Annotated in this window: 222 protein-coding genes, 1 pseudogene and 3 riboswitches (1 of these 226 running past the window's edge); of the genes and pseudogenes, 119 read left to right on the top strand and 104 right to left on the bottom strand. The window is 66.5% G+C overall.

The window, feature by feature from the left end; genetic code table 11:
* From ABD301_RS01100 to ABD301_RS01060, 9 genes are all read right to left on the bottom strand, one after another.
* Positions 1 to 526, bottom strand: the 5' portion of a protein-coding gene (locus ABD301_RS01100) for an MFS transporter (protein WP_344306270.1). Its footprint begins 41 nt before the window's first position; the window shows 526 of its 567 coding nt (coding positions 1-526); the start codon lies at positions 524 to 526; the stop codon falls past the left edge of the window.
* A 21-nt stretch (positions 527 to 547) separates the two neighbouring features.
* Positions 548 to 1180, bottom strand: a complete 633-nt coding sequence (locus ABD301_RS01095; RefSeq protein ID WP_163569895.1) for a hypothetical protein — start codon at positions 1178 to 1180, stop codon at positions 548 to 550.
* 1 nt (position 1181) lies between these two features.
* Entirely contained in the window at positions 1182 to 1571 is a 390-nt protein-coding gene (locus tag ABD301_RS01090; RefSeq protein WP_344306268.1) for a DoxX family protein, read from the bottom strand.
* Positions 1572 to 1636: 65 nt separating this feature from the next.
* A complete protein-coding gene (locus ABD301_RS01085; protein ID WP_344306266.1) occupies positions 1637 to 2029 on the bottom strand; it encodes a hypothetical protein in 393 nt (130 codons plus the stop codon).
* The gene (locus tag ABD301_RS01080) at positions 2026 to 2445 is read right to left on the bottom strand and encodes a MarR family winged helix-turn-helix transcriptional regulator (protein WP_279581373.1); all 420 of its coding nucleotides are present in this window, start codon (positions 2443 to 2445) and stop codon (positions 2026 to 2028) included. The genes ABD301_RS01085 and ABD301_RS01080 overlap by 4 nt, the downstream gene beginning before the upstream one ends.
* Before the next feature lie 69 nt (positions 2446 to 2514).
* Positions 2515 to 3522 carry a CAP domain-containing protein gene (locus tag ABD301_RS01075; protein WP_344306263.1) on the bottom strand — a complete coding sequence of 336 codons (1008 nt, stop codon included), beginning with the start codon at positions 3520 to 3522 and terminating at the stop codon, positions 2515 to 2517.
* Between the two features lie 120 nt (positions 3523 to 3642).
* Positions 3643 to 4605: a C40 family peptidase gene (locus ABD301_RS01070; protein ID WP_344306261.1), complete on the bottom strand. Its 963-nt coding sequence runs from the start codon at positions 4603 to 4605 to the stop codon at positions 3643 to 3645.
* 14 nt (positions 4606 to 4619) lie between these two features.
* Positions 4620 to 4771: riboswitch (cyclic di-AMP (ydaO/yuaA leader) on the bottom strand.
* A 244-nt stretch (positions 4772 to 5015) separates the two neighbouring features.
* A complete protein-coding gene (locus ABD301_RS01065; RefSeq protein ID WP_344306259.1) occupies positions 5016 to 5711 on the bottom strand; it encodes an AfsR/SARP family transcriptional regulator in 696 nt (231 codons plus the stop codon).
* A gap of 280 nt (positions 5712 to 5991) precedes the next feature.
* Entirely contained in the window at positions 5992 to 7131 is a 1140-nt protein-coding gene (locus ABD301_RS01060) for an FAD-dependent monooxygenase (protein WP_344306257.1), read from the bottom strand.
* A 48-nt stretch (positions 7132 to 7179) separates the two neighbouring features.
* Here ABD301_RS01060 and ABD301_RS01055 point away from each other — a divergent pair, with 48 nt between their 5' ends.
* Positions 7180 to 7962 carry a polysaccharide deacetylase family protein gene (locus tag ABD301_RS01055; protein ID WP_344306255.1) on the top strand — a complete coding sequence of 261 codons (783 nt, stop codon included), beginning with the start codon at positions 7180 to 7182 and terminating at the stop codon, positions 7960 to 7962.
* Positions 7963 to 8122: 160 nt separating this feature from the next.
* Here ABD301_RS01055 and ABD301_RS01050 read toward each other — a convergent pair whose 3' ends face one another.
* Positions 8123 to 8782: an alpha/beta fold hydrolase gene (locus ABD301_RS01050; protein ID WP_163569888.1), complete on the bottom strand. Its 660-nt coding sequence runs from the start codon at positions 8780 to 8782 to the stop codon at positions 8123 to 8125.
* A gap of 160 nt (positions 8783 to 8942) precedes the next feature.
* Here ABD301_RS01050 and ABD301_RS01045 point away from each other — a divergent pair, with 160 nt between their 5' ends.
* Positions 8943 to 9644 carry a TetR/AcrR family transcriptional regulator gene (locus tag ABD301_RS01045; RefSeq protein WP_344306252.1) on the top strand — a complete coding sequence of 234 codons (702 nt, stop codon included), beginning with the start codon at positions 8943 to 8945 and terminating at the stop codon, positions 9642 to 9644.
* An 11-nt stretch (positions 9645 to 9655) separates the two neighbouring features.
* The gene (locus ABD301_RS01040; protein ID WP_344306250.1) at positions 9656 to 12199 is read left to right on the top strand and encodes a PEP/pyruvate-binding domain-containing protein; all 2544 of its coding nucleotides are present in this window, start codon (positions 9656 to 9658) and stop codon (positions 12197 to 12199) included.
* Here the strand turns inward: ABD301_RS01040 and ABD301_RS01035 are convergent.
* A complete protein-coding gene (locus ABD301_RS01035; RefSeq protein WP_344306248.1) occupies positions 12180 to 12794 on the bottom strand; it encodes a TetR/AcrR family transcriptional regulator in 615 nt (204 codons plus the stop codon). The genes ABD301_RS01040 and ABD301_RS01035 overlap by 20 nt on opposite strands.
* A gap of 58 nt (positions 12795 to 12852) precedes the next feature.
* On the opposite strand from ABD301_RS01035, the gene ABD301_RS01030 reads away from it, so the two are divergent.
* The 5 genes from ABD301_RS01030 to ABD301_RS01010 all read left to right on the top strand — a co-directional run bounded on the left by ABD301_RS01030 (position 12853) and on the right by ABD301_RS01010 (position 16731).
* Positions 12853 to 13185 carry a rhodanese-like domain-containing protein gene (locus ABD301_RS01030; RefSeq protein ID WP_163569885.1) on the top strand — a complete coding sequence of 111 codons (333 nt, stop codon included), beginning with the start codon at positions 12853 to 12855 and terminating at the stop codon, positions 13183 to 13185.
* 112 nt (positions 13186 to 13297) lie between these two features.
* The gene (locus tag ABD301_RS01025) at positions 13298 to 14233 is read left to right on the top strand and encodes a carbohydrate ABC transporter permease (protein WP_344306246.1); all 936 of its coding nucleotides are present in this window, start codon (positions 13298 to 13300) and stop codon (positions 14231 to 14233) included.
* Entirely contained in the window at positions 14230 to 15063 is an 834-nt protein-coding gene (locus ABD301_RS01020) for a carbohydrate ABC transporter permease (RefSeq protein WP_344306244.1), read from the top strand. The genes ABD301_RS01025 and ABD301_RS01020 overlap by 4 nt, the downstream gene beginning before the upstream one ends.
* Before the next feature lie 10 nt (positions 15064 to 15073).
* The gene (locus tag ABD301_RS01015) at positions 15074 to 16348 is read left to right on the top strand and encodes an ABC transporter substrate-binding protein (RefSeq protein WP_163569884.1); all 1275 of its coding nucleotides are present in this window, start codon (positions 15074 to 15076) and stop codon (positions 16346 to 16348) included.
* Positions 16349 to 16377: 29 nt separating this feature from the next.
* On the top strand, positions 16378 to 16731 hold the full coding sequence (locus ABD301_RS01010; protein WP_344306241.1) for a hypothetical protein: 354 nt from the start codon (positions 16378 to 16380) through the stop codon (positions 16729 to 16731).
* Between the two features lie 63 nt (positions 16732 to 16794).
* On the opposite strand, the gene ABD301_RS01005 is transcribed toward ABD301_RS01010, so the two are convergent.
* Complete coding sequence (locus ABD301_RS01005) at positions 16795 to 17121, bottom strand: HNH endonuclease (RefSeq protein ID WP_163569883.1); 327 nt, start codon at positions 17119 to 17121, stop codon at positions 16795 to 16797.
* Positions 17122 to 17299: 178 nt separating this feature from the next.
* Here ABD301_RS01005 and ABD301_RS01000 point away from each other — a divergent pair, with 178 nt between their 5' ends.
* The 6 genes from ABD301_RS01000 (at position 17300) to ABD301_RS00975 (ending at position 21943) form a co-directional block, all read left to right on the top strand.
* Complete coding sequence (locus ABD301_RS01000) at positions 17300 to 17629, top strand: PadR family transcriptional regulator (RefSeq protein WP_163569882.1); 330 nt, start codon at positions 17300 to 17302, stop codon at positions 17627 to 17629.
* A 12-nt stretch (positions 17630 to 17641) separates the two neighbouring features.
* Positions 17642 to 18484 carry a pentapeptide repeat-containing protein gene (locus tag ABD301_RS00995; protein ID WP_344306238.1) on the top strand — a complete coding sequence of 281 codons (843 nt, stop codon included), beginning with the start codon at positions 17642 to 17644 and terminating at the stop codon, positions 18482 to 18484.
* A 10-nt stretch (positions 18485 to 18494) separates the two neighbouring features.
* Positions 18495 to 19268 carry an ABC transporter ATP-binding protein gene (locus ABD301_RS00990; protein ID WP_344306236.1) on the top strand — a complete coding sequence of 258 codons (774 nt, stop codon included), beginning with the start codon at positions 18495 to 18497 and terminating at the stop codon, positions 19266 to 19268.
* Positions 19265 to 20026, top strand: a complete 762-nt coding sequence (locus tag ABD301_RS00985; protein ID WP_344306234.1) for an ABC transporter permease — start codon at positions 19265 to 19267, stop codon at positions 20024 to 20026. Before ABD301_RS00990 ends, ABD301_RS00985 begins: the two co-directional genes overlap by 4 nt.
* Before the next feature lie 117 nt (positions 20027 to 20143).
* Positions 20144 to 21061 carry an alpha/beta fold hydrolase gene (locus ABD301_RS00980; RefSeq protein ID WP_344306232.1) on the top strand — a complete coding sequence of 306 codons (918 nt, stop codon included), beginning with the start codon at positions 20144 to 20146 and terminating at the stop codon, positions 21059 to 21061.
* Between the two features lie 39 nt (positions 21062 to 21100).
* Positions 21101 to 21943 (top strand): ChbG/HpnK family deacetylase, encoded by an 843-nt coding sequence (locus ABD301_RS00975; RefSeq protein WP_163569879.1) that lies wholly within the window; start codon positions 21101 to 21103, stop codon positions 21941 to 21943.
* A 123-nt stretch (positions 21944 to 22066) separates the two neighbouring features.
* Here the strand turns inward: ABD301_RS00975 and ABD301_RS00970 are convergent, their stop codons facing one another.
* The 6 genes from ABD301_RS00970 to ABD301_RS00945 form a co-directional block, all read right to left on the bottom strand.
* Positions 22067 to 23509 (bottom strand): ATP-binding protein, encoded by a 1443-nt coding sequence (locus tag ABD301_RS00970; protein WP_344306230.1) that lies wholly within the window; start codon positions 23507 to 23509, stop codon positions 22067 to 22069.
* A 54-nt stretch (positions 23510 to 23563) separates the two neighbouring features.
* The gene (locus tag ABD301_RS00965) at positions 23564 to 24448 is read right to left on the bottom strand and encodes an alpha/beta hydrolase (RefSeq protein WP_425551874.1); all 885 of its coding nucleotides are present in this window, start codon (positions 24446 to 24448) and stop codon (positions 23564 to 23566) included.
* 58 nt (positions 24449 to 24506) lie between these two features.
* The gene (locus ABD301_RS00960; RefSeq protein WP_163569878.1) at positions 24507 to 25304 is read right to left on the bottom strand and encodes an alpha/beta fold hydrolase; all 798 of its coding nucleotides are present in this window, start codon (positions 25302 to 25304) and stop codon (positions 24507 to 24509) included.
* A 5-nt stretch (positions 25305 to 25309) separates the two neighbouring features.
* On the bottom strand, positions 25310 to 26542 hold the full coding sequence (locus ABD301_RS00955) for an LLM class flavin-dependent oxidoreductase (protein WP_344306225.1): 1233 nt from the start codon (positions 26540 to 26542) through the stop codon (positions 25310 to 25312).
* 84 nt (positions 26543 to 26626) lie between these two features.
* Positions 26627 to 27913, bottom strand: a complete 1287-nt coding sequence (locus tag ABD301_RS00950; protein WP_344306224.1) for a cytochrome P450 — start codon at positions 27911 to 27913, stop codon at positions 26627 to 26629.
* Positions 27903 to 29150 carry a hypothetical protein gene (locus ABD301_RS00945; protein WP_344306222.1) on the bottom strand — a complete coding sequence of 416 codons (1248 nt, stop codon included), beginning with the start codon at positions 29148 to 29150 and terminating at the stop codon, positions 27903 to 27905. Before ABD301_RS00945 ends, ABD301_RS00950 begins: the two co-directional genes overlap by 11 nt.
* A gap of 342 nt (positions 29151 to 29492) precedes the next feature.
* Here ABD301_RS00945 and ABD301_RS00940 point away from each other — a divergent pair, with 342 nt between their 5' ends.
* The 9 genes from ABD301_RS00940 (at position 29493) to ABD301_RS00900 (ending at position 39751) form a co-directional block, all read left to right on the top strand.
* Positions 29493 to 30194, top strand: coding sequence for a VC0807 family protein (locus ABD301_RS00940; protein ID WP_344306220.1), 702 nt, complete (start codon positions 29493 to 29495; stop codon positions 30192 to 30194).
* Entirely contained in the window at positions 30191 to 31396 is a 1206-nt protein-coding gene (locus ABD301_RS00935; protein WP_344306218.1) for a macrolide family glycosyltransferase, read from the top strand. Before ABD301_RS00940 ends, ABD301_RS00935 begins: the two co-directional genes overlap by 4 nt.
* 79 nt (positions 31397 to 31475) lie before the next feature.
* Complete coding sequence (locus ABD301_RS00930; protein WP_344306216.1) at positions 31476 to 32735, top strand: sensor histidine kinase; 1260 nt, start codon at positions 31476 to 31478, stop codon at positions 32733 to 32735.
* Complete coding sequence (locus ABD301_RS00925; protein WP_344306214.1) at positions 32728 to 33372, top strand: response regulator; 645 nt, start codon at positions 32728 to 32730, stop codon at positions 33370 to 33372. Before ABD301_RS00930 ends, ABD301_RS00925 begins: the two co-directional genes overlap by 8 nt.
* Before the next feature lie 162 nt (positions 33373 to 33534).
* Positions 33535 to 35082, top strand: coding sequence for a long-chain-fatty-acid--CoA ligase (locus tag ABD301_RS00920; protein ID WP_344306212.1), 1548 nt, complete (start codon positions 33535 to 33537; stop codon positions 35080 to 35082).
* Complete coding sequence (locus ABD301_RS00915) at positions 35079 to 36260, top strand: TetR/AcrR family transcriptional regulator (protein ID WP_344306210.1); 1182 nt, start codon at positions 35079 to 35081, stop codon at positions 36258 to 36260. Before ABD301_RS00920 ends, ABD301_RS00915 begins: the two co-directional genes overlap by 4 nt.
* Before the next feature lie 230 nt (positions 36261 to 36490).
* Positions 36491 to 37645, top strand: coding sequence for an LLM class flavin-dependent oxidoreductase (locus ABD301_RS00910; RefSeq protein WP_344306208.1), 1155 nt, complete (start codon positions 36491 to 36493; stop codon positions 37643 to 37645).
* Positions 37579 to 38970, top strand: a complete 1392-nt coding sequence (locus ABD301_RS00905) for an MFS transporter (RefSeq protein WP_425551865.1) — start codon at positions 37579 to 37581, stop codon at positions 38968 to 38970. Before ABD301_RS00910 ends, ABD301_RS00905 begins: the two co-directional genes overlap by 67 nt.
* 46 nt (positions 38971 to 39016) lie before the next feature.
* Complete coding sequence (locus tag ABD301_RS00900) at positions 39017 to 39751, top strand: tyrosine-protein phosphatase (protein ID WP_344306204.1); 735 nt, start codon at positions 39017 to 39019, stop codon at positions 39749 to 39751.
* Between the two features lie 57 nt (positions 39752 to 39808).
* Here ABD301_RS00900 and ABD301_RS00895 read toward each other — a convergent pair whose 3' ends face one another.
* The 4 genes from ABD301_RS00895 to ABD301_RS00885 all read right to left on the bottom strand — a co-directional run bounded on the left by ABD301_RS00895 (position 39809) and on the right by ABD301_RS00885 (position 41280).
* Complete coding sequence (locus ABD301_RS00895) at positions 39809 to 40117, bottom strand: transposase (RefSeq protein WP_344306202.1); 309 nt, start codon at positions 40115 to 40117, stop codon at positions 39809 to 39811.
* A 142-nt stretch (positions 40118 to 40259) separates the two neighbouring features.
* Positions 40260 to 40433, bottom strand: coding sequence for an integrase core domain-containing protein (locus ABD301_RS42250; protein ID WP_425551864.1), 174 nt, complete (start codon positions 40431 to 40433; stop codon positions 40260 to 40262).
* Positions 40430 to 40951, bottom strand: coding sequence for an IS3 family transposase (locus ABD301_RS00890; RefSeq protein WP_344306200.1), 522 nt, complete (start codon positions 40949 to 40951; stop codon positions 40430 to 40432). The genes ABD301_RS42250 and ABD301_RS00890 overlap by 4 nt, the downstream gene beginning before the upstream one ends.
* Positions 40948 to 41280 carry a transposase gene (locus ABD301_RS00885; protein WP_344306198.1) on the bottom strand — a complete coding sequence of 111 codons (333 nt, stop codon included), beginning with the start codon at positions 41278 to 41280 and terminating at the stop codon, positions 40948 to 40950. Before ABD301_RS00885 ends, ABD301_RS00890 begins: the two co-directional genes overlap by 4 nt.
* A 162-nt stretch (positions 41281 to 41442) precedes the next feature.
* Here ABD301_RS00885 and ABD301_RS00880 point away from each other — a divergent pair, with 162 nt between their 5' ends.
* Positions 41443 to 42684, top strand: coding sequence for an HNH endonuclease (locus ABD301_RS00880; protein ID WP_344306196.1), 1242 nt, complete (start codon positions 41443 to 41445; stop codon positions 42682 to 42684).
* Positions 42685 to 42735: 51 nt separating this feature from the next.
* Here ABD301_RS00880 and ABD301_RS42245 read toward each other — a convergent pair whose 3' ends face one another.
* Complete coding sequence (locus ABD301_RS42245; protein WP_425551873.1) at positions 42736 to 43065, bottom strand: transposase; 330 nt, start codon at positions 43063 to 43065, stop codon at positions 42736 to 42738.
* On the opposite strand from ABD301_RS42245, the gene ABD301_RS00875 reads away from it, so the two are divergent.
* Together ABD301_RS00875 and ABD301_RS42240 are read left to right on the top strand one after the other, a co-directional pair.
* Entirely contained in the window at positions 42983 to 43156 is a 174-nt protein-coding gene (locus ABD301_RS00875; RefSeq protein WP_344306194.1) for a hypothetical protein, read from the top strand. The two genes, ABD301_RS42245 and ABD301_RS00875, sit on opposite strands and share 83 nt — an antisense overlap.
* A 22-nt stretch (positions 43157 to 43178) precedes the next feature.
* A complete protein-coding gene (locus ABD301_RS42240; RefSeq protein ID WP_390624318.1) occupies positions 43179 to 43406 on the top strand; it encodes an HNH endonuclease signature motif containing protein in 228 nt (75 codons plus the stop codon).
* 51 nt (positions 43407 to 43457) lie between these two features.
* On the opposite strand, the gene ABD301_RS00870 is transcribed toward ABD301_RS42240, so the two are convergent.
* Both ABD301_RS00870 and ABD301_RS00865 read right to left on the bottom strand, forming a co-directional pair.
* The gene (locus ABD301_RS00870) at positions 43458 to 44162 is read right to left on the bottom strand and encodes a hypothetical protein (protein WP_344306192.1); all 705 of its coding nucleotides are present in this window, start codon (positions 44160 to 44162) and stop codon (positions 43458 to 43460) included.
* On the bottom strand, positions 44162 to 45127 hold the full coding sequence (locus ABD301_RS00865; RefSeq protein ID WP_344306190.1) for an ATP-grasp domain-containing protein: 966 nt from the start codon (positions 45125 to 45127) through the stop codon (positions 44162 to 44164). Before ABD301_RS00865 ends, ABD301_RS00870 begins: the two co-directional genes overlap by 1 nt.
* Positions 45128 to 45408: 281 nt before the next feature.
* Between ABD301_RS00865 and ABD301_RS00860 the strand changes: the two genes are divergently transcribed.
* From ABD301_RS00860 to ABD301_RS00845, 4 genes are read left to right on the top strand one after another with little or no spacing between them, the layout of a single operon-like run.
* The gene (locus tag ABD301_RS00860; RefSeq protein ID WP_344306189.1) at positions 45409 to 46311 is read left to right on the top strand and encodes a helix-turn-helix domain-containing protein; all 903 of its coding nucleotides are present in this window, start codon (positions 45409 to 45411) and stop codon (positions 46309 to 46311) included.
* Complete coding sequence (locus ABD301_RS00855; RefSeq protein WP_163573441.1) at positions 46308 to 46493, top strand: DUF397 domain-containing protein; 186 nt, start codon at positions 46308 to 46310, stop codon at positions 46491 to 46493. The genes ABD301_RS00860 and ABD301_RS00855 overlap by 4 nt, the downstream gene beginning before the upstream one ends.
* 55 nt (positions 46494 to 46548) lie before the next feature.
* On the top strand, positions 46549 to 47148 hold the full coding sequence (locus ABD301_RS00850) for a hypothetical protein (protein WP_344306187.1): 600 nt from the start codon (positions 46549 to 46551) through the stop codon (positions 47146 to 47148).
* The gene (locus ABD301_RS00845; protein ID WP_344306185.1) at positions 47145 to 48167 is read left to right on the top strand and encodes a hypothetical protein; all 1023 of its coding nucleotides are present in this window, start codon (positions 47145 to 47147) and stop codon (positions 48165 to 48167) included. The genes ABD301_RS00850 and ABD301_RS00845 overlap by 4 nt, the downstream gene beginning before the upstream one ends.
* A 21-nt stretch (positions 48168 to 48188) precedes the next feature.
* On the opposite strand, the gene ABD301_RS00840 is transcribed toward ABD301_RS00845, so the two are convergent.
* On the bottom strand, positions 48189 to 48692 hold the full coding sequence (locus tag ABD301_RS00840) for a VOC family protein (protein ID WP_163573445.1): 504 nt from the start codon (positions 48690 to 48692) through the stop codon (positions 48189 to 48191).
* Positions 48693 to 48807: 115 nt separating this feature from the next.
* On the opposite strand from ABD301_RS00840, the gene ABD301_RS00835 reads away from it, so the two are divergent.
* A complete protein-coding gene (locus tag ABD301_RS00835; RefSeq protein WP_344306184.1) occupies positions 48808 to 49572 on the top strand; it encodes an alpha/beta fold hydrolase in 765 nt (254 codons plus the stop codon).
* On the opposite strand, the gene ABD301_RS00830 is transcribed toward ABD301_RS00835, so the two are convergent.
* Positions 49569 to 50351 carry a trans-aconitate 2-methyltransferase gene (locus ABD301_RS00830; RefSeq protein WP_344306183.1) on the bottom strand — a complete coding sequence of 261 codons (783 nt, stop codon included), beginning with the start codon at positions 50349 to 50351 and terminating at the stop codon, positions 49569 to 49571. The two genes, ABD301_RS00835 and ABD301_RS00830, sit on opposite strands and share 4 nt — an antisense overlap.
* 216 nt (positions 50352 to 50567) lie before the next feature.
* On the opposite strand from ABD301_RS00830, the gene ABD301_RS00825 reads away from it, so the two are divergent.
* The 6 genes from ABD301_RS00825 (at position 50568) to ABD301_RS00800 (ending at position 58494) form a co-directional block, all read left to right on the top strand.
* Positions 50568 to 51392: a redox-sensing transcriptional repressor Rex gene (locus ABD301_RS00825; RefSeq protein ID WP_344306181.1), complete on the top strand. Its 825-nt coding sequence runs from the start codon at positions 50568 to 50570 to the stop codon at positions 51390 to 51392.
* The gene (locus ABD301_RS00820) at positions 51389 to 52744 is read left to right on the top strand and encodes a glutamyl-tRNA reductase (RefSeq protein WP_163573446.1); all 1356 of its coding nucleotides are present in this window, start codon (positions 51389 to 51391) and stop codon (positions 52742 to 52744) included. The genes ABD301_RS00825 and ABD301_RS00820 overlap by 4 nt, the downstream gene beginning before the upstream one ends.
* On the top strand, positions 52741 to 53703 hold the full coding sequence (gene hemC / locus ABD301_RS00815) for a hydroxymethylbilane synthase (protein WP_163573447.1): 963 nt from the start codon (positions 52741 to 52743) through the stop codon (positions 53701 to 53703). Before ABD301_RS00820 ends, hemC begins: the two co-directional genes overlap by 4 nt.
* Positions 53704 to 53705: 2 nt before the next feature.
* Positions 53706 to 55277: a bifunctional uroporphyrinogen-III C-methyltransferase/uroporphyrinogen-III synthase gene (locus tag ABD301_RS00810; protein ID WP_344306180.1), complete on the top strand. Its 1572-nt coding sequence runs from the start codon at positions 53706 to 53708 to the stop codon at positions 55275 to 55277.
* 23 nt (positions 55278 to 55300) lie between these two features.
* Positions 55301 to 56338 carry a porphobilinogen synthase gene (gene hemB / locus ABD301_RS00805; protein ID WP_163573448.1) on the top strand — a complete coding sequence of 346 codons (1038 nt, stop codon included), beginning with the start codon at positions 55301 to 55303 and terminating at the stop codon, positions 56336 to 56338.
* A 284-nt stretch (positions 56339 to 56622) separates the two neighbouring features.
* Positions 56623 to 58494: an NPCBM/NEW2 domain-containing protein gene (locus tag ABD301_RS00800; RefSeq protein ID WP_344306179.1), complete on the top strand. Its 1872-nt coding sequence runs from the start codon at positions 56623 to 56625 to the stop codon at positions 58492 to 58494.
* 323 nt (positions 58495 to 58817) lie between these two features.
* Here the strand turns inward: ABD301_RS00800 and ABD301_RS00795 are convergent, their stop codons facing one another.
* From ABD301_RS00795 to ABD301_RS00785, 3 genes are all read right to left on the bottom strand, one after another.
* The gene (locus tag ABD301_RS00795) at positions 58818 to 59942 is read right to left on the bottom strand and encodes a lytic transglycosylase domain-containing protein (RefSeq protein ID WP_344306178.1); all 1125 of its coding nucleotides are present in this window, start codon (positions 59940 to 59942) and stop codon (positions 58818 to 58820) included.
* 100 nt (positions 59943 to 60042) lie between these two features.
* Positions 60043 to 60609: an LOG family protein gene (locus ABD301_RS00790; RefSeq protein ID WP_344306176.1), complete on the bottom strand. Its 567-nt coding sequence runs from the start codon at positions 60607 to 60609 to the stop codon at positions 60043 to 60045.
* Positions 60610 to 60620: 11 nt separating this feature from the next.
* Positions 60621 to 61775, bottom strand: a complete 1155-nt coding sequence (locus tag ABD301_RS00785; protein WP_344306174.1) for a hypothetical protein — start codon at positions 61773 to 61775, stop codon at positions 60621 to 60623.
* 364 nt (positions 61776 to 62139) lie between these two features.
* On the opposite strand from ABD301_RS00785, the gene ABD301_RS00780 reads away from it, so the two are divergent.
* Complete coding sequence (locus tag ABD301_RS00780; protein WP_344306172.1) at positions 62140 to 65310, top strand: AfsR/SARP family transcriptional regulator; 3171 nt, start codon at positions 62140 to 62142, stop codon at positions 65308 to 65310.
* 48 nt (positions 65311 to 65358) lie between these two features.
* On the opposite strand, the gene ABD301_RS00775 is transcribed toward ABD301_RS00780, so the two are convergent.
* Positions 65359 to 65613 carry a hypothetical protein gene (locus ABD301_RS00775; RefSeq protein WP_163573455.1) on the bottom strand — a complete coding sequence of 85 codons (255 nt, stop codon included), beginning with the start codon at positions 65611 to 65613 and terminating at the stop codon, positions 65359 to 65361.
* A 510-nt stretch (positions 65614 to 66123) separates the two neighbouring features.
* Positions 66124 to 66879, bottom strand: coding sequence for a hypothetical protein (locus ABD301_RS00770; protein ID WP_163573456.1), 756 nt, complete (start codon positions 66877 to 66879; stop codon positions 66124 to 66126).
* Positions 66880 to 66982: 103 nt separating this feature from the next.
* On the opposite strand from ABD301_RS00770, the gene ABD301_RS00765 reads away from it, so the two are divergent.
* The 5 genes from ABD301_RS00765 (at position 66983) to ABD301_RS00745 (ending at position 69931) form a co-directional block, all read left to right on the top strand.
* A complete protein-coding gene (locus ABD301_RS00765; RefSeq protein WP_163573457.1) occupies positions 66983 to 67192 on the top strand; it encodes a helix-turn-helix domain-containing protein in 210 nt (69 codons plus the stop codon).
* A 3-nt stretch (positions 67193 to 67195) separates the two neighbouring features.
* Positions 67196 to 67738, top strand: a complete 543-nt coding sequence (locus ABD301_RS00760) for a Clp protease N-terminal domain-containing protein (protein ID WP_163573458.1) — start codon at positions 67196 to 67198, stop codon at positions 67736 to 67738.
* Positions 67739 to 67837: 99 nt separating this feature from the next.
* Complete coding sequence (locus ABD301_RS00755) at positions 67838 to 68806, top strand: ABC transporter ATP-binding protein (RefSeq protein ID WP_344306167.1); 969 nt, start codon at positions 67838 to 67840, stop codon at positions 68804 to 68806.
* A complete protein-coding gene (locus ABD301_RS00750) occupies positions 68803 to 69654 on the top strand; it encodes an ABC transporter permease (RefSeq protein ID WP_344306165.1) in 852 nt (283 codons plus the stop codon). Before ABD301_RS00755 ends, ABD301_RS00750 begins: the two co-directional genes overlap by 4 nt.
* A 37-nt stretch (positions 69655 to 69691) precedes the next feature.
* Complete coding sequence (locus ABD301_RS00745; protein ID WP_163573459.1) at positions 69692 to 69931, top strand: helix-turn-helix transcriptional regulator; 240 nt, start codon at positions 69692 to 69694, stop codon at positions 69929 to 69931.
* Positions 69932 to 70091: 160 nt separating this feature from the next.
* Here the strand turns inward: ABD301_RS00745 and ABD301_RS00740 are convergent, their stop codons facing one another.
* Positions 70092 to 70952: a LysR family transcriptional regulator gene (locus ABD301_RS00740; RefSeq protein WP_344306163.1), complete on the bottom strand. Its 861-nt coding sequence runs from the start codon at positions 70950 to 70952 to the stop codon at positions 70092 to 70094.
* A gap of 95 nt (positions 70953 to 71047) precedes the next feature.
* Between ABD301_RS00740 and ABD301_RS00735 the strand changes: the two genes are divergently transcribed.
* Positions 71048 to 72286 carry an MFS transporter gene (locus tag ABD301_RS00735; RefSeq protein ID WP_344306161.1) on the top strand — a complete coding sequence of 413 codons (1239 nt, stop codon included), beginning with the start codon at positions 71048 to 71050 and terminating at the stop codon, positions 72284 to 72286.
* Here ABD301_RS00735 and ABD301_RS00730 read toward each other — a convergent pair.
* Positions 72246 to 73136: a LysR family transcriptional regulator gene (locus ABD301_RS00730; protein ID WP_163573462.1), complete on the bottom strand. Its 891-nt coding sequence runs from the start codon at positions 73134 to 73136 to the stop codon at positions 72246 to 72248. The two genes, ABD301_RS00735 and ABD301_RS00730, sit on opposite strands and share 41 nt — an antisense overlap.
* Positions 73137 to 73205: 69 nt before the next feature.
* On the opposite strand from ABD301_RS00730, the gene ABD301_RS00725 reads away from it, so the two are divergent.
* Entirely contained in the window at positions 73206 to 73586 is a 381-nt protein-coding gene (locus ABD301_RS00725) for a nuclear transport factor 2 family protein (protein ID WP_163573463.1), read from the top strand.
* Between the two features lies 1 nt (position 73587).
* On the opposite strand, the gene ABD301_RS00720 is transcribed toward ABD301_RS00725, so the two are convergent.
* The 9 genes from ABD301_RS00720 to ABD301_RS00680 all read right to left on the bottom strand — a co-directional run bounded on the left by ABD301_RS00720 (position 73588) and on the right by ABD301_RS00680 (position 80115).
* A complete protein-coding gene (locus tag ABD301_RS00720) occupies positions 73588 to 74190 on the bottom strand; it encodes an MBL fold metallo-hydrolase (RefSeq protein ID WP_344306156.1) in 603 nt (200 codons plus the stop codon).
* A complete protein-coding gene (locus ABD301_RS00715) occupies positions 74187 to 75272 on the bottom strand; it encodes an S-(hydroxymethyl)mycothiol dehydrogenase (protein ID WP_344306154.1) in 1086 nt (361 codons plus the stop codon). The genes ABD301_RS00720 and ABD301_RS00715 overlap by 4 nt, the downstream gene beginning before the upstream one ends.
* Before the next feature lie 174 nt (positions 75273 to 75446).
* A complete protein-coding gene (locus ABD301_RS00710; protein WP_163568976.1) occupies positions 75447 to 75866 on the bottom strand; it encodes an RlpA-like double-psi beta-barrel domain-containing protein in 420 nt (139 codons plus the stop codon).
* Positions 75867 to 75943: 77 nt separating this feature from the next.
* The gene (locus ABD301_RS00705; protein WP_344306152.1) at positions 75944 to 76828 is read right to left on the bottom strand and encodes a MauE/DoxX family redox-associated membrane protein; all 885 of its coding nucleotides are present in this window, start codon (positions 76826 to 76828) and stop codon (positions 75944 to 75946) included.
* Positions 76829 to 76847: 19 nt separating this feature from the next.
* Positions 76848 to 77456 carry a cell wall protein gene (locus ABD301_RS00700; RefSeq protein ID WP_163568979.1) on the bottom strand — a complete coding sequence of 203 codons (609 nt, stop codon included), beginning with the start codon at positions 77454 to 77456 and terminating at the stop codon, positions 76848 to 76850.
* 10 nt (positions 77457 to 77466) lie between these two features.
* Entirely contained in the window at positions 77467 to 77901 is a 435-nt protein-coding gene (locus ABD301_RS00695; RefSeq protein WP_163568980.1) for an RlpA-like double-psi beta-barrel domain-containing protein, read from the bottom strand.
* Between the two features lie 345 nt (positions 77902 to 78246).
* The gene (locus tag ABD301_RS00690) at positions 78247 to 79086 is read right to left on the bottom strand and encodes a MauE/DoxX family redox-associated membrane protein (RefSeq protein ID WP_344306149.1); all 840 of its coding nucleotides are present in this window, start codon (positions 79084 to 79086) and stop codon (positions 78247 to 78249) included.
* Entirely contained in the window at positions 79083 to 79688 is a 606-nt protein-coding gene (locus tag ABD301_RS00685) for a hypothetical protein (RefSeq protein WP_344306148.1), read from the bottom strand. Before ABD301_RS00685 ends, ABD301_RS00690 begins: the two co-directional genes overlap by 4 nt.
* A 4-nt stretch (positions 79689 to 79692) precedes the next feature.
* Positions 79693 to 80115, bottom strand: a complete 423-nt coding sequence (locus tag ABD301_RS00680) for an RlpA-like double-psi beta-barrel domain-containing protein (RefSeq protein WP_344306146.1) — start codon at positions 80113 to 80115, stop codon at positions 79693 to 79695.
* Between the two features lie 265 nt (positions 80116 to 80380).
* Here ABD301_RS00680 and hemL point away from each other — a divergent pair, with 265 nt between their 5' ends.
* The 9 genes from hemL (at position 80381) to ABD301_RS00635 (ending at position 89078) form a co-directional block, all read left to right on the top strand.
* On the top strand, positions 80381 to 81646 hold the full coding sequence (gene hemL / locus ABD301_RS00675) for a glutamate-1-semialdehyde 2,1-aminomutase (protein ID WP_344306711.1): 1266 nt from the start codon (positions 80381 to 80383) through the stop codon (positions 81644 to 81646).
* Positions 81643 to 82284 (top strand): histidine phosphatase family protein, encoded by a 642-nt coding sequence (locus tag ABD301_RS00670; RefSeq protein ID WP_163568983.1) that lies wholly within the window; start codon positions 81643 to 81645, stop codon positions 82282 to 82284. Before hemL ends, ABD301_RS00670 begins: the two co-directional genes overlap by 4 nt.
* Positions 82284 to 82865, top strand: coding sequence for a TlpA family protein disulfide reductase (locus tag ABD301_RS00665; protein WP_344306144.1), 582 nt, complete (start codon positions 82284 to 82286; stop codon positions 82863 to 82865). The genes ABD301_RS00670 and ABD301_RS00665 overlap by 1 nt, the downstream gene beginning before the upstream one ends.
* A complete protein-coding gene (locus ABD301_RS00660) occupies positions 82862 to 83656 on the top strand; it encodes a cytochrome c biogenesis CcdA family protein (RefSeq protein ID WP_344306142.1) in 795 nt (264 codons plus the stop codon). Before ABD301_RS00665 ends, ABD301_RS00660 begins: the two co-directional genes overlap by 4 nt.
* Positions 83653 to 85281 carry a cytochrome c biogenesis protein ResB gene (gene resB, locus ABD301_RS00655; RefSeq protein ID WP_279580687.1) on the top strand — a complete coding sequence of 543 codons (1629 nt, stop codon included), beginning with the start codon at positions 83653 to 83655 and terminating at the stop codon, positions 85279 to 85281. Before ABD301_RS00660 ends, resB begins: the two co-directional genes overlap by 4 nt.
* Entirely contained in the window at positions 85271 to 86269 is a 999-nt protein-coding gene (gene ccsB / locus ABD301_RS00650; RefSeq protein ID WP_344306139.1) for a c-type cytochrome biogenesis protein CcsB, read from the top strand. Before resB ends, ccsB begins: the two co-directional genes overlap by 11 nt.
* 116 nt (positions 86270 to 86385) lie before the next feature.
* Positions 86386 to 86670 (top strand): metal-sensitive transcriptional regulator, encoded by a 285-nt coding sequence (locus ABD301_RS00645; RefSeq protein ID WP_163568985.1) that lies wholly within the window; start codon positions 86386 to 86388, stop codon positions 86668 to 86670.
* Positions 86671 to 86691: 21 nt separating this feature from the next.
* Positions 86692 to 86901, top strand: a complete 210-nt coding sequence (locus ABD301_RS00640) for a heavy-metal-associated domain-containing protein (protein ID WP_344306137.1) — start codon at positions 86692 to 86694, stop codon at positions 86899 to 86901.
* Positions 86898 to 89078 (top strand): heavy metal translocating P-type ATPase, encoded by a 2181-nt coding sequence (locus ABD301_RS00635; RefSeq protein ID WP_344306135.1) that lies wholly within the window; start codon positions 86898 to 86900, stop codon positions 89076 to 89078. The genes ABD301_RS00640 and ABD301_RS00635 overlap by 4 nt, the downstream gene beginning before the upstream one ends.
* A 274-nt stretch (positions 89079 to 89352) precedes the next feature.
* On the opposite strand, the gene ABD301_RS00630 is transcribed toward ABD301_RS00635, so the two are convergent.
* The 3 genes from ABD301_RS00630 to ABD301_RS00620 are packed head-to-tail and all read right to left on the bottom strand — an operon-like array spanning position 89353 to position 91292.
* Complete coding sequence (locus ABD301_RS00630) at positions 89353 to 90522, bottom strand: cytochrome P450 (protein WP_344306134.1); 1170 nt, start codon at positions 90520 to 90522, stop codon at positions 89353 to 89355.
* Positions 90523 to 90560: 38 nt separating this feature from the next.
* Positions 90561 to 90917 (bottom strand): hypothetical protein, encoded by a 357-nt coding sequence (locus ABD301_RS00625; RefSeq protein WP_344306132.1) that lies wholly within the window; start codon positions 90915 to 90917, stop codon positions 90561 to 90563.
* Between the two features lie 9 nt (positions 90918 to 90926).
* Positions 90927 to 91292, bottom strand: a complete 366-nt coding sequence (locus ABD301_RS00620; RefSeq protein ID WP_344306130.1) for a hypothetical protein — start codon at positions 91290 to 91292, stop codon at positions 90927 to 90929.
* Between the two features lie 116 nt (positions 91293 to 91408).
* Between ABD301_RS00620 and ABD301_RS00615 the strand changes: the two genes are divergently transcribed.
* Both ABD301_RS00615 and ABD301_RS00610 read left to right on the top strand, forming a co-directional pair.
* The gene (locus tag ABD301_RS00615; RefSeq protein WP_344306128.1) at positions 91409 to 92707 is read left to right on the top strand and encodes a sensor histidine kinase; all 1299 of its coding nucleotides are present in this window, start codon (positions 91409 to 91411) and stop codon (positions 92705 to 92707) included.
* Positions 92704 to 93390 carry a response regulator transcription factor gene (locus ABD301_RS00610; RefSeq protein WP_344306127.1) on the top strand — a complete coding sequence of 229 codons (687 nt, stop codon included), beginning with the start codon at positions 92704 to 92706 and terminating at the stop codon, positions 93388 to 93390. The genes ABD301_RS00615 and ABD301_RS00610 overlap by 4 nt, the downstream gene beginning before the upstream one ends.
* Positions 93391 to 93440: 50 nt before the next feature.
* On the opposite strand, the gene ABD301_RS00605 is transcribed toward ABD301_RS00610, so the two are convergent.
* The 4 genes from ABD301_RS00605 to ABD301_RS00590 form a co-directional block, all read right to left on the bottom strand.
* The gene (locus tag ABD301_RS00605; protein ID WP_344306125.1) at positions 93441 to 94391 is read right to left on the bottom strand and encodes a C40 family peptidase; all 951 of its coding nucleotides are present in this window, start codon (positions 94389 to 94391) and stop codon (positions 93441 to 93443) included.
* Positions 94392 to 94450: 59 nt separating this feature from the next.
* Positions 94451 to 94605: riboswitch (cyclic di-AMP (ydaO/yuaA leader) on the bottom strand.
* A 202-nt stretch (positions 94606 to 94807) separates the two neighbouring features.
* Positions 94808 to 95782 carry a C40 family peptidase gene (locus ABD301_RS00600; RefSeq protein ID WP_163568992.1) on the bottom strand — a complete coding sequence of 325 codons (975 nt, stop codon included), beginning with the start codon at positions 95780 to 95782 and terminating at the stop codon, positions 94808 to 94810.
* Positions 95783 to 95795: 13 nt separating this feature from the next.
* Positions 95796 to 95934: riboswitch (cyclic di-AMP (ydaO/yuaA leader) on the bottom strand.
* A 202-nt stretch (positions 95935 to 96136) separates the two neighbouring features.
* Positions 96137 to 96655, bottom strand: coding sequence for a hypothetical protein (locus ABD301_RS00595; RefSeq protein ID WP_344306123.1), 519 nt, complete (start codon positions 96653 to 96655; stop codon positions 96137 to 96139).
* A gap of 97 nt (positions 96656 to 96752) precedes the next feature.
* The gene (locus ABD301_RS00590) at positions 96753 to 97028 is read right to left on the bottom strand and encodes a BldC family transcriptional regulator (protein WP_344306122.1); all 276 of its coding nucleotides are present in this window, start codon (positions 97026 to 97028) and stop codon (positions 96753 to 96755) included.
* Positions 97029 to 97249: 221 nt separating this feature from the next.
* Between ABD301_RS00590 and ABD301_RS00585 the strand changes: the two genes are divergently transcribed.
* On the top strand, positions 97250 to 97702 hold the full coding sequence (locus ABD301_RS00585; RefSeq protein ID WP_163568993.1) for an Lrp/AsnC family transcriptional regulator: 453 nt from the start codon (positions 97250 to 97252) through the stop codon (positions 97700 to 97702).
* 104 nt (positions 97703 to 97806) lie between these two features.
* Here ABD301_RS00585 and ABD301_RS00580 read toward each other — a convergent pair whose 3' ends face one another.
* Entirely contained in the window at positions 97807 to 99294 is a 1488-nt protein-coding gene (locus ABD301_RS00580; protein WP_344306119.1) for a C40 family peptidase, read from the bottom strand.
* Positions 99295 to 99461: 167 nt separating this feature from the next.
* Here ABD301_RS00580 and ABD301_RS00575 point away from each other — a divergent pair, with 167 nt between their 5' ends.
* Both ABD301_RS00575 and ABD301_RS00570 read left to right on the top strand, forming a co-directional pair.
* Positions 99462 to 99737, top strand: a complete 276-nt coding sequence (locus ABD301_RS00575; protein WP_344306117.1) for a DUF4229 domain-containing protein — start codon at positions 99462 to 99464, stop codon at positions 99735 to 99737.
* 126 nt (positions 99738 to 99863) lie between these two features.
* Entirely contained in the window at positions 99864 to 101504 is a 1641-nt protein-coding gene (locus tag ABD301_RS00570) for an FMN-binding glutamate synthase family protein (RefSeq protein WP_425551860.1), read from the top strand.
* Positions 101505 to 101522: 18 nt separating this feature from the next.
* Here ABD301_RS00570 and ABD301_RS00565 read toward each other — a convergent pair whose 3' ends face one another.
* The 5 genes from ABD301_RS00565 to ABD301_RS00545 form a co-directional block, all read right to left on the bottom strand.
* The gene (locus ABD301_RS00565) at positions 101523 to 101906 is read right to left on the bottom strand and encodes a YciI family protein (protein WP_344306116.1); all 384 of its coding nucleotides are present in this window, start codon (positions 101904 to 101906) and stop codon (positions 101523 to 101525) included.
* A 50-nt stretch (positions 101907 to 101956) separates the two neighbouring features.
* Positions 101957 to 104035: a HelD family protein gene (locus tag ABD301_RS00560; RefSeq protein WP_344306113.1), complete on the bottom strand. Its 2079-nt coding sequence runs from the start codon at positions 104033 to 104035 to the stop codon at positions 101957 to 101959.
* 169 nt (positions 104036 to 104204) lie between these two features.
* Positions 104205 to 105083, bottom strand: a complete 879-nt coding sequence (locus ABD301_RS00555) for a 1,4-dihydroxy-2-naphthoate polyprenyltransferase (protein ID WP_344306111.1) — start codon at positions 105081 to 105083, stop codon at positions 104205 to 104207.
* 155 nt (positions 105084 to 105238) lie between these two features.
* The gene (locus ABD301_RS00550; protein ID WP_163568998.1) at positions 105239 to 105664 is read right to left on the bottom strand and encodes a hypothetical protein; all 426 of its coding nucleotides are present in this window, start codon (positions 105662 to 105664) and stop codon (positions 105239 to 105241) included.
* Entirely contained in the window at positions 105664 to 105963 is a 300-nt protein-coding gene (locus tag ABD301_RS00545; RefSeq protein ID WP_344306108.1) for a hypothetical protein, read from the bottom strand. Before ABD301_RS00545 ends, ABD301_RS00550 begins: the two co-directional genes overlap by 1 nt.
* Positions 105964 to 106141: 178 nt before the next feature.
* Here ABD301_RS00545 and ABD301_RS00540 point away from each other — a divergent pair, with 178 nt between their 5' ends.
* The 4 genes from ABD301_RS00540 (at position 106142) to ABD301_RS00525 (ending at position 110624) form a co-directional block, all read left to right on the top strand.
* Positions 106142 to 107458 carry a sensor histidine kinase gene (locus ABD301_RS00540; protein WP_344306106.1) on the top strand — a complete coding sequence of 439 codons (1317 nt, stop codon included), beginning with the start codon at positions 106142 to 106144 and terminating at the stop codon, positions 107456 to 107458.
* On the top strand, positions 107446 to 108090 hold the full coding sequence (locus tag ABD301_RS00535) for a response regulator transcription factor (RefSeq protein ID WP_163569001.1): 645 nt from the start codon (positions 107446 to 107448) through the stop codon (positions 108088 to 108090). Before ABD301_RS00540 ends, ABD301_RS00535 begins: the two co-directional genes overlap by 13 nt.
* 1 nt (position 108091) lies before the next feature.
* Positions 108092 to 108949: a DUF4097 family beta strand repeat-containing protein gene (locus ABD301_RS00530; RefSeq protein ID WP_344306104.1), complete on the top strand. Its 858-nt coding sequence runs from the start codon at positions 108092 to 108094 to the stop codon at positions 108947 to 108949.
* A gap of 94 nt (positions 108950 to 109043) precedes the next feature.
* Positions 109044 to 110624: a S1C family serine protease gene (locus ABD301_RS00525; RefSeq protein ID WP_344306103.1), complete on the top strand. Its 1581-nt coding sequence runs from the start codon at positions 109044 to 109046 to the stop codon at positions 110622 to 110624.
* A gap of 414 nt (positions 110625 to 111038) precedes the next feature.
* Here ABD301_RS00525 and ABD301_RS00520 read toward each other — a convergent pair whose 3' ends face one another.
* From ABD301_RS00520 to ABD301_RS00505, 4 genes are read right to left on the bottom strand one after another with little or no spacing between them, the layout of a single operon-like run.
* The gene (locus ABD301_RS00520; RefSeq protein ID WP_344306102.1) at positions 111039 to 112637 is read right to left on the bottom strand and encodes an MFS transporter; all 1599 of its coding nucleotides are present in this window, start codon (positions 112635 to 112637) and stop codon (positions 111039 to 111041) included.
* Entirely contained in the window at positions 112634 to 114034 is a 1401-nt protein-coding gene (locus ABD301_RS00515; protein WP_344306100.1) for a cytochrome P450, read from the bottom strand. The genes ABD301_RS00520 and ABD301_RS00515 overlap by 4 nt, the downstream gene beginning before the upstream one ends.
* Positions 114034 to 115089 carry an alpha-hydroxy acid oxidase gene (locus ABD301_RS00510; protein ID WP_344306098.1) on the bottom strand — a complete coding sequence of 352 codons (1056 nt, stop codon included), beginning with the start codon at positions 115087 to 115089 and terminating at the stop codon, positions 114034 to 114036. Before ABD301_RS00510 ends, ABD301_RS00515 begins: the two co-directional genes overlap by 1 nt.
* Positions 115086 to 116663 (bottom strand): NAD(P)-binding domain-containing protein, encoded by a 1578-nt coding sequence (locus tag ABD301_RS00505; protein ID WP_344306096.1) that lies wholly within the window; start codon positions 116661 to 116663, stop codon positions 115086 to 115088. Before ABD301_RS00505 ends, ABD301_RS00510 begins: the two co-directional genes overlap by 4 nt.
* A 187-nt stretch (positions 116664 to 116850) precedes the next feature.
* On the opposite strand from ABD301_RS00505, the gene ABD301_RS00500 reads away from it, so the two are divergent.
* The gene (locus ABD301_RS00500; RefSeq protein WP_163569006.1) at positions 116851 to 117531 is read left to right on the top strand and encodes a response regulator transcription factor; all 681 of its coding nucleotides are present in this window, start codon (positions 116851 to 116853) and stop codon (positions 117529 to 117531) included.
* Positions 117532 to 117589: 58 nt separating this feature from the next.
* On the top strand, positions 117590 to 118852 hold the full coding sequence (locus tag ABD301_RS00495) for a sensor histidine kinase (RefSeq protein ID WP_344306093.1): 1263 nt from the start codon (positions 117590 to 117592) through the stop codon (positions 118850 to 118852).
* 109 nt (positions 118853 to 118961) lie between these two features.
* On the opposite strand, the gene menE is transcribed toward ABD301_RS00495, so the two are convergent.
* Positions 118962 to 120152 carry an o-succinylbenzoate--CoA ligase gene (menE, locus tag ABD301_RS00490; protein ID WP_344306092.1) on the bottom strand — a complete coding sequence of 397 codons (1191 nt, stop codon included), beginning with the start codon at positions 120150 to 120152 and terminating at the stop codon, positions 118962 to 118964.
* An 89-nt stretch (positions 120153 to 120241) separates the two neighbouring features.
* Between menE and ABD301_RS00485 the strand changes: the two genes are divergently transcribed.
* Both ABD301_RS00485 and ABD301_RS00480 read left to right on the top strand, forming a co-directional pair.
* Positions 120242 to 120634 carry a type II toxin-antitoxin system Phd/YefM family antitoxin gene (locus tag ABD301_RS00485; RefSeq protein WP_344306090.1) on the top strand — a complete coding sequence of 131 codons (393 nt, stop codon included), beginning with the start codon at positions 120242 to 120244 and terminating at the stop codon, positions 120632 to 120634.
* On the top strand, positions 120631 to 121023 hold the full coding sequence (locus tag ABD301_RS00480; protein ID WP_344306089.1) for a type II toxin-antitoxin system VapC family toxin: 393 nt from the start codon (positions 120631 to 120633) through the stop codon (positions 121021 to 121023). The genes ABD301_RS00485 and ABD301_RS00480 overlap by 4 nt, the downstream gene beginning before the upstream one ends.
* Here the strand turns inward: ABD301_RS00480 and ABD301_RS00475 are convergent.
* Complete coding sequence (locus tag ABD301_RS00475; protein ID WP_344306087.1) at positions 121020 to 121940, bottom strand: 1,4-dihydroxy-2-naphthoyl-CoA synthase; 921 nt, start codon at positions 121938 to 121940, stop codon at positions 121020 to 121022. The genes ABD301_RS00480 and ABD301_RS00475 overlap by 4 nt on opposite strands.
* 36 nt (positions 121941 to 121976) lie before the next feature.
* Between ABD301_RS00475 and ABD301_RS00470 the strand changes: the two genes are divergently transcribed.
* From ABD301_RS00470 to ABD301_RS00455, 4 genes are all read left to right on the top strand, one after another.
* Entirely contained in the window at positions 121977 to 122927 is a 951-nt protein-coding gene (locus tag ABD301_RS00470) for an o-succinylbenzoate synthase (RefSeq protein WP_344306085.1), read from the top strand.
* Between the two features lie 13 nt (positions 122928 to 122940).
* Positions 122941 to 124644, top strand: a complete 1704-nt coding sequence (gene menD, locus ABD301_RS00465) for a 2-succinyl-5-enolpyruvyl-6-hydroxy-3-cyclohexene-1-carboxylic-acid synthase (protein WP_344306083.1) — start codon at positions 122941 to 122943, stop codon at positions 124642 to 124644.
* Between the two features lie 205 nt (positions 124645 to 124849).
* Complete coding sequence (locus ABD301_RS00460; RefSeq protein ID WP_344306082.1) at positions 124850 to 126472, top strand: LPXTG cell wall anchor domain-containing protein; 1623 nt, start codon at positions 124850 to 124852, stop codon at positions 126470 to 126472.
* A gap of 744 nt (positions 126473 to 127216) precedes the next feature.
* Positions 127217 to 127795 carry a hypothetical protein gene (locus ABD301_RS00455; RefSeq protein WP_163569012.1) on the top strand — a complete coding sequence of 193 codons (579 nt, stop codon included), beginning with the start codon at positions 127217 to 127219 and terminating at the stop codon, positions 127793 to 127795.
* Here the strand turns inward: ABD301_RS00455 and ABD301_RS00450 are convergent.
* The gene (locus tag ABD301_RS00450; protein ID WP_344306080.1) at positions 127792 to 129069 is read right to left on the bottom strand and encodes an isochorismate synthase; all 1278 of its coding nucleotides are present in this window, start codon (positions 129067 to 129069) and stop codon (positions 127792 to 127794) included. The genes ABD301_RS00455 and ABD301_RS00450 overlap by 4 nt on opposite strands.
* A 76-nt stretch (positions 129070 to 129145) precedes the next feature.
* On the opposite strand from ABD301_RS00450, the gene ABD301_RS00445 reads away from it, so the two are divergent.
* From ABD301_RS00445 to ABD301_RS00435, 3 genes are all read left to right on the top strand, one after another.
* On the top strand, positions 129146 to 130129 hold the full coding sequence (locus ABD301_RS00445) for a COG1361 family protein (RefSeq protein ID WP_344306078.1): 984 nt from the start codon (positions 129146 to 129148) through the stop codon (positions 130127 to 130129).
* A gap of 47 nt (positions 130130 to 130176) precedes the next feature.
* Positions 130177 to 130869 carry a demethylmenaquinone methyltransferase gene (locus tag ABD301_RS00440; protein ID WP_163569014.1) on the top strand — a complete coding sequence of 231 codons (693 nt, stop codon included), beginning with the start codon at positions 130177 to 130179 and terminating at the stop codon, positions 130867 to 130869.
* Between the two features lie 66 nt (positions 130870 to 130935).
* On the top strand, positions 130936 to 131217 hold the full coding sequence (locus tag ABD301_RS00435; RefSeq protein ID WP_344306076.1) for a hypothetical protein: 282 nt from the start codon (positions 130936 to 130938) through the stop codon (positions 131215 to 131217).
* A gap of 11 nt (positions 131218 to 131228) precedes the next feature.
* Here ABD301_RS00435 and ABD301_RS00430 read toward each other — a convergent pair whose 3' ends face one another.
* Positions 131229 to 131807: a TetR/AcrR family transcriptional regulator gene (locus ABD301_RS00430; protein WP_279580711.1), complete on the bottom strand. Its 579-nt coding sequence runs from the start codon at positions 131805 to 131807 to the stop codon at positions 131229 to 131231.
* Positions 131808 to 132011: 204 nt separating this feature from the next.
* Between ABD301_RS00430 and ABD301_RS00425 the strand changes: the two genes are divergently transcribed.
* Positions 132012 to 132368, top strand: coding sequence for a VOC family protein (locus ABD301_RS00425; protein WP_344306074.1), 357 nt, complete (start codon positions 132012 to 132014; stop codon positions 132366 to 132368).
* Here ABD301_RS00425 and ABD301_RS00420 read toward each other — a convergent pair.
* The 4 genes from ABD301_RS00420 to ABD301_RS00405 all read right to left on the bottom strand — a co-directional run bounded on the left by ABD301_RS00420 (position 132365) and on the right by ABD301_RS00405 (position 138819).
* The gene (locus tag ABD301_RS00420; RefSeq protein ID WP_344306073.1) at positions 132365 to 134971 is read right to left on the bottom strand and encodes a LuxR C-terminal-related transcriptional regulator; all 2607 of its coding nucleotides are present in this window, start codon (positions 134969 to 134971) and stop codon (positions 132365 to 132367) included. The two genes, ABD301_RS00425 and ABD301_RS00420, sit on opposite strands and share 4 nt — an antisense overlap.
* Before the next feature lie 76 nt (positions 134972 to 135047).
* Positions 135048 to 135803 (bottom strand): helix-turn-helix transcriptional regulator, encoded by a 756-nt coding sequence (locus ABD301_RS00415; RefSeq protein ID WP_344306071.1) that lies wholly within the window; start codon positions 135801 to 135803, stop codon positions 135048 to 135050.
* Positions 135761 to 137623: an AAA family ATPase gene (locus ABD301_RS00410; protein ID WP_344306070.1), complete on the bottom strand. Its 1863-nt coding sequence runs from the start codon at positions 137621 to 137623 to the stop codon at positions 135761 to 135763. Before ABD301_RS00410 ends, ABD301_RS00415 begins: the two co-directional genes overlap by 43 nt.
* A gap of 62 nt (positions 137624 to 137685) precedes the next feature.
* Positions 137686 to 138819, bottom strand: coding sequence for a S8 family serine peptidase (locus tag ABD301_RS00405; RefSeq protein WP_344306068.1), 1134 nt, complete (start codon positions 138817 to 138819; stop codon positions 137686 to 137688).
* 360 nt (positions 138820 to 139179) lie between these two features.
* On the opposite strand from ABD301_RS00405, the gene ABD301_RS00400 reads away from it, so the two are divergent.
* Positions 139180 to 139590: a hypothetical protein gene (locus tag ABD301_RS00400; RefSeq protein ID WP_344306066.1), complete on the top strand. Its 411-nt coding sequence runs from the start codon at positions 139180 to 139182 to the stop codon at positions 139588 to 139590.
* 225 nt (positions 139591 to 139815) lie between these two features.
* Here ABD301_RS00400 and ABD301_RS00395 read toward each other — a convergent pair whose 3' ends face one another.
* The 3 genes from ABD301_RS00395 to ABD301_RS00385 all read right to left on the bottom strand — a co-directional run bounded on the left by ABD301_RS00395 (position 139816) and on the right by ABD301_RS00385 (position 143142).
* Complete coding sequence (locus tag ABD301_RS00395; protein ID WP_344306065.1) at positions 139816 to 140997, bottom strand: S8 family serine peptidase; 1182 nt, start codon at positions 140995 to 140997, stop codon at positions 139816 to 139818.
* An 83-nt stretch (positions 140998 to 141080) separates the two neighbouring features.
* Positions 141081 to 142478, bottom strand: a complete 1398-nt coding sequence (locus ABD301_RS00390) for a hypothetical protein (RefSeq protein WP_344306064.1) — start codon at positions 142476 to 142478, stop codon at positions 141081 to 141083.
* Between the two features lie 7 nt (positions 142479 to 142485).
* Entirely contained in the window at positions 142486 to 143142 is a 657-nt protein-coding gene (locus ABD301_RS00385; RefSeq protein WP_344306062.1) for a hypothetical protein, read from the bottom strand.
* A gap of 298 nt (positions 143143 to 143440) precedes the next feature.
* On the opposite strand from ABD301_RS00385, the gene ABD301_RS00380 reads away from it, so the two are divergent.
* The 19 genes and pseudogenes from ABD301_RS00380 to ABD301_RS00290 all read left to right on the top strand — a co-directional run bounded on the left by ABD301_RS00380 (position 143441) and on the right by ABD301_RS00290 (position 163122).
* Entirely contained in the window at positions 143441 to 144727 is a 1287-nt protein-coding gene (locus ABD301_RS00380; RefSeq protein WP_344306060.1) for a geranylgeranyl reductase family protein, read from the top strand.
* A 91-nt stretch (positions 144728 to 144818) separates the two neighbouring features.
* Positions 144819 to 145181, top strand: a complete 363-nt coding sequence (locus tag ABD301_RS00375; protein WP_279580757.1) for an NADH-quinone oxidoreductase subunit A — start codon at positions 144819 to 144821, stop codon at positions 145179 to 145181.
* Positions 145182 to 145213: 32 nt separating this feature from the next.
* A pseudogene (locus ABD301_RS00370) lies at positions 145214 to 145747 on the top strand (NuoB/complex I 20 kDa subunit family protein); the annotation flags it as partial.
* Positions 145748 to 145935: 188 nt separating this feature from the next.
* Positions 145936 to 146556: an NADH-quinone oxidoreductase subunit C gene (locus tag ABD301_RS00365; protein WP_344306707.1), complete on the top strand. Its 621-nt coding sequence runs from the start codon at positions 145936 to 145938 to the stop codon at positions 146554 to 146556.
* Entirely contained in the window at positions 146553 to 147881 is a 1329-nt protein-coding gene (locus ABD301_RS00360; protein ID WP_344306058.1) for an NADH-quinone oxidoreductase subunit D, read from the top strand. Before ABD301_RS00365 ends, ABD301_RS00360 begins: the two co-directional genes overlap by 4 nt.
* Positions 147881 to 148609, top strand: a complete 729-nt coding sequence (gene nuoE / locus ABD301_RS00355; RefSeq protein WP_344306057.1) for an NADH-quinone oxidoreductase subunit NuoE — start codon at positions 147881 to 147883, stop codon at positions 148607 to 148609. Before ABD301_RS00360 ends, nuoE begins: the two co-directional genes overlap by 1 nt.
* A 15-nt stretch (positions 148610 to 148624) precedes the next feature.
* A complete protein-coding gene (nuoF, locus tag ABD301_RS00350; protein ID WP_425551872.1) occupies positions 148625 to 149929 on the top strand; it encodes an NADH-quinone oxidoreductase subunit NuoF in 1305 nt (434 codons plus the stop codon).
* Between the two features lie 5 nt (positions 149930 to 149934).
* Entirely contained in the window at positions 149935 to 152403 is a 2469-nt protein-coding gene (locus ABD301_RS00345; RefSeq protein WP_344306705.1) for an NADH-quinone oxidoreductase subunit G, read from the top strand.
* A gap of 2 nt (positions 152404 to 152405) precedes the next feature.
* The gene (nuoH, locus tag ABD301_RS00340; protein WP_425551871.1) at positions 152406 to 153725 is read left to right on the top strand and encodes an NADH-quinone oxidoreductase subunit NuoH; all 1320 of its coding nucleotides are present in this window, start codon (positions 152406 to 152408) and stop codon (positions 153723 to 153725) included.
* 3 nt (positions 153726 to 153728) lie between these two features.
* Positions 153729 to 154286, top strand: coding sequence for an NADH-quinone oxidoreductase subunit NuoI (nuoI, locus tag ABD301_RS00335; RefSeq protein WP_344306054.1), 558 nt, complete (start codon positions 153729 to 153731; stop codon positions 154284 to 154286).
* Positions 154286 to 155128, top strand: coding sequence for an NADH-quinone oxidoreductase subunit J (locus tag ABD301_RS00330; protein ID WP_344306051.1), 843 nt, complete (start codon positions 154286 to 154288; stop codon positions 155126 to 155128). Before nuoI ends, ABD301_RS00330 begins: the two co-directional genes overlap by 1 nt.
* 70 nt (positions 155129 to 155198) lie before the next feature.
* Positions 155199 to 155498, top strand: a complete 300-nt coding sequence (nuoK, locus tag ABD301_RS00325) for an NADH-quinone oxidoreductase subunit NuoK (RefSeq protein ID WP_163569026.1) — start codon at positions 155199 to 155201, stop codon at positions 155496 to 155498.
* Positions 155499 to 155607: 109 nt separating this feature from the next.
* A complete protein-coding gene (gene nuoL, locus ABD301_RS00320; protein WP_344306701.1) occupies positions 155608 to 157488 on the top strand; it encodes an NADH-quinone oxidoreductase subunit L in 1881 nt (626 codons plus the stop codon).
* Positions 157485 to 159038 carry an NADH-quinone oxidoreductase subunit M gene (locus ABD301_RS00315; protein ID WP_344306049.1) on the top strand — a complete coding sequence of 518 codons (1554 nt, stop codon included), beginning with the start codon at positions 157485 to 157487 and terminating at the stop codon, positions 159036 to 159038. Before nuoL ends, ABD301_RS00315 begins: the two co-directional genes overlap by 4 nt.
* Positions 159039 to 159079: 41 nt before the next feature.
* Complete coding sequence (gene nuoN / locus ABD301_RS00310; RefSeq protein ID WP_344306699.1) at positions 159080 to 160570, top strand: NADH-quinone oxidoreductase subunit NuoN; 1491 nt, start codon at positions 159080 to 159082, stop codon at positions 160568 to 160570.
* Positions 160571 to 160593: 23 nt separating this feature from the next.
* Entirely contained in the window at positions 160594 to 161595 is a 1002-nt protein-coding gene (locus tag ABD301_RS00305) for a polyprenyl synthetase family protein (protein WP_344306047.1), read from the top strand.
* 50 nt (positions 161596 to 161645) lie between these two features.
* Complete coding sequence (locus tag ABD301_RS00300) at positions 161646 to 161990, top strand: ArsR/SmtB family transcription factor (RefSeq protein ID WP_163569027.1); 345 nt, start codon at positions 161646 to 161648, stop codon at positions 161988 to 161990.
* Positions 161980 to 162453, top strand: coding sequence for an SRPBCC domain-containing protein (locus tag ABD301_RS00295; RefSeq protein WP_163569028.1), 474 nt, complete (start codon positions 161980 to 161982; stop codon positions 162451 to 162453). The genes ABD301_RS00300 and ABD301_RS00295 overlap by 11 nt, the downstream gene beginning before the upstream one ends.
* A gap of 108 nt (positions 162454 to 162561) precedes the next feature.
* On the top strand, positions 162562 to 163122 hold the full coding sequence (locus tag ABD301_RS00290; RefSeq protein ID WP_344306044.1) for a Uma2 family endonuclease: 561 nt from the start codon (positions 162562 to 162564) through the stop codon (positions 163120 to 163122).
* An 88-nt stretch (positions 163123 to 163210) separates the two neighbouring features.
* Here the strand turns inward: ABD301_RS00290 and ABD301_RS00285 are convergent, their stop codons facing one another.
* The gene (locus tag ABD301_RS00285; protein WP_344306042.1) at positions 163211 to 164686 is read right to left on the bottom strand and encodes an FAD-dependent monooxygenase; all 1476 of its coding nucleotides are present in this window, start codon (positions 164684 to 164686) and stop codon (positions 163211 to 163213) included.
* Positions 164673 to 165320 carry a PadR family transcriptional regulator gene (locus tag ABD301_RS00280; protein ID WP_344306040.1) on the bottom strand — a complete coding sequence of 216 codons (648 nt, stop codon included), beginning with the start codon at positions 165318 to 165320 and terminating at the stop codon, positions 164673 to 164675. The genes ABD301_RS00285 and ABD301_RS00280 overlap by 14 nt, the downstream gene beginning before the upstream one ends.
* A gap of 98 nt (positions 165321 to 165418) precedes the next feature.
* Here ABD301_RS00280 and ABD301_RS00275 point away from each other — a divergent pair, with 98 nt between their 5' ends.
* The 5 genes from ABD301_RS00275 to ABD301_RS00255 all read left to right on the top strand — a co-directional run bounded on the left by ABD301_RS00275 (position 165419) and on the right by ABD301_RS00255 (position 169311).
* Complete coding sequence (locus tag ABD301_RS00275) at positions 165419 to 166216, top strand: HAD family hydrolase (RefSeq protein WP_344306038.1); 798 nt, start codon at positions 165419 to 165421, stop codon at positions 166214 to 166216.
* A 30-nt stretch (positions 166217 to 166246) separates the two neighbouring features.
* A complete protein-coding gene (locus ABD301_RS00270; protein WP_344306697.1) occupies positions 166247 to 166843 on the top strand; it encodes a TetR family transcriptional regulator in 597 nt (198 codons plus the stop codon).
* Positions 166840 to 168018: an MFS transporter gene (locus ABD301_RS00265; protein WP_344306037.1), complete on the top strand. Its 1179-nt coding sequence runs from the start codon at positions 166840 to 166842 to the stop codon at positions 168016 to 168018. The genes ABD301_RS00270 and ABD301_RS00265 overlap by 4 nt, the downstream gene beginning before the upstream one ends.
* A gap of 61 nt (positions 168019 to 168079) precedes the next feature.
* Positions 168080 to 168370, top strand: coding sequence for a response regulator transcription factor (locus ABD301_RS00260; protein ID WP_163569035.1), 291 nt, complete (start codon positions 168080 to 168082; stop codon positions 168368 to 168370).
* A 65-nt stretch (positions 168371 to 168435) separates the two neighbouring features.
* Entirely contained in the window at positions 168436 to 169311 is an 876-nt protein-coding gene (locus ABD301_RS00255) for an LLM class F420-dependent oxidoreductase (protein WP_163569036.1), read from the top strand.
* Between the two features lies 1 nt (position 169312).
* On the opposite strand, the gene ABD301_RS00250 is transcribed toward ABD301_RS00255, so the two are convergent.
* The 4 genes from ABD301_RS00250 to ABD301_RS00235 form a co-directional block, all read right to left on the bottom strand.
* On the bottom strand, positions 169313 to 170314 hold the full coding sequence (locus ABD301_RS00250) for an acyltransferase domain-containing protein (RefSeq protein WP_344306035.1): 1002 nt from the start codon (positions 170312 to 170314) through the stop codon (positions 169313 to 169315).
* Positions 170315 to 170352: 38 nt separating this feature from the next.
* Positions 170353 to 171237: an alpha/beta fold hydrolase gene (locus ABD301_RS00245; protein WP_344306034.1), complete on the bottom strand. Its 885-nt coding sequence runs from the start codon at positions 171235 to 171237 to the stop codon at positions 170353 to 170355.
* Positions 171234 to 171839: a TetR/AcrR family transcriptional regulator gene (locus ABD301_RS00240; protein ID WP_344306032.1), complete on the bottom strand. Its 606-nt coding sequence runs from the start codon at positions 171837 to 171839 to the stop codon at positions 171234 to 171236. The genes ABD301_RS00245 and ABD301_RS00240 overlap by 4 nt, the downstream gene beginning before the upstream one ends.
* Before the next feature lie 70 nt (positions 171840 to 171909).
* Positions 171910 to 172629, bottom strand: coding sequence for a (2Fe-2S)-binding protein (locus tag ABD301_RS00235; RefSeq protein ID WP_344306031.1), 720 nt, complete (start codon positions 172627 to 172629; stop codon positions 171910 to 171912).
* A gap of 116 nt (positions 172630 to 172745) precedes the next feature.
* Here ABD301_RS00235 and ABD301_RS00230 point away from each other — a divergent pair, with 116 nt between their 5' ends.
* The 4 genes from ABD301_RS00230 (at position 172746) to ABD301_RS00215 (ending at position 176343) form a co-directional block, all read left to right on the top strand.
* Positions 172746 to 173345, top strand: coding sequence for a carboxymuconolactone decarboxylase family protein (locus ABD301_RS00230; RefSeq protein WP_344306029.1), 600 nt, complete (start codon positions 172746 to 172748; stop codon positions 173343 to 173345).
* 104 nt (positions 173346 to 173449) lie between these two features.
* Positions 173450 to 174376 carry a 2-hydroxyacid dehydrogenase gene (locus ABD301_RS00225; protein WP_344306027.1) on the top strand — a complete coding sequence of 309 codons (927 nt, stop codon included), beginning with the start codon at positions 173450 to 173452 and terminating at the stop codon, positions 174374 to 174376.
* 303 nt (positions 174377 to 174679) lie between these two features.
* The gene (locus tag ABD301_RS00220; protein ID WP_344306025.1) at positions 174680 to 175456 is read left to right on the top strand and encodes a GNAT family N-acetyltransferase; all 777 of its coding nucleotides are present in this window, start codon (positions 174680 to 174682) and stop codon (positions 175454 to 175456) included.
* Positions 175453 to 176343 (top strand): lysophospholipid acyltransferase family protein, encoded by an 891-nt coding sequence (locus ABD301_RS00215; protein WP_344306023.1) that lies wholly within the window; start codon positions 175453 to 175455, stop codon positions 176341 to 176343. The genes ABD301_RS00220 and ABD301_RS00215 overlap by 4 nt, the downstream gene beginning before the upstream one ends.
* A 71-nt stretch (positions 176344 to 176414) precedes the next feature.
* Here the strand turns inward: ABD301_RS00215 and ABD301_RS00210 are convergent, their stop codons facing one another.
* From ABD301_RS00210 to ABD301_RS00195, 4 genes are all read right to left on the bottom strand, one after another.
* Entirely contained in the window at positions 176415 to 177770 is a 1356-nt protein-coding gene (locus ABD301_RS00210) for an MFS transporter (protein ID WP_163569042.1), read from the bottom strand.
* A 151-nt stretch (positions 177771 to 177921) separates the two neighbouring features.
* Complete coding sequence (locus ABD301_RS00205) at positions 177922 to 178998, bottom strand: 2-oxoacid:ferredoxin oxidoreductase subunit beta (RefSeq protein ID WP_163569061.1); 1077 nt, start codon at positions 178996 to 178998, stop codon at positions 177922 to 177924.
* Entirely contained in the window at positions 178992 to 180875 is a 1884-nt protein-coding gene (locus tag ABD301_RS00200) for a 2-oxoacid:acceptor oxidoreductase subunit alpha (RefSeq protein ID WP_344306021.1), read from the bottom strand. The genes ABD301_RS00205 and ABD301_RS00200 overlap by 7 nt, the downstream gene beginning before the upstream one ends.
* A 98-nt stretch (positions 180876 to 180973) precedes the next feature.
* Positions 180974 to 181939, bottom strand: a complete 966-nt coding sequence (locus ABD301_RS00195) for a DMT family transporter (RefSeq protein WP_344306020.1) — start codon at positions 181937 to 181939, stop codon at positions 180974 to 180976.
* Between the two features lie 82 nt (positions 181940 to 182021).
* Here ABD301_RS00195 and ABD301_RS00190 point away from each other — a divergent pair, with 82 nt between their 5' ends.
* Positions 182022 to 182951, top strand: coding sequence for a LysR family transcriptional regulator (locus ABD301_RS00190; RefSeq protein ID WP_344306018.1), 930 nt, complete (start codon positions 182022 to 182024; stop codon positions 182949 to 182951).
* A 240-nt stretch (positions 182952 to 183191) separates the two neighbouring features.
* On the opposite strand, the gene ABD301_RS00185 is transcribed toward ABD301_RS00190, so the two are convergent.
* Positions 183192 to 183875, bottom strand: coding sequence for a GntR family transcriptional regulator (locus tag ABD301_RS00185; RefSeq protein WP_344306016.1), 684 nt, complete (start codon positions 183873 to 183875; stop codon positions 183192 to 183194).
* Positions 183876 to 183888: 13 nt separating this feature from the next.
* Positions 183889 to 185577: a thiamine pyrophosphate-binding protein gene (locus ABD301_RS00180; RefSeq protein WP_344306014.1), complete on the bottom strand. Its 1689-nt coding sequence runs from the start codon at positions 185575 to 185577 to the stop codon at positions 183889 to 183891.
* 278 nt (positions 185578 to 185855) lie between these two features.
* On the opposite strand from ABD301_RS00180, the gene ngcE reads away from it, so the two are divergent.
* The gene (ngcE, locus tag ABD301_RS00175; protein WP_344306013.1) at positions 185856 to 187277 is read left to right on the top strand and encodes an N-acetylglucosamine/diacetylchitobiose ABC transporter substrate-binding protein; all 1422 of its coding nucleotides are present in this window, start codon (positions 185856 to 185858) and stop codon (positions 187275 to 187277) included.
* Positions 187278 to 187592: 315 nt separating this feature from the next.
* Here ngcE and ABD301_RS00170 read toward each other — a convergent pair whose 3' ends face one another.
* On the bottom strand, positions 187593 to 188357 hold the full coding sequence (locus ABD301_RS00170) for an HpcH/HpaI aldolase family protein (RefSeq protein ID WP_163569047.1): 765 nt from the start codon (positions 188355 to 188357) through the stop codon (positions 187593 to 187595).
* 39 nt (positions 188358 to 188396) lie between these two features.
* Between ABD301_RS00170 and folK the strand changes: the two genes are divergently transcribed.
* Both folK and ABD301_RS00160 read left to right on the top strand, forming a co-directional pair.
* On the top strand, positions 188397 to 188909 hold the full coding sequence (gene folK / locus ABD301_RS00165) for a 2-amino-4-hydroxy-6-hydroxymethyldihydropteridine diphosphokinase (RefSeq protein ID WP_344306011.1): 513 nt from the start codon (positions 188397 to 188399) through the stop codon (positions 188907 to 188909).
* Positions 188910 to 188988: 79 nt separating this feature from the next.
* Positions 188989 to 189387 carry a hypothetical protein gene (locus tag ABD301_RS00160; RefSeq protein WP_163569048.1) on the top strand — a complete coding sequence of 133 codons (399 nt, stop codon included), beginning with the start codon at positions 188989 to 188991 and terminating at the stop codon, positions 189385 to 189387.
* On the opposite strand, the gene ABD301_RS00155 is transcribed toward ABD301_RS00160, so the two are convergent.
* From ABD301_RS00155 to ABD301_RS00135, 5 genes are read right to left on the bottom strand one after another with little or no spacing between them, the layout of a single operon-like run.
* Complete coding sequence (locus tag ABD301_RS00155) at positions 189388 to 189789, bottom strand: RidA family protein (RefSeq protein ID WP_279580738.1); 402 nt, start codon at positions 189787 to 189789, stop codon at positions 189388 to 189390.
* On the bottom strand, positions 189789 to 190616 hold the full coding sequence (locus tag ABD301_RS00150; RefSeq protein WP_344306007.1) for an enoyl-CoA hydratase family protein: 828 nt from the start codon (positions 190614 to 190616) through the stop codon (positions 189789 to 189791). The genes ABD301_RS00155 and ABD301_RS00150 overlap by 1 nt, the downstream gene beginning before the upstream one ends.
* Positions 190613 to 191350: an SDR family NAD(P)-dependent oxidoreductase gene (locus ABD301_RS00145; protein ID WP_344306005.1), complete on the bottom strand. Its 738-nt coding sequence runs from the start codon at positions 191348 to 191350 to the stop codon at positions 190613 to 190615. Before ABD301_RS00145 ends, ABD301_RS00150 begins: the two co-directional genes overlap by 4 nt.
* Before the next feature lie 35 nt (positions 191351 to 191385).
* A complete protein-coding gene (locus ABD301_RS00140; protein WP_344306003.1) occupies positions 191386 to 193023 on the bottom strand; it encodes a phytoene desaturase family protein in 1638 nt (545 codons plus the stop codon).
* Positions 192996 to 193880 (bottom strand): PaaX family transcriptional regulator, encoded by an 885-nt coding sequence (locus ABD301_RS00135; RefSeq protein WP_344306001.1) that lies wholly within the window; start codon positions 193878 to 193880, stop codon positions 192996 to 192998. The genes ABD301_RS00140 and ABD301_RS00135 overlap by 28 nt, the downstream gene beginning before the upstream one ends.
* 107 nt (positions 193881 to 193987) lie before the next feature.
* On the opposite strand from ABD301_RS00135, the gene ABD301_RS00130 reads away from it, so the two are divergent.
* From ABD301_RS00130 to ABD301_RS00120, 3 genes are all read left to right on the top strand, one after another.
* Positions 193988 to 195544 carry an AMP-binding protein gene (locus ABD301_RS00130; protein ID WP_163569050.1) on the top strand — a complete coding sequence of 519 codons (1557 nt, stop codon included), beginning with the start codon at positions 193988 to 193990 and terminating at the stop codon, positions 195542 to 195544.
* Positions 195545 to 195621: 77 nt separating this feature from the next.
* The gene (locus ABD301_RS00125; protein WP_344305998.1) at positions 195622 to 196410 is read left to right on the top strand and encodes an SDR family oxidoreductase; all 789 of its coding nucleotides are present in this window, start codon (positions 195622 to 195624) and stop codon (positions 196408 to 196410) included.
* Positions 196411 to 196445: 35 nt separating this feature from the next.
* Positions 196446 to 197687 carry a styrene monooxygenase/indole monooxygenase family protein gene (locus ABD301_RS00120; RefSeq protein WP_344305996.1) on the top strand — a complete coding sequence of 414 codons (1242 nt, stop codon included), beginning with the start codon at positions 196446 to 196448 and terminating at the stop codon, positions 197685 to 197687.
* 59 nt (positions 197688 to 197746) lie between these two features.
* Here ABD301_RS00120 and ABD301_RS00115 read toward each other — a convergent pair whose 3' ends face one another.
* Genes ABD301_RS00115 through ABD301_RS00080 form a run of 8 tightly spaced genes read right to left on the bottom strand, consistent with a single transcriptional unit; the run spans position 197747 to position 205073 of the window.
* Positions 197747 to 198199 carry a peroxiredoxin gene (locus ABD301_RS00115; protein ID WP_163569062.1) on the bottom strand — a complete coding sequence of 151 codons (453 nt, stop codon included), beginning with the start codon at positions 198197 to 198199 and terminating at the stop codon, positions 197747 to 197749.
* A 22-nt stretch (positions 198200 to 198221) separates the two neighbouring features.
* The gene (locus tag ABD301_RS00110; protein WP_344305995.1) at positions 198222 to 198971 is read right to left on the bottom strand and encodes a lysophospholipid acyltransferase family protein; all 750 of its coding nucleotides are present in this window, start codon (positions 198969 to 198971) and stop codon (positions 198222 to 198224) included.
* A complete protein-coding gene (locus tag ABD301_RS00105; RefSeq protein ID WP_344305993.1) occupies positions 198968 to 199768 on the bottom strand; it encodes a DUF1295 domain-containing protein in 801 nt (266 codons plus the stop codon). The genes ABD301_RS00110 and ABD301_RS00105 overlap by 4 nt, the downstream gene beginning before the upstream one ends.
* A 6-nt stretch (positions 199769 to 199774) precedes the next feature.
* The gene (locus ABD301_RS00100; RefSeq protein WP_344305992.1) at positions 199775 to 201100 is read right to left on the bottom strand and encodes a class I SAM-dependent methyltransferase; all 1326 of its coding nucleotides are present in this window, start codon (positions 201098 to 201100) and stop codon (positions 199775 to 199777) included.
* Positions 201097 to 202383: a class I SAM-dependent methyltransferase gene (locus ABD301_RS00095; protein WP_344305990.1), complete on the bottom strand. Its 1287-nt coding sequence runs from the start codon at positions 202381 to 202383 to the stop codon at positions 201097 to 201099. Before ABD301_RS00095 ends, ABD301_RS00100 begins: the two co-directional genes overlap by 4 nt.
* A complete protein-coding gene (locus tag ABD301_RS00090; protein ID WP_163569063.1) occupies positions 202380 to 203114 on the bottom strand; it encodes a DUF1365 family protein in 735 nt (244 codons plus the stop codon). The genes ABD301_RS00095 and ABD301_RS00090 overlap by 4 nt, the downstream gene beginning before the upstream one ends.
* Positions 203115 to 203119: 5 nt before the next feature.
* The gene (locus ABD301_RS00085; protein WP_344305988.1) at positions 203120 to 204397 is read right to left on the bottom strand and encodes an NAD(P)/FAD-dependent oxidoreductase; all 1278 of its coding nucleotides are present in this window, start codon (positions 204395 to 204397) and stop codon (positions 203120 to 203122) included.
* 7 nt (positions 204398 to 204404) lie between these two features.
* Complete coding sequence (locus tag ABD301_RS00080) at positions 204405 to 205073, bottom strand: alpha/beta hydrolase (RefSeq protein WP_279580753.1); 669 nt, start codon at positions 205071 to 205073, stop codon at positions 204405 to 204407.
* A gap of 136 nt (positions 205074 to 205209) precedes the next feature.
* Between ABD301_RS00080 and ABD301_RS00075 the strand changes: the two genes are divergently transcribed.
* From ABD301_RS00075 to ABD301_RS00055, 5 genes are all read left to right on the top strand, one after another.
* Complete coding sequence (locus ABD301_RS00075) at positions 205210 to 207552, top strand: bifunctional salicylyl-CoA 5-hydroxylase/oxidoreductase (protein ID WP_344305986.1); 2343 nt, start codon at positions 205210 to 205212, stop codon at positions 207550 to 207552.
* A 17-nt stretch (positions 207553 to 207569) separates the two neighbouring features.
* Positions 207570 to 208337 carry a cyclase family protein gene (locus tag ABD301_RS00070; protein ID WP_163572788.1) on the top strand — a complete coding sequence of 256 codons (768 nt, stop codon included), beginning with the start codon at positions 207570 to 207572 and terminating at the stop codon, positions 208335 to 208337.
* Entirely contained in the window at positions 208334 to 209944 is a 1611-nt protein-coding gene (locus tag ABD301_RS00065) for a thiamine pyrophosphate-binding protein (RefSeq protein WP_344305984.1), read from the top strand. Before ABD301_RS00070 ends, ABD301_RS00065 begins: the two co-directional genes overlap by 4 nt.
* A gap of 99 nt (positions 209945 to 210043) precedes the next feature.
* Positions 210044 to 211867, top strand: coding sequence for a sensor histidine kinase (locus ABD301_RS00060; RefSeq protein ID WP_344305982.1), 1824 nt, complete (start codon positions 210044 to 210046; stop codon positions 211865 to 211867).
* Complete coding sequence (locus tag ABD301_RS00055) at positions 211819 to 212463, top strand: LuxR C-terminal-related transcriptional regulator (protein WP_163572782.1); 645 nt, start codon at positions 211819 to 211821, stop codon at positions 212461 to 212463. Before ABD301_RS00060 ends, ABD301_RS00055 begins: the two co-directional genes overlap by 49 nt.
* 100 nt (positions 212464 to 212563) lie before the next feature.
* Here ABD301_RS00055 and ABD301_RS00050 read toward each other — a convergent pair whose 3' ends face one another.
* The 5 genes from ABD301_RS00050 to ABD301_RS00030 form a co-directional block, all read right to left on the bottom strand.
* Positions 212564 to 214027, bottom strand: a complete 1464-nt coding sequence (locus tag ABD301_RS00050) for an APC family permease (protein WP_344305979.1) — start codon at positions 214025 to 214027, stop codon at positions 212564 to 212566.
* A gap of 77 nt (positions 214028 to 214104) precedes the next feature.
* On the bottom strand, positions 214105 to 214935 hold the full coding sequence (locus ABD301_RS00045; protein ID WP_344305977.1) for an AfsR/SARP family transcriptional regulator: 831 nt from the start codon (positions 214933 to 214935) through the stop codon (positions 214105 to 214107).
* Positions 214936 to 215083: 148 nt separating this feature from the next.
* Entirely contained in the window at positions 215084 to 218335 is a 3252-nt protein-coding gene (locus ABD301_RS00040; protein ID WP_344305976.1) for an ATP-binding protein, read from the bottom strand.
* A gap of 253 nt (positions 218336 to 218588) precedes the next feature.
* Complete coding sequence (locus ABD301_RS00035; RefSeq protein ID WP_163572775.1) at positions 218589 to 218777, bottom strand: hypothetical protein; 189 nt, start codon at positions 218775 to 218777, stop codon at positions 218589 to 218591.
* Between the two features lie 82 nt (positions 218778 to 218859).
* On the bottom strand, positions 218860 to 220062 hold the full coding sequence (locus ABD301_RS00030; RefSeq protein WP_344305973.1) for an aminoglycoside phosphotransferase family protein: 1203 nt from the start codon (positions 220060 to 220062) through the stop codon (positions 218860 to 218862).
* A gap of 121 nt (positions 220063 to 220183) precedes the next feature.
* On the opposite strand from ABD301_RS00030, the gene ABD301_RS00025 reads away from it, so the two are divergent.
* A complete protein-coding gene (locus tag ABD301_RS00025; protein ID WP_344305971.1) occupies positions 220184 to 221794 on the top strand; it encodes a serine/threonine-protein kinase in 1611 nt (536 codons plus the stop codon).
* Positions 221795 to 221859: 65 nt separating this feature from the next.
* The gene (locus ABD301_RS00020; protein ID WP_344305969.1) at positions 221860 to 223572 is read left to right on the top strand and encodes a serine/threonine-protein kinase; all 1713 of its coding nucleotides are present in this window, start codon (positions 221860 to 221862) and stop codon (positions 223570 to 223572) included.
* On the opposite strand, the gene ABD301_RS00015 is transcribed toward ABD301_RS00020, so the two are convergent.
* Positions 223559 to 224329, bottom strand: coding sequence for an IclR family transcriptional regulator (locus ABD301_RS00015; protein ID WP_344305967.1), 771 nt, complete (start codon positions 224327 to 224329; stop codon positions 223559 to 223561). The two genes, ABD301_RS00020 and ABD301_RS00015, sit on opposite strands and share 14 nt — an antisense overlap.
* Before the next feature lie 84 nt (positions 224330 to 224413).
* On the opposite strand from ABD301_RS00015, the gene ABD301_RS00010 reads away from it, so the two are divergent.
* Entirely contained in the window at positions 224414 to 225343 is a 930-nt protein-coding gene (locus ABD301_RS00010) for a U32 family peptidase (RefSeq protein ID WP_344305966.1), read from the top strand.
* 642 nt (positions 225344 to 225985) lie between these two features.
* Here the strand turns inward: ABD301_RS00010 and ABD301_RS00005 are convergent.
* Positions 225986 to 226177 carry an HNH endonuclease gene (locus ABD301_RS00005; protein ID WP_344306693.1) on the bottom strand — a complete coding sequence of 64 codons (192 nt, stop codon included), beginning with the start codon at positions 226175 to 226177 and terminating at the stop codon, positions 225986 to 225988.
* Between the last annotated feature and the right edge of the window lie 73 nt (positions 226178 to 226250).

The raw sequence follows: 226250 nt of genomic DNA, 5'->3' as shown, positions 1-226250 counted from the left end.
CCGCCAACAACAGCACCACGATCGACACCACGACCGAGAGAATGAAGACCAACCGCCAGCTAAATGCCTGGGTGAGCACCAGACCGGAGACTGGGCCAAGGATCAGTGCGATCAGGATGGCGAATGACAGCACCGCGGCGGCGACTTTCGAGCGCACGACCAAAAGCGCGGCCGTCGCGATGACCGCGCCGGCGCCGAGGCCGGTCAGCACCCGGCCGACCAGCAACACCGCGACGCTGGGCGCGAATGCCATCGGCAGCAGCCCGAGCACCATCAGCGCGACACCCGGAAGCAGAGTAGCCGCCGGCCATCGCCGGCCGAGCACCACGCCGGCCGCGGCGGTCAGCAGCGCCGGCAGGACAAACGCCACCAGCGACCAGAGCACGAGACCTGAGTCACCGTGCAGATCGCGGCGTACCGCGGTGAAAGTCGGTCCCACCAGCGAAGTCAGCAGGAAGGCCCCGAGCAGGGCGGCCAGGCCCGGTGCGGCCAGCGACCAGAGCGGTCGGCGCGAGTTCTCGATCACGGAGGGAGTCTAGTGATCGGGTCAAGGGCCGATGCCGACGAAGGGGAGCGAACTGTGGTCCGGCACCTTCATCTCCGGGGCCGTGGTGGGCAGCGCCGAATATCCGTCCTGTTTGGACACCCAGAGCCGGTAGTCGTCGGTCAGGCCGATATTCGTACCGTATTCCCGGCCGCCGATCACCGCCGGCGACTTGGTCATTTTCCCGATCAGGACAGCGATCCACAGCTCCTTGTTCACCGACTCGGCTGGTACGACCGTGTTCAGCGGCAGCCGCAGTGGCGTGGATTGCTGCAATGAGGCCGAAACGTCCTCGGTGGAGGCGAGCAGCTTGTGGGTAGCCGGGTCGTAGACGCCCAGATACGACTGGGTGAGACCGGTGCCCGCGGTGACCACCGCGATGAACGCGTCATTCGAGGCGCGGGACTGGTCCACATAAACCCGGCAGAAATAGATGATTCCGGGACTGAAACCGGGCGTGCTCGGCATCACCGCGGGATCGCCGGTGGCCGCGACCATGCCGAGCTGCGCGGGAGTCCAGGCGCCCTGATGGACGCCGTCGCCAGCGGCCGGCGGAGCGGGCTTGTCGGGGCTGTTGCTCGTACAAGCGCTCAACAGCACGGCGGCCAGGGCCGCGATCGTGACAGTTTTCCTCATATCAGGCACTTTTGCGTCGGCGTACGGACAGGGCCCACATCACCAGCGGGACCTGCAGCGGCAGGCGTCCCCAGGCGATCGCCTGATACCACCTGGGTTTGCGGGTTTCCGGCAGCGACGAGTCGACGGCCATCTGGATATTGGCTGGGAAGACCGAAACAAAGAGCGCCGCAGCGGCGGCGCCGCCGAGTGTGCGGGTACGCGGAATCGCGACCAGCGCCGCGCAAGCCAACTCGGCTACCCCACTCGCGGCGACCAGCAGCTCTGGCTCGGGCAGCACGCGCGGCACAATCGCCACGAAAGGCTTTGGTGCGGCGAAATGCAGCACACCCATGCCGCCGAGCACACCGGCCAGCACCCAGGGTGAGGCTTTGGTCCATCGAGCCGCCATCGTCGCCGACCTCTCACTGTCGCTTTCGGACGGCGTTCAGCATCGCACCCGCGAGAGTGGCCGCTTCACCTGGTCCACGGGAAAGGCGCCAGGTCGGGGCCTACCCAGCCGGTCCGGGCGGCCTCGCCAGCCAGCGTCGTCGAGCGGTAGAAACGGGTCAGCAACCGCTTGTCCAGCAGCGCTGAATGGTGTCGTACGAACGCGTCGAAGTCGGTTTCGGCGGTCTCCGTCACGTGGTGGCCGACCAGCTCCACCCAGGCCCGGCTGACCGTCACGTGGTATTTGCGCGGTGCCCCGGCATATCGCGCGGTCCGCTGGATCCCGTCGCTGACCAGGTCGATCGCCGCCGGTACGCCACAGCGGCGGACCGCCAGCCAGGTCAGGTGGACGTGTTCGCGATGGCCGAAACGCGGCGCGTCGGCCAGCACTTCGTTCATCAGATCGGGGAAAGTCGTCATTCGGGCACCTCCGTCAGCGCCTGCAATCCGGCGCGTAAGCCAGCGACAGCGTCTGTGGGCAGCCCCCCGAGGGCCTGCCGCTCCAGCTCGCCGAACGTCTGGCGGATGGTGGCCGCGGTGTCGCGGCCCAGTGCGGTGAGTGCGATCACGACGGCCCGCCGGTCGCCCGGCCGGTTGCCGCGGGTCAGCTGGCCACGCCGCTCCAGCCGGTCCAACACGCTGGTCAGCGTGGTTGGCCGCAGGCCCATAAGTGCGCCCAGCTCAGACACCGTACGGTCCCGCCCGTCGGCCAGGTTGGCCAGCGCGTTGACCTCCGACGCGGTCAGGTCCAGATCGACCAGCCGAATCGCCAACACCTGCAGGGTCATGTGCGTCGCCCGTTGTACGGCCAGCAGCGCCGACCACTCACTATCCACGATATCGGATTATACGAGATCGTACTATTGACCGCAACGACGCGATGCGGTCAGCGGATTTGCGGGACACTAGCGGGGCGTACCGAAGACCTGGGTCCAGTACGTGCCGTAGCTGCCGCCAGCGGCGAGGCCGACCCCGATCTCGGTCAGTTCACCGTCCAGGATGTTCGCTCGGTGGCCGGGGCTGTTCATCCAGCCGTCCACCACCTCGACGGGCGTGCGCTGCCCGGCGGCGATGTTCTCGGCGATCTTGCGGTAGCGGTAGCCGACCAGGTGCGCCCGGTCCCAGCACTGCGCGCCGTCCGGGTTCTGGTGGTCGAAGAAGTTCCGCATCACCATGTCCAGGCTGTGCATCTCCGCGGCCTCGGCGAGCTGCTTGTTGGCCGAGAGCGGCGGCAGGCCGTGCTTGGCCCGCTCGGCGTTGGTCAGGGCGATCACTTCGCCGTACGGGCCGCTGGTCCGGCTCGGCGGCGGACCGGCACCTGGCGCCGCCGGTGGAGGCGGCGGGAACGGAGCAGGTGGGAACGGCGCCGCGGCCGGGACCGGGGTGGGAGCGAGCGGTTGGGCGGCCCACTGGATCACTCGGGCCGGTGCTGGCTCGTCGATCACGTCGACGCCAAAGTCGCGGGCGAGGCCGGCCAGGCCGTCGGCGTACCCGTGGCCGATCGCGCGCAGCTTCCACTGGGAGTTGCGCCGATAGATCTCGGCGAGCTGGGCGGCGGTCTCGGTCCGCAGGGCGGTCAGCAGGATGCTGGCCAGTTGCCGGCCGTTCCGGTCGGCGGCGACCACGGACGGTCGGGGCAGCTGGCCGAAGGTGCGGCCGATCTCCTCCGGGCTGGCGACCAGGACGACCCGGTCAGCGCCGGAGCGCAGCCGGCCGGGGTCGATGGTGACTGTACGAGTGCGCAGCTGGACGCCTGGCGCGGTCGGCTGGTTGTAGAAGACGAAGTCGGCGTCGCCGCCCACTCGGCCGTCGCTGCCCAGCACGATCGCCGACACGTCGTACGGACCGGTCACCGCGATCGATACCGGCCCGCTGGGCAGCGGCATGTTCGCGCCGGCGACCAGCTCGGCCATCCGCACTCCTGCCGCCGGGACCAGATGCCTGTTTCAACTGCTCATAAGACCACTAGGTTCCCGGCACGTCACGACGCCACGTCATCGGGCGATGACGTGGCGTCGGAGCTTGCGAACTGCCTACCGGCCGACGCCGGCGATCGGCATGTCGCTGATGTTGGTGATCTTGACCGAGTCGCCGGGCTCCGGCGCGTGGATCACCTGGGTGTGGCTGATGGCGATCCCGACGTGCTCGAAGCCGTAGAAGAAGACCAGGTCACCGGTCCGGATGTCGGACTCCGAGACGTGCGTGAGAGCCGCGTACTGCAGGTGCGCCGAGTGCTCGAGGCTCTTGCCGATCTGCTGGTACGCCATTTCGGTCAGTCCGGAGCAGTCCCAGGTGTCCGGTCCGGCGGCACCGAAGACATACGGTTTGTCCAGCTGCGCGTACGCGAAGGCGACGTTCGCCGGCGACCCGGGCGGTGCGATGGCGTGGTAGCTGTTGTCGCCGAACGTCGGGCTCATCTTGGCCTGCAGCGCCAGCAGCGGCTGGAGCTGCGAGTTGAACGAGGCCTTGCTGGTCGTCAGCGTCTGGACCAGCGTGTTCGCCGACGTGACCAGGCCCTGCAGCTTGGTGTTCTGGGCCGCCTGAACGGCCTGCTCGGCCTTCAACGCCTTGAGCGGGGCTTCGGCCTTGCTGGTCAGCGCGTCCAACGTGGTCAGCTGGTCGAGGAACTGGTCAGCCGAACCGGTCGTCATCATCGAGCCGAGCATGCTCATGTCGCCGCCCTTGTACGCGTTCACCGCGTACGAACCGGCCTGTTTGCGCAGCTCAGCGACCTTGATGTTGGTGTCCGCCAGTTGCTTGGAGACGGTGGCCTGCTGGTTGCGGACCTGGCCGAGCTGCACGTTGGCGGTGTTGTACTGCTCGTTTGCCTTGTCGATCTGACCGGTGAGCGCGGTGATCTTGGCCTGCACGTCGCTCAGAGTCTGATCGGCCATGGCTGGGGAGGAGTCCAGGAAGCTGGTGCTGACCAGCGCCAAGACCATGAAGAGGGGGACGAAAAGGGCATGCTTGCGCCGAGGCGCCCAAGCGCGAGTCACTCTCGCGAGACTCCTTCTTCCACTGCTACCGCCTACCGAGTTAGCTGACGGATTCGGACGGGGAAGAAAAATCGCCCTACCACGGCAAGCCGCGGATTCACCCCAAGTGCTCGGGTCCCCGGTTCAGTTCCCAGTTGCCTGGTCACCGATTCGGCGGCGTCTGATGAGGGCGCCGGGTTGGCGCCGGAAAATCACCGGACCGAAGCGACCCTACAAGGAATCGCTACGGTTGTTCTATCGCGGGTCCGAATCGTGGCGTTACGGGTCACGCATCACAAATATTATTGGCTTCACCGCGAGGTTTCGCCCGTCTTGAGGAGTTAGCGGCCTGGATTTTGGTTAAAGCAGCCTTATCCATAGCAGGTTTTCGCAGGTGGTGCGGTGTTGTGGATTTCACAGCCCGAGAAAACTCAGCCGGCCAGTCTTGTCCGCAACCGGTCCACGGCCGGCGGCGGCGCCGGGTCCACCCCGATCTCCGCCATCCTGGCCACGTAGCTGCGGTAATGCCGGTGCGCCGCACTGGTCCGTCCGGTGGTCAGGAAGGCCTGCACCAGCCCCAGATGCGCGGCCTCGTCGAAGGCGTCCCGCTGCAACGCCTGCAGGTGGTAGCGGACCGCGAGGTGATGCTGGCCGCTGTCCGCGCTCAGTTTCGCCAGCGCGCGTACGACCTCGAGATAGTTGGCCTTCGCCGTTTCCCGTACTGGCGCGGTCCACTCCACACACTGGTCCGCGGGCAGAAAGTCGCCAACATAAAGTGATTCGGCGAAAGCCAATGCGTGAGCCGCATCACGGTCGCCGCAATAGTGGCGTTCCAGTGCGACGGTCGCATGAAAGACAAAGATCTCGGCGTCCACCGCCAGATTGCTGAGGGTGACCGCATATCGGTCGGCGGCAACGAAAAAGTCGGCCGGATGGACGCGGTCGGGGTCGAGCACGGTGCGTACGGCCGAAAGCGCCACAGACAGTCGGTTGGCCACCCGGCTGGAGGATTCGTCCGGCCACAACACGTCCATCAGCAGTTCGCGCGAGGTGGCCCGGTTTCGGCGGGACAGCAGGAACTTGAACAGTTCCTGGGATTTCTTCCACCGCCATACCGAAAGCGGCACCGTGCGCCCATCCCGGTAGACCTGGAAATCACCGAGAGTGCGGATGCGTACACATGATGACGGTAAAACTTCTGGCTGGACTAATTTGGTTATGGTCATGGTGAGCTGTCCCCGTTCCGGCTGCGCCGCCCGCACCGGAAACGACAAAAAGGGCGGCAAAAGCAGAGCTGACTTACTTATCCGGCCAGCATGGAATTGGGGCTGTATAGATTCGGCACAGAATCCGCACACGCGAGGGTGCGACTTACTCTTCGCGTACGAGGCAGAACTCAGTGCATGGTCAGATGCGGGAATCCCAGTCGATGTGGTGGTCGCGGAGCCAGTTCGCGTTGCTGGACCGCTGGTCGGGGCGCTCCTGGGTACGCCGCTGGCTCATCGCCGCGCTGGCCTGCACCAGCCGCTCCACCCGCTCCCGGCGGTGCCGCTCGTACGTGTCGAAGGCGGTCGCCGGGTCGGCGATGTCCCGCAGGCATTTGGCCAGCACGACCGCGTCCTCGATGGCCATCGAAGCGCCCTGGGCGGCCGCTGGGGAGGCCGCGTGGGCGGCGTCGCCGGCAATCGTCATCCGGCCGTTGTGCCAGGTGGGGACGGTCGGCACGTCGTAGTTGCCGGTGCCCACGATCGGTTCGGTGGTGGCCGCGACGACCGCGGCGGCCGGCGTGCGGTCCGCCTCGAAGACGGCGATCAGCTGGTCCCGCCACTGCGCGGTCGTCACCGCGGCGGCCTGCGCGCTGGTCAGCTCCGGTCCGGACACCCGGGCGAACCACCACAGCCCGCCGGCCGGCGCCCCGGTGATGCCGAAGAAACCCTTCTCGCCGCGGATCATCTGGTACGTGTCAGCTGGCACTTCGACCGGTGTTTTGTCGGTGAATCCATAGACAATGTGTTGGCCGGTGTAACGCGGCTCTGGCGCGGCCGGGTCGATGAGCTGCCGGGTGACCGAATGCACACCGTCCGCGCCGATGAGCACGTCGGCCCCAGCACTGCTGCCGTCGGCGAAGGTGGCTGTCACGCCGGCCGTGGTCGCGGTGCCGTCGACCAGCCGTTTGCCGCGCTGAACAGGCAGGTCGCGGGCGGCAAGCTCGTCCTGCAGCACCCGGTAAAGGGCGGCGCGTTTGAACGTACGGGGACCCAGATCCGGCCGTTCCGAGCCGGTGATCGGCGCTTGCCCGACCTGCTCGCCGGCCGCGTCGAAAACCTGCAGCCAGCGCGCTGGTACGCCGGCCGCCGCGACCGATCGGTCCAGATCGACAGCCTGTAAAGCGTCGATGCCGTTGGTTCCAACGGTCAGAAATGCGCCAATCTCATCGGCCGGCGTGGCGTACGCCTCGTAAACCGTGGCGCCGATTCCGGCTTTGTGCAAGGCGATCGCGGTGACCGCACCGGCGATGCCACCGCCGATAATCAGAGCCGTTGTCATTTGCACAGACTAGTGTGTGACGTGCCGGGGAGGAGTTGCGGAGAATTGGTGTTGTTCAACCGGAGTCGGGTGGCCGTCCTTTTGGCGGTGGTGCTGGTTTTGGGCGGGCTGACAGCGGGTGCCTCGGTGCAGGAGGACCCGGTCCGGCTGCCGATTCCCGGCGTGCCGACCCAGGCCGCCCAGGTGTCGACGCGGCCGAACCAGAGAGCTGTCGCGGCGCATTTGAAACCGGCCTCGTTCGTCTACGAGGACACCGGCAGCGCCGGCATCCAGCTGACCTTCGACGACGGTCCGAGCCCGCTCTGGACGCCGAAAGTCCTGCAGGTGCTGGCCAAATACCACGTACACGCGATCTTTTGCATGGTCGGCTTCCGGGTCCGCGAACATCCCGAGTTGGTACGAGCGGTCGCCGACGCTGGTCACACGCTGTGCAACCACACGGTCGAACACGACCCGAGCATTGGCACCTGGTCGGTGCCTGACATCCGCGCCGACCTCGTCGAGAACAACGAGTTGATCACGGCGGCCAGCGGTGGCGTGAAGCCGGTCTATTTCCGGTCTCCGCACGGCGACTTCACTCCGCGCATCGTCGAGGTGGCGCGGGAGGTCGGCCTCGCGTCGCTGGGGTGGAAGGTCACCGCCACCGACTGGGCCGACCCGCCGCCGCCGGCCTGGGACATCGCGGCCAACATCCACCACCACGTGCGCCCTGGCTCGATCATCCTGTTCCACGACGCCGGTTCGCCGGGCACTCACGCGCAGACCGTGGCCGCTCTCAAGCTGGTCCTCGACGATTTCCAGCGCCGCCACCTCAAGACCGCTTACCTCTAGTGTCCTGCGCCCGAGGTTCGCTACTTTCTCCGGCGCCCAGACGGCGACTGAGAGCACCGGAGAATCGCCCACATACGCACCAGTATGAGGGCGATCCTCCGGCGCAGTCAGATCACCGTCTGGATCACCGAATAAAGCAACGAACCTCAGACGCAGGACACTAGACCTCCAGCAATATCTTCAAAAGATCGTCGCCGGCCAGCCGCATCACATTGTGGCCGACCGGGAGGTCGTGGACTTTCCAAGTCGCGTCCTGGGAAAGCCGCTCGTACGTAGATGCGAACGGCGTTCCGGACCAGCCGGAAAGATAGACAAAATGCCGCCGGGTCGGCAGCTCGGCGCCGGTCAGCTGGATCGCCTGCAGGAAAGTCGCGAGCGGCTGGGAGGTGGCCCGCGGGTCCATTCCGGCCGGCGGTTCCACGTTTTGGCCGTCGCCGGTCGCGTTGGCCAGGAAGAGCCCTCGGTAGACGTCGCTGGTCAGGCTCCAGCAGGAGTCGCCGTCCTGGGGCAGATACGCGTCGCAGTACGTGACGGCCTCGACCCGCTCCGGCGCACGGTCGGCTACCCCGCTGACCACCATGCCGCCGTAGCTGTGCCCGCAGAGCACCGCGTCGGTGATTTGCTCCGTCTCCAGCAGGCTCAGCACATCCTGGATGTGGGTGTCCAGGTTCACCGCCGCCGACCGCAGGTGATGCCGGTCGCCGACCCCACTCAGCGTCACCGCATAAGCCTGATGGCCGTGCCATCGCAGGTGTTGGGCCAGCGGCTCGAAATACCAGCCGCCGTGCCAGCCGCCGGGTACGAGAACGTACGTCGCCATGCCAGTGCCTCCCCGATCCAGAGTCCCTCGCCGCAGGGACTGTAGACGTACCCACTGACAAAACCGCGACCGCGCTGGGTGCGACCAGCGTCACCGTTGCTGACGACGGCGTGACCAAATATGCTTATCTGGTCACCGCGTTCAGATGGAGGTGTGAGACGTGCCGGAGAACCGTGGCGTACGGGCCGAGCGAGTCCTCGACGCGGCCGCCGAGCTGATCGTTCGGTGGGGCTACGACAAGACCACGATCGAGGACATCGCGCGCGCGGCCGGCGTCGCGAAGGGCACCATCTACCTGCACTGGAAGACCCGTGAGGACCTCTTCATCGCGCTGCTGCGGCGAGAGCGGGTGGCCCTCATGACCGATGTCCAGCAGCGCGTCGCCGGAGACCCGGCGGGCGCGACGTTGCGTTCGGTGATCGAGAAGATCGCGGTCGCGTACGTCCGACGCCCGCTGCTCAAGGCGGTGTTGCTGCGCGACATGGAGGTGATCGGCAAGCTGTCCCGCCAGCGGGAACTGCAGCGGACGCCGAAACTGCAGCGCGGGCTGGCTCGCTATGTGGCCGATCTTCGGGACCTCAAGCTGGTGCGTACGGACCTCGACCTGCACGCGCAGCTGGCCGTCCTGAGCGCTGTCTTTCTCGGGTTTTTCGGCACCGCCGCGGTGATGCCGGCCGAGTACGCGCTCGGCGAGGAGCAGATGGCCGCGCTCAGCGCGGAAACGGTGGCCCGGATGTTGGACCGCGGCACCGCGTTGGACGACGGGGAACGAACGGCGGTCGCGGACATCACCGACCGGTTCCTGGCCGGTACGCTCGCCGAAGAGCGGGCGAAATACGAGCAGATGTCCGGTTTAGAGTAGGGGTGCTCTTCGTGAGCGAGGAACGTTTCGTCGTACCGCTGGACGATCCGGCCGCCGAGCTGGCGCTGGTGGGTGGGAAAGGGGCGTCGCTGGCCCGGCTGGCCGTCGCCGGTCTACCGGTGCCACCCGGATTCCACCTCAGCACCGCTGCCTATCGCGCTTTTGTCGCGTACAACAGCCTGCAGGACCAGATTTTGGCTGTGATCCAGGAGAATCAGCCGGATGCCGCCGCCGAGCGGATCGCCGCGCTTTTCGCCGCCGCGGAAATTCCGGCCGAGCTTGTCGAGGCGATTGTCAAGGCGTATGCGCTGCTGGGGGACATCGCGGTCGCGGTACGTTCGTCGGCCACCGCGGAAGACCTGCCGGAGCTGTCTTTCGCCGGCCAGCAGGACACTTATCTCAACATTCGCGGGGAAACCGCGGTGGTGGACGCGGTGAAGCGATGCTGGGCGTCCTTGTGGACCGCCCGTGCCATCGGCTATCGGGCCCGTCATCAGATCGGGTCCGAAGACGTGGCCTTGGCCGTTGTCGTACAGGAACTGGTGCCAGCGGACGCGGCCGGCGTGATGTTCACCGTCGACCCGGTGACCGGGGATTCCAGTCAAGTGCTGATAAATGCGGCTTGGGGGCTCGGCGAGGCGGTCGTCTCCGGGCTGGTCACTCCGGACACTGTCGCGGTGGACCGCGAGTCCGGCGCGGTTGTGCACCGCCGTACCAGCGAAAAAGCGGCGATGACCGTACGGACCGCCGACGGCACCCAGGAACAGCCGGTGCCGGTCGAGCTGCGTCGAGCCGAGGTGCTCACTGATCGACAGGCCTGCGAGCTGAGCGTTTTGGGCGTACGCATTGAAAAACTCTACGAGCGGCCGATGGACATCGAATGGGCTGTGCACCAGGGGCGGCCCTTCATCGTGCAGGCCCGGCCGATTACCGGCCTGCCAGCCAAAAGTCTGGCACTGGAGGCTTGGAACGACAGTCTGGACGGCGACTATCTCTGGACCAACGCGAATCTCGGTGAAGCGGTGCCGAGCGTCATGACGCCGGCCACCTGGTCGTTGATGCGGATTTTCATGAGTTGTGCGATGGCGACCACGGCGATCGACGGGATGCTTGGCTACGGCCAGATCGGCGGCCGGCTCTACATGAACCTCAGCATGTCGCTGTCGATCCCGGCCCGGTTCGGAGTCACCCCGAAGCGCATTCTGGGCATGATTGGTGATGTTTTCGGTCGTATCCCGGAAGGTGTTCAGCTGCCGATAGTCCCGCTGCCGCGAGTGTGGATGCTGCGCCGGCTGATCCCGACTTCGCTGGCGGTGGTCAAACGCGTACGGGCGAACAAGAAAATCCTGCCCGAGCTGCTGGCGGCCGCACCGACCAGATTCCAGGGCATCCGGGCCCGGATCGAAGCCGCCGCGACGCCGGCCGAGCTGGGCAAACTCTGGGACGCTCAGGTCCACGACTATTTCCTGCAGTCCAGCTATTTGCTCGAAGCGGCCACCAAACTGGAGTCCGGCCCGCTGACTTTCACTCGTACGCTGCGCAAACTCGTCGGTGAAGCCGACACGAACGCGCTGCTGACCGGCCTGAACGCGGGCAGCGGCGGGTTGGCCAGTCTTGGCCCGCTGCTCGGGTTGGCGCAGGTCGCGCGCGGTGAGATGGACGCGCAGACGTACGCACGAGACCACGGTCACCGGTGCCCGGACGAGTTCGAGGTCTCGGTGCCGCGACCGGCCGAGGACCCGCACTGGCTGGACCGCCAGCTCGCTGGTTTCGCTACCAATACTGTCAAACCCGAGGAGCTGCTGGCCCGTCAGCTGGCCGCTCGCACGGCCGCCTGGGAGCGGCTCGAACAGCGTTTCCCCAAGAAAGCGCCAAAAATCGCCAGACAGCTGGAGCACGGTGGAAATGTCGCGCGGGGCCGCGAACATGCCCGGTCAGAGGTGATTCGCGGGTTCTGGGCGATGCGGATCTTCCTGCTGCGTGCCGGCGAGTTGACCGGTCACGGCGACGACGTCTTTTTCCTGAGCCTGGACGAAACGCTGGCACTGCTGGCCGGCGATGAGCGGGCTTTGGCGCAGGTGCCAGCGCGCCGCGAAACGTACCGCCGCTATAGTGCGCTGCCGCCGTACCCGGCTGTCATCCGTGGCGCGTTCGACCCGTTCGAGTGGGCCGCCGACCCGGACCGGCGCGGCGATGTCTTTGATGCCACCGATGCGGTGCATCCGGTCAGTGACGCCGTCACCGGTTTCCCCGGCGCGCTGGGAGTGGTGGACGGTGTCGTACGCGTCCTCACCACCATGGACGAAGGCGATCAGCTGCAACCGGGCGAGATTCTTGTCACCACAGTCACAAACGTCGGCTGGACCCCGCTCTTCCCACGCGCCGCCGCGGTCGTCACCGACGTGGGCGCGCCACTCTCGCACGCCGCCATCGTGGCCCGCGAGCTGGGAATCCCGGCCGTTGTCGGCTGCGGCAACGCCACCATGCGGCTGCACACCGGCGACCACGTACGCGTCGACGGCGAACACGGCACCGTCACCCTGCTGGCCGGGTAAGAAGCACGGCCAGCGCCGCCCGGTCGGGCAGAGTTTCGCGCAGATGCTGGTAAAACTCGGCGCTCAGCGGGGCCAGCAACAACTCCGCGCGGACGTGCGGGTGATCGACCGACAACTCGTGGAACAGGGTGGTCAGGTGCAGGCGCCAGAACTGGTACGAGCCACCGCGAAAGCGGGCACCGAGGCTGTTTGTCTCTGACATCAGCACGAGATCTCCGTGCTCGTCGAGGAATTCGGCGTACGCGCTGACAAAAGCCTTGATGCGTACGTCCGCTGGCGCGCCCGGCCCGAGCGGCGGCGGTCCGTTGAGGATCGCCGCCTGCAGTTGGCGCTCCTGCTCGTCCAGCAGTGCGATCGCGAGGCCGCCCTTGTCGCCGAACCGGCGGTAGAGGGTGCCCTTGCCGACGCCAGCGGCGGCCGCTACGTCGTCCATCGACACTTCGGCCACTCCGCGCTCGGCGAACAGTCGCTGGGCGGCGGCCAGCACCTTCAGCCTGTTCCGGGCCGCGTCGGCCCGTTCGACCACCACGCCGGAGCCGAGCACGGGCAGGCTTCTTGACGATCCGGACTGTGGTCCGCTAACGTCTCCAGACATGAACCGGACTCTAGTCCAGATGGGCTCGGGTCACCATCACCGACACGAAGGAACGACCATGACCGCGACCATTTCCCGCCACGAGCTGCAGAAGCTCATCGACACCGACGCCGTCACCGTGGTGGACGCGCTCGGTGGGTCCTACTACGAGCGTGCGCACCTGCCCGGCGCTGTCCCGCTGGTCGAGGCTGACCTCGCCGTCCAGGCCGGTGCGGTGCTGCCGGACAAAACCGCCGCCATCGTCACGTACTGCTCCAACACCGCGTGCGCGAACAGTGGTCGGGTGGCCGCCGGGCTGGAGAAGCTTGGCTACACGAACGTCCGCAAATACGCCGAGGGCATCCAGGACTGGACCGAGGCGGGGTTGCCGGTCGAGGGCAGCGGAGTGTGACCTGCTTGACAATCTCCCTCGCCGTTCGGTAAGCAGCGCTTGAAGTTTTGCTGGATCCGTCGTCATCGGGGGCCGCCGTGATCGCTTGTCCGTACGCGCCCATGGCGTCCTCGTGACGACCGAACAGGTCGCCGCGCCGGCCGTAAGGCCGCCGGTCCGCGGTCGCTCCAGCGGTGGCCGGCAGCCCAAAGGCGACCTGTGGCTGCTGGTCCTGCCGGCCCTCGTCCCGATCCTGCTGCTCAGCGTGGTCCCGCTGGTGCAGGGCATGGCGCTGGGTTTCACCGACTCCAAGCTCGGCCTCGGCGCCACCACGCGGTTCACCGGCCTGGACAACTTCGGCCGGCTGTGGGGCAACGACCTGTTCTGGAATTCGTTCCGGATCGGGGTGATCTGGGCGGTCGCGGTGACCGGCCTGCAGTTTCTGTTGGCGATGGGCTTGAGCCTGCTGCTGAACGAAAACCTGCGGTTGCGGTGGCTTGTCTGTACGCTCGCACTCACTCCCTGGGCGATGCCGCCGGTGATCATTGCCATCACCTGGAAACTCCTCCTGGACCCGACCGTCGGGCCGGTCAGCTCGACCCTTTCGGCCGCCGGGTTGGTGGACGGTTCGGTGAATCTGTTGGGAGACTTCCGGTATGCGTTGCCGGCGGTCATCGCGGTCGGTGTGTGGGTGGGAATGCCGCAAACCACCATCACACTTTTGGCTGGCCTGCAGTCAATTCCGGCCTCGCTGCACGAAGCCGCTGCCGTCGACGGCGCTGGCGCCGTGCGGCGGTTTTTCAGTGTCACACTCCCGCAACTGCGTCCGGTGATCGTCGCGATCACCGCGCTGGACGTGATTTGGAATTTCAACTCCTTCGCGCTGGTGTACGTCCTCACCGCCGGCGGCCCGGGCGGGCAGACCATGTTGCCGATGCTTTTCGCGTACAACGAGGCTTTCCGCTACGGCCAGTTCGGTTACGCCTCGGCGATGGGCGACGTGATGGTCGTGTTGGTCGTCATCGTGCTGATCGTCTACCTCCGATCGACGTTGCGAGGGACCAAATGAACCGGACACCGCTCGCCGGCCGGATCGCGCAGTACGTCGCTTTGGCCGCATACATGGTCTTTCTGGCCTTCCCGCTGCTCTGGCTGCTCTCGGTTTCTTTGAAGAGCCCGGCCGAGCTCGCCTCGGTCTCGCCGCACCTGATCCCACGCGGATTCGATTTCGGCAATTACGTCGAAGCCTTTACCCAGCAGGGCTTGCCCGGCGCGGCCTGGAACAGCACCGTGGTGGCGATTGGCAGCATGCTGCTGACCATCGTGGTGGCGTTGCCCGCGGCGTACGCACTGGGGCGGTTTCGCAGTGTGTTGGGACCGATCGCGACCATGTGGATCCTGGTCAGCCAGGTCTTTCCGGTGGTGTTGATCGCGATCCCGCTCTTTATGATCATTCGCGGAATTGGTTTGCTCAACACCCTTCCCGGGTTGATCCTGGTCTATTTGGTGTGGACGTTGCCTTTCGCGTTGTGGATGCTGCGCGGGTACGTCAGCGCGCTGCCGATCGAGCTGGAGGAAGCGGCTGCGGTCGACGGCGCCAGCCGGCCGCGGATCCTGCTGAGCGTGGTGCTGCCGCTGCTAAGGCCAGGCATCATCGCGACCGCGATGTTCGCCTTCATCTCCGCGTGGAACGAGTTCTTTTTCGCTTTGGTGCTGCTGAAAAGCGACACGCTCACGCTGCCGCTCGTACTGGCCCGGTTCGTCGGCGCGGAAGGCAAGGTGAGCCTCGGACCGCTCGCCGCGGCCTCGGTTTTCGCCACCCTGCCGAGCCTGGCCATTTTTGCCATCGTCCAACGGCGGTTGACTTCCGGCCTGCTCGCGGGCGCGGTCAAGGGATAGGGGAGTTCGGATGAAACGACGGGCGCTGATGGGCGCGTTGGCCGGTGCGGCGGTGTCCGGGCTGGTGGCCGGCTGCGGCGGTGGTGATGCGGAGCTGAGGAACGGCGTGGTGACGCTGTCGTTCCAGAGCCTCGCGTACCAGAAACCGACCATCACCGCGGTCAAGAAGATCGTTTCGGACTGGAACAAGGCGAATCCGAAGATCCAGGTGACGTACCAACAGGGCAGCTGGGACGCCGTGCACGACCAACTCGTCACCCAGTTCGCCGGCGGCACCGCCCCGACGATCATCCACGACGAGGCGGCCGACATCGCCGGCTTCGCCCAGCAGGGCTTCCTCGCCGACCTCGGGCCGTATCTTTCCCCGGACGTCAAGGCAAACGTGCCCAAGGGCATCTTGGACACGGTGACCACGGACGGCAAGACGTACGCGGCGCCGACCCTGTTGCAGTCGTACGTTGTCTTCGCGAACACCGATCTGCTGCAGAAGCAGGGCGTGACCGTACCAACCGGCGGCACGATGAGCTGGGAAACCCTGGCCGCCGCTGCGAAGCAGGCGACGAAGGGTGGGGTCTATGGCCTCGGCTGGGGTCTGAAACAGCCGACCGCCGCGGTGATGAGCCTGGCACTGAACTTCGGCGGCAAGTTCTTCACCGGGGCTGGACAGGACGCCAAGGTTTCCGTTGGTGACGCCGAAACGCAGGTGCCCAAGCGCATCCACGACATGGCCTACGTGGACAAATCCATCGCCTTGACCACCCTGACCCAGTCCGGCACCGACATCCTTCCCGACTTCTACGCTGGCAAATACGCGATGATCGTCGCGGGCAGCTACGTCGCCCAGCAGATCACCGAAGAGGCACCGAAAACCTTCCACTGGCAGGTGCTGCCAGGCCTCGCCGGCACTTCACCCAACCAGGCGGCCGATCCCCAAACGCTGTCCGTTTCGGCCACCAGTAAGCACATTCCCGAGGCGACCCAGTTCATCAACTATTTCATGAAGGCGCAGAACCTGGCCGCGGTCGGCCAGGGCGACTGGCTGATCCCCACCACCGGCCCGGCCCGCGACGCGATCTCCCAGGCCACCGGCGGGAAATCCGGCTGGTCGCAGACCCTGGCCGGCGCCACCAGCATGACCGACGCGCCCTTCCAGTCCGTCACCAACTACCCGCGCTGGAAAGACCAGATCGCCACCCCTGCCTTTCAGCAATATCTCGGAAACAAGATTACCCTCGACCAGCTGACCGGACAACTCACCAAAGGCTGGTCCCAGGTCAACCAATGACTTTTGGACCAACAACGGAAACCAGGCGCGTGGACGACGACTTTTCTGAGCTGAGGCACGAGTTCGAGGCAGCTGATGGCAGCTTCCTCATCGGGCTGCGCTCCCGGCTGGAATGGGATCGAGCGGCCTTCAGCCGTTTGGAACAGGCGATGCGAGCGGCCTGCTCGCGATGCCAAGGTCAGGATCTGTTGGAGCGGTGGATGGCCGACGGGTTCCACTACGTCAGTCGATTCGTACGGGACTGGACATCGCACCCGAACTTTCCCCGACCCGAACCGCTGAGCTATCACCACGACTGCCTCGAACGACTGGACGACCTCGCCGACTGGTTCTTCCACGGCAGCCACAATTACCAGGATCCGCACGTGTGGCGGGACCTCTAAATGCCTGGTTACCTGCGGCGCGTCAGCCAGCGAACCAGCCAGCCCGCCGTCCAGCAGACACGCTTAGAACGGTGGCGGTGGGTATTCGTCGTTGGGCGTCACGTCGTACATACGACCGGTGGGGCTGGTCCAAAGGAACCGGCCTGGCGTCGGCTGGGTGACCGTCCAGCCGTGTTCCTTGATGTCGTTATGGAATTTGCAGGCTGGTCCGGCACTGTCGTACGCGGTCTTGCCTTCCGGTTCGCGGAAGGGGATGGTGTGGTCGAATTCCCAGGTCGCCGCTGGTCGGTTGCAGGCGGGGCCACAGCATCGTTGGTCGCGTGCGTTGACCAAGTCGCGTAGCGCCTTGGTGGGGCGATAGCGCGTACGGCCATAGCCCGCGGAGAACACTGAGTTGCGGATAGGTCCGTGACTGTAAGACCGACGCTCCTCCTTGACCGCTTTGCAGGGCGAGCCCGAGCCGATTCGCCGGGTTCCACCCGTACCGCACGCCTCCAGGTACCAGGTCGCCGCCAGTACCTTGACAGGCACAGTACTTGGGCGTACGTTGTGCATCGGAGGTGGTGAGATGAGCGCAAACAGGATCACATCCGATTTGTTGCGTGGGAATACCGACACGATGATTTTGCGACTGTTGACGGAGTCGGACTGCTATGGCTACGAGATCGTCAAGGTGATTGCCGAGCGTTCGCACGGTGAGTACGAGCTGAAGGAAGCCACGATGTATTCCAGTGTCCGGCGCTTGGAGACGGACGGCGACATCACGTGGTATTGGGGCGAGGGGTCCCAAGGTGGCCGGCGCAAATACTTCCGGATCACCGACAAGGGCAGGGCGACCTATGCCCGCAATAAGAGCAACTGGGAGTACGCGAAGCGCGTGCTTGACACATTGGTCTGAGGAGACAAATCGATGAGCGACAAACTGAACGAATACGTGGACGGCGTTTTTGCTCCGTACGAGGGTGCGAAGAGCATCACCGAGCTGAAGGCCGACCTTCTCGCGGATCTACACGAACGGTTCCTTGAGCTCAAGGCTGAGGGCAAGGACGACGCGGCGGCTTTCGAGTTGACCATTGACAGCATTGGCGATATCGAGCAGACCGTACGAGAGGTCTCCAACCTTTCTCGATCGCTCGAGCGTCAACTGGTGACGAGGTTCGATGCCAGTGATCTGAGGGGAAGCGACTTCGCCGGCGTGGTGGCGCCGAACCGGAAGTTCGAATCGAGCGCGTTGCGCGGCTCCGATTTCTCTCGCGCGGATCTGACCGGCAGTTCATTCAAGAGCAGTGATGTGGCGGACTCGAATTTTGACGGCGCTAATCTCACCGATGTGAACATGTCGGTGATCGACCTGTCCCGAGCAACATTCCGTGGCTCTATACTGGTGCGTACGGACTTCAGCAAGTCAGGTCTGAACGAGGCCCGATTCGCCGAGGTCGCTCTCACGGACGTCAAGCTCCGCATGACCGACCTGCGGCGCACGACTTTCGAGAACTGCACCTTCACCGGAGTAGATTTCACCGCCTCCGATCTGCGCGGCGTGAACCTGGATGGGGCGGTCTTCACCAGCGTGAAATTCGACAAGACGGCGATGACCGGTGTCACGTTCCGTGGCGCGATGCTGCGGGATGTGTCCTTCCGTTACTGGAGCAAGAAATACCGCACTGTTTTCGATGGAGCCCGAATGGACAAGCTGACGTACGCCGGTCTCAAGGGCATGGGTGCGGACCTGTCAAACGTGATCGTGGAATAGGGAGTTAAAAATGCAGGAGAAGGGCGTGGCGATCCAGGTTCACGGATTGCGGAAGTCCTATAAGGAAGTGCAAGTGCTGAAGGGTGTCGACTTCGAGGTGGCGAGCGGAAGCATTTTCGCCCTGCTCGGATCCAACGGCGCGGGCAAGACCACGATCGTGCGAATCCTCAGTACTCTGCTCAAGCCGGACGAGGGCACGAGCCGTGTAAACGGATTCGACGTGCTGTCGGAACCGGCGCGGGTAAGGGAATCGATCAGCCTGACCGGCCAGTTCGCGGCGGTGGACGAAGTTCTCACCGGCCGGGAGAACCTGATCATGATCGCCGAGCTGCGGCGGGTGAAAGGTGCGCGCAAAGTGGCTGACGATCTGCTCGTACGATTCGGCCTCGCCGACGCCGCGGACCGCCGGGTGTCGACATATTCCGGCGGCATGCGCCGTCGCCTTGACATCGCCATGAGTCTTATCGGCCGCCCGCCGATCATTTTCCTGGATGAACCGACCACCGGCCTGGATCCAGAAGCCCGCATCGAGGTATGGCAGGTGATCCAGAACCTCGCTGACAGTGGGACGACCGTGTTGCTGACGACCCAGTATCTCGACGAGGCGGAGAAACTCGCCGACCGGATCGCGATTCTGCACGAAGGCACAATCATCGTGTCCGGCACGTTGGCGGAGCTGCGAAAGCTGCTCCCGCCGGCGAAGGTCGAATACGTGGAACGGCAGCCCACCCTCGAGGAGATTTTTCTGGCGATAGTCGGAAGCGACAAGAAGGCGCAACGATGAACACATCTTTCTTCAACAGTACGCGCGTGATGGTCAAGCGTTCCATGCGACACGTCACCCGCAGCATGGACACCATCATCACGGTGACCATCATGCCGATCGCCTTCATGCTGTTGTTCGTATACGTCCTGGGCGGCGCCATCAAGGCGGGCACTGACAACTACGTGAACTACCTGCTGCCCGGCATCTTGCTCATCGCGATTTCCAGTGGCATTTCCTATACTGCTTTCCGCCTGTTCAACGACCTGAAAAGTGGCATCTTCGAAAGATTCCACTCGATGCCGATCGCCCGTTCGTCGGTGCTGTGGGGACATGTCCTGACCTCGTTGGTGTCCAACGCCATATCGGTCGTGGTCATTATCCTGGTGGCACTCGTCATGGGTTTCCGCTCGTCTGCCGGGGTGCTGCCGTGGCTCGCAGTGGTCGGCATTCTCGTACTCTTCACGATGATGCTGACCTGGATAGCGGTGATCGCCGCGCTGTCCGCGAAATCCACCGACGGGGCGATCGCCTTTTCGTATCCACTCATCTTCCTTCCATTCCTCAGCTCGGCGTTCGTGCCCACCGCTTCGATGCCGGGACCAGTACGCGTCTTTGCCGAAAACCAGCCGGTCACCTCGATCGTCAACACGATCAGAGCGTTGTTTGAGCAGCGGCCAGTCGGAAGCGACATCTGGATAGCTCTCGCCTGGTGCGTGGGCCTTCTTCTTGTCGGCTATGTGCTCGCCGTCGTGGCTTACCGTCGCAAAATCGCCTGAGACAAGCGGATCGGCCGAGAGAACCAGATCGCTTGGGGACAGGTCCCGGGTGCGCGTCGTACTGTCCCGAAAACGGAAGGGACGGGTGTGATGCGCGGAAAATGGTGGATGGCGACAATGGTCGCCGTGGTCTTGGTGATCGTCGGGTTTTCGCCTGGTCAGGCTGCCGCGGATGGCCCTGATCGCTGGGAGATCAGTCCCGGAGTGACATTGCCGTACTACGCCAGCTATCCGCTTTCCGGCTCGTCCAAGGTCACCGGCGCGGTGGTCGTCATCCATGGCACCGAGCGGAACGCGGAGCACTACTTCGAGCTGACGCAACGGGCCGCGGCGGCGTTCGGCGACAAGGCCGAGATCGTCGCACCCTGGTTCCAAACCAACGACGACAAGCCGTCCAGTTCGGACGCGTACTGGACAAATGGTGGCGATGGATCGTGGAAGGACGGCGGCGACGCGGTCCGACCGAAGGGCCTCAGCTCGTACGACGTGATCGACCAGATCCTGCGGAAGCTGGCGGACAAGTCGACATTCCCGCACCTGACGAAAATCACCCTGCTGGGACATTCAGCCGGCGCGCAGTTCATCCAGCGGTACGCGGCGGGAGCGCCATCGATTGCCGCCAACATCCACATTGTGGTGGCGAACCCGTCGTCGTACCTCTATTTGAACTCCACACGGCCGGCCAGTACGTCGGGTTGCTCGGACTACAACGACTACAAGTACGGCTTGGATAATCGCAATCGCTACATGCGGACGTCGAGCGACGAGAAGATCGTGCAGCAGTACACCTCGCGTCAGGTGACCTACCTGCTGGGTGAAGCCGACACCGTACAGAACGGCGACATGGACGAGTCGTGTCCGGCGAATGCTCAGGGCGAGAACCGTTTTGAGCGGGGAAAGTTCTACTTCTCGGCCATTCACTCCGCCTATCCGTCGGCTCCACAGGATCTGTCGACGGTGCCAGGGGTCGGCCATGACAACGAAGCGATGATCAACTCGGCGCAGGGTAAGGCCGCGATCTTCCGCGGTTGGTAACCCGGCGAATTCGCTGGACGGACCACAGATAATAGGACCATGAACGTGACAGAGCTGTTGGGGTTTCCGGCTGATGCCCGGTTGCTCATTCTCAATCTTGACGACTTCGGGATGTATCCGGCGATCAACGCAGCCGTCGTACGCTCGATCGAGGACGGGATTGCCACCTCGTGCAGCCTGATGGTCCCGTGCCCGGCCGCGCCGGCGGCGATATGCCTGCTCAGGGACCGACCGGAGATCCCGTTCGGCATCCACTTGACCCTTTTCTGCGACACGACCGACTATCGTTGGGGACCACTGAGCGCCGCTGAGAAGGTGCCATCGCTACTGGACAAGACTGGTGCGTTGTTCACCCCCAAAGAGGTTCCCACGCTGCTTGCCCAGGCGCACCTCGACGAGGTCGAGCTTGAGTTCCGTGCGCAGATTCGCGCTGTAGTCGACGCGGGCCTGACACCAACGCATCTTGATTGGCATTGCCTCGCCGACGGCGGTCGTACGGATATTCTGGAGATGACGGTGTCGCTGGCCGCGGAATACGGTCTGGCGGTGCGGATCTGGCTCGAACCCGCGTTGGGGCGATTCCGGGAACAGGGCTTGCCGGTTGTCGATCACGATTTCCTGGACAGTTTCAGCCTTGATCTCGATGGCAAAGCGGATCGTTATGCGCGCTTGCTGCGTGAAGTGCCAAGGGGGCTGACCGAGTGGGCCGTGCATCCGGGGATGGGGGATGCGCAGGCTCAGGCGATCGATCCCGGTGGTTGGCGCGTACGAAGAACCGACTACGAGTTCCTCATCTCATCGCTGGCCAGGGAAATCCTTCAGGAGGAGGAAATCTTCGTCACGGACTATCGAGCCGCCCAACGAATCTGGCCTGGGCCTTGATTTGGCCCGGTAATCGGCCCAGTCCTGGGTGATGCCGGTTTTGTCATTACCGCAGTGATCCCCGGCGCACCCAGACCGACTTCTGGATCACCGAACCCGCCATCTCAAATCAAAGACGGACCACTAGCCCGGCCAGGCCGCGATCAGGTCATCCGCGGTGAAAGAGCGGATCGGAAGATCGCCAGCCGGAGTTCGACTCACCGCGATGGGCTGGGTTTGTGGATCGACACCGGGAATCATTGCCATGTCCCGTACCAAAGTGTGGTGGTCGTGGAGGTCGAAAGGTGTGCTGGCGTGCCATTTGATACTCCCGACGAAAAGAATCTTCCCGGCGACGCCCGCGCGGTCCGCGCCCACCAGGTCGACTTCGGGATTGTTCTGGCGATTCCACCAGCCACCGACAGCCTCCACCTCCGGCCAGCCAAGTTCCGGGGCGAGGCGCAATAATGCCTCCCTTACCACCGGCTCCACCGCGCGACCCCGCCACGCTGTCCACGAGCGCTTTACTTGGCGTATCAACAAATCGGCTCGGCCTCGCTCCACCAGTGAAAGCCCTGAACGCAGAAACGCCAAGTAGAACCGAAGATAGGGGTCGGCGACCCGATAGCGTCGGTCCTTCTCCGCTGGCTTGGTGGACAGCGGTGTCTCTGCGGCGACCACTCGCTTTGCTTCCAACAACTGCAACGAGTTCGTCAATGAGCTGGCCGCCATCTGGTCGGTGCCGGTCGAGAGCTTTCCGCGGATGCCGCTCCAAGTTCGTTCACCATTGCCGATCGCGGCCAAGACGTGTTGCGCTTGTAGATGGGCGGGGAACTCGGCGGCCAGCGAGCGTTCACCGGAGACGAGAAGAGCTGAGGTGGGTTCGCTCAGTGTTGCGCAGAGGAAGGCGTCGAGGGTGTCGCCAGGCGTCCATTCCTGACAGACCAAGGGAAGTCCGCCGGTGACAAGAAAAGCGTCGATAGCATCGGCGGCCGGCAGCGCCAGCATCGACCCGACCTCGGCCGGGCTCAGCGGTGGGAGCACCATCACCGTGCCGCGTTGGTGGAATGGCCGTTCGTAGTCGTCGAGGCGCTCCATCATCGCGAGATCCGAACCAATCAGCACGAACAAGACCGGCTTTCGCGACAGGAGGGTGTCCCACGCTGTTTGCAGCGCCCCCTCCAGACTGGGGTCCGACTCCAGCAACCATGGCAGCTCATCAATGACCACGATGCTGCCCTGGTCGTCGGGCAACGCGGCGGCCAACTGACGAAACAGCGCCATCCAGCTGGACAAGACGGCTTCTGGTGCGAAGAGATCCCGCCCGGGAAGGCGCGATTCCGCTATGGCGGCGGCGAAATCGGCGCGTTGGCTGGCCGGGCTCGCGCCCTGGCTCGCCTGGAAGAAGACCGATGGCACACCGGATCGTTCGCAGAACACCTCGACGAGGCGGGATTTTCCGACCCGGCGTCGCCCACGCAGCAGAACCGCGACGCCAGGCAGGTCACGGTGTCCATCTTGGACACGGCTGAGCAGCCTCTCAAGCCGGCCAAGCTCGGTCGTACGGCCGACGAATCCACCAGTCATCGAGTTAACTCCTGTCGACTGAACTACAGTTCAGTGTAGTTCAGTCGACAGGAGTTAGCTGGCGAAGGCTGCGCGGAGAGCGGTGCCGGACTTCGCGACCGCGTCCCGGGCCGTGTCGAGCACACCGGTCATCTGGAAGAAGCCGTGGATCATGCCCTCATATTCGACAGTTTCGGTGGGCACGCCGGCGTCGGCGAGCCTCTTCGCATAGGCGGTGCCCTGATCGCGGAGCGGGTCGAATTCGGCGGTGATCACCAACGCCGGCGGCAGTCCGGAGAGGTCGGCGGTGACCGCGGGAGAGACCAGCGGATCGGCGATGTCGGCCGGATTCTCCAGGTAGTGATTGATGAACCAGTCAATGAAAGGTCTCGTCAGCAGGTAGCCTTCGGCGTTCTCGATCATCGACGGGCTGTTGTCGGCCGCGTCGGTCCCCGGGTAAATCAGCAGCTGCAGAGCCAAAGCTGGCCCGCCGCGGTCTCGCGCGAGCTGTGCCACCACGGCGCTCAGGTTGCCGCCGGCACTGTCGCCGCCCACGGCCAGCCGAGATCCGTCGCCACCGTAGTCGCCGATATGCTCGGCGACCCAAGCCGCCGCCGCGTACGCATCAGTGACGCCGGCTGGGAAGGGATGTTCGGGAGCGAGCCGATAGTCGACCGACACGACGACGCAGTCGGCGGCCACCGCCAGCGATCGGCAGGTGCGGTCATGGGTCTCGAGGCTGCCGATCACCCATCCGCCACCGTGGTAGTAGACCAGTACGGGCAGTGGCTTTCCCTCGGACGGCGTGTAAATCCGAACTGGGACAGCGCCGTTCGGGCCTGGAACCGAGGTGTCGACGACCGAGTGGACTGGGGTCGCTGGGCCGGCCAACTCGCCAAGTTGGCTCATCATCTCGCGGTTTTGTTCGACGGTAAGGTCCTGCGGTGGCGGCCCTTCGATTTGGCCATTTCCTCGAGCAGGTAGCGCACCTGGGGGTGCAGCGGCATCCGAACTCCTGTCAGCGTAGGAAGGCGAGCACCCGCTCGCGTACGGCTTCGATGGCCTCCAGCTGCACGAGGTGCCCGGCCCCATCGATCAGAACAGTGTCGGATTTCGGCAGCAGAGCGGCGAAAGACTCGGCGTAGACCGGTGGCACCAACCGGTCTTCCCGGCCCCACACCAGCAGCGTTTCGGCTCGTACGCGATGAAGGCGGCGCTTGAGCCCTTTGTCCGGGATGGGCCAGATGAAGTGCAGGATGCTCGCCATCCGCATGGCGGCCTCGAAAAGTGCCAGCGGGTCGTCGGCCGGTGGGGACAGGCCGATCGCCAGCGGGCCGGTCGGGTCCGCGAGCAGCAATTCGGGCAGTCGGGTGGCCGGGGTCGCCGCCAGGTCCAGGATCGGTGTGTCGTCTCGCCACAGCCCGAGTGGCGCGAGCAGGGCGAGTTTTCGGACCCTGCGCGGACTGTTCGCGGCCAGCTCGGCGCCGACCATGCCACCGAAGGAATGTCCGACCACCGCAGTGGTTTCCAGGTCCAACACGTCCAGCAGTTCGTCGTAATAGAGCACCAGATCCCAGATGCCACGCAACTGGCGAAGAGCGTCCTCATCTCTGGCGCCGGGATGCTCGGCCGCGTAGACAGTGTGCTCGGCGGCGAGCGCTTCCAGGAATGGATCCCAGCTGAGCCCGCCGGTGCCGTGCAGGAAGAGCACCGGATCGCCCTTCCCGGCAACCAAAACTCGGCCTTGAAGCTTTCCACCTGCCAACGGCAGAAGTCGTTCGGTGACGTGTGCGGGTGCGGCGATCGGCATTGTCATCCCCCTCAGACCGCCGCGGCATTGCGGTCGGCAGCGCCTTTTGGCCACCATTTGTGGTCCCAGCCCTCGTCCGCCCACAGTTTGCGCAGCCGCGGCAGCACTTCCTCGGCGAACAGCGTGATGTTCTTGACCGTCAGGTCATGCGGCATGGAGCCAATCTGCAGTAAGGCGTGCAAATTTCCCACCCGCAGCCCCTTCGCCACCTCGATGAGCTGTTCCGCGACGGTGTCCGGGCTGCCGCCAATCACGAAGCCTCTTTCGGTCAGCGTCTTCCAGTTCTTCTCTTCGGCGGCAGCCGCGGCGAGGTCGCCGGGCTGGCCGGTCCGGATCGCGAACTCGGCACTGCGCCGGGTCCGGTAGCCCGGAGCAGTCATGAAATGCGACGGGATATGCAGGCATTTGTTGAAGAAGTACGAGCAGTGATCGAGATACTCCTGCTCGGCTCGCTCGTCGGTCTCCGAGACACAGATCAGCTGGCTGAAGCCGGCTCTGTATGGGTTGCGGTCAACGCCGAGCTCATCCATTTTCGCCCAGAAGCCGTCCATCAGTTTCTTCGCGAACTGATAGCCGAAAAAGCTGAGGTAGCTGTACGTAAAATCGCGGTGCGCGGCGAGTTCCCAGGTTTCCACCGAGCCACCGCCGGCTAACCACACGGGCGGGTATGGCTTTTGCAGCGGCTGTGGCCAGGGGTTGACATATCGGAGTTGGTTGAATTCGCCGTTGAAAGCGAATGGTCCTTCCCGCGTCCAGGCCTGGATAATCAGGTCAACCGCCTCGCGGAACCGTGGTCGCGTCTCGGTTGGCGTGATCCCGTAACAGAAGTTGACGTCCATCGAAGTGCCGACTGGGAAACCGGCCAGCAGCCGGCCGCCGGTGAGCACGTCCAACATCGCGAATTCCTCGGCGACCCGGGTGGCTGGCGAGTAGAGCGCGAGAGTGTTGCCCAGCACGCAGATCGCGCTGTTATTGGGCGTACGACGGGCAAGCGCGGCGGCCATCAGGTTCGGCGAGGCCATGAAACCATAGCCGTTCTGGTGGTGTTCGTTGACACCAACACCATCGAAGCCCAGCTTGTCCGCCAGCTCCAGCTCGTCGAGATTCCAGTTGTAGTACTGATGGACCATCGCCGGGTCGCAGAGCGTGGTGTTCGGTGGCGTCACCCAGATGCTTTCGTGCTGTTGCTCGAAGTCGGCCGGGAGGTCCCTATACGGCATCAGGTGGAACATGATCGCCTTCACGCTGGACCTCCGGTCGCGCGGTGCCGCGGTTCACCTGTCACAGGCTATGTAACGTCCCGTCGCGATGTCTGTCAACGGCCCTGGTCAAGCCCGTCGTTCGACCCGCATCTGGAGCCGCGACGGAAGCAGCGTGGCGGAGGCCTTTTCCTTGGTGTCGCCCACCGGAACCAGCCGCCACTGGGCTGCGATCGTGCTGGTCACGGTCGCCATCTCCAGGGTGGCGAAGCCCTCGCCAACACAGTTCTGTGGCCCCGCACCGAAAGACAGAAAGGCGTGCCGCGGCGCCTGCGCCGCGCGCTCGGGCAGCCAGCGGTCCGGATCGAAGCGGTCGGCGTCGGCGTAGCTGGCCGGGTCTCGTTGCACCGCGTAAGGGCTGAAGAGCACCTGGGAACCGGCGGGCAGTTCGTACGCACCAAGCTGGAGCGGCTCGCGTACGCGCCGAGAGACGAGCCACGGCGGCGGGTAGAGGCGCAGCGTTTCGCGGGCAACCCGGTCGACAAAGGCCGAGTCGCCGGCCTGGACCTGGCGTTCCGCGTCCGGATGGGCGCCGAGCGCGTGCCACAGCCAGGCCATCGCGTTGCCGGTGGTTTCGGTGCCAGCGAACAAAATGTTGACCACTTCGTCGCGGACCTGGTTGTCGTCCAGGGCCTGGCCTGTTTCCGGGTCGCGGGCGTTGAGCAGCAGCGACAACAGGTCGCCGTTGTCCACACCGGCCGCCCGATAGCGTTGGACCACCTGGTAAACCACGCTGCGTAACCGGTTGTTGGCCGCGGTGAAGCGACGGTTGGCCGGAAGCGGAAGGCTTTCCAGCGTACGATTGGAAAGCAGCACGCGCCACGCGACGCCCCGAAGGACCGCGGGCAGGTCTTGCTGGATGGTGGTCACCGCATCGCTGCCCAAGTCCGCCGAGCACAGTGCGCGGGCAACGATTGTCAGTGCCAGGGCGCGCATCGCATCGTCGATCGCGATCACGTCGCCCGGCCGCCACTGCTTGGTCAGCTCCAACGTCGCCTCGCGCATGGTGACTTCGTGCTGTGCGACGCGTTCGCGGTGAAACGCCGGCTGCATCAGCCGGCGCCGGTCTCGATGTGCTGTCCCACTGGTCGTCGCCAGCGAATTTCCCAGCAGGGTGGCCAACTTCTCGTATTGCACACCCTTGTCGAAATGCCCCGCGTCGGCTACCAGGACCCGCCGGATCAGGTCCGTGTTATGCACTAAATAGGCCGGTGTGGTGCCCAAGTAGACGGTGGAGACATCACCGAATTGGCGCAGTGACCGGACAAACGGCAGCGGTCTGCGCACCAGCGCTGGCAAGTGTCCCAGCAGCGGCAAACGGCCGGGTGCGACCGGAATTTCCTGGCTAGACGGCATAATCGCCGGCCATGTCATAGTCGTCGTACGCCTGGGTATACATCTTCTCGTGGAAATCGACGAATCGTCTCGCCATCACCGTCGTCCGGTGATCGTGCAACCGGCCGTCGAGGTCGGTCAGCTGCTCGCCGAATGCCACCTTGTTCCTGGCGTAGAGATCAGCGAAGAAATCAAGGCCATTGGCGAAGGCGTCCATGCCCGTCCGGAGACTGTCGGACCGATAAACCTCGTAAAGGCAGATGTTGAACTCTCCGTTGAGCAGGTCCTTGCGGAACCGGTTGAGCACCGGTTCGTTGACCGCTTTGGTCAGCAGGGAGATGGCAGTGTCCAAAGGCTCGGCCCGGTCTCGCAGGTGCTGGAGGAACGCAGTTCTTTCGGTCCTGGGCATGAGCAGCAGCGGTGTCCCAATGTCATTTTGCAGGCGTACGAGCAAAGACCCGGTGTCGAAGGCGGCCAGCAGCGATCCGTCGTCGAGAGCCGCGTGATAGCCCGGATCATCTCCCAGGATTTCCCCGAAAACGGTGCCGAAGTAGCCGAGAGTGGGGGTGACCAGGATGGTTTGCGTGCTGGTCAAAACCAGGTCGTCACGGGACAGTCGAAGGGTCGTGAGCGTGCGGTCGACCGCCTCGTAGCGCTCGATCGTCCGGGCCCGCATCGCTGGTTCCGCGTGCGTGCCGGCGAGCGCGGCGAGCACATCCCGGCCGGATTCGATGTTGGCGACCAGCCCGCTCCACACCGTGTGTTCGAGCACGTCGAGATCCAGGTTTCCCACGCTGGCCGCGTACTTCTGGGCGATGGTGGAATGGAACCGCTCAGCGAGACTCTGCGCGAAACTGGAGACCTGGTGGGTGGGCGCTTTCAGGTGTGCGAGCAGCTCGGTGGCCGGCCGGGAGGTGGGATGGCAGAGGTCGTCGGCCGCGACGGTGTCGAACGCGACGACCAGGTCCCGCAGCTCGGAGTCGTCGTCGGCGCGTACGTCGGCAAGCCCGAGGCTCAGGTTGTCGGAGACCACTTCGAAAACCTGGTAAAGGTTTACCGGAAGCGCCTGGTTTACCAACGTAGGCCAGTCGTCATTGCCGCCAATGTCGGAAAGCACCGCGGTGGTCAAATGGGCGAGCTGATCCAGCGCGATGATCCGGCAGAACAGCGCCTGGTCTGGATTCTGGTCGGACAGTGCCCATCGGAAGTAGTCCCGGTGGGTGGTGTCTGGCAGGTAGCGATCAAGGTTCGCAGCCAATGCGTCACGAGTAGCACGCAGAGCGTAACGACGTCTTTCGATGACATTTGTCATGGCGTGTTTTCCCGCTGTCAGGGTCGAACGGACGGCCTTACCTGGCACTACTGCGCCGCCAGAATAGTTATTTTCCCGGCCGCTGTCGATGGTTTCCGGTGGTCACTGGTGAGGCGAATCAGGGAGACCAGCGTCCCGCATCCACCGATTGGTTGACGGGGACTGTCGGTTGGTGGACGGAGTCGGTCAGTGGACCGGCGGTCGCATCGTCGCGGCTTGGCCGATTCGCCAAACCGTTCCACCGGCGATGCTCGATGTATCAAGCCCGCCGACCAAGGAGCCAGTACGATGACCAGTAAACGCACCACCGTCGCGGAGCCTCGAGCCAGCCGGCTCGATCCACGGATCGCGGCTTTGCTGCCCGCGTTGTTCGACCTCGCGGTGCCAACCCTGGTTTTCTACGGCCTGCGCTCGGCCGGCGTCGGCTTGTGGTGGGCGCTGGTTCTCGGAGGTCTACCAGGCGTCGTACGGATCGTCTGGGGGATCGTACGGAACCGCAAGCTCAACGGCATCGCGCTGTTCACGATCAGCATGATGGTGGTGGGCAACGCCATCTCGTTGCTCACCGGTGATCCGCGACTTTTGCTCGCAAAGGAAGCTTGGATGACGATGGTCGTCGGGTTGTGGATGCTCTCGTCACTTTTCGCCCGGCAGCCCGTCATCTTCACCGGCGCCAAACTGATGATGCCGAGCCAGCAGGCCCGTGACGACTGGGAAGAGTCGTGGACTCATCCCGAATTCCGGCATGTCATGCGGGTTGGCACAGTGATTTGGGTGGTGCTTCTGTTCGCGGACACCGCCGTCCGGGTCGTGATGGCTTACACGCTCCCGGTGGACCAGGTGCCGGTACTGAACGTCGTCACTTGGATCGTGTTGATCGCGGCAATGCAGGTTTGCGTCCGTGCGTACGGGAAAATCTATGCACGCGCGCACCGCTTCAAGATGGTCGGCCCGAAGGTGGTCCGGATGGATCAGGAGGTTTCGGCATGAGCGCGCATATCGCGGTGACGAACCTGCCCGCCGCCGGCCATGTGCTGCCCACCCTGGGTGTGGTGGCCGAACTTGTCGAGCGCGGCCACCGGGTGAGTTATGTGGCCATCGAACGATATGCGGAGGCTGTACGAGCCGCAGGCGCGGAGCACGTGCCGTACAAGAGTCCGATGGAAGGCATGCATCCGCCGACGGACATCACCGCTGACGTGATCGCGCAAGTGCCGTTGGCTTTTCTGAACGAAAGCAAAGCGTCAACAGCGGCGCTGGAAGCCCATTTCGCTGGCGATCGACCGGATCTGTTGATGTACGACGTCAGCATCGGCACCGGACCACGGTTGCTCGCGCAGCAGTGGAAACGTCCGGGAGTCGTCACTTTCCCCACCCTCACCGGAAATGAGCATTTCCGCTTTGACAAGGCGCTGATGGGCGACCACGTGTTGGACCCAACGCATCCAGCGCTGGCCGAATATGGCCAGGCTTTCGCTGACTTCACTGCCGCCTATGGCATGCCCGGGGCCACCATGCAGGAGGTGGAGAAGACGGTCCCGGAGCACACACTGGTCTTCGTGGCGCGGGAGTTTCAGCCGTGCGGCGACACTTTCGGTGCCGATCACACCTTTGCCGGCCCGTGCCTGACTGAGCGGTCGTACCAGGGCAGTTGGACGCCGCCAGCCGGCGAGAAGAAGATTTTGCTGGTGTCGTTGGGAACCGGCTACAACTTCCAGCCGGATTTCTTCCGAGAGTGTGTACGGGCCGCGGCCGCTCTGCCTGACTGGCATCTCGTCATCGCGACCGGCGATCGCGTTGATTCCGCGGACCTGGGCGAATTGCCAAGCAATGTCGAGGCGCACCACCGAGTGCCGCAGCTGGACATGCTGGCGCACGCGACCGCGTTCGTCTCGCACGCTGGCATGGGCAGCACGATGGAATCGTTGTTTTTCGGCGTGCCGTTGGTGGCCGTGCCGCAGATGGTCGAGCAGGAGGTGAATGCCGGCCGGATCGCGGAGCTGGGCGTGGGTGTACGGCTGGACCGTACGACGGTGGACGCCGAGCAGATCCGTGCCGCGGTTCGCCAGGTTTCCACCGATCCGGGGATCCGTGCGAACACAGTGAAAATGCAGCGGCAGATTCGGGCCGCGGGCGGTCGCGCCGCGGCGGCTGACGCGGTCGAGGCGCACCTTGTCACCGGCACCAACTGATCCCCTGCCGGTTGGCCCGGTGCGACGCGGTGGACCAATGGATATGGTTTGTGCAAGCGATGGAGGGAGAGGGCGGGCGATGGTGAGCACGGAGGCCGGGACGCAGGACGGCTGGGAGCGCTGGATGGAGCTGATGACGCTCGTCAGCCCCTTCGTGCTTCTGGTGGTCTCCTCGGCGCTGACGATGGTGCTGAAGCCGCTTTCCAGCCGTGACACGGCTTTCATGCTCGTCACCGCTGCGGTCACCGCGGTCTGGATCTATGTGGACCGGCTGCTGATCCGGTGGAGCCGTTCACCGGTGGGCAAGGTGGTCGTCTTCGTCGGCCTGCTTGTCCTGTCCGCATTGCTGGTGTTGCGGTCGCAGTGGTTCACACTTTTCATCCTCGTTGTCTACGGCTATGCGTTCGAGTCTTTCCCAGTGCCGTGGGCGATTTTTGCCAGCTGGTGTGCGGCGGTCGTGCATGCCCGGGCATTTGTCGACCGGTGGCCTACCACCTTTGGTGCCCTCGGGGAGTTTGTGTTGCTGGTGGCCGTGATCGGCAGCCTCGCATCGGCCTTCACCCTGCTGGGAGCGGCAAGTGCTCGACTGGCCCGAGGGCGAAAAGTGGTCATCGCCGAGTTGCTTGAGGCCAATCGCAAACTCGCCGCGTCGATGAGCGAAAATGCGAGGTTGCACGCAGAGCTGGTTCACCAGGCCGAGGAAGCCGCGGTCATCGCGGAACGCCAGCGGATGGCCAGGGAAATTCACGACACGCTGGCGCAGGGTTTGACCGGAATTATTACCCAGTTGGAGGCAGCGGAGCAGGCGGACTGGAGCCGGCACGTGGCGACCGCGACCTGGTTGGCTCGGCAGAGCCTCACCGAGGCGCGCCGATCGGTGCATGCCGTACGTCCAGAGGCATTGGAAGCCGCGCGACTGCCGGAGGCATTGCGGAACACCGCTCGCCAATGGTCCGAGGTCAACGAAATGGCCGCTGAGGTCCATGTCACTGGCACCGCCGCAAAACTTCCGGCTGACGTGGAGGTGGCGCTGCTGCGGGCGGCCCAGGAGGGGTTGGTGAATGTCGCGAAGCATGCGGGCGCGGCCCGAGTGGGCCTGACACTGTCGTATATGCCGGACGTGGTGACTTTGGACGTACGCGACGACGGCGTCGGATTCGATCCGGACGCTTCGGCCGCGCCGGATCCAGGCAAAGGCGGCTACGGGCTGACCGGGATGCGGCAGCGATTGGAGAGCGTCGGCGGTAGTCTCGTGGTCGAAACCGAACCTGGCGCTGGCACCGCGCTTTCCGCCACTGTTCCGGTGTGCCCCGCCGACCGAGAGGATTTTGGTGCCTGACCAGCAGATCACGCTGTTGATCGCGGACGACCATCCGGTCGTACGGGATGGCCTGCGCGGGATTTTCACCGCGGATCCGGGTTTTGTGGTGCTGGGTGAGGCGGCCAATGGTGCCGAGGCGGTCACCCTGGTGGAGGCACTCGACCCGGATGTTGTCCTGATGGATCTGCGAATGCCCACAATGGACGGTGTTTCCGCGATTCGGCAGTTGGCTGAACGGAAATCGCGCACTCGCGTGCTAGTCCTGACCACGTATGACACGGACAGTGATGTGTTGCCGGCCATCGAGGCCGGCGCCACCGGCTATTTGCTTAAAGACGCCGCCCGCGAGGACCTTTTCCGGGCCGTCCGGGCGGCTGCTCGCGGTGAGGCGGTGCTCGCCCCCGCGGTGGCCACCAAACTGATGGGCCAGATGCGTACGCCCGCGCCGGAGTCCCTCAGCCAGCGCGAAATCGAGGTCCTGACGCTGATCGCCCGTGGTGGCACCAACCGCGAGGTCGCGAGACAACTCTTTATCAGTGAGGCGACGGTCAAAACGCACCTGATCCACCTCTACGCCAAACTTGGCGTCAGCGACCGAGCCGCCGCCGTCGCCACCGCCTTCGACCGAGGCCTGCTCACCCCCGGCCAACGCTGACGCGACCGTTACTCCTGTGTCTCCAGTGGCTATTGCCCATTGAGCCCGCCTAAGTGAACATACGAACAGACAGTCGGACAGTCAGTTGAGCATGACATCAGGTCTTGTCGGCGCTAAGTGAATATGCGATAGTCTGGCGCATCACCGGCGGCGGAGGCTCGCATGCAGATCACTCAGGCGTTGCACCGGGCGTGTCAGCAGGACGCGGATCAAGTGGCGACGATCTACCTGGATCGGACCCGGACGATGGCGGAGGTCATCGACAGGGTGGCGCGGCTCGCCGGTGCGTTACGGCAGTTGGGCGTACGAGCCGATGACCGGGTGGGAATTCTCAGCCTGAATTCGGATCGCTACCACGAATATCTGCTGGCGGTGCCGTGGGCGGACGGGGTTTTCACGCCGGTGAACGTGCGGTGGACGCCGGCCGAGATCGGGTTTTCGTTGCGGGAGTCGGACACTCGCGTGCTGTTCGTCGACCAGGCCTTCGTGCCGATGGTGCCGGCGCTGAAGGAGCAGTTTCCGGGGCTGGAAACGGTTATTTACTCCGGTGAGGGGGACTGTCCGGAGGGGATGCTCGACTACGAGACGTTGGTGGCTGAGGCGACGCCGGTGGAAGACGCCTGCCGAGGTGGCCAGCAGATGGCTGGGCTTTTCTACACCGGCGGCACAACCGGGTTGCCCAAGGGCGTGATGCTCAGCCATGACAACATGGTCGTGTCGGCGCTCGGGTCGCTGTCTACCGGCCAATTTATGAGCCCTCGAGGGCGTTTGCTGCATGCTGCCCCGATGTTCCACATGGCCGATGTGGCGTCTTGGACGGCCGGAATGCAGCTTGGTTGCACACACGTCATGGTCCCGAGTTTTACCCCGCTGGGCGTGCTGGCGGCGATTTCCGAGCATCGGATCACGGCCACCTTGCTGGTGCCCACCATGATCCAGCTGATGGTGGATCATCCCGAGGCGACCAGTCACGATCTTTCCAGCATGCAAAACGTTCTGTACGGTGCCTCGCCGATTTCCGATGCGGTGTTGGAAAGAGCGCGGAAGGTCTTCTCATCGGCGAGTTTTACCCAGGCGTACGGGATGACCGAGCTGTCGCCGGTGACCACGCTGCTTCTTCCGGACGAGCACGACGATCCGGTGTTGCGCAGGTGTGCCGGCCGGGCGGTGCCGCACGCGGAGGTGAGGATTGTCGACCCGGATGACCAGGAGGTGCCGCGCGGGAAGGTCGGGCAGATTGTGGCCCGCGGCGACCACGTGATGTTGGGTTATTGGAATCGGCCGGAGGAGACCGCGGACGCGCTGCGCGGCGGGTGGATGCATACCGGCGATGGTGGATATATGGACGAAAATGGCTATGTCTTTGTCGTTGACCGGATCAAGGACATGATCGTCACGGGCGGTGAGAATGTCTATTCGGCCGAGGTGGAGAACGCGCTTGCACGGCATCCGGCGGTGGCCAGCTGCGCGGTGATCGGCGTGCCGGATGAGCAGTGGGGCGAGCGCGTGCATGCGGTTGTCGTTCTGCAGCCCGAAAGCGTGGCCACCCCAGCTGAGTTGACCGATTTCTGTCGGGACTACATTGCGAACTACAAGCTCCCTCGATCGGTTGCCTTTGTCGAGGCGCTGCCGATGTCCGGCGCTGGCAAGATCCTCAAGCGCGAGCTGCGCAAGGTGCACTGGGCGGAGGATGGCCGGCAAGTCCAGTGACCAGCCTGGAGACTTCCTTGCCACTGCGGGGCAAACGGCCGCGGAACCGCCGGGAACTGATCGTACGAGCGGCCGCCGACCTGTTTTACCGAGTTGGCTATCCGCAGGTGACGATGGCCGATGTGGCTGCTGCGGTCGGTGTCGGGCCGTCGGCGCTTTACCGGCATTTCGCGGGCAAACAGGAGTTGCTGGTGGCTGCTGTCTCGCAGGCTTTGCGGCCGTACGCGGAGATTGTCACCGCTGATCTGGACACCACTATCGAAAGGCTTGCCGCCGCGGCGGTGGAAGAACGTCGAGCGGGCGTGCTGTGGCAGCGCGAGTCCAGACATCTGCCAGCGGCTGACCGGGCGGTGCTGCGCGAGAGCGTACGAGCGGGTGTGTTGGCGTTTGCCCGCCTCCTGGAAGAAAGTCGCACCCAGACGCAGGCGGAGTTCCTCGCCTGGTGCGACTTTTCCGTGCTGACCAGCCCTTCCTATCATCGCCTGGAGTTGCCGTCGGCGGACTACCAGGAGCTGTTGGCTGACATGAGCCGTGAAGTGTCCACTGTGGAGCTTCCGGAAATCGAGTACGGCCAGGAAAGCGTCAACGAGCAGCGGGTGGAGCCGCGGTCCCGGCGGGAGGCGCTGCTGCGGACGGCGGCGGTGATGTTCGCGGAGAACGGGTACGGGACAGCCAGCCTGCAGGAAATTGGCGCGGGGGTGGAGATCGCGGGCCCAAGCATCTACCACCATTTCGACAGCAAGCTGGATCTGTTGGTGGCGTTGATGAACCGTGGCGCTGAATGGTTGCGACGGGACATGTCCAGCGAGCTTGCCGCTGCCAGCGATCCCGCTGACGCCTTGAGTCGGCTGCTCCGGTCCTACGCCGGCTTCGCGCTGGCGCACCGGGAACTTGTCGACATTCTCATCACCGAGGTCGCGCAGTTGCCGGGGCCGGACCGGCACCGGACGCGGCAGATCCAGCGGGACTACGTTGCTGAATGGGTGCACTTGCTGCGGTCTGTGCATTCCGATCTCGCCGAGGTGCCGGCGCGGATACGGGTGCAGGCAACGCTTACGGTCATCAACGACATCGCTCGTACGACTCAGCTCCGGCGCGCCAAGAATGTCGATGCCGCACTGCACGCGGTCGGTGGCGCACTTCTGGGGCTGCCGGTAAGTGCAGCCGGTCACAGTTGACACTCCAGGAATGCTCTGCTGGACTGGGCTAATGGATCGGTCTCCGGCGCTCACTCGGCGGCGGCACGTGGATTATGCCCGTGTCACCGGCCAGGCGTGTCGGCTTTAGCGCCCATTTCGCCCCTTTCCCTGCGCTGAATTCTCCTTTCTCGTACCCTCCGCGTTTCCTCGGTGACTGTGCGATCCCCTTTCCCTCTCGGGATTCGTTGGTCACCATCGAAAGGACGACCATGGCCGGCTCGATAGCGATGCACTGGTTCCTGCCCACTTACGGGGACAGTCGACAGTTGGTGGGCGGCGGGCACGGGGTGCCGATCGGTACGGCCGGCGGTGCCCGGCCGGCGACAGTGGGTTATCTGACGCAGATCGCGAGGGCTGCCGAGGAGTTGGGGTTCGTCGGTGCCCTGACACCGGCCGGCGCGTGGTGCGAGGATGCGTGGCTGACCACCGCGATGCTGGTGGCTCACACCGAAAGGCTGAAGTTTCTGGTCGCTTTCCGGCCTGGTCTGGTGTCTCCGACGCTGGCCGCGCAAATGGCCGCGACCTACCAGCGGCATTCCGGCGGACGACTGCTGCTGAATGTGGTGACTGGCGGCGAGCCAGCCGAACAGCGCGCTTACGGCGATTTTCTGGACCACGACCAGCGATACGCTCGTACGGGCGAGTTTTTGCAGGTCGTACGGGCATTGTGGCGGGGTGAGACGGTCGATTTGGACGGTGACCACGTGAAGGTGAGCGGCGCCCGGCTGGATCGGGTGCCTCAGCCGGTGCCGCCGATCTACTTCGGCGGGTCTTCGGCCGCGGCCGGCCCGGTGGCGGCCGAGAGTGCGGACGTTTACCTGACCTGGGGCGAACCGCCGGCGAAGGTCGCGGAGAAAATCGCCTGGATCCGCGGTCTTGCCCAGGCGCAGGGCCGTGAAATCCGCTTCGGTATCAGGTTGCACGTCATCACCCGGGACACCGCCGAGGAGGCTTGGGCGCATGCCGGAAACTTGTTGGCGGCGCTGGATCCAGACGTGATCGCTGGTGTCCAGAAGGGACTGTCCAGGAGCGAATCCGAAGGACAGAAGCGAATGCGTGACCTGCACTCCGGGTCGGTGGAAAACCTGGAGGTCTCGCCGAACCTGTGGGCCGGGGTGGGACTGGTCCGTGGCGGCGCGGGCACCGCGCTGGTGGGCAGTCATGCCGAGGTGGCGGACCGGATCGCCGAATATCACGCGCTGGGCATCGACGAGTTCATCATGTCCGGTCATCCGCACCTGGAAGAAGTCTGGTGGTTCGGCGAGGGAGTGCTTCCGCTGCTGCGCCAACGAAATCTGTGGTCGCCACCGACCCAGGACGAGGCAGCCGAACCGGCGGCCATCCCGTTCGCGCCGGCTCGATGAGCAGGCCGGCGGGGATTCGGACAATCCTGACCGCGAGTCTGGTGGGCACGACTGTCGAGTGGTACGACTTTTTTCTCTACAGCACTGCGGCCGCGCTGGTCTTTCCCGGGCTTTTCTTTCCCAGTCAGAATCCGCTGGTCTCCACGTTGTTGTCTTTCGGCACTTTCACGGTGGGTTTCGTCGCCCGGCCGGTCGGCGGTGTCCTCTTTGGACACATCGGCGACCGGTTGGGCCGCAAACGCACCCTGGTCATCACGATGGTCGCGATGGGCGTGTCCACTGCCTTGATCGGACTGTTGCCGTCGTACCAGCAGATAGGTCTTGCGGCGCCCGCATTGCTGCTGGTGCTGCGGATTCTGCAGGGTCTCGCGGTCGGTGGCGAGTGGGGCGGCGCGGTCCTGCTGGCGGTGGAGAACGCGCCGCCCGGCCGGCACGGTCGGTACGGCAGCGTCCCGCAGATCGGGCTGGGCCTCGGGCTCGCGCTGGGCACTGGAGTCTTCACCCTACTGGGCCAAACACTGGGCAGCGACGCCTTCCGGTCGGTCGGCTGGCGGGCCGCTTTCGTGCTGAGCCTGCTGCTCGTGGTGGTCGGACTGGTGGTTCGCCTGCGGGTGCTCGAAACTCCAGCTTTTCGGGACCTCGCCGAGCGTGGCGACACCTCGGCCGTACCGATCCGGGAGCTCTTCCAGCTGCCGCGGCACCGCCGCAACGTCCTGCTCGGACTGCTCACGCGTTGGGGCGAAGGTGCTTCTTTCAACACCTGGGGCGTTTTCGTCATCACGTACGCCACCGCCAGCGTGCACCTGCCACGCACGGACGTGCTCGTCGCCGTCACCGTTTCGGCGTTGGTGATGGCCGCGATGGCTCCGGTGGCCGGACAGCTCGCGGACCGGTTCTCCCGGCGGCTGGTTTTCGGGGTGGGGGTGGCCAGTTTCGGCCTCACCGTGGTGCCGTCCTTCGCGGTGCTGCAAACCGGCCAGAGCTGGGTGCTCTTCGCGGTGGTAGGGGTGCAGCTGGGCATCTGGTACGGCCTGATGACCGGGGCGGAATCCACCCTTTTCGCGGAGCTTTTCGACACCAAGGTCCGTTACACCGGAATGTCATTGGTTTTCCAGGGTTCCGGCATTTACGCGTCCGGTCTGACCCCGGTCATCCTGACCGCGTTGCTCGCGGTCGGCGGCGGAACGCCATGGTTGGCGGCCGGATATCTGGCGCTCACCGCAGTGATCAGCCTGGTGGCCGTACGAGCGATCCGGCCGACCGAAACCACGTTGGCGGCGCTCGAAACGCGGGATGAACAACCGCTGGCGGGCGCCACCCGCTGAGACGAAGGTCACGTCGAGTTTTCCGGTCGGCGGTTAGCATCGGGACGTGACGACTGTGGATTTGGCTGCGGCCCGGGCTGGTGGACTGTGCAACCTGCGTGATGTCGGCGGCCTGCCGACCGCGGCTGGCGGGAGCATCCGCTCCGGCGTGCTCTATCGCGGCGACGCGCCGCAACCGGGCGATCCGGCGCCGGCGCTGAAGCCGTGGCCGCCGGCCACCGCCATCGACCTGCGCTCGGTGGATGAGCGGCAGGCGCAGTATCCGCTGGAAAAGGTGACAGCTCATCACATCCCGCTGATCGCCGCGGCCAATCCGCTGATTGTCGCTCAGCACGCGATCGAGGATGGTGTCCACACCGTCATCGATCTTTATCGGCGGATGCTGAGCAAGCGGCCTGAGCAGCTCGTACGGATCGTCCAGATCGTCGCGCAGGAGCCAAAACCGGTGCTGGTGCACTGCTCCGCCGGGAAGGACCGCACCGGTGTCTCGATCGCGTTGATCTTGTCGGCGGTGGGTGTTCCGCGCGACGAGATCATCAAGGATTTCATGCTCAGCAACGACAATATCGATATGATCACGGCTCGCATCGCACTTTTCCTTGGTGCGGTTCCAGAAGAGACCGAGGTGGAGACGGTCCGCCCATCGCATCTGGTCCAGCCGGACGCGATCATCGCCACGCTGGACATTCTTGAGGGACATCAGGGTGGCACGGCCGGATGGCTGCTCGATCACGGCCTGCCGCAAGCGGACCTGGACGCTCTTCGCAGCGTACTACTGTAGCCAGCACCTGCGTGGATGCCTCATCGGTGGCCAGGTGCGTAGCGTGCCGCTGTACTGTCACGCTACTCCAGGAGAATGCTTGCCATCCTTGGGAAAGCCCGTGTCGTCCAGCAGCCAACCGACCTGGCTGATCACCTCATCAGCAAGCTGCGCGAGTCGTGCCCGCACTGGCTCCGCCGGCCGGGTCGAGGACGACACGAACTGCTGAAAACCCGCACTGATCCGGTCCGCCGTCGGCCACATCGACTTGCGCTGGCCATCAGTCAATGCGCCGCGCCGATACACCTGCGCCTTCACTCGCTGGTCAGCGCGCGGCAACGCGCCCAAAAACGTCCAACACATACCGTTCAAGATCCTCGCGAACACCGTGCTCCAGAATCATGCGCAAATTATCCCGGAAAGAATCGAAACACCGTCACGACGTGCCGACTCGACTTAACAAAGTACTACTAGCATCCTCGCTCGCGAGTGGACCGCCCTGGGTTTTGTGGAGACCTGATCATCTGTCTCATGCTGCCGGGTGTTGCTCGAGGTTACCTTGCCAGAAGGCTTCCTCGAACTCCATGGGCGGAACGTCGCCGCACCAGGAATGCAACCGTTCATTACTATACCAGTAAATCCACTGCGCTGTCGCTAGTCTGACCTCCGAAACATCATTCCAAGAATCTTCACGAATAATCACCTCTTTCTTGTAAAGCGCGTTGACGGACTTCGCCAACGCGAGAACACATCGGTCACGAACGCCGTGTAGCAGAACAAGCCACTGGTCAGCTCGACATAAGTAATATCGGTAACCCACAGTTGATTCGGCGCGGGCGCCCGAAAATCACGTTCCACCAGATCACGAGGTCGACGTGACTCATCTCCCGGGACCGTCGTGCGCGGTCGCCGACGCCTCGACACAGCGCCTTTCAGACCCTCGGCGGCCATCAGGCGTTCCACCGTGCACCGCGCCACCCTCACCCCGTCGCGACCCAGCTGCTTCCACACCTTTTCCGCGCCATATACCTGATTCCCCTTCTTCTTGCTCGCCCATACCTCCCGGATCAGCGGCACGAGCTCCCCATCGCGAACATCACGATCCGAGGGCTCGGCCAACCGCTTCTTGGTCGCGTAGTACGTCGACACCGCGAACCCGATCACCGCACAGATCGGCTCCACACCGAACTGGCCGCGATACTCATCGACGAACGCCGTCAACGCGGCGGCCGAAGGTCCACGTCCTTCGCGAAAAAAGCCGCCGCCAACCGCAAAATCTCGTTCGCCCGCCTAAGCTCACGCATCTCCCGCTCCAACACCGCGATCCGCGCGTCCTTGTCCGCCTCCGAGCCGGCCACCCGCTCACCCGAGAGCCGCGTCCCCTTATCGTCCAAGCGCACCCAGTACCGCAACGTCTCAGCGTTCACACCGAGCTGCTCCGCCACCCGCGCGATCGCACCGCGCCCCTCACCAAGCTCAAGCTCCAGCTCACGCACCATGCCCACCGCGCGGACCTTCAACTCTGCCGGATACCTCATCGCCGCCGCCATGCCAACCATCCTTCCCAGAACCGACGGCCTCCAACGAACCCGGGGTGATCCAGAGAGTTGAACGCGCGCGCTCTATGTTTCGTTGGGATTATTGTGAAAGTATCCAATTCCTGATCACCCGTACGCGACCAAACTGTCGGTGCCGGCGGTAGAATTAATGTCATGGCCGCCGGCGACGACACCACCTCTCCAGAGCTCTGGAGGTGTGACCCGGACGAGCTGGGTGAATTGCTGCAGGAGAAAGAAAAAGCGGTCCGGCTGCTGCAGGTCGAGGTGTTGGACATTGTCGCGGCGATCCACCGGCGAAACGTCGGCAAGACGCTCGGGCACCGCAACACCCTGGGCATGCTGCAAGACCTCCTTCGACTGTCCCCCACAGAGGCATCCCGACGCTACAAACGAGCCCTGAACCTGTGCCCCAGCCAAGCCCTCACCGGGGAAACACTCGCACCCACACTCAGCATCACCAGCCAAGCCATGCGCCGCGGGGAACTCGCCGACTCCCAAATCGACACAATCGTTGGGGTCGTTAACAGGCTCCCGGCCAGGGTGACCATCAAAGACCGCGAAGAAGCCGAAGCGTCCCTGGTGGAGCACGCGAAACGGTACACCGCACCAGGCCTAGCCAAAGTAGGGCGACGCATCCACGACCACCTGGACCCCGACGGACCAGCGCCCTCCGAACACGAAAACGAGACACCACGCCGCGAACTATCCCTCCACACCGGAACAGACGGACGCCTGAACTTCACCGGCTCCTTCGACAGTGAAACCGGCACCCTCTTCAGCGAGATCCTCAGCCCACTGGCCAAACCCCGCCCCGCTGAGAACGGCACCCCTGATCAGCGGTCAGTGTCCGAGCGCAACGGGGACGCGCTCGCGGAAGCGTTGAATCTGATCGCGGACTCCGGGAAACTCCCGACACAGGGAGCCGAGCGGCCGCATCTCACCGTCACCATTAGCTGGGAAATGCTGCGGGAGCGGCTCGGTGTCGCCTACCCGCACAGCGGCGCACCCATCTCCCCCAAAGGCGTCCGCCGGCTCGCGTGCGACGCGGACATCATCCCGATCGTGCTGGGCAGCGACAGCGTGCCCCTTGATGTCGGACGCAACGAACGACTCATCACACCAGCCCTACGCAAAGCCCTGATAGCGCGAGACAAAGGCTGCGCCAGATGCGGCCGACCACCCCGCTGGACCAGGGGCCACCACGTGCAGCACTGGGCCGATGGTGGGCATACCTGCCTTGACAATTGCGTGCTCCTGTGCGACCGGTGCCATCGTTTGGTGCACCACGGCGGCTGGGACGTACGCATCGTCAACGGAATCGTTGAATTCCTACCGCCCGCGTACGTTGACCGCGAACGAAGACCCATCCGCGGCATCAACCAACTCGCCGCATAGAAAACCCACCCGGCCGCCGGGCACCACCACGCCCGGCGGCCCACAACCCTTCTACCCGAGCCGGCAATGAGCTAAGAGACATCTGAGATGTATCGCAGACACGGGTCGCGGAAGAATGCCTTGACGATGCGGGGAAGGGTTGAGTTCTGGTGAGTAGGACGGGAGGAAGAATAGGCGAAGCTTCCCGTTGGTCGAGTTCACGTACTCAATCGTCATCTTCGAGATGTGGGCACTGTGTTGATCGAGGATAAGGAACACCAGCCGGCGGGACCCACGGACGAGGTTGGTCAGAAACTCGATGGACACCTCGGGGTTGAGGCTGCCGGTGAAAGTGCTGAACTTCAACGACCCGCCAGCGGTGATCGCGGAGATCATGCCGATCGACTTGCGGTTGCCAGTCTTGGACAACACTGGGGTCTGGCCGATCGGAGCCCACGTGGTGCCACTGTGGCTCTACGCAAAGCACTCATAGCGCGAGACAAAGGCTGCGCCCGATGCGGCCGACCACCCCGCTGGACACGGGGCACCACGTGCAGCACTGGGCTGATGGTGGGCATACTTGCCTTGAAAATTGCGTGCTTCTCTGCGACCGGTGCCATCGTTTGGTGCACCATGGTGGTTGGGATGTACGCATTGTTGACGGAATCGTTGAATTCCTGCCACCCGCGTACGTTGACTGCGAACGAAGACCCATCCGCGGGATTAATCAGCTCGCCGCATAGAAAACCCACCCGGCCGCCGGGTAGCACCACGCCCGGCGGCCCACAACCCTTCTAAGGCCATTCTGGCCAGGTGGGGTGGCGGGTGGGCTGTTGCGGCTGGGGGACGGTCGCGACCATCGCGTTGAGGAGTTCGGCGGCGCCTTGCAGGTTGCGGGAAGCGTGCAGTACGTCGTCGGCGAGGCCGGTGGGGGCTCGCGCGGCCGCTAGTCGGTGCGGCTCGGCGAGCAGCGGAGTGGCTTGCGCGAGCAGGGCTGCGCGCTCGGCTGCCAGCAGCGCACATTGTCTTTGTGAGGCAGCAGAATCCGCGCCGAGGGAGCGAGCGCGGAACCAGGCGTGCGACAGGTCGGAGTCGTACGGCGTCGGGGTTGCGGGCCGCCGAAACCGGCGGAGTTGCCACCACAGCCTGGCCCGGTTCCAGGCGAGATCGGCGATGATGAGCGCAAGAACCTCGCACGCCAAGCCGACGAACTGGTACGGCTTGAACGTCGAGGTGAAAAGCGGGGTCATGACCGCGCTTAGTGCGACCAGCCGTAAACATCGCCAGCCGATGCGGTTCCAGTCGCTGTCCTCCGCGCAGGCGCGGTCGGTGAGACGGTCGTCGGCGTCCGTCACCAGCGCGCGGGCCGGTTCGGTGTAACGGCGTGAGTCGGCCGTCGCGTTGTCGATTCGGTCCAGGAGACGGTAAATTTCCTGGATTTCCACCGCGGAGTGCCACAGGTCGATCGCGGTTTGTCGGCGATTCTTTCTCCGTGCCATCAGTCTTGGACCAAGGCGTCGACGAGCGCGCTGGCGATCGGCAAGTCGAAGTGAGTCGCGTACCAACTCCAGTCAGCATTCGGGTCGACGCGGGTCAGCACCCACGGACCTTCCGGCGGGACAACGAAATCCAGGGTGGCGTAGCGCAGTCCGGTCGCTTCCATGAGCTGGTCGGTGGCGGCCGTGATGTCTGGCGGGATGTCAGTCAGCGAGTAGAGGTCGTGCTGGCCTTCGAAGCCGAAATGCCGGTGACCGGCGACAATCACCCGTACGGCACGGTCATGTTCGACATATGCCTGGAAAAGAAATCCATCCAGCGGGTGATGACGGTATTCGGTCCGCAACACCGGCCGGCTGTACGGGTGACCAGTCTCGGGATCAACCAGCGGAGTAGCCAGCACATTCTCGCCGGCTTCGGTCATGAAATCGTTGACCGCTTGCCGTCGAGTGGCCAGCAGGCTCGGCGGCAACGTGAATCCGCTGGTGATGGCGGCGGTTAGAGAGGAGAGTCGGTGCTCGTCGGTGGAAAGACAGGGAAAATTGACCCATCGGCACGGCAATGACATGAGCATTCCGAAAAGTGCGACCCGGGCGTGCACCGCGCGGGAATGGGCGCGTGGTCCGGGCACGACCTGACGGACGGCTCCGGTGCTCGAATTGCTGCCCGGCTCGCGTACCCACGGCTGCTGCGCCCGATAGTAGATCGCCGACACTTCCTCGATCGCGATCGTGTTGTCCCTGGTACGCAGCTCGCCGACCCAACGACCGGTCTTTCGCAGCCGGACGTCCAAAATCATCGCCGGCTCGAACTGGCTCGGATCGACCAGCGCGTGGCTGATCGCGCGCTCGGCCAGTGCGTCGCACATCGCTGCGGCGCTGGCGTCGGCGGCTTGACTGACGACGACCACCATCGGCTGGCCGGGCTGGTGGGACAGCGCCGGCTCCCGGTTGTCTGGTGCGGGCAAGAGGTCCTTCTTCGTGTTCGGGAGTGGCGCGCCTCCGGCCCGCGATGGGGATCGGGGTGGGTGGGCCGGAGGCGCGGTCGGGGTGGGTACGAGCCCGTGGCTACCCTCCAGAGTCACGCGACTTCGTACCGCGACACGAGTCAAGCAGTACGAGCGCTCGCATCTCAAGCTCGGATACGCTGATTTGGCCGGAAATGGCAGTAGTTGACTGGTGAGCGCGACGGCTGTTTCATAACGAGCGCTGTTCGCGCCTCGGTCCGTAACCGAAGATAGGAGGAGACATGCCCACCACGGACGTAGGCTCGACAGTTCCCCGCCGGCAGCTCGGCCGGGAACTGCGCAAACTGCGCGAAACCGCGCGGCTGACCGTCGAGGAGGCCGCTGAGCAGCTGGAGCTGTCGCGGGTCAAGATGTGGCGCATCGAGAAGGGCTCGACCGCGATGCGCTCCCTCGACGTCGAACAAATGTGCCGCCTGTACGGCCACGCCACCGACGCCGAAATCACCCAAGCCCTGATGGCCCTCGCCCGCGAAACCAAGGCCAAAGGCTGGTGGCAAAGCTACGGCGACGTCATTCCGACTTCTTTCGAGCTGTACGTGGGGCTGGAAGCGGCTGCGGCCGGAATTTCTTGGTACGAGCCGGATGTGGTTCCCGGTTTGCTCCAGACCGAGGCATATGCGCGGACCATTCTCGATAAAGGTGGGCCGAAGGAATTCGAGCCGGCGGAGCTCGATCGTCGTGTCGCCCTTCGTATGGAGCGGCAGAAGCTTTTGATGCGGAAGAAGCCGGCGCCGCTGCGGCTCGACGTTGTCCTCGGTGAAGCAGTTCTGCGAAGAGCCGTTGGGAGTCCGACGGTTATGGCTGAGCAGCTAAGGCATCTGCTGATCGTGAGTGAGCAAGTGCCAAGTGTCGAGATCCGCTTGGTTGACTATTCGGTCGGCGTGCATCAGGCGCTGGAGATCGGGTCGTTCGAGATGCTGGAGTTTCCGCTTACGCCCGATGGTAAGAGGACTGAGCCGTCAACCACCTACGTAAGCCTCGGATGCGGCGCGCTGTACCTCGAAAAGCCACGCGAAATTAGCTACTACCAAAAAGTGTGGCGGAATCTTCACGAGTCTGCCCTGGACGAGGCCGCGACCAGAGACCGTATCGCAGCAGCAATTGAAGAAATGGAGAATCCATGATCCTCGTCGCGCATCTCAACTGGCGCAAAAGCACTTGCAGCGGGCAAGAGCAGAGCTGTGTTGAGGTAGCCAACTCGGTGGGCTCGACAGTCGTCCGGGACACCAAGCTTGGAGACGCCTCTCCGGTCTTGGTCTTCCCGGCGGCCAGCTGGCAGGCTTTTTTGGTAACTCTCCGCAGTTGATCAGGTGCTTGATAGACTCACTGCGCTGCGTACACACACGGGTGGAGCGTCCTCAATGGCTAAGGTCATCGTCCCTGTTGGCTTCGACAACGGTCCTCGCTATGCGGCCGACAACACAGAGACTGACTACTACGAAATCGTCCTTGCCCATGGAGACAGCGCCGAGCTGCCTCCCGACGCATACCGTGTCTGGACTCTCGCGTTTGCCGATCTTCAGGCGCATCGGGATCTCGTGTTCACTCGGGAGCGGTTGGTCAAGCTGGCCGCTGCCGGACCGGAGACGGTCGAGCAGGCGGAGACGCTCGTCGAGAGCCTGATCCAGTCCGACGCCTTGGCTGAGTACGAACCCGGGACGCAGTCAGCGATTGACTTCCTGCGCGGTCATCGAATGTTCCCCTTCGCTGAAGGCATGGGCAGCACTCGGGAGCGGCCTGAGATGTTCCGCATTGGTCGTAATGGCGAGGTGCTGCTGGAGGTTTACTCCGACATCTACTCGATCTGGAGCCTGAACCTCGACAGCCCGAGCATCTGGGCGATGATCGAATGGTTCTCCCAGCAGTCATCGCCGCTGACCGCAGAGCAGACCGCCCACATGTTTGCCCAGGTCGTGCCCACTCTCGTCGCCCTTCAGCTCGGATATTTGCAGCCGTCATGACCCAGCCGCAGAGCTTCAAGAGGAAGCACGCACCTCGGCACATCGCCGCCAGACAGCCGCGGTGGTGGCAGTTTTTGCGGCGGAATCGGTTGACCGAGGCTGGGGCGAAGGCGTCGTTCCAGGCGGAGGACCGGATCAATCGGGGGAAGGCTTTCTGGGACGTACCCATCCGACTTACCGCTGGGTTGGCGACCATGGCGGCGGCGATGGCGTTGACCAAGTACGGCGGCGCTTTGGAGGTCGGGGGACATACCTTGGCGCAGTACGCGGACGCGTTGGTGGCTCGGATTCCGGGGATGGCTGGCGGCGCCGAAATCATGGCCGCGGTGGATTATCTCAAGACCGGCGTGCAGGCGACCGTGGCAGCGGTGGCCGCGGGTTATGTTGGCGATCGCTACAAAGCCGGCCGCAAGGCGCTGGATCAGCAGACCGCCAACGAAAAAACGGCCGACAAGACGCAAGAGCTGCGGGATCGTGGCATTGATGTCGATACCAATCAGTACGAGCAGATTCACAGTCTCAAGGCCGAAAACCAGGACCTGAGAGGCCAGATCGCCGAGATGCGCGAGCTGCAAGCCAATGTGGACAGGTATCTGCAAAGCGTACACATTCGTTTAGCGGGAACTGACCAGCATTTGGCTGCGACTGATCAGCAGTTGGTTGGGGTAGAGAACCATTTGGTTGGGCATGATCAGGCGTTTCAGGGTGCGTACGCGTCACATGTGGTGACCAATGAGCGCATCGACACGGCAAATCAGCGGATCGACGAACTCGCGAGCAGACCCGTAGCGCCACCGGTCGTGGAACCTCAGCCGAGGCACGCGGCCGTGCCGGATCCGAACCTCTTGTTGTCTCATGAAGACGGGCAACGTGGGCAGACAGCCCTGGACCGGGCCAAGCAAAGCAGAACTCATGCAATAAAGACGCGGCCGAACCCAGAGCCGTACGAGCAGCCGTCCGGCTGGGATCAAGGACTGCCGGCCGCGCCGCCCCATCGTTCAAACAGACCTAAGCAATAGCTACGAATTCAGGCCGGGCGATCAAACCGAAACGCCCACACCGCCGCGAGTTTCGGCGCCATAGCGGGCAATTTCGGCAGTCAGGTCCAGCGGTTCGGCGCCGGAGAATTCCTTGACCTCGGGAGTGAGCAGCGCGGCTGGTACGAGCCAGGAGACCTCGAATTCGATACCGTCCGGGTCGTGTGCGTAAAGCGCCTTGGTGGTGCCGTGATCGGACGCGCCGACCAGTGAGCCGACCGAGACCAGTTGGTCATGGATCCGCTGCAGCTCGGCGAGCGTGTCGACCTCCCACGCGAGGTGGTAGAGCCCGACCGCGCCACGGCCAGCGGTGGTCGGACCGGCGTTCGCACCGACCGTGAACAGGCCCAGGTCGTGGTCGTTGGTGGAGCCTTCTGCCTGCAGGAACGCGGTTCGCCCCGGAGTGTGGGCGACGGCCCGAAAACCCAGGTTGTCGCGGTAGAACGCCAAACTGCGGTCGCAGTCCCGTACGTAGAGGACCGCGTGGTTGAGACGCTGGATCGGCATAGCTACCCCTCGATTCGATCATTGAAGCTACCCCGTCTGACCAGAATCTGACAGCGATGAGTTTTGGGCGGCTGTTTCGTCTGTGCCCTGACCGTTCAGTTGAGAGAGGACAACCATGGCTGGTTATGTGGAGCTTCCGGGCGTACGAGCGTGGTATGACGACCGCGGGGACGGCGAGCCGCTGCTGATGCTGCATGGCGGCATGACCGACTCGCGGTGCTTCGCCGGGAATTTCGACGCGATGGGTGAGCATTTCCACGCGTATACGCCCGATCGGCGAGGTCATGGGCGTACGCCCGATGTCGAAGGACCGCTGACCGCGGAGGCGATGGTGGAGGACACCGTCGACTTCCTGCGCAAGGTGATCGGCGGGCCGGCGCACGTCGTTGGCTACAGCGCGGGGGCGCTGGTCGCGATCCTGCTGGCGCTCCGCGAGCCGTCGTTGGTCAGGCAGTTGGTGCTGGTCAGCGGGTTCATCGACCACGACGGCATGGTCGCCGGGACCCGGCCGGACCCGAACATGGAGTTTCCGCCGGTGATCCGGCAGGCGTACGCGGAGGTGTCACCGGACGGGCCGGAGCATTTCGACGTGGTGGCGGCGAAAACGCTCGCGTTGATGGGCCAGCCGACCGGGATCGCGATGGCGGACCTGGCCGGGATCGCCAGTCGTACGCTCGTGATGGCCGGCGACGACGACATCGTGACGGCCGAGCACAGCCTCGCGCTCTCTCGCACGATCCCCAACGCCGAGCTGGCCGTCATCCCGGGCGCGACCCACATGCTGCTGATGGAGAAGCCGGCGCTCTGCAACGCGATGATGCTCGACTTCCTCACTAAACCGCCGGCGCCGACCTTCATGCCGATCCGGCGCGCTTCTTAAGGACGCTGGGAGACGACGAAGATGCGCCGGAAAGGCAGCAGCGTACGGCCGTCGACGACCGGGTAGGCGCTCGCGAGCAGCGGCTCCAGCTCCGCGACGAAGGCCTCGTACTCGGCGGCCGAGAGCGCGGCGCGTACCGGCCGGAGCGCCGTTCCGCTCATCCAGTGCAGCACCGGGTGCGGTCCGTCTGGGACGGCGGTGAGTACGTGCACATAAGTCGTCTCCCACGCGTCGACGGCACAGCCGAGACCGAGCAGCCGCTCGGCGTACTCGACGGCGGTGTCGACGGCACCGGTGCCACGCAGGCCGGAGAGGTCACCGCGGTTCCGCCAGGCCGCTGACTGGGCCAGGTCACGCAGCAGTACGTGTGAAGGTGCCTCGAAGTTGCCCGGCACCTGGAAAGCCAGCCAGCCACCGGACGGTAGCGCCGGCGCCCAGGACGTCAGCAGCGATCGGTGCGTAGGGACCCACTGAAGAGTCGCGTTGGAGACGACGACGTCCACGTCAGAAGAAGGACTCCAGCCGGCCACATCGCCGACCGAGAAGTCGACCGAGCCCGGCTCCTGTTGAGCGCGCGCGATCATGTCCGCTGACGAGTCGATGCCGACGATTCGGGCGGACGGCCAGCGCTCGGCGAGCGTGACGGTCTGGTCGCCGGGGCCGCAGCCCAGGTCGACGACCGTACGGGGAGAGGCCGCGCCAACCCGTGCCACCAGGTCGTGGAATGGGCGCGACCGCTCGTCGGAGAACTTCAGATACGTGCTCGGGTCCCACTTCATAACGGCCTCCGATTACCAAGACGTACGTACGGTTTGGTAACTACCATAGCAGTGACTCTAGCCACTGCGAGTCGGGTGTTTGACCGGCGACTTTGTACCTACGTTCACAAGCGGTTACCGTGGCAGTGTCCACCGGCGGATAACACACCTTCCCCGGCGTACGAACCGGGGCCCTGGCGCGTGAGCGCGAGCCGCCCGCCAGCTTGAGATAGCCCGGTGGAGCTGACCTTGTCCGACCTGCAGCCGACGGTGCGACCTGATGGTCGGCTTCCCGACGCCACGGTCGCCCGCCTGCCGGTTTACCTGCGCGCCCTGCACACCCTCGCCGAGAACGGCGCGGAAACGGTGTCGTCGGAGGAGCTCGCCGCGGTGACCGGAGTCGGGTCCGCGAAGCTGCGTAAGGACCTCTCCCATCTCGGCTCTTTTGGCACTCGTGGCGTCGGCTATGACGTACGCATGCTGGTCGAGCTCATCTCCACCACGCTCGGCCTCAATCGCTCCTGGCCAGTAGCCCTAGTTGGGGTCGGTAACCTCGGCCATGCGCTTGCCGGATATGCCGGATTCGCGTCCCGCGGCTTCCGGATCGCGGCGCTGCTGGACGCCGATCCGGCGACCGTCGGCGAGGTGGTCGAGGGCTTGGCCGTACGACACGTCGACGAGCTGCCGGAGGTGGTCGCCGAGCACAACATCTCGATCGGCGTGATCACCGTTCCGCCGGCCGCCGCGCAACAGGTCGCGGACCGGCTGGTCGACGCTGGCGTACGCAGCATCCTCAACTTCGCGCCCTGCGTTCTTCAGGTGCCCGAAGGGGTCGAGGTGCGTAAGGTCGATCTGGCTATTGAGCTGCAGATCCTGTCCTTCCACGAGCATCGCCGGCTAGAAGCGGCGAAGGCTCCGACGGAAAATGAGAACGGGGACGCCAAGAAGAACGGTGTCCTGCCGAGCAGTCTTAAACCAAGCAATCTCAAACGCCGTGCGTTGCGACGGTTTCCCGCCAGCCGCGCCGACGCGGACATCAACGAAGAGGTGATCGGCGGATGAGCATCCTGGTGGTGGGGCTGTCCCACCACACCGCGAGCGTCGACCTGCTGGAACGGGCCGTCGTGGGTACCGCGGACCGTCCGGCGCTGATCCAGGACCTGCTGGCCGGCGCGAACGTCGGCGAGGTCGTGGTGCTCAGCACCTGCAACCGGGTCGAGCTTTACGCGGCGGTGTCGTCGTTCCACGGCGGTCTACATGACGTGGGTTCGGTGCTCGCCGGCCGGCTCGGCGTGGACGTGGCCGACCTGGCCGAGTCCTTGTACGTGCACTACGCCGATGACGCCGTGCAGCACCTCTTCGAGGCGGTCGGTGGCCTCGACTCGATGGTGGTCGGTGAAAGTCAGATCCTTGGCCAGATCCGGACGGCGTACAACGCGGCCGCCGAGCTGGGTGCTCCCGGTCGGTTGCTGCACGAGCTGATGCAGCAGGCGCTGCGGGTCGGCAAGCGCGTACACACCGAGACCGGCATCGACCGGGCTGGCCAGTCCGTGGTGAGCCTCGCGCTGAAGGTCGGCGCGGCCGCCACCCGGCCGCTGGAAGGCGCGTCCGCGCTGGTCATCGGGGCCGGCTCAATGGGCGCGCTGGTCGCCGCCACGCTGTCCCGCTCGGGCGTTCAGTCGCTGACCGTGGCCAACCGCTCCGGCATTCGGGCCGCCCGGCTGGCCCGCTCGCAGGACGAGGACGCCGTCCCGATCCAGGTCGTCCGGTTCGACGAGCTGGGGACGGCCCTGAAGCAGGCCGACATCGTGGTGTCCGCGACCGCGTCGACCGCGACCGTACTGACCGTCGAGACGCTTGGCGATGCACGTCCGCAGTTGATCATCGACCTCGCCGTACCGCGTGACGTGGACCCGCGGGTCGGCGAGCTGGACGGCGTTCACCTGATCGACATCGCCTCGCTCGGCAGCCAGGCGCACAGCGACGCCGTCGCCGTCCAGGACGAGGTGACAGCCGCTCGCGCGATCGTGGTCGAGGAGGTCGCCGCCTTCCTCGCATGGCAGCGCACGGTCGACGTGACGCCGACGGTGGCCGCTCTGCGAGCCCGCGCCGATGAGGTCGTCGTCTCGGAGCTGGCCCGGCTCGCCTCGCGGATGCCGGACCTCGACGAGCGCACCCGGTCCGAGGTGGAGCGGTCGGTACGCCGGGTCGTCGCGACGCTGCTGCACGTCCCGACCGTACGAGTGAAGGAACTCGCTAGTTCGCCCAACGGGCAGGCGTATGCGAACGCTCTTCGTGAGCTTTTCGGCCTGGACACCGCGGCTGCGAGCGCTCCGGCGGTCTTCTCGGCGAACGAAGCGGTCGCGCCGGTTTTCACCCAGCGACCCAAAGCGACAACGGATGGTGAGGCATGACCTCAGCGGTCAATCCCTTGCAGGACATCGGCACGATCATCCTCGGCACTCGCGGCAGCAAGCTGGCGATGGCCCAGTCCGGCTTGGTCGCCGAGGCGATCAACCGTTGCCCTGGGTGCGCGGTCGAGCTTAAAAGAGTGAGCACGCACGGCGACCGGTCGCACGCGCCAGTTGCCGAATTGGGCACCACCGGAGTGTGGACTTCCGCTCTGCGCGAAGCGCTGCTGGCCGGTGAGATCGACATCGCGGTGCACTCGTACAAAGACCTGCCGACCGCCCCGGCGGACGGGATTTCCCTTGCCGCCGTACCAAAACGCGAGAACCCGTCGGACGTGCTGGTGGCCCGCGACGGGCTGAAGCTGGTGGATTTGCCGACCGGTGCCCGGGTGGGTACGGGAGCGCCTCGGCGGGTCGCCCAACTGCGCGCCTTCCGACCGGATTTGGAAATCGTGCCGATTCGCGGAAATATTGACACCCGGATGAGCAAGGTCACGGGTGGAGAGCTGGATGCGGTGGTGCTCGCGTACGCGGGGTTGGCCCGGTTGGGTCGGCTCGACGACGCCACCGACGTGCTCACCGACGACGTCATGCTGCCGGCGCCCGCCCAGGGCGCGCTCGCGGTGGAATGCCGAGCCGATGGCCCGCTCGCCGAAATGCTCCTGGTTTTGGATGACCCGATTTCCCGCGCGGCGGTGGTCGCCGAACGCGCGGTGCTGGCCGAAGTGGATATCGCCACCTCGGTCTGGTGCAATTCGACCGTGGCCGCGCACGCGGTTCCCACGGTCGCCGATGACGGTGCCGTGACGCTGACCTTGCAGGCCAGCGTGACCGCCTTTGATGGAAGCGACGCCGTCAGGATGTCCGCTTCCGGTTTCGCCCATGACGCTGACGGCCTCGGCCGGCGCCTCGCCGCCGCGCTGCTGACCGCCGGTGCTGCCAAACTGATGGAGAGTCCCTAAAGATGTCCCGGAAATCCACCGGCCAGATCACCTTCGTCGGGGCTGGCCCTGGCGACCCAGGCCTGCTCACCCAACGCGCCTTCGCGACGCTGGAAAAAGCCGAGCACCTCGTGCACGACAACGGAATACCCCAGGTGATCGTGGACGTCCTGACCGCGCGGGCCGCGGAGGGCCTGGAGGTCAGCGTCGCCGAGGGCGCTTCCGGTGACGTGGCCAAGGTCCTGTTGTCTGGCGCCCGGTCCGGCCGCTCGGTGGTCCGGCTGGTCGCCGGCGACCCGTTCTCCTCGGACTCGGTCGTCAAGGAAGCCCAGGCGGTCGCTCGTACGAACGTGCCTTTCGAGGTCGTGCCGGGCATCAGCCACGCGGGCGGGGTGTCCACCTACGCCGGCACCCCGGTCGGCGGCCTGCACTGCGAGGTGGACGCGCGGGACATCCTCAGCGTCGACTTCAGCCAGGTGGCCGGGCTGCCCGGGACGATCGTCATCACGGTCAACGCGGCCGACCTGCCGGCGTTGCGGGACGGCCTGCTGGCTGGCGGGGTGGCCGCCGACTCGCCGCTGTGCGTGACCGGCGACGGCACCGGCGACACCCAGTCCTCCTCGATGTCCACGCTGGACGGGCTGGTGGACGCGGCGGTCGGCCTGTACGACACCGTGGTGGTCACCATCGGCGCCAACGTGCCGCTGCGCGAGAAGTTGTCGTGGTGGGAGTCGCGGCCGCTCTACGGCTGGAAGGTGCTCGTTCCGCGTACGAAGGAGCAGGCCGGCGCGATGAGCGCGCGGCTGCACGCGTACGGCGCGATCACCACCGAGGTGCCGACCATCGCGGTCGAGCCGCCCCGCACGCCGGCGCAGATGGAGCGGGCCATCAAGGGCCTGGTCACCGGCCGCTACGAGTGGGTCGTCTTCACGTCCACCAACGCGGTCAAGGCGATCCGCGAGAAGTTCATCGAGTTCGGTCTGGACGCGCGGGCTTTCGCCGGTGTGAAGATCGCCTGCGTCGGCAACGCGACCGCTGACGCCGTACGCGACTTCGGCATCGAGCCGGAAATGCTGCCAACCGGCGAGCAGTCGTCGGAGGGCCTGCTGGCCGACTTCCCGCCCTACGACTCGGTGCTCGACCCGATCGACCGGATCCTGCTGCCGCGGGCCGACATCGCCACCGAGACGCTTGCCGCCGGGCTCATCGAGCGCGGCTGGGAGGTCGACGACGTGACGGCCTACCGGACCGTACGGGCCGCGCCGCCGCCAGCCGACATCCGCGACGCGATCAAGTCCGGCGGTTTCGACGCGGTGCTTTTCACCTCGTCCTCGACCGTTCGGAACCTGGTCGGTATAGCCGGCAAGCCGCACGCGCGTACGGTTGTGTCATGCATTGGCCCGAAAACCGCCGAGACCGCTGCCGAACTCGGGCTGCGGGTGGATGTGCAGCCGGAGCTCGCGAACGTGTCGGAGCTGGTCGCGGCGCTCGCCACCTATGCGGTCGAGCTGCGCGAAAAGATGGCCAACAACCCGGTGAAACCCCGCCGCGGTGCGAAGGTGCAGGGTCCCAGCGCCGGTCGCGCCGCGCGATAAACCTCGCTCTAGGGAGCTGCTAAATGGCAAGACGACATGCTTCGTCCGATTTTGACGTGGCCGACCTGCCGCTCCCGCTGGGTGGGTTTCCGGCGGTGCGTCCGCGCCGGCTGCGGACCACCGCCGCGATCCGCCGGCTCGCGGCTGAAACACACGTGAATCCGGCGAACCTCGTGTTGCCGATGTTCGTGAAGGACGGCGTACCGGAACCGGTGCCGCTCGCGTCGATGCCGGGCGTCGTCCAACACACGCTGGAATCGCTGCGCAAAGCGGCGACCGAGGCGGTCGAGGCCGGCGTCGGCGGGATCATGCTTTATGGCGTACCCACGCCGGAAAGCAAGGACGCCACCGGCTCGATCGGCATTGATCCGGACGGCATTCTGAACGCGGCCCTGCTGGAGTTGCGGGCCGAGGTCGGCGACAGCACGGTTTTGATGAGCGACCTGTGCCTGGATGAATTCACCGATCACGGGCATTGTGGTGTATTGGCCGAGGATGGGTCGGTCGACAACGATGCGACTTTGGCCCGCTACGCCGAAATGGCCATCGTCCAGGCCGAGTCCGGCGCCCAGATGGTGGGGCCGAGCGGGATGATGGACGGCCAGGTCGGTGCCGTACGAGCGGCGCTGGACCGGTCCGGGCACACCGATGTCGGGATTCTGGCCTATTCGGCGAAATATGCGTCGGCTTTCTTTGGTCCCTTCCGGGAAGCGGTCGAGTCTTCGCTGGAAGGGGACCGCAAGACGTACCAGCAGGACCCCGCGAATGCCTCCGAGGCCCTGCGCGAGGTCGCCCTGGACATCGCCGAAGGTGCCGACGCCGTGATGATCAAACCGGCGCTGCCGTATTTGGACATCGTCCGCCGAGTCGCCGACTCGGTGAACGTACCGGTCGCCGCTTACCACGTCTCCGGCGAGTATTCGATGGCCGAGGCCGCTGTCGCCAACGGCTGGATGGACCGGGACCGGCTGATCGTGGAGACTCTCACCTCGATCCGCCGCGCCGGCGCCCAGATCATCCTCACGTACTGGGCGACGGACGCAGCGCGCCTCTTCTCGTAGGGGTTTTTGCGCAATCGGGGCCCGATTGTGACGTTCTTGGGGATTTACGACGTTAGAGACCCCGACAACGTCACCATCAGGCCCCGATTGTGCAGCGGCTGTGAGTGGCCTGTGCCGGCCAGACGTTTCCGGCTAGTTTCCTGCCAGTGGCAAGTAAAATCCTGCGCACATACTCCGGATTGGGGACACGTATGCGCAGGTTAGCTGCCTTATCAGCATTTATCCTGATAATCACCGCGGGGCCTGTCGCGGCTGCTGCGGCGGCGCCGGAAAAACCGACTACCGTGACGACGGCGAAAACGCCGCCGATGGGGTGGAACAGCTGGAACAAGTTTGGCTGCAATGTCAGCGAAACCCTGATCAAGGCGACCGCGGACGCGATGGTGTCCAGCGGAATGCGCGCGGCCGGCTATCAGTACGTCAACATTGACGACTGCTGGATGTCGCACGACCGCAACGCGGCCGGCCAACTGGTGCCGGATCCGGTGAAATTCCCGGACGGAATGAAGGCGCTCGCGGATTACGTACACGGTAAGAAACTGAAGCTCGGCATCTACTCGTCCGCTGGCACGCAGACCTGCGCCGGCTATCCGGCGAGTTTGGACCACGAGACCACCGACGCGCAGAGTTTCGCTGACTGGGGCATCGACTATCTCAAGTACGACAACTGCAACAACGAGAACCGGCCGGCGATTGAGCGCTACACCGCGATGGCGAACGCGTTGAAGGCGACCGGCCGGCCGATCGTACTCAGCATCTGCGAGTGGGGTCAGAACAAGCCGTGGGAATGGGGTGCGAGCGTCGGCGGGCAGTTGTGGCGTACGACCGGGGACATCACCGACTCGTTTTCCAGTGTGCTGGGCATTTTGGACCAGCAGGTCGGGTTGGAGAAATTCTCCGGACCGGGCGCCTGGAATGACCCGGACATGCTGGAGGTCGGCAACGGCGGCATGACGGACGCCGAATATCGGGCACATTTCAGCCTCTGGGCGTTGCTGAACGCGCCGCTGTTGTCCGGCAACGATCTGCGTACGATGTCGGACGCCACCAAGAAAATCCTGATGAACAAAGACGTTGTCGCGGTCGACCAGGATTGGGGCGGTCAGCAGGGCGCGCTGGTCAGTGGCAACGGCACCACTCAGGTGTGGGCCAAGCCGATGTCCGACGGCTCGGTGACCGTCGCGCTTCTCAACCGTGGCCCGGTTTCCGCGATGGCGGCTACCACGACCGCGGCCATCGGGCTGCCGGACACCGACTCGTACAGAGTGAAAGATCTGTGGACTGGCAAGGAAAGTCAGACCGACGCGATGATTCGGGCCGAGCTCGGAGTGCACGGCGTTTCGTTGCTGCGGATTTGGCCGAAATCGGGGCGTACGCTCGCGCCGCTCACCACGTTGTCCGTCGGTGTCGACGAGGTGGTCGAGAAGGACCAGCCTTTCACCACGCTCGGCACTGTCTACAACGACGGCTCCACGCCGCTGATCCGGCCGTCGCTGACGCTGGTGGCGCCGGCCGGTTGGAAGGTGCAGGGCTCGGCGACCGTACGCACCGACGTGGTGCAGCCGCATCGCGGATGGACCGCCACTTGGAAACTCGTGCCGGACGGAACCGGCGGCGCCAGCCTGGACGTACGCGTCGACTCGCGATATTTCACCATCGGCGGTGGGCAACAATCCTCCGAGCACGTGACCGCGCTGGTCGCCGTGCCGCCGCCGGCCGGGTCGGTGCAGGCGTCCAGCCTGCCGTTCATTTCCACCGGCAACGGCTGGGGACCGGTGGAGCGGAACACCAGCAACGGCGAAAACCAGCCCGGTGACGGGCTGCCGATGAGCATCGCCGGGGTCAAATACGCCACCGGGATCGGGGCGCACGCGCCGTCGACCGTACGCATCTACCTGGGCGGTAAATGCACGTCGTTCAGTGCGATGGTGGGTGTGGACGACGAGACGCATGGCAACGGCTCGGTCGCCTTCACCGTGGTTGGCGACAACAAGTCGCTCGCGCAGAGCCCGGTGCAGCGCGGCAACCAGGCCGCTGTGTCGCTGACGGCCAACGTCACCGGCGTACACATCATCGACCTGCAGGTCAGCGACGGCGGCGACGGCAACACCTGGGACCACGCCGACTGGGCGGTGGCGACGCTGACCTGCTCGTAGCCGCTTTTAGGCCACTTTGGCCACTCGGCCCACTTTGGCCGCGATGACTCATCGCGTGCGCCTGACGCACGCGAGGTCATCGCGGCCCCACTCACCGCCCGCGCACTCAACGACCAGCACCCAGTGCGGCGCGAAACTGTCGTACCCACCCGCAAAAGTTGCCCCCACCCAGTGACGGGCGGGGGGTGGGTCGAGAGGTAGACCTTAATTTTTAGTTGAACATCGGTCCTCAAACCCACCCCCCGCCCGTTTAAAGGGAGGGGGCTAGGAAACAGCACAGGTACGACAGTTTCGCGCCGGACCGGCTGTTTTGGAGAGTGAAATCAGGAAGCGAGGCTCTCTCGCGCGTACTGGTCGGCGTATTTGTAGACGTTCTCGACGTAGCTGTTCAGGTGGTTGTACGAGTAGACCGCAGCGCCCCAGCCGACGCCGGTTTTCAGGTCTCGGTTGTCTGAGCAGAGCAGGCGGGCCGAGGCCAGCGAAGCGTCGTTGATGTTGAAGGGGTCGGCCTTGCCGTCGCCGTTCGCGTCGACTGCGTAGAGCTTCCAGGTGCTCGGAATGAACTGCATTGGCCCGACGGCCCGGTCGTAGACCTTGTCGCCGTCGATGAGGCCACCGTCGGTGTCCTTGATGGCGGTGAGCTGGATCCCGATGATCGGCTTGCTGCTGCTGCCGTCCGGTTGCAGGACCGCGCCGCCCTCGCGGCCGTGGTCGGACTCGGCCCTGCCGATGCCGGCGAGCAGGGTCCAGGAGATGTGGCAGCCCGGGGCGGCCAGGTTTTCCTGATACTGGGCGTACGCGTATGCCTGTAGAGCGACGACGGGGATGTCCAGCTTGGCGGTCAGCGACTGGGCCCACGGACCGTACGCGGCCGGGTTGATCTGGGTGGTGTTGACGGCCGGGGTGCTGGCCTGCGGGGCGACCGACGGGGTCGGGTCGGTGTTCGGGACCGGGCCGGCCTGGTCCGGAGTGGACTGGCTCGGCTGCGGCACCGGCGGGATTTGCGCGGCGGTGTCCCGGGCTCGGATCTGCGGCACCAGCAGGAAGCTCACGCCGGCGATGATCAGTGCGATGCCCAGGTAGCCGAGGCTGCGAAAAGCCAGCGCGCGGCGGGCTCGACCGCGCCGGTCACGCAGGTCCGCGAGACGGGGCTTGCGCGGCAGCGCCGGCATCACCCACGGCTCGTCCTCGGTTTCCTTGGGAGGCAGTACCACCTTTTTGGCCGCCTTACGGCGTTCTCTCCATGACAGTTTGGGTTTTTCACCAACGGCGACCACGGTGGCGGCTTTGACGAGGTCGACCTTGGTGGCGCCGCTGTCGGATCGCTTCACCAGGTCAACGGCCGGCGGTGCCGGCGGTTCGACCCGTTTGACCAGGTCGACGGGCGGCACTGGGGGCGCCGAGGCGGGCGGCTTGCGGCGCGAGAACAGCTGCAGCGGAGGCGTCATTAAATCCCAGTATGCCTTCCGTCACGTCGTCTGTGACCCCCGGTCACAGGAACCGAAGCCTTATGGCCCATCGGCGGCCGTACGAACGGATGCAACGCGCCTACCTCGCGATGGGTTTCACGGCCGGCGGTTCGTACGCACCGAATCGGTCCAGCACCGCGCCGAGGTCGCTCTCGATGAACAACATGTCCCGGTGCGGCTGGCGGAGGAACTGCTCGGTGACCATCTGGTCCAGGAATGTCCGCAGCGGCTGGTAGTAGCCCGCCACGTCCAGCAGCGCGACTGGCTTGGCGTGCACCCCGATCTGCGCCCAGGTCCAGACCTCGAACAGCTCCTCCAGGGTGCCGGCGCCGCCGGGCAGTGCGATGAACCCGTCGGCGAGTGCCGCCATCTTCGCCTTGCGCTGATGCATGTCCTCGACGAAGTGCAGCTCGGTCAGGCCCTGGTGCGTCAGTTCCTGGCCGAAGAGGTTGTTCGGGATCACCCCGATCACCGTGCCGCCGGCGGCCAGCGCCGCGTCCGCGACCTGGCCCATTGTGCCCACCGAGGCGCCGCCGTAGACCACCCCGATGCCCCGCTCGGCGAGCTGCCGCCCGAGGTCGCGGGCGGCAGACACGTACCCGTCGCCACGCCCGGACTGGGACCCACAGAACACGCAAAGCCGCATGGGGACCGATGCTACTTCCGGTGCGCTTTGGCGAATTCGGCCAGCACCTCGGTGAGTTCACTGCGCAGTGTGCGGACCGCTTCGATCGGCAGCTTCCGCTGGTCGGCTACCCACTCCGTCCAGGCCTCCATGACCGTTGGTACGGCCGAGATCGCCTGGTCAGAGAGGTTCGCCACCTCCGGCACGTACGCCAGCAGGAAGCCGGCCGTCTTGACCGGACTGACCCGAACCGGCCGCAGCGCGTCCAGCTCGAATCCAAAGGTGGCGAGGTGCCGGATCAGTTCCTTCGCGGCTTCCACGTCGGGCAGGCCGTCGCTCTTGGCCGCCAGGAAGTCGGCCACCACCTGGTCGCCAACCTCCGGGGGCATCGGCGAGCCCTCGTCGACGACCACCGCCGGCAACCCCAGCGCCCGGTAGCGCGCGTAGAGCAGCCCGTAGTAGCTAGCGCCAGGGGAGTCCGGCTCCTCCGGATCGGGGTCGACTCCGTAGTAGTCGACAGCGGCCGGAATGCTGCGGCGCAGCAGCCGCATGCCGGCCGCGTGCTCGATCTCCTGGAAGAACTGGAGCGGATCCTCCTCAGCGAGGCCGGCGAGTTCCGCGGCCAACCCGTCGGTCTTGTCCAGCAGGTTGATCTCCTCGGCTAACCCGTTCAGGCCGTCGAGGCCGAGGTGGCCGGAGATGGCATGCCGCTGGCCGTTCCGTACGAACTCGGCCACCACCATGCAACTGTCGCCGAAAACGTCGCCCATCTGCCAGCAGTTGCCCGCCTCGATCGGGGCGTCAAGGGCGCCCGCCCACGGCAGGTCCGCGATGCCGGCGGAAAGCACCGCCTGGACCCCCTCGGCGGCCGCCTGGCGCAACTCCGGTGTGATGCCGACGGCGGCGACAGCGCGCAGCAGGGCGAGCCCGGGCCGCGACGGCCGGCCGCTGGCGTACCCAATCAACGGCAGCGTGCCCAGGTCCTCGACCTCGTAGTCGTCGGACATCCGCAGCGCGTCGCCCACGATCGAGGACGCGATCGCCTCGGCGTTCAGCGGATCGGTCTCGCTGATCGTGCCGGCGAACTCGTCCACGACGCCCGCGTAGATCTGCTTCAGGCTCGGCTCGCGACTGCTTTTCTTCGTCTTGTTCTTCTTCTTCGTACGGCCACGGCTGACTGGACTCATGCCCCGATGGTGCCAGTGCGGGACGTCGCTCAGCCCAGGGACACCCCGTCCGTACGAGCCGCGACCAGCTGCCGCCTGATGTCACGCATCGATTCCCCCTTTGAGAAGTCTGTTGGTGGTGGACCATGTCGATGGCCCACCACCCGATGGCCCACCACGCTGGGAAAACTTTGCCAGGTGGGTCTGAAAGATCTCTAAAACCGCTGGTCCTGATCTTGGTACGGCGAAAGAGTTTGCTTCGGTCCGGACCGAATCCGTACATATTTGACTAAGATCTGCACGGGAGACGGCGGGCGAGGGGCGCAGGCGGGTGCTGGACGCGACGGCAACAGGGCAGCGGACACGGATAGCGGTCCGTCTCTGTGTGCTCGGTCCAGTCCAGGCGTGGCACCAAGCTGGTGACATCGAGGTGGAAATCGCCCTCGGCGGGCCGAAACAGCGGGCCGTGCTGGCCGTTCTCGCGCTGGCCGGCGGCCGGTCGGTGTCCAGGGACGCCATCGTCGACTTCGTCTGGGGTGACGCGCCACCGCCACGGGTCTCGGCGACTGTCCAGACCTATGTGGCCACCCTCCGCCAAGTGCTGGAGCCGGGTCGTACGACCAGCAAAACCACCCGCGCGCAGAGCAGGCTGCTGCTGTCCCGCGGCGGCGGCTACCAACTGAACACCGAGAGCGTCACGATCGACCTGCTGCGTTTTCGGGAGCTGGTCACGGGTGCGTACACGGCCCGCCAAAGCGGCGACATGGCCGGCGCCGCGCGGCTGCTCACCGAGGCGATCGCGCTGCGGTCCGGCCCGTTCCTGGATGACCTCGGCGGCGCCCTCCGGTTGCACCCGCAGGTCGCGGCCATCGAGCAGGAGTATTTGGGGGCGGCGGTCGACTGCGCCGACGCCCAGCTGCAGGCCGGCGTACCGGACGAGGTGCTCAGCTGGCTGCCCGGGTTGGCCGCCGCCGAGGCGCTCAGCGAGTCGCTGCAGATCAGGCTGATGAGTGCGTACGCGGTGACCGGCCAGCCGGCCCGTGCGCTGGAGATCTACGAACGGACCCGGCGACAGCTCGCCGAGGAGTTCGGGATCAGCCCGAGCCGCGAGCTGCAGCAGGCGCATCTCGCGCTGTTGCAGGCCGACGAGGACAGCACGTCCGAGTACGAGAAGCAGCGCCAGACCGTAGACCTGACCGAGCTGCTGCCGCTGCGGCGCTGGACCGGCCGTCCGCCGGACCAGCGTGCGCTGGTCGGCCGGGACCAGGTCCTGCCGGAGCTGATCGAGCTCATCCAGCACCACCGGGTGATGACCCTGGTCGGGCCCGGCGGCGCCGGAAAGACCGCGCTCGCGCTGGCCACCGCCCGGACGGCGTTGGACAACGGCGTCAGCGTGGCCGCCGACGGCGTGGTGGTCGTGGAATGCGGCCGGTTGCCGGCCGAGCCGGACACCGCCGACGAGGGTTCCGGGCTGGTCGCCGAAGCCCTCCGGTCGGCCATCGACGCCCGCCCCAACGGCCGCGAGTCCGCGCTCGGCGCGGTGGTGAGAGTGCTGCAGGGCGAGCGCCGGCTGGTCGTGCTGGACAACGCCGAGCACGTACGGGCCAGCTGCAACCGGCTGGTCGACCATCTGGTGCGATCGTGCCCGTCGCTGCGGATCGTGGTCACCTCGCGCCGCCAGCTCGGGCTGCCGCTGGAGACGGTGTGGGAAGTCGAGCCGCTCGCGCTGCCGGAGCCGGACGAGACGCGTACGACCGAGCTGCGGGCCAGCCCCGCCGTACAACTCTTCGTCGACCTGGCCCGGCTGGTCCGCCGCGGGATAGACACCGACAGTCAGTTGCCCCTCATCGCCCGGATCTGCCGGCACGTGGAAGGTCTGCCGCTGGCCATCGAGCTGGCCACCGCTCGGCTACGCGCGATGTCGATCGCTGATTTGGCGCAGCGCCTGGAAAACAGTGCCGCGGTGATCAGCGCCGGCTCCGACCATCGGCTTCCGCACCAACGTGCCCTGAAATCCACGTACGAATGGAGCGCCCAACTCCTTCCGCCGGTCGAACGCCGTCTTTTGGCCCGGCTGGCGGTTTTCCCGACCGCTTTCGACTTGAGCGCCGCCGAGCAGGTCTGCGGCCACTCCGGCATCGACGCGGCGGACATTCCCGTACTGCTGGGAAACCTCGTCGACCACTCGATGATCCAGGTCATCGTGGAAGGCGAACAACTCCGCTACCGCCTGCTCATTCCGATCCGGGAATTCGCCGCCGAAGGCACCGACGAAGCCGACCTCAATGTCACCCGCCGCTGCCACCTGGACTGGTGTTTCGGCTTGCTTCAAGGACTTCTGGGTATCGAGGATTATCTTGAGCGGGCCGCTGGGATCACTACTTTCCTGATCGACATTGACAACCTCTATACTGCGCTGGGATGGGCGCTGGATCACGCCGGCGCGGCGCTGACCACCGTGGCAGCCGAGATGCTCTCGCTCTCTCGGGTGGTTTTTGACTACGACTACGGAAACCTTCAGACAGCGCGGTATTTCACTCAGCGCGCGCTTCTGCAGTGGGACATTCTGCCGCTGGCAACACACGGCCGGCTCCGGCACTGGGCTGGCCGGCTCGCGTACGGCCAGGGCCGTCCGTTGGAGGCGCGATCTCATCTGGAAACCGCGCTTCGGATTCTCAACGGCACTACCGTGGACGACTATCGCCGCCGGTCCGATATCTGCCTCGGTATCGCTTCCTGCATGTTCCTGATGGCCGATCGCTCGTGCCTGGACCTGATCGATCGGTTCCTTGTCAATGCCGAAGCAAGTGGCGACAAGATGTTGCTGGCCTGGAGACTCTCGAACGCCGGAAGTTTCTCGACCCTGTGGGGGCGTCCCGTCGAGGCGAAGGCTTTTCTCGACCGCGCGGTCGAGTTGGCCGCGGTGGGCAGCGAAGAGGGATATCACGCGCGATATCGGCTGGCCAATTTCCATCTCCTGAATGGTGATCCAGCTAAGTCCATCCAGGTGTCCACGCCGCTGCTGGCATCTCCGGATCTTCCGGTGAGCATGGTCATCGAAACCCACGCCTATCACGGTTGGGCGCTGGCCAAACTCGGAAGATTCGATGAGGGTCGCCAGCATTTGCGTCGCGGTCTCGAACTCGCTGCGGCAAGACCACTGGATCGGACCTATGTCCTGCTCGCGATGGCGGATCTGGAGCGGACGTATGGAGATCCCGCCGCCGCGGCGAAGCAGTTGCGGAAATGTTTGGCCAGTTCGTTGGCATTCTCGGACCTGCACACGGCCGTGTGGGCCGTGTGGCTCACCGCCGCGATTACTCAGGAGGCCGGTGACCAGGGCAGCCCCGAGCTCGCCGGACTTGCCCTGGCTTGTCGGCAGATCACCGAGCTGCCGCCATGGCCACTGAGCGAGACAGATTTTTCGGCCTGGGAGAAGTCCCATTCCAGAGTGGCGGCTGAAACAACTCCGCAGGACCGACACGACTTGTTGCTGGCGGCCGTTGAGGTCAGCCAGCGTCGGCTGGCGCAGTGGGAAGAGAGCCGGGAGCGCTAAAAGCTGAGACCTGGCCGACCCGAAGCCGACCAGGCGCTGCGACGGAAGCTATTTCTTGGTGATGCTGGGCACTGCCTGCCACTGGTTGCTCTGCGGTTTGATCTTGCCCGGTGCTGCTGGTTTCTCGCCGGATTCTGGCTCTTCGTCCTGCTTTGGCGTGGGCGTCGGTGTCTTGGCAGGTGGGGTGTAGTCGTCGAACTGATCGGATGAGATGTCCTTGGCCAAACGGGTGAGGGTGAAAACGGCATAGCCGACCCCTGCCACCATTGAGACAAGTGCCAACCCGCGGACCAACCGTCGCATTTCGTTTTCTCCATTCAGGACTACTCAGAAAGACATTAGCAAGCAAAAGTGCGGCACCCCGGTCCCCCCGGACACGGTCCGCCGAGGTGCCGCACATTCTGCGGGATATTCGCTGGCCCACCTGGGGGGCTTGGCAAGCCCCGCTTCGCGGATGGCGGCTCAGCGCAGGGGCAACGGCCGGACCTACGAACCCCCGTTCGGTCGTAGGCCCAGCCATCCCGCCCCGTCTGCCGTGTGGAGAGCCAAGAAAACACCCATTGCTGGCTGTCGCTCTTCCCCCGGACTAGCAGGGCTGCTCGCCCCCGTCCCCCGGGCAGACCCGAACCCCACACGCTGAAAAGGTAACCTGGCCGGCTTTAGGTTTTCTAAAATGCCAGGACACGTATAACTGAGCGATCAATTACACACAGTGAGTGCGCACCTGGCCACTTTCTGTATACGGCAAGGCGTATTTGCATGTGGTCATGAAGTCGTACGAATGTGGCGGCGTTTTCCCCATCGGGAATCTTTTTAAGATTTGACGTGCGAAATGGGGTCGGTGAGGCTCCGGCAGCGGGCGTAGGCGAGGGCTCTGAGCTGCCCGTACTGCTTGTCGACCGCGGGATCGTCGAGCGCGTCGGTACGGCGCAATGCCTGCATTATCAGCGTTGCCGCGGCGGCGGGGGCGAGGTGGTCGAGGGTGTGTACGCCCGCGCCGGCCATCGCTTTCTTGCGCAGTTCGCGGACCAGTACGGCCGAGTCGCCGGTCATGGAAATATCGGTGGCGCGCCCGGTTTTGCCCAGCGGCTCAAGGAAAACGACCAGCGCGTGGGACTTTTCCTGCTGCTCGAACTCGGCCAGCACAATGCCGTTTTGGTGGTGCCCGTCGCGATACTGCCAGCAGGTGGTGGGGGTCGGGTGTCCGATCCCGTCCCGCCAGATCGGTTCTTCCAGCCCGGAGTCGGCCAACTCGTCGGCCGCTTCGCCAGCGCGGGCACGGAGGTTCTCGCCCACTCCGATGGCTTGTACGGCCCGCAGTGCGGCCAGCGCGGGCAGGCTGGGTGATTCCCGCGCGTACTCGACGAACTGGCCGCCGATCATCGTGTCCGGGTCGATGCCGGGCAGTGGAGCGTCCCACCACATCCCCAGCAGCCCGGACGCGGCCAGCTCCACGAGCAGGACATTCGGCTCGTCGACGAGCCGTTCGAATGTCCTGACCATCTCGGCGTAAACGCCACCCGCCGGTTTCGAGGTGCTGGACCGGCGGCCGCGGCTGACTGAAGTCATCCCGGCCGATGATGCCACTCGTGAAACAGCGGTCACGCACGGGTACGCGGCGAAGCTGTCAACTCAAGTTGACATCGGCCATCTGTCAACGTAAGTTGACGGCATGACAGTCGCAACGAACCTGGCCACCGCCGCCGGCGACCGCGATCCGCGGTCCGGGCTGCGGGCGGTCTCGGCGCTGCGCCGGCTGCTGGAGCAGTTGGAGGCCATGCAGGTCGCCAACGCACGCGATCAGGGCTGGTCGTGGCAGGAGATCGCCACCGAACTCGGCGTCAGCCGGCAGGCCGTACATAAAAAACATGCGAAGAGGTGAGTGATGTTCGAGCGTTTCACTAAAAATGCGCGGCGGGTCGTGCAGGATTCGGTCTCTATCGCCGATGGCGGCCAGGTCGGCACCAGGCATTTGCTGGCGGCCATGGTCGCGGACCGGGAGTCCCGAGCCGCTCAGGTGCTGGCGCAAGTGGGCGTCGATGAGCCAGGTCTCGCGGAGCTGATGACCGCGGTGGAGGCGGCTGACCGGCGAGGTGGCCTCAGTGTCGCCGACGTCGACGCGCTCGCCGGCATCGGCATCGATGTGGACGAGGTGATCGACACCGTCGAGCGGAACTGGGGATCAGGGGCGCTTACGCCGCGACCGCCCCGGGTCGGCCGGCTGGAATCGCGGTTCGGCGCGGCTGTCAAACGCGTGCTGGAGCAGGCGTTGCGCGCCGCGGTCGACAACGGCGAACGCCAGCTCGACGACACGCACCTCCTGCTGGGTTTGCTGAAAGGGGACGACCCGCTGGCGCACGAACTGGCCGCTCGGGACATCACCTATCTCCGCGTACGCGCGCTTCTCGCCAGCAATGCTCTCTCCTGAAACTTAGATCGAGTATAAACTTCTTGTCATGTACCTAGGGCTTCTTGTAGCATCCCTGCTATCAATGATCCGAGTGATTGAATCGAACGGCGAGGTCATATGACTACAGTGAGAGAAGCGGCACCGGAGGCGACTGCTGGGCCGCCGGACGAGCGGGTCGTGCTGGACGTGAGCGACCTGCGGATGCGGTACGGCACGCACGACGTGCTGACCGGGGTGAATTTCGTGGCCCGGCGTGGCGAGGTGATCGGTCTGCTCGGCCCCAACGGCGCCGGAAAGACCACCACGATCGAGATCCTGGAAGGCTTCCGGATGCGGTCGGCCGGACAGGTGAGCGTGCTTGGTCAGGACCCGGCCAGCGGCGGCGAGGCGTGGCGGGCCCGACTGGGCATTGTGCTGCAGTCGTGGCGCGACCACGGAAAATGGAAAGTACGCGAGTTGCTCGCGCATTTGGGCGAATATTACGTGCCCTATTCCACTGCGCGGGATCCTCGGCCGTGGGACCCGGACGAGCTGGTCGCCACGGTCGGTTTGACCGAGCATGCCAACAAAAAAGTCGGCCAGCTCTCCGGCGGCCAGCGCCGCCGGTTGGATGTCGCGATCGGCATTGTCGGGCGGCCCGAGTTGCTTTTCCTGGACGAGCCGACGGTGGGTTTCGACCCGGAGGCGCGGCGGGAGTTTCACGACCTCGTCCACCGGCTGGCCGATGGTGACCACACCACCATCCTGCTCACCACGCATGACCTGGACGAGGCCGAAAAACTGGCCGACCGGATCCTGATTTTGGCCGGCGGCAAGGTGATCGCGAACGGCTCGCCGGATGAGCTGACCCGCCAGATGTCCGGCGAGGCGGAGATCCGGTGGACCCGGGACGGTCAGCGTTTTGTCCACACCAGCACCGAGTCGACCCGCTATGTGCGGGAACTTTTCCAGCAGTACGGGGACAAGATCGGTGACCTTGAGGTTCGCCGGGCGAGCCTGGAGGACACGTACATGGCGATGGTGCAGCAGTTCGAGACCGGACAAACCAGCGGCACCGCCGCCACTTTCGCGGAGGCGGCCCGATGAACGCATCTCTCTACGCCGGTCGGGCCGGGCTGCGCCGTGGTCTGATCGAGTTGCGCAACTCGGTGACCAACGTGCAGGACCTGTTTGGCGCGATCTTCCCCAACATCATCCTGCTCGTGGTGATGTTGTTCATGCGCGGCGCCAAAGTGCCAGGGCTGAATTTCTCGCTGGGGGCGACCGTGCTGCCCAGTGTGCTCGGCATGGGCATCGCGTTCGGCGGGATGCTGACCCTCGCGCAGTACTTGATGGTCGAGCGCGAGGACGGCACTTTGTTGCGAGCCAAGGCGATTCCGAACGGGATGACCGGTTATCTGGTCGGCAAAATCGTCCTCGCGTCCGGGTGGACCCTGCTCGGCCTGCTACTGCAGTTGATCCCCGGCCTCATATTCTTCAACCAGGTCGGAGTGAACGGCGTCGGCGGCTGGTTGGTCCTGGTCGCGGTCATCGTGGTCGGACTGGTCGCCACCCTGCCGCTCGGCGCCATTCTCGGATCGCTGTTCTCCAACCCGCGCAACATGGGGTTGGTGATGTTCCCGATCATGGGCTTGATCGGCGTCTCCGGGATCTTCTACCCGATCACCCAACTGCCGGTCTGGCTGCAGTGGATCGGCCAGATCTTCCCGATCTACTGGCTGGGCCTGGGCATGCGGTCGGCGTTGCTGCCCGGCCAACTGGCCGCGGTCGAGATCGGACACTCGTGGCGGCAGCCGGAAACCCTCGGCATGCTCCTGCTGTGGGCGGTGATTGGCCTGGTGGTGGCGCCGATGGTGCTGCGCCGGATGGCGCGTCGCGAGTCCGGCTCCAGCGTCGCGGCCCGCCGCGAGAAAGCGATGCAGCGGGTTGGGTAAGAATGTTCGCTGAGCTGTTCGGCGATCGGGGCGTGGCATGAGCGAGACGATCTACAACCGGATCGCCATGCTGCGCGCCGAACGCGGCATCTCCCGTCGTCAACTCGCCGAGGCGCTCGGCGTCCATTACCAGACCATCGGCTACCTGGAACGCGGCGAATACAGCCCGAGCCTCTATCTGGCACTGAAAATCGCCGACTACTTCGAGGTCGCGGTGGAAGTCATCTTCTCAACCGGTCCGTTCCCCCGCATCGGCAGCAACGAGCGCTCGGCTTAGGCCCTGTCTGGTTATTGCGGCGGGCGATAGCCGAGCCCAGGAGTCGGCTGGCGGCACCGCGGAAAAGCCCCCATAGCGCTGCTATGAAAGGCTTTCCCGCGGCACCGGCAGCCGACGCTTGGATCTCGACCCTCATCCACCTGGAATTAGGAGACACGCCCTAGTCGAATATTGTGCGTACGAGTTCCACGATGCGACCGGCTGGAGGGGACAGGTCGGTCGTCCACACCGCCTGCAGATCGGCGGCTGGCGGTTCCTCCTCCAGCCGTACGGTCACCGCGGTCGACGGCGGATGGTCGCCCAGCGTGCGAGGCACCAAAGTGATCGTACGGCTGTCGAGCAGCTCGTCGGAATACCGCCAGCCGGCGATCCTGGTGTTCACCACCTCATCCAGAATTCCTTGTACGGCAGTGAGAACGGCCTCGCGGTAGCGGGGCAGGTGATGCTCGGAGAGCAGCAGCCGGCTGCCACGGAGTTCTCGTACGGACACCGATTCCCGGCCAGCCAGCGGATGCGTACGGCTGATCACCGCGACCAGCGGTTCGCGCGTCACGCTCAGTCGGTGGAAGTCCGTGATACTGCGGGAAAAGACGAGGTCATAGCGGCCGTCCCTGAGGCCCTGTGCCAGCGCCGCGGAGTCGGTTTCGGTGACGTCCAGGCGAATGCCCGGCGCTTGCTTTCGGGCGGCGGCCTGCAAGCGAGGCAGCACTTCATAAGCGGCGCTCACCACGTATCCGACCCGTACGACGCCGACCGCCCCGCCGGCCACCGCTTTCGTACGAGCCACCGCCCGGTCGACGTCGGCGATCACTTTCCGGGCGGACTCGACGAAAGCCTCGCCGGCCGCGGTCAGTCGGGTGGGCCGGCGTTCGAAGAGTCGCACCCCCAGTTCGCGCTCCAGTTCGCCGACCTGCCGGCTGAGTGGCGGCTGGGCGATATGCAGCCGGGCCGCGGCCCGGCCGAAGCTGCCTTCTTCCGCGATCGCCACCACATATCGCATCAGGCGGATGTCCACTGGCATACCCGGAGGGTATCTCGCCGGCCGAAACGGGTATTTAGTCCTGGTCAGTTCGCGGCGCAGAATTTCCTCATGGACAGTAACAACAGATCCACCTCATGACGGGTACGCTTTCGGCGCTCACGCCGAAATCCGTCGGATTCGGCCCGCGGTTCGTGCTGGCCACCTCGACCGGATCCGTGTTGAACCCCATCAATTCCTCGATCATCGCGGTCGCCCTGGTGTCGATTGGCCAGGCCTTCGGGGTCGGCGCGGACCGGACCGCGTGGCTGGTTTCCGCGCTCTACCTGGCGACCGCGGTCGGCCAGCCGGTGATGGGCAAGCTCGCCGACCGGTTCGGACCGCGGCGGATCTACCTGGCCGGGCTCGCGATGGTCGCGGCCGGCGGCCTGCTCGGTGCTTGGGCCGGCGCGTTTGGCCTGGTCATCGCCTCTCGGGTGGTCATTGGGGTGGGCACGTCGGCGGCTTACCCGGCGGCCATGACCATGGTCCGGCAGCAGTCCGTACGGCTGGACCAACCGGTGCCTGGCCGGGTGCTCGGCGCGCTCGCCATCGCCGGCCAGGTCACCATGGCGGTCGGCCCGCCGCTGGGCGGTCTGTTGATCGCGGCCGGCGGCTGGCGCTCGATTTTCCTGGTGAACGTGCCGCTGGCTGTGGTCGGGGCGATTTTCGCGCTGCGCTGGCTGCCAGCCGACGAGCCGCGCGAACCCGCCGAAGCTGGCGCATCGGGGGCGGCCGCGCCTTTCGCCGAGGTTCGGATGCTCGTACGCAACCGGGCCCTGACCGCGACCTATCTGCGCTATGCGCTGACTTTCCTGGTCACGTACAGCTTTCTCTACGGCTGGACGCAGTGGCTGGAGCAGAGCGCAGGGCTGTCCGCGTCCGCCGCCGGGCTGATCCTGATGCCGTCTTTTGTGGTGGCCGCGGTGGTTTCGGCGATCGTCTCGCGCAGGCGCGCGGTGTGGGGACCATTGCTGGTGGGCGCGACTCTGTTGGCCGTCGGTTCGGCCAGTCTGCTTTTCCTCGACCACGCCACCTCGATCTGGCTTTTGTTCGCTGTCAGCGTGGTTTTCGGCGTACAGAACGCCATGGTGGTGGTCGCCAACCAGGCCGCCATGTACGGGCAGGCGCCGGCCGCTCATATTGGTACGGCCGCGGGTTTGCTGCGTACTTTCATGTATGTGGGCGCGATCGCGGCGGCGAGCCTGATCAGCGTCACCTATCGCGAGCGCGCCACCGATGCCAGCCTGCACACGCTCGCGACCGTCCTGGTGGTGGCAAGCGTCCTGGTCGTCGTCATGACTGTGCTGAACGCTCGGACGGCCGCCCGGCGGTAGCCAGGCCAAGGGCGGTTTCGACGAAGTGCGCGATGGCGGGGTTGCGGCTGCCAGCCGGCCAGCCGGCGGCGATCTCGTACGGGCAGGCGTCCGGGACCGGGCGGTAGGCGATGTCGTCGCGGCGGTTGCGAGCGGCCAGGGACGCCGGGATGAGGGCGACCGCCTGACCGAGCGCGACGGCTTCCAGGAGTTGGGAGCTGTCCTGGATGACCGGGCCGTCGGCGGGGTCATCGCCGCCCCAGAACGACCGCTCAGCGGGGCTGGTTTCCCGGCAGCGCGGGAAGGGCAGGCCGGCGAGGTCGTGCCGGCTCAGCCCGGCCCGGCCGGCGAGCGGGTGGCCGGTCGGCAGCGCGGCTACCCGCGGCTCGCTGGTCAGCACCTGGAGGTCGAGGCCGCGATGGTCGCCGGGCAGGCCCAGCAGCGCCACGTCGGCGCGGCCGTCGCGGACCAGGTCGGCCTGCTCGCCAAAGCCGCTGATGACCACCTCGAGCCCAGGATCTGGCCCGTACGCTTCGAGGATGCGACGCAGCAAGTCGGTGGTCACCATCGGCTTCGCAGTCACTACCAGCGCCGGGCTGGCCGCGGCGGCTCGGCGGGTCCGCAGGGCGGCCGCGGAAATCGCGTTGAAGACCTGAGTCGCCTCGTCCATAAGGACCGCGCCGGCGGCGGTCAGTGCGACCCGCCGGTTGTCTCGCTCGAACAGTTGCGTACCGACCCGGCGCTCCAGTTGCCGGATCGCCCGGGACAGCGGCGGCTGCGCGATGCCGAGTCGCTCGGCGGCCCGGGAGAAGTTCAGCTCCTGGGCGACCGCTTGGAAATACCGCAGCTCTCGCACCTCGAGATCGACCATACCTTCAGGGTATGGCATCAGATCCGATCGGTCCTTCGGATTTCGCCGAACCGTTGGTGGAATGGGTGGATGGATCTGGAACAGAACAAGGAAACGGCGCGGGCGTACCTCGATCTCGCCTTCAACGCGAGGCGACCCATGGAGGCTTTCGATCGTTACGTTGGCCCGTCGTACGTGCAACACAATCCGCACGCACCCGATGGCGCGGAAGCTTCGAGGAAATTCCTCGGCGCGTTTGTCGAGCGGTTCCCGCAGCTGCGGCTGGACATCCGCAGGGTTATAGCGGAGGGAGACCTGGTCGTGACGCACGGGCTCATGAAGCTGACCGATGCGGAGCGAGGGACCGCCATCGTGGACATCATTCGGTTCGCGGACGGGAAAATCGTCGAGCACTGGGATGTGGCGCAGCCGGTGCCCGACGATCCCGCCAACCAGAACACTATGTTTTGAGTCAGTCCTGTCGATGCGCGGCCTCAGCGCCGATGGTGGTGTCGTCGCCGTGTCCAGTGTGGACGGTGGTGTCCGGCGCGAGAGTGAGCAATCGCGCCGAAATCGACGCGACAATGGTGTCGAAGTCGGAGTACGAGCGGCCGGTCGCGCCTGGTCCGCCGTTGAACAGCGTGTCGCCAGTGAAGACCACGCCCAGATCCGCACTGTAGAGCGAAACTGAGCCGGGCGAGTGGCCCGGCGCGTGCCGTACGGACAGGACCGTGCCGGCGACGGGCAGGTCCTGACCGTCGGAAAGCTCGCCGTCCGGCGGCAGCTCGGGATAAACCACGTCCCACAGCATCCGGTCGGCCGGGTGCAGCCAGACCGGCACGCCGGTGGCGGTTTTTACCGCCTCCGCCGCGCCGATGTGGTCGTTGTGGCCGTGCGTACAGACGATCGCGGTGACCCTGCGCTTCCCGACCGCGGCCAGGATCGCCTCGGCATCATGGGCGGGGTCGATCACCAGCACCTCGTTTTCGTCGCCCACCAGCCAAACGTTGTTGTCGACGTCCCAGCTGCCGCCATCGAGCTCGAACTTCCCGGACGTGACCACCTTCTCGATCAAAGGACCACGACCGAGCGCAGGACCTCGCCGGCATGCATTTTCTCGAACGCGGCCTCGATGTCGTCCAGCGTGGTGGTCTCCGAGACGAAGGCGTCCAGATCGAGCCGGCCCTGCTGGTAAAGGTCCACCAGCATCGGGAAATCCCGGGAGGGCAGGCAGTCGCCGTACCAGGATGATTTCAGCGCGCCGCCGCGGCCGAAGAAATCAAGCAGTGGCATTTCCAGCCGCATGTCCGGGGTGGGCACGCCGACCAGCACGACCGTGCCGGCGAGATCGCGGGCGTAGAAGGCCTGTTCGTACGTCTCCGGCCGGCCGATCGCCTCGATCACCACGTCCGCGCCAAAACCACCGGTGGCCTCGCGAATCGCCTCGACCGGGTCGGTCTGCTTGGCGTTCACGGTGTGCGTCGCGCCAAGTTTGCGCGCCCACGCCAGTTTCCGGTCGTCGACGTCGACGCCGATGATCGTACGAGCACCGGCCAGCCTGGCGCCGGCGATCGCCGCGTCACCCACGCCACCGCAACCGAAAACGGCCACCGTGTCGCCGCGGGTGACCCCGCCGGTGTTGATGGCGGCGCCGAGCCCGGCCATCACCCCGCAGCCGAGCAGCCCCACGGCTTTCGGATCAGCGGTCGGGTCGACCTTCGTGCACTGTCCAGAGTGGACCAGCGTTTTTTCAATGAAGGCACCGATGCCGAGCGCGGGCGAGAGCACTGTGCCGTCCTTGAGCGTCATTTTCTGGGTGGCGTTGTGGGTGTTGAAGCAATACCAGGGCCGGCCACGCAGGCAGGCGCGGCATTTCCCGCAGACCGCCCGCCAGTTCAGGACGACGAAGTCGCCGGCCGCCAGGTCCTCGACGCCCTCGCCCACGGCCTCCACGATGCCAGCGGCTTCGTGGCCGAGCAGGAAGGGGAAGTCGTCGTTGATGCCGCCCTCGCGGTAGTGCAGGTCGGTGTGGCAGACCCCGCAGCTCTGGATCTTCACCAGCGCCTCGCCGGGCCCCGGATCGGGCACCACCACGGTGTCCAGCCGGACCGGTTGTCCCTTACCCGGCGCGATGACTCCGCGAACTTCCTGACTCATGCGTGGCTCCTCATACGGCGGCAGAGAGCCCGATCGTAGCCGGCCAAGTGTCGTGGATCACCCCGACAACCAGCCGGTTTCGTACGAATCACCACCACCGCCGAAACGCGTTGCGCGCTCGCGAATGTAACGAAACAACGTACAAACCGAGCCGTTTCGTTACATTCGCGGAGGTTAGTAGCCGAACATCACCGGGGTGAGGCCGGTGTCCAGGCTGGCGATCACGCTGTACGCGGCTGGAGTCAGGTCGCAGTCGCGGTTGGTGCGACAGGTTCCGTTGCAGCACACCGCCTCACCGCAGAACATCTGAGTGTTCGGACCGCAGTCGGCGACCGAGACCGTGACACACGCGCCCGAACACCAGTGCGTGACAAAAATGGTGCTGCCACACGGTTTGTACGGCAGACTCTCACCGCAGATGTCGGGGCGGGTGATGTTGAAGCAGGAATCTGACGCGTACGGCCAAGCGCATTGGTAGGAGCCGGAGTTGCAGTTCCCGCAGGCTCCGCCGCCGGCGTCCCCGCAGGGACCCCACCCGGCGCCGCAGCAGAACCACGACGCCTCGCCGGACCACTGATTCGTACCGCATCCCATGGCGGATCCCCTTTCGTAACACGTCCACAGTGGAGGGAGAGCCGGTGCGGAGCGGCGCTGGTCCACACCGGTGCGAGTCAGGCGGTGGCGACCACCGGCAGGACGGTACGAGCGGGGTGCGGCGGCGCCGGCACCGGCAGGATTTCGCCGGTGGCCTCATCCACGATGCTCGACCGGATGCCCACCGTGGCTGAGTCGAGCCCGACCGCGAACACCACGGTGACTGGGCGTTTGCCGATCCGGCCGCCGTACGTCAGCACCCGCCACCCGTCCTCGTCCCAGCTCTCCAGCAGGCCGGAACGTACGACATGGGAGACCGCGGTGAACGCCTCGCTGCGCTCCAGGTTGTACGAGGTCGCCGTGATCGGCAGGGTGTCCGGGACGCCGGCCAGCGGATGCCGGCCGTACTTCATCCGCCAGATGCGCAGCGGCATGATCCAGGTCCGGTCGAAGTCCGGGGACAGCGACAGGACCAGCACCACTTCGGCGGCCACCACCAGTACGGCCGGCAGTGGCTGGGAAGCCAGCGCCGACCACCAGGGCGAGCCGGTCGACGTGATCGCCGCGATCGTCGCCACCAGGCCGCCAACGGCCACGATGGCGGCCCGGCTGAAGCCGCGCCAGCTGATCGGCTCGGCCCGCGAGCTGGTGCAGCCGCACGAACTCTTGGGCACCGCGACCTTGGCGTATCCCAGGTATGCCAGGAAACTCACCCCGACCGCGGTCGCGGCCACCGCCGGCACCGGCGTACTGCCAGCGACCAGCAGCAGAACCGCGACCGTCAGCTCGACCGCGCCGGTGACCCGGTAGCCGACCACGGCCCGCTGGTCCGAGCCGAGCAGTTTGGGCAGCGCGGACCGGCTGGCGGCCACGCCGACCGTACGACCGAGCAACTTGTACGTGCCGGCCCACGCCAGCATCGCCGCGATCACCAGCGGCTGCATGGATGCGATAACGCTCACCACGGAATCCCCCCGATCGTCAGGCCGCCGGTGCCATGCTGTGCACCGTCGACACGTTCACTTCGTTGGTGTCCGGGATCCAGACGCCGATCACCTTCACGGCGTGCCCGACCCGTAGCCCGGACAGGTCGCCGGTGGCGGCCTGACCGCGATAGGTGGCGGCACTCTTTCCCTTGACGACGTGCGCGACGATCTTCTTTCCGTTGTGGTTCAACTCCATCCGGGAGGCGCTGATCGAGGTGATGTGCGCGTCCAGGTTGACGATGTTGACCCAGATTGCGTCGGCCGCGAGGGTGCCGTCAGGCAGCCGCGCGCCGCGGGCGTAGAGCCCGTCGCCAACCAGGACCTGGTCCATCCCGACCGCCTCCATCTTCCACAGGCTGGTGCCGCCGGTGACGATGATGCGGTGCAGCACCTGGTCGGAGCCGCGTACGCCGAGCGCGTTCTTGCTGACGGACATGACCCGGCCGTCGATGAAGTTCGGGTCGACCGCGCCGGGCGCGAGCGCGGGCATGTCGCGCTCGAACGCGGCCGCTGGATCCGCGGCCCCGAACGCGGTCGCGGTGACGACCGCGGCCGCGCCGCCGAGCACCGTACCGGACAGAAAACGCCTTCTGTCGACACTCATGACGCTCTCCTCAATGTCCGATGGCGACCGGCGTCAGGCCGGTGCTCAGGCTGGCGATCAGGCTGTAGGCGGACGGCGTCAGGTCGATGTCGCGGTTGGTGACGCAGAGCCGCTGGCCGTTCAAGGTGCAGCAAGACGCCTCGTTGCAGAACTGGTGGGTGTTCGGGCCACAGTCGGCGACCGTCACGAACACGCAGGCGCCCGAGCACCAGTGCGCGACATAAATGCCGGTCCCGCAGCCCTTGCGGGCCAGGTTCTCGCCGCACAGATCCGGTCGGGTGATGTTGAAACACGCCGATGAGGCGTTCGGCCAGGCGCACTGATGTGAGCCGGAATTACAGTTTCCGCAGGCGCCGCCACCGGCGCCGCCGCAGGGGCCCCAACCGGCGCCGCAGCAGAACCACGACGCCTCTCCCCGCGCTTCGTTGACCGTACCGCAAGCCATAGTGAGTCTCCTTCCCTCGCACGTCTCCCTCAAGACGCCCGTATGGCAACATGACCGCACGCCAAAGGCGTACGCGACTGTCCACAAAGGATGCCCAGCAGGGACCCAAAAATCGGCTGCTGGTAAAAGAAAGCGGAATGACCGCTTAACTGTGCGATTCGTTGAGGTTGCTTATGGCGCATCACCTTCTCGTGCTGAAGACGAGTCGTCGCTAGCGGATATCGTCAACGCATTCGCGAAGTCTGTCAACAAATAACAAGAGAAACCCGCTAAGGCGGGATAAACGATCCAGACTTTTCCGTCAGACCGGGAGGAACATCCGGATGTTTCAGCTATATCCGAATCTCAACCGGCGGGCTGAAATGCCTCGACTGGAATGATTTGTCCGGTCTGTTCTTCCACCACGCTGACGCGAATACCCACCGTGTCGGTCGTCATCCCGACGGCGAAGACAATCGTCACTTCGCGATCGTCGAGCCGGCCGGCGTACGTCAGAATTCGCCAGCCTTCGGCGTCCCAGCTGTCCTGTAGCCCGGACGAGATCAGGTGCGCCACCGGAGTAAAAGCCTCGCTGCGTTCAACGTTGTACGCGGTGGCCGCGACGGGCACGGTGTCCGGCACATCGACAAGCGGGTGCCGGCCGTATTTGAGCCGCAGCGCCCGGGCCGGTCGCAGCCAGCGCCGGTCGAAGTCCGGTGAAAGCCCGAGCACCAGCAAACTTTCGGCGGTGGCAAGGAACATCGCGCAGATCGGGTCCGCACCAAAACCCTTCCACCACGGTACGGCGATCGGCAGCATCGCGAGCACCCCGCCGACCGCGACGATCGCGGCGCGGCCAAAACTTCGCCAGCCCACCGGCGATGTGGACGCGCTCGTACAACCACATGAACTCTGCGGAACGACCATCTTCGCGTACGCCAAATAGCAAAGAAATCCCAGTCCGACGATGACCGTTGACGGGGTTTTCCCGCCACCGAACAAAACCAGCGCGACGACCAGCTCGATCAGTCCGGTCAGGCGGTAAGCCGCGAGCGCTCGCCGGTGCGAGCCGAGCAGCCGGGGGAGCGCGGACCGGCTGGCCGCTACCCCGACCGTACGGCCAGCTAGTTTGTAGGCGCCGGCCCAGGCCAGCATGGCGCCCACCACCACCGGCTGAATGGACGCCAGTAAAACGAAAAACGTCATGAGGTGGCCATGCTGTGCAGGGTGGAAATGCTCATTTCGTTGGTGTCCGGATGCCACAGCCCGAGCACTCGTACGTGATGGCCGACCCGGAGTTTGGACAGGTCGCCGCTGGCCGGCTCGCTTCGGTAGGTGACAGCGGTCTTTCCCTTGACGACATGCGCGACGATCCGGTGGCCGTTGTGGCTGAGATCCACCCTGGCCGTGCTGATCGCGGCGATATCGGCGTCCACGTTGACCAGATTGACCCAGACCGCGTCGGCCGCGAGCGTGCCGTCGGGTAATCGGGCTCCGCGCGCGTAAAGTCCGTCGCCGACCGCCACCTGGCTGACCGGGATCGGGTCCATTTTCCATAAACTGGTGGCGCTGGTGACCAGGATCCGGTGCAGGATCTGGTCCGATCCGCGTACGCCCAGAACGCCGTTGCGGTTAGACGTCACCCGGCCCTCGGCGAAACCCGGGTCGATGGCGCCGGCGGCGATTTCCGAGGTGTCGCGCCGAAAAGCGGCGGCCGGGTCGGTGCCGCCAAAGGTGGTGGCGCCGACGATGGCCGCGCTGCCCAGCACCGCGCCGGTGAGGAAAGTCCGTCGATCCACTGAACTCATCGCGTCAGGCCCGGATCTCGACCGGCACCAGGCCGCTGTTCAGGTTCGCGATCCGGCTGAAGGCCGCCGCGGTCAGGTCAACTACCCGGTTCGACCGGCACTGGCCTTCGCAACATGTCTGGCCGCCACAGAAACTCTTCGTACGCGGCCCGCAGTCCGCCACTTTCACCGGCACGCACACTCCGCTGCACCAGTGCCGGACCCACAGCGAGTCGCCGCAGCTGTGCGGTTGCAGGGTTTCGTGGCACAGGTCCGGCCGGGTGATCTCGAAACACGCCTTGGACGCGTTCGGCCACGCGCACTGCAGGGCGCTGGACGTACAGGTCTGGCAGGCGCCCTTGCCGGCCGCAGAGCACGGCCCCCAGGACGCGCCGCAGCAGAACCAGGACGCTTCACCGGACCATTCGTGTGTGGTGCCGCAGGACATGGGCACTCTCCTCTCGTCCGTAGGCACGCTAGGCGAACGAACCATCACTAATCGCCGATAACACGCGGAACGGATGTATCAGGCATAAGTCTTAATCGTTCTCACAGGAAGTGACTGGCGGATCAACTTCGACAACTTGTCGAACCCCCGGCCGAGCCGGCCGGAGCGACTTGCGAGAATAGAGGTCGTGGCAGACGTTCCAGCCGGCTCTGATCGCCCAACACCGCCGCTTCCGTACGACTATGAGGCGCCGGTTTCTCGACGCCTGTTCGACCGGGCCGAGGCCGTCATCCCGGGCGGGGTGAACTCGCCGGTTCGGGCGTTCCAGGCGGTCGGCGGCACGCCGAGGTTCATCTCGTCGGCGGCCGGTGCGTACCTGACAGACGCTGACGGCCGGCGTTATGTCGACCTGGTCTGTTCGTGGGGCCCGATGGTGCTCGGACACGCGCACCCGGCGGTCGTCGAGGCCGTCAGGGAGGCCGCTTTGAGTGGCACATCCTTCGGCGCGCCCACCGAGGCCGAGGTGTTGCTGGCCGAGGAAATCGTCGCCCGTACGCCCACTGAGCAGGTCAGACTCGTCAATTCCGGCACCGAGGCGACGATGAGCGCGGTGCGCCTCGCCCGCGGGGTGACCGGGCGGCGGCTGCTAGTCAAATTCGCCGGCTGCTACCACGGACACGTCGACGCGCTGCTCGCCGCGGCTGGCTCCGGGGTCGCGACGCTGGCGCTGCCGGACACGCCCGGTGTGACCGGCGCGCAGACCGGCGAGACGATCGTGCTGCCGTACAACGACATCGCCGCGGTGGAGAAGACCTTCGCCGAGCTGGGGGACCAGATCGCGGCCGTGATCACGGAAGCGGCTGCCGGCAACATGGGGGTGGTGGCGCCGCGCGACGGCTTCAACGCCAAGCTCCGCGAGCTGACCACCAAACACGGCGCGCTGTTGATCATGGACGAGGTGATGACCGGCTTCCGGGTCTCCCGGTCCGGTTGGTACGGCCTCGACCCAGTCGTCCCGGACCTCGTCACGTACGCGAAGGTCATGGGCGGCGGACTGCCGGCGGCGGCCTTCGGCGGCCGTGCGGACGTGATGGCGTCGCTGGCGCCGGCCGGCCCGGTCTACCAGGCCGGCACGCTGTCCGGGAACCCGCTGGCCACCGCGGCGGGCTTGGCCACCCTGCGAGAGTGTACGGACGCGGTCTATGCGCAGCTCGACCGTACGTCCGCGATTTTGCAAGACCTGGTCACGAAAGCCTTGTCGGCCGCCGGCGTGGCGTACCGAATTTCCACCGCTGGCAACATGTTCGGCGTCTTCTTCACCGACACGGACGTACGGGACTATGACACCGCGCGGGAAACCAACACCGCCGCGTACAAGGCGTTTTTCCATTCGATGCTGGCATCGGGCGTCTATCTGCCACCGAGCGCGTACGAGTGCTGGTTCGTCTCGACCGCGCTCGGCGGCACCGAGCTGGAGCTGATCGAGGCCGCCCTCCCGGCCGCCGCGGTCGCCGCTGGGGCTGCCGCATGACGCAGACGACCGTCCACCTGATGCGCCATGGCGAGGTCTACAACCCCGCCAAGATCCTGTACGGCCGGCTGCCGGGCTACCGGTTGTCGGGGCTCGGCGAGCAGATGGCCGAGGTGGTGGCGAAGTCGCTGGCCGGGCACGACATCACCGCGGTGATCGCGAGCCCGCTGGAGCGCGCGCAGCAGACCGCGTTGCCGCTGGCCTCCCGGTTCGAGCTTGAGGTGCGTACGGACGACCGCCTGATCGAGTCGGCGAACCAGTTCGAGGGCCTGGCCACCGGCCCGGGCGACGGCGCGTTCGCCAACCCGCGCTACTGGTATCGCCTGCGCAACCCGTTCACGCCCTCGTGGGGCGAGCCGTATCGCGAGGTCGCGGCCCGCATGATGGCCGCCGTGCAGGACGCCCGGCTGATCGCCGAAGGCCACGAAGTCGTGCTGGTCAGCCACCAGATGCCGATCTGGATGGCGCGCCGCTACGCGGAAGGCGAGCGGCTCTGGCACGACCCCCGCAAGCGACAGTGCAGCCTCGCCAGCCTGACCTCGTTCCGGTTCGACGGGGCCACCCTCGCCGGCATCGACTACACCGAGCCGGCCGCCGCGCTCCTTGGCCGCACCGACCCGGCCGCCAAGGGCGCCTGATGCGGCGCCGCACGCTTTTCGGGCTGACCCTCGCGACCACATTGCTGGCATCGGGCTGCGCGGTCGGCAACGACGCGGTCAACCAGAGCGCCGGCGGAGAACGCGGATATGTGCCCACCGGGACCGGAAAACAGCAGTGGGCGATCGGCCAGCGGGTCGCCGCGCCGGAGATCACCGGCACCACCCTGACCGGGGCGTCCTTCGCACTTTCGGCGCTGCGCGGCAAAGTCGTGGTGATCAACTTCTGGGGCCAGTGGTGTGCGCCTTGCCGCGCCGAGTCCGCCGACCTGCAGCAGGCTTATCTGGCCACCAAAGCCAAAGGTGTCGAGTTCGTCGGGGTGAACATCCGCGACACCCAGGACCGGGCGCTGGCCTTCGAGCGTACGAACGGGATCACGTATCCGAGCCTGTTCGACCCGGAGGGCCGGATCGGCGTGAAATTCCGGAAAACGCCGCCCACCACGATCCCGTCCACCATCGTGTTGGACCGCTCTGGCCGGGTCGCGGCCCTGTTCCGGGATGCCGTTCTGGCCACCGACCTGGAGCCCGTCGTGCTGTCCCTGGCCGGTGAGAAACCGTGAACGCGGCGGCGACAGTGACGAGCGGGCCACTGCTGGCGGCGCTCGCGCTGGCGGCGTCCGCGGGCCTGCTGTCCTTCCTGTCGCCGTGTGTTCTGCCGCTGGTGCCGGGATATGTCTCGTATGTGACCGGCCTCGCCGGCGCTGACCTGGACGCGGCCACCGGCATCGACCCGACTGGCCGCACGGTCGTACGCACCGCAAACGCCACCAGAGTGCGGGGCAGGGTGCTGCTGGGCAGCGGCCTTTTCGTGGTCGGATTCACCGCCGTCTTCACCATCCTGTCGGCGGCCGCTGGCGGGCTGGGCATTGTGCTGTTGGACTACGCGCCGATCGTGCAGCGGGTGGTCGGCGCGCTGATCGTGGTGATGGGTCTTGCGTTCCTGGGCGTGATCCCTGGGCTGGACCGGACCGTACGGATGCGCTGGCTGCCGGCTTCGGGCCTGGTCGGCGCGCCGGTGCTGGGCGCGGTGTTCGCGCTCGGCTGGCTGCCCTGCACCGGCCCGACGCTGGCCGCGGTGCTCGGCCTTGCGGCCACCTCCGGATCGGTCGCCCGCGGGGCGGTGTTGGCCGCCGCGTACGGCCTCGGTCTCGGCATCCCGTTCGTGCTGTTCGGCCTCGGATTCCGCCGGCTGATCGGCGCGCTCGCCTTCGTCCGCCGGCACAGCGTGTGGGTGACCCGGATCGGCGGCGCGATGTTGCTGGTCGTTGGCCTTTTGCTGCTTTTGGGCGGCTGGGATCCGGTCGTCATCTGGCTGCGGAGTTGGCTTCCTCCAGGGGAGATCCCGATTTGAGTCTCGACACTCTTTCCACCGCTCCGGCGCCGGTCGAACCGGCGCCGAAGAACCCGCGCGGCAAGGCGATCGTGGTGCGCTGGTGGCGGCAGCTGACCAGCATGCGGACCGCGCTGGTGCTGCTTTTCCTGCTGGCGTTGGCCGCGGTGCCTGGATCGCTGCTGCCGCAACAGGACCTGAACCCGGAGAAGGTCCAGTCGTACCTGTCGGACCACCCGGTTTTGGGTCCGATCCTGGACAAAATCGGGGCGTACAACGTTTTCGGCTCGCCCTGGTTCGCGGCGATCTACCTGCTGTTGTTCATCTCGCTGATCGGCTGCCTCTACCCGCGGATCAAGCTGCACGCCAAGGCGCTCCAGCAGGCCCCGCCGGCGGCCCCGAAGTTCCTCGACCGGATGCGCCACCACGCCGAACTTCCGGCGACGGACGGAAAACCGGCCGAGCTGGCCGCCGACCTGCGTCGCGTGTTGAGGCGTCGGCGCTGGCGCACGGTCGTACGGGAAAAGGGCGAGGTCGTCGAGGTCAGCGCGGAAAAGGGCTATCTGCGCGAAACCGGCAACCTGGTCTTCCATCTTTCGTTGCTGGTGCTGTTGATCGGGGTCGCATCCGGCGCGTTGTGGGGTTGGAACGCCAATGTGCTGCTGACCGAGGGCGACGGCTTCTGCGACTCGCTGCAGCAGTACGACCAGTACACGCTCGGCCGGGACGTGACGGACTCCAGTCTGCCGCCTTTCTGCGTACACCTGCGAAAGTTCCACGCCGACTACCTGCCCAGCGGTGAGCCGTCCAAATATGCCGCCGATGTCACGTACGACGACGGCCTCGGCGGGCCCAGCATGAACAGCACCATCGAGGTCAACGACCCGCTGCGGTTCCAGGGCGCCCGGATTTACCTGCTGGACACCGGTTACTCGCCGATCATCAGCTACACCGACAAATACGGGCAGACCTTCACGTCGCCGAGCCCGTTCCTGCCGCAGGACCAGAACCTGTCCTCGTCCGGAATCGCGGTTTTCGCGGACGCCAACCAGAAACCAGGCGCCGCTCGTACGTCCGGGGTCGAGGTCGCGTTCCAGGGCGTCTTCACCCCGACCACCCCGACCGAAGGGCCCAAGGTCTCCTCGCTCAGCCCGGCGCCGCGCTCGCCTGGGCTGACTCTCGCCGCGTACCGCGGTGACACCGGTTTGTCCTCCGGCATCCCGAAATCGGTGTACGCGCTGGACCAAAACCAGATCGACCGCGGCAAACTCAAGCTGGTCGGCACGCATTTCCTTCAGCCGGGCGATCGTTGGAAGCTCGACGACGGCAGCACGGTGGCCTTCGTCGGCTACCGCGAATGGGCCGGCATCCGGGTCGACCAGAACCCCGGTCAGAACGTGGTGCTGGTGGCCGCGATCTGCATCGTCCTGGGTTTGCTGTGTTCGCTGCGCATCCGCCGCCGGCGGCTGTGGGTGCGGTTGACCCCGGACTCCAACGACAGTGCTCGCACTGTCGTCGCCGTCGGTGGCCTTTCTCGTACCGATGCCGACGAGTTCGCCGGCGAGTTCGACCGTCTGCTCGAACAGATCACCACATCCCTCCCAGTTTCCAGCGGGAGCGGGAAAGGAACTGAGCATGCCGACTGAGACCGCGATGGCCAGCCTGTCCGACAATCTTCTGGTCGCGACGATTTTGTTTTACGCGGGCGCGATGTTGGCGTACGGCGTCGAATACGCGTTTGGTGCGAGAGCCAGTCGCAAGTCGTCGGCGAAAGTGCTCGCCACCGTCGGGGGTGGGGCGACGGTCGCGGACGCGCCGGTTTCGCCGCCGGTCGGTGGCGCGGTGACCGAGCCCTCCCCGCTGCCGCGGATCGCCGGCCAGATCGGCGTGGTGCTCAATATCGTCGGCGTCGCCACCCACGTCGCCACCCTGATCACCCGCGCGATCGCCGCCGGCCGGGTGCCGTGGGGCAACATGTACGAATACGCGATCACCGTGTGCTTCGTCGCGATGGTCGCCTGGCTCGTCGTCCTCACCAGGCAGCGGTCGATCCGGCACATCGGCGCTTTCGTGATGCTGCCGATCGTTTTGTTGCTGGGCCTGGCCGGCACGGTGCTCTACACGCCGGTCGTTCCGCTGGTGCCGGCGCTGAACTCGTACTGGCTGTGGATCCACGTCAGCGCGGCGACCCTGGCCAGCGGCATTTACATGGTCGGTTTCGTGGCCAGCGCGATGTATTTGATTCGCTACTATCACGACAAGCGGTTCCTGGCCGGCCGTGCGGTGTCCTTCCCGCTGACCCTCGGCCCGCGACTGCCGGCCGCGGAGGTGTTGGAGCGCACCACGTTCCGGGTGATCGCCTTCGCCTTCCCGATCTGGACCTTCGCCATCATGGCCGGCGCGATCTGGGCCGAGGCTGCGTGGTCGCGTTATTGGGGCTGGGACCCGAAGGAGACCTGGTCGTTCATCGCGTGGGTCGTTTACGCGGCGTACCTGCACGCCCGCTCCACCACCGGCTGGAAGGGCCCGAAGGCGGCCTGGATCGCGATGGTTGGCTGGGGCGTCATGATGATGAACCTGTTCGGCGTGAACCTCGTCATCTCCGGCCTGCACTCGTACGCTGGCCTGCAGTAACGCATTCTTACTCCGCACCGCCCCGTTGCCCGCGCCAGCCGCCGACAACGGGGCGTTGTGGATTTTCCGCCGGACTGGGCTGGCAATCCCCTACCCCCTAGGGGTACGGTGAATGCATGACTCCGGGCTACACGAACGACAAAGCGAAGATCCAGGCGAGGTTGAAGCGCATCGAGGGGCAGGTGCGCGGCCTGCAACGGATGGTGGACGAGGACACGTACTGCATTGACGTCCTCACCCAGGTGTCCGCCACCACTCGCGCCCTGCAAGCGGTCGCGCTCGGGCTGCTCGATGACCATCTCAGTCACTGCGTGCAGGACGCGGTCGCGTCCGGCGGCGCCGACGCGGCCGAGAAAGTCAAAGAGGCCAGCGACGCGATCGCCCGGCTCGTTCGTTCCTGATATTTCCGAAAGGAAACATAGATGACCACCAGCACGTACCAGGTGTCCGGCATGACCTGCGAGCACTGCGTCCGGTCGGTGACCGAGGAAATCAGCGGCCTGGAAGGCGTCCAGGCGGTAAGCGTCGACCTGCCCACCGGCGAGGTCACGGTGGAGTCCGCGAATCCGTTGCCGGACAGGGTGATCCGGGCCGCCGTCGACGAGGCTGGATATCAGCTGGTCGAGTCGTGAACGCCGGCGTCGAGCTCGCCATCAGCGGGATGACGTGCGCGTCCTGCGCGAACAGAGTCGAGCGAAAGCTCAACAAACTCGATGGCGTGTCGGCGACGGTCAACTATGCCACCGAAACCGCGCACGTTGAATTCCCGCCTTCGGTGACGGTCGACGTTCTGATCGGCCAGGTGCAGGCCGCCGGCTATGACGCCAAACCTCCTGCGGAGCAGGAGAAGGTCGCTCCAGACGAGACTTCGCCGCTGCGCCAGCGGTTGCTGATCTCGTTGGCCCTCACCATCCCGGTCGTGGTGCTGTCGATGGTGCCGGCGCTGCAGTTCACGAACTGGCAGTGGCTGGCCTTGACACTTGCTTCCCCGGTCGTCGGGTGGGGCGCGTGGCCATTTCACCGAGCCGCCGCGGTCAATCTGCGGCACGGCGCCGCGACCATGGACACGCTGGTGTCGATGGGCACCCTCGTCGCGTACTTTTGGTCGCTCTACGCGCTTTTCTTCGGTACGGCCGGCGAGCCCGGCATGCGGATGTCGTTTGAGTTTCTGGCCTCGCAAACGCGCGGTGCCGACGAGATCTATCTCGAAGTCGCCGCCGGCGTGACGGTTTTCCTGCTGGCCGGCCGTTATTTCGAAGCCCGGTCGAAAAGACGGGCCGGATCGGCGTTGCGGGCGCTGCTCGATCTCGGCGCCAAGAACGTGATCGTCCGGCGAGCCGGCCGTGACCATCAGGTGTCCATCGATGCGCTGATCGTCGGCGACGAGTTTGTCGTACGTCCCGGTGAAAAGATCGCCACCGACGGCATCGTGGTGGACGGGCGCTCAGCGGTGGACGCGAGCATGCTGACCGGCGAGAGCGTGCCGGTCGAGGTCAGCGTCGGCGACACCGTCGTCGGCGCGACGGTGAACGCTGGCGGGCGACTGGTCGTACGGGCCAGCAGGGTCGGTGCGGACACCCAGCTGGCGCAGATGGCCAAGCTCGTCACCGAGGCCCAGAACGGAAAAGCGGCTGTTCAGCGGCTCGCCGACCGAATTTCCGGGGTGTTCGTGCCGGTCGTCATCGGCCTTGCCGCGTTCACTTTGCTGGAATGGTGGGTCACCGGAAACGGCGTGGTGCCGGGCATGACCGCCGCGGTCGCCGTGCTGATCATCGCCTGCCCGTGCGCCCTCGGACTCGCCACCCCGACGGCCCTGCTGGTGGGCACGGGAAGAGGCGCGCAGCTGGGGATTTTGATCAAGGGCCCGCAAGTTCTGGAGTCGACCCGCCGAGTGGACACCATCGTGCTGGACAAGACCGGCACCGTCACCACCGGCCGAATGGTTGTCGTGCAAGTGCGCGGCGAAGTCCTGCGGCTCGCCGGTGCCGTCGAGGCAGCTTCCGAGCATCCGATCGCGGCCGCTATCGCCGCGCGTGCTTCGGAATCGGGACAGCTGCCGGAAGTTTCGGATTTCGTGGCGCTGCCGGGCCTGGGCGCCAGCGGCAAGGTCGACGGCCACGCCGTGCTCGTCGGTCGCCCGCAACTGCTCGCCGAGCAGTCCGTCGTCGTACCAGAAGATCTCGCCGAAGCCGTTGCGGCGGCCGAAAAATCCGGTCAAACGGTCGCGATGGTCGCGCTCGACGGCGTGGCCGCCGGGATGATTTCCGTTGCGGACACGGTCAAACCCAGCTCCGCCGAAGCGATCCGCCGGTTGCGTGCGCTGGGCCTGCGCCCGATGCTGCTCACCGGTGACAACGCGGCCGTCGCGAGCGCGGTGGCAGCCGAGGTCGGGATCGCTCGGAAGGACGTCATCGCCGGCGTCCTCCCAGCCGGAAAGGTCGACGCCGTACGCAGACTCCAGGAATCCGGCGCGGTCGTCGCGATGGTCGGTGACGGCGTCAACGACGCGGCCGCGCTGGCCACCGCCGACCTCGGCCTCGCGATGGGCACCGGCACGGACGTGGCGATCGAATCCGCCGACCTGACGCTCGTACGCGGCGACCTCCGCTCCGCCGCCGACGCCATCCGGCTCGCCCGCCGTACCCTGCGAACCATTCAGGTCAACCTCTTCTGGGCCTTCGCGTACAACATCGCGGCCCTCCCACTCGCCGCGTTCGGCCTACTCAACCCCCTGATCGCCGGCGCCGCGATGGCCTGCTCCTCCCTCTTCGTCGTCACCAACTCCCTCCGCCTCTTCCGCTTCCACTAACGCTTTCGACGTTTTGCGCGTGTCAAGGGCGCTTTACGGCGCGAAATTGTCGTACGTGTCTGTTTTTCTTTCCCCCTCCCTTTGAACGGGCGGGGGGTGGGTTGAGAGGTGGACTCTAATTTTTAGTTGAACATTGGTCCTCGAACCCGCCCCCCACCCGTCACTGGGTGGGGGCAAATCTGCCGGAGGGGTACGACAGTTTCGCGCCGCACCCTATCGGAATCGGCAGTTTCCCCTGCGACTCAAGTGGCTCCTGTGCACTCAATCATCGGAGTCAGGTCAGGGTGACGGGCAGGGTGGCTAGGCCGTGTTGGACGAAGGTGGGGCGGGAGGTGGCTGTGCCGGCGAGGGTGAGGGGGAGCGGGAGCAGGGCGGCGAAGGCTTCCTGGAGTTCGACGCGGGCCAGCGGGGCGCCGAGGCAGAAGTGGATGCCGGCGCCGAAGCCCAGGTGGGCGGGGTCGCGGCGGAGGTTCAGGGTGTCCGGGTGCGGGAATTCCAGCGGGTCGCGATTGGCCGAGCCGAGCAGGGCGGCGACCTGCTGGCCGGGCTGGATTTCGCCGCTGGGAAGGGAAACGACGGCGGTGGCCGTACGTTCGAAGAGCTGCAAAGGTGAGTCGAAGCGGATGAGTTCCTCGACGGCGGCTGGTACGAGCGACGGGTCCGCTTGCAGCGCATGCCATTGCGCGGGGTTTTCCAACAGCGCGAGCATGCCGTTGCCGATCACGTTGACGCTCGCTTCGTGGCCGGCGTTGAGCAGCAGGATGCAGGTGGTGACCAGTTCGTCCTCGGTGAGCCGGTCGCCGTCGGTGTCCCGCACTCGTACGAGCGCGCTGACCAGGTCGTCGCCGGCTGTCACCCGGCGAGTCGCGACCAGTTCGCGCAGGTAGCCGACGAATTCGGCGGCCGCGGTCTCGGCGGCCGCGCGCTGCTCGGCGATGATGGCCGGCTCGTACATTTTGACGATCGCGTTCGACCACGGCCGCAGCAACGGCCAGTCGGTGGCCGGGATGCCGAGCAGCTCACCAATCACCTGTACGGGCAGTTCCTCGGCGAAAGCGCTCATAAGATCGACCGGCCCGTCGCGCAGGCCGTCAATCAGCGCGGCGGCGAGGGTGGCGATCCGCGGTCGCAGTCCTTCGGTACGCCGGCGGGTGAAAGCCACTGACACCAGCCGGCGCAGCCGGGTGTGGTCCGGCGGCTCCATTTCCAGCAGCGCGTTGCGGTGGATCAGGTTGAACTGCCCAAAATCAGCGGACGGCTCGCGGTCTTTCCAGATCCGCGCCAAATCGCGGTCACGCAGCACGGCATTGCAGGTCTGGTAATCGAAAGCCAGCCACCTGCCGAGCGTTTCGTCCCAGGCGAGCGGATGTTTCGCCCGGAGCTGGGCGAGCACCTCGTACGGCGAGCGCAGGAACTCGGCATCTTCTAACGGCAACAACGACATGACAGCAACGTACGCCAGTGTCCAACGCGGCGCTGGCCTCAGCTCGGTGCGACCGCTGGCCGGCGCTTTCCGAACAAAGTAAAGAAAATCAGCAGCCAGGCAGCGGCTGGGAAGAGGCAGACCACGAAGCTGGCCACCGCGTTGATCATCCCGGTGGCCACCGCGCTCAGCCCGGCGCCGACCTGGAGATAGAGCGACAGCCCGGCGACCCCGAGGCTGAGCACCAACCCGGCCAGCGCGAGTACGAAGGCGCCCAGCGCGATCGCGGATCGGCGGCCGGCCTGTCGCCACTGGACCAACGCCACCACGATGCCGGCGAGCAGCGCGATGAGCTGCGGAGTCTGGTTGGCGAAAGTGGAAAGCAGGGCCACGATCCATCCACTGGAATAGTTCATCGAATGCTCCTAACCAGTGACCGGAGGCAGGGCCTGGGCCGGTTTCGACCGACCGAACAACGCGATGGTGATGAGGATCCACGGGATCGCCGCCAGCAGGCTCACGAAAATCCCGACCACCCGATAGACCACGCCGACCAAAGCCACTGGCACGTGCGCACTGGCGACAATTTCCGGCAGCAGCGAACTACTCACCACCACCATGATCACGAGGGCCTCGGCGAGCAGGCCGACGACAGCGGCGATCAGCGCGAACGTGGCCGCCCGCGGATTCTGGGCCCGCCGCCGGATGGCCATCACCACGCCGACCAGCAACGCGATCACCAGCGGCAGCTGGCCAACTATCCCGGCCAGTACGAGAACAACACCCGACACCGCTGCCCCTCTCGGCGACTCCAGGCCCACCTTAGCCGTACGGCCGCACGTACCCCTGTCGTATGACGCACCGCGGTCGGACGACAGGGCCACCACCTGCGCGTACGGTGAAAACCATGGCAACTCAGACAGTCCAGGCCCCGCCTTCGGCCTGGCTCAGCACGGCGACCGGGCAGCTGGGGAAGGCGTTCGCGCAGCTCCTGTGGGGTAAGGACGATCGTTCGCCACTGCCGTCAATGCGGGCGCTGTGGTTGTTGTTCGGCGCTGTTTGTGTCGTTTTCGCGCTGCTGGTTCTGCTGGCCAGCGGTGACTACCTCCTGATCTCTGGTGGCACAGACGAGTTGGTTGTGCCGTTCGGCATCGGGGTGCTGCTGGTCGCGCCGCTGGTGCTCGGTACCCGCGCTCCGTTGCTGGCCTGGCGTTTGCAAGTGATTGGTTCGCTGCTGGCCCTGACCAACTCGACCTGGCATGACCCACTGTGGATCGACGTGAAGCTCGTTGCTCTGGCGGCCGGGATCGGCCTGCTCACCTATCGGTGTGGCTGGCTGGTAGGCCTGCTGGGCACATTCGTGGTCGTGGTGCCGACTATCGGCCCGGCCATCGTCAAGGTGTATCTGTGGGACAAGGTGAGCTTGGCGGCCATGATCGTCACTGCCGGCCTGGTGATTGGCGGCGCGTTGCATGTTAGGCGTACGGCCGGCGAGCAGCTCAGCGAGCAGCGCCAGACCACTGTGCAGGCGCAGGAAGGGCAGATCCTGCTCACCGAGCGGGCCCGGATCGCCCGCGAGCTGCATGACGTGGTGGCGCACCACATGTCGATGGTGGCCGTACGAGCCGAGACCGCGCCCTACCGGCTGACGGATCTGCCGGAGACGGCCCGGGCCGAGTTCATCGACATTGGCGCGGCCGCCCGTGCCGCGTTGACCGACATGCGGCAACTGCTCGGTGTGTTGCGGGACGGCGCGCCGGCCGACCTCGCGCCGCAGCCGGGTGTCGGGCAGATCCCGGATCTGGTCAGCGCGATGGCCGCGTCCGGCGCGCGGATCACCCACGAGGTCGACGGGCCGCCGGTGGACCTGCCGGCGGCGGTGGACCTCGCCGCGTACCGGATCGTCCAGGAGGCCCTGTCCAACGCCGGCCGGCATGCTCCCGGCGCGGAGATCGCGGTCCGGCTCGGCTACCTGCCGACCGCGGTGGTGGTCACGATCAGCAACGGTCCGGCGGTGGTCGCGGAGCGTACAGGCACGGCTCTCACCGTCCGGCTGCCGGACGCGTCGGCGCAGCCACACGGCCTGGTCGGCATGCGGGAGCGGGTCACGCTGGCCGGCGGCACCCTGCTGGCCTACCCGGCGCCGGGCGGCGGTTTCGTGGTTGAGGTGACCATGCCGTACGGCGGGACGGAGACGGTCGGATGATCAGCGTTTTCATCGCCGACGACCAGGCGATGGTCCGGCAGGGCTTCGGCGCCCTGCTGGCCGCGCAGCCGGACATCGAGATGGTCGGCGACGCGGTGGACGGCCGGGAAGCGGTGAGCGGTGTCCAGCGGCTCACCGCCGCTGGCACACCCCCGGACGTGATCCTTATGGACGTACGCATGCCGGAAATGGACGGTCTGGAGGCGACTCGCCGGATTCTCGCCGCCCCCGAGCCGGTGAGCACCCGGGTGCTCATCCTCACCACCTTCGACCTCGACGAGTACGTCTACGAAGCGCTGCGGGCCGGTGCCAGCGGTTTCCTGCTGAAGGACGCGCCGGCCGCCGACCTGGTGGCCGGCGTACGAGTCGTACACGCCGGCGACGGGCTGCTGGCGCCCTCTGTGACCGGCCGGTTGATCGCTGATTTCGCCCGCCGCCGCCCGGACGACCGGCCACCGCCGGGCAACCCGGCCGCGGTGCATACGCTCACGCCCCGCGAGATCGAGGTGCTCAAGCTGATCGCCGCCGGCCAGACGAACGGCGAGATCGCGACGACGCTGATCGTCGCCGAGCAGACCGTGAAGACCCACATCGGCCGGATTTTCGCCAAGCTGCACCTGCGGGACCGCAGCCAGGCGGTCATCTTGGCGTACGAAACCGGACTGGTCACTCCCGGCGGATAATAAAAGGCCCGGTTCCGCTGGACGGAACCGGGCCTAAGCGGGCGTCTGAGTTAGTTCGGTCGGGCGGCTCCGACGAAGCCCATCGAGTCAATGCTGGAGATCTTCACGTTCTCGCCCTCTTCCGGCGCATGGATCACCTGGCTGTTGCTGATCGCCAGGCCCACATGCCCGAAGTTGTTGAAGAAGACCAGGTCGCCGGCCTGAACCATGGAGCGGGTGATGTGTGGGTTGCCCTGATACTGCTCGTGGGCCGAGTGCGGCAGCGAGATGCCGACCTGCCGGTAGGCCGCCAGCGTCAGGCCGGAGCAGTCGAAGCCGACCTGGTACGGACCGGACTTGGCGAACACGTAGTGGGCTCCGAGCTGGGCATACGCGTACTTCACGGTGGTGGACGACCCGACCGGGGCCTGGGGCGCGTCCGGGCTCGGGCCATCCGCACCGCCACCGCTACTGTCCAGCGATCCTGGCGGGAGCAGCTTCTTGAGGGCGGCGAGCTGGGTGGTGTAGCCGCTCTTGCTGGTGTTGAGCGTGGTCACCAGGGTCTGCGCGGCGGTGGCCAGGCTGTTCACCTGGGCCTGCTGGGCGATCAGCTTCGCCTTCGCCGACCGCAGCGCCGCGAGCTGGTCGCGGGTCTTGCCGGTGAGCGCGTCCAGGGTGGTCAGCTGGTCCAGGAAGGTGTCCGCGGAGCCGCTGGTGATCATCGAGCTCATCATGCTCACGTCGCCGCCCTTGTAGGCGCTGATCGCGTACGACGCGGTCTTCTGACCGAGCGTGGTGAGCTGCGTCTGAGTGGCGCTGACCTGCTTGTTCACCGCGGTCTGCTGGGCTTTTACCTTGCCCAGGTTGGAATTCGCGGTGTTGTACTGGTCGTTGAGAGTGTCCAGTTTGGACTGCAGCGCGGTGACCTGCGCCTTGACGTTGCTGGGACTGGGATCGGCGGCGGCCGGGCTGGCCAACGCCAACGGGCCAGCGAGGAGAGTCGTCGTCAGAAGGGTGGGCACTGCTATGGCACGAAGGCGCTTTCGTAGCGCGCTTGCGCGAAACACGTCTCGCGAGCTCCTTCTTCCGTCACACCGCCTGCCGAGTTAGCTGACGGATTCGGGCCGGAAGAAATTAGCCCTACCACGGGAAAACCGTGGATTCACCCCAGAAACTCGGGTCCCCGGCTCGCTTTCCGGCGCGGGGCGCCGGTCATCGATTCGGCGGCGTCGGCCAATGACGCTCGGTTGAGCATCCAGATTCTCGACCGACAAAGGCGAAGCCTACGACATCACCTTTATTCCCCCATCGTCGCGGGGGTGACGAGCGTTACGTCGTACCAAAAATCGAGTGATGTCGTCACTATTGGTTACTGGCGTAAAAACAATGACCCGGTTCCTTTTTCAGGAACCGGGCCACTGAAGTGTGTGCGGATGGATCAGACAGGCCGGGCGGCTCCGACATATCCCATCGAGTCGATGGGGGAGATCTTCACGTCTTCGCCCTCGGTCGGCGCGTGGATCACCCTGCTGTTGCTGATGGCGATGCCCACGTGCCCGAAGTTGTTGAAGAAGACCAGGTCGCCAGCTTCCACCGCGCCGCGGGAGATGTGCGGTGACATCTGGTACTGCTCGTGCGCCGAGTGCGGCAGCGAGATGCCGACCTGCCGGTACGCGGCCAGGGTGAGGCCGGAGCAGTCGAAGGAGTCAGGCCCGTCGGCGGCGAACACATACGGCTTGTTGAGCTGCGCGTACGCGTACCGAACCGTGGTCGAGGAGCCGACCGGCGCGTCGGGTGCGGCCGCGTCCATGCCGAAGTCGGACGGGTCGAGCTTGGCCCGCAACGTGCGCAGCGTCTTGGCCTGGCTGTCGAAACTGCTCTTGCTGGTGCCGAGCGTGCTCACCAGGGTCTGCGCGGCGGTGGCCAGGCTGTTCAGCTTGGCCTGCTGGGCGCCGACCGCGGCCTTGGCCGCCTTGAGCGCGGCCAGCTGGTCTCGGTTCTTGCCGGTGAGGGCGTCCAGCGTGGTCAGCTGGTCGAGGAAGGTGTCCGCCGAGCCGCTGGTGATCATCGAGCTCATCATGCTCACGTCACCACCCTTGTAGGCGCTGATCGCGTACGACGCGGTCTTGTCCTGGAGCGCGGCATACTGCGTCTGGGCCTGGGCGAACTGCTTGTTCACCGCCGTCTGCTGGGTCTTGATCTTGCCCAGGTTCACGTTCGCGGTGTTGTACTGGTCGTTGAGAGTGTCCAGTTTGGACGTGAGGGCGTCGATCTGGTGCGTCAGGTCACTGACGCTGGGATCCGCCGACGCCGGGCTGGCCATGGCCAGGGTTCCGGCGACCAGAGTCGCTGTGAGAACGGTGGGCACCACGAAGACACGAAGGCGCTTCCATAGCGCGCTTGCGCGAGTCACTTCCCGCGAGCTCCTTCTTCCGCAATACCGCCTGCCGAGTTAGCTGTCGGATTCGGGCGGGAAGAAATTCGCCCTACCACGACCAGGTCGTGGATTCACCCCAGGAACTCGGGTCCCCGGCTCGACTTCTGGCCATTTCGCGCCAGTCATCAATTCGGCGGCGTCGGCCGCGACGCTCGGCTGAGCATCCAGACTCTCGACCGACAGGGGCGAAGCTTACGACATCGCCTTAGCCGTTTCATCGCCGGACGGGCAAATCGTGTTACGACACCCGCGCAAAATTCATTTGCCGATCGGGCAGCCAGGCATTATGCGCGGTACGCGTGAAAAGAAATGCGTGTAGTCACCGGCGAGTCACGCAGCGACTCTCGACACAATGCGGTTCAGAATGGACACCGCTTGGCTAACTGGAGGCGGCACTGAAGGGTCCGCGAAACGCACGCTTCTCCCGCCTACCGAGATGACATATCGGAAACCGTCCGGGATTTCCGCCGTACGAGTGGAAGTCATCCCGCTGAGCGGGATTTTCGGTATCGCCGCAAGGAGTTCGGCCCGCTCGCTCGCGGTCAGCGTGCCGTGCCGATCCGCACCCTTGCGAGTGCTCGCGATGACCTGGCCGTCCGGGGTGATCCGCAGCTCGTCCTGGAAACCGGCGATGCCGCCCGTACGGGCGTACGTGACGGCCGGCAACCCAGCGGGTAGTGATGGCGACACCGTGGGTCTCATCGGAGCCGGTGTCGTCGCGCTGCCCCCGCCGGGCGACGATCCACCCGCGCAGCCGGCCAGCGCGATGCCGACCACCGCCGCCATCGCGACTGTCCCGGCGAGCTCGCGCACGCCGTACGAACGTCCTGGGATGTCATCAGCCCGCATTCGCCGCACCGCCCACCGTCCCCGCCAGTCGGAGACTTCAAGCCCTTGGACTCGCCGCGGCGCGATCTGGTTCCGCGGGCGGGTGAAAACGCCGTTCCTACGAGTCGGCGTCGTCGTCGATCAGGCCACCTTCGCCGGCCAGCAAGGCGCGCACTTCCGACTCACGGAAGCGGCGATGGCCGCCGGGCGTACGAATGCTGCTGATTCGGCCCGCGGCCGCCCACCGGGTCACGGTTTTCGGATCCACCCGAAACATGGCGGCTACCTCACCAGGGGTGAGCAGTTTTCCCTCGACCTCCACCGACCCGCACCTCCCTCGTTGATGCCGTCCACTGTTGTTCTGGTACGGAAAAATCTCGCTCCCGGCGGTCATTAGAGCATCGTTGAGGCGCTTTCACTGGCACTTTGACAAGGTCCCTGACCGTGACGACGAGTGTCACCGGGCCAATTATGGGATAACCATCTACCAATCGGACAAATGCTCGGTTCGGTATCGATCGAGGCAACTGCCCCCGGAACCGCCGGCTTCGGGCCGACGACCTGCCATTACGCTCCTGCGCGAGGATGGTCGGGCAGATTCGAGGGACGCATAAAATGGATGACACCGATCGCCGAATACTGGCTGTGCTGCGGATGCGCGGTCGCGAGACGTACGCCGAGATCGGTCGGCAGGTGGGCCTGTCCGCCCCGGCCGTCCACGACCGGGTGGCCAAGCTCGAAGCGACCGGCGTTATCGCCGGCTACCGGGCCGCGGTGGCCCCGGACGCGCTCGGTCTGGGAGTGACCGCCCTGATCGGGATCCTGCAGTCCGAGGGCAGCGAACAGGACGACATCGGCGAAGCCCTCCAGCATCTCCCGGAAATCGAGGCGTGCTGGTTCCTGGCCGGCGAGGAATCGTTCATGCTGAAAGTACGGGTGCCCGATGTGGCTGCCCTGGAACACACAATTGGCCGCGTCAACAGGATCCGCGGCGTTGCCCGTACGCGCACCACCGTGGTGCTGTCCACCAAATGGGAAGACCGCGCCGACCCCCGCCCGTCCCACTGAGTTTTCTTGATTATTGGGACGAAAAACGCCGCGAGGGTGACGTTTTGGGTAGTGAAATGGTGCATTTCACTCCCACAACGTCACCCTCGCGGCGACGGAAAACGTTAGGCGGATGGGGAAGGTGACCCGCCACCAGCGGCAGGCGATGCCGGCGGCGGGGCCGAAGACTCAGCCGGCGTGCTCGGTGGAGGCGCGCTGGGGGTCGCCGGCGGGAGGGATCCCGACGGTGGTCCAGTCGGACTTGAGGGGCTGGATGGGGTGCCGCCGCCGGAAGGCTTGGTGGGGGGCGGCGGGGCCGGCTTGGTCGGCGGGGTGGTGGTGCCGCCACCGTTGTTCCCGCCACCGCCACCGCCACCGCCTCCGCTGGTCGGTGGGAGGGCAGGCAACGTGCCGCCCTGGCCGGGCGGGACGGCGCCGACGACGCGGGTGGCGCCGAAGAACTCGGACCACCAGATGGCGTTGATCTGGACTGGCACGCCGTCGTGCGGGGCGTTGATCATCTTGCCGCCGCCGACGTAGATGCCGACGTGGTGGATGGTGTTCCAGTCACTCTTGTCGGTGGCGAAGAAGACCAGGTCACCGGGCAGCAAGGCGTTCACCTGAACCGGCCGGGTGGCGCGGAACTGCGGGCGTGCGGTGCGCGGGAGGTGGATGCCGGCGTAGTCGTACGCGGCCATCACCAGCCCGGAGCAGTCGAAGCGGTCCGGGCCTTCGGCACCCCACTCGTACATCTTGTGGGCGTTCATCTGCGCGATCGCGTACGAGAGCGCCTTCATCGCCTGCGGGGCGGCGGCGCCGCCGGGGCCAAGCGGAGACAGATACTGGCCGCCCAGGGCCAGGTTGAAGGCGTCTGAGCTGGCGTTCGCGGCGGCCAGCTGGCCGGCGTACTGAGACTGCATCGCCTGCAGCGATGCGCTCTGGGTGGTGAACTGCTCCTGCAGCGTGGCCTGCTGGGTCTGCATCTGGGCGACCGTCGCGTACGCCTGCGAATAGTTCTGGGCGGTCTGGACGACCGCCTGCGCGGCGGCGTTCAGGTCGGTGGGCGCGGGTGCGCTCTGCGGCGTCAGCGCGTCCGGGGCGGTGCCGAGAAGGTTCAGATACGACTGGCCGCTGGCGTTGCCGCCCTGCAGGGCCAGCCGGTACGCCTCGGACGCGGCCGCCCATTCCTGGTCGGCGGCGGTGACCAGCGCCTGCTTGGCAGGGAGGTCGGTCTTGAGCTGGGTGAGCTGCTCAGAGAGCCCCTCCACCGCGGACTGCTGCACCTGCACGGTGTTCACCACCGGGCTGACCGGCGGCGACGGCGGCGGGGCGGGCAGCCCGCTCGGCGGCGTCAGGGTCGTACCGCCGGGCAGCACCGGCGCCGGCGGCACCTCCGTGCCGGGGTTCGGTACGCCCGGTGGCGGCGCGGTCTTGGCGGCACCGTACGCGGCGAGTGTGGTGCTGGTCATCGCGCTGGCCGGGAGTTGCGCGGCCGCGGCGCCCGACGCGGTGACCAGAACGGTGGCGCAGCCCGCGAGGAGGCTGACCGACATCCCCTGGGTAATTCGCCTCGCCCAGCCGCGATCGACCGGCGACGTCTGCTTCCCTGTCACTTGGTGACTCAACCCACCCATCCCCGAGAGTCCGCCTGCCATGTAACTGCCGAGTAGCACGGTAGTACGTTGGGCATCATCCGCATACCACAACGGCTGAGTCCACTTCTGCCTGATCGGGATGCGCCCGGGGCATTTAAGGGACACATAAGGGAGGCGGCGCAACCATGTCAGCGGTGCTGAGATACACCGTCGGACGGATCCTGGTGTTCGCCGCGAGCCTCGGCGTGCTCTACCTTATCGGCTTCCGCCGGTGGGCGTTGGTGCTGGTCGCGATCGTGGTCTCGATGCCGCTGGCGTACGTGTTGCTGCGCCGGCAGCGGGCCAGTTTCGCGGTGGGGCTGGAGCGGGTGCTCAGCCGTCGGCGGGCCGAGAAGGCCCGGCTGCAGGCCGCCCTGGAGAGCGACGACGACGAGTTTTCCACAGCCGACAAGGTCCGCTGAGCCCGGCAAAACACAGCAACTTCTTAGACAGCGAGTCCTGATACGGACGGGCATTAAGGCTGCCTTCATAGACTTGTAACACCGGTGAGTACGGCGACTGGTGACAGACAGGGTTACTGTCTCGTCGTGTTTCGCGCAGGCATTCGAACCGCTGTCGTGCTGGCGGTCACCGCAGCTGGGGTCCTGTTCGCCGTGTTGGCCGCGGCGACTTCGTGGTGGTGGCTGGTGCTGGCCGTGCCGCTGCTCGCGGTCGGCCTGTTGGGCTGCTATGACCTGTCGCAGAGCGACCGGTCGGTGCTGCGCAACTATCCGGTGCTGGGCCACCTGCGCTATCTGTTCGAGGGGTTGCGCCCGGAGATCCAGCAGTACTTCATCGAGCGCAACTTCGACGGCCGGCCGTACGACCGAGATGTCCGCAGCATCGTTTACCAGCGCTCGAAGGGCATCGAAGGCGAGTCGCCGTTCGGTACGGAGCGTGACGTCTACGCCGATGGCTACGAGTTCTTCGCGCACTCGATGTCGCCGCACCACGCCAAGGGCCCGATCCGCGAGCACAGCCAGGCCGGCACCGAGCCGGCGCCTGAGGAGCCGCCGCGGATCCACATCGGTGGGCCGGACTGCAAGCAGCCGTACGACATGTCGTTGCTGAACGTGTCTGCGATGAGTTTCGGCTCGCTGTCGGCGAATGCGATTGTGGCGCTCAGCACGGGCGCGGCGAAGGGTGGTTTCGCGCACGACACCGGCGAAGGTGGCATGTCCGACTACCACCTGGCCGGCGGCGCCGACCTGATCTGGGAGGTCGGCACCGCGTACTTCGGCTGTCGTACGCCCGACGGTGACTTCGATCCGGTCGCTTTCAAGGAAAAAGCCGCGAACCCGCGGGTGAAGATGGTGTCGCTGAAGCTTTCCCAAGGTGCCAAACCTGGTTTGGGTGGGGTGTTGCCGGGCGAGAAGGTGAATGCGGAAATCGCTCGGGTCAGGGACGTACCGCTCGGAAAAACCGTGGTTTCCCCGCCGTACCACCGAGTTTTCTCCACCCCGCGAGAACTTGTCCTTTTTATTGACCAGATGCGGGAGCTGTCCGGCGGAAAACCGGCTGGTTTCAAGCTTTGTGTCGGCACCCGGCGGGACGTACTCGCGGTGTGCAAGGCGATGCTGGACGAGCAGATCACCCCGGACTTCATCGTCGTCGATGGCGCCGAAGGTGGCACCGGCGCGGCTCCGCTGGAATTCACCGACCACGTCGGGATGCCGCTGACTGAGGGACTTTTCGAGGTTCACAACGCTTTGGTGGGTTGTGGCCTGCGAGATCGGATCAAGATCGGCGTGAGCGGCAAGGTGGCGACCGGCTCGGACATGGTCAAGCGGATGATCCAGGGTGCCGACTACACCAACGCGGCGCGGGCGATGATGTTCGCGGTCGGCTGCATCCAGGCGCAGCGCTGCCACACCAACCGCTGCCCGGTCGGCGTGGCGACCCAGGACCCGCGGCGGTCGCGGGCGCTCTACGTGCCGGACAAGTCCGAGCGGGTTTTCCATTTCCAGCAGGCGACCGTGCACAGTGCGATGAAAATCATGTTCTCGCTCGGGGTCTCGCATCCAGATCAGTTGCGTCCGCACATGCTCTATCGGCGGGTCAGCCCGCAAAGCGTCCGGTCTTACGCCGAACTCTGCCCGCCGCTGCGTCGTGGCCAACTGCTCGACGACCCGCCGGCGGACTGGGCGCAGGACTGGAAACTGGCCAGCCCGGACTCCTTCGCGGTCTGAGTCGCACCGACCATGGAGTCACACCGGCCATTGCGACCAGGCGTTCACCGGACCGGACTCATGCAGGACTTCGCGGACCTCGATCGCACCGTGTGCGGCGTCCGGCATGAGGCCGGCCAGCTCGACCGCGCGCTTTTCGTCGGTGACGTCCACAACGTAGTAGCCACAGACGAAAGCATCGGATTTGTGCACCGGGCTGTCGATCGTACTCGGCACGCCGTCACGGACGTGTACGGTCTTGGCGGTAATAGGATCGGAAAGGGTCTTGCTCTCCACCAGTTCCCCGGTTTCGGAGATCAACCGGTCGAAATCGCCGTCTCCCTGAAACGCGCTGAGTTGCTGGTCCGCGGTGAGGCCCTCCCACATCTCGTGATCGACATACATGATCAGTAGATATTTCAACTCGCCGCACGCTCCCGGTCGAGACTCTCTTGTTTCTTAGTGACCAGATGTCAGCTTTCTCCGAACGCGGCCAATTCCGCAGGCAGCGGTTCCGCGTGGAGAACGGTGAGTTTGGACACCGCCCGGGTCAGTACGACATAAAGCCGGTGCAGGCCGCGCTGTTCGGCGGCCACGATGGCGGCCGGTTCGCCGACGATCACGTGGTCGAACTCCAGGCCCTTCGCGAGCGTCGCCGGCACCACGGTCAGCGGAACATCCTCCTCGGCGCTGTTCACGCTGTGTGACACTCCGGCCGCGGTCAGGGCCTTGGTGACGGCCGGTACCGACGCGTCGGCGACGACCACGCCGATCGAGCCCGGCTGCTCAAGTGCTTCGGCGCCGGCGGTGGCGACGGCGGCGGCCACCTCGGGGACGGACTGGATCACCAGCGAGTGTGGCGCCTGTCGTACGGACACCGCCGGCTCTACCCCAGCGTCCAGTGCCGGGAGCAGGGCGTTCGCCAGCGCCAGGATCTCCGCCGGCACCCGGTAGCCGGTGGTCAGCGGCAGCACCCGGGCGGTTGGCTTTCCGAGTGCCTCCAGCAGCGCCGGCCAGGTCTTGGGCGCGGTCACGGTGGTGCTCTGGGCGAGGTCGCCGAGCACCGTGACCGAGCCCTGCCGGGCCCGCCGGCCGATCGCCCTGGCCTGCATGGCGGTCAGGTCCTGCGCCTCGTCGATCACCACATGGCCGTACGAGCCGCTGCGTTCGAGCAGGTCAGTGGCCTCGTCGATGAGGACGGCGTCGGCATTGCTCCAGCGGATCTGGCGCTTGGTCCGCGGCGCGGTCGGCCAGCTGATTGCGTCCTGCTCGGCTTCGGACAACAGGCCGTCGGCGGACCGTGCGAGCAGCTCCCGGTCGGACAGCAGCTCGGCGATCAGGCCGGCCGCGTCGACCGCCGGCCACACCGCGTCTGTCAGTTCTTTTACTGACTTCGTACGGGAAATCCGGGCCACCCAGGCCTCGGTGGGACTGTCGCCGCGGGCCTCGGCCTGGGCACGGGCCAGGTAACCGAGCCGGGTCCGCAGCCGCTCGCGGGCGGTCGCGTACCGCAAATCGTCCCGGCGCAGGTCGTCCACCAGCCGCATCAATCGGGCCGGCCCAATCCGGTAGCGCAGCGAGCCGTCCGCGATCACCAGCGGCTCGGTCGGCTTGCCGATCCGGCCATAAAGCGCGCGCCGGATCACTTCGGCCATCCGGGCGTCCGTCTTCACCGCCTCCGCTTGCGCGGAATCGGTGCCGCGGACCTGCACCGGCGCGATCAGCTGGCTGACGGTCGCCTGCTTGACGCCGCCCTCGCCGAGCGCCGGCAGCACCTGGGCAATGTACGACAGGAAGGCCTGGTTCGGCCCGATCACCAGCACACCGGAACGTTTGAGCCGGTCGGGATGGCTGTAGAGCAGGTACGCGGCGCGGTGCAGCCCGACCGCGGTCTTGCCAGTGCCGGGCGCGCCCTGGATGCACAGCGAGTCGTCGAGATCGGCCCGTACCAACGCATCCTGGTCCGGCTGAATGGTGGCCACGATGTCCCGCATCGGCCCGACCCGCGGCTTCTCGATCTCCGCGGTCAGGATTTTGCTGGCAAGGCCCAGATTTTCGCCCTCGTCGAGCCGCTCCTGCTCGTACGAACTCAACTGTCCACTGTGGAACCCGAAGCGCCGCCGCCGGATCACGCCGCGCGGTTCCGCCGCGGTGGCGCGGTAAAACGCCTCGGAAACCGGCGCCCGCCAGTCGATCACCAGCGGATCGCCGGCCGGGTTCGCGATGTGCCGGCGGCCGATGTGGAAACTCTCGCCCGGATAAGGACTGTCGTCTCCGTGGTCGATCCGGCCGAAGAACAACGGCGTCTTGCCGTCGTCGGCGAGGCTGATCGTACGGTTCGCCAGCTCACTGGCCAGCACCTCGTCCGACACGAAGGTGGTCGCGCCGGCCGCCTGCGCGCGGATGTCCGCCAGCCGCTCGTACCACTCGCCGTCGTGAGTCTGGAGGCTCCTCGCCTCGTCGCGCATCCGAGTCAGCTCGGCTCGTGCGGCGACCATGTGGTCCCGCTCGGCGCGCAGCGTCTGGTCCTCGGCGAAGTCGGTCTCGGGCATCCCTACAACCTCCGGCAGTGTCTCGACGGTCCCACTGCCCTTGGCTCTCCGCGACCCGCGGCGCCCGGCTTTCGACGGGTCGGCGCCCTCGTCCGGGCGCTCGGCCGAGTGACGTTACCGGACGGCTCGCGTCCCGGCGAACGAGTTTTGGCTGCTGGTGCCCGGTCGGTCAGACTGACAGGGCGAGACCGACGCCGAGACCGACGGCATAGAGGAGTTCGGCGAGGCCGGTGTCGCGCAGGGTGGGGATGAGTTCCAGGCCGGACCGTTTGGCCAGCAGCGGGCCGGCAGCGCGGACGGCCATCGGGATCCCGATGAGGGAAAACCACACCCACGGCGAGAGGATCACGGCGAGCAGGATGCCCAGCAGATGGGCGAATCCGACGAGGACGGCCCACAGGGTGCGGCTGGCGGGATCGCCCATCATGACGGCGAGGGTCTTCTTGCCCGTCTGGGCATCGGTGGGGATGTCACGGACGTTGTTGGCGACCAGAATCGCGCAGGCGTAGCAGCCGATGCCGGCGGCCGCCGCGATCGCCGGCCAGGACAGCCGGAGAGCTTGGACATAGGTCGTACCGAGGACCGCGACCGGGCCGAAGAAGATGAAGACGAAGACCTCGCCGAGGGCGCGGTAGCCGTACGGGCGGCGGCCGCCGGTGTAGTACCAGGCCGCCGCTATGCAGGCGATGCCGACGATTAGCAGCCACCAGGCCTGGGTCGCGATCACCAGGGCCAGGCCGGCGATGGCGGCCACCCCGAAGGAGCCGAACGCCGCGTACTTCACCGTGGCCGGTGTCGTCGACCCGCTGCCGACCAACCGGAACGGGCCGACTCGGTTCTCGTCCGTACCGCGGATGCCGTCGGAATAGTCGTTCGCATAGTTGACGCCCACCTGCAGCGCCAACGCCACCACCAGCGCGAGCAGCGCCCGCCAAAGCGAGAAACCGCCCAGCGCGGCGGCGGCGCCGGCGCCCGCGATCACCCCGGAGGTGGACGCCGGCAGGGTCCGCGGCCGGGCCCCCTCCACCCACTGCGCGGTCGTGGCCACACGTCCTCCTCCAGTTCGGTTCGCCCCCATTCTGTGCTGGCCTCTCGCCGCTGCCAGATCCGCCCCTGCCCGCACGAGCTTGACCGCATCGACGCGATGCGTGCGCCAAACGCACGCATCGCGTCGATGCGGACATCACCCTGGGTGGGTGGAGGTCAGGGGCGGGTGAGGGCGGTGGAGGCGTACCAGAAGGCCGCGATGGCGAGTGGGACCTCCAGCAGGGCGGCTTCCAGGCCGGCCTGCAGGAGGTCGCCGCCGCTGGTCGCGGTGGTGAGGTCGAACCAGGCGTCGGCGAGCAGCAGCGCCCCGCCGATGACCGCGGTCAGGGCCGCTCGCGGGTCCTTACGCAGGATGAGGATCGCGGTCAACGCGGCCGCGAGGGCCTCGCCGCTGTCCAGTCCCACCCACGCCACCGACCAGTGCGCGACGGTGGTGGTGGACGGCAGCAGCTGGCTGAGTACGACGCACCACGGCACCAACGCGCTGACCATCGCCACCGTGATCAGCAGTGCCCGGCGGTGCAGCCGCTCAGCGGGAACGACTATCGGCGCGGTGGTCGGTCGTACGTCCAACGTGGTCATCAGAACGAGCCCCTTCGGCGAAACGCGAATCGAGTGACGCAGCCGCAGATCACCGCGGCGGCCAGCCAGACGGCGGCCACCGCGAGCGGAGTCCGCTGCAGCAGGACGGAGACGCCAGCGACCGCGATCACCACCAGGGCGATCAGCGGGAGGACCGACAGCGGCCTGAACTGGGTGTTCCGGTCGGCGATCCGGTCGGCGAGCAGCTCGTCCACCACCTCGGCGACCCGGTCGTCGAATTCGTCGCCGTAGAGGTCGAAAAACGCCTCCGCCGACTGCTCGATCCCCGTTCCGTCCATGTCCTCAACACTGGTCGAAAGTGGACTTCGCGTCGGTCGAGCCGACCCACCAACCGGGTGTCGGGTTATCCCTACTGGCGGTCGTGGGCTCTCCGGGTTTCGGCCGGCTTGACGTGTTCATATGGTTGGTCGACGACCAGGCCGGACCGCCGGCGGTTCAGACGTACGGGGAGCTCCGGTGCAGACACCTCCAGGTCCGGCGACGGACCCGCCAACGGTGGTGGGGCCGGATCGGATCTCGGGATTTCCGCTGCGTGCGGTGGTTTCGGGGCGGCTGTGGAAGGCGTACGCGCACCTCACCCTGGACGCCGTCTACGGCACGCTTGGGCTGGCCGCGCTGCTGATCTTCTTCGGCGCGCTGCTGCTGGTGCCGTTCGGCGTCGGTCTCTTCCTGGTGGTGCCTGCCGCGCGGGTGCTGTTCTGGTGCAGTGCGGCCGAGCGGCGGCGATACGCGGCCACCTGCGGTTTGTACGTGGCTGAGCCGCGACTGCCGGCGGCCGCGAACGGGCCGCTGCGAAAGGCCCTGCCGGCGGTGCTCGGCAACTGGGCGCTCTGGCGGCAGGTCGGGTATTTCCTTTTGCTGATCCCGATCGCGTGCGCCACCTCGGCGACGATCGTGGTGACCTTCGCGGTGTCGGCCACCCTCGCGGCGCTGCCGGTCTACTTCCGGCACCTGGCCAACGGCCGCGCGACGGTCGGTCCGCTGACGGTCAAAGACAACCGGACCGCCTTCATGGTCTGCGTGCTGGCGCTGTTCGTGCTGTTGGTGATCGTCCCGACGCTGGCCCGGATGTTGCGCGGCATCGATGTGCTGCTCGCTCGTACGCTGCTGGTCCGCCCCCGCGGGAAGGCGATGGCCGAGCGGGTCGAGGAACTGACCGAGAGCCGGGCCCGGGTGGTGGACGCCGCCGAGGCCGAGCGCCGGCGGATCGAGCGGGACCTGCACGACGGAGCGCAGCAACGGCTGGTCGCCATGTCGATGACGCTTGGACGGCTGAACTCCCGGCTGAAGAACACCGCCGACCCGGACATGTTGGCGCTGATAGATGAGGCGCGACAGGACGCCAAGCTGGCGATTGGCGAGATCCGCGACCTGACCCGCGGCCTGCACCCGCCGGTGCTCACCGACCGCGGCCTGGACGCGGCGCTGTCCGCGGTGGCAGCCCGCCAGCCGATGCCGGTGACGGTCGACGTCCAGGTGTCACCGCGCCCGCCGATCACCATCGAGGCGATCGCGTATTTCGTGGTCACCGAGGCGTTGACGAACGTGACCAAGCACGCCCAGGCGCATCGCGCCGAGGTGGGCATCCGGCGGATCGGCGACCGGCTCTGGATCCGGGTCACCGACGACGGCCGCGGTGGCGCGGACCCGACCCGCGGCACCGGACTGACCGGCCTTGCCGATCGGGTGTCCGGAGTGGACGGCACTTTGCGAGTTTCCAGCCCGGTGGGCGGACCGACGGTGATTGAGGTGGAGTTGGCATGCGGGTCGTGATCGCCGAGGACTCGGCGCTGCTGCGAGAGGGTCTGCGACGACTCCTCGTGGAGCAGGAGATAGAGGTGGCCGACGCGGTCGGCGACGGCGAGGAACTGCTTCGCGCGGTTGCCGAGCACAAACCGGACGTCTGTGTGGTGGACGTACGGATGCCGCCGACCTTCGTCGACGAGGGCTTGCGAGCCGCTCTGGTGATCCGCAACCGGTGGCCGGGCACGGGCGTACTCGTGCTGTCCCAATACGTCGAGGAGCGGTATGCCACCGAGCTGATCGGCGACAACCCGGACGGCGTCGGTTACCTGCTCAAAGACCGGGTAGCCGAGGTGGAGGACTTCGTCGACGCGGTCCGCCGGGTAGCCGCCGGCGACACCGCGCTGGACCCCGAGGTGATCAAGCAGCTGCTCGTACGCAGCCGGAAAAAGGACCCGCTCGCGACCCTCACCCCGCGCGAGCGGGACGTGATGGCGGCGATGGCCGAAGGCCGCTCGAACGCCGGCATCGGCGCCGAGCTGGTGATCGGGCCGGCCGCGGTGGAGAAGCACATCAGCAGCATTTTCCTGAAACTCGGCCTGCGCGCCGAGGACGGCGAACACCGAAGGGTGCTGGCCGTACTGAGATATCTGGGGGCCTGACATGAGCGTCATCTCGCACGAGAGTCCGCCGGAGGCGCCGCCCAAGCCTCCCGGTCGCGGCGCGATCGTGGCCGCTGGGTTGGTGCTCCTGCTGATTGCCGGCGGGGTGATCGCCTGGGTGATGGTCACCCGGGTGATGCCCGGTCAGCTCGACTTTCACAGCTCGTCGGATCAGACGGCCGGCGCGAAGCTGCAGGTGAACGCCCCGGACGCGGCCATCCTGCTGGTTCCTGGCTCGGACGGGACCGTGCACGTGGTGGGAAAGGGGCGCTATCTCTACCACTCGCCGACGGTCACCGCGGCTACCAGCGGCGACACCACCACGGTCACGGCCGGCTGCCCCGCACACGAAAGTCGCTGCCAGGTGTTCGTCACCATCAGCGTGCCGGCGGCGATGCCAGTACGGGTGGATGCCGACCTCGGGTCCATCGATGCGAGCGGACTGGACGGCACGCTGGATCTTAATTCCAACGAGGGGTCCATCGAGGTGCTCAACCCGATCGGAGCGGTGTCGGCCCGCAGCGGCAACGGCTCCGTCTCCGTCACCGGTGCCCGATCGCCGCAGGTGACCGCCCACAGCACCAACGGCTCGATCACGATGGTCGACTCGCGGTCGCCGCTGGTGACCGCCGAGTCGGTCAACGGCAAGATCTCCGCGAACTTCCTGGACGCGCCCACGATGGTGACCGTGAGCAGTGTCAACGGGTCAGTCGACGTGTACGTGCCGGGCACCGCCACGTACCGGGTGACGACCCACACCGTCACGTCCAGCGACAAGGTCAAGGTGCCCACCAGCGACACCTCGCCGCACGTCATCAACGCCAGCAGCACGAACGGCTCTGTGCAAGTCTTCAGTTAGCGGCGCCGCGTATCAGCGAATTCGTACCAGCGTCTCAGCCGATTCGTACGGCGTTCTCAGCCAGTTCTGAGGGAGCCGCCGCACGGTTGAGGACATGAGCGAGCACACCGATCCCCAGCAGCCGTGGATGCCGCCGAGCGCGAGCGGCGAGGCCGCGGCGGGCCACCAAAACGTACCCACCGCCGGGCAGTCAGCCGGTGATGCCACGCCGGTAAGCGCGGAATCGGCCGCCCCCGTCAGCGCCGCTGACACGGCCGAGACCCCGCTGGTAGCCGGCGCAGATCCTTACGTGCAGTCCGCCGGCGGTCATGAGGCCGAGTCGTACGCGCAGACCTCGGCTGAGCCCGCTGGTCAGCACGCGGCTGAGCCTTACGCGGATGCCGCGGCCGGTTATCACGTGCCGCCTTTCGCCGGTACGTCCTCGGGGGGCGTGCCGCCGATCCCGCCGCTGGGGTCGTTCAGCGCGCCGCCCGGCGCGCCTGGCCCGTACCAGCAGGTCACCGTCGACGCGTCCGGCGGTCGCCGGAACCGGTGGCCGATGATCGCCATTGCCGCGGTGGTCGCCGCGCTGGTCACCGGTGGGGTAGCCGGCGCCGGCGGGGCGGCCCTGGTGCTCGCCACGGCCGGCTCCGGCGGCGGCCAGACCGTCTCGACCGCGGCGCCGGTCTCCGGCTCGACCAACCCGACCCAGCAGATCTCCAAGGTCGCCGCCGCGATCAGCCCGAGCGTCGTCTCCATCAAGGTGACGACCAGCAGCGGCGGCGACGAGGGCTCCGGCATGGTGGTCACGCCGGACGGCAACATCGTCACCAACAACCACGTGGTCGCGGCGGCGGCCAACGGCGGCGGCACGCTCACCGTGACGCTGGCGAATGGCAAGACCGTACCGGCGACGATTGTCGGCACCGACCCGACGACCGACATCGCGGTCGTCAAGGCCACCGGGGTGTCCGGCTTGACGCCGGTCAGCTTCGTCAACAGCTCCAGCCTGCACGTCGGCGACACCGTGATCGCCTTCGGCAATCCGCTCGGCCTGGAGGGCTCGGTCACCTCCGGCATCGTGAGCGCCCTGCACCGCAGCGTCACGCTCGGCAGCACCCAGCAGGGCGGTGGCGGTCAGGGCGGCCTTGGTGGGGGCCAAGGCGGTCAGGGTGGTTCGGGCAACGGTGGGCAGTCGACCACTGAGACCGCGTCGGTCTCCAACGCCATCCAGACCGACGCCGCGATCAACCCTGGCAACTCCGGCGGCCCGCTGGTCAACACGTCCGGCCAGGTGGTCGGCATCACCACCGCGATCGCTACCCTCGGCGGCGGCCAGTCCGAGTCCGGCAGCATCGGCGTCGGCTTCGCCATCCCGGCCGAGACCATTCAGTCGGTCGCCAACCAGCTGATGAACGGCAAGAAGCCCACCCACGCCAACCTCGGCGTCTCGGTCACCGACGCCACCAGCGGCGGCGCCCAGATCAGCCAAATCACCTCCGGCAGCCCCGCCGCCAAGGCCGGCCTGCAAACCGGCGACGTGATCACCAAGGTCGGCGACACCGCCATCACCACCTCCGACGACCTCGGCGCCGCCGTACGCTCCCACCAGCCGGGCGACAAGGTCACCCTGACCATCACCCGTGGCGGCAAATCCAGCGCCGTCACCATCACCCTCGGAAGCGCCACCGGCTGAGTCTTCCCCCTGGAACTGCCGTCGACAAAGATGTCGACGGCATTTTCGCGCGTACCAGGTTGGCCTCCCTGCTGCACAATCGGATTCCGATTGTGCAGCTCTACATAGGTGCGGCGCGAAATTGTCGTAGGTGTCTGTTTTTCTTTCCCCCTCCCTTTGAACGGGCGGGGGGTGGGTTGAGAGGTGGACCTTGATTTTTATTTGAACGTTGGTCCTCGAACCCGCCCCCCGCCCGTTCACTGGGTGGGGGCAAATTTGCCGGAGGGGTACGACAGTTTCGCGCCGCACCCCCCTCTCGCTGAGGGCCTGGCGACGTCAGACACTCGACAGCAGCGTCGCGAACTTGACGGCGTCGACGCCGGCCGTTTCGTCGAGTCAGTCGAGCGCAGTCGAGTCAGCCGAGCCCGTCGACCTTCAGTCGGTGGCGGGGACGATCTCGGGGGTTTCGACCAGGGGTTGGGCGGCGGTTTCGATGCCGGTACGCCAGATCGCGAGCGCGGCGAGGGCGACCGGGATGGCGCCGGCGACGGCCAAAGTGGACAGGCTTGGTGCGCTGGCGACCAGCAAGGGGCCGCCCAGGCCGCCGGCCTTGCCGGCCGCGGCGACCAGTCCGCTGCCGGTTCCACGCAGGGCGGTGGGGTAGATTTCGGCGGCATAAGGGGACAACATCGCGATCATGCCGCCGGCGCCGATCAGCAGGACAGTCAACAATGCTACTAGTGGCCCGGCTGAGTCCCAGTTTTCTGGGCGAAGGAAGACGAAAAGCGACAGAACCAGCACTGTGCCGACCGCGTAGGAAATGATCGCGCGGCGGCTGCTCCAACGCGCATAAAGGAGCGCGGCGAGGCCGGTCGCGGGAACGGTGAGCAGGGAGGCCGTGAAGAGAATTGCCGGCGCAGAGGAGGACATTCCGGCGCCGGACAGAAAAGTGGGCAGGAAGGTCACGAAACCCCAGTTGACCAGCCCCCAGCCCAGGCCGTAAAGCAAGACCGCGATAGTGCGCCAGCGATATTCGGGCACCAGTAGTCCGCCGACTTTGCCAATGAAACTGCGGCGGGCCGGTCGAGCGGCCGGCAGCGGTTCGGTCTTGTCGCCGGGTATGGCCGAAACCAGCTCGATCCCGTACGTACGCATGACCTGTTCGGCCTCGGCGGGCTGGCCAATGGAGAGCAGAAACCGCGGCGACTCAGGGATCCACCGACACAAAATCAGCAGCAGCAGCCCGGTCGGGGCGCCGAGCACCCAGAGAAACCGCCAACTCAGCAGCGGTGCCAGCACGGCCGCGGCGCCGCTGGCCACCAGGTATCCCAGTGTCGCTCCGAACCCGCTCTGTAACACCAGTAGCCAGCCACGATAGCGTGACGGCACCGATTCGGACATCAACGCGTAAACAGTCGGCAGCATGCCGCCGGCCGACATGCCCATGATGAAACACATCACCAAGTTCCAACCAAAACTCGGCATGAAACCGCAGATCGACGTGCCGATGTAGAGCAGCGCCGAGAACACGATCGTGGACCGCCGGCCGACCAAATCGGCGACATATCCCCACAACAGCGAGCCGATGACGGTGCCAGTCAAGGCGATGAACGGCAAGGCGGCCGCCTGTGCCGTGGTCAGGCCATATTCGTGCCGTACGCCAGGCACCACAAATCCCAGCGTCGCTGGCTTCATGGTGTCCACGACCAAGCCGACGGTCAGTACGAGCGCGAGAACGACGTGAGCGCGGGAAAGTCGGGCACCGTCGATCGCGGCGAACTGGTCGGCCGCACCTGGCGTGGTGCGCCGCGCCTTCGCCGCCAACGCGCGCTTTGCCTTTCCAGTGGCCAGAAGACTCCAGCCGGCCAGCGCCAGACCGCCAATGATGAGGGCCATCCCGAAGGTCATCGGCGTGCCCATCGCCATCCCGGCCATCATGAAATGGTCCGGCGCGGCCATCACATAGTCGGGTACGTGCAACGAAACTCCGGCGAGGATGGCGACCGCGCCGATCCACACTCCATACCGCTTCACTCGTGGCCTCCGCCAGCTTGGGTCGGGAGAGCCGCGAGGGGTCGGCCCTGGGTGTCATGCGTCGCGAAGTAGTTCTCGGTGAGCCGCTGCCGCCGCGCATCCCACACCATGTACGTACCAAGGAAAAGCTGGGTGACGCTGCGGCTGACATCTTCGGCCCGGTCCAGCGCCCATTGCGCGGCCAGTCGGCCGCCGGATCTTTCCCTACTTTCCAAGGGGATAAGTAGGCATGGCCCGCGGTTTGGGATCGATCGTACGTGCGTCGCGGACGAGGCGAGTCGAAGGTGTTTCAGAAATTCGCGAAGTACCACCCGCATAGTCAGCGGGGCGATGCCTTTGGCTGGGCAGGCGCGGTTGGCGGTCACCCCGAACGGGATGTGGTTCGCCTCCCGGGCGCTGAGGGTTTCCCATCGATCGGGCTCGAAGGAATGCGGATCCGGGAAGCCAGCGGAATGGAAATCTGGGTAGCTGAAGCAGAGTACTGTCCCGGCGGGCAGTGTGAGGTCTGCGGTGACGGCGATGTCGGCGGAGGTGATCCGGTGCGCGATACCGAAAAGGGGATAGTTGCGGAAGGTCTCGTCAAGGACGTGATCGAGATAGGGGTCGTCGTCAGGATGCTCGCGCAGCCGCTGCTGTATGTCCGGATTTTGCGCTACTACCAGGAAGAGATGGGTCATCGCCTCGGACATCTGCACAATGGCAGTGTTGAAGAACGTGCCCTGCAGAAACCACGCCTGCTCCTGCGCGGTGAGGCTCGCCGGTAAGGGGTGCGGGATCCGGCCGTTGTCGACCGCCTCTCGGAGGAAGCGAGTCAGCCGGTCGCGGACCGCCAGGTGGCGCAGTCCGGTGCATTTCAATGCGGTGATGACGTCGTTGGCGTTGTCGACGATGAGCTGACGAACGGCCCGTGGCGCCGGTTCGTCGAAGACGAGTTGGTAGTAGAAATCGGCCCAGATGGGCATCATCAGCTCGCGCAGCCGGACCGCGCGGGGGCGCTGAAGGTCGAGTTCCTTGAGGTAGTCGCGTACGACGGTGGTCACCATCGCCTCGACCTCGGTTTTCGGCCGGGCCAGGATTTTCCGAGTGGTCCGGGCGACATCGTCGTAGCGCGGGCCCGGCTCCAAGTGTTCCTGGTGTACTTGCGGACCGGGGCACAACCAATACCAGAAAAGATCCGACAAACCGGCGCCCTTGCTCCGACCGTCCGCCGCCGGATGTGCGTAGAGCTGGCGAAAATGCTCGACGGTGACCTGTGGTCCAGGCACCAACAGGCCTTCTGGGCCGTTGATCCGGGCGAAAATCCGGTTCCGAAGGGCGATCACGATGTCCGGCAGCCACCAGGGCGAGCTGCCGATCACGACCAGCGCGGCGACCACGCAGCAAACAATGATCGCCATCAGTATTCCCCGGGAGGCAACAGAAGAAGGCCAGCAACCAGCTCCCGAACGGAGCCATAACCACACAACAGCAGCGTGTGTTCCAGTTCGGCGCGTAGGATTTCCAGTACGGCTGAGACGCCTTTTCCCCCGTCCACAGCCAGTCCCCAGACGACTGGCCGGCCGACGCCGACCGCCGTGGCGCCCAATGCGAGCGCCTTGACGACGTCGGTGCCGCGCCGGATCCCGCCGTCCAGCAGCACCGGGATGCGGCCGCCGACCGCTCGTACCACCGCGGGCAACGCCCGGATCGAAGCCGGGGTGGTGTCGAGTTGGCGCCCACCGTGGTTGGAGACGATGACTGCCGCCGCACCGTGTTCGACGGCCAGTATGGCGTCGTCCGGATGCAGGATTCCCTTGAGGATGACCGGAAGATCGGTGACTGACTGGAGCCATCGCAGATGTTTCCAGGAAAACTCCGGTGACATCTGGATCGGCCGGACCTCGCCGGCATCGCGCATGTTCTCGCAGTGAAGACCATCCGGCAGTTGGTGGAAGTCATGCCGGTTATCCCGCTCATGACTGCCAAACACCGCCGAGTCGACGGTGAGCACAAGAGCCCGGCAGCCGGCCGCGGCCGCTCGTTGGATCACAGATTCGGTGAACGCGAGGTCTGGTTGGAGATAAAGCTGGAACCAGAGGGCGGTGCCCTGCGCGGCGACTTCTTCGACGGCCACTGTTGACGCCATCGCCGCGATCATGACCGTACCGGCAGCTGCGGCCGCCCGTGCGGTGGCGGCTTCACCTTCTGGGTGGGCCAACCGGTGAAAAGCCGTGGGAGAAAGGAAAATCGGCATGCTCGTGGGGCTGCCGACCAGGTCGACAGTGAGATCGGGAGCTGGCCGACCACGCAGAACCCTGGGCAGCAACGAAATCCGGTCGAAAGCGGTCTCGTTTTCGGCGAGGGTGATCTCGTCGCGGGCACCGCCGGCGAAGTAGTCGGCGTGCACCGGATCCAGGATCTGCGCAGCGGCCGCCTGGAAATCTCGTACGTTCAGCAGCTTCGGTACGGTCATGGTTGGGCGGCGGCCGGGCGACCGGCCAGCTGCGCGGACAGGAAGGCCGCGAGCGGCTGTCGGTGGCTGCGCTCGCGGGCCCAGTCGTTCTCCAGGTTCTCGTCCATCCGGTGGGTCGCGACCAGATCGGTGCCACGCCAGTGTCGAATGACCGGGTGCAGATAGCGCTGGTCATGCCCGGCGTCACCTTCGCGATTGCGTCCCGCTTCAATGTCGAATGGATCAATTTCGTCGTGCCCTTCGCCGTATTCCAGCGTGACGACGAAATGTTCGGCGGCTCCCTCGAGCAGCGAGCTTTCCTGGACGTGGTCGACCGGAACTTCTTCGCGGTAGGTCAGCGAGCCATCGGCGGCAACCGTGATCAGGTCGCCGATGAAGGCGAACTGCTGCCACAGCGCCGAAGTCCGGCTCACTCGGGCGATGATCGCGTCCGCCAGCGGCAGCCCGGGATCGGTCTCGTACGGCACCGGCCGGGATGGCCACGGCAGGGATTCGTACCGGCTGGCCAGAATGTTGCTCAATGCGCGTACGCCATAGCGGAAACCGTGGATGAAGGCGCTGGTGGACTTCTTGAAATCGCGCATCTGGGTGATCGTGCCGGCGAAATACAGATCCGGTACGTTCACCGATTCCCAGGCCGATGTCTGGTCCGGGAACCGGTCGCTGATGGTCAGTGCTGGCCGGCAGTCCTCGGCGAAAACTGAGGCATCGAAACGGAATCCGGTGCAGAAGATCACCCGGTCGTAGCGGCTCTGCATGAGCACGTCCCGTCGGGCGTAGCGGATGCTCACCAGATAGCCGTCGCCGTCGCGCTCGATCTTCTCGACCGCGCCGTCCAGCACGGCATTCTGCAGTTTGAGCTGATACATGTCGAGGAAGTTGGCGTTGATCGCCCGCAGGTGCCCGACAAAGTGGGTTCGCCAGGCCAGTTTCTGCGAGTGTGGGCCGGCGACGTGGATGACAGCGGCCCGTTCGGTCAGGTTGTCGGCGGTCTCGTACGCGGAGTTTCCCTTGCCCACGATCAACACCCGCTGGTCGGTGAAGTCGTCTGGGTCGACCGAGACGGTCTCGTACTGTTCGGCAAGCTCGATGCCGTCGATCTTCGGCACGTACGGCCGGCTCACGCCGGTTGCCACGATCACCCGGCGAGCCCGGAAGCAATCGCCGTTCGAGGCGGTCAGCACGAAGTCGCCGTCCCGCTCGATGCGTTCGATGCGGGTGTCGTAACGGACCTTGAGGTCGAACTCGGTGACGAAGCTGGCCAGGTAGTCGACGAAAACGTCCGCATTCGGCCAGAACTTGTCGCTGTAGCGGGTGAAAAGGAGTTTTTCCTGGTCCGACAGCAGCGAGTTCCAGTCCATCCGCAGGTTCAGCTCCGGATCGTCCCACCCGGTGTGCACCTTGTTGACCGAGATCATCTTGCGGTGCCGCGGGAACCGGGTGAAGAAGGTGCCTGGTCCGCTGCCCGCTTCCACCACCAGGTAGCTCAGGCCGGCCCGCTGGAGGAAGTACGCGAGCTGCAGGCCGGCCGGCCCGGCACCGACCACCACGTAGTCCAGGGACTCGTCCACCACGGTTCGCTCCCTCACCTGACTGTTTTCACGTCCGAGGCGGAGACTAAGCAGCATTTCTCAGAAATCTCTGAGGAAACGACGAGGTGTGTTATTTGTCGGAAACATCCGATATGGGGATGGGTGAAATCGCCGAAGACCGTTGTTCACCGGAAATGAGGGAGTATCAAGGCAGATATGGGCGGGGACGATGAGTGACATGCTGGAAGGCATCTCGGCCAGCGTCCTGGTGGTCGAGGACGACGGGGACCTGCGCGGCATGTTGGTCCGGCTGCTGCGGGCCGAGGGCTACCTGGTGGACGACGCCGCGGACGGCCAGCAGGGCCTGCACCTCGCGCTCAGCCGCGGCTACCAGGTGTTGATCCTGGACCGCGGCCTGCCGGCCGTGGACGGCCTGGACCTGCTGACCCGGATCCGCCGGCAGGGCGTCGACCTGCCGGTGTTGATCCTGTCCGCACGCGGATCGGTGCGCGACCGGATCGCCGGGTTGGACGCCGGCGCCGAGGACTACCTGGTGAAGCCCTTCGACCTCGACGAGCTGTTGGCGCGCGTACGCGCACTCGTCCGGCGGCACCTGCGCGGCGCGTCGCAGCTGGCGATCGGGGGCGGGCTGCTGGACGTGCCGTTGCGGGTGGTCCGGCCGCCGGACAGTGCCGAAGTGCCGCTGTCCGGCCGCGAGTTCGACCTGCTGCACCTGCTCGCCCGGCACCCGAACATCGTCTATCTGCGCTCCGAACTGCGCTGCCAGATCTTCACCGACGCCACGTCCGACTCGATCGTCGACACGTACATCTACTACCTCCGCCGAAAGCTCGGGCGCCGGGTGGTCCGTACGGTCCGCGGCACCGGATATCGGCTCGGCGAACTGTGAACCCTGAACTTGCCCCACTCGTGTGTGTGGATGGTGCCGAGTTTCCGGTGGAGGAGCCATGACCGAGCCCAGGAGCGACCTGTCGGTGCTGCGCCGGGCCCGCTGGCTGCTGACCGCACAGCTCGCCGGCGCGGTCACCATCGTCGTACTGATGGTCGGCGGGCTGTCGGTCGGCATGATGCTGGCGGAGCAGCACCGGGACGCCGAGCGGAACCTGCAGGCGTACGCGCTTCGTGGCGACGTCGAGCACCCGCCGCCCTGCGTGTGGATGTTCGCGACCGAGGGGACACAGCTGCGGCGTACGCCCGGAGCGCCGATCGCGCTGCCGGTCGCTGATGTGATGGCCGAAGTCGCCCAGACGGGCGTTACCCAGGTGCAGGAGCGGAGGGTGGCCGGCCTGGACTACCTGATCGGCACGCAGCGGCTCGGTTCCTCGGTCGTACAAGTGGTGATCGACCTGCGCTACCAGATGCAGGAACGGCAGCGGCTCTATGCCGCGCTCAGCGTCGCTGAACTGGCTGGTCTGGTGGCAGCCGTGGTGGCCGGCACGGTGCTGGCCCGCCGCGCCATGGCGCCGCTGGAGGACGCGCTGTGCCGGCAGACCCGGTTCGTCGCGGACGCCAGCCACGAGCTGCGTACGCCGTTGACCCGGCTCCGCGTCCGCGCGCAGCTGCTGGCCCGTGAGACCGCCGACGCCGAAGTGCTGAAACTGGTCGCCGACACCGAGGACATGGCCGCGGTGATCGACGACCTGTTGCTATCCGCGCAGCTGCGTGGCACCGGCGCCCGGACGGCTCCGCCGGTCGGCCTGGCCGCGGTCGCCAGCGCGGTGGTGGCCGCGGAGTCGGCCCGGGCCGAGGCGACCGGAGTGGAGTTGAGCCTCCACCTGCGCGATCCTGCCGACCGTTATGTCGTCAGTGGCATCGAGCCGGCGCTGCGGCGGGTGGTGTCCGCGTTGGTCGACAACGCACTCGGACACACTTTCGCCGGCGACCGCATCGCCGTCGAGCTGGGCCGGCGGGACCGGGCCGTGCTGCTGTCCGTACGGGACACCGGTGTCGGCCTGGAGCCGGCGGACGTGTCTCGGATCTTCGAACGCTTCGCCCGCGGACAGTCCAGCCCGCCGGGCGGCGGCCGGCGATTCGGGCTCGGGCTCGCGCTGGTCCGCGAGGTCGTCCAAGGGCATGGCGGCTCGGTCACCGCTGCCGGCGCGCCGGGGGCTGGGGCGACTTTCACGGTCGTGCTGCCCTCGGCCCTCAAGGCCGCCACGCCGCCGGCGGCCGAGGTCGGCGGAAAGGTGCCACTGGCCGGCGCTGTCTAGGCTGCGGCTGTCGTACGGACGCGAAAGTCTCGCCGCTCTGCCCGCGGCACTTATGTAGAGCTGCACAATCGGAATCCGATTGTGCAGCGGGCCGGTCGCAAGTGATTTGTCAGGAGTCGACTTTTTGGCCCAGCTCGACGGCGATGGCGGCGATCGCTTGGCGGTCGATTTTTCCCAATGGTAGGCGGGGAAGTTCTGGTACGACGGCGATCGCGCGAGGTGCCGCGTGTGGGCCGAGAAGCGCGCTTACGTGTGTGCGTACGGATGCCAGCGTCGGGGTCGGCTCGTCGGCGTGTGGGGTGAGAACGGCGATGACGACCTGGCCCCATTCGGGGTGGCTGACGCCGGTGACGGCGGATTCCGAGACGCCTGGGCAGGACGCCAGGGCGGCTTCGACGGCGGCGGGGGCGACGTTGACGCCGCCGGTGATGATCACGTCATCGGCTCGGCCAATCACCTCCAGGCCGCCGGTAGCGGACCATTGACCCACGTCTGAGGTGCGGAAACGGCCACCGACCAGTACTTCGGCGGTGAGGTCGGGACGCAGCCGGTAGCCGCTGAACAGCACCGGGCCGCCGACGCTGATCCGGCCGGAGGGTGCCAGGTCGATATCGACATCGGTTAGCGGCTGGCCGTCGTAGACGCAGCCGCCGCAGGTCTCGGTCATCCCGTACGTCGTCACCACCGGGATGCCGGCGTCGGCGGCCTGTTCGCGGAGGGCGATCGGAGCGGCCGCGCCGCCGAGCAGGACGGCGTCGACCTCGGACAGGGCTTCGGTGGCCGGGCCGCCGGCGTCCAGTACGCGGCGGAGCTGAGTGGGCACAAGTGACACATAGCGCCTGCCCGATCGCATGGTCGCTAGTGACTCAGCAAGGTGCGACACATGGAAACCCTCGCGAAGGTCGAGAAGCACTGGTGAAGTGCCCGCCAAGGTGGCTCGGATCAGCACTTGGAGGCCGGCGATGTGGGTGGCCGGCAGCGCCAGCAGCCACTGCCCAGGACCTCCGAGGAAGTCGTGGGTGGCGGTGGCCGAGGCGCGCAGGGCGCGAGCGGACAGCAGCGCGGCCTTTGGCTCGCCGGTGGATCCGGAGGTGGGTACGACCAGCGCGATCTCCTCGTCGGAGTGCTCCAGCCGCTGGTCAGGGCGGATAGCGGTGAGCGCCCGGTCCCGCTCGGCTCGGTCCGACGGCAGCGCGGCCACCGCCGGACCGCCGTTCAGCGCCGCGGTGAGAGCCGGCAGCAAGGTGCCTTCCACCTCGTCCGGACTCGCCGCGGTGAGGGTGATCAGCCGCTTCTGCACGTTCCCAGGCTAACCGTTGACGGCGACCGCGGGGCGAGCGTCATCGCTGCACACTTGAAGGTGTAACGTTGGGGTGCCATCATGAAGTCATGGTGAAGCATGCCGGCGGAGTTCCCGCTGATGAACATAAAGATGACACAGTTATGAGTGTCGACGTTGTGTATCCGGCGATCTCGATCGGCATCCGCGACCTGCGGCACGACACCGCGGCGTTGCTCAAGCGGGTCGAAGAAGGTGAGGCGATCATGATTACCAACCGAGGGAAAGCCGTCGCCGTCATGCGGCCGCTGAACGAAGAAGAACACCGTCACCAAGCCTTGGTGGACCAGGGCATTATTCGGCCGCCGAAGAGCGGGGGCGGTGCCAGCGGGCGTGAGATCGTCGCGTTGCTGGAAACCCGGCCGTACAGTGGCCCGATCCGGACCCAGCAGGAGATCGACGAGATGCTCGATTACACGAGAGCGGATCGTGATCTGCTGTGATCACCTATCTGGACGCATCGGCGATATTGCGGTTGATCATTCCGCATGAGTGGACCGAGCATCTCAATGCTCATCTGCGCAGGCAGCCGCAGCTGGGCACGAGCGTGATTGGCATGGTCGAGACCCAACGGACGCTGATGCGTGGTGCGACGGAAGAGCAGATGGCCTGGGGGGACCGCCTGTTGCGGGAATTCCAGGAAATTGCCGTCACCGACGAGGTCGCGCGCACCGCCTCCGCGATTCCGAGCCGAAGTCTGCGCACGCTCGACGCCTTGCATGTTGCCAGCGCGATTGTCGCTGGCGCATCGCAACTCGTCACGTACGACAAGACCATGGCGGCGGCGGCTCGGGCGGTGGGGCTAAGGGTGGTCAGCCCGGGTGTGAACTAGAAATACCAGGGAAACTTCGACCAGTCCGGGGCGCGTTTTTCCAGGAACGCATCCCGGCCTTCGGCTGCTTCCTCGGTCATGTACGCCAGCCGGGTGGTCTCGCCGGCGAAAACCTGCTGTCCCATCAATCCGTCGTCGACGAGATTGAAGGCGTATTTGGCCATGCGCTGCGCGGTGGGCGACTTGCTGTTGATTTCCGCGGACCATTCCAATGCGACCTTCTCCAGGTCGGCATGCGGTACGACCGCATTTACCGCGCCCATCTGGAACGCTTCTTCGGCGGAGTATTCGCGGCCCAGAAAGAAAATCTCCCGGGCTCGCTTCTGGCCGATCTGGCGGGCCAGATACGCCGATCCGTAACCGCCGTCAAAGGAACCGACCGCGGTGTCGGTCTGCTTGAATTTTCCGTGTTCGGCGCTTGCGAGGGTCAGGTCGCAGACCACGTGCAGGCTGTGTCCTCCGCCGGCCGCCCAGCCGTTGACCAGCGCGATCACCACTTTGGGCATCATCCGGATCAGCCGCTGGCATTCCAGGATGTGCAGCCGGCCGGCCCGCGCCGGGTCCACCGCCTCGCCCTTACCGCTGACGTACTTGTAGCCGTCCCGACCGCGGATCCGCTGGTCGCCGCCGGAGCAGAAGGCCCAGCCTCCGTCTTTGGGCGACGGCCCGTTGCCGGTCAGCAGCACGCATCCCACGTCGGAGGTCATGCGGGCGTGATCCAGCGCGCGGTAGAGCTCGTCCACAGTTTCCGGCCGGAAGGCGTTGCGCACCTCCGGGCGGTGGAAGGCGATGCGTACGGCCGGGCCGTCTGTGTCGCCGATCACCTGGCGGTGGTAGGTGATGTCGGAAAAGTCGAAGCCCTGCACCACACGCCACGCGTTTGTATCGAAGGTCTCAGAGACCGAAGGGGCAGCCACTCAGCGAGCCTAAACGCAGGTACGTACTCTCGACTCGTGGGGCCATCTCAACTATCCGTGTATGCGATTGGCATGCGAGCGCGATTCCGGCGCATCACCGTCCGCGAGGGAATGCTGTTCCAGGGGCCGGCCGGGTGGGCCGAGTTCTCCCCGTTTCTGGATTACGACGCGACCGAGTCCGCGGCGTGGTTGGCCGCCGCTCGAGAGGCCGCTGACATCGGATGGCCAGCGCCCATAAGGACGCATATTCCAGTCAACGTGACGGTCCCGGCAGTCGGTCCGGAAAGGGCGGCCGCGATCGTACGAGCATCCGGCGGTTGCCGTACGGCCAAGGTGAAGGTCGCCGAGCCCGGCGAGCAGTTGGCGGACGACATCGCCCGGGTGGAGGCGGTCCGCGACGCGCTCGGCCCGGACGGCCGGATCCGGGTGGACGCCAATGGCGGCTGGTCGTTGGACGCGGCTCATAAGGCACTTTCGGAGCTCAAGCGTTTCGATCTCGAGTACGCCGAGCAGCCCTGCATGAGCGTCGAGGACCTGGCCGCGTTGCGCCGTCGTACGGACGTGCCGATCGCCGCCGACGAATCGATCCGACGAGCCGACGACCCTTATCGGGTGGTCGCGCTGGACGCGGCGGACATCGCGGTCCTGAAGGTACAACCGCTCGGTGGGGTAGCGGCCTGCCTGGAGATCGCCCAGCGCATCGGGCTGCCGGTGGTGGTGTCCTCGGCGCTGGAGACGTCGATCGGCATCGCCGCTGGGATCGCGCTGGCGGCGGCGCTGCCGGAGCTGCCGTACGCATGTGGGCTGGCCACTGTGCACCTGCTGGCCGCGGACGTGGTCGCCGACCCGCTGCTGCCGGTGAACGGCCAGATCGAGGTGCGCCGGCCGGTGCCGGACCCGGCTCTGCTGGCGGCCGCGGCCGCCGATGAATCCACCAGCCACCGCTGGCGCGAACGCCTGACGACAGTAGAAGCGGTGACCTCGTGAACGGCTGGCTGACATGTCGCTGAACCCCTCCACGGCGATGGCGACCGTGCTGGTCGACGAGCTGGTCATCGCCGGCGTGACCGATGCGGTGTTGTCGCCCGGCTCCCGGAACGCGCCGCTGTCCTTCGCCTTCGCCCGTGCGGCCGCCGCTGGCCGGCTGCGCCTGCACGTACGCATCGACGAACGATCCGCCGGCTTCCTGGCGCTGGGTCTGGCCAAGCGCTCCGGCCGGCCCGTGCCGGTGTCGTGCACCTCAGGCACCGCGGCGGCGAACCTGCACCCGGCGGTGCTGGAGGCCAACCACGCGGGCGTGCCGCTGATGGTGCTGACCGCGGACCGGCCGCCTGAGCTGCGGGACACCGGCGCCTCCCAGACCATCGACCAGATCCATCTTTATGGCACGTCCGTACGGTATTTCCACGAGTTCGGGGTAGCGGACCGGCGGGACAGCCAGAACGGCTACTGGCGGGAGCAGGTCTGCCGGGCCATCCACATGGCGACAGCCGCGACGACCACACCGGGCCCGGTCCACCTCAACATCCCGTTCCGGGACCCGCTGGTACCAGCTCAGGACCCGGCCGACGACTGGCCAGACTCGCTGGTCGGACGGGCCGACGGGTTGCCGTGGGCCCGGCCGCCGCGGCTGCGGCACGCCGAGGTCGGGGACCCGGTGGTGCTGCCGGGCCGGACGCTGGTGGTCGCCGGCGAGGCTCCGGACCGGTACGGGCAGGCCGCCGCGCGATTCGCCGCCGGGTACGGATTGCCGCTGGTCAGCGAGCCGACCGGCGGCGCGTGGGGCGGGTCGCTCGCGGCCGGTCCGTGGCTGCTGGGCGAGGCCGGCTTCCTGGACCGGGTCGCTCCCGATCATGTGCTGGTGGTCGGCCGGCCGACGCTAGGCCGTGCGTTGTCGCAGCTCGTCCGCCGATCTGGCGTCGCGGTCACCGCCGTCGAGCCGGATCCGCGCTGGCCGGATCCCTTCCACACGGCGTCCCGGATCGTGTTGGACCTGCACGACGTGCAGGTGGTCGACCCGGATCCGGAGTGGCTGCCGGCCTGGACACTGGCCGACAAGGCCGCCGCCGACGCCGTCGCGGACGGTCTGCGGGGCAGCTGGCCGTCCGGTGGACTGGTCGCATCCGCCCTGGTCAGCGCCATGCCGGCGGGATCCCTGCTGTGCTGTGGGTCGTCGAACCCGGTCCGGGACGTCGACTACTTCGCGCCGAGGCGTACGGACATCGACATCCTCAGCAACCGGGGTGTCGCCGGCATCGACGGCAACGTGTCGACCGCCGTCGGTGCCGCGCTCGCCTCCGACCGGCCGACCTTCGCGATGGTCGGCGACCTGACCTTCCTGCACGACAGCAACGGCCTGGTGATCGGGCCGGACGAGCCGCGTCCGGACCTGACGATCGTGGTCTTCAACGACAACGGCGGGGCGATCTTCTCGCTGTTGGAGCAGGGCGAGCCGGCGTACGCGGATGTCTTCGAGCGAGTCTTCGGCACTCCGCATGGTGCCGACCTCGGGGCGCTCTGCGCAGCCACCCGTACACCGCATCTCAGTGTCGGTTCGGCGGCTGAGTTGACCGCGGCCGTACGGACGCCGTCCCGGGGGTTGCGGGTGCTCGAGGTGGCCGCCGACCGAAGGGGTCTCAGGGACCTTCACAAGGGCATCCGGGCGGCCGTCGCGAGCGCCCTTTCCGGCCATCCCACCGACTAGGGAATATGTCCCCCTTATGCCGATTTATAGGTGATCTTCGCTCGCCTTTTCGGGTAACAAATCAGATTGTTCGGCCAACCGCGCAACCTTAGGGCTAGCTTAAAGCTTCCTGTGTAGTGAGAGTTGGAATTCCAGCTCCCTCCACTGGATCTCAATGACGAGTTCTCTGACCTCACGGGGGAGTGCGGTGCGCGCACCATCTTCGTTGTACAGACCCCTTGCCGCCGCTGGCATCGTGGCGGCGCTGACGCTTATCCCGCTCGGTCCGGCGTCCGCCGCCGGTGACACCCCGACCGGGCCGACTCCGGTAGTGACCGTCGCGCCGCCCGGCAGCACGCCGGCCTCGTCGGCGCCCAAGGCCCCGCCGGTGGCCAAGCCGCCAGCGAAGGCGCCGAAGTCGGCCGCCGCCGCGGGCGACGAGGCCGACGTGTCCGTGGCGATCACCGGCACCAAGATCGCGCTAGGCAGCCAGAGCAAGCCGTTCGTTGTGACGGTGACCAACAACAGCTCGACGGTCACCACCCGCTCGGCGACAGTGGACGTACAAGCGACCACCGTTGACCAGCCCCAGCAGCTGAGCGGCCTGCAGGCAATCAGCGCCACCTGCAAGAAGGACCCGAAGGACGCCGGTCACTTCACCTGTGCGATCGGTGACATCGGTCCTGGTCAGAAGCGCGCTTTGCAGTTCCAGTACAGCCTGGACAAGACCGCGGTGGTGCACGACAACACCGCGTCCATCACCGCCAAGGTGCAGACCGCGTCACCGCCGGACCCGAACCTCTCTAACAACACCGCGACCGCGCAGGTCGACATCGTGCCCGCCGGCATCGACCTGGGTGTCAGCATCCCTGACACTTCGGTCGCCTTCCCGGGCGGCACGGCCACCACGTACGCGCAGATCCGCAACGACGGCGCGGCGGACGCCACCGGGGTTTCCTTCAGCGTTCGCTCGCCTGACGGCACCGGCATCCACGGGGTCGCTCTGATGGACACCAGTGGCGGCTACGGCGTCAAGTGCACGACGACCAGCCACACCGGGGCGACGTGCTCGATTGGCGGCCTGCAGGCCCACCACTACGTCACCGCGCGGATCATCCTGGATGTCACTGAGTTTGCGGCCTCCAGCAGCACCATCACCGGTGGCGTCGGCTCGGTGACCGGCATCGCGCCGAGCTCCATGCAGGCGCTGGCCAAGAACAACGCCAAGGCCAACGACAAGATCCTGCAGCGCAAGGCGACCGCCAAGGCCACGTCGGCGGTCGACGACCCGAGCGACAACAGCGACAGCTTCGCTGTCCCGATCACCGACCTGCCCAAGGCTGACCTGGGCGTCACCGCCACCGCGGTGAGCGGCGCGAAGGTCGGTGACACGGTGACGATCAACGCCAACGTCGCCAACCACGGGCCGAACCTGGCCGCCGGCATCTACGTGATGATCACCGTCCCCAGCAACACCGGGTTCGCGGCGATCTCGCAGGTCTGCCAGCACACGTCCAACGCTCGTACGATCAAGTGCGTCTACTCGGACACACTGGGCGCGGACAAGTCGGTCGACTTCCCGATCAAGGTCAAGGTGCACGGGACCCCGGGCAGCGACGGCTCGCTCACCGTGCACGGCTCGGCGGTTGACCTGTCGTCGGCCAACAACAGCGCCAGCCTGAGCATCGCGCTGGACACCGCGACCGCGACGACCGCCGCGAACGCGAGCAACACCGGCACGTTGCCGGTGACCGGTGACAAGGTCGGGCTCTACGCCTTCGGTGGCGCTTTGTTGCTGCTGATGGGTGGCGCTCTTACCATCACGGCCCGGCGGCGGCGTTCGGCTTAACTTGCGGGTGTTTTTAGAGCTGTGCAGGGGTTGGCCCGGGGTGCGCGAGGGGCTGGCCTTGGTTTAGAGCGGTGGACGCGTGGGGCTGGTCCTGGTTAAGAGCAGTGGACGCAAGGGGCTGGCCCTGGTTTAGAGCGGTGGACGCGAGGGGCTGGCCTTGGTTTAGAGCGGTGGACGCGAGGGTGCGGCGTCTCGTCTACCAAGCACGAGAAAACCCCACCCCGACACCAGAGGGCGGTGTCGGGGTGGGGTTTTCTCGTGCTTACTGCCGATGCGCCCTGTGTTTCTGGCGCCTTCGGCGCGGGGCGCCGTCGACTACGGCTACGAGAGTCCGCCTTTGTAGGCCCGCAAAGACCGCGGGCCTACAAAAGCGGACGCTCCTGCCGGAGGGGCGACTATCGGCCTGGCGGCCGATGCGCCGGACGGGGCTGGGTCCGTCTAAGTGTGCCAACTCTGGTTTAGAGGTGACGGTGTCGCACGGGGTGAGGACACGGGGTTGGGTTTCGCGCGGGGTGAGAACACGGGTTGGGTTTCGCGCGGGGTGAGAACACGGGTTGGGTTTCGCGTGGGGTGAGGGCGCGGGGTTGGGTTTTGCGTGGGGTGAGGGCGCGGGGTTGGGTTTGCGTGGGGTGAGGGCGCGGGGTTGGGGCCGGAAAATGTCGTACCCGAATCCGATACTGCTGTTCGGGGAGACAGTGGTGAGGAGGTGGCTGGGTGGGTCCGCGACGGAATCGGGTGACTCCGATGGGGGATGTCGTGGCGATCGAGCTGCGGGGGGCTTGGCTGGGGAACCGGGGAATCCTGCATCGGGACAACGAGGTTGTCCGTTTCCATCGCAGCAATTTGTGGATCACCTGCGCGCTGAGTTTCAAGGACTGGCGGTTGCCGCAGTGGACGGCCGGCCATTTCACCGTGCTGTTCTTCCACGATGAGGCTGTTGCTTTCGCGGCTGGCCACCGGCCCTGCGCGCTGTGTCGACGGGACGCGTACAACGCCTATCGGTCGGCCTGGATGGGCGGTCGTGGGCAGGAAGTGCCGCTGGCCAAGGAAGTGGACCGGCAGTTGCACAGCGAGCGGATCTATCGCGGCACGCACCGTCGGCGGTTGCATTCGGCCAGCTGGGAGGACCTGCCGGCCGGTGCGTTCGTACGAGTGAATGGCCAGCCGACGTTGGTCACCGACGACCACGTCGTGCCCTGGACGAGCACTGGCTATCGCGAGCCGTTGCCGCGTCCCGCCGAGGGGCCGGTTGAGCTGATCACGCCACCGTCGACAGTGGCTGCTTTCCGCGCTGGCTACCGCCCGCAAATCGCGGCGAGTTAAGCGTTCTCGAGCGCGTCTCGGAGGGCGGCGAGCTTCGCGTACGTTTCGTCGAGCTCGTTTTCCGGTACGGAGTCGGCCACGATGCCGCCGCCGGCGTAGAGCCGCGCCGTGCCCCCGGAGACCTGGGCGCAGCGCAGCGCGATCCCGAACTCGCCGTTCCCGGCCGCGTCCAGCCAACCTGTCGGCCCCGCGTAGCGGTCGCGGTCCAGCCCGCCGGCCGACCGGATGTAGGCCGCCGCGACCGGGGTGGGGGTGCCGCAGACAGCCGCCGTCGGGTGCAGCGCGCCGGCCAGTTCCAGGACCGACACCGGCCGGGCCAGTCGACCGGTCAGGTCCGTGGAGAGGTGGACGACGTTGGCCAACCGCAGCACGGACGGCTGGTCGGGCACGTCCAGCTCCGCGCAGTACGGGCCGAGCGCCTCTGCCGCCGACACCGCCGCATAGCGGTGCTCTTCAGCGTTTTTCCCTGATCCTGTAAGGAAAGCGGTCACCGCGTCGTCCGGGTTCTCGCGGCCGGAACCGGCCGCGCCGCCACGCCACCCGGTGCCGGCCAGCACCCGCGAGAAGATCAGGTCGCCCTGTCGGCGGACCAGCAGCTCCGGTGTCGCTCCGACCAGCCCGTCCACGGCGTAGGTCCAACACTGCGGATAGCGCGCCGACAGTCGCGCCAACAACGCTCGTACGTCCAGTGGCTCTTTCGCCCGCGCCAGCGCGTCCCGGGCAGTGACGACCTTGTTCAGATCGCCGGACCGGATCGCGGTGACCGCGGCGGCCACGAGCTTTTTGTACGCCTCATCGGAAACTTGTCCATCGGACCACGTCAGCGGGCCGGGCGAACGCAGTGGTTGGGTGGATGCGGACGGATCCGCACCGTCCACAGTGGTCACGAACGCCTGCCCGGCGCTGACGCCGAGCACTACCCGCGGCATGACCAGCACCGATCGATCGTCGTCCTCGAAGGAAAAACTGCCGAACAGTAGCGGGCCAGAGCCGGCCACCTGGACCTGGTCGTCGATCTCGAACCTCGCGACCGTCTGGTCCCACCAAGCGGCCGCCCGGGCGAACCGGTCGGGCCCGCTCACCTCGAACCGGGCCGCCTCGCCCCAGCCGAGCAGACCCTGCGCTGGATCGCCGTGCAACCAGCACAGCACGTCCTCGGCACGCCCGTACGGCAGCGTCGACGGGGTCAGGAGACCAGTCGCGGTCGCGGTCGCGGTCGTGCGGACGGTGGTCGGCAAGGCGCTGAGTGAGGCATCGGGCGAGGCAGAGGTCACGCTGCCGACACTACGACTACTGCCCGCGCGTACGCTGTGACGATTACCGCAGGCCTGGGTTTTGTTGGGGGATCAGATGATCTACAGGCGTTTCGGGGCATTCGTCGGGGCGTTCGCGGTCGGGTCCCTGCTGCTCGTGGCGCCGGCGCAGGCAATGCCCGCGCAACCGGCCGACCAGCCGCGGCTGCGGGCGGCCGGGCTGAGCGCCGACCTGGCGGTGAGTGTCCGAGGCACCAGCGTGCCGGTGCACAGTGCGGGCAAGCCGTTCACCGTCATCGCCACCAACCTCAGCACCTCCACGGTGTCCCAGAAGGTCACGGTCACGGTGACCGCCACGGCCAGCCAGTCCGGTCTGCTGGTCGGCCCCACGCCGTACGACACCGATGCCTGCAAGGCGGCCGGCGCGGGCCGGTTCACCTGCGCGGCCGGCGATCTGGTCCCGGGCGGCAGCGCGAAGTTCGACTTCTCGTACGCGGCCAGCTCTTCCGCCACCCCACGGCAGGGCGCTGGCTCGGTGACCGGCCAGGTCAGCGCCTCCACCCTTGACCCGAACCTGAGCAACAACTCGGCGCAGGCCCGGATCGACATCGTGCCGGCCGGCTCGGACCTGTCGGTCAGCATCCCGGACTCGGCGGCGGTCCCGGCCGGCCGGACGGCCACCACGTACGCCCGCATCGGCAACTTCGGCTCCGCCAACGCTCCCCGGGTCGTCTTCAGTGTGCACCCACCGAACGGCGCGACGCTGGCCGGCGTGGCGTTGCGGGACGGCACCGGCGGGTACGGCGTGCCCTGCCCGGTGGCCAGCGACCGCAAGTCCGCGAACTGCTCGGTGGGCACGCTGCTCGCCGGCAACTACGCGACCGCGAGGATTCTGGTGTCACTGCCGTCCGGTGCGGCTTCCGGAAGCACCTTCACCGGTGGTGTAGGCACCGCGGCAGCCGCTTCTTCCGCCGCCCAGAACCTCATGGCCGAGCGGTCCTTGCCGGTCGCGCAGAGCGCGTTGTCGCCTACCGACGACCCGACGGACAACTCCGACACGTACGCCTGCCCCGTCTCCTGACCGTCCCGCCGGGGTGTTGTCGCCGGCGTACGCATAGGCTTATTCGCATGACACGCGCGACTTTGGACAAGCAGCCGCACGAGGTGGCGGCGATGTTTGACGGCGTCGCGGCGCACTACGACCGTACGAACACGGTCCTGGCCTTCTCCATTGACAAGGCGTGGCGCCGGGCCACCCGGCGGGCGCTGGGGTTGAGCAGCACCGACCGCTGCCTGGACGTGGCGGCTGGTACGGCGGTTTCCACCCAGGAGCTGGCGCTGTCCGGCGCCGACGTGGTCGCCTGCGACTTCTCGCTCGGCATGCTGCGGGCCGGCCAGCACCGCGGCCTGCCGTTGATCGCCGGCGACGCGCTGCGGCTGCCGTTCGCGGATGCCTCCTTCGACGCGGTGACGATCTCGTTCGGCCTACGGAACGTGGCCGACGTGAACGCGGCGCTCACCGAATTCGCCCGGGTGACCAAGCCCGGCGGGCGGCTGGTGGTCTGTGAGTTCAGCCACCCCACCTGGGCGCCCTTCCGGACGGTCTACAACGAATACCTGATGCGTGCCTTGCCGTCGGTCGCTCGGATGGTCAGCAGCAACCCGGACGCGTACGTCTACCTGGCCGAATCCATTCCCGCGTGGCCGAACCAGGAGGACCTGGCGAACCGGATTTCGGCCGCCGGTTGGGGCCAGGTGGCGTGGCGCTCGCTGACCGGCGGGATCGTCGCCCTGCACCGGGCCGTACGCCCCGCCGAGTAGCCGGGCCGCTGCCACTGGGGTAGGCAGGGAAGGGACCCCGAAGCCTGCCCGAGGAGTCCGTTGATCGTGTCAACGCGTCGCGCCACCGCTCCGGCTCTGCCTGAACCGGCCCCACCAGCGCCGATCTCCCCTGCGCCCGTTTCGCCAGCCCCCCTGCCCAACGAGCCGGTCCCGCCGTCGCCCATCTCGCCGATGCCGCTGCCCAACGACCCGCTGCCGCCAGCTCCGGTATCGCCGGTGCCGTTCACGCCCGAGCCGCTGCATCCGATCCCGGCCTACCCGGACGAGCCCGAGCACGATCCCAGCGGCCCGCTGATCCCTGACCCACCCAAGCCCCCAGTCCGCTGACACCTCGCGGGTCAGAGGTCGCAGATTTCGGTGATCTGGGATTGCAGTGTGCGGAAAGGGCGAGGGGCGACGGCTTCACGTACGACGGTGCCCAGGAGATAGGAGAAGAGTGCGTCGGCGCGGCGTGCTGGGTTGTCCACCTCGACCGCCGCCAACAGCTCGGTGAAGATCGCGGTCACCGTCGAGTGCATGCTTTCGATGGCGGCGAGGCGGTTTTTGGTGGTGGCCGAGATCCAGTAGCCGAACCACAGCGTGGCCACGCTCGGCCGCTCCTGGAAGGTGTTCAGGTAGTCGCGTACGACCGCCCAGAACCGATCCGCTGGCTGCTCATGCTTGTCCGCGGCGGTCCTTAGGGTGCGTACGAACGCGTCGATATGCCCGGCCATCGCCCGGTCCACCAGGTCGTCCATGTCGGCGAAGTAGTAGTGGATCGCGCTCTTGGTCAGCGGGCTCGCGTCCGCCACCGCCCGGGCCGTACACCCAGCGAGTCCATCTCGGGCCAGCACCACGCGGGCGGCCTCGATGATTTGCTGCTGCTTCTCGAGCTGGTTGGGCGAGAGCGCCTTGGTCGCCGAGCCGGGGTGCGTCACGAGCCACAGGTTAATCCGCCGCTCGCCATTTCTGTCGCACCCACCGAGGACCCTTGAATTCGGGGGACCCCGTTTTTTGGATCCCCCGAATTCAAGGATCCGTGGGTGGGCCGACAGTTCCGGGCCGTACGGTCCCTGGCAATGTCAGGACGAGTGGCCTATGATTCAGGACGGTTGTCCTAACCATATAAGGAGCTGAATCTCGTGAGTGCGCCCTTCATGTTCTTCGACCTGCGGACCTCGGACGTGCCGACCGCGCGCGACTTCTACACCGGGTTGTTCGGCTGGACGGTCACCGAAGTCCCCGCCGGCGATCAACCGATTTCCTTGCTCACCAACGAAAATGGGCCGTGGGGCGGGTTCACCCCGGTGCCGGCCGGTGACCCGAGGCGACCACAGTGGACGCCGTACGCGGCGGTGCAAAACCTTGACAAAGCGGCCGAGCGCGTCCGCGAGCTGGGCGGCAAGATCCTTCGTGAGCGCACCGAAGTGGCTGGCGGCACGCTCGTGGTGGTCGAGGACCCGACCGGCGCCAGTCTGGTCCTTTGGGAAGCTGCTTAGTCTTCGAGCAGCGCGGCTAGTTCCTCGCGGTTGCGGGTGCCGAGCTTGACGTAACCGGAGTAGAGGTGGTTTTCCACCGTACGACGGGAAACCGACAGCTTTTCGGCGATTTGCTGGTTGGTCAGGCCGGCTGCCGCCAACCGGGCGATCTGCCTTTCCCGGGCCGTCAGCGTGGGCGTCGAAACGGCGGTCAAGGCCGGAGTTTTGGCGCCCTGACAGGCATCGGCGAGGGTGCCGGCCCGGCCTGCGGCGGCCTGTCCGGACCGGGTGTCGGAGACCGCCCGAAAGGCCGCGGCCGACTGGGTCATCGCCTCCGCCGCGTGCAGCATCATGCCTAGGCCGGCGAACCGGTCGGACACCGCGCCGAGCGCCACGGCGTCGCCGGCCAGGAGGGCGGTCGCGTGGTCGGCGTAAATGGCCGGGCAGGGGCCTTCTGCCCAGGTGGCGAGCTCGGCCAGCCGGGCGGCGGCGCGGTCGGCGGCGCCGAGCCGGACCAGGTCGTGCAGGGCGATCAGCTCGAAGCTGGTGGCCGAGCAGTCGCGGGCCCGCTCGGCGGCCCGCAGGCCCAGTCGTACGGACTGGTCGTGCTTGCCGCCAGCGGCGGCGACCCAGGGCAGCGCGATCTCCAGCCACAGCCCGTGCACCCGCCACGCCGGCAGCGCCCGCTGCCGGGCCTCGGCGGCCAGCTCGGCGGCCGTCTTGTGGTCGCCCCGCAGGGCAGCGGTGTGCGCGGCCTCGGCGAGGCACACCGCATCCAGCCGCGATGCCGCACTGCGCCGGACCACCGGGATCGCCGGCTGCAGGGCCTGCCAAGCGTCCTCGACGCGGCCCTGCAGCCGGTACGCCTGCGCGCCAGCTACCCCGTACCCGATCAGTCCGAGGTCCCAGCCGGGCCAGCGCCGGGCGGCCTGCTCAGCCGCCGCCACGGTCGGCGCGGTGTTCCCGACGAACTGCTGCGCCCAGGCCCTGGCCAGCTCGTACGCGGGCAGCGCCCACGGTATCTGCGGGTCGGTGCCACCGCGCGGCGCGCATCGATCAAGCACCGCGAGACTGCTCAGCGGCCGGCCGGCGACGGCCAGCGCGGACGCGTAGCCGACGTCCAGTTGCGTACGCAACGGCTGCCGCTCCAGGCCGGCCGCGATCGCCGCCTCGGCCCGCTCGACGACCGCCGGCAGCCGGGCGGCGACGAAGTCGATGGCCGTACGCAGCACGGTGATCCGCTCAACGGACTCGCGGTCGGTGGCGGTCTTCTCCAGATCGGCCAGCAACTCCTGTGCCTGGTCGGCGCGGCCAAGCCCCATCGCCAGGTTCTGCACCCGCGGGAAGGCCAGCGCTGCACGAGCCGCCGGATCCAGCCCTGGCCACAGATCGGTCAGCAGCTCCTCGGCCTCGGCCGGCCGCAGGTCCAGCAGCAGACTCTCCACCAGAGTGCTGCCGGCGGTGGTCGCACCGGCCGCCAACGCGGCCCGGGACAGCTGCTGCGTGAGCGGCAGGTCGAAGGCCGCGTACGCCTGCCGGGCGGCTCTGACCAGCAGGTCCGCCGGAGCCTGCTCGCCGGCCGCCAACAGCCAGCTCGCGATCCGCACGCTGTCGTCGCTGCGCCGGGCGCCGGTGGCGATGCACGCCGCGGCCAGCTCCCGCATCCGTTGGTACGCCCGCGGCTGCGGGCAGCGAGCCCGCAAAGCGTCCGAATAGACCGGGTGCGCCAGCCGGATGGTGGTCCGCCGGCCGTTCTGGAGGACTCGGATCAGACCGCGTTCTTCCAGGTCCTCGAGCACGCGTACGGGCACAGCGGCCTGCAGAAACGGGGCGCCGAGCGGTTCGCCGAAGGCCAGCAGCTCCATCGCGGTCTGCTCGTGGTCGGTCAGCCGGCCGATCCGCTGCGCCATCAGCTCGGCCAGCCGCGGCCCGGGGGCGGGCCGACCGTACAGCGTCCAGACGCCGTCCTTCTCGGCCAGATCGCCGGTGCTCAGCGCGTTGCGGAGCATCTCGGTGAGCAGGAACAGGTTGCCGTCGGTGGCCTGCCAGAACCGGTCCGCGGTGCCGGCGTCCGGCGGCCCGCCGAGCAGCCCAGCGAGCGCGCCGCGGATGCCGTCCCTGGCCAGCGGCCCGAGCTCCATCCGCAGCAGCAGGTCGCTGTGCAGGATCCCGGCCACCGGACCGGCCGTCGCGTCCTCTCGTACGGCCAGCAGCACCGCGCCGCGGCGATGTCGTACGACCTGCTCGACCACCGCCGCCGACGCGTCATCGAGCAGGTGCGCGTCGTCAATCGCCAGCACCAGCCGCCGGTCGCCGGCCCGCTCGGCCAGCCGGTCGGTGACCTCCCGCATCAGCGCGCCAGCCGCCGGGCGCGCTGGATCCAGCGGCACCAGCGCTGCGAAAACGCCCAGCGGGATGGCCCGCGCGGAGGTGCTGCCGTACGCCCGCACCACCTCGTACCCAGCAGCGCTCAGCTGGCCGGCGGCCTCGGCGAGCAGCCGGCTCTTCCCGATCCCGGCCGGCCCGACGAGCACCGCGCCACCGCCGGCCACGCTCTTTTGGAGCCGTACGAGCTCGTCCTTCCGCCCCACGAACGGCAGCTCGCCGGCGCCGGATGGAGTCATGATCTGCAGCGTAATCGGCGCCGATCCTGCCCGACCGGGCAGCTACCCAGGTGCGAAAAGGCAGCTGACCCCATTGTTATGAGCAAGCCGGCGGTGCGAGGCGGGCGGGCAGGTCCGCGCGGGTGCCGCCGAGCTTGGCGTAGCCGGCCTGCAGGTGGTTTTCCACTGTACGGCGGGAAAGCGCCAGCCGGTCGGCGATCTGCTGATTGGTCAGGCCGGTGGCCGCCAGCCGGGCCACGTCCAGCTCTCGGCGAGTCAGCGTCGGCGCGGTGGCGAGCAGCAGAGCGGGCGTACGGGCGCCTTGGCAACACGCCGCGAGCCGGGCTGCGATCGCTTGGTAGTCGTGGGACCCGGCCGACTGCCGGTGCAGTTGCGCGGCCTGCGCCGCCGCCTCCGCCGCGTAGAGCGCCAGTCCGAGCGCGGTAAGTCGCTCCGACACCGCGATGAGTGCGGCCGCGTCGCCGTCGACCGATGCCCGCGCGTGGTCGGCGTAGAGCCGCGGACAGGGTCCCTCCGCACTCGCTGCCAGCCGGTCCAGCTCGTCGGCCGCCATTCGCGGCTCGCCCAGCCGGACCAGGTCGTAGAGGGCGTCGATCTGGAAGCCGACGGCGCCCAGAGCGCTGGTCTCCTCGACCGTACGCACCGAAAGTTCCACCGCGCGGGCCGTGTCGCCGCCGGCCACCGCCACCCAGGGCCGGGCCAGGTCCAGCCAGAACGCGGCCCCGCGCCAGCCGGGCACCGCGCGCTCCTCGCAGTGCGCGAGCAGCGCGGCGGCCCGGTCCGCGTCGCCTAGCAACGCGGCGGCATGGGCGGCTTCGGCGAGGCACGCCACGTGCGCCTCCCATGCGTCCGAGACGCGCAGAACCGCCAGTGCTGGCCGCAAAATCTGGTCCGCATCTCTGCGACCGCGCCAGTCAGCCGGAGCGCCGCCGCGGCCATCGCGCCGAACGCGATGGTGCCGAAATCCCAGTCGAGCCACCGATCCAGGGCGGCTTGGGCAGTCCGCCGGGCCGTCGCCGGCTGGCCCAGCCGCAGCTGCGCCCGGATCCGGATGAGCTGCCTGGACGGACCGACCGGCATCTCGGCGCTGACCTGCGGAGCCCGGCGTTCCAGCTCGGTCAACACTTTCAGCGCCCGCTCGGGCTTTCCCACCCCGGTAAGGCAATCCGCGTAAGCATTGCTGGTCAGCGCGTACGCCGGCCCTGGTTCAGCAGCGCCGGCCAGCAGCGGTTCGGCGGTGCTGATCGCGGTCGGATAGTCACCGGTCATGTAGGCGGCGCCGAACCACAGCGACCCGAGCTGGAACACCAGAGCTGGATCGGTCGCGTACGGCTCAGCCTCGGTCACCAGCAGCAGGGCGTCCGCCGGCCGGGCCAGCCCGACCTGCAGGTTGAAGCCGCGAGTGAGGGTCAGTGCGAGCCGGTCGGCCGGCCCGAGGCCTGGCCAGAGATCGGCCAGCAGCCGCTCGGCGTGGTCGGCCTGCAGGTCGAAAAGCATCGCCGCCGCCAGCGTCACCACGGCTTCCACGCCCGGCCGGTCCGCCAGCGCCCGGCGGGCCAGCCGCTGGGCGAGCGCAAGGTCGGAGGCGCCGTACGCCTGCCGGGCGGCCTCGGCGAACACCTCGGCCGGCGCCGGTTCGCCGCTGTCCAGCGACCACACCGCCATCCGAAGCACGTCACCGCGTCGGTTCGCGCCGGCCGCGCGGACCTGCTCGGCGAGTTCCCGCCGCAGCCGGTTCGCCCGCAGGGTGCCCAGCTCGGCACGTACGGTCTCGCCGTAAAGCGGATGCGCCAGCCAGACCTGCTCACGCTGGCCGTCTTGCGCCACGCGCACCAGGCCACGCCGCTCCAAAGTCCGCGGCAGGTCGCCGGCGGCAAGCGCTGGCACGCTCAATGGCTCGCCGATGCTGAGCATCTCCAGCACCCCGCGCTCAGCCTCGGACAACCCACCCATCTGGCTTCTGACCAGGTCGTTCAGTCGGGCGGACAGGGCCAGCCCGCCGTCCCACCGCCAACGGCCGGCCCGCCTTTGGAGCGCACCACCGGCCCGGCCGGCGGCCGCCAGCTCGCGGACCAGCAGCGGGTTGCCGTCGCTGGCGTGCCAGATCCGGTCGGCGGTGGCTTGCTCGACCGGCCCGTCGAGCGTACGTTCCAGCAGCTCAGTGGTCTGGTCAGGAGGCAATGGCCGGAGATCCAGCCTGGTTAACGTGTCGTCGAAGGCCGCCTCACCGTCTGTTCGTACCGTCAGCAACACCGCGACTTCCCCGCGCCGTACGAGCTCGTCGACCACGGTCGCCGACGCGCTGTCGAGCAACTGCGCGTCGTCGACGGCCACCACGATCCGCCGGTCGGTGGCCACCAGCGCGGCTGTGAGTTCGTCGACCAGCAGCCGTACGGCCGCACCGCCCTCTGCTCGCAACGCCCGCTCCGGCAGCAGCGCGGCGAAGGCTCCCAGCGGAATCCCAGCTGCCGCATGTGTCCCGTACGCCCGATGCACGGTGAACTGGGCCAAATCCAGCCGATCGACAATTTCGCTGACCAGCCTGGTTTTCCCCACCCCCGCCGGACCCGCGACAACCGCACCGCCGTGGTCGAGGCTGGCCCGTACGGCCGCGATCTCCTTCGCCCGCCCCACAAACGGCAGTTGACCCATCCACGAACCCTACCCACGCCCACGCCTTGATTTCGCGAGATTTGGTGGTTCGTCTCAGTGGATCACTGATAGGGCGGCGCAGGCGGGAAATGTCCTCCGTACGGACCTGGAGGCGGTTGTCGGTGTCGGCGGCTGAGCAGGACGACGATGAGAATGACGATGGCGAGGACGACGATGAGGCAGATCCCGGCGCCGATGAGCCAGGGGATGAGGTTGGGGCCGGGGTTGTCGTTGTTGCCGCTCGTTGGTTGACCGCTACTACCGGTTGCTGTCGAGGGCGTCGTCGTTGGCGTACCGCCGCCGAGTGGGTTTGTGGTGACGGTGGGTACATCTTCAGTCAGTGCCCGGTAGGGAGCCACCGTACCGAATCCGAGGTAGATGCTGCGTTTTTTGTCGGATGGTGGAACAGCGGTTTTGATGAGCCGATTGATGACGTTGTTCGCGTCCATGGAAGGAAACTTCGCCCGAATCAACGCCACACACCCCGACACAATCGCCGTCGCTGAACTTGTGCCAGATGGTTGAGCATAACCAGTGGCATAGACTCGACTGGGTACGGGCGCCACGACGTCCACGGCTGGCGCTGAAATGGCAACTTGCGGGCCGTATGCGGATCCGCTCCAGAAGTTTCCCTTCTTGTCGGCGCCGGATACTGCGACTACACCCGGTAGCCCCGCAAGAACGCTGACTGCCGTTCCGGTTTGGTCGACGTTCCCCGCGGCGGCAACAATGACGATATTTCTGTTCTGGGCATACTGAACCGCAGCTGCGATGGCCGGCGCTAGTCGACCGTTCTCACCTAGTGAGAGGTTGACCACGTTTGCGCCGTTGTCGGCCGCCCATCGAATTGCCTGCGCGAGGTCTTGATCAGAGTACTTTTCCGGGACGGCTATGGGGAGGATTTTCGCTGCTGGGGCGATGCCGAGTTCTACGCTCGTGCTCGTGCCGGTGCCTGCGATGGTTCCTGCCATCGCTGTTCCGTGGCCCTTGGCGCTCGTGTCGACTGTGCCGTTCGGGCTTTGCGGGATTCCGAACTGCGTTCCTTGCAGGACCTGCCCTTTGAGAGCGGGTACGGTGGCATCGACCCCGCCGTCGATGACGGCAACGGTTATCCCTTGGCCGCGGCTGATTGTTTGGCTTTGGGGGACACGCAGAGCCGTGAGGTACCATTGCCCGGCTTGAACGTCGGCGGCCACTGCCGGCGACGCTGTACCAGTGAGGAATAGGACTGCGAGAGCAGCGGCGGTTGCTGAGACCAGGTTCCTCCGCCAGCTAGATACGTTATGCAATGACAACCCGACGGCCTCTTGCGGTGGTGTTGGTGTGGTGGCCAATTGCGTGTTCACCGGCCAAGAACCGGAGGCGCCGTACGCCTGCCGGGCGGCCTCCGCCAACAGCTCCGCCGGCGAGTTGCTGTCCAGCAGCCACCCCGCTGTCCGTAGGACGTCGCCCCGGCGCCGGCCGCCGGCCGCGCTGACATCGTCGGCTAGCTCCCGCCGCAGTCGGTTCGCGCGAAGTCGCCCCAGGTCTGCCCGTACGACCTCGCCGTAGAGCGGGTGCGCCAGCCAGACCTGCGAGCGGCGGCCGTCCTGCCGTACGCGCACCAGCTCACGCGCTTGCAGCGTTTCGAGCGGACCGACCGCGGTCACGCTCAGCGGCTCCCCGATGCTGAGCATCTCCAGGACCCCGCGTTCGGCCTGGGACAGCTCACCCATCTGGCTTCTGATCAGGTCAGTCAACCGCGCGGACAGGGCCAGCCGGCCGTCCCACCGCCACCGGCCGGCCTGCTGCTCCAGCGCCCCACCGGCCCGGCCGGCCGCCATCAGCTCATGGACCAGCAGCGGGTTGCCCTCGCTGGCCTGCCAGATCGGGTCGGCGGTGGCTGGCTCGACGGGAACGTCGAGCGTGCGTTCCAGCAGCTCATTGGTTTGGTCTGTCGGCAGTGGAGCCAGATCCGATTGGGGTAGGCCGTGATCGGCGGCAAGCCCGCCACCTGTTCGTACGGTCAGCAGCACAGCCGTCCTTTGGCGTCGTACCAACTGCTCCGGCGCGGCAGTCGAGGCGTTGTCGAGCAGCTGCTCGTCGTCGACAGCCACCACAGTCCGCCGGTCCGTAGCGGTGAGTTCGTCGACGAGCAGCGGTACGGCCGCCCCGCCCTCGACCTGCAGCGCCTTTTCCGGCAGCAGCGCGGGTTATCGATAAGGCGGTCCTGGTGGGAAGCCGGTGCCGTACGGACCGGGAGGCGGCGGTCGGCGTCGGCGGCTGACCAGAACGACGATCAGAATGACGATGGCGAGGACGACGATGAGGCAGATCCCGGCTCCGATGAGCCAGGGGATGAGGTTGGGGCCGGGGTTGTCGGTTGTGGGCTGGCTGTTGTTGCTGCCAGGGGCCGTGGAGGGTGTTGTTGCGGGGGTGCCGCCGAGTGGGTTTGTGGTGACGGTGGGGACGTTTTCGGTGAGTGCACGGTAGGGGGCGACTGTTCCGAATCCGAGGTAGATGCTGCGTTTCTTATCAGACGGTGGAACAGCGGTTTTGATGAGCCGATTGATGACGTTGTTCGCGTCCATGGACGGAAACTTCGCCCGAATCAACGCCACACACCCGGAGGTGACGGCGGTTGCGTCGCTGGTGCCTGATCCGGTGATATATCCCGTCGCGGACACTGACGGAATTGTCGGCCCGACCATGTCAACGGCCGGTGCCGCGACGGCTACCTGTGGTCCATATGAGGAACCGGTCCAGAAGTTCCCTTTCTTGTCTGCACCGGACACCGCGACAACACCAGGCAGTGCAGCAAATAAGCTAACAGGCAAACCGCTCTGCGCGACGTTTCCCGCCCCGGCAACGATGACAACGTCCTTCTCTTGTGCGTATTGGACAGCTGCTGGCACGGAGGCGGCGAGCGGGTGGTTTGCATCGTGGGCAATGGACAGATTGATTACCCGAGCACCATGGTCGGCGGACCAGCTGATGGCTCGCGCGATTTCTTCATCGCTATTGGCTGCAATAGGTAGAATTTTAACGCCCGGAGCGACACCTAGCTCCAAGCCGTTATCGGAGCCGATACCAGCGATGATGCCGGCCATTTTCGTCCCGTGGCCGTTGCTGGCGGTGTCCACCGTTCCATATGGGCTTTGAGGCACGCCGAATTGAGTGCCTTGGAGAACTTGGCCTTGAAGCGCAGCGACGCTAGGGTCGACGCCTCCATCAATGACCGCCACTGTGATGCCTTGCCCGCGGGTGATTAGTTGGGCCTTCGGGATGTTGAGGGCAGACAGGTACCACTGGCCTGACTGTACGTCGGTGGCGAGTGCCGGGGAGGGCCCACCGGCTAGTGCGACAGTAGTGAGGACGGTGACGAATTGCGCCACTAATCTCCAGCATGACTGGCCGCGATGGATTCGAGGCATGCGAGTAGGGCTTGAACGCTCTCGGGTGGCGCGCAATTTCGGGTTCACCGGCCGAGAACCGACGGAGGGGCGTTTCCGTCGCCGCCCCAAGGATCTTCGTCTTCGTAAAGCCAACCGGTCTCAGAATCGTCGTCCTTGCCCTCGGCTTCAGCGGAGCGACCTGCCCTGAGCAGGCTGGTGCCCTTGCGGCTGCTGCTCTGGGCACCACCCCCACCCGCGCCGCCGCGACCGACACCAGCCAATCCTGAATTGGAAGGCGTGACTGGTGCGCCGGCCGAACCTCCACCTGGAAGTCCAGGTGTGCCGGCCGGACCAAACGGTGAGTTACCGGCTACTGAGCCAAGCCCCCCGGTAGCCGATCCGATGCCGCCACCAACGCCACCACCTGCACCGCCTAGGCCGGCGCCGGCCAAGCCGCCGCCACCTAAGCCGGCCAGGCCGCTGCCGGACGGCAACGACGATCCTTTGAGCCCGCTAGACATACCACCGCCCACGGGCGAGAACGGGTCTGTGTTGCCCAGCTTCGATCCGTCAAAAGAACCGGCGCCTGAGTCCGACGGCAACTTTCCAGTACCTCCTAAGCCGCGAACTCCGGAACCAGAGGGGAGCCCGCCCGCACTCCCGCCGCCGACTCCCGTTGAACTAGGGGCTCCCGACGCCTGTGGGGTCCCATACGGCGATCCTGCCGGATCGACGTTCGGGTTTGCGGGCGAGGCGGTGATGTTGGGGATGGCGGTGGCTGTTTGGGTGGCGGCGCCGTTTGCGGCGTCGTAGACGCCGGCGGCGATGTGGGCGTATTGGTTGAGGTGGTTGGTGAGCCACTGGGTGGCTTGTTTTACGCCTGGGAGGTTGCTGACTCCGGAGAAGAGTTCGGCGGGCACGTTCGCCATTTGGATGAAGGCGCGTCGGAAGGCTCCTTCGTGGATGGCGTTGTGGTTTTGTCGGGCGTCGACGACGGGTCCGACCATGTTCGCTGGGATGGGCATTTTGCTTTGGTAGTCGGCGAGTTGGCTGGCGGCGGTTTCCAGGGTGGTGCCGATGCCGCCGTTGGCCATGAGCGGTTGCAGGACGGCGTTGAGGTCTGAGGCGATGGTGGTGATGTGTTTCGCGTACGCCTCGTACGCTGGCCCGGACCAGACCTTGTCGTTTTTCAGATCGGCCGGATGTTTGGTGAGGGCGATGACCACTTCGTTGAGTCCGCCGGTGACCTGTTTCCACCCCACCCCGGCTTTGCGTACGTCCGCTGGCCAGCCGGCGACAACGACCTGGTTGACCTTTTCCTCCCAGGTGGTGGCATATCCCTGTGCGTTCGTGTCGCCCGAGGCAAGCCCGGACGTGCTGACGTTGCTGGGGAGTTGGCCACTGCTGCCCGAAGGTGAACCGGTGGACGTGGAGCCCCCGGAGGGTTGGGTGTGGTCGTAGCTTCCGCTGCTGCTCGTCATCGCTGCGTCACCCCTGCCCGTCGTATCCACCGCTGGTGGACGTGCCGTCGGAACCCGAACTATTGCTGCTGGTGGACGAGCCGTCGGTACCTGAACTGTTGCTGGAGTCGGGGCTGGACGAGGACGCGCTGGGGAACGTGCTTGCGGAGGCGGTGGCCGAACCCCCCTGGTCGGTGAACAGTTTTTCGATGTCCGCGGCGTTGGCTTTGTTCAATGCCTCGGTGGTCGTGTAGTTCTGCACGATCTGTTGGGTGACAGCGATCGCGGCGGCCACCTGACTGGAAGTGGCATTCAGCTGGCCGTCCAGTGCGATGTACGCCTGTTGTGCCTGCGCATAGACACGATTGGCGCCAGGGTAGGTGCCGGTCGCCTGTACGCCGTCGGTGCCCAGGTCGTTAGCCAGTTGAGGCATCATGCCGTGTAGTCGATCGACGTATTCCTTGATGTTGGTGAGCCAACCAGGAACCTTCGACATCGAGTCAAGGTCCACCTCGAAGCTGTGCGCCGGCGCGGGTGGCTGGTCGGACGGGCCGGTGGTGGAGCCGGTACCAGAACCAGTGCTGCCGGAGACCGGCGGTTGCGGGTCATGCAGCGTGAACCCGCCTTGCCGCAGGGGATGGCCCGGATCGGTGCTAAGCCCCGAAAGATCGCTGTTATTGCTCATGACAAAACCCCGTTTACATATCGAAGACGGCTCACATCGACCAAGCCACCCTACCGGGAGTGGTCATGGGGACACAGGCTCTTGTACGTACCCGAATGGTCGACTAGGCACATAAAATTAGGGTCGCCTTACCTAAGTTTTCTTATGGTGGCCGGGAATTCGCCGGTGGCCGGCGGGACAGGGCAAAATGGCGGGACTACACTCAGCCTGATGACATCGTGAAGCCGTTCACAAGCGCACGAGCGAGGGTTGTCAGAGGAACAGCTAGCCGATCCCGCCTAGCAACAAAGAGGACGATGTGAGCACCGCCGAAAGTTCCCCAACAGGGACCGCAGACGTCATCGTCGTAGGCGCCGGACCGTCTGGTTCGACCGCGGCCTTCTATCTGGCGCAGGCCGGGCTCGACGTGTTGGTGCTGGAGAAGACCGAGTTCCCGCGCGAGAAGGTGTGCGGCGACGGGCTCACTCCGCGGGCGGTCAAAGAGCTCGTCAAAATGGGCATCGACATCGACGAGAACAAGGGCTGGATCCGCAACAAGGGCTTGCGGGTGATTGGCGGTGGCGTGCGGCTTGAGTTGCCGTGGCCGGATCTCGCCAGCTACCCCGACTTCGGGTTGGTACGCACCAGGCTCGACTTCGACGACATTCTCGCGCATAACGCGGTGAAGGCCGGCGCTCGCCTGCAGACCTCCAGCAATGTCACCGGGCCGGTGCTCAACCGGGCCGGTCGGCTGATCGGCGTCAAGGCGAAGATCGGCCCGGACAAGCAGGAAGTCACGTATCACGCACCGCTGGTGATGTCCGGCGAGGGCGTCAGTGGCCGGCTCGCGATCGCGCTGGGTCTGCAAAGGCGAGAAGACCGGCCGATGGGCGTGGCCGTACGCCGTTACTACAACTCGCCGCGGCACGACGACGACTACTTGGAGTCGTGGCTGGAGCTGCGGGATTCCAGCAGTGACAGCGATGTGCTGCTGCCCGGCTACGGCTGGATTTTCGGGGTTGGCGACGGTCGCTCGAATGTCGGTCTCGGGGTGCTGAACTCGTCGTCGTCCTTCCAGGGCACCGACTTTCGCAAGATGATGGTCAGCTGGCTGGACGGGCTGCCGGAGGAGTGGGGCTACACCGAGGAGAACGCGACCGGCCCGATCCGTGGCGCGGCGCTTCCGATGGGCTTCAACCGGACCCCGCACTACACCCGCGGCCTGGTGTTGATGGGCGACTCGGGCGGCATGGTGAACCCGTTCAACGGCGAGGGCATCGCGTACGCGATGGAGTCCGCCGCACTCGCGAGCGACCTCGTCATCCAGGCGCTGGCCCGGCCGGCCGGACCGCAGCGGGAGCGGGTTCTGCAGGCGTACCCGAAAGTTCTCAAAGACACGTACGGCGGCTATTACCGGCTGGGCAAGATTTTCGTTGACCTGCTCGGTTATCCAGCGACCATGAAACTCGCGACCAAGTACGGCATGCCGCGGCCGGTGTTGATGCGGTTCGTGCTGAAGCTGCTCGCGAACCTGACCGATCCGCACGCGACCGACACCTCCGACCGGATCATCAACGCGCTCAAGAAGATGGCTCCGGCGGTATGAGCGCCACCCCGATGATCACCCCTGTGACCAGCGGTCATAGGCTCCGAAATCGACTTCGTTCCACCATGCTGAAGGGGCGCGTGGCATGTCGCTGACGCCGTACCTCCCGATCGCAGTGCTTTTCGTGCTGTCGTTCGGATTCGCACTGCTCTCGGTCTACGGCATCTCCACCATGACCGGCCCGAAGCGCTACAACCGGGCCAAGTACGAGCCGTACGAGTGTGGCATCGAGCCGACGCCGCAGCCGGTCGGCGGCGGCAAGTTCCCGATCAAGTTCTATCTGACCGCCATGCTGTTCATCGTTTTCGACATCGAGATCATCTTCCTCTACCCGTGGGCGGTGGCGAACAAGTCGCTGGGCGTCTTCGGTTTCGTCGAGATGGTGCTTTTCATCGTCACGGTCCTCGTCGCTTACGCGTACGTGTGGCGCCGTGGCGGCCTGGACTGGGACTGATCCGAGGTAGGGACGGGAAACGGTTTTCCATTATGGGAATTGAAGACAAACTGCCGAGCGGATTCCTGCTCACCAACCTCGAGAAGCTGGTCAACTGGGGCCGTAAGAGCTCGATGTGGCCGGCCACCTTCGGGTTGGCCTGCTGCGCGATCGAGATGATGGCTGTGGGTGGCTCGCGGCACGACATCGCCCGGCTCGGGATGGAGCGGTTCTCCGCGACCCCGCGCCAGGCCGACCTGATGATCGTGGCCGGCCGGGTCAGCCAGAAGATGGCGCCCGTGCTGCGGCAGATCTACGACCAGATGCCGGATCCCAAGTGGGTCCTGTCGATGGGTGTCTGCGCGTCGAGCGGCGGCATGTTCAACAACTACGCGATCGTCCAGGGCGTCGACCACGTGGTGCCGGTGGACATGTATCTGCCCGGCTGCCCACCGCGGCCGGAGATGTTGCTGGACGCGATCCTGAAGCTGCACGAGAAGGTCATGCACGAGCCACTCGGGCCCAAGCGCAAGGCCGAGCAGGCCGAGCAGCGCGCGGCCGGAACCCTTGAGCGGTACGGCACGATGCCGTCCTCGTTCCGCTTCGACAAGGTCAAGAAGAAGCAGTGGCTGGAAGCCGCGGCTGAGGGTCGCGAGGAACAGTTGCGGATCGAGAGCGAGTACAGCCGGTGACCGAAGAGAATTCCGACCGGCTCCCGGTGCCGCACGGCATCGGCCTCCCGGACGGCGAGAACATCGTGTCCTCAGGGCAGGGCATGTTCGGCGTCACCGGCAGCGGTGACACCTCCGGGTTCGGTGGCCTGGTGCGTACGCGCGCGGTCCTGCCACCGGCGGAGCGTCCTTATGGCGGCTTCTTCGACGAGGTCGTCGACGCCCTGACGGAGTCATATCCCGCCTTCGCGGATGCCGTGCTCAGGGTCGAGATCGACCGTGACGAACTGACCATTCACGTACGCCCGGAAAAGGTCGCCGAGGTCTGCCAGGTGATGCGCGACGACGAGTCGCTGCGCTTCGAGCTGTGCTCCTCGGTCTCCGGTGTCGACTACGGCCCAGCTGAGCCCGACCGGTTGCACGTCGTGTACCAGCTCACCTCGATGACCTACCGGCGGCGCGTACGCCTGGAGGCCTCGGTCGGGACCGAGAACCCCCATGTCGCGTCCGTGACGGCCGTCTACCCGACGGCTGACTGGCAGGAACGCGAGACCTGGGACCTGTTCGGCGTCATCTTCGACGGCCATCCCGGCCTCACCCGGATCCTGATGCCGGACGACTGGGAAGGCCACCCGCAGCGCAAGGACTACCCGCTCGGCGGCATTCCGGTGGAGTACAAGGGCGCCGAGATCCCGCCGCCGGACGAACGGAGGGCGTACCGATGAGCACCCCGACATCAACTGACCCGTACGCAGCGTCCGCGCGGGAGACCACCGAAGGCCGCGTCTACACGATCACCGGTGGCGACTGGGACGACACCACCGCCAGCCAGTTCGAGGACGAGCGCCTGGTCCTGAACATGGGCCCGCAGCACCCGTCCACGCACGGCGTGTTGCGGCTGGTCCTGGAGCTGGAAGGCGAGACGGTCACCGAGGCCACCGCGGTCGTCGGCTACCTGCACACCGGCATCGAGAAGAACCTCGAATACCGCACCTGGACGCAGGGCACCACGTTCGTCACCCGTGCCGACTACCTGTCGCCGATCTTCAACGAGACGGCTTATTGCCTCGCGGTGGAGAAGCTCCTTGGCGTCGAGGTGCCCGAGCGGGCCACCCTGATCCGGGTCATCATGATGGAGCTGAACCGGATCTCCTCGCACCTGGTGTGGCTTGCCACCGGCGCTAACGAGCTCGGCGCGACGACGCCGATGACCGACGGCTTCCTGGACCGCGAATACATCCTGGACATCTTCGAGAAGGTGTCCGGGCTGCGGATGAACATGGCCTACATCCGGCCAGGTGGCGTGGCGCAGGACTTCCCGCCCGGCACCGAGGAACAGATCCGCGACCTGTGCAAGCACCTGCGCAAGCGGGTCGACTGGTATCACGGGCTGCTCACCGGCCAGCCGGTTTTCCAGGCCCGGATGAAAAACGTGGCCTACCTGGACGTGCAGGGCTGCGTGGCGCTGGGGGTCACCGGGCCGATGATCCGGGCTGCCGGGCTGGCCTGGGACCTGCGCAAGACAATGCCGTACTGCGGCTATGAGACGTACGACTTCGAGGTCGCGACACACACCGACGCGGACTGCTGGGCGCGGTATCTCGTACGCATGGACGAGATGCGCGAGTCGACGAAGATCATCGACCAGGCGCTGGACCGGCTCGCGCCGGGACCCGTGGTGGTCGGCGACAAGAAGATCGCGTGGCCGGCACAGCTCGCGGTGGGCATGGACGGGATGGGCAACTCGCTCGATCACGTCCGCAAGATCATGGGCCAGTCGATGGAGGCCCTGATCCACCACTTCAAGCTGGTCACCGAGGGCTTCCGGGTGCCGGCCGGGCAGGTCTACACCGCGGTCGAGTCGCCCCGCGGCGAGCTCGGCGTGCACGCGGTGTCCGACGGCGGTACGCGACCTTTCCGCGTCCACCTGCGCGAGCCCAGTTTCATTAACCTGCAAGCCATTCCGGCCCTCACCGAGGGCGGCCTGCTCGGCGACGCGGTGGTTGCGGTCGCCTCTCTGGATCCCGTCATGGGTGGGTGTGATCGCTGATGCCGTTGACCGACCAAACCCGCGAGAAGGCCCGCGCGATCATCGCGCGGTATCCGAAATCGCGCTCGGCGCTGCTGCCGATGCTGCACCTGGTGCAGGCCGAAGAGGGGTACGTGAGCCCCGAGGGCATCACGTTGTGCGCCGAGGAGCTGGGTCTGACCAAGGCCGAGGTTTCCGCGGTGGCGACCTTCTACACCATGTACAAGCGCCGCCCGGTCGGCGACTACCTGGTGAGCGTCTGTACGAACACCATGTGCGGTGTGCTCGGCGGCGACAAGGCGTACGAAGCGGTGTCCGAGCACCTTGGCGTTGGCCATGACGAGACCACCGAGGACGGCAAGTTCACCCTTGAGCACGCCGAGTGCCTCGCGGCCTGCGACTACGCGCCGGTCATGACGATCAACTACGAGTTCTACGACCAGGTCGACGCTGACGCGGCGGTGGACATCGTGCGCCGGCTGCAGAGTGGTACGAGCCCGCTGCCCAGTCGCGGCGCCCGGCTCTGCACGTTCAAGCAGATCGAGATGCAGCTGGCCGGTTTCCAGGATGATCGTCCCTCGACCACCGGCGAGGGGCCGGCTGGCACGCCGACGCTCGCCGGGGTCCGGCTCGCCGACTCGGTGGGCGTGAGCGTCCCCGGTTATGACCCGAACACCCCGATCCCGGCCGTACGGCCGAAAGATCCGCCCCCGGCACCTGCGAAGAAGAACGAGAAGGGGGCCAAGTAGGTGAGCGCCATCTCCGTGGCACAGGACGTGCTGACCCCGGTGCTGACCAAGCGCTGGCTGACCTCGGACGCCTGGACGATCGACACGTACGAGCTGCTCGACGGCTACCGGGGGCTGCGTAAGGCCTTCACCGCGACGCCGGACGAGTTGATTCAGCTGGTCAAGGACTCGGGCCTGCGCGGCCGTGGCGGCGCCGGCTTCCCGACTGGGCTGAAGTGGTCCTTCATCCCGCAGGGCGACGGCAAGCCGCACTACCTGGTGGTCAACGCCGATGAGGGCGAGCCGGGTACGTGCAAGGACGTGCCGCTGATGATGGCCGATCCGCATTCGCTGATCGAGGGCATCATCATCACCTGCTACGCGATCCGCTCGAACTTCGCCGCGATCTACATCCGCGGTGAGGTCGTGCACGCGATCCGGCGGGTGCAGAACGCGGTCCGTGAGGCGTACGCGAAGGGCTATCTCGGCAAGAACATCCTCGGCAAGGGCTTCGACCTGGACGTGGTCGTGCATGCCGGCGCCGGCGCGTACATCTGCGGCGAGGAGACGGCGCTGCTGGATTCGCTGGAGGGCTACCGCGGCCAGCCGCGGCTCAAACCCCCGTTCCCGGCGACCAACGGGCTCTACTCCAGCCCGACCGTCGTCAACAACGTCGAGACCATCGCGAGCGTGCCGTTCATCGTGCTCGGCGGCGCCGACTGGTGGAAGTCGATGGGCACCGAGAAGTCGCCCGGCCCGAAGATCTACTCGATCTCCGGCCGGGTCAACCGCCCCGGCCAGTACGAGTGTGGCCTCGGTACGACGTTGCGGCAGCTGATCGAGCTGGCCGGTGGCATGAAAGAGGGCCACCAGCTGAAGTTCTGGACGCCCGGTGGCTCGTCGACGCCGATGCTGACGGCCGAGCACCTGGACGTGCCGCTGGACTTCGAGGGCGCGGCGGCCGCCGGTTCGATGCTCGGTACGACCGCCGTGATGGTCTTCAGCGACCAGGACGACCCGGTCTACGCGGCCTACCGGTTCACTGAGTTCTACGCCCACGAGTCGTGCGGCAAATGCACGCCGTGCCGCGAGGGGACGTACTGGATGGTGCGTACGCTGCACCGTATTCTCGCTGGTCAGGGCGTCGACAAAGACGTGGACACGTTGCTGGACACCTCCGACAACATCTTCGGCCGGTCGTTCTGCGCGCTCGGCGACGGCGCGGTCAGCCCGATCATCTCCAGCATCAAGTACTTCGAGCAGGACTACCGCGACTACATCTCCGGAGTGAAGGCGCCTTTCTTCACCGGTGCCGCGGCCGAGCTGGCGGGAGCTCACTAGTGACCATGGCCCCTGAGAAAGTCGACACTGTCACGTGCAGCATCGACGGTATCGACGTGACGGTCCCCAAGGGGACGTTGGTGATCCGCGCGGCCGAGCAGATCGGTGTGCAGATCCCGCGGTTCTGCGACCACCCGCTGCTGGAGCCGGCCGGCGCGTGCCGGCAGTGCATGGTGGAGGTGTCAGTTGGTGGCCGTCCGATGCCCAAGCCGCAGGCGTCCTGCACACTGGCCTGCTCCGACGGCATGGTGGTCAAGACCCAGCTGACCAGCCCGGTCGCCGAGAAGGCGCAGCGCGGCACGCTGGAGATGCTGCTGATCAACCACCCGCTGGACTGCCCGATCTGCGACAAGGGCGGCGAGTGCCCGCTGCAGAACCAGACGCTCGCCAACGGCGACTCGGACTCCCGGTTCCTGGAGCAGAAGCGCACCTTCCCGAAGCCGATCGCGATTTCCTCGCAGGTGCTGCTGGACCGCGAGCGCTGCGTACTTTGCCAGCGTTGTACGCGATTCAGCGACCAGATCGCCGGCGACAAGTTCATCGACCTGCTGGAGCGCGGCGCGAACCAGCAGATCGGCATCGACCAGCGCGAGCCCTTCCAGTCGTACTTCAGCGGCAACACCGTGCAGATCTGCCCGGTCGGCGCGCTGACCGGTGCCGCGTACCGGTTCCGGGCCCGGCCGTTCGACCTGGTGAGTACGGACAGTGTCTGCGAACACTGTTCCGGCGGTTGTGCGCAGCGCACCGACTGGCGGCGCAACAAGGTGACTCGTCGGCTTGCCGGGGACGACCCGGAGGTCAACGAGGAATGGAACTGCGACAAGGGCCGGTGGGCGTTCACTTATGCCACCGCCGACGATCGCCTCACGTCTCCGTTGGTACGCAACGAAAAGGGCGAGCTCGTCGCTGCCTCCTGGACCGAGGCCTTTGAGAAGGCGGCCGAGGGACTGCGGGAAGCGCGGGACAACGGCCGTGGCGTGGGGGTCCTCACCGGCGGCCGCCTGACGTACGAAGATTCGTACGCGTACTCGAAATTCGCCCGTGCCGTGCTCGGCACGAACGACATCGACTTCCGAACGGGCGCCCATTCGGACGAGGAGCTCTCGTTCCTGGCCACCCGGGTTTTGGGTGTGACACCGGAAAACGGCGGGGTGACCTACCGCAAGGTGGAGAGCGCGCCGGCGGTGCTGCTGGTTGGCCTGGAGGCCGAGGAGGAATCGCCGATCCTGTTCCTGCGGCTGCGCAAGGCGTGGCGCAAGAAGGGCCTGCGGCTGTTCTCGGTGGCGCCGTACCGGACCCGCGGCCTCGCGAAGGCCGGCGGCACGCTGCTGGAAGCCGTTCCCGGTGCCGAGCCGCTGGTGCTGAACGCGCTGGCCGGCGGCAAGACTGGTGCACACGACCTGGTCGGACAGGCTTCGGAGGCCCTTCGGGAGCCCGGCGCGATCATCCTGGTCGGGGCTCGGCTGGCCGCTTCGCCCGGTGCGTTGACGGCGGCCGCCCGGCTGGCCACCGCGACCGGCGCGCAGCTCGCGTGGGTGGCCCGGCGGGCCGGCGACCGCGGGGCCGTGCAGGCCGGCGCGCTGCCGACCCTGCTGCCCGGTGGCGCGGCGGTTTCCGACGACGACGCGCGCGCTGAGCTGGAACGTACGTGGGGCCTGGACGCGGGCGCGCTGCCCGGCGCGAGTGGGCGCTCAACCGTACAAATCATCGACGCGCTGCACGAGGGCGCGCTGTCCGGCGTGATCGTGGCCGGCGTGGACACCGCCGACCTGCCCGACCCGGCGGCCGCCGAGGCGGCCCTGGAAGCGGCCGGGTTCGTGGTCAGCCTGGAGCTTCGCGAGTCCGCGGTGACCCGGCGCGCCGACGTGGTCTTCCCGGTCGCCGCGGCCGCCGAGAAGGCCGGCACCTTCCTGAACTGGGAGGGGCGTAGCCGCCCGTTCCCGGCCACCCTGCCGGCCGCTGGCACCCTGCCGGACGCGGCTGTGCTGGACGAACTGGCCGAAGAGCTGATCGGCGAGGCCGCCCCATTGGACCTGGCGAACCTGCAAACCCTGCGAGCCCAGCTGACCGCCCTGCCCGAGCCCGGGCCGCGCGCGGTCACGGTGCCCAAGGCGGTCGAGACGGCGGCGCCCACGCCGAGCGCTGGCGAAGCGGTGCTGGCCACCTGGACGCAGAACCTGGACAACGGCCGGCTGCAGGACAACGAACCGCACCTGGCTGGTACGGCCAAGGTGCCGGTGGCCCGGATTTCGGCTGGTACGGCCGCTGAGATCGGCGTCGCCAACGGCGGCAACGTGCGGGTGAGCACCGATGCTGGCAGCATCACGCTGCCGGTGCTGGTGACACCCATGCCGGACCGGGTGGTCTGGCTGCCGACGAACTCGCCGGGCTCCACGGTCCGCCGCAGTCTGGCGGTTGGCGCCGGCGCGGTCGTACGACTGGCCGCCGGACTCAATGTCGAGGGGGAGCTGTGATCATCGCGGATCCGGTGCCGCCGATCTCGATCGACCAGTTCGGCTCCGAGCCGATCTGGATCGTGCTGATCAAGGTCGTGGCCGTCTTCGCGTTCCTGATGGTGATGACGATCTTCATGATCACCTTCGAGCGCAAGCTGATCGCCCGGATGCAGTTCCGGCTAGGCCCGAACCGGCACGGCCCGAACGGCTGGTTCCAGTCCATCGCGGACGCGATCAAGCTGCCGTTCAAGGAAGAAGTCATTCCGGCGATGGCGGACAAGTTCGTCTTCGCGCTGGCGCCCGTACTGGCCGCGTTCCCGTCCTTCCTGGCGCTCGCGGTGACGCCTTTCGGCGGCACCGTGAACATGTTCGGCTACCACGTGGCCCTGCAGCTCACCGACCTTCCGGTCGCGGTGCTGTGGGTGCTGGTCTGCTCCTCGATCGGCGTGTACGGCGTGGTGCTGGCCGGTTGGTCGTCCAACTCCACGTACTCGCTGCTCGGCGGCCTGCGCTCGGCGGCCCAGATGATCTCGTACGAGGTCGCCATGGGCCTGTCCTTCGTGGCGGTTTTCCTTTACGCCGGCACGCTTTCCACCTCCGGCATTGTGGACGCGCAGGCCAAGGGCGGTTGGTGGTACGCGATCATCCTGCTGCCGTCCTTCGTGATCTACGTGATCTCGGCGGTCGGCGAGACCAACCGGATCCCGTTCGACCTCCCGGAGGCCGAAGGCGAGCTGGTCGGTGGCTACCACACCGAATACACCTCGCTGAAGTTCGGCATGTTCTTCCTCGCCGAGTACGTGAACATGGTCGGCGTCTCCTCGCTGGCGATCACGCTGTTCCTCGGCGGCTGGCACGCGCCGTTCGGGATCGCCACCCTGTGGCCGTTCCTGGACACCGGATATTGGGGCCTGCTCTGGTATTTCGCCAAGCTGATGGCCTTCATGTTCTTCTTCGTCTGGCTGCGTGGCACGCTGCCGCGGCTGCGGTACGACCAGCTGATGCGGCTGGGCTGGAAGGTCCTGGTGCCAATCAACCTGGCCTGGATCCTGGTGGTGTCCGGTGTGCAGACCTTCGCGCTGGCCAGCCACACCACCCCTCAGCAGCGGCTGATCTACATCGGCGTGGTCGTCGTGGTGGTCATCATCGCGGTGCTTTTGTGGCCGTCGAAGAAGGAAACTCCGGCGGAGGCCGAGTCCCTGGAGGCCGGCGCGCCAGTGAAGACGAACTACCCGATTCCGCCGATGGACCTGGTGGTGCCACCGTCGCCACGGCTGGCTCGTACCGCGGTGACGGCCGCTGCCACCACCGCAGAAACGACCGAAGCAGGGAAGGCCTAACACATGCTGGACTGGGCCAAAGGGTACGGGCTGACTTTCGCCGCTATCTTCCAGAAAGTCGGCACGTACCAGTACCCCGAAAAGGGCAAGCCGGTCGAGGCGCGTTACCACGGCCGGCACGTACTGAACCGGCACCCGGACGGGCTGGAGAAATGCGTCGGCTGCGAGCTGTGCGCGTGGGCCTGCCCGGCGGACGCGATCTACGTCGAGGGCGGCGACAACACCGAGGCGCAGCGGTACTCGCCCGGTGAGCGGTACGGCGCGGTTTACCAGATCAACTACTCGCGGTGCATTTTCTGCGGGCTGTGCATCGAGGCGTGCCCGACCCGGTCGCTGACCATGAGCAACTCGTACGAGCTGGCGCTGGACAACCGGCACGACCTGATCTTCACCAAGGAGCAGCTGCTCGCGCCGCTGCTGCCGGGCATGGAGCAGCCGCCGCACGAGATGCGGTTGGGTGACAACGAGAAGGACTACTACATCGGCGCGATGACGAACCCCGGCGCCTCCAAGGGTGCCGAGCGTCCACAGTGGACCGGCGTGGTGGAGGAGACGGAGTAATGGGCACCGTCGAAACGGTACTTTTCTTCATCATTGGACCGGTCGCGCTGATCGGCGCGATCGGGATGGTGCTGGCCCGCAACGCGGTGCACTCGGCGCTGTTCCTGGTCCTGACCATGGCCAGCCTCGGGGTTTTCTACCTGATCCAGGCCGGGCCGTTCATCGGCATGGTGCAGATCATCGTCTACACCGGCGCGATCATGACGCTCTTCCTGTTCGTACTGATGTTGATCGGCCGCGATTCCTCCGACTCGGTGGTGGAAACGCTGCGCGGGCAGAAGGTCGCCGCGACAGTGATCGGCATCGCCCTCGCGGGCCTGCTGGGCAGCGCGTTGCTGCGCGGCCTCGGCTCGGTCAAGGCGGTCGGGCTGGCCAGCCAGAACGCCAACGGGCAGAACGTGAACGCGTTGGCCAACCTGATTTTTTCCAAGTATGTCTTCGCTTTCGAGGTCACCTCGGCGCTGCTGATCACCGCCGCGGTCGGCGCGATCATCCTCGCGCACATCCAGCACGCGCCGGGTGAGAAGCGGACCCAGAAGGAACGTTCGCAGGCTCGCTTCGCCGAAGGCTCGTACCCGGCACCCAAGCCCGGCCCGGGCGTTTTCGCGCGGCACGACTCGGTGGCCACTCCGGCGCTGCTGCCGGACGGTTCGGTCGCCGAGGCCAGCCGGAACGCCACCACCAAGCGAGTGGCCGCGGAGCTCGGGCTGCCGTCCGCCGAGCAGTTGGCCGCCTCCGGCGGCGACCTGGAAAGCCACGACGGCCCACCGAACCCGGTCGAAGACCACGAACACCTGCATGGCCACGCGCACACCGGCCACTCCGGTACGGGAAGGGTCTGAAAATGAGCGCAGTGTTTATGGCGCCAATGCCTGGCCCGGGCGCCGGCGTGGATCGCCCTGAGGGGGAAATGTGAGCCCGAGCGTTTACCTGGTGCTGTCAGCGATCCTGTTCACCATCGGTTCGGTTGGCGTGTTGGTACGCCGGAACGCGATCGTGGTGTTCATGTCGGTCGAGCTGATGCTCAACGCGGTTAACCTGTCGCTGATCACGTTCTCCCGGATCAACGGCACCCTGGACGGCCAGATCATGGCCTTCTTCGTGATGGTGGTGGCCGCCGCCGAGGTCGTGGTGGGTCTCGCGATCATCATGTCGATCTATCGCACCCGCAAGTCTGCCTCGGTGGACGACTCCAACCTGCTGAAGTACTGATCTTGAGGAGCACCTCAGTGTTGAGGGGAACGCAGTTTTTCCGGGGAGACCGGGCGTGAGCGGGGACGTGCTGGCCGCACCAGTCGCGTACGGCCAGAGCTCCGGCGTGATGAGCTACCTCTGGCTGCTCATCGCGCTGCCGGCCTTCGGTGCCGCTGTTCTGTTGCTGGTCGGCAAGCGCGGCGACAAATGGGGCCACTGGCTCGGCACTGTCATGTCGGGTGCCGCCTTCGTGCTGGGGCTGATCCAGTTCCTGGCGTTGCGCGGCATGCAGACCCGGTCGGCCGAACAGATCCTGTTCACCTTCATTCCGGTCGGGGACCTGAAGATCGACGCGGGGCTGCTTTTCGACCCGCTGTCCGGTGTCTTCGTCCTGCTGATCACCGGCATCGGCACGCTGATCCACATTTACTCGATCGGCTACATGGCGCACGACGAAGGTCGCCGGCGGTTCTTCGGCTACCTGAACCTGTTCGTCGCCGCCATGCTGCTTCTGGTGCTGGGCAACGGATACCTGATGCTGTACGTCGGCTGGGAGGGCGTCGGTCTGGCGTCGTACCTGCTGATCGCGTTCTGGTATTTCAAGCCGGCCGCGGCCACCGCCGCGAAGAAGGCCTTCATCATGAACCGGGTCGGCGATGTCGGCCTGACGCTGGCGATCTTCATGATGTTCGCGACGTTGGGCACCACGTCGTACGCGGGCGTGTTCAGCAACGCCGAAAAACTCACGCCGGTCATCCTCACCGTGATGACGTTGCTGCTTTTGTTGGGCGCGTGCGGTAAGTCCGGCCAGTTCCCGCTGCAGTCCTGGTTGCCGGACGCGATGGAAGGTCCGACCCCAGTGTCGGCTCTGATCCACGCGGCAACCATGGTCACCGCGGGCGTCTATCTCATCGCCCGCTCGGCGCCGCTTTTCAACCTCACGCCGACCGGCCAGACCGTGGTCTGCGCGATCGGCGCGTTCACTTTGCTGCTGGGCTGCATCGCCGGTTGCGCGAAGGACGACATCAAGAAGGTCCTGGCCTGGTCGACGGTCAGCCAGATCGGTTACATGTTCCTCGCCGTCGGGTTGGGCGGTCCGGCGTACGCGCTGGGCATCTTCCACCTGCTGTGCCACGGTTTCTTCAAGGCCGGCATGTTCCTCGGCGCCGGTTCGGTGATGCACGGCATGGACGACCAGGTCGACATGCGGCGCTTTGGTGGCCTGGCTCGCTATATGCCGATCACCGCGGTCACTTTCGGCCTCGGATACCTGGCGATCCTCGGCATTCCGCCGTTCGCCGGCTTCTTCTCGAAAGACGCGATCATCGAGGCGGCCTTCAACCGGCCCGGCTGGACCGGCTGGCTGTTCGGCGCGGCCGCGCTGATTGGCGCCGGCATCACGGCCTTCTACATGAGCCGGCTGTTCGTGATGACTTTCCTGGGGAAGAAGCGGTGGACCGACGGTCAGCACCCGCACGAGTCGCCGGTCAGCATGTGGCTGCCGATGGCGATCATCGCGGTCGGCTCGATCGGCGCCGGTTTCGGCCTGAAAGCGCTCGGCCTGCTGGACTGGCTGGCACCGGCTTTCGGTGGTGCCGCTGACCATGTCGAGACCGAGCGCTTCCCGTCCTGGATGGTCAGCGTGGTGACGCTGGTGATCGTGCTGCTCGGCGCGGCACTCGCGTTCTGGCTGTATCTGGCCCGCAAGGTGCGTACGGAAGAGCCGGCGAGCGCGAACCCGTTCGTGCTGGCGGCCCGGAACGCGCTTTACGCCGACACGATCAACCAGTCGCTTTTCGAGCGTCCTGGTCTTTTCCTCACCCGGGCGCTGGTTTACCTGGACAGCAAGGGCATTGACGGGCTGGTCAACACGATCGCCGCGGTGGTCGGCGGCGGATCCGGGCGACTACGCCGGATGCAGACCGGTTTCGTTCGAACGTACGCATTAACGATGCTGGTCGGCGCGGTCCTCGTGGTGGGTGCGCTGCTGGCGGTGAGGCTCGGATGAGCAACTTTCCCTACCTCTCGGTCCTGACGCTCTTCCCGCTGGTCGGTGCGTTGGTCCTGATGGTGCTGCCCAAGGGCAACGACAAGCTGGTCAAGATCGTCGCGCTGGTCTGGTCGCTGCTTTCGTTGGTGCTGACCGGTTTCGCGGCGGTCGCCTTCGTGCCCAGCGGCCCGCGCTTCCAGTTGGTCGAGTCGTACCCATGGATTCCGGCCTTCGGCGTCCACTTCGGATTCGGCGTCGACGGCATCGCGCTGGTGATGCTGGGCCTGGTCGGCGTGCTCACTCCGGTGGTCGTGCTGGCTTCCTGGCACGACGCGGAAAAGTACGCCGGTGCGCCGGGGGTCACCGGAAAGCGCTCCACCAAGGCGTTCTTCGCCCTGATGCTGGCGCTGCAGACCTGCATGGTCGGCGTTTTCGTGGCCACCGACGTGTTTTTCTTCTACGTCTTCTTCGAGGTCATGCTCGTCCCGATGTATTTCCTGATCTCCTCGTACGGCGGCCCGCGCCGGCAGTACGCGGCGGTCAAGTTCTTCCTTTACTCGCTGCTCGGCGGACTCTTGATGCTGGCGGCGGTAATCGGGCTTTACGTGGTCTCGATCAACCACGTGACGCACATCGGCACCTTCGACTTCACCGCGCTGACCAAGCTGATGATCGACCCGGGCATGCAGAAGGCGCTGTTCCTGGGCTTCTTCGTGGCCTTCGCGATCAAGGCGCCGCTGTTCCCCTTCCACACCTGGCTGCCGGACGCCGGCGGCCAGGCACCGGCCGGGGTGGCGGTGCTTTTGGTCGGCGTACTGGACAAAGTCGGGACCTTCGGGTTCCTGCGTTACTGCATCCCGCTGTTCCCGGACGCGTCCAAGTTCTTCGCGCCGTACGTCTTCGCGCTGGCGCTGATCGGTATTTTCTACGGCGCGTTCCTCGCGATCGGTCAGTCCGACCTGAAACGGCTGGTGTCGTACACCTCGGTGGCGCACTTCGGTTTCATCGCGTTGGGCTGTTTCGCCTTCACCAGCCAAGCCGGTGTTGGCGCGGTGCTTTACATGGTGAACCACGGACTTTCCACCGGCGCGCTGTTCCTGGTGGTCGGATTCCTGGCGGCACGCCGGCAGTCGGTGTCGGTGGCGGACTTCGGTGGTACGCACAAACTCGTACCGCTGATTTCCGGCGCTTTCTTCATCGCCGGGCTCTCGGCGCTGGCGCTGCCGGGCACGAACTCCTTCGTCAGTGAGTTCCTCGTACTCATCGGCACCTTCACGGTCAACAGCGCGGTGGCGGTGATCGCCACCCTCGGCATGATCATGGCCGCGCTTTACGTGCTCTGGATGTATCAGCGCACCATGCAGGGCCCGCTCAAGGCCGGCCAGCAGCCGATGGTGGACATGAGTACGCGGGAGAAATGGGTGATCGCGCCGCTGCTGGTGCTGATCATCTTCACCGGCGTCTACCCGAAGCCGATCACCGACGTGATCACCCCGGCCATTCACTACACAATGCAGGACGTCGGCAAGTCCGATCCCATGCCCAGTGCGCTCGGAGGCGGCAAGTGACCTTCACAGTCCCGCAGATCAACTACATCGGCCTGTTGCCGATGCTGATCCTGTTCGGTGCTGCCTGCGTGGGGATCCTGTTCGAGGCCTTCCTGCCGCGTACGGTCCGACAGCCCGTCCAGGTCACCCTGGCGCTCGCGTCGCTGGTCGCGTCGCTGGTCGCGGTCATCTACGCGGGCACCACCGAGGTTCCGGAGATCACCGCCGCCGGCGCGGTCGCCATCGACGGCCCGGCGCTGTTCCTGGAGGGCAGCCTCGCGGTGCTGGGTATCGTGAGCATCCTGCTGCTGGCGGACCGTACGACCGAGGCCGGCGGCGCGTTCACCGCGCAGGCCTCGGTCACCGCCGGCACCGAGTCGGACCGCGCGCAGGCCGCCTCGCCGTTCATGCAGACCGAGGTCTACCCGCTGGCGCTGTTCGCGCTCGGCGGCATGATGCTGTTCTGCTCCGCGAACGACCTGCTGGTCATGTTCGTCGCGCTCGAGGTCCTGTCGCTGCCGCTCTACCTGCTCTGCGGGATGGCGCGCCGGCGGCGGCTGCTCTCGCAGGAGGCGGCGGTCAAGTACTTCCTGCTCGGCGCCTTCGCGTCGGCGTTCTTCCTGTACGGCGTGGCGCTGCTCTACGGCTATGCGAACAGCGTACGGCTGGCGGACATCTTCACCGCGGTGAGCAACTCGCCGAGGAGTCCGCTGTTGTTGCTGCTCGGGATGGCGATGCTGATGATCGGACTGCTCTTCAAGGCCGGCGTGGCGCCGTTCCACTCGTGGACCCCGGACGTGTATCAGGGCGCTCCGACCCCGGTCACCGCACTGATGGCCTCCTGCACCAAGGTGGCGGCCTTCGGCGCGATCCTGCGGGTGTTCTACGTGGCGCTGTCCGGCGCTCGCTGGGACTGGCGGCCGATCATGATCGGGATCGCGATCCTGACCATGCTGATCGGCGCGGTGCTCGCGGTCACCCAGACGGACATCAAGCGGCTGCTCGCGTACTCGTCCATCGCCAACGCCGGCTTCATCCTGACCGGCACGGTGGCGCTGACGAAGGACGGCCTCTCGTCCACGATGTTCTATCTCACCGCGTACGGGTTCACCACGATTGGCGCGTTCGCGATCGTCATGCTGGTACGAGACGCCGATGGCGAGGCCACCCACCTGTCCCGGTGGGCCGGTCTGGGCAGGCGGTCGCCGCTGTTCGCGGCGATCTTCACCTTCTTCATGCTCGCCTTCGCCGGTATCCCGCTGACCAGCGGTTTCACCAGCAAGTTCGCGGTGTTCTCGGCGGCTGCCGGGGGCGGCGCGGTGCCGCTGGTGATCCTCGGTGTGCTGGCGAGTGCCGTCATCGCGTTCCCGTACCTGCGGGTGGTCGTGCTCATGTACGGCTCGGAGCCGGCCGCGGATGCGCCAACTGTCACAGTGCCGGGCGGGTTCACGTCCGCATCGCTTACGCTTGGCGCATTGGCCACCCTGCTGCTCGGGGTGGCGCCGCAGCCCCTGCTGGACCTGGCCTCGCAGGCCGCGACGTTCGTCCGATAACGCTCATAAGGAGCTAGACCTTGGTGCGCCGCCCGACTTCGCTGACCGAGATCGTGCTGAGCGATCCGGAGCTCGAGGCGTCCATCAAGACCGGCCTGGACGCCGTGGAAGAACGGCTGCGCGAAGCCGTACGCGCCGCCGACCCGCTGGTCAACGAGGCGGCGGCGCACCTGCTGGACGCCGGCGGCAAGCGCTTTCGGCCGCTGCTGGTGCTGGCCGCCGCGCAGTTCGGCGACCCGGAGCTGCCGGCGGTGCTGGAGTCCGCCGTGGTCGTCGAGCTGACCCACCTGGCCACGCTCTACCACGACGACGTCATGGACGAGGCGGACGTACGCCGCGGCGCCCCCAGCGCCAACGCCCGCTGGTCCAACTCGGTCGCCATCCTGACCGGCGACTACCTTTTCGCTCGCGCCTCCGACGTGGTCGCCGACCTCGGTCCGGAGGCGGTCCGGATCCAGTCCCGGACGTTCTCCCGGCTGGTCACCGGCCAGATCCGGGAGACTGCCGGCCCGCTGCCCGGCGTCGACCCGGTCGAGCACTACCTGGGCGTACTAGCCGACAAGACTGGCTCGCTGATCGCCACCTCCGGGCGGTTCGGGGCGATGTTCTCCGGCGCTTCGGCTGAGGTAGTAAAGACGCTGACCACCTACGGCGAGACGATCGGGGTCGCCTTCCAGGTCTCCGACGACCTGCTCGACATCGACGCGGATCCTGACGAATCCGGCAAGACTCCCGGGACCGACCTGCGCGAGGGTGTGCCGACTCTGCCGGTGCTCTACGCCCTCCAGTCGTCGGATCCTGCTGAGGCCCGGCTGCGCTCGCTAATCAGCCGGCCGTTGACCGAGGACGACGAGGTCGCCGAGGCGATCGAGCTGCTGCGCAAGTCGCCCGCGATGGACGCCGCCCGACAGACCCTTCGTACGTACGCGGACCGGTCACTGTCACTCGTGTCGAGCCTGCCCGAAGGCCCGGCGAAGACCACCCTGCAGTCGCTCGCCGAAGTCGTCGTCGGCCGTACCGGCTGAGAAATAGTTAGCCCTTGCGCTAAGTGTTTTGTCTCCGCATACTTAGCCTCATGGCACAGTATTCGGCCGACCTTGACGGGCTGTTCGTCGCCCTCGCCGACCCGACCCGGCGCGATGTCATTCGTCGCCTGGGTCGCGGCCCGACGACCGTGGGCGATCTCGCCCGCGAGTTCCCGATGACGCTTCCGTCGTTCATGAAGCACGTACGAACACTTGAGTCGAACGGCCTGATTCGTACGGCCAAATCCGGCCGGGTGCGTACGTGTGTGCTCAGCCGTGAGCGGCTCGCCCTGGTGGATGACTGGCTCGCGGAACAGCGCCGGATCTGGGAAGCCCGTACCGACCGGCTGGAAAGCTTCGTCACCGATCAGAGGGAGAAGAACGATGAATCCTGACCTCGACCTGACTCTGGAGCGGGTCATCCGCGCTCCGCGCGCCGCGGTCTGGAGCGCGTGGACCGATCCGGCCCGGCTGTGCAAGTGGTGGATCCCGGCGCCGATGACCTGTCGCGTCGACCGCCTGGAGGTGCGGCCTGGCGGCGGTTTCGTGACCGAGATGAGCCAGGACGGAGTCGCCTTCGTACCGCACCTCAACGCGATCTTCCTGGTCGTGGACGAGCTGGAGCGGATCGTGTTCACGAACGCGATCGACAGCGCCTGGCGCCCCGCCAAGCCCACACCGGTTCCGATGACCGCCGAGATCACGCTGGGCGACCACCCGGACGGCACGGACTACCGGATCATCGTCCGGCACGGCGACCCAGCGGACCGCGCCCGGCATGCGGACCTCGGCTTCGCCGAAGGCTGGGGCCTGGTCACCAAGCAGCTCGCCAGCGTCGCCGAAAGCGTCGCTCGATGACGATGGGTTGTGGACGGCGGTTGGGGCGAAAGCGGCATACTGTGGATAAGTTTTGATGAGGGTGGCTGTGATGTCGCCAGGCTGGTGGGGACCGAGAGGAGCCAAGCCATGGCATTGCCGATGAGTTATGCCGGACAGCGGATGACTTTGGATGAGTTCTTCGCGCTCACTGGCGACGAGTTCCGTCGCAGCGAGCTGCAGGAGGGCGTCCTCGTCATGTCCCCGAGTCCACGAGTGGCCCACCAGTGGGCTGGGTTCGCCCTGGCGCGACAGCTGGCTGACCAACTGCCACCGGGGTGGCGGCCCATTCTGGATCTCGATGTCATAGTCGAGAAACATGAGCCCGCCACTGTCCGGCAACCCGATGTTTTGGTGGCGAGATTCGACAACACGGCCTTACGTTTGCCGGCCAGCGAGGTCGTGTTGGCGGTCGAGATGATCTCGCCGGGTTCGCGCAAGATTGATCTGCGTTTGAAGCCGTACGAGTATGCCGAGGCCGGGATTGCGCATTACTGGGTGGTTGACCTGGATCCGCCGGCGCCGTCGATTACGGTGTTCCATCTTGGTGCCCCCGGCGAGGGCTATGTCGAGGCCCCTGCGGTGACAGGTCGGTTGCTGACGACCGAGCCGTTCGCGCTGGACATCGACATCACCGCCCTGGTCGACTGACGCCTCCACGGCGTCCTCGCGGGAAGCTGATCTTTGCCACGAGGGTGACGTTTTGGGGTGGAGAATGGGGCAAAACATCCCCAGAACGTCACCCTCGCGGGGGGGGGGGGGGGGGGGGGAAGGAGGTGGAGCGCCAGGCGATGTAGCCGTCGGGGCGGATGAGGGCCGAGCCGGAGCCGTAGCGGCTGGGCCACTGGGTTTCGAGATCGATGAGGTCCCGGCCGATGCGGTAGATGCGTACCGGAGCGCTGAGGTCCGGCAGCGGGCCGGTGTCGGAGTCGGTGAGCAGCACGTACGTGTCGCGGAACAGGTCGTGGACGGCGATTCGCTCGCCGTCGCGGCCGAGCCACAAGTGCGGCGCGCGGCCACCGGGTGGGGCGAGGATTTCGCGATTATCTGACCAATAGCGATAGTCCAGGATCTGGGTGGGCGGGTCCTCGGGCTCGGTGGCGCCGCTCATCCGGGCCTGTTGGTGGCGCACGATCGCCGGCGCGAGGTGGGCGGCGAGCGGCTGGCGTTCGGCTTCGTACGAGTCGAGCAGGTCGGCGGGAGCCCAGCCTTTTAGTACGTGCGCGAGCTTCCACGCCAGGTTGTGGGCGTCCTGCACGCCGGTGTTGGCGCCCAGCGCGCCGGCCGGCGGCCAGGTGTGCGCGCTGTCGCCGGCCAAGAAGACGCGGCCGTCCCGGTAGCGTTCGGCCACCCCGACGCCCTGCTCCCAGGAAGCCACGTTTTCCACCTCCGCCGGCACATCGTCACGGCCGATGGCGCCGCGAATGAGTCGCAGGCAGCGTTCGTCCGAAAAATCGGCCTCCGACTCGGTTTTTGGGTCGTACGAGACGGTCAGTTGCCACCGGCTCGGATCGGCGGTGCTGACCAGTCCGCCGAAAACGCCCGCCGCCGGGTTTGCGATCATCCAGAACAATGCCCGCCGCTGCACGAACTCCGACAGATCGGCGCGAAAGACGATATTCATCGAGTGCAGGAAAGTGTAGGCGTCCGGCCGTGCGATGCCGAGTTTTTCCCGGATCGGGCTGCGATTCCCGTCCGCGGCGATCAGGTAGTCGGCGCGTACGGTGCGGCGCTCCCCGGTCACCCGGTCCTGAATTCGCGCGGTGACGCCATTTTCGTCAGAATCGAAAGAAAGGAGCTCGGTGTTGAAGCGGTGGACGGCACCGGTGTTGACGGCCGCGTCGATCAGGATCGGCTCGACGGTGTTTTGGTCCGCCATACAGAATTCGCCGGCGGTGAGATCCGGCCAGGCTCGCGGAGCCTCTTGCTCGTACAACCACTCCCAGGGCCCGGCGAGGGTTTCGCATCGAGCCACGCCGGCCTCGTCGTCAAAAGGAGCGCCGGCTTTGAGTACGTCAGCTTCGATGCCAAAGGCCCGGTAGATCTCCATGGTCCGCTGGTTGATGCCACGAGCCCGGCCGTGAATCGAGACGCCCGGATGCCGGTCCACCAGCAGTGATCGGATGCCCTGACGGGCCAGGAAAAGCGAGGCGGCGAGTCCCACCAAGCCGCCGCCGGCGATCAGAACCGGTGTGCGATCGTCAAAGGTCTCCATCTTCGGTGTCTCCTTGTTTGTGTTTGAAGGCCGCGTAGTTTTCCTGCAGCCACTCCCAAGTCCAGGTGATTCGGCCGGATTCCAGGTCGGAAATCACCGTACGAAGCCATTTCAGCTCGGCCGACAAGACCGCGTGCCGGTATTCCTCTTCGAGCACATACAGTCGGGGCACGTCGTCGGATCCGCCGAGCCACGGGGCGATTTCGTTGATCTGGATGGCAATCGCGTCCGCTCGGGCTTGCAGGTCCCGCTTCGCCTCCGCGGGTGTCAGGGCCATGATGAAAGAGACACCGACCGGGAATTCCGGGAATTCGTTCTCGGTGGCGATCAGCATTTCGTGAATCCACTCCCTTGCCGTTTCCATGCCCGCGTCGGTGATCGCGTAAACGGTCCGCTCCGGCCGGCTGTCTGGCCGCGCGGTGGCTTGGACCTCGATCAGCCCGAGCCGGAGCAGCCGCTCGATGGCCTGGTAGATGCTGGCCCGCTGGCGGACATTCACCACCCGGTCCTTGCCATGCTCCTTGATCGTCTTCTGGATCCGATACGCGTGCATCGGCTCCCCGGCGAGCGTCCCCAGCACGGTCAGGCCCAACGTCGAACGCTTGCTGCTCATAGTCATGAACTTACTAGTCATGTTATGACTATGTCAAGAACCGGTGACATCTGTGAATTCCAGGCGCTCGTACGCGCAGGTAACGTGAATCCTTCTCGTACGACGACAGGAAATCGCTGATGGCATCGGGATCTCTCGTCGCGTTGGACGTCGACGGCACCCTCACCATCGGCCGGCATCCGCCGAGCCGGGCGGTACGGCTCGCCGTGCGGGAAGCCGTCGAGCGAGGCGACCACGTGGTGCTGGCGACCGGCCGGTCGCTGCGCTCGGTATCGCGGGTGATAGCCGATTTGGGGCTGTCGCAGGGATATGTCGTGTGCTCCAACGGGGCCGTCGTGGTCGACCTCAAGACTGGGCTGCCCGTGGAGGTCCAGCGGTTCGCGGCCGGGCCGGTGGTGGAGGCCGTCGACCGGGTGCTGCCTGGCGCGCTTTTCGCCGTCGAGGTGATCGGCGTGGGGCATCAGGTCAGCGACGAGTTTCCGCTCGGCGTACTCACCGGCGAGCTAACCGTTGCTCCGCTGGAAAAGATGATCGCCGAACCGGTTTGCCGGCTGACCGCCTGGTGGCCGTCGCGGTCGCCTGCCCAGGTCGTGGACCAGTTGGGCGCGACCCGGTTGCCGGGCGCGGACGGGAGTTTCGACGTGGGCCGGCCGTGGATGGTGGCGTTCGCCGCCGGAGTGTCCAAGCGGGCCGCGTTGGAGCGGCTCCGGGTGCGCCTTGGCGTGGGAGCTGAGGCGACTCTCGCGGTCGGTGACGGCGACAACGACATCGAGATGTTGCGGTGGGCGGCGCATGGCGTGGCGATGGGGCAGGCGCCTCCACTCGTACGCGCGGCGGCCGACGCGGTGACTGGGACGATCATGGAAGATGGGCTCGCGTCAGCGCTGGTGGCCTGGTCAGAGACGCGGTTGTTTTAGATACAGGCATGTACGTATGATTAACCGGTGATGCGAAGGACCGCCGACGAGGCCGCCGCGACCCGAGAAGCGCTGTTGGATGCGGCGCTTCTGGAGTTCGCTGAGCGGGGATACCAGGCCACCAAGCTGGCCGACATCGCGGCCCGCGCCGGCGTGACGCGTGGCGCCGCTTACCACCATTTCGCCGACAAGGCGCAGTTGCACGCGGTCACGCTGTCGACCGGCTGGGACCGCGTCACCGTCGAGGCGTGGGCGGCGCTGGACGCCGATGGCGAGCCAGCCGAACGGCTGCGCGCCTTTCTGCTGGACTTTCTCCGGCTCGTACGCACAGACGAACGTTTTCGTGCTCTTTTGGTGGTGGGTATGGTTTTCCCGAGCGATCCAGCAGCGCCAGGCAAGCTCGACGACGCCACTCTGGCGGACAAGTCAGCCGGGCTTTACGCGTGGGCCAACCGCATCGCGGCGGTGTGTGCGGAGGCCGGCAGTGCGCACCCGGCGCGGGCCGCTGCCCGCATTCTCACCTGGATCAACGGGGTCGCGGTTTCGGCCGCCTTCAGCCCGGTCTTGTTGACGCGGCTGGGCGAACCGGCTGCCACCGTCGACTACTTTTTCGAAGGACTGCTGTGAAACGTTCCGCTGCCCTGATCGTCACCTCGGTGGCGCTGGCAACCGACATGCTGGTGTACGGCATCGCGATCCCGGTGTTGCCCCGAATCGCCAGCTCCAGCGGCGCATCCGCGTCCGCCGTCGGGGTGCTTTTCGCCTGCTATGCGATCGCGATGGTGATCGCCACCCCGGTGGCTGGGGTGCTGGTCGACCGGCTGGGTCATCGGGTTCCGATGCTGGCCGGACTCTTCGCGCTGGCTGGCTCGACCGTGCTTTTCGCTGTCGTACAAGCACTTCCGGCGCTGATGGTGGCGCGCGCCCTGCAAGGTGTCGCGGCCGCGGTGTCGTGGACGGCCGGCCTCGCGCTGATCGCGTCGGTCTATCCGGCCGCCGAGAGGGCGAAACCGCTGGGCTTGGCGCTTTCCGCGAGCGGGTTGGGAGTGCTGCTCGGCCCGGCGATCGGCGGATTTCTGGCCGATCACTGGGGAACTCGGGCGCCGTTCATGCTGGCCGCGGCGGTGGCCCTGCTGGACGGGGTGGCGCGGGTGGTGCTCGTACGCGATGGCGAACACGTACCAGCGGAGCGTCCAGGTCGGGTCTGGCGGCACCCGACCACCGGCCTGATGTTCGGCCTGACCGCGCTTGGCGCCGGGCTGATCGCCTTCCTGGAACCGATCCTGCCGCTCCGTGCCGCGGCCGCTTTTTCGGCCAGCACCAACACCATCGGCCTGCTTTTCGCGGCGGCCGTGCTGGCCGGCGTGATCGCGGCCTCGCTCAGCGGTTTCGTCGCGGACAAGGTGCCACGTACGGCGTTGGCCGCAGTGGGTGCGGTCGTCGCGGCCGGCGGCTTGGTCCTCGTCGCGATGAGCGCCGCGCTGTGGATGCTCGGCGCCGGTCTGGTGTTGGTCGCGATCGGCTCGCAACTGGTCCTCGTCCCGACCATCGCGCTGATCTCCGGGATCGCCGACGAGCAGTCGCCACCGGCGTACGGCGCCGCCTACGCGCTCTACAGCATCGCCTACACGACCGGGTTGATGATCGCGCCGCTGCTCGCCGCCGCCGGCAGCGCCGTCCTTCCGTTTGCCGGTGTCGGGCTCGCCGCCGCGGCCCTCGCCGCCGTGCTGGCCGTTGCCACCGCCCTCGCCGGCCGCCGCCGACCCGCTCTCGCCGGTACAGGCACTGAACCCATCCACTAACCCTGTGCGACAACGCACGTACGGCGGTTGCCTGTGTGGACCGTGCGGGCGAGGTGGTTGAATGACGGCTTGGTTGGCCGGGGGAGGAAAGTTGCGGCAGGACGAAGACGCGGCGGAGCCGGTGGCGCGGGCGGGGCACTTCGGCACGATCGATCTCGCGGCGGTGGAGCGGCGATTGCGGCTCGCGGACGAGACGATCGCGGCGGCCACCCGGCGGCTGGAGTTGCTGGAGTCGATGGACTTCGACTTGGCGCTGGAAGAAGAGCTCGGTGCGGACTCGTCGGCCCGGCTGGCCTCGGTGAACGCTCGGGCGAAGATCGCCGCCTCGCCGGCCCAGCCGAGCCAGGAATAGCCGAAGCGAGCGCTTCGACGTACCGTCTTTCAGCTGGTACGTACGGTTCCGTGGAGGTTTTGCCTGTGAAGCTCGGCCTGCATTACCTGAAGTTCTCCATCCCCGACGACCCGGCGCGGATCGCGCCCACGCTGGCCGAGACGGCCCGGATCGCCGACGAGGCGGGGCTGAACTCGTTCCTCCCGATGGACCACTACTTCACGATGGCAAGGAAACCGGGCAGCCGGGCCGACCTGCCCATGCTGGAGGGCTACACCACGCTCGGATATGTGGCCGCACTGACCAAAAAGATTCAGCTCGGCCTGCTGGTCACCGGTGTGACGTACCGATATCCGGGTCTGCTGGCCAAAATCGTCACCACTCTTGACGTACTTTCCGGCGGCCGCGCGTTCCTGGGCATCGGCGCCGGTTGGTACGAGCGGGAGCAGCGCGGCCTCGGTGTGCCGGTGGTTCCGGTGGCGGAAAGGTTCGAGCGGCTGGAGGAGACCCTGCAGATCTGCCTGCAGATGTGGAGTGACAACAACGGTTCGTACGACGGCCGGCACTATCAGCTCGAGGAGACGCTGTGCGTGCCGGCGCCGCTGGGTCGGCCGCGGCCGCCGATCATGATTGGCGGTGGGGGTGAGAAGAAGACTTTGCTGTTGGCCGCCCGATACGCGGATCACTGCAACCTGATGGCGAAGGATTATGAGGCCACGGCTCACAAACTGAACGTGCTACGGGACCATTGCGCGAACGAGGGCCGCGACTACGACGTGATCGAGAAGTCCACGATGTATGGTGGCCCGATCGTGGATGATCCCGATGCTTTCCTGGTGGAGGCCGAAAGATACGCGAAACTGGGCCTCACCGAGCTGATGGTGATCCCGGACCGCCATCCGGTGGAATATGTGGAGCTGCTCGCCGAGCGGATCGCGCCCCGGGTCGCCCAACTCGGGTAGGTTACAGGACGAGCCAGCCGGCGGAGCCGTGCCAGTGGCGGCCGGCCTTCAGATGGTCGGCCACCGCTCGCCGCAGCGTGGTGTCACCCGGCAGCTCGTCGAGTGTGAGGTCCGTACGGCCAAAGACGAACAGTTGTGTGGTCGCGTCATCGGCTTCAGGTTGGTACGCCTGCTGGAAACGGCGTTGGAAGCGGATGATGTTCGCGTCCGCCGGCAGGTAGTCGGCGAGCTGCGGATCAAGCAGCCAGGAGTGACACACCGCGGTCCGGTAATGCTCGTCCGGGAAATAGCGGGCGAAAGACTCACCAGCGGCGCGGAAAGAGTCGTCGCAGGCGGCCGGGGTGAGTGGGCCGTAGCGGGAGGGAATGTGGACCGCGAGCGTCAGATCCCCAGGGCCGAACGGCTCACCGGCCGCCTGGACCGCTTTCCCGGTCCGGGTGCCCAGCGTTGCCCGCTCAAACTGCAGCCGCCCGATTTGATAGATCACACCACGAAAATGCGACATCAACCAGTCGACCGTACGCAGCCCGCCAACCCCGTCCTGTTGCCGGTTGGCGGCCATCGTGCGGCCGAGATCGGCCAGCGTCAGTCGGCTGATCTCGGCCGGGATTCCCAAGCCGAGATGGAAAGCCTTCACGTGCGGCAGGATGGCCAGGAAGACGAACACGAAGAGGTAGCGGGCGAGCGGATCGCCATCCTTGGCAGGGCTCGGGAAACAAGGTGGCCGCGGCACCTCGCCCATCGTGCGTACGAGGGAGTGCATGCTGCGCCGCAACAGCCAGCGTAGCCGTGGCCGCTCCCACATTTTTGGTGCCATCGCACAGAGAATGTCGATGTCCTCGTGCGGGACGGCCAGCTCCAGCAGAGTCGGAGCCAGGTTCTCCGGCAGTGCGACGACGAAGTCCGGGTCGCCGATCTCCTCGAGATGCGCCAGCCAGATCTTCGTCGCCGCCCCGTCGACCAGCAGCTCCTCGACCGTCCTTACGGTCCCTCCTTCAGCCATAACCCCAACGTATCCTGGCGAGGGCGTGCCTCCCAACCTCAGGCGTCGACTGCCGAGTCCGCCAGCTCGCGGAGGTGGTCAAGCATCGACGGCCAAAGCTCGCGGGGCAGGTCGTGGCCCATGCCCGGATAGGTGACCAGCCGCGCGCCCGGGATCGCCTTCGCGGTCTCGACACCCGCGATCAGCCGCGCCATCGGGTCGGCTTCGCCGTGGATGATCAGAGTGGGCAAGCGTACGTGCGAAAGTCTCTCCCGACGATCGCCAGAAGCGGCGGCCGCGGCGGTCTGGCGCTGGCTGGCGGCCAGATCGAAACCGTCCGCATACGCTTCTTCGCTGTCCTGCCGTACGAAAGCCTGGTCCACTGGATAGGCCGGCGACCCGACGATCGCGGCCAATCCCAGCTGAAATTCGACGAAATCGTCGACGCTGGTGATCTTCTTCTTTGCTACTTTGACAATCTTCATGAGCGTCGCCGCGGTCGGCTTGCCGACTTTGCCGGACGGCCCGGAGCTGATGGACGTGAGCGTACGCACCCGGTCCGGCTTCTCGATCGCCATCGTCTGGGCGATCATGCCACCCAGCGAGACGCCAGCCACGTGCGCTGACAGGTAGTCGTTCGCGTCCAGCACGGCGAAAGCGTCGGCTGCCATATCCTCCAGCGTGTAAGCGGCTTCGGATGTGGGCCGCAGCCACATCTTCAGTTGGTTGGGCGCACCGCGGTCGGTGAACCGAGTGGACCGGCCGGCGTCCCGGTTGTCGAACCGGATCACCCGGAAGCCGCGATCGGCCAGTGCTCGTACGAAATCCGGGTGCCAGCTGCGCATCGAGCCGCCAGCGCCCATGATCAGCAACAACGGCTCGCCGGAGCCAACCGACTCGTACGCGATTTCCACAGTGCCTCGGCGGATTTTCTCGACAGTCATGGGTTCCTCCTTGTGGCCAGGTCAAAAATGGTCACCAGCTCGCTGGCGAAGGCGGTCAGGTCAAGGTCCGGATGGGCGACGAGCTGCAGCAGGGCGCCGTCGATGGCCTGGCTGATGGCCACCGCCATCGGCCGGGCAGGGAATTCTCGAAACTCGCCACTTTTCTGTCCACGAACCAGAAATCGCTCAATCGAGGTCAGGGTCGGCTCACCCGCGCCGGCCAGCGCCATCCGGCCGTCCGGTCCGCGGTAGCTCAGCCAGATGTCCATCAACGCTCGCATGTGGTCCAGATGGGTGGCCAGAAAGCCAACCCTCGCCTCGATATACGTCCGGAGGTGCCCGCGAGCCGTGGTTTCGGCCTGAAGTTTGGGCACCAACTCGGCTGTCGCGACCTTGAACACCTCGGCGACGACCTGCTCGATCAGCTCGTCCTTGCCGGCGAAGTGGTAAAGGATCACGCCTTTGCTCGTACTGGCCCGAGCGGCGATGTGCGCGAGCGAGGCGTTCGCGTATCCCTTCTCGGCGATGACCTCGATGGCGCACGCGACGATCTGGGCCCGCCGGGCCTCGTCGAGGAACGTACGCTTATCCGTTGACCGCATGGTCCAAGGGTAAACCGATCGGTCAAAACTGTCCAGGCGTCATCAGGGACTAATGTCCTGCGTCTGGCGCTCAGGGAATAAGGTCGGCCAGCCGGGCAGCCCGATCCTGCGCTGAGCGGCGCGGGCAGCTGGTGCACAGGGCATTACCTGGCACGAGATAGATCAGGCAGCAGGATGTTCGGTGCACGAAACGTTGGCAGCTTTCGTGGTTTTTGTACGGGATGTCAACGAATCTCGGCTGGGGTAGCGGATCGCCGATCGCGCTGGCGATCTCGACGGCGACTTGTGACCCGCGGGCGATGTCGCCGACAGCGGTGCCGGCAGCCAGTGCCTGGGTGGCCAGCGAGTCGGCCGCGATCGCCCACAATGGACGGTCGCGCTGCTTGGTGACCTCGCAAATTGCCGTTATGACGTCCTGAAAAAGCTCTCGCAGTGCGGCCGGCAAGTCGTCTTTTTCGAGCGTACGAACGGAATGGGTGGCGCTGACGAGGCCGCCGGGGCGTACGTGCAGGAAAGTCGCGTCCAGCGCGGGGTCGACCGGGTAGCCGGTCGCCAGCAGGGTGGCCAGCGGGCCGGCCAGCATCGCCCAACTCGCGGCGTACCACCACATCGTGCCCGCCACCCGCGCGTCCGCGGTGCGGTATGTGCTGGCTGCGGCCGCGATCTGCTGGTCCAGCCAGGCCGGATCGGTGCTGGCGCTGGCGGGCGTCAGCGACTCACCGGCCGCGGCGGCGACCGGCAGCGGGCCGCTGCGGCGGGCAGTCAGGGCGTAGACCTCGGCGACATCCATCGTGTCCGGACTCTAACTCGGCTGTTCGGGGGACGCGCCGCATGAGGCGTTCGGCCCGGGCGCGGCGGCCGGAGAGGCGATGGCCGGACCGGCCCGATCTGCTCGAAACTGGGGCGATGATGACGCAGGCGTCCTTCCTGGCCGATCCGCCGCCGAGTTCGCCGGTGACCGCGGCCTACGCGGACGATCTGGGTTCTGACGGATATATCAGCAATCTGACGCGGGTGTGGTGCTGGCGTCCGGACGTGATGACGCTGTTCCAAGCCGTACGTTCCGGCTTGCTTGCGGAGTCGTCCCTGTCAACGCGCGAGGTGGCCGTGATGACGACGGCTGCCGCGGCCGCGCGGGGCGACGCCTACTGCTCGCTGGCGTGGGGGCGGCGATTGGCGGAGCTGGCGGACGAGGGGGTCGCCAGCTCCGTCATCGACGGCACCGACGCGGATTTGTCCGACCGGGAAGCCGCGCTCTCACGCTGGTGTCGGCAGGTCGTACGGGACCCGAATGTCACCACTGACGGTGACGTCGACCTTCTCCGCCAGGCCGGGTTGTCTGACCGGGAGATCTTCGAGGCGACGGCGTGGATCGCTTTTCGGCTCGCCTTCTCGACGCTCAACGCGGCGTTGGGGGCGGTGCCGGACCGGCAGCTCGCCGAGCTCACGCCGCCGCGGGTCCGGGCCGCGGTCACCTTCGGCCGCTCCGCTCCCTCCGCCCCCTGACTCTTGTTCGCTCCCCGCCGCCCGCCCTTTCACCCCGTCACTCTCCGCAGTCCCCGCATGGGGGGGAGAGGGTGATCGTGGGTGGGGGCGCCTAGAGTGGTCCCATGTCTTCGACGCGTCATGTTCTGGTGCCGTGGGCGCAGCTCAGCGACCGGATGGGCGGCCAGTGGCCGGCCGGGTTGAGAGTTGACGTCTACGACGGGGATGGCGAGCCGCCGGACGGCGTGGATGACGTCGAGTTGTATGTGATGCCGTACACGAAGCCCGGCGCGTTGGCGCTGCTGGACAAGCTGCCGTCGCTGCGGGTTCTGCAGGTCCTCACGGCCGGCGTCGACGCGGTGATCGGACGGATCGGGCCGGACGTACGGCTCCACAACGGACGTGGGCTGCATGACGCGAGTACGGCCGAACTCGCGCTCGGGCTGATGCTGGCGGCGCAGCGTGAGATCCCGCACTGGGTGGACAACCAGCGGCAGGCGAACTGGGCGCCGCATTTCACCCGTTCGCTGGCCGACTCGGTGGTGGTCATTCTCGGATACGGCTCGATTGGCGCGGCGCTGGAGCGGCGATTGCTGGCCTGCGAATGCGAAGTCGTACGGGTAGCCAGCCGGCCGCGGCCCGCGGAGAACATCTACGGGCCGGAGTCTTTGCCTGAGTTGCTGCCAAAAGCGACGATCGTCGCGGATATCCTGCCGTCCACACCGGCGACCGCGAAGTTCCTCGACGCGCGGCGGCTCGCGATGCTGCCAGACGACGCACTGGTGGTGAATGTCGGTCGTGGCGCGACCGTCGACACCGAGGCATTGCTGACGGAAACCGCTTCCGGCCGGCTGCGTGCGGCGCTGGACGTGACTGACCCGGAGCCGCTGCCCGCCGACCATCCGCTCTGGTCGCTGCCGAATGTCTTGATCAGCCCGCATGTCGGCGGCGGATCGTCGACTTTCTATCCGCGGGCGGAGAAGTTCGTCGTCGATCAGCTGCGCCGCTTCGCGGCCGGTGCGGAGCTGGTCAATCTCGTGCCGCGAAACTGAATCGCTGGTGAACGCCCGTTCGTCCAGCGTTTAGGCAATGCGGAAGGAATTTGCTTTTGCTTTGAATACAGTGCTGCGCGATCTCGCTTATGCTGGCGTTCTGTACCCTGTCGTACGAGCGTGCGGTGTGGCAATGTCGGCGATTCGGCCGGATTTCGGCCCGATCGGAGCGCTTGACCAAGATTTCCTGACGGACACCCGATAGCCATGTGAAAACGACCAGGCTGTCACTTTCTGGCGTGACCATGAGGTGTGACCGCAGTGTCTCGACCACATTTGTCATGACCGGCAGGAGACATCAGCATGCTCAATGCCGTGCAACCGGGCGGGTCCACGCTCGCGACCGCGCCATCGCCTTTTCCTTACGAGGTCACGGTTTCCCGGGAGCCGCTGGAAGTACGGGCGGCGCAGCGGCTGCGCCACCAGGTGTTCGCGCTGGAAATGGGCGCGACGCTCGCCGACCGACAGCCGGGCATCGACGCTGATGACTTCGACGCGTACTGCGACCACCTGTTGGTCCGGCATCGTGCCAGCGAGGCCATCGTCGGGACCTACCGGCTGCTGCCGCCCGAAGCCGCCGCGCGCGCCGGCATGCTTTATTCGGACGGCGAATTTGACCTGACAGCACTGGAAAAATGCCGGCCGGCGCTGATCGAGGCGGGCCGCTCGTGCGTTCATCCGGATCACCGCAACGGCGCCGTGATCGGCCTACTGTGGGCCGGCATCGCCCGCTATCTCGTCACCTCCGGCGGCCGCTGGCTGGCCGGCTGTGCGTCCGTGTCGCTGGACGACGGCGGGCTGCTCGCCGCCGGTGTCTGGGGAACCGCGCGGGAAATGCACCTCAGCGATCCTGAGCTCAGAGTTACTCCGCACCACCGGTGGAAAGTCGGTGCCGGGGTGCCGCCCCTGAGTAACGCGGGCCTGCCCCCGTTGCTGCGCGGTTATCTGAGGCTGGGCGCGAAAGTCTGCGGCCCACCGGCGTACGATCCGGATTTCCACACCGCCGATTTCTTTGTGTTGCTGGACATCGAAGAGGCCAACCCGCGCTACCTGCGCCGCCTGGTGGACGGTCTGCGATGAGCCACCCGCGGCCGGCGCCGACCGGATGGGCGCCGCATTCGCCATGCCAGCCTGGTCGCTGCCTGCCGGCGGCGACCAACGCGCGGCAGGCGGCTATGCCCCGCCGGATCGGCCGGCTGCTGGCAGCGTTGTTGCTTATTCTCAGTGGCTTTGTGTTTTCGCCGCTGCTGGTGGTTCTGAGCCGTCGCCGCCGGCTGGCCGCTGTCCGGATCGGTGCCCGCCTTCTGTTGCACAGTCTCGGAATTGCCCTGACCATCCGCGGCCGGCTCGCTCGGCCCGGCGGCCAGGCGGTGCTGTACGTCGGCAACCACACGTCCTGGATTGACATTCTCGCGATGATTGCTGTTCAGCCATGCCGCCACGTGGCCAAAAGTGGGGTACGCGGTTGGCCGGTGATCGGTCCGATCGCGACTGCCGCCGGCACGGTGTGGATGGACCGCGACAAGCTGTCCACGCTGCCGGCCGCGGTCGAGCGGGTCGCCCGCGCGCTGCGGATCAGCGGTGCGGTCGCTGGCTTTCCGGAAGGAACCACGTGGTGTGGCCGCGAACGCGGTCCTTTCAAGCCGGCGATTTTCGAGGCGGCCGTACGAGCCGGTGCCCTCGTCCAGCCGGTCGCCCTGCAGTTCGCCGACGGTCGGACGGCTTTTGTCGGCGACGACACGCTTGTCGCGTCGGTCTGGCGGACGGTCAGCCTCCGCCGGCCGCGGCTGGTCGTGCTGGCGATCACCCCACTGGACGCCACCCAGGTCCGTTCCCGCGGCGCCCTCGCCGACGCCACCGCGACCGCGATCGCCGGTGCTTTGCGGGAATCCCCGGTCCGTACGCCCGCCACCGCCCCCACCCGCGTCCGGCCCGCCCTGCCCGCTGGCTCTCCGTCCCTGGCCTGACCGCCGAAAAGTCCGCAACGCCCTGTTGCTTGCACCCCGCGCAAGCAACAGGGCCTAAACACTGATCGGGGTCAGGTGGCGGGCTTTCCTTCAAGGGCGGCAGCAGCGGCGGCGCCGGTGCTTTGGTCCGCGTCGACGGGTTCGGTGGCGGCGGCCACTTTGGGCATGACCAGCAGGGCGATCATCGCTAGTACGCAACAGCCGATGATGAAAATGCTGATGCCGGTGGATGACTTGGTGTTTTCCAAGATGGCGGCCGCGATCAGCGGTGCCGGGCCGCCGGCGACGACCGACGCGAGTTGGTAACCGAGGCCGGCGCCGCTGTAGCGTACGCCGGTGCCGAAGCCCTCGGCGATCAGCGCGGCCTGCGGGCCGTACTGAATGTCGTGGAAAATCAGCGAAACGACAACGGCGGTCAGCATCAGCGCGGGCATTCGGGTGTTCAGCAGCCCAAAATAGGGGAAAGCGAAGAGTGCGGTCGCGACAATCCCGATGCCGTAGATCAGTCGCCGGCCGAAGAGGTCGGAGAGATAGCCGGCGAGCGGGTTGGTGACCAGGCCGACGGCGGCGGCAATGATGGTGAAGTTCAGCATGGCGCTGCGGGTCATGCCGAGGGTGGTGGTTCCGTACGCCAGCACGAAAACCGTGAAGAGATAGAACGGCGCCTGCTCTGACATCCGCACGAAGGCGCCGGTGGCGATCGCCAGCGGCTGGGTCTTGATGACCTCCCAGACCGGCAGCCGTACGACCTTCTGGTCCTTCTTGAGGACAGCGAAGGCGGGGCTTTCCAGCACCCGCAGCCGTACGTACAGGCCGATGCCGATCAGCAGAAAGCTCACCAGGAACGGGATCCGCCAGGCCCAGACGTCGAATCCGGAGCCGGTGAGGTTGCTGACGATCAGGAAGCAGCCCGTCGACGTGATGAGGCCCAGTGGCACGCCGAACTGTGGCCAGCTGGCCATCAGGCCGCGCCGGTTCTGCTTGCCCCATTCCATCGACATCAACACCGAGCCGCCCCACTCGCCGCCGACGCCAATGCCCTGCACGATCCTCAGCACCACCAGCAGGATGGGCGCGGCCACCCCGATGGTCGCGTACGTGGGCAGCAGGCCCATCAGAAACGTCGCCACGCCCATCAGCATCAGGGTGGTGATGAGAGTCGTTTTGCGGCCGATCCGGTCGCCGTAGTGACCGAAGATCGCCGCGCCGATCGGCCGAGCCGCGAAGCCGACGAACTGGGTGCCAAAGGCGGCCAGGATGCCGATGTACGGCGACTGCCCCGGAAAGAAAAGCTTGGGGAAGATCAGCGCGGCGGCCGTGTTGTAGAGGAAGAAGTCGTACCACTCGATGGTGGTTCCGACAGTGCTGGCGACCACTGCCCGCCGGCGCTGGCTGCGGATCAGGTCAGGACTCGCGGTGCCGCTCATCGCCCACACTCCAGGGAGTAGTGATGTCGATCATGCAGCGTGCATCCAGTATGCCGGTGGCGTCAAGGATTCCTGGTCACCGAAAAGAAAATACCCGTAAAAAACCGAATGGGACCCTTTCCGGCTGGAAAGGGGCCCATTGTCGGGAAAGCTAGTCGACGGTCCAGGTGTCCTGGCCCCGCAGTAGCGATCCGAGCTCGGAGGTGTGGTCGCCGGCCAGCTTCGCCTCGGCGGCGGCCACCTGGCCGCGCAGCTGGTCGTCGTACGTCGGATGCTCGACTGACCGGAAGACACCGATCGGGGTGTACGGCAGGTCCTTTGTGGACAGCCGGGAAAGTGCGTACGCGTAAGCACTGTCCTCGGCGTGCGCGTCATGTACGACGATCTTGTCCTTGCCGACCTCGTTGACGTCGGCGACGGTCAGCATGCCGTTTTCCGGGTCCCGGATGACTCCGCGCGAGGAGTCGGTACCAAAGACCAGCGGCTCGCCGTGCTCCATCCGCACGGTCCAGTCGGCGCCGTTCGTACGATCCTTGATCAGGTCGAACGCGCCGTCGTTGAAGATGTTGCAGTTCTGGTAGATCTCCACCAACGCGGTGCCGCGGTGCTCGGCCGCCGCGCGCAGCACCGAAGTGAGGTGCTTGCGGTCGGAATCGATCGTACGAGCCACAAAAGTCGTCTCCGCGCCCAGCGCGAGCGACACCGGGTTGAACGGGTTGTCCAGCGAGCCCATCGGCGTCGACTTGGTGATCTTGCCGACCTCGCTGGTGGGCGAGTACTGGCCCTTGGTCAGGCCGTAGATCCGGTTGTTGAACAGCAGGATCTTCAGGTTCACGTTGCGGCGCAGCGCGTGGATCAGGTGGTTGCCACCAATCGACAGCGCGTCACCGTCACCGGTCACCACCCAGACGCTGAGATCTTCGCGGGCCGACGCGAGGCCGGTCGCGATCGCCGGCGCACGGCCGTGGATCGAGTGCATCCCGTACGTGTTCATATAGTACGGGAAACGGGAAGAACAGCCGATCCCGGAAACGAAAACGATGTTTTCCCGGGCCAGGCCCAGTTCCGGCAGGAAACCCTGCACAGCGGCCAGCACCGCGTAGTCACCGCAGCCCGGACACCAGCGCACTTCCTGGTCGGTCTTGAAATCGGCCGCCCGCTGCGGGATGTCGGTCTTTGGAATGCTGCCCAGCGAGGGAAAACCCAGCTCGACGACGTCGGTCACGATCCGTCAACTCCCGCGATGACATCGGTCAGCACCCCGGCGAGCTCTTCGGCCCGGAACGGCATGCCTCGCGTTTTGTTGTATCCCATGGCATCGACCAGATAGCGCGCCCGGATGAGGGTGATCAGCTGGCCGAGGTTCATTTCCGGGATAATTACTTTTTCATACCGCTTCAGCACCTCTCCCAAGTTTGTTGGGAACGGGTTGATGTGGCGAAGATGGCCCTGCGCGATGGAATGGCCGGCCTTGCGTACCCGCCGGCAGGCGGCCCCGATCGGCCCGTACGTGGAGCCCCAGCCGAGCACCAGCACCTTGGCGTCGCCGTTCGGGTCATCGACCTCAAGATCGGGGATCGAGCGGGCGACTCCGTCGACCTTGGCCTGGCGCGTACGCACCATCAGGTCGTGGTTGGCCGGGTCGTACGAGATGTTGCCGGATCCGTCGGCCTTCTCGATGCCGCCGATCCGGTGCTCCAGCCCCGCGGTGCCGGGAATCGCCCACGGCCGGGCCAGCGTCTCCGGATCCCGCAAATACGGCCAGAACTCCGGGTTTCCCTTGGCGTCGGTGTGGTTTGGCTCGGTGGCGAACTCAACCGACAGGTCCGGCAGCCCGGCGATGTCCGGAATCCGCCAGGGCTCCGACCCGTTGGCCAGGTATCCGTCGGAGAGCAGGAAAACCGGTGTCCGGTAGGTCAGCGCTATGCGGACCGCTTCCAGCGCCGCGTCGAAGCAGTCGGCCGGTGACTGCGGCGCGACGATCGGCACCGGAGCCTCGCCGTTGCGGCCGTACATGGCCTGCATCAGGTCGGCCTGCTCGGTTTTGGTGGGCAGCCCGGTGGACGGGCCGCCGCGCTGGATCGCGCAGATGACCAGCGGAAGTTCCAGCGACACCGCGAGGCCGATGGTCTCGCTCTTAAGCGCGACACCGGGACCCGAGGTGGTGGTGACCCCAAGAGCGCCACCAAAGGACGCGCCGAGTGCCGCGCCGATGCCGGCGATCTCGTCCTCGGCCTGGAAAGTCTGCACGCCGAATCGTTTGTGTTTGCTCAGCTCGTGCAGGATGTCGCTGGCCGGGGTGATCGGGTACGCGCCGAGGAAAAGCGGCAGCCCGCTCTGCACCGACGCGGCGACCAGGCCGTACGCCAGCGCGAGGTTGCCGGAGATGTTGCGGTACGTGCCGGCCGCCATCGCCGCCGGCTTCACCTCGTACGAAACCGAGAAGTCCTCGGTGGTCTCGCCGTAATTCCAGCCGGCTCGAAAAGCCGCGACATTTGCGTTCGCGATGTCGGGCTTTTTGGCGAACTTGCTGCGCAGGAAGTCGATGGTGCCCTCGGTGGGCCGGTTATACATCCACGAGAGCAGGCCGAGCGCGAACATGTTCTTGGCTCGCGCGGCTTCCTTGCGGCCGAGGCCGAACTCCTTGACCGCCTCGACCGTCATTCCGGTGAGGTCCAAGGAATGCACGTGATACGCCTCAAGCGACCCGTCTTCGAGGGGGTTCTCGTCGTACCCGATCTTGCCGAGGTTGCGCTTGGTGAAGTCCGCGGAGTCCACGATGATGGTGGCCCCGTGTGGGGTCTCGGGCAGGTTCGCCTTCAGCGCCGCCGGGTTCATCGCCACCAGCACGTCCGGCCGGTCGCCGGGCGTCAGGATGTCGTGATCGGCGAAGTGCAGCTGGAAGCTGGAAACCCCGGGAAGGGTGCCGGCCGGAGCCCGGATCTCGGCTGGGAAGTTGGGAAAAGTCGACAGGTCGTTGCCGAAGGATGCGGTTTCAGATGTGAACCGGTCACCTGTCAGCTGCATTCCGTCGCCGGAATCTCCGGCGAATCGGATGACGACCCGATCGAGCTGCTGAATCTGCTTTGACTGTGTACTTGACACGTGCAGGCACGACCTTCCGACGACATACGACCCCAATGTTACGACGCCGTAGGTAGCGAATCTTGGAGCCGTGCGTCACAGTGGCCAGTTTGCCTGGTCTATCCTGCCCGGTTGGTCAGTCCCGCTGGGCCAGTTGGCTGACCGGTAGCGGACTGCGGACTCGTGGAAGTCGCGAGCGTGGCCGATTCGGAATCGGTACGGATCTTGCGCCGCCGGGTGAGCGCCACGCCGCCGAGCACCAGCAGCATGCCGCCGATGGTCACCGCGTCCAGCTGTTCGTTCAGGATGAGGGCGCCGAGCAGCACGGACACCGCCGGCATCAGGTAGCCGACGGTGGACGCGAGCGTCGGGCCGTCGTCGGCGATCAGCCGGTAGTTGAGCAGGAAGCCGAGGCCGGTGCCGGCGAGCCCGAGCACCGTCACGCTCACCAGCACGGGCCAACTCAGCCGCACCGTGGTGAGGCCGGCGAACGGGGTGATGACGATCATGATGATCGCGGCCACCGTGAGCTGGCTGGCGGCCAGCGCGGCCGGCGCCACCCGGCGGCTGAGGAAGCGGCCGATGAAGATGAAGCTGACCGCGTAGAGCGCGGCCGCCGCGACGCACGCAAGGGCGCCTGCGAGCGTACCGCCCGATGCCCGCCACGGCTCCAGGATCACCATGGTGCCGGCGAACCCGACCCCGATGCCGGCGAACTGCGCCCAGCTCGGGCGGCGCTCGGCGCCGGTGACGACGGCCAGCAACGCGACCAGGACGGGGGTCGTCGCGTTCAGCACACCGGCCACGTTGGAGTCGATGCTGCCTTCGCCGATGCCGAAGAGCGTGAAGGGAATCACAGCGCCGGCGACCGCTGGTACGGCGATCAGCGCCCACGTTTTGAGATCCTTCGGCAGCGCCAGCCGCGTGACGAGGCAGAAGGCGAGCATCACGGCGGCGCCCAGGACGAGGCGTACCAGCGTGATCTGGATCGGCGAAAGCCCAGTCAGGGCGATCTTTATCCACAGGAAGCTGGATCCCCAGCACAAAGCCAGCAAACCCAGCCGTAACAGGCTCCCGAACCGCATATGACCAGCCTGCGGTCTCCGAAGCATCAGTTCAAGCGAATTGTTCTACAGTCATTGGTAAGTGGCACTGTACGATTACGCTGTGCTTGATTTGCGCCGGTTAAGAGTCCTCAGCACGGTCGTGTCGGCCGGGTCGATGGCGGCCGCCGCGGAGCGGCTGTCGTACACGCCGTCGGCGGTCAGCCAGCACCTCGCCGCGCTCGAGCGGGAGGCGGGAGTGCGGCTGCTGGAGCGGGTCGGCCGGGGCGTGAGACCGACCGCCGCCGGCCGGCTGCTGGCCGAGCAGGGCGATGCGGTGATCGACCGGCTGGCGGCGGCCGAGGCGGCGCTCGCCGACCTTCGTACCGGCAGGGCCGGGCTGCTGCGGATGCGGTTCTTCGCGACCGCCGGGGCTTCGTTCGTGCCGCCAGCGCTGGCGATTTTCCGGGGCCGGCATCCCGATGCCGAGCTGGACCTCGCGATGCAGGAGCCGCCGGACTCGGTGCACGCCGTGCGGGCCGGCGAGGCGGACATCGCGATCGCGGTGGAGCCAGTCGCCGGGTCTCCGGAGCGGGACAACGGGTTGTGCTGGACGCAACTTCTCGACGACGAGTATTTCGCGATCCTGCCCGCCAACCATCCGCTGGTGGACCGCGGCGACGTGGCGCTGGCCGACCTCGCGCAGGAGCAGTGGGTCGACACCGAGCCGCAACCCAGCCCTTGCAGCGAGATCCTGACCAGCAGTTTCGCCGCCGCCGGGTTCAGTCCGCAGGTCATTGTGGCCACCGATGACTACCCGACCACCCAGGGCATGGTGGCCGCCGGCCTCGGCATCTCGCTGGTGCCGCTGCTGGCCCTGGACCGACCGCATCCCGGTGTGGTGGTGCGCCGGCTGCGGTCCAACCCGCCGATCCGCCGGATCCTCGCGGTGGTCCGCGCCGGCGCCCAGGATGAGCCCTTCGTCCGTACGATCACCGAGGCACTGCGCACGGTCGCCGACAGCCACGTCCTGCGTACGCCCTCCCGAGCTTGACCTTTTTGTCGCCTTTGTCGCCATCGAAAACGTCGAGTTCGCGGAATCCGACAGGGTGCGGCGCGAAATTGTCGTAGGTGTCTGTTTTTCTTTCCCCCTCCCTTTGAACGGGCGGGGGGTGGGTCGAGAGGTGGACCTTAATTTTTAGTTGGACATTGGTCCTCGAACCCGCCCCCCACCCGTCACTGGGTGGGGGCAAATCTGCCGGAGGGGTACGACAGTTTCGAGCCGCAGGGGGTGTCAGAGGCGGTGCAGGATCAGGTCCAGCGCGAATTCGATGTGTTCGCGGGCGGCGGTGGCGGCCCGGTCGGGGGAGCGGGCGCAGACGGCGGCGATGAGGGTGTCGTGTTGTTCGGTGGAGACGGCCAGGTCGGCGTCGGTGTAGAGGCCGGCGACCGTACGGTTGAAGAAGTAGAGGCGACTGGTACGGGCCTGCCGCAGCAGGGTCGCGTTGTGGGACATCCCGATGATCGAGTCGTGCAGGTGCGCGTTGAAGTCGACCCTGGTGACCGGCGACTGGCTACCGCGCACGACCGGACCGCCGGGGACAGACTTGCTGCCGGGGGCGACCGTGTTGCCGGGGAAGACTTGGCCGCCGCGCAAGGCGGCCACCGAGGCGAGTTCGTCGTCGGTGGCGCGCTGGGCGGCCAGCCGGGCTGCGTAACTTTCCAGCGCGGCCCGCACCTCGTAGATCTCCGAAATCTCCGCCTTGCTGTGCTCGTAGACGACCCAACGCCGCCGGTGCGACGTGATCAGGCCTTCGGACGCGAGCCGTTGCAGGCTCTCCCGCACGGGCGTGCGGCTCACGTCCAGCCGCTCGGCGATCTCGACCTCGGACAGTGACTCGCGTGGTCGCAGGTCGCCGTGCACGATCTGCTGGCGCAACCGCCGGTAGACCTCGTCGGAGAGGTTGGGACCATCCACGACGGCGATTTTGTCAGTAAACCGGCCGCTCGGTGTCGCCGGCCAGCGCCCGGGTCCACGCCGGCACCGGTGGCACGTGGTCGATCAGGTGCGGCACCTCGACGTCGATGTAGACCGAGGTCCCGGTTCGTACGGCCTCCGCGACCGCGGTTTTCACGTCGGCGAGGTCTCTCGCGCGTACCCCCCGAATGCCGGACGCTTCGGCGATTTTGGCCGCGTCGACAGTGCCGGGATCGACGCCGAAATACCTTCCTCCGCTGTAAAGATGCTGAAGCATCTTGATCCATCCCATGCTGTGGTTGGTGAATTGTACGAAGACTATCGGCAATCCCAGTCGGGACACCGTTTCCAGCTCGCCGCATGCCATGTTGAAGCTGCCGTCAGCGGTTAGCGCGAGCACCGGTTTGCCGGGCCGGGCCAGCGCGATCCCGACGGCGGCTGGGATCGCGTAGCCCATCGGGCCGTGCCCGCGCGGCACGATGACCGTCCGGCCGGCCTCGCTGACCTGCCAGTACGTCACGACATTGGGCGTCGGGGTGCCCGGATCGGCCACCACGACGGCTGGCCCGCCGATCGCCTCCTGAGCCACCCGGATCACGTCCGCCGGCAGCAGTTGGCCAGCTGGCAGCGAGACCGGTTGGTCAGGCTCGTACGTCCGCACCGGCTCGTGATTTTTGGTCAGGGGCAGGGCATCCGCGAGTTGGCCGAGGATCTGGTCGGCGTCGCCGACGAGATCGAGGGCGCCCGGATAATTGCGGCCGGCCCGCGAGGCGTCGATGTCGATGGCGACAATTTTCGCGCTGTCCCTGGAAGGTGCGGTGAAGCCGTCGGTGTCGGTGGCGTTTGCGCGGGTGCCGACCAATAGAACCACGTCGGCTTCGCGCAAGTATGCGTTCACCTCCTCCCGACCGCCGTTGTTGCCGGCTACCCCGATGCTCCAAGGGCAGTCGTCCGGCAGGACACCACGGCCATGGATCGTGGTGGCGACCGGGATACCGGCCTTCTCGGCGAGTCGGCGCAGGTTGGCGTACGCTCCGGACAGGTGCACGCCGGAGCCGGCCAGAATCGCCGGTTTTCGTGCCCTGGAAAGAATGTGTACGGCCCGATCGACGGTGGCGGCCGGCCGGGACCGGGGCAGGTTGGCCAGCCCTGCCAGTCCGTCCAATGTGGACTCGTCGACAACTACCCGTTCGTCGAGCACGTCCTCGGGCAGGATCACCACTGCCGGGGCGGGCCGTCCCGAGGTGATCTCCGTCAGTGCCTTCTCCATGGCAGCCGGTATTTCCGCGGCTCGCGCCACTCGTACGCGGTATTTCGTCACCGCGGCGAAAAGTGCTTCCTGATCGATCTCGGTCAGTGCGCCGGTGCCTCGGCTGGCGGTGTGGATGTCGGAGGTGAGAACCAGGATCGGGACGCCTGCCGCGTACGCCTCGCCCAGGCCGCCGATGACGTAAGTAGTGCCGCCGCCGCTGGAAACCTCGACAACGCCGACGGAGTTGCTGACCCGGGCGAAGCCGTCGGCCATTGCGGCCGCGTGCCGTTCGTCTCGGGCGAGGATATGCCGGATGTCTTTCGTACGACCATAAAGTGCGTCATAGAAGACCACTCCGGTGTCGCCTGGCACCCCGAAGAGCGGCCCCAGGCCGGCCCGGACCAGGCATTCGACCAGCAGGTCCGCGCCGCGACCGGAGAACGTGCCCATTTTTCGCCTTCCTGATTCAGAACCGGACGCCCTCGGCGACCAGGTCGGATCGGCAAAAGCAGCACGGGTGCGGCCGGTTCGGTGACGCTGAGAGCATTCATGCTCACTGCCTTCAGGCGATCCGTACGGCGACCCTATTCTGCATGCAGAGCTGCATGCAAGAGTTAACCGAGAGCGGTCAATGTGACGGAATGATCTTCCGGATGGGGCCAGTGACCGGCACTATGGCTGACTCGATATTCGTCGGGGCGTTCCGGTGAACGGATAGAGGAGATTTGATGAGCGAATCGAAGGACCTTTCCCGACGAACAGTCCTCGGGCGGGCCGCCGCGCTGGGCGCGCTGGCGGTGCCAGGCGCCGCGCTGCTGGATGCCTGCGCGACCGGCGGTGGCGGTGGCGGAGGATCGGAAAAGGGCACTGTCACCAAGGACAATCCGCTGGGCATCAAGGAGGATGCCGCGCTGGAAGTGGTGATCTTCAAGGGTGGCTATGGCGACAAGTACGCGCTGGACGCCGAAGCGGCGTTCAAGAAGAAACATCCCAAGGCGACCGTCAAACACAACAGCACCCAGCAGATCACCCAGCAGCTCGCGCCACGCTTTGTCGGCAGTAACCCGCCGGACCTGATTGACAACTCCGGTGCCCAGGCCCTGGATATGAACGCGCTTATCGGCAAGGGGCAGGTCGCTGACCTGACCCCGCTGCTGGACGCGCCATCGCTGGACGATCCGAGCAAGAAGATCAGGGACACGTTGCGACCCGGGATCGTGGAGGCGGGACAGTACGGCGGCAAGGAAGTTTATGCGCTGAATTACGTGCAGGCCGTTTTTGGCATCTGGTATTCGTCCACCCAGCTCACAAAATACGGCATCCAGCCGCCGCAGACCTGGCAGGCGATGTTGGACGCGTGCGCCACCCTGAAAAAGAACAATGTGGCCGGGTGGACGTACGCCGGCAAATATCCCGGCTACGTGCACTACTGGCTTTTCGCGCAGATCGCCAAGGTCGGCGGGAAAGAGGTGCTGATCGCGATCGACAACCTGGAACCGAACGCCTGGAAGCACCCGGCGGTGAAAGCCGCACTGGAGCCCATCGAAGAGGTGGTCGCGAAGGGTTATGTCCTGCAGGGCAGTGAAGGCCTGACGCACATTGAATCGCAGACCGCGTGGAACCAGGGCAAGGCCGCCTTCATCCCGAACGGTTCCTGGGTGGAGAACGAGGCAAAGGGCACCACGCCCGCCAATTTCGGCATGGCCGTACAGGGACCTCCGTCCGTTTCAGCCGCTGACAAAATGCCGTTCGGCACCATCTGGTCCGCGCCGACCGAGCCGTTCATCGTGCCCAAACAAGCGATGAACTCCCTCGGCGGGATGGAGATGCTGCGAGTTTTCCTCGCCAAACCACAAGCGCAGAACTTCGCCCGTCAGGTCAGCTCACTCACCTGCGTACTGGAAGGCGCCGAGGGTGTCCCGCTGCCGCCCGGCGTGACCTCGGCGAACGCGGCCCTGAAGGCGGCTGGCGCGAACAACACAGTCAACCCGTTGATTCTTACGTGGTACGCCAAGCTCGTGCAGGACATCGGCCAGAACTGTGGCCTCCTGATGTCCAAGCGGATCTCGGCCGCCGACTGGATTACCAAAACCCAGGCCCTCGCCGACGCCGTCGCCTCCAACAGCTCGATCAAGAAGTTCAAGCACTGAGTTGTTGGCGGCAGTGCCTGCCGCGGACGCGTTTGGTCTGGTCGCCGGACCCGCCAAAGACCGGCGGGTCCACCGTCCAGACCGGCGGCCTGGCGGCCGCGGCGTCGGGGTGGTCCGGTCGGGTGTGGTCCGGTCACGTGGTGGGCTGCGGCAGTGCCTGCCGCGGACGCGTTTGGTCTGAGTTGCTGGCGGCAGTGCCTGCCGCTGGACGCGTTCGGTCTGGTCGCCGGACCCGCCAAAGACCGGCGGGTCCACCGTCCAGACCGGCGGCCTGGCGGCCGCGGCGTCGGGGTGGTTCGGTTGGGTGTGGTCCGGTCAGGGTGTGCGGGCGGTTTTCAGGTGGGCGGTGGCGGCTTGTTCCAGGTGGGCCAGGTCGTTGCTGATCGTGGTCATGGTGAAGCCGCGCGCCAGCATTCGGGCGGCGGTCTCGCCGTCCGGGCAGTGCATCGCGCAAGCGATCCCACTCTTGTGTGCAGCTGTCAGAATCCGGTCGACGGCTTCGTCGAAGGCGGGACGTACGGCCTGGTCACCGGGGTAGCGGCCGCCGACGGCGAGGGTCAGGTCAGCCGGCCCGACGTAGAGGCCGTCCAGGCCCGGCGTCGCGCAGATGTCGTCGACGTTGCGCAGCCCGTCCGGCGTCTCGATCATCGCCAGGCAGACCACCGCCGCGTTCGCGTCGGCCGGCGTTGGGCCGATCCGCAGGGACGAGCGGAACGGGCCGAAGCTGCGTACGCCGTCGGGCGGATACCGGCAGGCGCGTACGGCCAGCGCGGCCTCGTCAGCGGTGTTGACCAGCGGCACGATCACCCCACGGGCGCCGGTGTCCAGCGCTTTGCCGATCCAGGCCGGGTCGATGGCCGGCACTCGTACGATCCCGGCCGACGACCCGCGAGCGTCGACCGCGGTCATCGTCGTCAGCCACGCGCGGTAGTCGAGCAGCCCGTGCTGCCCGTCAACCGCGACGTAGTCATAGCCAATGCCGGCGATCCGTTCGGCGGCCGGCTGGTTGTCGGTGACGATCCAATAGCCGACGAGCTGCTCACGGGCCCGTACGCGGTCGGCGAAATTCTCCGGAGTCATAACCGACCCTAACCTTTCGAGCAAGGCAAGATCGATGGCATGAGCCGCGCAGTCCTTGCTTTCGGATCGAACCTCGGCGACCGGTGCGCCACCTTGCGCGAAGCGCTCGCGGGGCTGGGACCAGCGCTGATGCGGGCCTCGGGTGGGTACGAGACACCGCCGTGGGGGGACGCGGACCAACCGGCGTACGTCAACGCGGTCGCCCTCGTCGAGGACCCGGCGATGACCGCTTCCGGCTGGCTCGACCTCGCCCACCAGTTGGAGTCGGCGGCCGGTCGGGTCCGCGACCCCGAGCGCCGGTTCGGCCCTCGTACGTTGGACGTCGACGTCCTGGCCGTCTGGCAGGACGACCTCGCGGTGGTTCAGGACGATCCGGTGCTCACCCTGCCGCACCCGCGCGCCCACCTGCGTGCGTTCGTGCTGGTCCCGTGGCTGGAGATCGACCCGGCGGCGATAGTCCCTGGTCATGGCCCGATCGCCGACCTCGTCCGTACCGACGCGGTCGCTCCCGACGTGCCTGCCGTGCGAGCCCTCGGGCCGCTCCTTGGGTAAAGCGTCGCGGGACGAGCAACCTCTGAGCGGCGGCCTGCGTACTGGTAGGTGAGTGGGCGGGCGGCGGAAGGCACGGGGTATGGCCGAAAAGGTTGATGATGAGTTCAGCGAGTTCGTACGGCAGACGTCCGGTCGGCTACTGGCGACTGGTCGCTCCGTCCGGAACGACAGGACCGGCCAGGTGCCTGGGTTCCACGCTCTCACCGGTGACGGGTACGACCATCTGCTGCTTGGCTACTACAAGGGACCTATCGCGAAGTTCGTTTTTACTTACCTCGGTAAGAACATGGACACGTACGTGCAGAAGTGGAGTCAGGACCCGACGTTCTCGTTCGTCTGGTTCAAGATCCCGGAAAAGGTCGACCGGGTGAAGTTCTACAACAGCCTGGAAAAGCCGACGAACGCGACGATCGCGGCTTTGGACGCGAACGGGAACCAGCTGCCCCTCGGTCCCGATGCCACCTTGTTCGCCGAGTAACTACGGTGCGATGACCGCGGTGGCGATGATTTCGACCAGCGCCTGAGGATCGAAGAGTTCTGAAACACCAAGCAGGGCCATGGCCGGGTAGTGCCGTCCCAGATGGGACTGGTACGCCCGGCCAAGGTCTTTCAAAGCGCCTCTGTACGCGCTCATGTCGGTCGTATAAATGACCATCGAGACAATGTCTCCGGGCTCGCCGCCAGCGGCTTTTAGTGCGATGACCACATTGGACAGTGCCCGGTCGAACTGGGACACGATGTCGTCGCCGACGATTTTTCCGGTCGAATCCTGGGCGGTCTGGCCGCCGAGATAGACCGTGCGCCCAGCGGCCGCGACGGTGGCGTGCGAAAACCCGACCGTCGGGCCCAACTCCGGCGGATTGACCAGCTCGTGCGGCATCAGCGACCCTGCCATTTCGGTGGCCGTTTGCCGGTGAAAGCCGCATGGAACTCGCGATAGTCCTCGCCGTGCATCAGCAGTGCCTGAGTGGTGGCGTCCAGTTCGAGCGAGGCCGACAAGCCCATGTCCAGTTCACGGGAGATGACGGCTTTGGTCGACGCGTACGCCTGGAAAGGCCCGTCGGCGAGGCGTCGGGCCAACATGGTGACCCGCTCGGACAACGCCTCTTCTGGTACGAGTTGGCTGACCAGCCCGTAGCGCTCGGCCGTCTCGGCGTCGAGGGTGTCGCCGAGCATCAGCAGCTCAGTGGCTCGGCCGACACCGATCATCCGGGGCAGCAGGTAAGCTGCGCCCATGTCGGCGCCAGACAGGCCGACTTTGGTGAAAAGAAAAGCGAACTTCGCGGACGGGGTCGCGATCCGGAAATCCGCCGCGAGCGCCAGCACGGCACCCGCGCCGGCCGTCATGCCATGCAGGGCAGCCACGATCGGGACCGGACATTCACGCATTGCCCGAACGACCTCGCCGGTCATCCTGGTGAAAGCCAACAGCTGATCGGTGCCCATGCGCAACGTCAGACCGATGATCTCGTTCACATCACCGCCGGAGCAGAAACCCCTGCCCTCGCCATGAAGAACGAGCACCCGGGTGTCGTTTCGGTGCGGCAGCTCGGCAAGCAGGTCGCGGAGGTCCGCATATGCCTGGAAGGTAAGGGCATTCAGCTTGTCCGGGCGGTTGAAGGTCAGGGTGGCGATATTGTCGGCGCGTTCGAGGCGGAAATGCTTCCACTCCTCGGTGAAACCCACCGAGCCGCGAAACGGGCTCATCGTTGCAGGCCTCCTCCGTCCAGGACCAGCGACTGTCCATTGATGCAGCCGGCGTCCTCGCTCGCGAAAAACGCTACCGCAGCGGCCACTTCGGCGGGTTCCAACAGTCGACCCAGCGGTGCGGCGGCGGCGAGATCGGCCTCGGCGGCGGCCGCATCCCGGCCGGTTCGCTCGCCAATCAGCTCGATCGCTCGATCGGTCAGCGGCGTACGCACGAAGGTCGGGCAAACCGCGTTGCTGGTGATGCCGGTGCCGGCGATCTCGGCGGCCAAGGCGCGTACGACACCGAGCATCGCGTGCTTGGAAGCCGTGTAGGCGGCGGTGTAGCGGGCCCCGATGTGCGAAGCGGTGGAGGCGACCGCGATGAACCGGCCCCAGCCAGCCGCCCGCAACTGCGGCAGAAATGCCTGCGAAACCAGGAAAGCGCTGGTGGCGTTGACCCGTATCTGCTCGTCCCAACTGTCCACAGTGGTCTGCTCGAAGCGTGCGGTGGACGCCATGCCGGCGTTGTTCACCACGACCGCCACCGATGTCAACTCGCCGGCCAGCGCGGCCACCTGGTCTGGATCGGTGACGTCACACCGATATCCCTGGACCGGCAGCTCCTTCTCCAAGGCGGTGAGGCGCTCGGCGGATCGGCCGACCGCGGCCACGGTGAAGCCGGCCTGGGCCAGACGCAGGCAAACCGCCCGCCCGATCCCGCCCGACCCGCCGGTGACGACCGCGACACGCATTCGCCGAACGTATCACGCCTCTGTTATTGCCGTCACTAACGCGCTATACGAATCCTGTCGATCCGGTCCCTGATCTGCTGCAACGGTGGCGGGGTGGTGAGCTGCTGGGCGACCAGATGGCCGGAGCCGGCGCCCAGGCCGGCACCCGGGTGGGTTGACGAACCGATGTGCCACAGGCCCTCCACCGGAGTGCGGTGGGAGCGGGTGGACGGCAGTGGTCGCCAGAACAGTGACTGGTCGAGGTCGCAGGCGCCACCGTACGGGTCGCCGAAGCGCGCGTTCGGATTTGCCCTCTCCAGGTCGACTGGGGTGATGATTTTGGTGTCCAGCACCAGATCCGCGAGACCGGGCGCGTGGTCGGCGATCCGGTCGAGGACCCGGTTGGCGTAACCGGCGGCGAGTTCCTCGGTCCAGCCCCGCGAAGTGTCCAGTTCCCCGGCCGAGTCACCAGTCGGCGCGTACGGCACCTCTTGAAGCTGGATCCACAGTGCTGCCGCGCCTTTTGGTACGCGAGTGGGATCCAGTACGTCCTGCCGGCCGACCACCACGGTCGGCGCCGACGGCAGCAGTCCGGCTTCGGCCTGGGCACACGCGATGGCCGTGCTGGAAGAGCCGTCGGTGATGTGCACCATCGGCACCGGCGCGAGTCGCGAGTCCCGCCAGCGCGGCGGCGCCGAAAGTGCCACGTGGATCTGCATCGCGCCCCGCCCGAAGCGGAACCGAGCCGCCTCCTGGCGTACCGGTTCCAACTCGGCGACCTTGGTTTTGTCCGCCGGCAACAGGGATCCGTAAAGCACGTCCGGGGTCACCGACGCGAGAACGGCCCTGGTAGCCGAGATCCGGCTCTCGGTCGTCCGAACGCCAATCGCTTTTCCGGCCGCCACCACGATTTCCTCGACCCGCTCGCCGAGCATTACTCGCACGCCGAGCTCGTCGAACAACGCCTGGAATGCGGCCAGAAAGTTCTTCGCACCGCCCTGCACCACGGACAGGCCGGCGCCATGGATGCTGGCGGCGAGCAGCGGCATCATCAGTCCACCCTGGGCGTGGTCCGGGGTCAGGCCGGCGTGCAGTAACCAGGGCGCAAAAAGGTGATCGACTTCTGGCCCGGCGAAACGGCTGCGGGCCCAGGCCCGGCCGCTCATCAGCGTCGAGCGGAGCAAGTCCTCCAGGTCGTCACGTCCAGATTTTCGCCACCCGACGGTGAAAGTCTTCAAATTGCCGACTGAACGCGGCTCGCCGGCCAGCATCGCGCCAATCACCGGCAGATGTTTCTCCATTTCGCCGAGAGCGACCAAATAGGCGGCACCATCGGCCGGGTCGGCGAAACCTTCGGCCGTCCGCACCGGATCACGAAAACACAGGCTCACCCGGCCATCGGCGGCCACGCTCGCGCCGACTTCGGTGTCGGAATCGCAGTATTTCAAGCCGTGCCGGTGCAAATCCGGGCCGAGCGCGGCGTACGCGCCGCTGCCAAGGAAAAGCGTGTGCCACGAGGAGAAAGTGTCGTGCTGGTAGCCCGGAACGGTCAGCTCACCGGAGTCGATGAAGCCGCCTATCCGGTCGTTGCCGTCGACCAGGGTCACTTTCCAGCCCGCCTTGGCCAACTCGGCCGCGGCGACCATCCCGTTGATCCCGGCGCCGATCACGATCGCGTCGGTCTGGCTGACCATGGTTCTCCCTGGAGTGAGACGGTGGTTTCCAGATGCCGGCGGGCCGGCTTTTCTAGCCGCTCGCGGATGGTCCCGAAAAGTTCGGCGGCTTTGGCGCCATTCCAGTCGGCCGGCAGCACCTGCGCCGGCAGTCCGGGATCCAGATACGGCAACCGGCGCCACTGCGTCAGAATCGGGACGTAGTCAGCGAAAGCCTCCTGATCGGTGGCCGTCCGCCGGCGCGCCCACCGCCGCCACACCGGCTGGCTGCCGGCAAGGAAGTCGGCGTACGAGTCGTGCAGTCGCTCCATGTCCCACCACTGACCGATCTTTGACGTCAGATCGGCGTCGTTTAGGTAGTCCGCGCTGAAAAACTCAACATACGGCGTCAGCTCCAGCCGGGCCACCAGATCGGTCGCGCTGGTCCGAAGGTGCGCCGGCGCGATCCACACTCCTGGCGAGACGGTGCCGAAGCCAAGCCGGCTGAGCTGCGTACGCAACGTGTGCCGGCGATCCCGCTCGGACTCCGGCACCGAGAACACCGCGAGGATCCAGCCGTCCCGCACGGATGGCCGGGGCAGCGCGAAAATCCGCTGGTCGCCCTCGTCCAGCAGGTGCTCGGCCGGTTCGGAAAGGGCATAGCCGGCGGCGCCGCCGACCTTCTCGGCGATCAGCATGCCGCGCCGCTTCAGCCGCGAGACGGAGGACCGCACGGCCGCCTCGTCGATGCCGAGGTCGGCCAGCAGCCGGACCAGCGCGGCCACCGAGAACCACCGGCCGGCCTGCCGCCCGTCCAGCCCGCGCAGGCCGTAGAGCGTCACGATCAGGTGCCGTGGCTGGGCGAGCCGTTCGATCACGGCCGGCGGGGCTGCTGTCACAAAGGCCACGATAACCGTCTCAGTGGCCCAGCACCGAACATGCTGTTCTCTTGACTGTCGTCACGAGTCAAGCATACTGGGGGCAGAGCTGGAAGGCGGTGCGTTCCATGCGGCTTTCACCCTCCGCGCATCTCGACACGTTCTGCCGGGACCACCTGCCCGCGCCGGACAGCTGGCCGGAGTTCGACTTCACGCTGCCGGAGCTGGCCTATCCGGCCGAGCTGAACTGCGCCGCGGAGCTGGTGGACGGCGACAGCGACCGGCGTTGCCTGCTCGGCGACGGCGAGGTGTGGACGTACGCCCAGGTGGCGGATCGGGCCCGTCGGGTCGCGGCGGCGCTCACCGACGATCAGGGGCTCGTGCCGGGGAACCGAGTGTTGTTGCGTGGCCCCAATAATCCGTGGCTGGTGGTCAGTTGGCTCGGCGGTTTGCTGGCCGGTGGAGTCGTGGTCACCACGATGCCACTACTGCGGCCCGGCGAGCTGGCCACCATCGGCGAGATTTCCCAGCCAACGGTGGCGCTGTGCGACCCGCGCTTTCTCGATGACCTGGTTTTGGCCGACATTCCGGGATTGCGCATCTTGACGTACGACGATTTACAGATTTCCACCGTACGGGCGGATTTCACTCCGGTGCGGACGGCAGCAGATGACGTGGCGATGCTGGCTTTCACGTCCGGCACCACCGGACGGCCCAAGGCCACCATGCATTTCCACCGGGACGTGCTGGCTATCGCCGACACGTACGGACGGCATGTTCTGCAGCTGCGTCCGACCGACCTGGTGGTCGGAACTCCGCCGCTGGCGTTCACTTTTGGGTTGGGCGCACTGGTGATTTTCCCGCTGCGGGCCGGCGCGGCGACTTTGTTGCTGGAAAAAGCGGCGCCTGAGCTGCTGGTCGACGCTATTGAAGAGCATGCCGTGACGGTCGTCTTCACCGCCCCCATCGCATACCGGGCGATGCTCTCGGAGCGCAATCTCGGAAGAATCTCGTCGCTGCGGCGCTGTGTGTCCGCCGGCGAACACCTGTCGGCGGCGATCTGGTCGGATTTCCGGGAAAAGACCGGCATCCGGATCCTGGACGGCATCGGTGCGACCGAGATGCTGCACATTTTCCTGTCCCGCACCGAAACCGACGACAAGGCCGGCTCGACCGGCCGTCCAGTGCCGGGCTACCAGGCGATCGTCGTCGGCCCGGCCGGCGACCCGGTGCCGGACGGGACGCCCGGTCAGTTGGCCGTCCGCGGCCCGACGGGCTGCCGCTACCTCGCTGACGACCGGCAGCACGACTATGTCCGGAACGGCTGGAATATCACCGGAGACACGTACATCCGCGACACGGACGGCTGGTTCTGGTTCCAGGCCCGCAGCGACGACATGATCGTTTCGGCCGGTTACAACATCGCCGGCCCGGAAGTCGAAGAAGCCCTGCTCAGACACCCCGACGTTGCCGAATGCGCGGTCGTCGGCGCGCCTGACGACTTACGCGGCACGGTTGTCAAGGCCGTCGTCGTACCCACGAACGGTGTTTTACCGGACGTCAAGGCTTTGCAGGACTTCGTCAAGAGCGAGATCGCGCCCTACAAGTATCCGCGCATCATCGAGTTCCGCACCGAACTGCCCCGCACCGCCACCGGCAAGCTCCAACGTTACCGCCTTCGCTGAGTTTCTCGCGGCAGTCTCCGTTGACCGATCACCCGGGCTGCGCAAGGCTGTCCAGTGTCGTCTCTGGGGAGGTTGCGGTGGCCGAGTTGGCTGGGCGGGTGGCCGTTGTCACTGGTGGGGCCACGATTATTGGGGCCGCGGTGGTGCGGGTCATGCATGCCGCCGGGGCGAAGGTGGTGATCGCGGACATCGACTCAGCAGGCGCCGACCGGGTGGCCGCGAGCTGCGGCGACGGGGTTTTGAGCGTACGCACGGACATCACCGACGATGCTGCCCTTGCGTCCTGTGTGGACACCGCGGTGCACGCGTACGGACACGTGGACACGATTGTCAACCTCGCCTGCACCTATGCGGACGACGGCTTCGAGTCGAATCGGGACCAGTGGCTTGAAGCGCTAAACGTGAACGTGGTCAGCGCGGCTTTGCTCGTACGCGCCGCATACGAGCAGCTGAAGGCCAGCGGCCGTGGTGCGGTGGTGAACTTCGCGTCCATCTCGGCGAATGTGGCGCAGACCGGCCGGTGGCTCTATCCGGTCAGCAAGGCCGCGATTGTGCAGCTCACCCGCAATATGGCGATGGACTTGGCAGCGGACCGGATCAGGGTGAACGCGGTGTCGCCGGGTTGGACGTGGTCGGCGGTGATGGACCAGCTCAGCGGGTCCGACCGGGCGAAGACGGACAGAGTCGCCGCGCCTTTCCATCTGCTACGCCGGGTGGGTGATCCCGAAGAGGTCGCCGAGGTGGTCGCGTTCCTCTGCTCGGATGCGGCCAGTGTGGTGACCGGCGCGGTGTGGGCCGCCGATGGCGGGTATTCCGCGATGGGGCCAGAACAGGCCATTTCCGCCATTCCGTTGCTGAGCGAATAAGATCTTTTCGAATCCGACGTCAGGGGAGCGACCTCATGCCCAAAGTGACTATTGTTGGCGCCGGCCAGTCCGGGTTGCAGTTGGCCATCGGCCTGCTGGGTAACGGTTTCGAGGTGACGGTTGTCTCGGACCGGACGTCGGAGGAGATCGCGACCGGCAAGGTGGCCTCCAGCCAGGCCATGTTCGACACCGCGCTGCAACACGAACGCGACCTCGGGCTGAACTTCTGGGAAGAAGAATGCCCGCCGATCGAAAGCATCGCCTTCGCCGTGCCGGCGCCGCCGGACAGCCCGCAGGCGGGCGGCAAGGCGATCGACTGGGCCGGCAAGTTGGACAAGGTCGCCCAGTCGGTTGACCAGCGGTTGAAATTCCCGGCCTGGATGGCCGAGTTTTCCAAGCGCGGTGGCGATCTGGTGATCCACACGGCGACCGCCGCCGATTTGCAGACGTACGCGAACGAGTCCGATCTGGTCATCGTGGCCGCCGGGAAGGGCGATATTGTCCGGCTTTTCGAGCGTGACGCCGAACGCAGCACCTATGACGCGCCGCAGCGCTCGCTCGCCTTGACCTACGTCAAGGGCTTGGCACCGCGACCCGAGTTCTCGGCGGTGAGCTTCAACCTGGTGCCGGGGCTGGGGGAGTATTTTATTTTCCCAGCACTGGCCACCACCGGACCCTGCGACATCATGGTTTTTGAGGCCATTCCGGGCGGGCCGATGGATCGCTGGGCCGATGCCACCGATCCGGCCAAGCACCTGGAAGTGTCGCTGTCGATCCTGCGGGACTTCGTGCCGTGGGAGTACGAGCGGTGCGCGAACATCTCCTTGACCGACGATGGTGGCGTGCTGACCGGACGTTTTCCCCCGACCGTACGCAAACCGGTGGTGACGCTGCCGGGCGGTGGGAAGGTGCTCGGGTTGGCGGACGTGGTGGTGCTGAACGACCCGATCACGGGTCAGGGTTCCAACAATGCCAGCAAATGTGCGGCTTCCTACCTGAAGTCCATTGTGGAGCATGGCGATCGGCCGTACGACGAGGAGTTCATGCGGGCCGCCTTCGAGACCTTCTGGGATGAGGCGCAGTTCCCGACGATCTGGACGAACGCGTTACTCGGCCCGCCACCGGACCACGTTCTGCAGCTGCTCGGCGCGGCCGGCGAGGAACCGCGGATCGCGCACCGCTTCGCCAACGATTTCGACGACCCACAGGACTTCTTCGAGTGGTTCATGGACCCGGACAAAGCCGCCACCTACCTGGCTGACCTCGCCAAATCCTAGTTTTTCCACAAACGCCCCGTTACTTGCGTCCCGGCGCAAGCAACGGGGCGTTGAGGACTTTAGTGCGACAGCGACTCGAGGGCCTTGTCGGCGTGGAGGTCGAATTTCAGCTCGCTGGAGATCACGTCCTTGATGATGCCGTCTTTGCCAATGACAAATGTTGAGCGCTTGACCGGGGTCAGCATGGCGAGGATTTTGCGTTTGACGCCGTAGGCGGTGGCGACTTCGCCGTTCACATCGGACACCAGCGGGTAGTCGAAGCTGTGCTTGTCGGAGAACTGCTTCTGTTTTTCGACCGTGTCAACGCTGATGCCGACGCGCTGCGCGCCCAGCTTCTCGAATTCCGCCTTCAGGTCCCGGAAATGACAGCTTTCCGTCGTGCAGCCAGAGGTCATCGCGGCCGGATAGAAGAAAAGCACCACCGGACCGTCTTCCAGCATGGCCTTCAGATGCCGGGTCTTGCCGTCCTGATCGGACAGTTCGAAGTCGGGAGCCGGATCGCCGGGCTTCACCATCGGAGCACCACTTTCATTCTCAGCTGGCACGTCCGGCGGTCTCGCCAGACGCGGTCGACAGTACGGGTCGCGGCGCGGTGCCGCCGAGATGGGCCGGCAGCCACCAGGGATCGGTGCCCGGCGCGGGCCGCAGTGGATAGTCGCGCTGCGCCTCGTCGAGCATGGCCGCCAGTCGGTCGTGCAACTCGACGGCGGCCTTTTCGGCTTCCCGCCGCCGTGGGCGCATCGGCTCACCGAAGCTGATGAGCACGGGCGACCCCCAGGCCTTGCGGAGCTGGAAGGGGTGGTCACGGGTGAGCACTCGGTGGCTGCCCCAGAGCACGACCGGGATCAGCGGCACGCCGGCGGCGGCCGCCATCCGGACCGCACCGGCCTTGATCTCGCCGACCGTCCAGCTCACATTCACCTGGGCTTCGGGGAAAACGCCGAGCAGCTCGCCTTCTTTCAGCACCTCCAGCGAACGCCGGTAAGCCGGCATGCCGTCGTCGCGATCGACCGGAATGTGTTTCATGGCCCGCATCAGCGGACCGGCGATCGGATGGTCAAAGGATTTCGCAGTGGCCAGGTATCGGATCTTGCGACCGGTCGAGCGATGCATCGCCCATTCGGTGAGAGCGAAGTCGACGTAGCTGAAATGAGTGATCGCCAGCACCGCGCCACCAGTACGAGGTAGGTTCTGGATGCCTCGTACTCGCCGGCGCAGGTTCAGCGACTGGAAAAGCGCGCGACCGACGGTGATCGCGGTCGTGTAGACCGGCTCACGGGTCATGTCGTCTTCCTTGGCGGAAGAGGGAAGAATCCGCTCGTACGCTCGACATAATCGGCGAATCCCGGCCGGTCGCGCATATGCTTTTCCAGGACGCGCTTGCCGGTGCCACGCGCCAGGAAATACGTCATGATCAGCGGCGACAACACGGTTAGCGCGCCCGGCCACGCATCCGCGGCGATGAGGAAAAGGCCCCACCACACGCACGCATCACCGAAATAGTTGGGATGCCGGGTGTAGCGCCAGAGCCCCTCGGTCATGACCACGCCTTTGTTGGCGGGACGCGCTTTGAACCGCACCAACTGCAGGTCGCCAACAGCCTCGAAGAAGAAGCCGACCAGCCAGATCGCGGCTCCCACCCAGGCGACGATGCCCAGCCCACCGGCCGAAAACTGCGTCACTTGGACGGGCAGCGACACGAACCACATGGCGACGCCTTGCACCAGATAGACGCTGCGCAATGCGTACGCGTCGCGGTTGCCTTTCGCCCGCGACAAAAGCTTGTCGTAGCGGGGATCCTCGCCGTGCCTGCGCCCGCGCCATCCAATGTGGACGGCCAGTCGGACGCCCCAGAGCACCGTCAAAGCGGTGATCAGCCAGCGCCGAGCGGGGTCGCCATGGCCCGCGGACGCGACCAGGGTGACGATCGCGATGAGCGCGAAACCCAGTCCCCAGGCCACATCGATGACCGCGTGTTTGTGATAGATCAGCGCAGCGGCGAAAGTGATCGCGAGCAGCACGACGACGGCCAGCGCGGTCAGCGGCAGGGTGTGCAGGAATGAACCGAGGGCGAAAGACAAAACAAGTCACCCTTCCTTGCGCGCCAGCCAAGTGGCGCGGGTGGCAAGCCAACCGGCGCGGGTTGCCGGCAGGCCACTCTCGCCGGCCGGCGTACGACGGACGGACAGGATCTGGTCGACGCCCATCCGGCCGTCGCGGAAGGACAGCGCGCCGCCCACCAGGTAGAGCCGCCACACCCGGGCGACTTCCTCGCCGACCATTGCGACCACCTCGTCCCACCGCCGTTCGAAGGTCTCGTACCAAACGTCGACCGTACGTACATAATGCTCGCGCATCGCCTCCACGTCTCGCACTTCGAGCCCGGCGTCTTCCAGCAGCGCCACGGTTTCGCCGACCGGGCGCATATGCATGTCCGGCGCGATGTACGACTCGATGAACGGCCCGCCGCCGGGCAGGCCGCGCCGGGACATCTGCTGGATCAGCACCCGGCCCTGCTCGCGTACGAGCCGATGCAGGCCAGCGGCGAAGGTCGGGTAATTGCCGGCGCCGACGTGCTCGCCCATTTCGATCGACGAGATCGCGTCGAACGGGCCATCGCTGATCTCGCGATAGTCCTGCAGCCGGATCTCGACCGAGTCCTGGAGGCCACGCTCGCGCACGCGCTGTTGGACAAAGGTCTTCTGCTCAGCGGAAAGTGTCACGCCGACGACCTGGACACCGAAATGTTGGGCGGCATGCAGAGATAGCGATCCCCACCCGCAACCAACATCCAGAAACCGCATGCCGGGTTCCAGTCCGAGTTTTCGACACACCAGGTCGAGCTTGTCGCGTTGCGCGTCTTCCAGCATGTACGCGGGATCCTCAGTTGTCCAGTACGCGGACGAATACGCCATTTGCGGATCGAGGACCAGTGCATAGAAGTCGTTGGAAAGATCATAGTGATGCGAAATAGCGTCGACATCCCGGCGTTTGCTGTGCAGCCGTCCGGAAAGTCGTGCCTGCGAGCGGGGAACCGGCAGTTTCGGACCGAAAGCGCCGAGCCGCAGCGCAGTTATGGCGGCTTTGAGCAGCAGACCTGGCGTCGGTCGCACGGCGGAGAGATGGCGACTGCGAACCACGTTCCACGCGTACGACAGCGACTCGGCGAGATCTGACTCGACATCGAGCTCACCGGTCACGTACGCCTGCGCCAACCCGAGCTCACCCGGATTCCACAGCAGTCGCCGCAGGACGTTGGGGGAATTCAGCACGACAACCGGGCCGGCCGGGTCACCGGCCTCGCTGCCGTCCCAGGCCCGCAGTCGTACGGGCAATTCACCGCCGACGAAAGGTTCCAGCAGGGCCGCGAGTTTGGGTGCGGCGCCGGTGGTTTTGAGCTCGGTCGAAGTCATACCGCCTCGTTCCCGACAGAAGGATCCTTGACGATCACGAACTGGTGCACGTCGAGATAGCCGGACCGAAAGCCCGCCTCGGAATAGGCCAGGTAAAGCCGCCACATCGTACCGAACATCTCGTCGAAACCGAGTTCTCGAACCTCGTCGCCGCGGGCATCGAACCGCTCTCGCCACAGCCGCAACGTTTCCGCGTAATGCGGGCCAAAAGCGTGGTCGTCGGTGATCCGCAGGCCATGCTCACGAGCGCTTTCGCCGACCGATCTTACGGACGGCAGCAGGCCGCCAGGAAAGATGTACTTGTGGATCCACGTGTACGTGTTGCGGGTAGCCAACATCCGGTCGTGCGGCATGGTGATCGCCTGCAAGCCGATGCTGCCGCCGGGATGGAGCACTCGGTTCAGCACCGCGAAGTATTCTGACCAGTACGCGTAACCGACCGCCTCGATCATCTCGACCGAGACCACCGCGTCGTACTTTCCAGTCACCTCCCGGTAATCACGCAGCTCGATGGTGACCCGGTCGGACAGGCCGGCGGCGGCGACTCGTCGCAGCGCCAGCTCGCGCTGTTCCTCGGACAGGGTGATGGAGTGTACGTACGCGCCGCGAGCCGCGGCCCGGATGGCGAGTTCTCCCCAGCCCGTACCGACCTCGAGCACCCGAGTGCCGGCGGTCACCCCGGCGCCGTCCAGCAGTCGGTCGATCTTGCGGCGCTGGGCCATTGCCAGCAGGTCCCAGCTGGCGATCGGCTGGCCGCCCACGGAGTCGAAGTCCGCTGACGAGTAAGTCATGGTCTCGTCAAGGAAAGTCGAGAACAAGTCGTTGGACAGATCGTAATGCCGTGAGATGTTGGTCCGCGCGTTTTCCGGGGTGCCGCGCTCGGTGCGCGGCTGCCGGCGTACCGCGGCGGCACGCAGTCGCTGCAGCGCCGGTGGCACCAGCTTTGAGACCTGGGAGGCGAAAATCGTGAGGACGCCGGGCAGGTCATGGGCCGCCCAATCGCCGGCCATGTATGCCTCGCCGAAGCCAATCAGCCCGCCGGCACCGATCCGCCGGTAGAATGCCGCCGGCCGCAGAATGCGCATCACCGGGCCACCGCGACCGAGCACTTCACCGCCCGGGAATTCCACCCGGAGCGGGAGTTTGCGTGCCACCCGCCGGAAAAGCACTCTCGCGATGGTTGCTTTTATACTGGCCGCCGGCACGTTGGCGATGTCCGGCCAACGCTGTGGGTTGACCAGCGGCGCCGGCCGATGGGAGTTTCGGTTCAGTAGATCGCTCACTGCACGTCCTCCTGCGGGTCGTGGGTCGGTCTCGGCACGATCGGCAGCCGGCGCAACCAAAGTCGAAATCCTTGAAGGCGGATCTGAACGGCCACCGTCGCGGTGACCCAGGGCACCCGTACGGCGAGGCCCAGTAATGTCTTCCTGCTGGCTGGACGTCCGTGTCCACGGACGCTGGCCACGAACGGTGGCATACCGTCGCGATGCAGGGTGACGGTCAGGCGCAACTGGTCGCCGGGAACCGGAAGGCTCATCCGATAGTCTCCGTCGACCGGGTTGAAAGGCGAGACGTAGAAGACTTTTTCGACTTCCGCGCGACCACGTTCGTCGGTGTGCAACAGATAGCAGTGTCGTTCGCCGTAGGTGTTGTGCACTTCGGCGATCACGCATTCCAGGTCACCGTCCGGCCGGAAACACCAGTAGACGCTGAGGGGATTGAAGACATAGCCAAAAGTACGCGCGTTGGCCAGCATGACGATCCGGCCGCCGTCGAGGTTGATCCCCCAACCGGACAGGAAGCTCTCGACGTTTTGCCGGATCGTACGAGCCGGATCGCCAAGATGATCGGCGGGCCGGAATTCAGCCAGCGCCGGCACTCGTGGCAGCTCGTCGAGGTCAACCAACCATTGATAGCTGCGATAGGAAAACTCGTTCCGCAGTGGTGCGGCTCTCACGTGTTTGACCACAGTCTCGTACAAATATGGCGTGCGAACGCTGGTCCGTAAGGTCACGGAAGTCACCACACACCACCGATCTGTTCGGCCGCCCGCAAGCCGGAACGGCAGCCGTCTTCGTGAAATCCCCAGCCGTGATAGGCGCCGGCGTAGGCCAACACCGAACTGTCGAGTTCGGGCAGCCGGGCCTGCGCGGCTACCGATTCCGGCGTGAAGATCGGGTGCTCGTACACCATTTCGTCGAGCACTTTTGCGGGGTCGATTTCGGCGTGATCGTTGAGAGTGACAACATATCGCTCAGGGCCGGGCAGCCTTTGCAACCGATTCATGTCATAGCTGACCAGCACGCGGTCGGACGGCGTTGTGCACGACCGCATGCGGTAGTTCCAGGATGCCTGGGCCGCGCGGCTGCGGGGTAAAACCGCGGTGTCGGTGTGCAGAACGGTCGGGTTACGGGAATAGGAGAAGGCGCCCAGCACCACCCGCTCGGCCCGCGTTGGCTCAGCCAGCAGCCGCAACGCCTGATCCGGATGGGTGGCCACGACCGCCGCGTCGAACCGGGTGACGGCGCCGGCGTCGTCGTGAATGTTGATGCCGGCGGGGTGTCGATGCAGTGCTCGTACGGGTGTGTTCGTCATCACCGCGGACAGCTCTTTCGCGACCTTGTCCACATAAGTCCGTGAGCCGCCGACGACGGTTCGCCAGGTCGGCGATCCTTTCACCGAGAGCATGCCGTGGTGCTGTAGGAACGAAAACAGGTAGCGGGCCGGGTAGGACTGGGCGGTTTCCGGTGCGCACGACCACACCGCGGACACCATCGGGGTCATGAAATGGGTCACGAAGTAGTCGGAGTAGCTTCCGCACCCGAGGAAATCGCCGAGCGTCTGGTCCGGATCGCTGTCATCACCCAGCAAGGCCTGCGCCTGCCGGTGGAATTTCTTGATCTCAGTAAGCATGCGCAGGAAACGGCCGCGTACCAAAGAGCGTGGTTGCGCGAAAATTCCGGACGCGCCACAGCCTCCGGCGTATTCCAGTCCACATCCGTCGCATCGAATGGACATACTCATGTCCGATTCCTGAGTGCCGACGCCAAGCTCTTCGAAAAGTCGAAGCAGGGTGGGATAAGTTCGCTGGTTGTGTACGATAAAGCCGGTGTCGACCGCGAGCGTGCCGCCGCTGGCGTGGGTCACGTCGTGGGTGTGCGCGTGGCCGCCAAGCCGATTATCGGCTTCATACAAGGTCACATCGGCATCGCGCTGCAGAACCCAAGCGGCGGTCAGCCCGGCCACACCACTGCCGACCACGGCGATCCGGCGCCGGCCGGGGGATGTCGTTGTCATGGTCACCTCAGATCAGGAGCTGGGCCCGCTCGGTGCGGGTCTTCTCAGGGGCGTTCGTCGCAGCGTCGTCAGCGGTTCGGTCCGCGAGCGTTTCGATCGTGTGTAACGTGGTAAGGCCGTGCCAGAGCGACATTCGGCGCAGCATCGGGTGACCCACGCCACGAATGCTCACGTGCCGCACCTCGGCGGCAAGCGATTCGGCCCTTCGCGCGTACGCGAGCGAGCCGCCTAGGTCGGTCCAGCAGTCGCGGGTGCCGTGCGCGATCAGCAGCCGGCGGCCGCGAATCGCCTCCACCGGCTCGCCGGATGGCAACCATGGCGCGAGCGCGACAACACCGCGTACGTCCGGATCGTCGGCCACTCGCAGCGCGGTCCGGCCGCCCATCGAATGCCCGACCAGCGCGATCGGCACGCTGCCATGCCGCCGGCGCACCTCGTCCAGCGCCCACCGCGCGTCCGCGACCGGGCTGGCCTGCGCACCGTTCCAGCCGCGGTGGCGGTAACGCAGCGTCCACACGTCGATGCGCTCACCGGCGCGCTCCAGAGCCGCCGCGAAGGGGATCATTCGTACGGCGCTGAGCTGCGAAGGGCGGGTCGGCGCGAGGCTGGTGACCTGGCCACCGTGAAGGATCAGGACGACCGCCCGGACGGGTCCGTCGGCCGGTCGAATGGTCACGGAAGGTAGCGAGTCGGTAAGAGCCACGTCGAGTGTTCGTCGCCGGCCGCGGATCGGTTTGGGTATGGCGCAAACTTGACGGTCGTTGTGGAGGCAGCATATTCTGAGGCCGGTTTCGACAGGTGGGAGGCCGGCAGTGCGGATCGCGGTGGTCGGCGGCGGACCGGGTGGGCTCTACTTTTCCGCGCTGGTCAAGCAGTTGGGCTCGGACCACGAGGTCACCGTCTGGGAGCGCAACGCGCCGGACGACACCTTCGGCTTCGGCGTGGTGCTGTCGGACGAGACGCTGGGTGGCATCGAGCATGCCGACCCGGCGATTTTCGAGCGGATGCAGGAATGTTTCGCTCGTTGGGACGACATTGACGTGCACTTGCCCGGATCCGGGGTCGTCACGTCCGGCGGCCACGGTTTTGCCGCGATGAGCCGGCGGAAACTGCTGCAGATCCTTCAGGATCGGTGCCGCGCCCTCGGCGTCGACCTGCGGTTTCGGACCGAGGCACCGGAAATCCGCGAGCTGGCATCTTCGTACGACCTGGTGCTCGGCTGCGACGGGGTGAATTCGGCCATCCGCAGCGCTTACGCCGACACATTCCAGCCCAGCGTGGAATTCCGCCGCTGCCGTTACATGTGGCTGGGCACTGACCTGGTCTTCGACGCTTTCAAGTTCCACATCCTCCAGACGCCGTACGGGATCATCCAAATCCACGGCTATCCGTACGACAGAACCGGCAGCACCTTCATCGTGGAAATGGCCGACGAGGTGTGGCAGCGCGCGGGTTTTGCGGACGTTCCGCTGAAACCAGGACAGAGCGACGAGTCGTCCATCAAGAAGGTCAAGCAGCTTTGCGCTGGGATTCTGGCCGGACATCAGGTTTTCGCCAACAACTCGAAATGGCTGAGCTTCGCCACCGTTCGCAACGAGCACTGGCGGCACGACAACGTGGTGCTGCTGGGGGATGCGGCACACACAGCCCACTTTTCCATTGGCTCTGGTACGAAACTCGCGATGGAGGACGCTCTCTCGTTGGCCGCCTGCCTGCATGAGCTGCCACTGAGTGAGGCCCTTGACGGGTACGAGGCAGAGCGCAAGCAGGTCGTGCTGTCCACCCAGCGGGCCGCGCAGGCGAGCCTGGAATGGTTTGAGCACATCGCGCAGTACGTTCATCAGGAACCCGAGCAGTTCGCGTTCAACATTCTCACTCGCAGCCGCCGGGTCACGTACGAGAACCTGCGGCTGCGCGACCCGGAATTCGTCGCTGGCCTGGACAACTGGTTCGGCGGTAAAACGAGCGGTGACCAGCGGCCGCCGATGTTCCAACCGTACAAACTGGGCCAGCTGGAAATGCGGAACCGCGTTGTCGTGTCCGCGATGGACATGTATTCGGCGGTTGACGGCCGTCCGACCGACTTTCACTTGGTGCACCTGGGAAGCAAGGCACTGGGCGGCGCCGGCCTCGTGATGACCGAGATGGTGTGTGTGTCGGAGTCGGGCCGGATCACGCCTGGATGTACGGGCCTTTACACCCCCGAACAGGAAGCCGGCTGGCAGCGGATCGTCGAATTCGTGCACGGCTCGACAGACGCGCGGATCGGTGTCCAGTTAGGGCATTCCGGACGCAAGGGGTCGACCCGGCTGATGTGGGAAGGCATCGACCAGCCGTTGCTGGACCACAACTGGAAAGTGTGCGGGCCGTCGGCTTTGCCGTACTCACCGGACAACCAGGTGCCGCGCGAGCTCAGCATCCAGGAGATGGCGGCGATCCAGCACGATTTCGTGGCTGCCGCCCAGTCCGCCGCACGTGCTGGGTTTGACGTGTTGGAACTGCATTGCGCGCACGGATACCTGCTGTCGTCGTTCATCTCGCCGCTGTCGAACCGGCGGACCGACGGCTACGGCGGCTCGCTGGAGGGCCGGTTGCGGTTCCCGCTGGAGGTTTTCGACGCCGTACGCGCGGTGTGGCCCGCCGAGCGGCCGATGACGGTCCGCATCTCGGCCACCGACTGGCACGACGGCGGGGTGGACGCGGACGAGGCAGTGGAGATCGCCCGCGCTTTCGCCGAGCATGGCGCGGACGGCATCGATGTGTCGACTGGACAGGTTGTTTCGACCGAAAAACCGGCATACGGCCGGAGCTACCAGACGCCGTACGCGGACCGGATCCGCAACGAGATCGGCCGCAAATATGGCATCGCGGTGATCGCGGTCGGGGCGATTTCGTCGTACGACGACGTGAATTCGCTGCTGCTGGCCGGCCGAGCCGACTTGTGTGCGCTGGGGCGTACGCATCTTTATGATCCGCAGTGGACGCTGCATGCCGCGGTGGAGCAGGATTACACCGGTCCGGCGGCGGCGTGGCCACTCCAGTTCGCCGCCGGGAGGCGACAGCCGCCAACCGGCCGTACGGACGCGCCGAAACCGCGGCTGGCGCTGGTGAGAGAGGGCGAACCGGCCACCAGGCACCGCCGCTGGAGGCCCTGACCGCGGAGGTTGGCTCAATGTCGGTTTTGCGGGATTTCAGTGCACAGTTGTGCTCAGGTGGCATTCGGGTGGTCGACCTGACCGCGCCTTTGCAAAGCACCACACCGATTTTGCAGTTGCCGCCGCCGTTCGGGAACACTGTGCCGTTCCAACTGGAGGAGATCAGTCGTTACGACGACCGCGGTCCGGCTTGGTATTGGAACAACATCCACACCGGCGAGCACACCGGCACCCACCTGGACGCACCGATTCACTGGGTGACCGGCCGGGATGGCCGCAGTGTCGCGGAAATCCCGCCCGGCGAGCTGATCGCGCCCGCCAGCGTGTTGGACTTCGCCGACCGGGCTCTCCAGGACCCGGACTTTCTGTTGCAAGTCAACGATGTCCAGGTCTGGGAAAGCGAGCATGGGACGGTTCACGGGTGGTTCCTTTACCGTACCGGCTGGGATGCCCGCAGCGGTGACCAGGACAATTTCCTGAACGCCAACGAAACCGGCCCGCACACGCCCGGGATCGCCGCCGACTGCGTGGCCTGGCTGCTCGCCGAACGGTCCATCGTGGGCATCGGCGTGGAGACGGCCGGCACCGACGCCGGTGCGGCGCACGGCTTTGATCCGCCGTTTCCGTGCCACGGCTCGCTGGCCGGCTCCGGCCGGTACGGGCTGACCCAGTTGCAGAACCTCGCCGAGCTGCCGCCGACCGGCGCGGTGGTCATCGCCACCGGACTGCCGATCGTGGGCGGTTCCGGCAGTCCGGCGCGGGTGCTGGGGCTGGTCGAGTCGTGACGGTCGCCGAGCTGGTCGGCCGTACGCTGGTGGAATTGGGCGCGGACCACGTCTTCGGGGTGGTGGGCAGCGGGAATTTCCACGTCACCAACGCGATGGCGGCGGCGGGTGCGCGATTTGTGGCCGCCCGGCACGAATCCGGTGCCGCCACCATGGCCGATGGCTATGCGCGTACGAGCGGGCGGCTCGGTGTCGTGTCCGTCCATCAGGGCTGCGGCCTGACCAACGCGATGACGGGGATCACCGAGGCGGCCAAGAGCCGGACTCCGATGATCGTGCTGGCCGCGGACACCGCGGCCGCCGCCGTACGCTCGAATTTCCGGGTGGATCAAGACGCTCTCGCGGTCGCGGTTGGGGCGATCAGCGAGCGGGTCTTCAGTGCGGCGAGTGCGATGGACGACGTCGTACGTGCCTATCGCACCGCTGTCGAAGGGCGCCGAACGGTCGTTTTGAACCTACCGCTGGATGTTCAGGCCGCCGAGGATTTTCCATCGGTACGACCGAAACTGCTGGCCGCTCAGGTCCCCAGCCCGGACCCGACCGCGGCGCAAGCCCTCGCGAAGGCGATCGCGGCTGCTCAGCGGCCGGTTTTCGTGGCCGGGCGAGGTGCCCGGGGAGCCCGGAAAGAGCTGGAACTGCTGGCCGACCGTTGTGGCGCGCTGCTGGCGACTTCCGCGGTGGCCAACGGACTTTTCGCCGGCAATCCGTGGTCTCTGGGGATTTCCGGTGGATTTGCCACACCGCAGGCCGTGGAATTGATCAGTGGCGCGGATCTGGTGGTCGGTTGGGGCGCCGGCCTGAACATGTGGACGATGCGGCACGGCGCCCTGATCGCGGCGGACGCGACGGTTGTCCAGGTGGATCTGGACGCGGACGCTTTGGGCGCGCACCGGCCGATCGACCTCGGCGTGCTGGGCGATGTCGCTCGTACGGCCGACGCGGTCGCGAAGCTCGTCGAGGAAAGCATCGGATATCGGGAAAAGTCGCTGCCGGACGGCCGCTGGCGGGAAGTGTCGTACGAAGACGTGTCCACTGTGGACCGAATTGACCCGCGAACGCTGTCGATTGGACTCGACGAGCGGCTCCCAGTCGACCGGGTGCTCGCAGTGGATTCCGGGAACTTCATGGGATATCCGAGTGCCTACCTGGCGGTGCCGGATGAGCGTGGTTTTTGCTTCACCCAGGCATATCAGTCGATTGGCCTGGGCCTGGCCACCGCGATTGGCGCCGCGCTCGCCGAGCCGTCCCGGCTGCCGATAGCGGCTGTGGGGGACGGCGGTGGCCTGATGTCCATCGCTGAACTGGACACCGTCGTACGACTCCGGCTGCCGATGGTTGTGGTGTTCTACAACGACGAGGCGTACGGCGCCGAGGTGCATCATTTTGGTCCGCACGGCCATAATCTGGACACTGTGCTGTTCCCGGAAACCGACATCGCCGCGATGGGCCGCGGATTCGGCGCCGACGCGATCACGGTACGAGCACTGTCCGATTTGGACGGTCTGACTGACTGGCTCGCAGGTCCACGGGATCGGCCCCTTGTCATCGACGCCAAAGTCACCAGCGGCCCGTCCTGGTGGCTCGAAGAAGCCTTCCGCGGCCACTGACAGTGGGCCTAGCTACCCCCACCTCGAGAGCTGGGGCCACTGTGCGACGCCGGCGGAGGAGGTCAAACTGGACACCAACGGCGAGGAAGGGACGGCGGGATGCGGTATGTGCGGGCGGTCTGGCGCGGTCTCGCGCTCTTCGCGATCGGGCCGCTGAAGCCCGTTTTCGCCGTCGGCTCTCTGCTCGGGATCGCCGCGCTGCCGTGGCTCATCGAGTTCCCGCGGCCGCTGATGGGCCTCGCGCGCCGGCTGGCCGGCGAGTGGTCCGGTGTCCCGATCCCCGTCCCGTACCAGCCGAAACCACCGCCGCCCACGCCTGGACCTGACGGTCTCTATCGCTCGGCGGACGGTCGTACGCTCTATAAGACTGCCGCCGGACCCGCCTTTGGGCGTTACTACACCTGGGTGATGTCGGACCTCGCCACTTGGCGGGACCTCGGTTGGTTGGTGCTCGATCCAGTGATCGGCGGCGCGATCGCGGTGCTGCCGGCGGCCCTGATCGCCTTCGGCGTCACCGGTCCGCTGCTTCTGCGTACGAACGTCTTCATCGGGCTGGTAAGCATCGCGGTAGGTGTGCTTATCGCGCCATGGATGCTACGGCTGCACGGCTTATGGACCAGAGCGCTGCTCAGTCCTGCGTCCGCGGCCGCGATCGTACGAGCCCGGGCCTTCGGCTGGTGGTTCGCCAACGGCCAGATCGCGAACTCGCGGTGTTTCGCGATCGGCGTCCAGTCACTCCTGGTGATCCCCCTGGTGCCGGTTTACCTGCTGGCGCTCCTGCTCGGCCCGCTCGGTGCCCCGGTGGTGGTGTGGTCGCGTTGGTTGCCGAACCTGTTCCGAATGTACGGGCGCAGGTGGTCAGAGCTGGACTTGCCGCGGCCGTACCTGCCGGTCAGTGGTTCGTCCTGGATGGATCGCGAACGCTGGGTGCTGCGCGATCCGGCGACCTGGCGGGACCTGGGTTGGCTGATTTTCCAGCCAGTAATCGGGATTGTTCCGATGCTGCTGCCGATGACCGCGTTCTGTTACGCCATGGGTGGGCTGATCGGGCCGGGACTGTTCGATCCGAACGGATCGCAGTGGGTGGGGCAGCTGTACGGGTCGAGGTGGCTCGCGCTCGTCGGCGGCGTGCTGCTGGTGGTCGCCATGCTGGCCCTTTCGCCGCCGCTGGTGCGTGCTCACAGTCTGTGGTCGTCGCTGCTGCTGCGCCCGACAGCGAAGGCGATGATGCTGGTCGAGCGCGAGGAGTTGACCGCGCGCGTGGAGCAACTCACCGAGACCCGTACGGCCGCGACCGACACGCAGGCCGCCGAGGTTCGCCGGATTGAGCGCGATCTGCACGACGGGGCGCAGGCGCGGCTGGTCGCGATGGGCATGACGCTTGGCGCCATCGAGGCACTTATAGACCAGGACCCGGCGGCCGCGAAGGCGCTTGTGAGCAAGGCGCGGGACAGCTCCGCGTCGGCGCTGGCTGAGCTGCGTACGCTGGTCCGCGGCATCCACCCGCCGATCCTCGCCGAGCGCGGGTTGGCCGACGCGATCCGCGCGATCGCGCTGGACAGCCCGTTGGACGTACAGGTCAAGGCGGCGCTGGATGGCCAGCTGGCCGCGCCGGTGGAGTCCGCCGCCTACTTCGCGGTCGCCGAGCTGCTGACGAACGCGGCCCGCCATTCCGGCGCCGAGCGGGTGTGGATCGACCTGCGGCACTTGGACAGCGCGCTGCGGATCAGCGTGCTTGACGACGGCACGGGCGGCGCCGACCCGAGCCGCGGCAGTGGCCTGCGCGGCATTGAGCGCCGACTGGGCACCTTCGACGGTAGGGTCACCGTCAGTAGCCCTTCGGGCGGTCCGACAATGGTGACGATGGAGCTGCCATGCGCGTTGTCCTCGCCGAAGACCTCTACCTTCTCCGCGACGGACTGACGCACCTGCTGTCCGCGCACGGTTTTGAGGTGGTGGCGGCGGTCGAGAGTGGTCCGGCGCTGGAACAGGCGCTGATAGAAGAAAAACCAGATGTGGCCATTGTGGACGTACGACTGCCACCGACGTTCACAGACGAGGGGTTGCAGGCGGCTTTGCATGCCCGCCAACGCGAACCCGGCCTGCCGGTGCTCGTACTGTCGCAGCACGTCGAGCAGTTGTACGCCCGGGAGCTGCTCGCCGACGGCACCGGCGGGATCGGCTATTTGTTGAAAGACCGAGTGTTCAACGCCGAGCAGTTCATTGACGCCGTACGAAGAGTCGCCGGCGGCGGCACCGCTATGGACCCAGAAGTGATCGCGAAACTGCTCGTCAGTAATGCCCGCGACGAACCGCTGGCGGCATTGTCACCGCGCGAGCGAGACGTGTTGTCGTTGATGGCGGAAGGTTGTTCCAACGCGGCGATCGCGGCCCGGTTGTTCATCAGCGAGGGCTCGGTCGGCAAGCACACCGCCAGCATTTTCGGCAAACTCGGCATCGGACCGTCCGATGACACCAACCGCCGGGTGCTCGCTGTTTTGGCTTACCTCAACGGTTAACTGGCTCGCTGGTCCGCAACGCCCCGTTGCTTACGCTGGACCTGAACGTAACCTCCGCGAGGGTGACGTTTGGGGCGACAAATAGGGGGCATTCAACCCCTCAAATGTCACCCTCGCGCGAAACGCTGCTGAGGGAGGCGAGCTGGGTGCCGACGCGACGGGCGACGCGGGGGAGGGCGAGCACACCCACCAGGGCGACCACCAGAATCCCGCCAGCGACGACCGGGAACCAGCGGGCCGGGCCCGCGGTCGGGTACGGGATGACGTTCACGTAAACCGTGTAGCCGAGCAAGGCCAGTGCTCCCAACGGAAAAACGACCTGCCAGCGAGGCACGGCCATCTTTCGGCGTACGAAAATCAGCCAGATCGCTCCGACGGTGGTCAGTAAATAGACCACGAGCAAGATCAGGGTGCCGATGGTGCCGGACCAGGCGAAGGTGTCTTTCGTGGTGGCGCCGAAGAAGACCGCGCAGATCACGATGAAGGCGGCGGCCAGGAGGGTGATGACGGTGGTGGCGATGGCGGGGGTGCCGCTGGCGGACGTACGGCCGATGCCGCGGGCGCCCCCGATGTCGCGGCCCAGCGCGAAAAGCATGCGGGAGGCGCCGACGACGCAGGCGAGGCAGCAGCCGAAGGCGCTGATGGTGGCCCCGAGGCTGATGAGGTCGCCAGCCCAGGCGCCGACGTAGCCGGTGCCGAGGTCTCCCAGCAGTGAACCGGAATTGGCGAATTTCCTGACGCCGGCCGCGTCGGTGCCGAAGGCCATCATCTCGACCGCGGTGACGATGACGAAGTATGCGCCGCCGAAGATCGCGGTGCCCAGGATGGCGCGGGAGATGTCCCGGCGCGGGTTGCTGGTTTCCTCGCCGAGGGTGGCGGCGGCTTCGAAGCCGGCGAAGGAAAGGAAGCCGAAGACGGCACCGAGGAAGACGCCGGAGAGGCCGCTGTCGGGGGTGAAGGTGAAGACCTGCGAGGTGAAATGCTGGCCGCCGGGTGCGGTGCCGCCGATCAGCCGAACCGCGATGATGGCGGTGATCAGCAGGATCAGCGCGACGGTGGCGCCCTCGACGACCAGCAGGACGGTGGTGCCGCGGCGGGCCGGGGCCATCGCGAGCAGCCAGCTGCCGACCAGCGCCACGCCGGTCAGCACGAAAGGCGCCCAAGCCGGCGGATTCGGCCAGATTCCCACCTCGGTAAGGAAAGCGGTGCCGAGGTTGCCGGCGGCTGAGGAGGTGACCACCGCGTAGAACGTGTACGTGCCGAGCAGCCCGACGCCGGACACCACGCCGGCTCGTGGCCCGAGAGTGGCTCCAACGAAGGCATAAACCGAGCCGGCGTGCTGATAATACTGGCAGAGTCGGACAAAACCGTACGCGACCAGCAGAACGCCCAGTGCGGACAGGAAAAATGCCAGCGGCACCGCTCTACCAGCCGGGCCGGCGGTCTGTTGCGGGTTGATGTTCGCGGCCATGCTGGGCGCCATCAGCGCCACCGACAGGCCGATGGCCTGCCAAACCGACAGGGTGCGGCGCAGACCGCGGGAAGTCTCGACCTGACCGGGCACGGTGCGTCCTTCGGGTTCGACTGATCGGATCAGCTTCCCCGCGAAGGATCACCACCGCAAGCCCAGGACATACGAGATCAGCGCCCGACAGTGGACAGCGGCCGGGCCGCCACCCGGTGCGGCGGGAACGGGACCGGCTCGATGCCGATCCGGTCCATCTGCCGGCGATAGTCGTGATACTGCCGGCGAGCCCGGTCGTGTTTTCCGGTGCACGCCAACGCGTCGATGAGCCCGAGGTGCGCCTGCTCGTCGAACGGGTCCCGCTCCAGGGCACGCAGTTGGTACGCCTGCGCCCGCTCGTAGTCGCCGCTGCGGGCAGCGGCGGTAGCGAGCGTACGAACGAGGTCCAGATAACTCGCACGGGCCAGCTCGCGCAGTGACACGGCCCACTCGTAGTAACGGTCTTCGGCCAGGAAGTCCCCGGCGTAGCCAGCCTCGGCGAGCGCCAGCGCGGTCAGCGCGTCCGGCTCGCCGTTCTCGTAGCGCAGCACGGCTTCCCGCGCGGCGGCAAGGAAAACCTCCACGTCGACGGTGACGTTGGAAAGGCTCACCACGTATTTGTCGGTGCTCACGAAATGGTCAGCCGGGTACCGACGGTAAGGGTCGAGAACCGTACGGATGGTCGACAATGCGACGGACAGCCGGTTGGCGCATCTGGTGGGCTCGTCGTCCGGCCACAGCGTGTCCATCAAGAGCTCGCGGGCGGTCGGCCGACCGCGCCGGGCGATCAGCAGTTTGAACAGCTCACGGGCTTTTTTCGAGGGCCACTCGGCGGTGTCGAACGGGCTCCGGCCGCGGATCACCTGGAAGGTTCCCATGGTGCGGACATATGGTGCGGCGCCGGGCGCCGCCATCGGTGCGCTCATGCCGGACCGCAGTTGGTCTGGCGGGGGGGATACCTGTCTCATACTGGAAATTCTCGCCCGAACAGGTAGCCCTTACCATCCGTGCCACCACGTAATTTCGCCCCACGTACGTCCGTATACGTAAAAACCGTTCACACAAAGAGAGCTGGACCGCACGGAGTGTGCGGTCCAGCGCAAGACAAAAACCGGTTTACCTGCCAGCCGGAGAGGGCCGGCGCTGCGACCGCTGCGGGAACGGCGCCGGGTCGATGCCGATCTCCGCCATCTGCTCGCGGTAGATCTGGTAGCGCCGCTTGGCCTCGCCATGGCGGCCGGCGGCCACCAGTGCGCCGATCAGGCCGAGGTGCGCTTCCTCGTCGAAAGTGTCCCTTTCCAACGCACGCAAGCGATAACGCGCCGCGCGGTCGTATTCGCCAGCCTTGGAGGCGATGCTGGCGAGCAGCCGTACGAGCTCCAAATAGCGAGCCTTGGCTTCCTCACGCAGCGGCACGGCCCAGTCCTGGTACGGGTCTTCCTCCAGGAAATCCCCGCTGTAGGTGGCCTCGGCCAGCGCCAGCGCGCGCGGTGCGTCGGCACTGCCACGCTCGTACTCCATCTGGGCCTTTGCCGCGATGGCAAGGAAAACCTCGACGTCGACGGCCAGGTTGCGCAACTCGATGGCGTATTTGTCGGTGCCCACGAAATGGTCCGGCGGGAACGCTCGGCCGGGGTCAAGGACCGTACGAATCGTCGACAGCGCAACGGAAAGTCGGTTGGCGCATTTGGTCGGATCCTCGTCCGGCCACAGGATGTCCATCAGCAGCTCGCGCGGGGTGGGCCGGCCGCGCCGGGCCACCAGCAGCTTGAACAGGTCGCGGGCCTTCTTCGACCGCCATTCCTCGGCGCCCACCAGCTGCCCGTCGCGGAGCAGGCCAAAGCCGCCGAGCGTACGGACCTCAAGGGAGTTCGGCGCCGGGATCGGTACGAAGCGAAGCAGCCCGGCGGCGACCTCGGCGGCCGGGTGGACGCCGTACTGGCGAAGGGCCGCGGTGGCCGCTTCCAGTACCGGCGCCGGCGCCTCGGTCAGCCGGGCCACCGCGACCCCGACGCGGGCGGCGCCGATCAGCTGGCCGGTGGCCGCCCAGATGTCGGCGGCCTGGTGCAGCAGCCGAAGTTGCTCGGCGGGCTGGTCGGTGAGGGCAGCCGCGCGCAGTTCCAGCAGCCGGGCGAGCCCGCCGCGGTCGGCGCCGATCCCGACGCCGGCGGTGGCCGCGGCCACCGCCTCGGACAACCGCTGCCGGTCGCCGCGGGCCAGGGCCACCCAGCCGGCGGCGATTTGCGCGCGTACCCGCTCGGACCCCTCGGAGGAGGCCACCGCCTGCTCGGCGAGCACCGCGGCCGCCTCCGGGTCGTCGGCCAGCCGCACCTTCGCGAGGCCGGTCAGCGCGACGCCGTGCATCTCCTGGTCGCCGGACTCGGCAGAGATGTCGGCCGCTTCCTGGTACGCGGCGGCGGCCAGCGCCAGGTCGCCGTGCTCCCGGTAGACCTCGCCCAGCCCGACCAGCGGCCGCGCGCTCGTGCCCGGCCCGCCGCGCTGGTAACCGGCCCGCGCGGCCTGGAAGTCGGCGGCCGCCTCGTCGAGCCGGCCGAGCGCCAGCTTCGCGGTGCCGCGGTGGCAGTGCGTGAAGAGCACCATGTTGCGGTCGCCGCTGCGTTCGGCGGCGGTGACGGCCACGTCCAGCTGCGTCAGTCCGGCCCGTACGTCCCCGCGAATGATCAGCGTCCGCGCGTAGTTGGTGTGCGCGAAGATGATGTGCATGGTGTTGCGGCTGAGGGCGGCCGCTTCGACCGCGGCCTCGTGGTGGGCGTCCGTGTCGATGCCGTTGAGCAACCCCATGACGCTGTATGCGGCAGCCAACGCGCTGTTGTCGCCGGCGGCCTGCGCGACCCGCAACGCGCGCGCCGCGAGGTCCCGGCTCGCTGGGTGCTCGTTGCGTACCCAGTGCGAATACGCCGTCCACGCCAGTACGAGTGCCTCGTCGGCGCTCGCCGGCCCGCCGTTGCCGACCGCGGTGACCTGCTCGCAGATCGCCAGCGCCCGGTTGGGCTCGCCGAGGAAGTGGTAGAGGGCGGCCAGTCGCCAGCCGAACCGCGGCTCGACCGCACCGGCGATCTCCACCCCGCGGTAGAAGCAGCGCAGCGCGCCGCTCCAGTCGCCGAGGCAGAACTTGGCCTGCCCCTCGACCCGCTCGGTGTCGGCCGTACGGGCCCACGGCGGCAGCTGGCCGAACGCTTCCAGGACCACTGTGGCCGCGCCCGCGCGCAGCAGCTCAGAGGCGTTTTCGCAGATGAACGCGGCGGTGGTTGGCGGGTCGCCAATCGCCCGTACGCACCGCAGCGCCTCCTGGGTGTCCTCGTGGCGCAGGAACCACGTGGCCGCCTGTCGGTGCAGCTGCGCCCAGTCGTTCGCCGGCAGCGGCGCGGTCGCGCGAATCGCGTCCCGGGCCAGCGGACTGACCGTGAAGGTGCCGTCCGGTCGCCGCCAGAGCAGCGCGCCGGCCCGGGCCAGCCGGTTCAGCTGGTCGCCGTCGGCCGGCAGCCCGGCGAAGGCGCACAGGTCGGCGGTGAACCAGCGCAGCGGCGACACCCAGCGCAGCAGGTCCTGGATGTCGGCCGGCTGGTTGCCGGCCACCTCGTCGGCCACATAGCCGAACAGCGGCCCGCCGGGATGTCCCAGCCGGGACAGCTCGTCGGCGTACCCGTCCGGCGGAAAGTCCAGCAGCCAGCGGGCCGCGAGCACGGTCGCGGCCGGCCAACCGCCGGTGTTCTCGTGCAGCTTCTCGGCCAGGTCGTCGGCGGCCGCGTCGCCGATCGCGGTGGACAGCAGCGCGTGCGTCTCGGCCGCGGTGAAGGCCAGCGCGTGGCCGTCCAGCTCCAGCAGTTGACCGCGACCGCGCAGCCGCTCGATCGAGAACGGCGGCTGCCGGCGCGAGGACAGCACAATGTGCAGGTTGGCCGGCGCGTACCGGCACAGTGCCTCCACCAGCTGCCCAGAAGCGCTGCCCTCGGGCAGTTCGTGCAGGTCGTCGAGGATCAGTACGAGGTCGTCGGGCTGCCGGGACAGCGGGCCGAGCAGCGCGAGCGCCACCTCGTCGATCGGCAGCTCGGCGTCCGGGACGGGGGTCAGCAGTTGCTCGGACAGGTTGCGTACGAGCGTGGACAGCGCCGCGTCGTGACGGCCGAGCGTGTACCAGCAGTGCGGGACCTGGCTGGCCCAGGAGGTCAGCAGGGAGGTCTTGCCATAGCCCGCGTCCGCGATCAGAATCGTCAGACGTTGGTCGGTCACCCCAGCCAGCCGGCGCACCAGCGCGGGCCGGTCGACCCACACCGATGAGAGCGTCCGGCCGCCACGCGTACGCGGTCCGGCCGTCACCGTCGAAGCCGCCTGCAACGAACTGGCCACTACGCCCCATCCATCCGTCGGTCTCCCCACTCTGACACCGCGTCGCTCTCGTTTTGGTCTGGACCGAGAAGCGACCAGGTATCAGAGTGCGCGAGGGAAGGGCTTCGGAGCATCGGGGAAGGTACGTATGTTCCTGTCGGCTACGTGCTACGTATGCCCCTATGGCCGAGATCTGTGACCGATCGGACGATGGCAAAAGGGACCGCCGCCTTGCGTTCGGCGGTAAATGAGTGCCAGCGGTGGCCGCCGCCCCTTACCCGTGCTCCGGCGGCCGGAGGTCCTGGCCGACGCACTCGTGGATGAATCCGAGCAGCTCTTCGTCGTCGCAGAAGGTGGTGATCCGGCCCGAACGGACGTGTTCCACCACCCCGTGAACCTCGGCCGGGACGGGGCGATCCGCGTCGTCGCCTGGCACCCAGACGCGCACCACGAAGGTCTGCATGCCGCACGGTAAAACGACGAGTGGCCGGGAGGCTCTATCCAGCCACTGGTTCTGCCCTTTTGGGCTCCCGCTTGAGAACGCTCTACCCCGATAACGCAGTTGTCGCGGCCCGCAGCTCGCCGGCGGGGTCACCTTCGTGGTAGACGCGCTCTGCCGGCTCGATGCCGTCCAGGAAGCGCTGGTACGTGTCGGCCGCCAGCAGGTGACCGATGACTCGCGTTGGAGCAAGCGCGCGCTCTGGGAAGCTCTGGGGCCGGTGCGTACGCCACGCGTCCACCCATGCCGTAAGGACCGCCTCCCGCTGCTCTTCCGGCAGCCAGTCGGTCAGCCTGAGCACGTCCGTCGCCGGGTTGCCGGCGAAGCTGTCGGCCCAGTCGATGATGGTGTGGGTGGTCCCGTCGGAGTGCCAGTTGCCGGGGTGGAAGTCGCCGTGTACGAGCGTGGGTGGCAACTCCGCGCTGGCCTGTTCGGCCAGCAGCTTCGGGAGTTGGTCCAGCAGTTCGTACGCGGCGGCCAGCTCGGTCTGGGTCAGCTGGCCGCCGGCCTCACCGGCCAGGAGCCCGCGCGTTGAGATCACCGGGTCGACCGCTGGCAGGTCGACCAGGTCCGGCTCGCCGATCGCGGCCTGCACCGCGACCCAGCGTTGGATGACCTCACACGCGGTCTTGGTCGACGCCTTCCAGCAGCCCTCGCCCGGCGCATTCGCGAGCAGCGTCCGCTTGGTCGCGCGGTCGGCGGCGAGCACGGTCGGCACCAGCGCCGGGTCGTACCGCCGGACAACCTCGATCACGTCCGCTTCGGAGTTGCCGAATGCGGGCGCCGCCTTCGCCCAGCGCAAACCATCCACAGTGTTCAGTGTGAACAGGCACGACAGATTCCAGGTCTTCCATTGCCACGACTTGCCCCGCAGCGGCCGGTCCGCCGCGGCCGTCGCCCAGTCGAGCAGGTCCCGTACGCCGTCCGGGGTGGCCCAGGCGGACCGCAGCGGGTGCGGCGCGATGATGGCCGCCCAGTCGTCCACCGGACTTTCGTTGAGGTGCTGGCGAGTCGGTGCACCGAGGACCTCAACGTGGTAGGCGACTTCGCCGCCGCGCGGGCCGTGGTCGCCGTCCGGGACGACCGTCAGCAGCCGGCAGATAGCAACTTCGGTGCCGAGCTTTGCATCGACGGCCGCGTTCACCGATTGCGCTTCGGACCACCAGGGACTGTCCACCTGGCCGATGTCGAGAGTGCCGAGATACTCGCCTCGGTGGCTCACATATGCGCGCACCCGCCGTCGCAACATCGCCCCAGGATCCGGTGCGTTTCGTACGCTTCGCAACGGATTTTCGGTGCCTGCGTGCACCTTCGGGCATGGCCTTCGCGGTCCCGGCTCGGGCCTGCTTTCCTTGCCCTAGCCTGGGGCGATGCGGGTGATCGCCGATCGGTACGCCATTCGCGACGTCATCGGGCAGGGCGGGATGGGTCGCGTCTGGCGGGCCCATGACCAGATGCTGGACCGCGAGGTCGCGCTGAAGGAAGTGCTGCTGCCCGAGGGGATGGCGGAGGCCGCGAAGGCGCAGATGTCCGAGCGGATGCTGCGCGAGGCCCGGTTCGGCGCCCGGCTGCGGCATCCGGCGATCGTACGGGTGCATGACGTGCTGATCGTGGATTCGCGGCCGTGGATCGTGATGGAGCTGGTCGACGGGCGCAGCCTGGAGGAGCTGATCGAGGCCGAGGGCGCGCTGCCGGTGGCCCAGGTCGCGGACATTGGCTTGAGTCTGCTGGGCGCTCTGCAGGCTGCTCATAAGGCCGGCGTCATCCATCGGGACGTGAAGCCGGCGAACGTTCTTGTAGAGCCCGACGGATCGGTCAGCCTGACGGATTTCGGCATCGCGTACGAGCTGGAGCAGTCCTCGCTGACCGCGACCGGCACCATGATCGGGTCGCCGCAGTTCATGGCTCCGGAGCGGGTGCGCGGTGACAAACCCGGGCCGGCCAGCGACATTTTCTCGTTGGGCGCCACGCTTTACGCGGCCGTTGAGGGGCGGTCTCCGTTCGTACGAACGGGACAGCTCGCCACTTTGGCCGCGGTTTTGAGCGATGCGCCCGATGCCTTCGCTTCGGCCGGTCAGCTGCAGCCAGTTTTGGCTGGAATGTTGGAAAAGGACCCGGCACGGCGAATGGACGCGGACGCCGTCGAGGATGCTCTGCGGTCTGTTGCCGCAGTCGAGTCCAGCGTCAGCACCGGCGACGACTTGCCCGTACCAGCGCGAATTCCGGCCAGCGCGCCGACCGCGGTGCTGCCTGCCGCGACCGAGCCCGTTGCGACTCCTGGGGTGGGAGCCGTGCCGCCGCTGGAGCCGGCCGCCACCCAGGCGGAGCTGACCGAGGCGTTGCCCGTACCAGCCGCTGCGCCGGCCAAGCGCCGGTCGCGGCTGATTCTGCTGGGCGCCGCGGCCGTTGTCGTCGTCGTGGTCATCGCGGCCGGTGCGGTCTGGGCGCTCACTTCGGGGCACCGGCCGACGGCCAGCACGAGCAGCGGCAACACCGCGCCGGCGACCTCCAGCGGCACTCTGACCCCGATCGCGCCTTTCACGGTGGGGAAAGTGTCGATCACCATCCCGGCCGGATGGGTGCGGGTCGGTGGCTCGGACGAGCAGCCGGTCGCTGGCTACGCGAAGGCCGTCGCCGATCGCAACCAGCAGGTGGTGATCCAGTTGGCGTCGCCCACCGGCCCGACCGCGAAGACACCGCTGAGCTGGTTTCAGGCCGCGCAGTCGGTGGCGTTGACGGCTCAGCCGGGCTACGCGCTGATCGTGTTGGAGAAGGTCAACTTCAGCGACAGCAAGCCAACCGCGGACATTCGCTGGGAGTGGACCTGGACGGACGGTGGGGTGAAGCGGCACGTCCTTCAGTTCGGCCAGCTTTACCAGGGCGCCTTCTACGTGCTGTCCTTCGCGGGTCCCGAGGCCGATTTCCAGGCCAATGGCCAGCTGTTCACCAACGTCTACAAGAGCAGCCCGACCAACCAGTAGTGCACCTTCGGGCATCGCCCATGCGGTTCAAGGTTTTTGGTTTCCCTTTCCCCTAGCCTGGTCCAGTGGTTGAAGCGCGGGTGATCGCCGGCCGGTACGTCATTCGGGCGGCGATCGGTCAGGGCGGCATGGGGCGGGTCTGGCGAGCCCACGACCAGACCCTGGACCGCGAGGTGGCGCTGAAGGAAGTGCTGCTGCCGCTGGGCATGTCCGAGCTGGCCAAGGCGCAGATGGCCGAACGGATGCTGCGGGAGGCCCGGCTGGGCGCCCGGCTGCGGCATCCGGCGATCGTACGGGTGCATGACGTGATCACCGCCGACAACCATCCGTGGATCGTGATGGAGTTGGTCGACGGGCGCAGCCTGGAGGAGCTGGTCGAGGCCGAAGGAGCGCTGCCGCCGGCTCGGGTGGCCGCCCTGGGGCTGAGCCTGCTAGGTGCTCTTCGCGCTGCTCATAAGGCTGGCGTGATTCACCGGGACGTGAAGCCCGCGAACGTACTCGTCGAAGACGACGATGCCGTTGTCCTGACGGATTTCGGCATCGCGTACGAGATGGACCAGGTGTCGCTGACCGCGACCGGCACCATGATCGGGTCGCCGCAGTACATGGCGCCGGAGCGGGTCCGCGGTGAGTCGCCAGGGCCGGCCAGCGACTTGTTTTCGTTGGGCGCCACGCTTTACGCGGCCGTCGAGGGGCGGGCGCCATTCGCTCGTACGGGCCAGCTGCCGACGCTGGCCGCGGTCCTCAGCGATCCGCCGGACGCTTTTGAGCATGCCGGCCCGCTGCAGCCGGTTCTGGCAGGGTTGCTGGAAAAGGAACCCGACCGACGGCCCAGCGCGGAAGAGGTCGAGGAGGCGCTGCGGACGATTATGGCGGTCGAGCAAGCACCGACCACCGGAGACCTTTCTCGACTCACAGCCGGAGGGATCGCGGAGCCCGCACCCATGGTCGTGGACCCCCCAGTCGTACGTCCGGAGCGGCCGGAGCCGGTGTCGGTGCCGGCCGAATCGTTCGTACGGCTGGAGCCTGCGTCTGGGGCGGCGGTGCCGGCTGAATCGTTCGTACGGCCGGAAAGTTCGACGGTCACGTCCGATGCCCCGCCGCCGGCTCCGGTAGTTCCGGCGCCGAGGCGACGCCGTCGTCTCATGTGGACACTCGTGGCCGCGGCGGTCGCCATCGTGGTGGCGGTTGGCGTGACGATCACTGTCGTACGGCTGAACAGACCCGAATTTATTGACGGCTACCTCGTCTACACCCTGGAGGCTCCGCCTGCGGGCGGCTACCAGAAGGTCGCGACCAGCAAGGGGACTCTGGAACTCGGCGAGATCATCCGGTTCGGCCGCGCCACTACCGTGCTGCCGACCAACTGGACCACGCTCACGTCACCTCCCGACCTGCGGACCGCGCCTGGTTTCGCCGCGAGCAAGGACGTTGACAGTGGGCAGCTCGTCATTCAGGTGCAGGCGATTCCGGCGGACCGGGCCGACCATCTTTCGCCGAGAGACTGGCTGACCGGCGAGGACAGTTACGCCTATAAAAACCGGACGGGCTATCACCTGAAATCGTTGAAAGTCGACGCCGGATACAAGGACGACTCGGCCGATGCCGCCGTGTGGAGCTGGACCTGGATGGACGGAGGTGTCCAGCGGGGAGTGTTCGTCCTTGTCCGGCAACGCGATGGGGATCTCTATTCGCTCGCTGTTTCCGGCCCCGCGGTGGCGTCCTCGACCGACTCATCGCTGGTCGTCGAGGTGTTCGGCGGTCTCAAGTTCCTTTGATCGCAAAGCCGAGCCGGCCGGACAGTTGGCGGGCGCCGTCGCGTACGATCGCGGCGAGTTCTGTTGATCTGGCGGCATTCCAGCGGGTGATCGGCACCGAAATGCTCATCGCGGCCACGGTTTCGCCCTGATGATCTCGCACCGGCGCGGCCACGCACGCGACCGCTTCGTTCGACTCGCAGAATTCGGTGGCCAGCTCGGCTTCTCGGATCCGGGCTGTTTCCTTCTTCAACGCAGCCAAAGTGGTGATGCTTCGCGGGGTCATGGCGGTCAGTTTCCGGCGGCGATAGCGTAAATCCAGCTCCGCCGGTGCCAACTCGGCCAGCAATACCTTGCCGACCGCCGTGCAATGCGCCGGCAGCCGGCGGCCGACCGACGAGACCATCCGGACTGGCTGGGTGCTTTCGATGCGTACGACGTAAACCACCTCAACGCCGTCCAACACCGCGAGGTGCACGGTCTCGGCGCACCGGGCGGCCACCGCGGCCGCGATCGGCTGGCCATCCCGGGCCAGGTCCAGCTGACCGGCAAACACCCCGCCGAGCTGGAAAACCCTTACGCCGAGCCGGTAGTGGTTCGGCCTTTCTGGGGCGGTGGCAAGAAAATCGCGGTCCAACAAGGTGTGCAGAAGCTCGTGAACGGTCGTCCGGGGCAGTCCGGAACGGCCGCAGATGTCCGGCGCCGAGAGCGCCTCGCCGGTCAGGAACAGCTCCAGGATGTCCAGTGCCCTGGTGACCGCCGGCACCGCTCGAGTCATCGCCACCTCCTTCCAGGGCGTACACTAGCACCATTGTTCGGTATATCAGTCATCGTTCGAGATTTCGAACAAGGAGAATGGACTGTGCAGCGTACGCGCGAATTCCTGCGAGGCATCGGGTTGCCGGGCGCCGATCCCGGGGACCTGCCGAGCAGTGCCAAGCGGTTCCCCGATGGCGCCCAATACCGGGTCGAGATTCCCAGCGTGGAAGGCCCCGAAGTGTTGTCGGCGGTGTTCGCCGAAGCGGACGCTCGCGGGGTGCTGGTGCACCGGGTTTCCCAGGGCAGCGGTGGAATGCTGCAGACCGACGGTGAAATGGCCGCGATGGCAGGGATCGCCGCTGAGCGCAGTGTCGAAGTCAGCCTTTTCGCTCGGCCACTGGCCGGCTGGGACACTGGCGCGGCCGCACTGGCTGCCGGCGCCGGCAGCGTGGTCGCGCAGGCTCGTGGCACCGAGCAGTTGGTGTATGTCCTGGAGGACATTCGGCGTACGTGCGAACACGGTTTCCGCAGCGTGCTGGTGACCGATCTCGGGGTGCTCTCGGTCGCCGCGGCGATGCGCGCTGAAGGCGAGTTTCCGGCCGCCTTGCGGTTCAAAGTGAGTGTCCAGATGGGACTGGCCAACCCGGCGTCGATCCGGCTCGCCGAGCGGACCGGCGCCAACACCTACAACGTGCCGACCGACCTGAGCCTGGCTCAGTTGGCCGCGATCCGGCAGGCGATCGATATCCCGCTGGACATTTACGTGGAGTCGCCGGACGACCAGGGCGGTTTCGTCCGGCATTTCGAAATCGCCGAGATCGTCCGAGTGGCCGCGCCCGTCTACCTCAAATTCGGCCTGCGCAATTCGCCCAACATCTATCCAGCCGGCACCCATCTGCTCGACACGGCCATCTCGCTGGCCCGTGAACGCGTCCGCCGCGCGGAAATCTCGCTGGCCCTGCTCGACCGCTATTTCCCCGACGCCACCGGCTCAGCGCTACCCGCGGCCGACCTGGCCGTGCCAGTCCGTTAGTGCCCCAAGACCCCGAAATGGGCAACTCCGTCGGAGTCGGTGTCGAAGTTGTTGATCTTGCCTACTTTGCCTACCCAAAAAGGACAATTCAGTCCCATGTCCGTTTTGGGTAGGCAAAGTAGGCAAGATCAACAACGAATCTCACTACCAGTAGCAACAAGCACGTGGCTGGGTGACGCTGAGTGTTGCGGGCTGCTGACGTGCGTCGCGCTCGTCCCCCTGCGCGGACCGAGGCCGCGGACTGTTTCGCCGACCTGCGAATAGACCCAGGTGCGGCGCGAAACTGTCGTACCCAACCGCAAAAGTTGCCCCCACCCAGTGACGGGCGGGGGGTGGGTCGAGAGGCAAATTTGCAATTTTTAGTGGACGTCGGTCCTCAAACCCACCCCCCGCCCGTTCAAAGGGAGGGGGCCAGAAAACAGCATCGGTACGACAGTTTCGCGCCGCTTCGGCGTGTCGGGCGGTGAGGCCAGCGCGGCGAGATTGTGAGTGGCGAGCCCTCATCAACAGCGGACACAATCCGACAAGCCACTGTTTGTTGGCGGTTCTCGGGTTCAGGTCTGTTGAGAAGGATGGGTGATGGCTCGTCTGCAGGGTTGTGGGCCGCCGGGCGTGGTGGTGCCCGGCGGCCGGGTGGCTTTTCTATGCGGCGAGTTGGTTGATGCCGCGGATGGGTCTTCGTTCGCGGTCAACGTACGCGGGCGGCAGGAATTCAACAATTCCGTCAACAATGCGTACATCCCAACCGCCGTGGTGCAGCAAACGATGACAGCGATCGCACAGGAGCACGCAATTGTCAAGGCAGGTATGCCCACCATCGGCCCAGTGCTGCACGTGGTGCCCCCGCGTCCAGCGGGGTGGTCGGCCGCATCTGGCGCAGCCTTTGTCTCGCGCTATCAGGGCTTTG

Origin of the sequence: Fodinicola feengrottensis (genome assembly GCF_039530045.1) — a bacterium.
Taxonomy (GTDB): Bacteria; Actinomycetota; Actinomycetes; order Mycobacteriales; family HKI-0501; genus Fodinicola; species Fodinicola feengrottensis.
The sequence above is the reverse complement of the archived record's forward strand: the minus strand, read 5'-3'. Positions and strand labels throughout refer to the sequence as shown.

Bases quoted from the DNA above. Each gene is read 5' to 3' on its own strand.
- ABD301_RS00995 (WP_344306238.1), top strand. From the start codon at position 17,642: ATGAGCGACAAACTGAACGAATACGTGGACGGCGTTTTTGCTCCGTAC.
- ABD301_RS00730 (WP_163573462.1), bottom strand. From the start codon at position 73,136: ATGGTCGATCTCGAGGTGCGAGAGCTGCGGTATTTCCAAGCGGTCGCC.
- ABD301_RS00345 (WP_344306705.1), top strand. From the start codon at position 149,935: ATGGCCCCTGAGAAAGTCGACACTGTCACGTGCAGCATCGACGGTATC.
- ABD301_RS00590 (WP_344306122.1), bottom strand. From the start codon at position 97,028: ATGACCGCCGGGAGCGAGATTTTTCCGTACCAGAACAACAGTGGACGG.
- ABD301_RS00220 (WP_344306025.1), top strand. From the start codon at position 174,680: ATGCTCAATGCCGTGCAACCGGGCGGGTCCACGCTCGCGACCGCGCCA.
- ABD301_RS00715 (WP_344306154.1), bottom strand. From the start codon at position 75,272: ATGAGTCAGGAAGTTCGCGGAGTCATCGCGCCGGGTAAGGGACAACCG.
- ABD301_RS00760 (WP_163573458.1), top strand. From the start codon at position 67,196: ATGTTCGAGCGTTTCACTAAAAATGCGCGGCGGGTCGTGCAGGATTCG.
- ABD301_RS00130 (WP_163569050.1), top strand. From the start codon at position 193,988: ATGCGGCTTTCACCCTCCGCGCATCTCGACACGTTCTGCCGGGACCAC.
- ABD301_RS00850 (WP_344306187.1), top strand. From the start codon at position 46,549: ATGGCTAAGGTCATCGTCCCTGTTGGCTTCGACAACGGTCCTCGCTAT.
- ABD301_RS00015 (WP_344305967.1), bottom strand. From the start codon at position 224,329: ATGACTCGAGCGGTGCCGGCGGTCACCAGGGCACTGGACATCCTGGAG.
- ABD301_RS00285 (WP_344306042.1), bottom strand. From the start codon at position 164,686: ATGGAGACCTTTGACGATCGCACACCGGTTCTGATCGCCGGCGGCGGC.
- ABD301_RS01075 (WP_344306263.1), bottom strand. From the start codon at position 3,522: ATGGCCGAGCTGGTCGCCGGCGCGAACATGCCGCTGCCCAGCGGGCCG.
- ABD301_RS00210 (WP_163569042.1), bottom strand. From the start codon at position 177,770: ATGAGCGGCACCGCGAGTCCTGACCTGATCCGCAGCCAGCGCCGGCGG.
- ABD301_RS00420 (WP_344306073.1), bottom strand. From the start codon at position 134,971: ATGACTCCATCCGGCGCCGGCGAGCTGCCGTTCGTGGGGCGGAAGGAC.
- ABD301_RS00990 (WP_344306236.1), top strand. From the start codon at position 18,495: ATGCAGGAGAAGGGCGTGGCGATCCAGGTTCACGGATTGCGGAAGTCC.
- ABD301_RS00840 (WP_163573445.1), bottom strand. From the start codon at position 48,692: ATGCCGATCCAGCGTCTCAACCACGCGGTCCTCTACGTACGGGACTGC.
- ABD301_RS00575 (WP_344306117.1), top strand. From the start codon at position 99,462: ATGTCAGCGGTGCTGAGATACACCGTCGGACGGATCCTGGTGTTCGCC.
- ABD301_RS00795 (WP_344306178.1), bottom strand. From the start codon at position 59,942: ATGACGCCTCCGCTGCAGCTGTTCTCGCGCCGCAAGCCGCCCGCCTCG.
- ABD301_RS00830 (WP_344306183.1), bottom strand. From the start codon at position 50,351: ATGAAGTGGGACCCGAGCACGTATCTGAAGTTCTCCGACGAGCGGTCG.
- ABD301_RS01090 (WP_344306268.1), bottom strand. From the start codon at position 1,571: ATGGCGGCTCGATGGACCAAAGCCTCACCCTGGGTGCTGGCCGGTGTG.
- ABD301_RS00275 (WP_344306038.1), top strand. From the start codon at position 165,419: ATGGCATCGGGATCTCTCGTCGCGTTGGACGTCGACGGCACCCTCACC.
- nuoL (WP_344306701.1), top strand. From the start codon at position 155,608: ATGAGCTACCTCTGGCTGCTCATCGCGCTGCCGGCCTTCGGTGCCGCT.
- ABD301_RS00300 (WP_163569027.1), top strand. From the start codon at position 161,646: ATGGCACAGTATTCGGCCGACCTTGACGGGCTGTTCGTCGCCCTCGCC.
- ABD301_RS00665 (WP_344306144.1), top strand. From the start codon at position 82,284: ATGCGGCGCCGCACGCTTTTCGGGCTGACCCTCGCGACCACATTGCTG.
- ABD301_RS00270 (WP_344306697.1), top strand. From the start codon at position 166,247: ATGCGAAGGACCGCCGACGAGGCCGCCGCGACCCGAGAAGCGCTGTTG.
- ABD301_RS00710 (WP_163568976.1), bottom strand. From the start codon at position 75,866: ATGGGATGCGGTACGAATCAGTGGTCCGGCGAGGCGTCGTGGTTCTGC.
- ABD301_RS00755 (WP_344306167.1), top strand. From the start codon at position 67,838: ATGACTACAGTGAGAGAAGCGGCACCGGAGGCGACTGCTGGGCCGCCG.
- ABD301_RS01035 (WP_344306248.1), bottom strand. From the start codon at position 12,794: ATGTCTGGAGACGTTAGCGGACCACAGTCCGGATCGTCAAGAAGCCTG.
- ABD301_RS00180 (WP_344306014.1), bottom strand. From the start codon at position 185,577: ATGGGCACGTTCTCCGGTCGCGGCGCGGACCTGCTGGTCGAATGCCTG.
- ABD301_RS00935 (WP_344306218.1), top strand. From the start codon at position 30,191: ATGAGCGCGCATATCGCGGTGACGAACCTGCCCGCCGCCGGCCATGTG.
- ABD301_RS00495 (WP_344306093.1), top strand. From the start codon at position 117,590: ATGACCGAGCCCAGGAGCGACCTGTCGGTGCTGCGCCGGGCCCGCTGG.
- ABD301_RS00250 (WP_344306035.1), bottom strand. From the start codon at position 170,314: ATGGCTGAAGGAGGGACCGTAAGGACGGTCGAGGAGCTGCTGGTCGAC.
- ABD301_RS00735 (WP_344306161.1), top strand. From the start codon at position 71,048: ATGACGGGTACGCTTTCGGCGCTCACGCCGAAATCCGTCGGATTCGGC.
- ABD301_RS00940 (WP_344306220.1), top strand. From the start codon at position 29,493: ATGACCAGTAAACGCACCACCGTCGCGGAGCCTCGAGCCAGCCGGCTC.
- ABD301_RS00810 (WP_344306180.1), top strand. From the start codon at position 53,706: ATGTCCCGGAAATCCACCGGCCAGATCACCTTCGTCGGGGCTGGCCCT.
- ABD301_RS00455 (WP_163569012.1), top strand. From the start codon at position 127,217: ATGGGGGATGTCGTGGCGATCGAGCTGCGGGGGGCTTGGCTGGGGAAC.
- nuoE (WP_344306057.1), top strand. From the start codon at position 147,881: ATGCCGTTGACCGACCAAACCCGCGAGAAGGCCCGCGCGATCATCGCG.
- ABD301_RS00750 (WP_344306165.1), top strand. From the start codon at position 68,803: ATGAACGCATCTCTCTACGCCGGTCGGGCCGGGCTGCGCCGTGGTCTG.
- ABD301_RS00515 (WP_344306100.1), bottom strand. From the start codon at position 114,034: ATGGCGATCATTGTTTGCTGCGTGGTCGCCGCGCTGGTCGTGATCGGC.
- hemC (WP_163573447.1), top strand. From the start codon at position 52,741: ATGACCTCAGCGGTCAATCCCTTGCAGGACATCGGCACGATCATCCTC.
- ABD301_RS00820 (WP_163573446.1), top strand. From the start codon at position 51,389: ATGAGCATCCTGGTGGTGGGGCTGTCCCACCACACCGCGAGCGTCGAC.
- ABD301_RS00485 (WP_344306090.1), top strand. From the start codon at position 120,242: ATGGTGAAGCATGCCGGCGGAGTTCCCGCTGATGAACATAAAGATGAC.
- ABD301_RS00920 (WP_344306212.1), top strand. From the start codon at position 33,535: ATGCAGATCACTCAGGCGTTGCACCGGGCGTGTCAGCAGGACGCGGAT.
- ABD301_RS00550 (WP_163568998.1), bottom strand. From the start codon at position 105,664: ATGACCACGTTGGACGTACGACCGACCACCGCGCCGATAGTCGTTCCC.
- ABD301_RS00030 (WP_344305973.1), bottom strand. From the start codon at position 220,062: ATGTTGCGACGGCGGGTGCGCGCATATGTGAGCCACCGAGGCGAGTAT.
- ABD301_RS00525 (WP_344306103.1), top strand. From the start codon at position 109,044: ATGAGCGAGCACACCGATCCCCAGCAGCCGTGGATGCCGCCGAGCGCG.
- ABD301_RS00625 (WP_344306132.1), bottom strand. From the start codon at position 90,917: ATGAACTATTCCAGTGGATGGATCGTGGCCCTGCTTTCCACTTTCGCC.
- ABD301_RS00775 (WP_163573455.1), bottom strand. From the start codon at position 65,613: ATGCGACGGTTGGTCCGCGGGTTGGCACTTGTCTCAATGGTGGCAGGG.
- ABD301_RS00510 (WP_344306098.1), bottom strand. From the start codon at position 115,089: ATGACCGTACCGAAGCTGCTGAACGTACGAGATTTCCAGGCGGCCGCT.
- ABD301_RS00930 (WP_344306216.1), top strand. From the start codon at position 31,476: ATGGTGAGCACGGAGGCCGGGACGCAGGACGGCTGGGAGCGCTGGATG.
- ABD301_RS00070 (WP_163572788.1), top strand. From the start codon at position 207,570: ATGTCGGTTTTGCGGGATTTCAGTGCACAGTTGTGCTCAGGTGGCATT.
- ABD301_RS00745 (WP_163573459.1), top strand. From the start codon at position 69,692: ATGAGCGAGACGATCTACAACCGGATCGCCATGCTGCGCGCCGAACGC.
- ABD301_RS00235 (WP_344306031.1), bottom strand. From the start codon at position 172,629: ATGGATGTCGCCGAGGTCTACGCCCTGACTGCCCGCCGCAGCGGCCCG.
- ABD301_RS00055 (WP_163572782.1), top strand. From the start codon at position 211,819: ATGCGCGTTGTCCTCGCCGAAGACCTCTACCTTCTCCGCGACGGACTG.
- ABD301_RS00725 (WP_163573463.1), top strand. From the start codon at position 73,206: ATGGATCTGGAACAGAACAAGGAAACGGCGCGGGCGTACCTCGATCTC.
- ABD301_RS00260 (WP_163569035.1), top strand. From the start codon at position 168,080: ATGACGGCTTGGTTGGCCGGGGGAGGAAAGTTGCGGCAGGACGAAGAC.
- ABD301_RS00870 (WP_344306192.1), bottom strand. From the start codon at position 44,162: ATGGCACGGAGAAAGAATCGCCGACAAACCGCGATCGACCTGTGGCAC.
- ABD301_RS00545 (WP_344306108.1), bottom strand. From the start codon at position 105,963: ATGGACGGAACGGGGATCGAGCAGTCGGCGGAGGCGTTTTTCGACCTC.
- ABD301_RS00690 (WP_344306149.1), bottom strand. From the start codon at position 79,086: ATGACGTTTTTCGTTTTACTGGCGTCCATTCAGCCGGTGGTGGTGGGC.
- menD (WP_344306083.1), top strand. From the start codon at position 122,941: ATGTCGCTGAACCCCTCCACGGCGATGGCGACCGTGCTGGTCGACGAG.
- ABD301_RS00085 (WP_344305988.1), bottom strand. From the start codon at position 204,397: ATGACAACGACATCCCCCGGCCGGCGCCGGATCGCCGTGGTCGGCAGT.
- ABD301_RS00290 (WP_344306044.1), top strand. From the start codon at position 162,562: ATGGCATTGCCGATGAGTTATGCCGGACAGCGGATGACTTTGGATGAG.
- ABD301_RS00630 (WP_344306134.1), bottom strand. From the start codon at position 90,522: ATGTCGTTGTTGCCGTTAGAAGATGCCGAGTTCCTGCGCTCGCCGTAC.
- ABD301_RS01020 (WP_344306244.1), top strand. From the start codon at position 14,230: ATGAACCGGACACCGCTCGCCGGCCGGATCGCGCAGTACGTCGCTTTG.
- ABD301_RS00770 (WP_163573456.1), bottom strand. From the start codon at position 66,879: ATGACTTCAGTCAGCCGCGGCCGCCGGTCCAGCACCTCGAAACCGGCG.
- ABD301_RS00615 (WP_344306128.1), top strand. From the start codon at position 91,409: ATGGCAACTCAGACAGTCCAGGCCCCGCCTTCGGCCTGGCTCAGCACG.
- ABD301_RS00410 (WP_344306070.1), bottom strand. From the start codon at position 137,623: ATGGGTCAACTGCCGTTTGTGGGGCGGGCGAAGGAGATCGCGGCCGTA.
- ABD301_RS00685 (WP_344306148.1), bottom strand. From the start codon at position 79,688: ATGAGTTCAGTGGATCGACGGACTTTCCTCACCGGCGCGGTGCTGGGC.
- ABD301_RS00365 (WP_344306707.1), top strand. From the start codon at position 145,936: ATGTTCGGCGTCACCGGCAGCGGTGACACCTCCGGGTTCGGTGGCCTG.
- ABD301_RS00110 (WP_344305995.1), bottom strand. From the start codon at position 198,971: ATGACCCGTGAGCCGGTCTACACGACCGCGATCACCGTCGGTCGCGCG.
- ABD301_RS00120 (WP_344305996.1), top strand. From the start codon at position 196,446: ATGCCCAAAGTGACTATTGTTGGCGCCGGCCAGTCCGGGTTGCAGTTG.
- ABD301_RS00960 (WP_163569878.1), bottom strand. From the start codon at position 25,304: ATGACAATGCCGATCGCCGCACCCGCACACGTCACCGAACGACTTCTG.
- ABD301_RS00950 (WP_344306224.1), bottom strand. From the start codon at position 27,913: ATGCCGTCTAGCCAGGAAATTCCGGTCGCACCCGGCCGTTTGCCGCTG.
- ABD301_RS00045 (WP_344305977.1), bottom strand. From the start codon at position 214,935: ATGAGACAGGTATCCCCCCCGCCAGACCAACTGCGGTCCGGCATGAGC.
- ABD301_RS00240 (WP_344306032.1), bottom strand. From the start codon at position 171,839: ATGCGGTCAACGGATAAGCGTACGTTCCTCGACGAGGCCCGGCGGGCC.
- ABD301_RS00170 (WP_163569047.1), bottom strand. From the start codon at position 188,357: ATGACTCCGGAGAATTTCGCCGACCGCGTACGGGCCCGTGAGCAGCTC.
- ABD301_RS00215 (WP_344306023.1), top strand. From the start codon at position 175,453: ATGAGCCACCCGCGGCCGGCGCCGACCGGATGGGCGCCGCATTCGCCA.
- ABD301_RS00910 (WP_344306208.1), top strand. From the start codon at position 36,491: ATGGCCGGCTCGATAGCGATGCACTGGTTCCTGCCCACTTACGGGGAC.
- ABD301_RS00100 (WP_344305992.1), bottom strand. From the start codon at position 201,100: ATGACTTCGACCGAGCTCAAAACCACCGGCGCCGCACCCAAACTCGCG.
- ABD301_RS00440 (WP_163569014.1), top strand. From the start codon at position 130,177: ATGACACGCGCGACTTTGGACAAGCAGCCGCACGAGGTGGCGGCGATG.
- ABD301_RS00140 (WP_344306003.1), bottom strand. From the start codon at position 193,023: ATGGTCAGCCAGACCGACGCGATCGTGATCGGCGCCGGGATCAACGGG.
- ABD301_RS00645 (WP_163568985.1), top strand. From the start codon at position 86,386: ATGACTCCGGGCTACACGAACGACAAAGCGAAGATCCAGGCGAGGTTG.
- ABD301_RS00670 (WP_163568983.1), top strand. From the start codon at position 81,643: ATGACGCAGACGACCGTCCACCTGATGCGCCATGGCGAGGTCTACAAC.
- ABD301_RS00060 (WP_344305982.1), top strand. From the start codon at position 210,044: ATGCGGTATGTGCGGGCGGTCTGGCGCGGTCTCGCGCTCTTCGCGATC.
- ABD301_RS00970 (WP_344306230.1), bottom strand. From the start codon at position 23,509: ATGACTGGTGGATTCGTCGGCCGTACGACCGAGCTTGGCCGGCTTGAG.
- ABD301_RS00880 (WP_344306196.1), top strand. From the start codon at position 41,443: ATGGCCGCCGGCGACGACACCACCTCTCCAGAGCTCTGGAGGTGTGAC.
- ABD301_RS00595 (WP_344306123.1), bottom strand. From the start codon at position 96,655: ATGCGGGCTGATGACATCCCAGGACGTTCGTACGGCGTGCGCGAGCTC.
- ABD301_RS00700 (WP_163568979.1), bottom strand. From the start codon at position 77,456: ATGAGTGTCGACAGAAGGCGTTTTCTGTCCGGTACGGTGCTCGGCGGC.
- ABD301_RS00245 (WP_344306034.1), bottom strand. From the start codon at position 171,237: ATGACTGTCGAGAAAATCCGCCGAGGCACTGTGGAAATCGCGTACGAG.
- ABD301_RS00155 (WP_279580738.1), bottom strand. From the start codon at position 189,789: ATGCCGCACGAGCTGGTCAATCCGCCGGAGTTGGGCCCGACGGTCGGG.
- ABD301_RS01060 (WP_344306257.1), bottom strand. From the start codon at position 7,131: ATGACAACGGCTCTGATTATCGGCGGTGGCATCGCCGGTGCGGTCACC.
- ABD301_RS00360 (WP_344306058.1), top strand. From the start codon at position 146,553: ATGAGCACCCCGACATCAACTGACCCGTACGCAGCGTCCGCGCGGGAG.
- nuoI (WP_344306054.1), top strand. From the start codon at position 153,729: ATGCTGGACTGGGCCAAAGGGTACGGGCTGACTTTCGCCGCTATCTTC.
- folK (WP_344306011.1), top strand. From the start codon at position 188,397: ATGAGCCGCGCAGTCCTTGCTTTCGGATCGAACCTCGGCGACCGGTGC.
- ABD301_RS00195 (WP_344306020.1), bottom strand. From the start codon at position 181,939: ATGCGGTTCGGGAGCCTGTTACGGCTGGGTTTGCTGGCTTTGTGCTGG.
- ABD301_RS00390 (WP_344306064.1), bottom strand. From the start codon at position 142,478: ATGACGAGCAGCAGCGGAAGCTACGACCACACCCAACCCTCCGGGGGC.
- ABD301_RS01050 (WP_163569888.1), bottom strand. From the start codon at position 8,782: ATGGCGACGTACGTTCTCGTACCCGGCGGCTGGCACGGCGGCTGGTAT.
- ABD301_RS00500 (WP_163569006.1), top strand. From the start codon at position 116,851: ATGAGTGACATGCTGGAAGGCATCTCGGCCAGCGTCCTGGTGGTCGAG.
- ABD301_RS00885 (WP_344306198.1), bottom strand. From the start codon at position 41,280: ATGGCGGCGGCGATGAGGTATCCGGCAGAGTTGAAGGTCCGCGCGGTG.
- ABD301_RS00330 (WP_344306051.1), top strand. From the start codon at position 154,286: ATGGGCACCGTCGAAACGGTACTTTTCTTCATCATTGGACCGGTCGCG.
- ABD301_RS00680 (WP_344306146.1), bottom strand. From the start codon at position 80,115: ATGTCCTGCGGCACCACACACGAATGGTCCGGTGAAGCGTCCTGGTTC.
- ABD301_RS00855 (WP_163573441.1), top strand. From the start codon at position 46,308: ATGATCCTCGTCGCGCATCTCAACTGGCGCAAAAGCACTTGCAGCGGG.
- ABD301_RS00835 (WP_344306184.1), top strand. From the start codon at position 48,808: ATGGCTGGTTATGTGGAGCTTCCGGGCGTACGAGCGTGGTATGACGAC.
- ABD301_RS00585 (WP_163568993.1), top strand. From the start codon at position 97,250: ATGGATGACACCGATCGCCGAATACTGGCTGTGCTGCGGATGCGCGGT.
- ABD301_RS00740 (WP_344306163.1), bottom strand. From the start codon at position 70,952: ATGCCAGTGGACATCCGCCTGATGCGATATGTGGTGGCGATCGCGGAA.
- ABD301_RS00530 (WP_344306104.1), top strand. From the start codon at position 108,092: ATGAGCGTCATCTCGCACGAGAGTCCGCCGGAGGCGCCGCCCAAGCCT.
- ABD301_RS00560 (WP_344306113.1), bottom strand. From the start codon at position 104,035: ATGCCCGAGACCGACTTCGCCGAGGACCAGACGCTGCGCGCCGAGCGG.
- ABD301_RS00640 (WP_344306137.1), top strand. From the start codon at position 86,692: ATGACCACCAGCACGTACCAGGTGTCCGGCATGACCTGCGAGCACTGC.
- ABD301_RS00610 (WP_344306127.1), top strand. From the start codon at position 92,704: ATGATCAGCGTTTTCATCGCCGACGACCAGGCGATGGTCCGGCAGGGC.
- ABD301_RS00695 (WP_163568980.1), bottom strand. From the start codon at position 77,901: ATGGCTTGCGGTACGGTCAACGAAGCGCGGGGAGAGGCGTCGTGGTTC.
- nuoN (WP_344306699.1), top strand. From the start codon at position 159,080: ATGCTGATCCTGTTCGGTGCTGCCTGCGTGGGGATCCTGTTCGAGGCC.
- ABD301_RS00145 (WP_344306005.1), bottom strand. From the start codon at position 191,350: ATGCGTGTCGCGGTCGTCACCGGCGGGTCGGGCGGGATCGGGCGGGCG.
- ABD301_RS00225 (WP_344306027.1), top strand. From the start codon at position 173,450: ATGTCTTCGACGCGTCATGTTCTGGTGCCGTGGGCGCAGCTCAGCGAC.
- ABD301_RS00975 (WP_163569879.1), top strand. From the start codon at position 21,101: ATGAACGTGACAGAGCTGTTGGGGTTTCCGGCTGATGCCCGGTTGCTC.
- ABD301_RS00875 (WP_344306194.1), top strand. From the start codon at position 42,983: ATGGACACCTCGGGGTTGAGGCTGCCGGTGAAAGTGCTGAACTTCAAC.
- ABD301_RS00385 (WP_344306062.1), bottom strand. From the start codon at position 143,142: ATGAGCAATAACAGCGATCTTTCGGGGCTTAGCACCGATCCGGGCCAT.
- ccsB (WP_344306139.1), top strand. From the start codon at position 85,271: ATGCCGACTGAGACCGCGATGGCCAGCCTGTCCGACAATCTTCTGGTC.
- ABD301_RS00535 (WP_163569001.1), top strand. From the start codon at position 107,446: ATGCGGGTCGTGATCGCCGAGGACTCGGCGCTGCTGCGAGAGGGTCTG.
- ABD301_RS00315 (WP_344306049.1), top strand. From the start codon at position 157,485: ATGAGCAACTTTCCCTACCTCTCGGTCCTGACGCTCTTCCCGCTGGTC.
- ABD301_RS42240 (WP_390624318.1), top strand. From the start codon at position 43,179: ATGCGGCCGACCACCCCGCTGGACACGGGGCACCACGTGCAGCACTGG.
- ABD301_RS00025 (WP_344305971.1), top strand. From the start codon at position 220,184: ATGCGGGTGATCGCCGATCGGTACGCCATTCGCGACGTCATCGGGCAG.
- ABD301_RS00790 (WP_344306176.1), bottom strand. From the start codon at position 60,609: ATGCGGCTTTGCGTGTTCTGTGGGTCCCAGTCCGGGCGTGGCGACGGG.
- ABD301_RS01030 (WP_163569885.1), top strand. From the start codon at position 12,853: ATGACCGCGACCATTTCCCGCCACGAGCTGCAGAAGCTCATCGACACC.
- ABD301_RS01015 (WP_163569884.1), top strand. From the start codon at position 15,074: ATGAAACGACGGGCGCTGATGGGCGCGTTGGCCGGTGCGGCGGTGTCC.
- ABD301_RS00845 (WP_344306185.1), top strand. From the start codon at position 47,145: ATGACCCAGCCGCAGAGCTTCAAGAGGAAGCACGCACCTCGGCACATC.
- hemB (WP_163573448.1), top strand. From the start codon at position 55,301: ATGGCAAGACGACATGCTTCGTCCGATTTTGACGTGGCCGACCTGCCG.
- ngcE (WP_344306013.1), top strand. From the start codon at position 185,856: ATGAGCGAATCGAAGGACCTTTCCCGACGAACAGTCCTCGGGCGGGCC.
- ABD301_RS00280 (WP_344306040.1), bottom strand. From the start codon at position 165,320: ATGACTAGTAAGTTCATGACTATGAGCAGCAAGCGTTCGACGTTGGGC.
- ABD301_RS00785 (WP_344306174.1), bottom strand. From the start codon at position 61,775: ATGAGTCCAGTCAGCCGTGGCCGTACGAAGAAGAAGAACAAGACGAAG.
- ABD301_RS00295 (WP_163569028.1), top strand. From the start codon at position 161,980: ATGAATCCTGACCTCGACCTGACTCTGGAGCGGGTCATCCGCGCTCCG.
- ABD301_RS00985 (WP_344306234.1), top strand. From the start codon at position 19,265: ATGAACACATCTTTCTTCAACAGTACGCGCGTGATGGTCAAGCGTTCC.
- ABD301_RS00980 (WP_344306232.1), top strand. From the start codon at position 20,144: ATGGTCGCCGTGGTCTTGGTGATCGTCGGGTTTTCGCCTGGTCAGGCT.
- ABD301_RS01095 (WP_163569895.1), bottom strand. From the start codon at position 1,180: ATGAGGAAAACTGTCACGATCGCGGCCCTGGCCGCCGTGCTGTTGAGC.
- ABD301_RS00445 (WP_344306078.1), top strand. From the start codon at position 129,146: ATGATCTACAGGCGTTTCGGGGCATTCGTCGGGGCGTTCGCGGTCGGG.
- ABD301_RS01000 (WP_163569882.1), top strand. From the start codon at position 17,300: ATGAGCGCAAACAGGATCACATCCGATTTGTTGCGTGGGAATACCGAC.
- ABD301_RS01085 (WP_344306266.1), bottom strand. From the start codon at position 2,029: ATGACGACTTTCCCCGATCTGATGAACGAAGTGCTGGCCGACGCGCCG.
- ABD301_RS00230 (WP_344306029.1), top strand. From the start codon at position 172,746: ATGATGACGCAGGCGTCCTTCCTGGCCGATCCGCCGCCGAGTTCGCCG.
- ABD301_RS00150 (WP_344306007.1), bottom strand. From the start codon at position 190,616: ATGAGCCCGTTTCGCGGCTCGGTGGGTTTCACCGAGGAGTGGAAGCAT.
- ABD301_RS00035 (WP_163572775.1), bottom strand. From the start codon at position 218,777: ATGCAGACCTTCGTGGTGCGCGTCTGGGTGCCAGGCGACGACGCGGAT.
- ABD301_RS00765 (WP_163573457.1), top strand. From the start codon at position 66,983: ATGACAGTCGCAACGAACCTGGCCACCGCCGCCGGCGACCGCGATCCG.
- ABD301_RS00860 (WP_344306189.1), top strand. From the start codon at position 45,409: ATGCCCACCACGGACGTAGGCTCGACAGTTCCCCGCCGGCAGCTCGGC.
- ABD301_RS00160 (WP_163569048.1), top strand. From the start codon at position 188,989: ATGGCCGAAAAGGTTGATGATGAGTTCAGCGAGTTCGTACGGCAGACG.